Source organism: Halobacillus karajensis (genome assembly GCF_900108515.1).
Classification (GTDB): Bacteria; Bacillota; Bacilli; order Bacillales; family Halobacillaceae; genus Halobacillus; species Halobacillus karajensis.
On sequence record NZ_FNWW01000005.1, the window covers coordinates 173,015 to 381,811 of the forward strand.

Below are 208,797 nucleotides of genomic sequence, written 5' to 3' on the forward strand. Positions count from 1 at the left end.
TGATATTACTTTTTTGATGGCACACCTCGGGGATCCATGGGTGCTGACAGGAGCAGAAGTTGTTTATAAAAACTGGAATATGTACGCTGATTTATCAGGCTGGCTTGTTGGAACGAAAAAAGAACTAACAGCAAGGCTTGTAGATAACCACTTTGATCATGTCCGTCATGCGCTTACTTATTGTGATCATTATGATAAGTTATTGTTTGGTTCAGATTGGCCGCTCGTACCTATAAAGGATTATGCGGAATTTATAGGGGAGCTTATCCCTTCCAAACATGTGGAGGAGGTCTTCTATAAAAATGCATGTCATGTTTTTCCGAAAATCAAACAACTATGAGAAGAGAAGCTCAATTCCTTAGCAAGGAGCTGGCTTCTCTTTTATTTTTTCATGGAGGATGAATAATATATCGAATGGAATGGTTAGATAAACGTTTTCTTATATACGTCGGTTAAAACAGAAAAGAGGGGAACACTTATGATAGGGTAGAAACAACAACTGATGCGAAAAAGGAGATTTTTATGACTACAGAAAAAGGATGGAACTTACAAAACAGCTACACGGAACTTCCTGATTCATTTTATACGAAAACGAATCCAACGGATGTAGAGAAGCCTGAACTTGTTCTTTATAATGAGGGACTTGCAAAAAAACTGGGATTAGGCGCTAATCATGACCCGGGCATTTTCGGAGGTCGTACACTGCCGGAAGGAGCGGAACCCATTGCTCAAGCATATGCCGGCCACCAGTTTGGTCACTTTACAATGCTTGGAGACGGGCGTGCTGTGCTGCTAGGAGAACAAGTAACGCCTGGGGGAAAACGGTTTGATATCCAGTTGAAGGGGATAGGGCGTACACCTTTTTCCCGTGGAGGGGATGGACGAGCGACGCTTGGTCCAATGCTTCGGGAATATATTATCAGTGAAGCGATGCATGGCTTAGGTATTCCGACAAATCGAAGTCTCGCCGTCGCGTTGACGGGGGAGTATGTCCAAAGAGAGGACTTACTTCCAGGCGCTGTACTGACCCGAGTGGCTTCCAGTCATTTGCGTATCGGTACGTTTCAATATGCAGCTGGTCTTCAGGATCACGATCAATTGAAAGCTCTTGCCGATTACGCCATTGAACGGCATTATCCAGAGGTTCGTGATTCCTCTCATCCTTATTTGGCCTTTTTCGAAAAAGTAATTGAACAACAAGCCGCTCTGATTGCTCAGTGGCAGCTCGTCGGTTTCATTCATGGCGTAATGAATACAGACAATATGACGATAAGCGGGGAAACGATTGATTATGGTCCGTGTGCCTTTATGGATACGTATGATCCGGAAACTGTGTTCAGCTCGATTGATAGGCAAGGACGCTATGCGTATATGAACCAGCCACCAATCGGGGCCTGGAACTTAGCTCGCTTTGCGGAAACTCTTTTGCCGCTCTTCGATGAAAATCAAGAAAAGGCTGTGGAATTAGCTCAAGAAGCTCATGCCAAATATGAAAAGATCTATTATTCTCAATGGTTGGAGGGCATGCGGAAGAAATTAGGGATGATGACGGAAGAAGCCCAGGATGAGCCATTGATTGATGATTTACTTGAGATAATGAAGAACAATAAAGCGGATTATACACAAACTTTTCGGGCTTTGACTTTAGGCCGGCCAGATAAAACAACCATGTATGGGAAATCGGCATTTACAAACTGGCACAAACAATGGAAAGCCCGTTTAGAGCGTCAGAAAACCAGTGAAAATGATGTCCGGGATTTAATGAAGCAATCGAACCCTTCTATCATTCCACGGAATCACCGAGTAGAGGAAGCGCTTGAAGCCGCGGTAGAAAATGGTGATTATCAATTGGTCGAAAAGCTTCTTTCTGTCTTAGCCGACCCTTATGCATATTCCAAAGAGCAAGAAGTATATGCAGAACTGCCTGATCCCTCTACCCAACCCTATCGCACTTTTTGCGGTACGTAAGGAATAGTCGTGTCATTTCATACAGAGGTTGTAGTTCAAGTGTTCTTGAATGGAGAGTTTTGACAGGGGACTATGGTCTAATTATAATAGTATGTATAGCAACTATTTAGGGAGATTAAATATGAATTTAAGTTTTCAAGATTATATCAGCATTAAACTGCATCAGACGGATTTAAAGCTTACTAGTTATATTAAGTCCCAACTCCATCCATACAACCTTGCACCAGAACAGAATCTAATCATGATGCTCTTATGGGAAAAGGATGGTTTGAATCAAAATCAGCTTGCCCAATACCTGGGGAAGGATAAGACAAATATTGCCCGGATGGCTTCTAATCTCGAGAGTAAAGGATTTATTAAGCGAAACTTTTGTACAGAAGACCGTCGTTCGTTGGAACTTTATCTGACAGAGAAAGGGCAAGAGCTAAAGGAACAGGTGGTCCCTGTAGCAGAATCGTTTAATGAAAAGGTGACAGAAGGAATTTCAAAGGATGAACTATTAGAATTTGACCGGCTCCTCACGAAAATGCAGAACAATATTGAAGGGTGAGGGCCTTCTTTTTTGTAGGTAGTATGTATAGCAACTAAATGGAAGGGTGGTTAATGTGGCAAGCTTTCAAAGAGAAGTGAAGGACCAATGGTATGTGCAATATCAGGAGATGGGGTTCCCGGCCATTCAGAAGGGTTGGGTACTTCCGGCAGATCGATGGCGTGATTTCGACCCATTCATCCTGATGGCAGAGGATTGGTTCAAAAAGGGTACATTTCCAGATCACCCTCATCGTGGGTTCCAAACGATCACTTATGTCGTAGATGGTCGTCTGGAACATATTGATAATGGGGGTGGACGTGATATTCTTGAACCGGGCGATGTCCAGTATATGAATGCCGGTTGGGCGGCACGGCACGCAGAAGATGGTGTGGAAGACGACATTGCTCATACGCTGCAGTTATGGTTGAATCTTCCGAAAGGCAAGAAAAATTCCGAAACGATTTATCAGAATGTATATGGAGAAGAAGCACCTGTGGTTCCTTTTGAGGGAGGAAAGGTAAAAGTGTTCTCTGGAAACATAGCTGGGGTGATAGGGCCGCTTGATTCCATTGTTCCGATCACGCTTAGTGAAATAACTTTGTCTGATGGGTCAGCATTTACTTTGGAGTTACCTGAAAGCCACAACGCTTTTATGTATGTCCTTGCTGGAGAAGTGGTGGCAGGTGAAAATGAAGTGAATATAAAAAAACATGGGGTTGGTACGCTTTCTTTCAATGAAGAAGGAGATGGAGATAGCGAGTTGAGCCTTAAATCCAAGAAACGTCGGACGAAAGTGCTCGTTTATTCCGGCGCCCCGATTCGTGAGGAAATTGTACCGCATGGTCCATTTGTTATGAATACGATGGAAGAAATTAAACAGGCTTATGATGATTTTCGGAGAGGGAAATTTGGACCTCCAGCGGTTTAATAAAGAAAACGATTGGCAGGAGTCATAGCTTGTAGAGATACGTTTCTCTACAAGCTTTTTTGTACACGGGGAAGGGTAGCGCATTTACTTTCTTGAGATTTTTATTTTCATACGTCGCTTATTCTGGGAAGGAAGTTTACCACTCATCATCTGCTGAAAAAATAAACGGCTCTTACATCCATCTCTTGGAGGAAAAATTATCATTTAGATGCTTGTCTTCATCTGTCAGACTTGAAAGAAGGCACATCGAAATCAAAGGGATTTGCTTTGGAATCGAAACAGTTAAAGTGGGTGGGAAAGCAAAAGATTCACTTCTAAACACCGCCTATGATGCGGTTTGGCAGTTTACAGATGGAAAACCGCAAACGACTGACGAAGAGGTGGAAGTGATCATTAAAATGGCTAGCTTTTCTGCCTTGATTATGGGTTGTGTTTCACTGGAGAGTTTATGAAGAAGCGGGGCACTATGAGCGATGGGCGTACGCTTCACCTTTTTCAATATCCGGTTCAACCAGAGTGTTGGACATTTTTCTAAACAGGAAACAGATCTCCTCCTCATCCATATCTATATAGTATCGAGGTATAGGTGGGATTAAGGTGATGAGTAAGGAACATTTGTTACGAGCCGCGAACGATTTTAATAAGGGGTCATTTAATAAATTATTCGAGGCTTTCCGGGTGAAATATGAAATTACAGGGGAAATGGCAGGAAACATTTATCTTTTTGCGCTTTCGTATGAAGAATTAATATCCATCGCTGATTTTATGGATAAAACGATCTATGCCTTGGAGTTAAAGGGAAAGCTTTCTATTCTTAAATTTGAAGAACAATTGAAAGTTAAATATCCCGGTGTGGAACTTAAGCAGCTGCTCCCTGTCTATTTTGGGGATGGTTACGTTCAAAAGTCTTCATAGGGGGAGGCCATGGATTGACGCTGATTTCTGTTCATAGATATCCCCTCCATCGGGGTTTACAATAGGGGGATAGTCGTAAAGCGTTGTTAAATAGTAAAAGGAGATACTTATTTATCTGTAGAAAGAACATTGGAGCTTGACGCAATTTGGAAAAGCGTATATAATGATAATTAATTATTCTTGTTCGGTTAGGAATGAAAGCTGAAGTAACTTGAAAGTGACTTTCGACTTGAATGAATAGGCAGAGCAATTATAGTAATACAATGTGGATGTTTAATCCACGCAGGAGGTAACAATATGTTACAAGGTACAGTTAAATGGTTCAACGCAGAAAAAGGTTTCGGTTTTATTGAAGTAGAAGGACAAGACGATGTCTTTGTACACTTCTCTGCTATTCAAGGCGAAGGATTCAAAACTCTAGAAGAAAATGAACAAGTTACTTTTGAAGTTGTTGAAGGTGACCGTGGCCCACAAGCGGCTAACGTCCAAAAATAAGTAGGATAAAAAGACTTCCGAATCGTTCGGAAGTCTTTTTTGTCGAGAAATTTTAAAAGGAGTAACTTTTCATAATAGGTGACATACGACTCCGGTGCCTATCCTCTTGAGGTCCTATGCTTGTCTGCGGGGAGCCAGTTGTTTTTATGTTTTTTCCTACAAAAAAGTGTAAATCCTAATCATGTAGAAAAGCCAGACTCTTACTAAAGGAAGAGTCTGGCTTTTGTGCTTGACGGAATTTCTAGGCTTACTTATTGAAGGGAGAGATCAATATGGTTATTTTTTGACAATAAGTGATGAATTTCCCGGGAAATAGCACCAAGAATTGACAAGGTGTTTAAGAAGCATGAATTCTGTTAAAAGTATACTAGTGAAAAGGATGGTGTATATGACAAAACCAAAGACATATCAGGATCGTTTAAAGAATCTGAATCCTCGTAAAGCAGTAGAACGTGGTCGTAACCACTTCTCTGAAAAGGAATACAAGGAAAAACTGCGTCAGTATGGCAGTCGAATAGGAACAAAAGTGGTTTATTATAGTCTCTTGCTTTATTATGCATTCCAACATCCTGAAACACCGAAAAAAGCGAAATGGACGATAGCAGGAGCGCTAGGTTATTTGATTTTACCCGTGGATCTCATCCCCGATTTCATTCCTGTGGTCGGTTTTACCGATGATAGTGTCGTCATTATTTATGCTGTCTATCAGGTGATCTCTCATGTTGATGACACTGTGAAAGCTCAGGCGAAAGAAAAGCTATTAAAAATATTTGAAGGTCAAGTAGATATAGAAGAGTTAGAAGAGCTTTTAGAAATAGAGGAAAAAGCAAGGAATCCTGAGCATTAGGTTTCCTTGCTTTTTTAGTGATCTAAACACTTGAAAGTGGCAACGGTCACTGAAATCCATTCCATGTATAAAAAAACTGCAAGTTTGGTCTTAACTTATAGATAATGTGCTAGTCTCTTGAACTTTAGTTCTATTCATTAATCGTGTATAATAGGCGTGTTTTGTATAAAGGAGAAGATATCGATGACTGCTACATTCTACAACTTGAAAACAGATGGATCTTTTTTTCAATATTTGAACCGAAAAAATCAATATAAACAGCCTGTGAGAGAATGTATGCTTCGTACGATAGCGAATCTGGAAGATATGCGAACAACGGAACATCGTCCAGGAATGCTGCTTGGAAAGATTCAATCGGGGAAGACGCGTGCATTTATCGGCATAATGGGGCTGGCCTATGATCATGGTTTTGATATGGTCATCCTTTTGACAAAAGGAACGAATGCGTTGGTCAAGCAAACATATGCACGTCTCCAGGAAGAATTTAAAGGGGCAATCGAGCATGACGCGATGAGAGTCTTTGATGTTATGAGCATGCCTGAAAATCTACGAAAATATGAATTATCTCAAAAGCTCGCATTGATTGTTAAAAAGGAGACCCGCAATTTAGATCGTCTTAGGGAAGCAGTAATGGAAAAGTACCCACAGCTTCAAGACAAGCGGGTCTTATTTATAGATGATGAAGCGGATTTTGCAAGTGTTGCCTATGAACATAAAAGGGATAACAACATAAAGCAAATGCGTGTGATTGCCTCAAAAATGAATGACTTAAGAAAAATGCTCAACCGTCCTGCTTTTTTACAAGTGACAGCGACCCCCTATTCGCTCTATCTACAACCTGAACAAATGAAAATTCACGAAGGGAAAGTTTTTGAACCGATTCGTCCTGCCTTTACGGAATTAGTTCCTGTTCATGATCGTTACATCGGGGGCGAAGTCTATTTTGATAAGAGTGAGAAGGATGGGCATCTTGCATCGTACCTTTATCATGAAGTTGAAGAAAAAGAGTTGGAAGTTATGAAAAAAATGGACGGACGACGAGTGAAAATGGATCGACTGCTAACACAGAAAAACATATCAAATATCCGTAAAGCGATTATTAATTTCATTGTAGGAGCGAGTATTCGTCGATTTCAGCAACGTTTAAAGGGCCGCCGTGAACAAAAATATTCGTTTATCATTCATACAGAACGGGGGAAACAGGCGCATTCGTGGCAGGCCGAATTAGTCCAAGCATTCGAAGCGTTATTAATAGAAGGTGCCCGTGAGGGGTCGAAAGAACTGTACCACTTGGTTCGAGAATCTTATGATGACCTTATTCGTTCTGTTAGGACGTTAAAGAAGACGCCTGTTCCTGAATTCGAGGATATTTATGCAGATGTACGCCACTCCCTTGATGAAGAGTATATGGTGAGTAGTATCGTGAATTCAGAAAAAGATGTTAACGAGCTTCTTGACCACAAAGGTGAGCTTAAGTTAAGGGCGCCGATGAACATCTTTATCGGGGGGCAGATTCTAGATCGAGGAGTGACCATCCACAATTTGATTGGATTCTTTTATGGTAGAAATCCAAAGTCATTTCAGCAGGATACCGTTCTTCAACATTCGCGAATGTATGGGGCAAGACCTATAGCTGACCTTGCTGTCACCCGTTTTTACACGACACAGAAGATTTATAGAGTCATGAAACAAATCCATGAATTTGATCGTGAATTGAGACATGCATTTGAAAGGGGCGGACATCATCAAGGCGTGGTTTTTATTCAAAGAGATCTCAATAATTCCATTCTGCCGTGTAACCCGAATAAAATTTTATTATCCAACCTTACCATGATCACACCTCACAGAAGGATGCTTCCTGTCGGTTTTCAGACCGGTTATAAAACTCATATCCAAAAGACGATTCGGGATATTGATCAGTTTGTTGATCGTGTCCGTAAGAATGCCAGAATCTCAAAAGAGGGTGCTTGTCTTATCCCCGTATCTGATGCGAAGAAAATTCTTACCCTCATTCACGCGACACTGGAGATGGAGGAAGGCCATGACTTTCACTTGGATGAATATGAAGGTGTACTTGACTACTTGGGGGCCGAATCAGGGGATGAGCCTTATGTTTGGTTGCTAACGAAAACGAACCGGAAAATTCGTCGGTTTAAACAGGATGGGAAATATGAAAATTCTCCGGATACACCTGGTAAGGGGGCGGGGGAACTGGCGATAGCGAGGAAGATAGCCCAACAGCATCCTGCTCTTATTCTGCTTCGGCAAGAAGGAAAAAAAGAAGATGGATGGCGAGGCTCCTCATTTTGGTGGCCTGTGATAGTGGCACAGGCAGAGACAGCCCCGACGGTTTTTGCGAACAAAACGATTTAGGAATAGATGCAAGAATTGCCGTGTTTAATCGATTGATAACGCTTGTTTATAATAGGGGAAGAATCAATTGTTAAAAAAAGGAAAGGGGTGAGAGGTGATGGAAGTTATTGGTGTTTATAATGGATGGTTAGTATTTTTATCCATAATTGTGCCCATTCTCTCTTCCTATACAGCGCTGCAAATTGTTAAACGAATGATGCATGCGAAAGATAGCAGCTGTTATAAATGGCTGATTCTTGGCAGCGTGATTTTCGGTGGCGGTATTTGGTCGATGCATTTTATAGCTATGCTTGCCTACGATATGGGCATCTTGGTCATGTATGAGATCCCTGCTGTTCTATTAAGCATGGTAGCTGTCCTTGTTTCCAGTTTTGTTGCTTTTTTTCTTATAAGTAAAGGGGTTCATAAGGCCGTTTGGCGTTTCGCAGGGGCTGTATTAATTGCTGTTAGTATTATCTCCATGCATTATATTGGGATGGATGCCATGGAGATGGATGCTTACATCAAGTACGATTCTCGTTTGGTAGGAGTGTCGATAGGAATTGCCTTAGTTGTCTCTTTTGCCAGCTTGCGTCTTTTTTCTCTGCATTCACAGAAGCAAGTCATTGATAACAGGAAAGAAGAAGTTAAAGTAAGGCTGAGCGCTGTCTTTATGGGCGTAGCTGTATCAGGGATGCATTATACGGGGATGGCATCTGCTTCCTTTTATTTGAAAGGAGATGGACTGTCGGCAGAAGGTCCGGCCATCGATCCTGGTTCTTTAGGATGGGTGATAGCTGTAGGTGTTATTTTGATAGTGGTTTTCATTATGGCGCTAATCAAGCTGGATGCAGAGATGGAGACCACCAATACTCGTCTTGAGGTGGCCAATCAGATGTATAGGGCTATCGTTGAAACTGCTAATGATGCCGTAGTGACCTCAGATGATAAAGGGATGGTCATGTCATGGAACAAAGCGGCTGAGAACATTTTTGGTTTTAAGGAAGAAGAAATGGTAGGAATTTCATTATTGAACGTGATGCCTGAAAAATACCGAAAAGCTCATGAACTAGGAATAAAAAGATACAATCAAACCCGAATTTCCCGAGCTATCGGGAGAACCCTGGAGTTGGAAGGTTTACATAAGAATGGATCCACCTTTCCGATCGAGTTGTCGTTATCAACCGTTGAAGATGGAGGACGCACTTATTTTACTGGCATCATTCGTGACATTACAGAGCGTGTCGAAAGTGAACAACGGATCAGGGATCTCGTCTATCAGGATGATCTCACCCAGCTGCCGAACCGACGAGCCCTTTATGATCAATTAGCCGAGTCTATAGAGAGAGTAGATGCTCCGATTGCCGTTATGTTTCTTGATTTGGATAGGTTCAAACAGGTGAATGATGTATATGGCCATCGAATCGGGGATTTATTGCTTTACGAAGGAGCGGAACGCACTAAATCGTGTTTGACTGAAAAAGACCTATTAGCGAGGCAGAGCGGGGATGAATTTATCATGGTTTTACCTGAAAGAGGGGCGTTGGAAGTAAAGCAGATCGCTCAATCCATACTCGAAAAAATCGCAGCCCCCTTTGTGATTGATGGAAGAGAGATTTATATCTCTGGATCAATCGGTATCTGTTTGTATCCGGAAGATGGTTCAACCCCTGACTTATTGATTAAACGTGCGGATACATCCATGTACCAAGCCAAGCAGAGGGGCGGCAATCAGTGTTGTTTTTACACCAAAGAAATAGATGAAAGTTTATCAAGAAAACTTCAGCTGGAAAATGGGTTGAGAAAAGCTTTAGAACGAGATGAAATTGAAGTCTATTACCAGCCACAAGTAGATACGTTTTCTGAGCGGATAACTGGTTTTGAGGCGCTGGCACGATGGAACCATCCAGAGCTTGGTTTTATACGTCCAGATGAATTTATTCCCATGGCTGAAGACACAAAGTTGATTGTACCTCTCGGCGAAAAAGTTTTATTGGAAGCTTGCCACCAATTCAGCAGGTGGCTTGCCGCCGGTTATAATCTTGATCGAATCGGGGTCAATTTATCCGCCATACAATTTCGAGACCCCTCGATCACGGCTACAGTATCTCATGTCCTCAAAGAAACAAATATACGTCCTGAACATTTGGAGCTGGAGCTTACAGAAACGATTGTCCAAGATTCAAAGGAAGCCATTCCTGTTATGCAACACTTGAAAGGCATGGGAGTCCAACTCGCTCTCGATGATTTCGGGACGGGATACTCTTCCCTTAGCTATTTGAAAGATTTTCCTTTAGATACAATTAAAGTAGATAAATCTTTTATTGACGCTATACACCAAAGTGAGAAAGATCGAGCTGTCGTGGATACTTTAATTCGGCTTGCCGCCAAGTTGGAAATGAACGTAATTGCAGAGGGAGTCGAGACAGAATCTCAATTAAACTATTTGCGCATTCATGGTTGTACAGAATATCAAGGGTATGTGTTTAGTGCTCCATTGAAAAAGGGAGAAGCAGGGAAGCTATTGGAGAAGGGGATAGATTGGTAAAATGCAATAAGAAGTGAACATAAAGAAAGGCTGTCGAGACTTGTGCTCGCCAGCCTGAGGCCTTGTAAAGGGTCTTTTCTTTTGTTTGGAAGTTTTAGAACTTCATGATAGGTCCCTTATGAAGTGGGAGCATTCAGCTTCAGTTCCTTTTTCTTCCGGATCTTAAGTCCATACATATAGTGGCCAAAAAACATCAGGGTGATCTTGGATTAGACTTTTGGGGGGAAGCAAGGCGCTTATGCTTTTGTTCCTAGCTTTTATTTTCGATTGGTTCATCAAATAAATCTGTGAATTTGGCAACGTTCTCATAACTGAATTCGAATGCCATTCGAACTTCACCGAATCCGGGTTGATAAAAATAACCTTGGACTTCGTAGCTGCCTGAGTTTTCCCTAACTTTAGTGAGGTGGAAGTATCTCTGGATAAACTGGGCCATTTCCTCCAGTTTCTTATTCCGTACTTTTATCCATTGCTCTCTTAATTCTTTTGTTGGAAAGTCAGATTCTTTTAACATTTGCTCACTCCTCTAAGGAAATCAAAGCTATGAAACTATTTGTTACCATTATACTATAAAAGCTCACTGCTATTTTCAACTACTATCCGAAAATTATGACACTCTCTTTTATTCCCTAACAGCTTATGAACGCTCTTACTTGTTTATTAGTCGTTTTTCTAAATGCAAAAGGATATTAAGACACTCTTTACCTTTCCGTAACGTTATCCTTTACAGTGGAAATTAAAAAGGAGGGGGACCTATTGAAAATAACAGAAGTAGCTCTAAAATTGAACACAACCCCGCGCACCATTCGTTTTTATGAAGAAAAAGGCCTTGTTTTTCCTGGGAAGGCGGGGAATGGTTACCGCTTATATAAGGAAGCGGATGTAAAGACACTACAGGCCGTTTTGGCCTTGAGAGAGGTGGGGATGTCAACGGCGGAAATAAAAACAGCATTGGAACAAGAGGGAGGCGTTTCAGACTTCTTACATAGACAACGTTCGGCCCTTTATAAAGAAATGCTGCAAATAAGAGATATGATTACAGCTTTGGACAAAATGATAGAAGGCAATGAAAAGGACGCGAGGGAAGAGTCTATGATAGAACTAGCCGGAAAGTTAAAGCGTTTAAAGAAAAAACGCGCAAATTGGCAGGATCGCTGGAATTTTGATGATCAGGCATTGGTTTACGATCAAAATATAAAAACAACGGGTTATCGTTTTAATGTCCATGAAAATTATTGGGATGCGCTGCAGATGATAAAAGAATGGGTGGATGCAACGTCAAATGAACAAGGGGTCGATATTGGAACGGGGACAGGAAATCTGACCGGGCTATTCATAGAGGAGGATATTCCTATCATAGCCATTGATCAATCTAAAGAAATGTTGAAAATGTGTAAAAAGAAATTCCCCCGTGCAGATACGCGCCATGGACATTTTCTTTCTTTACCTTTAAAAGATCATGAAGCGGATTTCATAGTGTCCAGCTATGCTCTTCATCATTTACCAGATGATGAAAAAGAGTTGGCACTTGCTGAAATGGATCGAATTTTATCTGGTGGAGGTCGCATAGCTATAGCGGATTTAATGTTTAAAAATAAAACAGACAAACAACAGCTGATCGATCATTTGTGTAAAACAGGAAATACGGAAGCGATCGATGCTATAGAGGATGAATATTATGCGGATCAGTCACGTATTATGAAATGGTTGGAGAACAAGGGGTATAAAGTGCAGGTGAATCAATTGAATTCGATTCTCCATCTATTATTTGCCCGTAAATAGGTTGTAGAAGGACAACTTTGTTCGTTGAAGAAAAAATCTCTAATGAAGATTCAGGCTACCGAATAACTTTTTCATGGCGGGGGACAAAGAAGATCTATAATATTTTAAAATAAGGAAGGTGAGTACTTTCCACAAATTTTCCACATTTGTATAAAAAACACCATAAATTTGGCTGAACACTTGCCACGACAAGGGTCGGAGGGATTACTTTATGGAGTTGTCACTTATGAAGCCATTCCTTATGTGTTTACAGATAGGGGTTCCGTGTTACAATGGCTAACACAACGGTGAATAAAGGAGAAATGACAGTGAATAAAAAGTGGTTATTAAGCTTAATGTTAGTAGCTTTTGTGGCTCTACTTGCCGCATGTGGTGAAGATGAAGGGGCCAAGGAAGAAAAAGAAGCGGGCCAAAGTGAAGAAGCGAGTCAAGAGTCTGGGGAAAAGCAGAAAACTCCTGAACCGGATCTTGAAGGTATTCCAGATGTGGTTGCTGAAGTAAATGGAGAAGAAATCAAAAAGAAAGAATTTGAATCCACTTATAAAGGTCAGTTCCAACAGGCTGCTATGCAGTCACAAATGACAGGGCAGGAATTGGACCAAGATCAGTTGAAAAAACAAGTAGCTGATAGTTTAGTCGGTCAAGAGTTATTGATGCAAGAAGCGGACAAACGTGAATTTTCTGCATCAGACGAGGAAGTCAATAATAAACTAGAAGAACTTGCTAAACAACAGCAAGTAGAATCAGCAGACGAGTTCCTTAAGGCTTTGGAAGAGCAAGGGATGAGTGAAAAAGAAGTAAAATCACAAATTCAGTCTCAAATTAAAATTGACAAGCTTATTTCAGAAGAAGCTGGAGATGTTCAGCCATCTGAAAAAGAAATGAAAGAAGCTTATGATAAAATGAAAGAACAACAGGAACAAATGGATTCTAAGCAGGAAGTTCCATCTTATGAAGAAGCTAAACCGACAATTGAACAACAATTGACGCGTCAAAAAGAAGGGGAAGCGACTCAAAAAATCGTGGACAACCTTCGTGAAGACGCAGATGTTACAGTAAACCTGTAAAAAACAAATGATACAAAAGAACCCCCGGACCCTAAAAAGGGTCCGGGGGTTCTTTTGTGATGATAGAATATCCAAATACAAATACTGGGGGACCAGGTCATACAAATAATGGAAATTAAATAAACATGGATACGAATATGGCTGTGATAAAGCTTGCGAGTGTCCCTCCGATGATGGCTTTGAGTCCGAGTTTGGCGACTTGGGATTGCTTGTTTGGAGCTAGAGACCCAAGACCGACAATTAACTGACCAATGGAGGAGAGGTTTGCGAAATTACATAGGGCCACAGACATCACAGCGATTGTTTTAGGGGAGAATTGATCCATCATCTCCTGCATGTTTCCATAGGCGAGAAATTCATTGGAGGCTAGTTTAGTACCGATCAAAGAAGCTGCCTGAAATGCATCTGATAACGGGATTCCAATGAGAATCGCAAAAGGATAAAATAGGTAGCCAAAAACCGTCGATAGATCAGTATGAACAATACCAAGGAGGCCATTGACCAAGGCAATCATACTCATAAAAGCAATGAGAAGACCACCAATATTCATGGCCAATTTAACACCGTTCACAGCTCCATCGGAAATGGCTTCAAAGACATTGGTTTGTTCTGAACTGGCCATTTGTACATTTCCATCCAATTCCGACTCTTCTGCTTCTGGTTCAAGGAGCTTAGCTATGACAAGAGAAACTAAAGGTACGCTGAAAATGGAGATTAATAGATAATTTAAATCAATGCCCATTTCTACGTATCCGACCAGGATAGCACCACTTGCAGATGCGGTGCCTCCTACCATGATGGCAAAGGTTTCAGAACGAGTCATTTTAGCCAAGTAAGGTTTAACGAGCAAAGGGGCTTCAGCTACTCCGAGAAAGGTATTACCTACAGCGCTGAAGGATTCGACTTTGGATGTCTTTAATAACTTCCCAACAATGGTGCCTAAGAACTTTACGATAAATGGGAGGACCCGAAGATAATAGAGTGCGGAAATTAATGACGATATAAAAATTAAGGCTCCCAATACATTAATGGCAAAAAGAAAATCGATCTCTGTTTCCGCGAACAGCGGGCCGAATACAAATTCTATCCCTGCTGAACTATAATCGATAATGCTTTGAATAAATAGAGCCGCTTTTTTCAATATGACCTGCCCTAATGATACGTTTAACATCGTATACACAAAAACACCTTCAAGTACTAGTCCAATAATGATTGTGTGCCACTTTACCATCTTTCTATTACTGCTTAGCAGCCAGGCTAGCGCGATGATCACAAGTAATGAAATAAGTCCTGTAAGAAAACTCATGATGTTCCTCCTTGGAATAATAATACGGATTCCTTTAATAGAGGTAGGATGTCGGACATCTCAGCTAATAAAAAAACCTCTTTCCTTAATGGGAAAAGGAAAGAGGCAGAGAGGGTTCAGCAATCCCTCATCAGCTAACTTTCCTTATAGTCCGGCCATTTACGGTAGCCAGGTAGAGACTTGTGGACCTTATTTCCACATTTATATAAGGAATCCGTATAGAATAGAATGATAGAAATTCTAGCAGACACTATTTGGCATGGCAAGGCACTTGACGAATGTTTTAATATACAAAAAATTCAGGAGGAAAATAAAAGGTATGGATGAAAAGGCCTCATGAACGGTTTTAGGTTTATGGAGAATAAAAAAACGTCTCCCCCGTAAATGAGATGAGACGTTCCTTACACATGAATTAAAATTATTTGTTCCCCTTTTAACCTCGTCCCCTTTACCGACGAGGTTAAAAGGGGAAATGCTAAAATTTATGTGAAAACAATGGGGCTATAGAACTTTCAGAGGGTTTGGTAAAATAGAAGGGGGATGGCATGTCCCCGTTTTTAAAGCAGTTGGAGGTTGTATGAAAACATTTAAGAAAATACTTTTAATTGTAATCGGGTGGATTTCATTCGCGGTTGGGGTAGTAGGGATTGCACTTCCCTTGATTCCTACGACGCCTTTACTCTTGTTAGCAGCGGCTTGTTTTTTTCGAAGCTCAGATCGGATGTATGATTGGCTGCTGACAAACAAGTATTTTGGAAAGTATATTCGTGAATACCGTGAGCAGCGTGGAATTCCCCTTAGGGCTAAATGGGTGGGGATAAGTCTCCTATGGGTCTCGATCCTATCTTCCATTATTTTTGTAGTTCCCTTGTTTTATGTAAAAGTTCTCATGATCATCATCGCCACTTACTTCACTTGGTTTATTTTGAGATTAAATACAATACGGTAGGCTAAAGTAAGAATGTAAGAAGGGGATTTTGTCCAAAAGTGAAAATCCAAAATAAAAAAGCTGGTCCTCTGCAAAGGAGAGATCAGCTTTTTTATTTAATGTTTTTTATCCCTATAATGCTTTGCTTAACTTCGTTCAGCATATTTTCCCTTCTCAGTTTTTTAAGCAAATTGTTGTAAAGCATGAAACATCTGCTTGCCTTCGTCATTGAGTACATGACCATTACCGTGGCAGCGTCCACATTCTTTTTGATAACTCGTTTCTTCAACAGCCAGTTTCCAGGCATGAGTGTCATCAGCATGGTTCATACGTTGATAATGGTCCATTAGCATGTTTGCTTTACTGCTGTCATACTCTTTATAATTTCCGGTTCCGTGACAAAGGGGGCAGACATTGTAGAGGTGACTCACCGTTTTTGTATTCAAAAGAACACTTCCTTTTATTTGATATAGTTAAATTATGATTGATTTTATGGAATATTCAGACTAATTGCAATAGGCTTTGAACATATAAAAAAGAAAAAAAGTAATTCGGGCTAACAAACTATAAAAAGCCACCGGAGAACCCGGTGGCTGCAGTGTTAGATTTATTCTATTATTTACCGATGAACATTTGTGTCCAGTAGTTTCCGTCTTCTGCATGTCCCACTCCAATATGAGTGAAGTCAGGATTCATGATGTTTTTACGGTGACCTTCACTATTCATCCAGCCTTCGACCACTTGCTCAGGAGACGTTTGTCCCATTGCAATGTTCTCACCAGCTGTACGGTAGTCGATTCCATAAGACTTCATCATATCAAATGGAGAACCATGTGTTGGGCTGTTGTGAGAGAAATAGTCATTCTTCTGCATATCTAGTGATTTATCTTTAGCTACACCACTAAGCTCTGTATCTAGTTTAAGAGGCTCCAGCCCCTGTTTTTCACGTTCTTGGTTTGTCAATTCTACTACTTGCTTTTCGAATGCAGAAACTTCGGAAGATGCTTCTTGCTGATTATTTTCTTCTTGTTCTACTTCTTCCGTTGGTTGTTCTTGTTCTGGTGCAGGTTCTGCTTCTGTTTGTTTGTCAGGTTGTTCTTGAGCAGACTCCTGTTGTTGTGTTTCTTTAGCCGGTTTATCTTGCTGCTGGTCATTCCACTGTTTTTGGTAACGATCTAGAATGGATTGCAGCTCTTCTTGACTTAATTTATATTGGAAGCTGTTTTCACCTGTTTGCTGGATATTTTGGGTGTCTATTTTATACGTGTATTGCACGTCTCCAGAAGACGCCAGTGAAGTGGCAGGTGAAACTAGTAATGATAGGGCAAGAGCTCCTGATACAATAAGAGATTTTTTCATCATGCTAAAAATTCCTCCTTGAAACTTGTGTTTTTTGGAACGACTTCATCGTATCATCCAACTTTTGTAACATAAGAGGAGAAGATTTCCAAAGAGTAATAGATTCATCTTGGATTCAAAATGAAAAACTTATATTCTTTGGTGTCACTGTATTTTTATCTAAATGATTAAAAAAAAGGGAATGGTAAATCTTAGATCCTCATAAACTTTTTACTAGATAAAAGGGGTTGACAGACTTATCAGGAAGGTCCGTTTTTTACGAATATGACAAGACTTTTACAAGGGATGGTCTCTTTAAAAAGTATGGAAAATCCATACCTGGTTTTTCCTCAAGGAAAAGGTTTATGGTATAGTGAAGAAAAGAGGGAGGTAGAGAGATGGATACAATATTCTTGGAAACACCTAAACAGGGGAAGCTTAATTTGAAGGCGGACCGTGTTGTCTTCTTTGAACAAATGCAGGTCATGGAAGCTCATGATGAAACCACCTGTTTTACGCTCTTTTTCTATAAGCAGCAATACTTAACGGCAGTGAAAACGAGCCGCGTGAAGATTGATTGTTATCTTGGTCGAATTCTTAAAGAAGGAAGCCATTATGGAGCCGCTCATCCGTTCCTTCAGGCTTTGATTAAAAGTCATACCACACCGTCACTTCGTAAAATCAGCTACCCTCAGCTGAAGCAACAAATGGAGAAGAATCGTTATTCCCGTCAAGAACAAGCGAAGATCCTCACTGTATTCGAATCATTTATTCCCAAAAAACAACTGTTTAAAGACATAAAATCTCTTTTCTATCAGTATCGCAGGGAAGGGAACATGTCTGGCGCTTATCAAATCGTCAGGGTATTGCAGGACTTTGCGCCGAAGAATAGTTTTGTGAGAGAAGTAGGAAACGATCTTTCTTTTAAGAAACTCGAATCGATGTACTTAGATAAATCCGCAAAACTATTGGAACGAGATCCTTTTTTCAAAGAAGAGTGTTCCTCTATGATTGAGCTTCGCGCGCTTTTTGAAGAAGAAGGCCGGTATTTAGAAGCTGTTTCTATTGTCATGGCTGATTTGGTTGAGCACCCTACTCAAGAAAACTACATCCATTACACACAGTTGATTGAGCACTATTTTCCCTCTGAACAGCAAATTGTGATGCTGGAACACCTTTACGAACTCATTCCAGCCTTCCCTCCTCTTATCGAAGACCTTTTCCACTCTTATGTAAATCAAAAAGAAGTGGTTTCTCTGATTCCCTTGATTGTCAATCACAAGGGTATATTAAATGAGGATAAACTAAATCAAATGGAAGATTTACTTGAGGCTTCTCTATCAGACATAAGTCCAACCACACGTTTGGCTCCTCTCATGAAGATACTTGTGGAGGAAAGAACCGGTCGAATAGACACTCTCTTTGAAAAGTATGTGATTTCTCTTATGTCATCTACTGATCTTGAACAGGCGATTGCTCATCTGAATGAATTTCCTCAAACTTTGCCGATTGTTAGGAAGGTTAAACGAATGGGAGAGATTCAAGAAGACTTTGATTCGATTCAAGAACTCGGCATTTCCTATTATGAACTGCACCAATTGGATCAGGCGCTGGATTGTTTTCAAATGGAAATGGAGCTTAAACCCAACGATCCTGAACCGCTGCGGTGGATTGCGAAAATTTATGGAGCCAAACAAATGGTTCATGAGGCCAAGATATATCAGCAATTGTGCGCAGATGTTCAAAAATGGGCTTAGAATTAAGAGATGTTGGGTGATTCAATTGACTATTTCATGGATATCCTTTATAAAAGACGAGTGAGAAAAACTTTATAGTCGCAGTACGTTCGTATAAGGCTGTGGCCAATTAGGGAAAGTGGGGAAATGAAGATCGGTCTGCGAAATTTTATTGAACATAAATGGTTTTCGCGTGTTATTCTGTCTGTGATTTTAGTCAACGCTGTTCTAATTGGAATGGCCACAAACGAAACAGTTTATCAAAGCTATGAATCAACATTTGTCTTCTTGGATATTTTGATTTTGTCTATATTTACGATCGAGATTATACTAAAGTTGATTTTGTATCGGAAGGACTTCTTCAAAGATGGATGGAATGTATTTGATTTTATCATTGTTTTTGGAAGTTTAGTTTTATACAATACCCACTTAGTAGGAGTATTGCGGATTCTTAGAGTATTGCGTGTCTTGAGGACTATTTCCATCGTACCCTCATTGAAAAGACTCACAAGCGCGCTTTTCTTAGCTATACCGGCCATTGGTTCTGTAACGGTTCTGATGGGGATTATCTTTTATGTTTATGCCATAATTGGAACCAGTTTTTTTGGTGAGGTTGCACCTGAATACTTTGGGGATGTGGGACTGAGTGCATTGACATTATTCCAGGTCTTTACATTGGAAAGTTGGGCGAGTGGTGTTTTTAGACCTGTTTTTGCTGAAATGGCATGGTCATGGTTGTATTTTGTATCATTCATTATCGTCTCTACGTTTATCATTTTGAATTTAATCGTTGGGGAAATTGTGAATAATGCTCAACAGCTTTCTGAGCATGCAAAGGAAGAGAGTGAAGATATGCAGAAGCTCATGAGGAATATGGATGAGCTGAAGCAAATGATACGAGAGCAAAACCATCATAACAAAAATAAGACAGGATGATTGAAGTCGAAGAGAGCTCTATCCAAATTTGGATGGGGCTCTCTTCCTTTATTGCCAAGATCATTAGATCACTTTTAATTTCCTCAGGATGTTTCCTCCCCTCAGCGCATTGGAGTAATGTCAATGTAAGAATAAAAGACCGATGGAAATCGGTATAAAACTCCAAAATAAGATGATGACACAGAATCCCATAATGTCTTTTACTTTCAGGCCAGCTATAGCCAAAAGCGGTAATGCCCAAAAAGGCTGAATCATGTTGGTCCATGCATCCCCCCAGGCTACAGCCATGGCTGTTTTCGCTGTACTTACACCAAGGTCCAAAGCCGCGGGAACCATAATAGGGGCTTGTACAGCCCACTGGCCTCCACCAGAAGGGACGAAGAAGTTGACAATCCCTGCACTGATGAACGCGAACAATGGAAAGGTAAACTCTGTAGATATACTGACAAACCAATTGGACATTTGTTCAGATAACCCTGAAGCCACCATCATTCCCATTATGCCTGCATAGAAAGGGAATTGAATAATTATTCCTCCCGCGTTTTGAACAGCATCATGGATACTGTTCAAAAACCTTCTTGGTGTTTGATGGAAGAGGATTCCGAGGAATAAGAAAATGAAATTTACAATATTGATGTTCAGCTCAAATCCACTTCTCATAAAGTGATAAAGGATGAAGAGTAATCCGAGAAGCCCGATGAGTAGGGATATTATTCTGCTGTTTTCAAGTCTTTCGGCTGGGGTCATATCAGAAGTCGTTGCTGCCATGTGCTGTTCAGCCGTATTTTCTTCCTTTAAAAAATCACGATTGTCTTTACTTAAGTCACCGTTGGATTTCAGCAACCATAAGTTAAGCAGGGGAAGAGAGAGGAGTAAGGTCACGATGATGAATATATTCATTTCACTGAATAATGTTTCTGTGATGGCGATTGCACCAATAGAATCTGCCAGGAAGTGGTCTTCGGTAGCGATAGTCAACGGTATAGAGGCAGACAAACCCCCGTGCCAAAGAAGAAACCCACTGTAGGCGCTGGCCATTAATAAACGATAGTCCACGTTTGGCACACGTCGGGCTACATGAATGGCTAATAAAGCGCCAACAACTAATCCAAAACCATAGTTAACTAAACATGCAAGACCGGCAACAAATGTGACTAATAAGATTGCCTGTGCTGGGGTCCTGGCCAGCTTACTTAATTTAGATAAAACGGATTTAACAAGCGGGGTATTGGCTAATATGTATCCCGTAACCACAATAAGGGACATTTGCATAGCAAATGCGAGAAGGTCCCAAAAGCCATCTCCCCAAAATTGAACCATTTGTCCTGGTGAACTGTCTGTAATGGCAATCCCCAATCCAAATACGACGAAAGTTAAAAGAATGGCAAATAAAAAGGCATCCGGCAAAAACCTTTGAACCATACGATCAAAGAAGTGAGTAACACCTCGAAGCATAAAACGACCTCCCAATTATGTAATCGCTTTCAACAATTATAAGTTTCCTTCAAATCGAATGAAAATTCAAGAGAAAATGAGGAGGTACCTGAGGGAATATTCTTATCAAGTGTTAGAAATAATTATATACTTTCATGCACCCTGAAAGGTGGGTAAGGAGAATCAATATATTTGTGAACAATTAGAAGCTCTTAAAATCATTTCTAGTTAATTTTGAGTAATAAAATAGGGATCTAATATAAGAAGGAGAGGTTGTAGAATGATGCCATGACCTCTCTATTTGTCTAAGAATTTGAAAAAACAAGGGGATACGCCGCCTTTATTAAATATACATCTCATTCTTTTTCATCACGTATCCTCTTTAGGTGAAAGTATCTTAGTTCGGTTTCACCATTTCTTTCCGCTACTGTCCCCACCTCCCAATTATGAAAGGGGAGAATCATTCAAATCACACAATTGGGCATACACACATAAATTAGCGGTAGAGGTGGTGAGCATGAAAGATCGTAAAAGGGAGTCTGTGACGGACCCTTTACAAATGGAAAAACTGGAATGGAAAAAGAGACAAATGCAACATCGCTTTAAACAAATATTGACGATATCATCGCCGATTTTCATTGTATTGTTATGGGAGTTTTTATCACGAACAGGATTGATTGACGCCCGTTTCTTCCCACCTCCTACTGAAATTGTAGGTACATTTTGGGCAATGGGAATGAGTGGGGAGTTGTTTCATCATGTCGGTATTTCGCTTTATCGTATTTTTGCTGGATTTTTACTCGGAGTAATCCCAGCCATTATTATCGGGCTTGCCATGGGATTGTACGGTCCTGTACGGCATTTTCTTTCCCCGCTAATTATGGCATTAATGCCGATTCCGACTTTGGCGCTTTTGCCTATCATTATCATTTTGTTTGGTGTCGGTGAAGTTTCCAAAGTAGTGACAATTGCGGGCAGTGTATTCTTTCCTGTAGTCATCAACACAGTGGCAGGTGTTGTCAATATTGACCGCATTTACCTTGACGTTGCGAAGAACTATGGGGCGGATTCGAAGCAATTCTTTTTCAAAATTGCCTTACCTGGATCCATGCCTGTCATGTTGGAAGGGATTCAGATGGGGCAAGCGATAGCACTGTTGACGATTGTTGCTGCCGAAATGATGGGGGCTAACTCGGGAATCGGTTATTTAATCTGGACTTCGTATAAAGCCTTTTTATTGAAGGAAATGTTTGTAGGGCTTGTGCTCATTTCGTTCTTTGGTTATTTATTTTCGCTCATACTCAGAGGGCTTCAAGCTAAACTGCTGCCATGGCGATAATTAATGAAAGGAGTGCAGGGATGGAAGTTAAAATTTCAATAAACGATTTGACGAAGGTATTTTATAAAAAGGATAGTCGCGTAACCGCACTTCAAGGGATATCACTGGATATTGCGGATGGGGAATTTGTCTGTCTTGTCGGTCCCAGTGGTTGTGGGAAAACGACCTTGCTCCGTATTTTGGCTGATTTAGAAAAACCGAGCAGTGGATCTTTTCATATTGGCATAAGCAAACGAGAGCGCCCGCTGCAGTCAATGGTGTTCCAGGAACGAGGTGTCATCCCCTGGCTCACTGTCGAAGGCAATGTAAGCTTCGGATTAAAGATGAGGCATTTACCTGAGGACGTGATCAAGGAGAGGACGTCGTATTATTTAAATAAAGTAGGTCTTGAAAAATTTGCGAAACTCTACCCGAAAGAATTGTCAGGCGGGATGAAACAACGGGTAAGCATTGCACGTGCCTTTGCCAACGACCCGGAAATCCTGTTGATGGATGAACCGTTTGCAGCGCTTGATGAACAGAATAAATTTATCTTACAGGAAGAACTTCTGAATATTTGGTCCGAGACGAAGAAGACAGTCTTGTTTATTACGCATAGCATAGATGAAGCCCTTCTACTTAGCGACCGGATTCTATTAATGAGTTCACAGCCTGGAACAATTATTGATGAGAAACGCATTGATCTGCCTAGACCGAGAAATATGGAACAAGTACGTGCTGATCCAGTAATGGCAGAACATTTCGTGGAAATTTGGAATCACCTTCAGGAAGAGGTCCAACGTTCGCGCAAATAGCATCAGGAAAGGGGATAGACTCCCATGAAAAGAGTGTTCCAATGTCTATCATTTTTGTTAGTGGTTTTTGTTTTATTTGGCTGCGCGTCAAAGGATAATGAAGATAAAACCGTCGGCGATGATTATCCTTCCGGAGACCTGGCCCCGTTAGATAAAAAGACAACAGTAGTCGTTGCTGAAGACGGGGCTGCATCGGGAGCCGGCTTTTACATTGCCAAAGAAAAAGGTTACTTTGAGGATTACAATATTGATATTAAGTTTACAACTTTCGCGAATAGTGATGATATGCTTCCTGCACTTGCAGCCGGGGAGGTAGACATTGCTGGAGGGGTGTCTACTGCCTCATTCTTCAATGCGATTGCCCAGGGCATTGACGTGAAAATCATTGCGGACAAAGGCCACTACTTTGATGGTAACTCTTATTTTAGTTTTGTTATTCGGGAAGATCTGCAGGATGAAGTTAAAGAGTACAGTGATTTGAAAGGAAAAAGGATCGCCGTATCTTCAAGGAATGCGGTGGATGATTATATTTTTCAACGGATGATTGAACATGCTGGACTCACTGAAGACGATGTAGAGTTTGTCTTAATGTCCGATTTCGGAAACATGCTGGCAGCTATGGGGAACAAATCCATTGACGCTGCCCTGCAAATTGAACCTTTAATTACGCAAGGAGAATCGCAGAACCTGCACGTCCGGTTTGGGGATGCCACAGACTTCGCCCCTGAGGCGCAAATTGCTATGGTTCTTGGCAGTCCGGATTTTATTGAAAAAGAAACCGATGTATCCTTACGCTTTATGGCTGCTTATTTAAAAGGGGTCCGTGATTATAATGATGCATTCTTATATGATGAAGGGCTTGATGAAGTCATAGATATTATGACGAAACATACAGCTCTTAAAGATCCGGAAATTTGGAAGAAAGTCGGCGTCACCGGACTTGATCCTAATGGGGAAATGTTTGTAGATGACATCAAAAAACAATTCGATATGTACGATGCGAATGGCGCCATCAGCGGGGATATTGATTTTGATAAGGCTGTTGATACCTCTCTGAGTGAGGAAGTGATTGACTTGATAGGACGTTATGAAAGATAGTTGTTGAAATAACACTTGTCAACGGGTGATTTTTATTGTAAAGTAACGATTAACTCAATTGAATATTTCTTATCAAGAGAAGTGGAGGAACTGGTCCTGTGAAGCTTCAGCAACCACCAACGTCAGTTGGCCGGTGCTAATTCCAGCAAGTGGTAAACACTTGAAAGATAAGAAGGAATGAACGGATACGATTCAAGGGCCTTCTTATGATGAGAAGGCTCTTTTTTATTTGCACACACCTCTTTATTTAATCAAGCAGGTTTACTGGGGTCGAGCCCCCCAACCTATTCTCTTTGGTAAAAAAATATTCAAATGAGTTTATCATACGAAGGAGGATGCATTATGACAAAACCATTAAGCAATGCTTTTGCTCTCATTCCATTTGCTATCTTTATATTCCTATTTATCGGGTCAGGCATAGTAACGGGCGATTTCTATCAAATGCCGGTGCTCGTAGCATTGTTCATTGCGATTCTCGCAGCTTTAGCCATGAATCGCAAAACAGATTTTCAAACGAAGGTATCTCAGTTGACTAAGGGAGGAGGGCATCCCAACATTATTTTAATGGTCATTATATTCCTGCTTGCTGGAGCTTTCGCAGCCGTTGCTTCAGGGATGGGGGCTGTAGAATCCACCGTTAACCTCGGTTTGAGTTACCTGCCTGGGGGATGGATGATCGTTGGTCTGTTTATTATAGGATGCTTTATTTCTATTTCGATGGGGACATCGACGGGCACAGTTGTCGCACTGGCTCCTATTGGTGTAGGAGTGGCTGAACAAACAGATGTCGGCCTCGCTTTAGTGATGGGGGCCATTGTCAGCGGAGCCATGTTCGGTGACAACCTTTCTGTCATTTCTGATACGACTATTGCCGCTGTTCGTACACAAGGAACAGAGATGAAGGAAAAATTTAAAGCTAATTTCTTCATTGTCTTTCCGGTGGCTCTCCTGACTGCTGTTATTTTTGCGATTATTACCGCTGATACAACAGCAAGCTTACAAGAAATTTATCCGTATAATCTGATAGAAATCCTGCCTTATATTGGAGTGCTTGGTTTTGCTATCGCAGGTATCAATGTCATTTACGTGCTGATCGGGGGAATTATCTTTGCAGGTGTTGTCGGTTTTAGCCTCGGCAAGTTTTCCGGTATGGAATTCATCACACTTGTGGGTGATGGATTTACAAATATGCAGACGTTGGCTATGATTGCTATTTTATTAGGTGGTTTAGTGGAGCTCATCAGGCAAAACGGAGGCATTGAGTTCTTATTACAATCCGTGACCAGAAAGGTGAACTCTAACCGTGGTGGTGAATTTGGAATAGCCGGCATTGTGACAGCTGTGAATTTCTCTACTGCTAATAATACGATTTCCATCATTACTGCCGGTCCTCTGGCGAAGCAACTATCCGATGAGTATGGGATCGAAGGACGTCGGTCTGCGAGTATTCTTGATATTTTCTCAAGCTCTGTACAAGGAATCATTCCCTATGGAGGTCAGATGCTTGCGGTAGCGGGGGTAGCAGGTATTTCGCCATTGGCCATTGTCCCATTTTGTTTTTATCCAATGTTGACCATACTAGCGGGTATTTTAGCGATTGTGTTTAGATATCCAGGATTTACAGTTAATGATAAAAGGAAGTCATGGAAGGAAGCTTCGTAAGGGAAAAAGGTCACCTGTTTATAGGTGACCTTTTTTCTTTCTGGGATTATAGAAAAACCGGATAAGAGTCTTGTACTTTTTTTACAGTGTTCCTTTTCCTGAGCGATATATTATTTCAAAATGAATCATTAGGATTAGTTCTAAAGTATTGGTAAAACATGGTCTGATTTTTGATTAGGGCCTTAAGTGGTATAGACGACTATATCTATTTTCGTTACGCTTTTATTACAAAATGTAAACGCTTGCAATAAAACAGTTAGAATACTTTCTGGTATACGACAAAAAAGTCAGGTAGAAGTGAGTTTGGAAAAGAGAACCTTCTGGGATAGAGGGGCATCTTTTACAAATAGATAAATTAAGGAGGAGTGTGGAATGAAAAGGATTGGTAAATGTCTGTTCATTATGGTGTTGGCCTTTTGCATGGTTCTGCCGGCGTCTATGTTAGGCGTGCAAGTGGATGCTGCTGAAAAGGAGGGAGTAACGGACTTGGTCATCCTGGAAAATGTACCTCAATCTGATGTGACGGTCAAAGATCATCAGGTTGACCTTACGGCGTTGAACGTGTATCAAGATGGACATTTTACTAAGGTAAAAGAAGGTTTGGAATGGAGATCGAAGAACAAGAAGGTGGCCACAGTAGACGAGCACGGTAAGGTTACCTTCACTGGGAAGCCAGGACGATCGTGGGTGACAGTTACGAATGGTATCTACGAAGATCGTATTGCAGTAGATTACAAACCAGCCCCCACCAGTAAAGGAAAACCAGAAGTCAAGCCGTTCATTACTAAGGAACAAGGAGAACGTTATCACCTTGTACAACATGCTCTTGAAAACATGACGATGGAAGAAAAAGTTGGACAAATGCTCATGCCTGACTTCAGAACAAGGGACGGAGAGAACGTTACAGAAATGCTTCCTGAAATTGAGCAATTGGTGAAAGACTATCACCTTGGCGGTGTGATTTTGTTCCGTGAAAATGTCGTTACTACAGAACAAACAGCCAAATTGGCCGCTGATTATAAGGAAGCTTCTGAAAAATATGGATTGCTTCTCACGATTGACCAAGAAGGAGGGATCGTGACGCGTCTTCAGTCGGGAACAGATATGCCAGGTAATATGGCTGTAGGGGCCGCACGATCTGAAGAAATGGCTGAAGATGTAGGGGGAGTCATTGGAGCAGAGCTGGAGTCTTTAGGAATTAATATGAACTTTGCTCCTGTGATGGACGTCAATAATAATCCTGATAATCCTGTCATTGGTGTTCGCTCTTTTGGAGAAAATCCTGAGCTTGTAGGGAGAATGGGAGTGGCTTATACGAAAGGGTTGCAGAAACATGGGGTTGCCGCAACAGCTAAACACTTTCCAGGGCATGGAGATACAGCGGTTGATTCACATCTGGGCCTTCCGGAAGTGCCCTATGATAGGAAACGTTTAGAAGAAGTAGAATTATATCCATTTCAACAAGCGATGGATAGGGGAATTGACGCCATCATGACAGCCCACGTGACTTTCCCTAAAATCGATGGGAAAACCGTGACGTCTAAGAAAGACGGCTCTGAGATAGCGCTCCCGGCCACATTATCAGAGGAAGTACTTACAGGGCTCATGCGTGAACAGATGAATTATGATGGTGTCGTTATTACGGATGCTCTGAATATGAAAGCTATCGCTGATCATTTTGGACCGGTGGATGCGGTCATTCGTGCTATTAATGCTGGTGCAGATATTGCCCTCATGCCTGTCGGTCTGGAAGAAGTCGCAGAAGGAGTTTATGATGCTGTGGAATCAGGGGGAATTCCAATGGAGACGGTCGAAGAGTCAGTCGAACGTATTCTGACACTGAAAATGAAGAGAGGCATCATTAAAGAGGAAACGCCTCAATCCATCGAAGATCAAATAGAAGAAGCCCAACAGGTTGTTGGATCTGAAGAACATAAAGCGGTGGAAAAAGAGGCGGCCGAACGTTCCATTACACTAGTGAAAAATGATGATGTACTTCCTCTAGATTCATCTGATGAAAACGTCGTGGTTATCGGCAATTCTTTTATTGGAGATCTTGCTGATACTGTTTCTGCTTACCATTCAAATACAACGGTCATCCAGACCAACGCACCCGAATTAACGGAGACTGAGAAGCAGATCGTTTTGGAAGCGGATAAGGTGATCTTTGGGACTTACACGTATAATGTTTTCACACGGTCGGAGGATCATCCACAAATGCAGTTGATTCATGAGGTGATGGAAGAAACAGATGCGGAGGTCATTGGGGTTGGTATCAGGAATCCATATGACATTATGGCTTACCCTGAAGTCGACGCCTACATTGCTCAATATGGTTTCAGGGAGGCGAGCTTTGCTGCAACGGCTGCTACAATTTTTGGAGAAAATAATCCTTCAGGTCAGTTACCTGTTACTATCCCGGGGAATAACGGTCAGGTGTTATTTGAATATGGGACAAGTTTAAATTATTAGGGAGAGTCAGAAGGAAAGGGATATTTATAAATGTCCTTTCCTCCCATTATAAAAATTTATTTTAAGGGAGAGGTTCTTTTTGAAAAAATGGTTTATGGTGGCGATTGTATTATTAATGACATGGTCGACCTTTTCTGTCGTGTTTGCCGATCATAAGAGTAACCCTGGTAAACAGAAGGGGCATCAGAAAGAAGGGGAGACCTTCAAGCTTGGCGTAGAAGTTCTATTAGATGAAGAGAAAGCCCTCATTGAAGGAAAAAAGGTCGGTTTAATTACGAATCCGACCGGAGTCGACCAGGATCTGAACAGTATCGTAGATACACTTCATAACGATGATGATGTAGATTTGACAGCTTTGTATGGACCAGAGCACGGGGTGAGAGGTAGTGCACAGGCTGGTGAGTATGTTGAGTTTTATACAGACGAGGAAACAGGACTCCCTGTTTATAGTCTATACGGACAGACGCGTAAACCGACATCAGAAATGTTAGAAGATATTGATGTATTGCTCTTTGATATTCAAGATGTAGGAACGCGATTCTATACGTACATTTATACAATGGCCTATGCCATGGAAGCAGCACAGGAAAATGACATTCCGTTCATCGTCCTTGATCGCCCGAATCCAATCGGCGGCGGGAAAGTTGAAGGTCCGGTTCTGGAGGAAGAGTATAAATCCTTCGTTGGAAACTATCCTATTCCGTTACGTCATGGGATGACGGTTGGGGAACTTGCGAAGTTTTTCAATACTGAGTTTGACATTGGTGCAGATCTAACCGTAGTTGAAATGCAAGGGTGGAAGCGTAACATGCATTATGATGACACAGGCTTGGAATTTGTTGCACCATCCCCGAATATGCCTACTGTGGATACCGCCTTTGTTTATCCTGGTGCCGCATTGATTGAAGGGACGAATGTTTCCGAAGGGCGTGGAACCACTCGACCGTTTGAATTAATCGGGGCACCATTTATAAACAGTACAGACCTTGCGGCGGAAATGAATGGCTATCATTTACCTGGTGTGAAATTCAGAGCTGCCTCGTTCACTCCGTCTTTCTCAAAACATGCAGGCGAATTAAGTCATGGTGTTCAGATCCACATCGTCGATCGCGAGGAATTTAATGCGGTAGAGACAGGTCTCTATCTAGTTAAGACGATTCATGACATGTATCCGGAGGACTTCCAGTTCCGTGCGGAAAATTCATCAGGCATCTCTTTCTTCGATCATTTGATTGGTAATGGATGGGTTCGTGAAGCTATCGAAAATGGGGATTCTGTGGAAGATATGAAAGAGCGCTGGCAAAACGATCAAAAAGAATTCAACAAAGTAAGAAAACACTACCTCCTCTATAAAAAATAAAAGATATATGGAACCATTTAACACACCAGGTCATCCAGAATATGGATGACCTGGTGTGTATTTTTTTTACAGGATGAGGAAGGGTGTGAGTCATCAGGCTTAACTGAGTGGGTTATATCTTACATTTTCATTGAGTCTGTGATAAAATTTGTAAATATTCACACATATTCGACAAAGGAAAGGCAGGAGAACCTTATGGCAGATCCATCAATACTTAAAAATAAATGGCTGCAGCTATGGGCCATACACTATCAGGCGAAGGATTTATTGAAATTCACAGTAACTGGAAACTCCAATTCTTCAAATCCTAAACATTCCAATCAAGCATCTGCGGATGGCAGTGACCCGGGTCCCTCTTTTGATACGAGGCAGAAGATAGGGTTATTTTTAGGGCCTGTTTTGTTTGCGCTTACACTTTTATTCGTAGAAGCGGATGGTTTATCGCAAAGTGCTGTTGCGATTCTGGCGAGTACGTTGTGGATTGCGACATGGTGGATAACGGAAGCTATGCCTATTCCGGCAACGTCATTGCTGCCACTTGTTCTTTTCCCTATCACTGGAGGGTTAGATGGTGCAACGACAGCTTCTTCCTATGGGGATAATACGATTTTCCTGTTTATGGGCGGGTTTTTAATAGCCTTGGCGATGCAAAAGTGGAATTTACATAAGCGAATGGCTTTGTTTATTATTTCATCCGTAGGAACGAGTACGGAACAGATTGTTCTCGGGTTTATGGTCGCGACAGGATCCTTATCCATGTGGATTTCGAATACGGCTACAGCAATGATGATGGTGCCTATTGGTATGGCCGTCATTTATCAGGCATCCGAACAATTAAAGAAAAAAGGGGAAACTGTGGATCACGAGAACTTTAATTTTGGAAAAGCGGTTATGCTGGGAGTGGCTTACAGTGCTTCGATTGGGGGGCTGGCCACACTGATTGGAACACCACCAAACACCATTTTTAAAGGTGTGATAGAGCAGACATACGGTATTGATATCAGTTTTGCTGGCTGGATGGCATTCGGCGTTCCGTTAACGGTCTTATTCTTAGCTATCGCATGGTTTTATTTGGTGAAGATCGCTTACCCGATGAAGGTTAAGGAACTTCCCGGGGGGCGTAAGGTGATCGGGGAGGAAAGACGTGCGCTGGGTCAAATGAGCGCTGAAGAAAAGATAGTCATGACCGTATTTGCTTTCACAGCGGTCGCGTGGATTTCGCGTTCATTCGTACTAGTCCATCTCAATGAAAATATTAATGATACGATGATTGCGATGACGGCTGCTGTTGTTCTATTTCTTATTCCTTCAAAGAACAAGCGGGGAGATTACCTTCTTGATTGGGACACAGCCAAAGGGCTCCCTTGGGGAATCTTACTTTTATTCGGTGCCGGCCTCGCGGTTGCCGCTGGTTTTAAGGAAACGGGTCTTGCGGAGTGGATTGGTACACAGCTTACTGTCCTGCAAGGGGTTAACTTGATTCTTATTATTGTCATAGTTACTGCGTTGGTTATCTTCTTAACGGAGATTACATCCAACACAGCCACCGCGACAATGATGTTTCCAATTATGGGATCCCTTGCCAGTGCAATTTCCGTTCATCCATACAGTTTGATGATCGCTGCAGGGGTAGCAGCTAGTTGTGCATTTATGCTGCCAGTCGCTACACCGCCGAACGCCGTCGTATTTGGGTCCGGATATTTAAAGATCCCAGATATGGCGAAGGCTGGATTTTTATTAAATGTCCTTGCTGTCATTCTAATTACGGTAGCGATTTATTTCTATCTGCCCCTCGTTTGGGGACTTGATTTAACCACATTCCCAGATCGATTCAACTAATAATTGAGGATGGTGGATATGGAAGCTTTACAAAAAGATAAGAAACCTTATACTCCTGACGGGAGTCCGTTTTGGCGGGTGACTGTCGCACTTATGCTCGCTTCTTTATCCATCTTTTCCACGCTCTATGTTTTTCAGCCGTTGTTGCCCGTTTTCGCAAATCGCTTTCAGGTGTCTGCTACAGAATCGAGTTTCCTCATGTCTGCCTGTGTATTAGCGATGGTACTTGGACTTTTTGTGCTCGGCTTTGCAGCAGACCGATACGGGCGATCCATCGTAATGAAGGTTTCCTTATTTGTGACCGCTGTGACACTCCTTATCCTGCCATTTACTCCTGTTTTGGAATGGATGATCGTAACAAGATTCATTCAAGGTTTTTTTCTAGCGGGAATACCAGCTGCTGCTATGGGGTATTTAGGAGAAGAGGTTTCTCACCGTCATCTGGGCCTCGCCATGACGTTATATATTTCTAGTAATGCACTGGGAGGTATGGGGGGGAGAGTCATTGGGGGTTATTTGACAGACCTCTTTGACTGGCGCTTCACTTTATGGTCTTTCGGGGCTTTTGGGTTGCTTTCTGCTCTTTTGTTTGTATTTGCTTTTCCGAAAGAGCGCTTTTTTAGAAAAACAAACCAAGGATTACTGGAAGATTTAAAAGGCATGTTTGTTCATTTAAGAAGTGCATCAATGCTTGTTTTATTCTTAATGGGCGTGCTTTTGCAAATCGTATTTACAGCTGTTTGGACTTATATTCCTTTTTATCTTCATGGGGATCCTTTTAACTGGCCATTAAAATGGATTGCCCTGACATATTTTGCTTATGCTTTCGGTGTGGTAGCTCCTCCAATCGCCGGGAGATTTTCTGACAGCTTCGGTTTGAAGAAAGTTATGTTTACCGGGGTGTCTCTTTTGATAATAGGGGTGCTCTTCACAGCCATTCCTTCAGGGGCCTTGATTCTCGTGGGGCTTTCTTTTATTTGTATGGGTTTTTTTGTTGCTCACTCCATGGCAGCTGCTCTTGTCAGCAAATCTGCCACCCATCACAGAAGTGGGGCTTCAGGATTCTACTTAATCAGCTACTATTTGGGCGTGGCCATCGGTAGTACGGCTATTGGTACCCTCTGGGAGAATTACCAATGGCCGGGAGTGCTGAGCGTCACCGCCTTGTTAGTATTCCTATTCCTTTGTCTACCACTGTATAGAAATGAGTGATGGACAATATTCCATAATATGGGTGACCTGGTACACCTAATATTGGGAATCCAATCCATGTTAGAATAGGTTAAGTAAATAATGAAGTAATTGGAGGGGTGACTTTGTCTAAGCATCCTCTTGTTAAAGGGGTGGAGGTTGACGCACAAACCCGTTGTGCCCATTATCAAAGTGATCGGGATATCATTGCCATTAAATTTCATTGCTGCAAAGAGTATTATGCGTGTTACTATTGCCACCATGAACAGGCCGGACATCCCCCATCCAAATGGCCACGCCAACAGTGGGGAGAAAAGGCGATTCTGTGCGGGAATTGCCATCATGAATTAACGATCCTGGAATATATGGAAAGCAAAAGGTGCCCGCAGTGCGAGCATAGATTCAATGAAAATTGCAGCCTCCACTATCCTTTATATTTTGATAGGAAATAATAAGTCTTTATAGGGCGTTTATTTGTGATTTCGATGATGTAGGTTCAGTATGATAGCATCCGTTTGCCGAGGAGATTGCATCAAGCCCAGAGCTTACCTTAGTTCTCAACTTTTTTATGGTAAGAGTTGAGTGGATAAAATGGGGGTAGAAATGCCGGCTAGGTCATTGAAATAACAAACTGCCCCTTCATAAGAAAGATCACACAGGATCCAAAAAGAAGCTGAGTCCCTTGAGGCTCAGCTTCTTCATATTTTCATTTCATTCATTATTCAGAAACGATGAATTCAAAGTTCCCTTCGAATTTAACGACTTTCCCAAGCAGAACACCGCCCGTTTCCAAAGCTGCATTATAAGTCAAACCGTAGGCTTCACGATCAATTTTGCCACTTACATCAAATCCTGCAACAGTGCTCCCATCCATCGGATTCTTGGAGGAACCGTTATATTCCACGGTGAATGTTTCTTCACGTGTGATTCCTTTAATTGTTAAATCTCCAGTAACTTCAAATTCATCATCCGAAACCTTATGAATAGCAGTACTTTGGAAGACAATCTTCGGATATTGGTCTGCTTCAAAAAAGTCTCCTGAGCGAAGGTGTCCATCCCGTTGTTCGTTTCGTGTGTTAATAGAATCTACAGATATGGTTGCGGTTACTTTGGACGAGGGAAGATCATTTAAATCACCAGAAAATTCTACGTTGAAAGTTTCGAATTCACCTTTGGCTTTAGATACCATCATGTGTTTAATTTGAAAGTTCAAGCTACTGTGGACTTGATCCAAAGTTAATGTGGTCATTTTACACTCTCCTCATTAATAAATATAGTTTGAATTCTAAGTTAACTATACGCTCTACTTATTTTGAAGTCAAGATATTTTTCGTTGAAATAAATAGGAAGAAGCCAGACAAAAAAGCCCGGTACCAAGTGACAAGGACCGGGGAATTTTATGATTTTATTTGTTCATTTGGAAATGGGCATTTAATTGTCCTCGAATCATTTTTTCCTTAAGATTTCCTTTAGTGGAAGTTTGTAGATCTTTTCTGATTTCGTATGTCTGCACACCTTCTTCTCGTTTGTCTGCAATTTGTAATAATGTTTCAACATCCGAAAAAGAATATTTGCGTGTCCCTCTTTTAGTTCTTTCGGGTTGGATTAAACGACGCTCTTCATAGTAACGAATCTGCCTGAGTGAGAGGCCGGTCAATTCATTGACGATCCCAATGGACATAACTTTTTTGTGCTTGTATGATGCCATTACATTTCCTCCTCTTTACTCCTCATTGTGGGTGGTCAATTCTGGAGGCTAAGGTTTCTAACTCCGTCAAAGTTAAAGAATGGAGGGTTTCATCTGTTGATTGATACATACCGGCATCGATAAGTTTTTGAATATAGTGTTCCCTCATACTTTCGACAGCTTTTCTTAAATGATTTTTCATTAAGGTTCACTCCCGTATGTGTGGAATATAGGTCACATTGGTAAAACGGATCGGCAAGCTGGAAAAGTACATGTGTTCTTTTCTCTGATGAATATAGAATATCTAAATATTAACATTATGTCACTTATTATGTAAGAAAATCTAACATGAATATTTCGACTGGTAGTTTATCTGACATAGCTTGTTTTATGGGAAGGGTAATCTTTAAAGTATGATTTCGATAGCAGTAATTGTGTGATCTAAACTTTTATATAAAGGTCTGGTGTGAAAAGAAAGGGCTTATAAATCTTTTTTTCCTAGTTTACAATTGTGAAATAAAGTGAATGAATGGGGTAAAGGAGGGGAAAGGGTTATGTGGATCAAGCATTCATTTTTTAAATACGTGACAGCAGCTATACTTATTCTAGTACTCTACTATTTCTTAGAAAAATTAGAGTTGCTGGAACCGTTCAAGACAATCTTTGGAACTTTATTCTATCCACTTCTTATTGCAGGATTTTTGTTTTATATCCTGCGCCCTGTTGTTCACTTGATATCTAAAGTGAGGTTTATTCCTGTTCCTTTTGCCATTTTGATCGTTTTTGTTTTCATTGGCGGGCTTTTATATATGGGCGTCTGGCTGCTTGCTGATACCGTGCAGAAGCAGATGAATGATCTATCGAAAATGCCGGAGGAAATGAAGCAAACAGCAGAAGAGGCAGGACAAAAATTAAAAGAGAATGACATGGGGGTGATATCTGGTGCTTCCATCCAACAACGGATGACGGAGTATTTTGGCGGGATCACCCAACAAATTGGGGAACACATGATGAGTGTGTTTTCTACAATCGCTGGGGCTACCACCGTTTTAATCATTGTCCCGTTTGTATTATTTTTCTTTTTAAAGGACGGGCATCGATTAATTCCCTTCTTGAAGAGAGCTTTACCAGAAAAGCACCAGCCTAGAGGAGTGAAAGTCCTGCAGGATCTCGACTATACAGTATCTTCTTATATTATTGGACAAGTAACGATTGCAGCCGTGGATGGTGTTTTAACCTATATCGGCTATTTAATCATCGGAATCGATTACGCTTTAATCTTAGGATTGTTTGTTACATTGACTTGTGCCATCCCGTTTGTAGGACCTGTGATTGGAGCGATTCCTGCTATCGTTGTTGCGCTTATGCAGGAGCCTTCTTTGGCGATTTACGTCATCATTACGTTCATTGTGGTACAGCAATTAGAAAGTAACCTTGTGGCTCCCTTTGTCTTCGGAGAGCGATTGAACATCCATCCGCTTACGGTTATTTTATTACTTGTTGTGGCGGCTCCACTTTACGGCGTAGTAGGGATGATTATCGCTGTACCGACTTATTCTGTTCTGAAAGTATTATTGAAGCATGGGTATGATTTTTACCAACTTTACCATTCAACATGAATAACGTTTAAAACGTCCAGGAAGTTTGATCCCTGGACGTTTTAAAGTGATGGAGAGTGGTTAACTCTTAAAATGTACTTGGCTTATGACAAATCCGCTTTTCGGAAGGGAAGGTATCTTTTTCAGGCTGTAACTGTAGTCTTGTTTTGGAACGGTGTATCCGAGGTGTTTCGTCATATAGCGGAAGCTTGCTTGCAGCACTTCTATTGTCGGCCATTCTCCAGGACATCGGTGGCCATGATAGTATCCGCCTCCTCCTTGCGGGATCAGGTCGAACAAGCCGCCCTTCCAGTCTACAAAACGATCAGGATTAAATTCATTAGGATCCTCCCAGATCTTTGGGTCATGATTAATTCCATACACGTCAAGTAAGACCAGTTGTCCTTTTTTAAAATTATATTGCTGCCAAGTGAAATCCTGATTCGCTCTTGCTCCAAGAAAAGGAACAAAAGGGTAAAAGCGTCTGACTTCCTGGGTAAACATGAACAAATATTCCTCATCCAATGCCACCTGCTTCTGAATTTGCGGATGTTCGTGAAGAGCTACGGAACCGAAAGCGATGAATTTAGAAATAGCGACAAGTGGACGGATGACATTCAAAACTTCTACGGCAGCGATCCTTGCATCAAGCGGCTGTCCATCTAAGTCTTTATGTTTGGCCATTTCGTATAAGGCTTTGTCTTTCTCTGCTTCCAGCTGGTCTTCCCGTACTTTCACAATTAATTTCTCTATCCATGCCTCCGAGCGTTTACGGGCTCTTCTGCTTTCCAAATGTTTTGGACCAATAGCACTGAATCCATCAATCAGGTTACTTAAATCTCGTGTCCTCTTTTGTACTTCTTTTTCTTCCAGGGGAATTCCTGCCCATTCACATGCTGTTCGACAAAGCAACTCACGAGACTCGTCGTAAAGGTTCACTTTTTTCATTCTGTTCCACTTCTTTGTGAAGCGTGCCCAGTTTTGGGTGGTTATTTCGTATAGCTCTTGTATGGATTCCTGAGTCATCAAAGACATGAAAAGAAGCTTGCGGTGGGCATGCGCCTCACCATCCTTTGTTTGAATACCGTTTTCTCCAAATAATGTTTTCAATACCCTCTTAGGGAGGGCGTTTTTTCGGTCCATTCGGTTTGTATCATAGAATAGCTTTGCTCCCTCCACTCCACTTAAAAGAGCGACTTTCTCCCCTAGAACCCTTGTTTCATAAACATCCAGATGATGATTTTGTACCCGCTTTGGGATAAAGTTATAGCCATCTTTAAAGATCGCTAATGTATTGTCAATGGTTTTGTCCTTTGGTACTTGGGCAGTCATTCTATAACGCCTCCTTATCTGCAAGTCTAATGGTTTAATTATTCCTTTTTTTAACTAGAGGTAAACTGTTTTTAGAATCTTTCTCCTCCCTATTGAATTTAAATGCATTAGAATGTATAGTTATTAACTATCGAATCATGTTTATTTATACTTTTTTATGCATAAAGAATACAGAGGAGGGCGAAATATGGCTGTTCAACAGACGAAAGTGAACAACACTGTGAAAGAATCTACATCCTACACGACCAAACAATGGATGAAGTTTTTCATCCCATCCATAATTGGTGTTTTTTTATTTCTTGTGCCCATTTCTGTTGATGGGAGAGTGACAATTGGTTTAGGTTTGATGGCAGATGGCCTGCAGGGAGCGATCGGCCCGTATATACCACTTTTCATGACTATAGTCATTGCCATCTCTGCTTTAGGAAGTCTAGTTGTCAAAGGCACAGAAGGTAGTTTTAGAAATCATCCTTTTATATCTCATATTTTTGATGTGGGCCCATTTTGGATCGTCTTGCGTATTATCGGTGCGATTTTTGCTTTGATGACTCTTGCAGAAATTGGACCCTCTTATATAGGGTCAGAACTGACAGGCGGGGTTGTTCTCTATGATTTGATTCCTGTCTTAATGGTTTGGTTTTTATTTGCGAGTTTATTCATGCCGCTTTTATTAGAATTTGGGTTAATGGATTTTATAGGAACGATTGTAAGAAAAGTCATGCATCCATTATTCAAGCTGCCGGGTAGGTCTTCTGTTGATGCTATGGCATCTTGGATGGGAAGTGGAACGGTAGGAGTATTGTTAACGACCCAGCAATATGAAAATGGCTATTACTCTAAACGAGAAGCGGCTGTCGTAGCAAGTAATTTCTCTATTGCATCCATTGCTTTTAGTCTCGTCATAGCGAAATTTTTAGCGATTGATCATATGTTTGTTTCTTTTTATTTTACCGTTATGGTTTGTGGAGTGGTAGCGGCGGTCATCTGTCCTAGAATTCCACCGCTTTCCAGAAAAAAAGAAACATATCATGAGCCTGTAGGAAAGCAGATTGATGAAGTGGTTCCTAAAGGGACGTCAACTTTCCGCTTTGGGATTGATCAAGCGGTAGCAAAAGCGGATCAAGTGAAAAGTGCTGGGGCCGTTGCTAGAAAAGGGATATTTAATGTCGTGGATATTTGGTTTGGGCTGATTCCTCTTGTGATGGCGCTTGGTACTGTCGCGCTGGTTATCGCTGAATTCACGCCTGTATTCACATGGCTGTCTTATCCATTCATTCCATTGTTGAACTTACTACAGATTCCGGAGGCGGCGGAAGCTGCTCCAGCGATGATTGTCGGTTTTGCCGATATGTTCCTTCCGGCAGTTGTAGGAAGTGGCATCGAATCTGAACTGACTCGTTTTATTATCGGGGTCATGTCGTTGACGCAGCTGATTTATATGTCTGAAATAGGGATTCTGTTAATTAAATCTAAAATCCCAATTAATTTCTTAGAGTTGTTCATCATTTTCCTGCAACGTACGATTATTACATTGCCTATTGCGGCATTGCTCGCTCATCTACTGTTCTTTTGAATATGGGAATGAAAGGTGTAGGATAAGCAAAGGGTTTCCATCGAGTGGAGTTTAGTATTCTTTGGTAAAAAGAATAGGGATGGAAAGAATTCATAAAAAGGCGCAGCTGAAAATTTCAGCTGCGCCTTATTTACAATAGGGGAGGTCATTACACTATAAGTTTCGCTCCTCCTATATTTTTTGTGGGGGTTTATATCACCGTTTCTTCAGGGAGCTCATTGGTTGTGCTTTCCTTCTTTTTTGCGAAAAGCCGGTAAATGGCTGGAATAAGCAGCAAGGTGAGAAATGTGGCAAACAACAATCCTGAAATAATCACTGTAGCCATGGGGGCTTGATAATTTCCCGCACTCCCAGAGGCAAGAGCTAGAGGGAGCATCCCCCCGGCTGTTGTCAGACTCGTCATGAAAATCGGTCTGATTCTGTCTTTTCCGGACTCGATCAGAGCTGTATCTACCGCGAGTCCATTTTTTCTAAGTTGGTTGGTCCGTGTAATGAAAAGGATCGCATTATTTAATACAATTCCGATCAACATAACAATGCCCATAGCTGACATGACACTTAATTCTCTTTGAGTCAAAAACAATCCGAGAATAACACCGACTACTGTCATTGGGATGACAGCCATAACAATAAGCGGATGAAAAAGATGATTGAACTGCACGGCCATCACAAGATAGACAAGGAAGACTGCAATTCCTATAATAAGCAGCATTTCCTGTATCATTTGCTGTTGTGCTTCTAAATCCCCTGCTACTGTCAGGCTATAACCCAGAGGTGCTTCAAAGTCGTCGATGATACCTTGGACGTCTCGATTGACGGAACCAAGGTCCTGGCCTTCGATATCAGCAGAAACGGTAATATATCTTTCGCCATCTATATGGTTGATTTCATTGGGTGTCTGAACGGTTTCGAATGTGAGAAAGTCGGAAAGTTTTTTCTCATCTGTCATGGGAACGGAGATGCCCAGAAGGGCTTCTTTAGAATCGATGGGACTTTCCCAATTAATGAGCAACGGGACATTTTTCTGATTAATTTTAAGCTCGCCTATGGGTTGGTTAAGGAAACTTTGTTGAACCATTTCACGAATTTGAATTTCGTTAAGCCCGGCATCTTCCATGGCGGTTTTATTTAATTGGACGATTTCTTCTTCAGACATACGGTCTATAGATGTTTGACTGGCGGCAATACCATCAATATTTTCAAGCTTGGCTTTGAAATCTATTGCCAGCTGTTGCAATCGTTCAAATGATTCCCCCTTTATGTGGACTTGAACTGGGGAAGCAGCCCCTCCATCCATGACACTGGCAACATTTTTAATAGGGTATTTATCTTCTAAGGTGCGTAGTGATTTGAAAATCTGTTCGTTTACATCTTTCTGTTCTGTAGTCACTTGGTCATCTTTAGTCATATTGATAATGGTATATAACATTCCACCAGAATCCATCATATAGTTCGACTCTATGTCATCAATATTTTTAAGCTCATGATTAACGGCAGTGACGATTTCCTGTTTGTCATCTTGGGACAGACCTTCATCCACCTCTATCATTAATTCAGCATAGCGGTTAAAGACATCAGGCATGAGGGTCATCGGGATTTTCGTAACCAGAAAAAGGGAGCTGACAAACAACATTGTAAAAAGTGCAAGAACAACTAAACTATTCCGCTTCTTCCGGACCGTCCATGAAACTAAGCGATCGTAAAACTTTAAAATCGGTCCATCTTTTTTCTGGCGCTTCTTTTTTCTCATCGTTAAAAATTTCTCGGACAGAGAGGGGATCAGGGTAAAGGAAATCATAACGGAGCTTATTAATGTAATGGCGACAACAACGGATAGAACGATCATGAATTGACCGACCTCTCCACCGAGAAGACCAATCGGAAGGAAGACGACAATGGTTGTGAGCATAGAAGCAAGAACAGCTGTAGCCACTTCTTTGATACCGGAAGATACGGCATCCATCCCAGTTAACCCTTCTTCTTTCTTATTATAGATCGACTCCAGAATGACGATAGAAGAGTCCACCATCATGCCAATTCCAAGCCCGAGACCGACGAGAGTCAACATATTCAAGCTGTAATCAAGGAGCCACATCGAAGTGAGGGTGAGTAAAATGGATGTGGGGATGGAAATACTAATGATGACAGTGGCTCTCAGGTTTCTAAGGAAAATTAACAGGATAGCGATGGCAATCAGGCCGCCGATGAGAATGTTATTTGTAACACCATTAATCGAATCTTCGACGTAATCAGCCTGGGCAACGACTTCATTTAAAGAAAATCCATCAAAGAGTTCCGCTTCTTCCATATTTCTAATTTCATCTCGAACGGCAGCTGCTGTCTCGATTTCTGTGAAGTTGGAAGAACCGCCTATTTGAACAAATAAAAAGTCTTTGCCGCCATTTTTCCATACATAGGAAGATTGTTCTTGAGGTTGTAAAGAAACGGTAGCAATGTCTTGAAGGGTAATAAATCCTGATGGAACAGGGATGCTGAGTTTTTTCATTTCTAAAGTATTCTCAATGGATGAGGGCCATCGAAGAGAGGGGGAACCTTCCTCTCCTGATAATTCCCCTAAGGTAGATTCTTCATCTGCTTGTTGGAGGATAGGGATGACTTGGTCGATTTGTAAACCATGCTTCTGTAATTTTTCACGGTTAAATGCTACATTCATTTCCTTTTTTTGAATGCCAAGGATATCAACATCTCGAACTTCAGGTAGTTCTTCTAGTCTAGGTTCTAAAGTATTTGTGGCGAAAGCGCTCATTGTTTCCATGTCCCCACCAGAAAGATCCAGGAAGAATTGATAGCTTTGAGTGGTACCATATTGTCCGGATTCGACACGGTCAATATTCATCGTTGACGTTACTTGATTAGTTATGGATTCAGCTTCTTTTATCGCCACATCTCCTTCATCCCGTGAAAATGTTAATTGGATGGTGCTGCGTCCGTCATAAGATGTCGAACGAATTTCCTCAATGCCTTCCACACTTTCTAATTGTCTTTCCAGTGGGGTTGTAATCGTGCGTTCGATTTCAACAGCTGACTGATTTCCTGCGTCGATATTGATATACCCACCATCCATAGTTATAGGGGGCATGAGCTCTTCATCCATGTTCAGCAAAGCATATCCGCCGATCATGAGGATGAGGGTGGTTACAAGTCCGATGAAAATTTTTCTCTGTAAAATGAACTGAAGGGCTCTCATTAAACTCTCCTCCTTTTTACTCACACAAAATAAAGTATATACTGAACTCATTTAAACATGAGCAAAAAATCTTATTTAATGAAAAATTTTACAAATGATTCAGTACCTCCTTAGCATAGTCGTTTCGATTCCTTTTGACCTTAAACTTTGGACGTAAATTTCCTACGTCTCCAGACTTATTTGAAGAAGAGCTACAATCTATAGTGGTTGATAGGAGGGCGACAGGTGTTGTAGAGTATGAAAGAGCTTCTGAAAGATAATGTAAGTAGTGGCTGAAAAAATTAAAGGAGTAAAAGAGGTGTGATTGTGAAAGCAAAGGAGTTAAATAAAGGCAACGGGTTGGCATTGCTTCCATTTGTTGTTTTCATTGTTCTTTTTATCGGATCAGGCATAATAACCGGAGATTTTTATCAGATGCCTGTTCTTGTGGCCGTGTTTGCCGCCATTCTTGTTGCGTTATTTATGAATAGAAAAGTAGACTTTCAAACAAAATTTCAACAGTTAACAGAAGGAGGAGGGCACTCGAACATCATTTTGATGGTGGTTATTTTTCTCCTCGCTGGTGCTTTTTCCACGGTGGCTGAAGGAATGGGAGCTGTGGACTCAACCGTCAATTTTGGATTAAGTATTCTTCCTGGAAATCTTCTGATTGTAGGGTTGTTTGTTATTTCTTGTTTCATTTCTATATCGATGGGGACATCTGTCGGAACCATTGTAGCTCTAGCTCCGATAGGGATGGGGATCGCCGAACAGACGGATGTTGTTGTGGCGCTGACCATGGGAGCGATTGTCAGTGGTGCCATGTTTGGAGATAATCTATCTATCATATCAGATACCACAATAGCAGCAGTTCGAACGCAAGGGACAGAAATGAAGGATAAGTTCAAAGCAAACTTTTTTATTGTCCTGCCGGCAGCTATTGTGACTGCGGTCATTTTTGGTTTTATTACTGCAGATGCCGCATCAACTGTACAAGATGATCATCCCTTTCATTTACTCAAGGTACTCCCATATCTTGGTGTGCTTATCTTCGCGGTTCTTGGCGTGAATGTCATATATGTTCTTATGGGAGGTATAAGTTTTGCGGGAATCATCGGTTTTATAATGGGGGAGTTCTCGCTGATGGAATTTATTACACTTATGGGGGAAGGATTCGAAGGAATGCAGGAATTGTCCCTGCTAGTCATTCTGCTTGGCGGTCTCGTAGAATTAATCCGTCAGAATGGAGGGATTGATTATCTGCTTTATAAGATCAGCAGAAGAGCCCATTCAAGTAGAGGGGGAGAGTTTAGTATTGCTGGCCTAGTAAGTGCGATCAATCTTTCTACAGCCAACAATACCATATCCATCATGACTGCAGGCCCCCTTGCCAAACAAATTTCTGACCGTTTTTATATCCGTTCTAAAAGATCTGCAAGCCTCTTAGATATTTTTTCAAGTTCGGTTCAGGGATTGATCCCTTACGGAGCGCAACTATTATCCGTTGCAGGAGTAGCTGGTCTTTCTCCAGTCAGTATTATTCCATACTGTTTCTATCCTATTTTACTTGCCGTTTCAGGCCTTGCAGCTATCATGATTCGCTTTCCTAAGTTTACTGTTCAGGATTAGTGGTTCAAAATCATGCATATAGGGAATTACAAGTATTAACGTGTCATACTCGATTCTGCATTTCAATTCTGCAGATCCTATTTATTGAAGAGGAGATTAGTTATGGATGTGGCTATAACAGAAATTAAACGGTGCCATTTAGATGTCCTTCATGAATGGGAACGGGATGAAAAACTGCAAGTTCAAACTGGGGTGGACGTCCCACGTACCTATGAACAGTTTTTACATGCTTATAAAGCTTATTTAAATGGTGAAAAACCTAATTTATATTTGAGAGCTGTTTTGTTAGACGGCCAGCTTATTGGAAAAGTGGAACTGTTTCGGACGACGGAAAAAGATTTTATAGGGATGGTTATTGCTGAAAAAAGAAATAGCGGCGTAGGGACAAGAGCGCTTTTCTTATTTTTAGATGAAATTTATGAGCGCTTTGGAATCAAGCATGTTTTTGCTGAGGTTTATGAAGATAACACCCGCAGTTTACACTTTTTTAAAAAGAATGGATTTCAAACCACTAGAGAGAAAAAGAGAGAATGGTTTAGAGGAAAGCCAAGGGAGTTAATCACCATGAAAAAAGACCTTCAATAAAAAAAGCGCCTGCCAATTTGGTCAGGCGCTTTTCTCATGGTGCGGGGAATGAAAGGAGGCTCAGGCCTAATCATTATAGATTCTTGTACCCGGTACGAGAGGGGGATTGACTTACGAAGTTGTACTTATGCCTAACACGGCAACGTATTGATTATTAAACAGAGGGGCGAAATGGGTATTTTTCCAAGTTAATGGTGTTTGCACGAGTCCTAACCCATCAGCATTATAACGTCCAATAATACGCTGGAATGCATATAAGTCATATACTCCGTCCCCATCAAAATCCACGGGATAAAGGGTGTTTAACCCTGACACTGATCCCTGTAACGGAGATTTCAGTTTCCCATCACTGTGATAAATTTCCGATAAGTATTCCGGGTCACGATTACTTAGGTCGATGATGAAAGACAGCTGCAGGGTCTTGTTAATGATTTCCACTTTATAGTTGTTTTGGTAATTCACCTCATAATTAAACTGCCCATCGAAGACCTCATAGTCGAATAGTACCTTAGGTTTATTGTTTACAAAGGAATACAAATAATAATACCCGAAGGCACCGCTGCCGCCGGAGTCCATGCTTATTAAAATGTTATCCACTCCATCTCCAGTAAAGTCACCTAAAAAGAGACGGGGCTGGTAGCCCATATTTGTCTTTAATGGCACACTGTAGAATAGGTTCGTTTGGCCATCTTGGATAACAAGTGTAATGTTGGTGATGTAGGGGCTGTCAGATGTCTTTTCACCGACAAGGAACACTTGATCTTCAATAAAATCACCATTCACATCACCTCTAGCATAAGAGAGGATATTTGAAGTAGCCGAAGGCTGCTGCCTATAGTAATAAGGATACGTATACATAAAAAAACGCCACCTTTCTTCAATACATTATGCTTTAAGTGAGGTGGTTGATCGTGTTGGACAAAAAAGAAGCATAAAAAAGAGCCGTAAAACGGCTCAGTAGGTGGTCAAAGGCGGCTGAAACCTTCCTGCTCAAGAAAATTGACCGCCTCTTCATAGGAGTTAAATGTACCTTCTAATTGCTCTTCTGCATAAACATTAAATCCGTCCTCTTCACGCATTAAGACAAGAGACTGATCGTTGTCATTCAGCCACTCTTCCATAACAGGATTTTTTTCAGCAGGTGAAAGGGATAAGGAATCGATGGCCTCTCTGAGTAATGTGCGGATTTCATCTGCTCCTAGCTCCTTGATGTTGACCATCCCTTTCTCATCCGTCGGGTATCCTTCTATTTCTCCTGCAAAAATAAAACCATTGCCATTAGGGTGTAAGCGATAGACCACGATTTTTTTTTCATACAGACTTTCTTCATAATGAAAATTCACTCTTCCAAGAGAAATTTCCTTTTTCTCAAGCTCTGGAAATTCTTCAATGATGTTTAATTTTTCTTCAAATGTAAGCATAAGTTCCTCCTGAGAATTTTTTGTAGACTTAGTATAGCATAGGATGAGCATACAAAAATCTCTTGCTAACCTAGCCAAACCATGGTATATTTATTTAGCGATGAGCTGTTTGTGTAAGACGAAGTATATGCTTCTTTTTGAAGCTAAACGACGAATGTGGTCGTCGGTATATTCGCGACAAAAATCGAAAGCCTTTCCTTTAAAGGAAAGGCTTTTTTCTATCATTCACCAATTATTATGGGGTTATAAGGTCTTGAGCCAAATGACCACCCATACTTGCACAATAGCTTATATGGAGAGATGATATGATAAAAGGGACAAGGACGGTGATTCATATGTATTTGACGATTGAAGAAACTTCTGAATACCTAGAGCTCCCTGAAGACTATCTCCGCCACCTTATATTAAATAATAAAATTAAAGCAATCTACGATGGAAAGCAGTATTTAATTAATAAAAATCAGTTTCAGAATCACCTGGAGCAGATGGAAAGCTACCGGGAGGTAATTCAGGAATATTTGAGAGAGCCGCTTCCTGAGGATCCAGATGTAAAAGATGAGGACTAAGAACATCACCATCACAAAAGAGGCAGAGCTTATGAGCTCTGCTTCTTTTTATGAAAATGCCCATAAAAAATCAAGGGATATCGAAATCTATAATGGTTCCTCATTTTCTAAACGCAATGGCTTCGATCTCTACTTTTGCTCCTTTTGGAAGTTTACTTACCTCTACGGCTGCACGAGCAGGATAAGGATCACTCAAATAGCTGGCATAAACGTCGTTGACAATAGAAAAGTCATCCATTGAGTCCAAGTATATGTTCATTTTAACGACATTTTTGAAGGTGAGTCCCGTTTCTTTCAGTATGGCCTGTATATTTTTCATAACTTGATGTGTTTGCTCTTTTACATCCTCAGATACGAACTCCATTGTGGCTGGATCTAAAGGGATCTGACCAGAGATGAAGATGATATTTCCGAGGTCTGTAGCCTGGGAATAGGGACCGATCGCACTTGGGGCTTGGTTGGTTGAAACTGCTGTAAACATTAGTGCCACTCCTTTTAATAGGTTTCTTTTCATCCTATCATTCTTTTCTTGATAGAGGAATAGTTTCCATTACCCAGGAAATATCGACAATAACAGCCAATGAGTCCCTTACATTTTGAACAAATGTAGCCGATATTATCACTAGTTCGTTTTCAATATTTAAATGAGTAAAGGACTTTTAAACCCTCCCCCGATTTTAGTTTAGAGGAAAAATTAAGGGGAACTTATGAAAGAAGGAGTTGAAAACATGCCCTATAAAGAGCATTTAGAACAACAAATTGAAGAGTTAAGATCCCATATGTATGAAATTTATAAAAATAACCCTGAAGATGAGGAACTTTTGAAAATATCTCAAGAGTTAGATGAACTATTAAATCGTAGAGATATACAAAGTATTAAGGCACTAATTAAATAGATGAGACTACATAGGAGACATCTACATTTGATTAGATGGAGTAAATATGGTATTTTAGAGACAATGCCATCCTAGCAATCGTAACGACTGCGGGAAACTTAACCATTTCTTTAGGATGGCAGGTTATATAGCCATGCAAACCTTCTACGGATTCGTAGAAGGTTTTTTTGTGCAGAATATAATTATTTTAGGGACATAGCAGAAAAAGTACGATGTTACTTAGCGAAGGTTGCCAGAAAGAATCATTTGACGGAACCTGCCCCTTCATAAGGTAATCATCTCCTCTCAATGAACCCATATAGTTAATAACGGTGCAAGCGTTTTATTCTTAAGAAAAAAAAGAATAAAATATAAATATTCAGAAAATGGGTTGTGATTCGACAATTTCAGCGCTAGAATACTCCTTACATTCATATGATTTGAAAGGAGGCTCAGCGATGATCACATTTATCGCATCCATAGTTTTACTTATTGTCGGGTATCTTGTTTATGCAAAGGTGGTTGAACGAATTTTCGGAATCAATGATCAGAAGAAGACCCCTGCATACGAGAAGAATGATGGCTTTGATTATATGCCGATGAGCTGGTGGAAAGCGAGTCTCATCCAATTACTGAATATCGCTGGGCTTGGACCTATATTCGGAGCAGTATTAGGAGCCTTGTATGGGCCGGTAGCTTTTATCTGGATTGTCGTCGGGTCTATTTTCGCTGGAGCTGTTCATGACTATTTTTCTGGTATGCTTTCTCTCCGTCATAACGGTGCCCAGTATCCTACATTAGTAGGGAAGTATTTAGGAAAGCCTGCACAATCAGTTATTAATCTATTGTCTATTGCTCTTATGATATTAGTGGCGGCGGCATTTACAGCGGGGCCTGCTCAATTAATGGCGGAAGTTACACCGCTGGGATTTTTTACATCTGTGTTACTCATTTTTGCTTATTTTTTAATCGCGACACTTCTTCCAATCAACAAAATTATTGGAAAGGTGTACCCGATTTTTGGAGCTATATTGATCTTCATGGCTGTTTCCATCGGGGTAGGGATGTTTTTCTTTGATCACCCGATCCCGAATTTGACCATCAGCAACCTTCACCCTGATGAATTGCCGATTTGGCCGATGTTGATGGTGACAATTTCTTGTGGAGCTATTTCTGGCTTCCATAGTACCCAAAGCCCGATCTTGGCACGGACATTGAAAAAAGAAAGTGAAGGAAGGAAAGTGTTCTATGGAGCTATGATTGCTGAGGGAATTATAGCCTTGATTTGGGCAGCTGCCGGTATGACCTTCTTTGGCAGTACAGGCGGACTTCAATCGGCATTGGCAGCAGGAGGCCCAGCAGGGGTAGTTAACGAAATTAGCAATACTACGCTCGGCACCCTTGGAGGCATTTTAGCCGTACTTGGTGTTATCATATTGCCGATAACAACTGGTGATACGGCATTACGCTCTTCACGTATGATGCTTGTTGATTTTGCTCGTGAGGTAAGTAAAAAGAAGTTCGAAGGGAAATGGACACCTATCCTATTTGCCATACCTGTAGCCATCCCGACTTTCATGCTTACACAGATGGATTACAGTTTTCTCTGGAGATATGTGGGTTGGTCCAATCAGGTCGTTGCGACTGTTATGCTGTGGACAGGCGCTATGTATCTATTAAAAAATCATAAGTTTCATTGGATTTGCAGTGTTCCAGCTTTGTTTATGACAGCTGTTGTAAGTTCTTATATCTTTTATGCTCCCGAAGGATTTGGATTAGAGTACTCCACTTCCATGATTATCGGGTCTATTATCTGGCTTGCCGTAGTTACATGGTTTGTGTGGCAAGTGATTAAACAAAAAGTGAAGAATGAAAAAGAATGGATTACTACAAAAGCAGGATAGCCTCCTTAGCCGCTTTTCCAACGATAGGAAAAGCGGTATTCTTTTATATAAGACAGGGCTGAAAAATAAAGATATACGCTTAGGGCATTTTCTAAAAGTTTAGAGAAAGATATATTGTGATGGGGAAGGGACGTTGGGGAACGGCTCGCTTCCCAGGGGTGTTAAGTGAGTCCCCTCGAGCTGAAGCTCTTCAGAATCTCACCAACTGCTCTTCCTGGAGGAGTCTCCCTGTTCCCCAATGCCCCTTGCCATATGTGAGAATCAGAATCATACTCCATGTGATCTACCGGCAAATGTGAAAACTCTATGATAACGTTGCTGTAGAGTCATTTTCATGAACGCTCCCTTCTGCTGTTTTACAGGAGTTTAGAGCTAATCATTATGGTAATGGGGGACCGGGAAGCCGCTATTCCGTGAAAGTTCTGGATAAGGAGCTTTAGTGGGAGAGAGGGTATCCCATTTATGGAGGTCATTCCTAGTAACCTTATCGGTTTTTTATGATATGATGGGAGTAAGAAGAGATAGAAAGGAATGGGTTCCATGAGTAAGATATACATCCTTCACGAAAACGACGAGTGGACGGATCATTTAACTGAAAGATTAGAAGAGCTTAACCTTCCCTATGAGCTGTGGCACCTAGACCAGGGAACACTTGATCTAACGAGCGAGCCTCCGGAAGGTATTTTCTATAACCGCATAAGTGCATCTTCACATACGAGAAATCACAGGTATGCACCTGAATTCACAGAAGCTGTTCTCGCCTGGCTGGAGCGTCACGGCCGTACAGTGGTTAATGGAAGCCGTGCATTGAGGTTGGAAGTAAGTAAAGTGAATCAATATATGGCTTTAAATCAAGCAGGTATCCGTACACCTAAAACGATTTCGGCTGTTGGGAAAGAAAATATTTTGGAAGCTTCCCGGCAATTGAATATGGAATCGTTCATCACCAAACATAACCGTGCTGGAAAAGGGCAGGGCGTTCAGCTTTTCCATTCTAATGAAGCCTTAAATCAGTACTTGAATGGGGACTCTTTTGAAGAGCCTGTGGATGGAATTACATTGATTCAACAATATATAGAAGCACCTGAACCTTATATCGTTCGTCATGAATTTGTCGGTGGAAAATTTGTTTATGGGGTGAAGGTGGACACATCCGAAGGGTTTGAGTTATGCCCGGCAGATGCATGTTCAATTGACGATTTGTATTGCCCGACAGATTCTAAACCACAAACACCAAAAGCGAAGTTCGAAATCTTGAAAGACTATCGTCCGGCTATCATTGACGATTACGAGAAATTCTTACAGGAGAACAATATTCAGGTAGCAGGAATTGAGGCAATCCAGGATAAAGATGGTTATTTATACACGTATGATGTAAATACGAATACTAATTATAATTCAGATGCTGAAGCTAAAGCGGGAACATACGGTATGTTGGAGCTTGCCAAATATCTCGGTGGATTATTGGAAAAGTCACCTGTTTAAGAAAAAAAGATCGATCACATGATCATGTGATCGATCTTTTTAATGGCGCTTGCTTAACCAGAGGACGCCAGACTTTGCAAGGCGCGGCAGGACACCTGTCATCGGTTTCTGGAGCATGTTTCCGAATCCATCATTTTTACCAAGGGATCCTAGTGCTCCTTTTAATTTCACAGCGGACGGACGTTCTGGAACGCGGTCTCTAAGAACAGCGTGAAGAACCTCAGCGACTTTTTCACCCTGCTGTCCGGCAAGCTGGGCACTAGGAGAGTGTTCTGATGAGGCACAATCTCCCACAACATAAACGTTTTGGTGAGAAGGGACCTGATAAAAATCATTGACGATGACTTTTTCTTGGTCATCTTTTTCAAAAGGAAGTTCTCTGACGAGGAAGTTAGGACGAACACCTGCTGTCCATACGGTTACATCATTTATATAACATACCCCGTTATTACATACGCCATCTTTTTCAACGTATTCTACATTAGCCTTATGAATGACTTCCACATCATTATCCTTGAACCATTTCTCAACATAATCCTGTATTTTTGAATCGAAGGCTTTCAATACAGTTTCTCCCCGGTCCAGTAAACGGATATTCAAGTCAGGACGACTTTCTCGGACTTCTGAGGCCACTTCAATTCCACTTAGGCCGGCCCCAACAACAGTGATTTTTCCATAGGCTCCAAGGTTATTGATCGCAAAACCGGCACTTCTGGCTTTCGAAAATGTCTGCACACTCTCCGTAAATTCTCGTGCTCCTTCAATTCCATGGTAATTATCCTCGCAGCCAAGCCCAATCAATAAATAATCATAAGGAAGGCTTTCTAAGCCGCCTTTTATGGCGATGGTTTCATTTTCTGTGTCAATTTTTTCAATTTCATCAAACACATAGGTGACCTGCTCATGCTCAGGAAAGTCAACACGTGCATGACGATCAGACTCTGTACCTGCCGCAATGGTGTAAAATTCAGTTTTTAATGAATGGTAAGGATTGCGGTCGATTACAGTAATATGTACATCTTCAGGAAGTTGGTCAAGCAACCCGTGCAATGTATTCATACCACCGTAGCCGCCCCCCAAAATAACGACTTTTTTCATCTTGTTCCACCACCTTTATAATAATCAATCTCCTGATCGAACAGGTGATTCCCTTTTTTCGGTAAACGCTTTCTGATTCTTACAACCTTTAGAGTACCAAAATTAGCGTCGAAAGACTAGAATGAATAATGAAATATTCTCAGCTTTTCTGGATTCTTCATTCCCTTTTTGCAGAAAAAAGTATGAATGAAGAAAGTATAATTTAAGATAAGCTTAGTATCTTCCACTTTTAGCTATTCTAATAGTCATGTCCGTTTCCATTTTGGTTTAAATCTGATAAATTGAAGGCATGGACATCATAGAAAGGAAACGATTATGAAACCAATACATAGTGATCTCATACAATTTCGTGGTACACATTACGAGTTCGGTTTCTATCAGGGCAAACTGCTGAAGGATTCCTGGACAGTTAAGAATAGGGAGAAACAGTGGCGTATTCGAAAACCTCGTTTCATAGTAGAAGAGCAGGAAGTGAAAGAAGCGATTACCTGTTTTGCTCCGGGCGTTTGGGATGAACTTTATGGTCTGCGTGACGCTTTGGAGTGGCCCATAGAACAAGTGTTGATGGAATTTGGCGGGTATCGCATTGATTATAAGCGAAGCGGCTGTTCAATTATGACAGGGGATGGGTTCTTAATAAGAAACTATGATTATATGCCGAAGACCTATGAAGGTCGGTATATTCTTTTTCAACCAACGGATCAAGGGTATAGTATGATAGGGCCGACTCAACGCGTTACAGGGAGAATGGACGGAATGAATGAAAAAGGTCTTGTGATGGGTTATAACTTTATGCACCGAAAACGACCAGGAGATGGTTTCATATGTTGTATGATAGGGCGTTTAATACTCGAATCATGTGCTTCTGTGGAAGAAGCTGTCGATATGCTTCGTGAAATCCCACACCGTCATTCATTCAGTTACACTGTGTTCGACAAGAGTAATCAGTCATATGTGGTCGAAGCATCTCCGAGAGGAATTGAAGTAAGAGAGTCGAACGTATGCACGAACCATTTTGAAATTATGACAAAAGAAAACAGAAACCATCTTGTCGATTCCATGAAACGAATGGAGGTCATTCATTCGAACCGTGATCAGGTTAAAAATGCTTATGATGCATTCCGGTTGATGAACGATACGAATCGTGGAGTTTTTTCAAACCTTTACAGTAATTGGGCAGGAACGATTCATACGTCTGGCTATCTCCCTAGGGAGGATAAAGCCTGGTTTGCACTTGGCGGGGACCAGGAGCCTGTAGAAATTGACTTTTTGCAATGGATCAATGGAACAGATCTTGAAGAAAAAAGGATTTACGGAGAAGTGGACACCGATATTCCGTTTGCTCACATGGAAGATGGTGCTTATTGGAGCGGGAAGAAATGAGAAGGAAAGAGTGTATCATTCGTAGCGGGACACCAGTTGATTCGGTGGAGACGATAGAGATTACTAAAGAGATCCTTGATGAAGGCTATGGATTAAAACACCCTTTAGAGTTTCACGCATCCCTGGATAAGGAGCGAAATTGGATCGATAGCTATAAGGAACCAGATTTCTTTCTTGTTGCTGAAGTGGAAAGTAAGGTTGTTGGTTTCTTGAATTTTGACCGTGGTACACTTTCTTCAACAAATCATCAGGGGACATTTGGAGTGAATGTGAAGAAAAACGCACGTGGGAATGGAATAGGGAGAAAACTAGTGACAGCAATGATAAAACGGTGTAAGAATATAGAGGATATTGACATCATACGCTTGAATGTTATGAGTTCTAATAAGCGGGCCATTTCTCTTTATGAATCTTTTGGCTTCCAAATTGAAGGCTGTTTTAAAGACTATATCCGTAAGAGAGAGGGGAAGGAAGATTTGGTTCATATGGCCTTGCATTTCCATTAATAGAGGAGGGGGAAGATGCCAGAAAAAGTAATGGTCTCCTGGAGCGGAGGTAAAGATTCTGCCCTGGCTTTATATAAAATGATGCAAGATGAACATTATAATGTGGAAGGGATCTTTTCAACCATATCTGCCCAATCTACAAGGCTGCCTGTTCATGAAGTGAAACAGGATCTTCTCAAGAAACAGGCGGAGGCTATGGGTCTTCCTTTAAAGATCATTACTCTTCCACCTCATGCTTCAAATGAGAGATATGAACAAGAAATGGATGATTTGTTTCATTATTTTAAAGCAAGAGGAATAAACCACATTGTTTATGCTGATCTTTTTCTTGAAGATATTAAGGCCTACCGTGATCAGTTAGTAGAAAAATTTGGGATGAAAGGACTTTACCCTCTTTGGGGCATGAATTCTAAAAATGTGGCTGAGCATCTGATAGAACAGGGATTTCGGGCGGTCATTACCACGGTGGACACTGAGAAGATGGATAATAAAATACCAGGTGTACAGTATGATCCTGAATTTTTGTCCTCTTTATCATCGGCTATAGACCCTTGCGGAGAATATGGAGAATTTCATTCATTCGTCTATGATGGACCGATGTTTAAGGACCCTGTAAAGATCGTAAAAGGCCCTCGTTTTCATACGTTTGATGGAAGGTTTGCTCATATAGAAATGGAGGAAAAGTAGACAATCCCCTTTATGTTAAGGTATAACTAAGAAAAAAGATTTTTGGAGGTTACTATGGAAGATATATTGAAAATGAAAGATAAGAATATTGTGGTGATGGGCGTAGCCAATCAACGGAGCCTGGCTTGGGGAGTAGCAAAATCCCTTTATCAAGCAGGGGCCAATGTTATTTTTACATATAGAAAAGAAAGAAGTTATAAAAAGCTTGTGAAGCTGCTTGAAGACAATCAACTGGAAGCAAAAGCCGTTGTGCAATGCGATGTGAACAGTGACGACAGCATTAAGGAGGCTTTCAAGGAAATCGGTGAAGCAGTTGATGTAATCCATGGAGTGTGCCACTCGGTAGCCTTTGCCCATGCGGAAGACCTTAAAGGGGATTTTATCGAAACTTCCCGTGACGGTTTTGCATTTGCTCAAGATACAAGCGCTTATTCCCTTGTTGCCGTTGCAAAGGCAAGTCAGCCCTACATGACAGAGGGAGGCACCCTGATCGCTATGAGTTACCTCGGAGCTCAGCGTGTGGTGGAAGGTTACAATGTGATGGGAGTTGCAAAAGCTTCTTTGGAAGCGACAGTACGGTACTTGGCCTCTGATTTAGGAGAAAATGAAATTAGAGTAAACGCGATTTCGGCGGGAGCTGTGCGAACTCTTGCAGCAAAAGGTGTGCCGAGTTTTAACGAAATCCTTCATAAAATTGAAGAAACCTCTCCATTGAAGAAGAATGTTACACAAGAAGAAGTCGGTGACATGACCCTTGCCATGATGAGTCATCTTTCGCGAGGGATAACAGGAGAAATTGTCTATGTTGACTCAGGATATAATATTTTAGGTTAAAAAAAGCCCCTTTGATAGGGCTTTTTTTATTGAGGGAAACGTTTTATAGCCTCTGTTTAGGGAATGGGCCTGTAGATAAGGATATTCACACGGGACGAATTGATCAGAATGGAGGGTATAGAATGCAGAGACAACAAACGATTATTGAAGAGTCCTTAAAGGCAATTATGGAAGATGAGTCGTTTCTTCCAGATTTGAAAGCACAAACTAGAGAACAGGCTTACCATTCGTTAGTCGCCTTACTTTCAACTCCAAATCATGTTCATAAATCTTTCTTAAGAATCACTACTGAAAATGGCAGGATCGTGCGGATCCCAGCGTTTAGGGTTCAGCATAGCGATACGGTAGGCCCTTATAAAGGCGGTATTCGATTTCATGAATCAGTGGATGAAGATGAAGTATCTAATTTAGCAAAACTGATGACATTGAAAAATGCTCTTCACGAACTTCCCTTTGGGGGCGGTAAAGGGGGAGTTGTCATCAACCCGAAAGAATACAGTGTCAAAGAGCTCAATCTAATATGTAAAAAGTATGTACAGTACTTTAATGATATCTTGGGCCCTGACAAGGATATACCTGCTCCGGATGTAGGAACAGGAGAGCGGGAAATGGATTGGCTGATGGGGGAATTCAAGAATATCCATCCCGGAGAACCTTACCGTAATAGCTTTACTGGGAAAAGCGTATTGAATGGTGGATCACTAGGTCGCCGGGAAGCAACGGGGAAAGGGGTCTACTACACTTTCCGATATATGATGAATAATTTCCTCAATGAACATAGAAAATGGCTGGGCGATACCGAAAATATTTTTGCCCATACAGCTCTGGATCATGCTGATCGTAAGCTGAAAATTGCAGTGCAGGGATTCGGAAGTCTGGGCTCTGTTGCCGCTCTTGAGGCCTACCAGTGTCACTATCTTCAAAACCGTGTGGTTGCCGTAAGTGATGCTAACGTTATGCTGTACCATCAAGAAGGGCTTGACATCCCAGGACTGGTCCAATATGCGAAAGAACATAATGGAGAGCTTCCATCCACAGTTGAAGAACTGGCTGATCATGAGCTGGTTGCAGACATCATGAAACGCGATGATCTGTTAACAATGGACGTTGACGTTCTTATCCTGGCAGCATTAGAAGATCAGATTCACCAAGATAATATGAAGGATATCAAAGCTAAACTTATCGTCGAGGGTGCCAACGGACCTATCACAGAGGAAGCAGATAAATACCTTGCTGACAAAGGTGTATTGATTATTCCGGATATATTAGCTAACGCGGGTGGCGTGATTGTTTCTTATTATGAATGGGTCCAGGGAAGAGAAGCACAGTTTTTGACGGAGGATGAAGTTTTTAATAGGCTTTTCAGTAAGCTGAAAGGGACTTTGGATACAATCCTTCCGCAATTCTTTGGTGACCCATATCCTTTAAGACAGAACTGTTATATCCACTCAGTAACGAAATTATCAACCATTATGTACCGTCAAGGAAAGCTATATTAAGTAAAAAAACTCAGCCATGTTTAGGGCTGAGTTTTTTTTGTGAATGTTTCCTTAGAAAAGGGCAAATTAAGGATAGAGTGTATTTTATAAGGAGGAATTGAAATGCTTGAAGGCAAATCAGCTTTGATTACCGGCTCTGGACAAGGAATCGGGCTTGAAATTGCAACAGAGTTCGCCAAAGCAGGAGCAAAAGTTATGCTCAACGATATTAACGAAGAGACTCTCCAAAAGTCAGTCGAAGAGTTACGCTCTCAAGGACATACGGTTGAGGGAGTGGTAGCAAACGTCGCCAAAGAAGATGATGTGAAAAATGCGATTGAGGAAACCATCAATAAGTTTGGAAAGCTTGATATTCTCGTGAATAACGCCGGGATTCAACATGTAGCTCCAGTCGAAGAATTTCCTAGCGAAAAATACGAGTTAATCCTTGATATCATGTTAAAGGGTCCGTTTTACGGGATTAAACATGCTTTTCCTCATATGAAAAAACAAGGGTACGGGCGGATTCTGAATATGGCATCCATCAATGGGATAATTGGATTTGCTGGAAAAGCCGGGTATAACAGTGCAAAGCATGGAGTGATTGGTTTAACAAAAGTAACTGCGCTTGAAGGTGCAGATCACGGAATTACGGTTAATGCGATTTGCCCTGGATACGTGGATACACCCCTCGTCCAAAACCAATTGGAGGACCTTGCTAAAACGAGAAACATTGAAAAAGAAAAAGCGCTGGAAGAAGTCATTTATCCACTTGTTCCTCAGAAACGCTTGCTTCAAGTGCAAGAAGTTGCTGATTATTCTATTTTTCTTGTTAGTGAAAAGGCCAAAAGTATTACAGGTCAAGCTGCTGTCATCGACGGCGGATATACAGTTCAATAATATTTTAAAAGTCCCTTTTATTATCATAAGCGTCCATCCTGGTTCACGGATAAATGGTGAGAATTAAGGGAGGGTATAATAAAAGCTCCTTTCTGAGAAAGGAGCTTTTATTCATTAGTTGATTCCCATCATGGCCAGAAATATAATCGCTATCGTAGCAACCATTGGAATGAGCAATCCTACAACAAAGACATCCTTATAGGAATCTTTGTGGGTCAACCCTGTAACGGTGAACAAAGTAAGCAGGGCACCATTGTGAGGAAGGATGGAGGCACCAGAAGCGACCGATGTAATTCGGTGGAAGGCTTCCAGGCTTAACCCTTGGTTTACAGCAATGTTGTAATACTCTTGGCCGAGAGCTTCGAGTGCAATTCCCATTCCACCAGATGCAGATCCCGTAATCATGGCTAAAAGACTAACGGCAAATGCCTCAGAAAAGAATGGGCTGAGGGGGATGCTGAAAATCAAATCTTTTACTGAATCAAACCCGGGTGAGGCAGTGACTACTGTACCAAATCCGACAGCCGCACTTGTATTGATGGTGGCCATAACAGAGCCGGATGCCCCTCCGTTTATAGCTTTAATAAAATTCTTATAGTCCTTCCAATTAAAGGTCATGATTAGTAAAATCCCAATGAGCAAGGCGGCCAATATACTTATATCAAAAATGTTTAATGTAACAACTACAGCCACTAGGGGAATGGTTGACAAAATCCAGTTTGGCAACTCTTCTTCGTCTACGCTTTTCACTTCATTATCCCCTGAAGGTTCTGTGAACTTCTCATCTTTATTGTTCAATTGTTTTTCACGGAACTTCAAGTAAAAATACCCGCCAACAGCCATAATCAGACCGGCGACAATCCCTAGGATGGGAGCTGCCATTGTATCTGTTTCAAATGTATTGATCGGAATGATGTTCTGTATTTGTGGCGTTCCAGGTAGGGCTGTCATGGTAAAAGTAAATGCTCCAAGCACAAAGGTTGAAGGAATGAGTTTTCTTGAAACATTCGCGGCGCGGAACATCGCTACAGCCAATGGATAAACGGCAAATACTACAACGAAAAGACTTACTCCACCATAAGTAAGAATAGCAGCGGACAAAAGCATACCTAAGATTGCACGCTTTTTACCGATCATACTAGAGATTTTATGCGCCACTGATTGTGCAGCTCCCGTGTCTTCCATTAATTTACCGAAAATCGCACCGAACAAGAAAATAGGGAAATAATCTTTGGCAAAGTCTACAAATCCCTGCATGTACGTATCGGTATAAGCAGGAAGGATGTCCATGCCACTTAAAATAGCCACTATACCTGAAACCAGGGGAGCAATCCAAATGATGGACCATCCGAGATAAGCTAGGAGCATAAGTAATACAAGTCCAATAAGGATACTGATCATGTGAATCCCTCGCTTTATTTATTATCTGTTTTACTTTGTCCAAATCTGAAAAATAAATGAGGGATCCATCATAGAATGAACCTGGATTAAAAATGAGAGGAATGCCATGTCTCCGTTTGGTTTTAGAAGAGGAAGGGGTTTTATATATAAAAAGGCCGAGGGAAAACATTCAAGTTTCACCCTCGGCTTGTTGTAAAGATTTCATATTCATCAGCCTGTGTTTCTTAGGCCGGCAGCAATACCACTAATCGTAAGGAGTACCTCTGTTAAAATGTCTTCATAATCATCTACTTCACGTAATTCTTTGATCAATTCCACCTGTAAGAAGTTTAATGGGTCAACGTAAGGATTACGGAGGCGGACCGACTCCTTAATCGTCGGTTGGTGGTCGAGAAGTTCCGCATCCCCTGTAATCTGTAAGAGAATATCCTTTGTACGATTGTACTCTTCTACGATATTTTGGAAAATTCTCTCACCAAGTTCTTGGTCCTTCACAAGGGCTTTGTATTCTTTAGCCGTCTGAATATCCGCTTTTGTAAGAGCCATCTGCAAGTTATTGATGGTAGAGCGGAAGAATGGCCAGTTTTCATACATTTGCTGGAGTACGGCAAGATTATTATCGTTCTTTTGAACAAAGTCGGCAAGCCCTGTACCTGAAGCGTACCAAGCTGGGATGAGCTGACGATTTTGCGTCCAGGCAAATACCCAAGGAATCGCTCTCAGGTTCTCAAATTTAGAACTGTCTTTACGTTTCATTGGACGGGATCCAATATTCAATTCGCTAATTTCTTGAAGAGGAGTTGCTTCATTGAAATAAGTAAGAAAATCAGCGTCTCCGAAGACGAGCGATTGATACTTTTTAAGTGATACTTCGGAAATATCTTCAAGAGCTTGTTCCCAGACTTCTTCTCGATGGTGACCCTGTTCGGACTCTTGAGAAATGTTCATCGCACCTTCTAAGAGTGTTGAAGCTCCTTGTTCAAGGCTTCGATAAGCAATATCCCTTAATAAGTAGCGAGAAGAAAGGACTTCTCCTTGTTCTGTAATTTTGACACCTTCCCCAAGAGTTTCGATCGGTTGGGATAAAAGGCTGCGGTTTAATGGGCCGCCTCCACGTCCAAGAGATCCTCCACGTCCATGGAAGAACTTCAAACCAACATTATACTCATGAGCCATGTCGTGGATCTCCTGCTGAGCTTTATAAAGTCTCCAGTTTGCTGTCAATGTTCCTCCATCTTTACTGCCATCAGAATACCCAAGCATAATTTCCTGGTTATTTCCGCGTTGATCCAGATGTTTACTGTAAACATCCATTTCGAAAAGAGTTTTCAAAATCTCCGGACCAGCCACAAGGTCATCGACAGTTTCTAGAAGCGGGGCCACATTTATGTTGCTTTCTACTGTGCCATCTGCATGCAGTCGATAGATCCCCGCTTCTTTTGCAAGCACAAGGACTTCTAATAGATCACTGGCGGATTCCGTCATACTAATCAAATAGACTTCAATGGAACGCTTCCCAAATTCTAAGTGTGCTTTACGGATCATTTGGAAGACATTCAACATTTGCTGTGTGGATTCTGAATAATCCTCGTTCAGTAGTGAAACTGGTCTTGGATCTCTCAGCACATCTTGAAGAACGTCGAGCTTTTCATTTTCGGAAAGTGAGGCATAATCTTCTACAATGCCGACTTTACGAAGAAGCTCTGTTATGGCTGATTCGTGCTCACCACTGTGATTACGTATATCCAAGGTAGCAAGGTGGAAGCCGAATAGTTCCACTTGACGAATGAGTTTACGTAATTTTTTCAGTTCCCGCTTATTTGGCTGGTGTGTCTGGGCACTAACGCGGATTTGGTGAAGGTCTTCGAGTAGTTCATCTGCATGCTGATATCCAATGTCAGATTTCCCGACTTGGCGAAGACGCTCAAGGATAATTGCAAATTTACGACGATAGATTTCTTTGTCGACTCGCCATTTTTTACCTTTTGGAAGCATAGGTTCTTCTTTTTCAATGGCTTTCTTCAACTCATCTGTTGCTGTCACTTGATTAGAGGAATGACTGAAACGTTTCATGAGTTCAACAAGGACTTCATCATACTTTTTTAAGACAAGCTTTCGTTGCTTTTGTAAAGTTTCCCATGTGATATCTGGTGTAACGTTCGGATTTCCATCACGGTCCCCTCCGATCCAGGAACCAAAACGAAGGAAATTGGGAACGGACCAGTTTTCGTCAGGATAATGTTCTTCTAAACGGGCTTCGAGTTCCTGATGGATATCAGGCAGGACATCAAATAATGTTTCGTCAAAGTAATAAAGTCCGTTGCGCACTTCATCCATAACCGTTGGTTTTCGCTCACGAAGTTCATCTGTCTGCCAAAGGACAGTGACTTCGTTCTGCAGGCTGTCCTGCAGGTTTTCACGTTCACTTTTTGTTAACTGAGGGTGATCGAGCCTTTTCAGAATTGTAGCAATCCGCTTTTGGATTTCAAGGACTGTCCGTTTGGTTGCCTCTGTCGGGTGGGCAGTAATAATTAATTCTAATGAAAGGTTGTTCAAAACCTCTTGAATAGAGTCTTTAGAAAAATCGTTGTTTTTCAGATTCACTACGGCACTTTCTAGTGAGAATGGTTGAGCTCCATGATCTTCGCGCAGCTGATATTCGCGGCGACGGCGAATGCGGTGATTTTGTTCAGCGATATTTACAAGGTGGAAATAAATTGAGAATGCGCGGATGACTTGGGAGCGCATTGGTGGTTCGAGGTTTTGAATCTCATTTTTCAGTTGGTTGTATGTCGAGGGGTCCTGATTCTTCCTCAGATCTTTCGTCAATTGTCGTATGGTTTCTACTTTGTCCAATAGTTCTTCTCCGCCATGGTGAACAAGAATATCTCCCAGCATTTTTCCTAATGCGTGGATGTCACGGCGTAAGGGGGTTGTATGATCGTTTGTGTTTTTTACAGTAGTCACACTTTCACCTTCCTGTCAGATCTTTGAGTAATTTAGGTTGTCCATGTGTTTCATAATGTTATCAGAATAATTTGTATAGTCAAATACCTAGAGCCGTGATATTATCTATAGTTGGATGGTTTTAAAACATAGGAAATGGTGACAAAATACAATCGGGATAATGCATGTAAACGCTAACTTGTTTTCCTGTATAACTACTATTTTTATTTTAAATTTTTTACGGTGAAAACACAAAATGAAAACCTTCCTGTTGTTTTGGAAGATTATGTATGACCTGGTCAGGTGAAACTAAAGAAGGTTTGAAAGGTTAACTTTTCGTCAGATTATTAATTGAAATATTCGGAAAAAAATCGGGACGTTACATCTATACACATAGGATGGTAAACTATTATACAGTTAAGGTTGATATAGGAGGGAATCTAGTGGCAGATAATGAAAAGGGAAAAGAACAAGAACAAGAACAAGTCATTGAAGAGGCACTTGGAGAAAAAGACATTCGGAAATTGGAATTTCGCGGAGGGGTCTTTACTGCGACGATCCCATTAGTGTTTTTTATCATTTGGGCGATTGTACTTAGTGTCACAGGCCTTGTAACCGAACAGGCTCTTGTGCTTGGGATGGTCATTGGTATTGCTCTCGGACTATTCTTCTGTAAATCTAAGTGGGCAGATTATGCACAAAGCTTGATCTCGGGTATGGCTCAGCCCGTCGGAGTCGTTGCGATTATTGCCTGGTTCTGGGCAGGGATGTTTGCCAATATGCTATCTGCAGGTGGTTTAGTTGATGGACTCATATGGTTCGGTTTTCAATCAGGTCTTGAAGGAGGAGCTTTTGTAGGGATTACTTTCCTACTTGCAGGATTATTCTCGACAGCTGTCGGTACGGGCTATGGTACGGTAGCCACATTTGGTGTTTTGATGTATCCTGCAGGTGTCATTTTAGGAGCAGATCCAGTGATTCTTCTCGCTGCTATCTTAAGTGGTGCGGTATTCGGTGATAATCTGGCGCCTGTATCAGATACAACGATCGTATCTGCAACAACTCAGGATGCGGATGTTCCTGGCGTTGTGCGTTCCCGTTTTAAATACTCCATCGCTGCAGCCATTCCAGCTCTTATCTTATTTGTAATTTTTGGTGGCGGCGGAGAATCAGGAAGCCAGCAGGTAGTAGCACAGCTCCAAAACGAGGTATCACCGGATGGCTTACTTATGCTCGCTCCATTTATACTGGTTCTATACCTGGCTTTGAGCGGGCACCATTTATTAACTTCTCTGTCTTATGGAATCCTTGCGTCCGTGGTCTTTATTTTCCTATCAGGAAAATCTTTAAGAGACGTTCTTCACATCCATAAAAATGACGCTGGAGATGCTGTGATTGAAGGTGCGTTGATTGATGGAATCAGCGGATACTTTAACATGGCGATTTTGATTTTATTTATCCTGGCAGCTGCTTATTTATTAGAAGTAGCGGGCACTATGGATGTTATTAAGAACTTCTTCTTAAGGATTATTAATAATGTTGTGCGCCGGGCTGAACTTTCAATTTTTGGGATTGTCGCTTTCTTGAATATGTTCATTACTATTAATACGGCAGCTGAAATTGCCGCAGCTCCTTTTGTTCGTAAAATTGGAGAAGAGATGAAGATTCATTCATACCGAAGGGCGAATTTATTAGATACAGTGACCTCATCTCTTGGTTACATTTTTCCATGGAGTGGAGGTGTGCTGCTCGCATGGGCGACTGTTCAGGGAGCAGCCGAGCAATATGATTTTCTCCCAGTGGTAGGGCCTGCGGAAGTGTTTCCATTCGTATTCCAAGGCTGGCTCCTGCTAGTAGTGATGTTTGTAGCCGCATGGACAGGCTGGGGACTTCGCTATACTGGAAAAAATGGAGAAGAAGTGAAACCGGCAGATTTTGAAAAATAAAAGATGCCCAAGCCCCCTGAGCCGCAATGGTTCAGGGGGCTTATGTTTGAGCAAAACATTATTTCCTGATTGAAGGCTGGCTTTTACTTCTTTCAATTGATCCAAGTGACGGAGTTCATGCCAGCCAATGAATTCTATCCATTGTTTCAGGTCCATATCCCCAAAGGAAGGGTGTGGGAATACGCGTTTTTTCAGAGTTTCTTCATCTTTATTATGAATGTGCAAAAGGGTTGCTTCACATGTCTTTTTTAATCCCTCTGCCGCATCATGTAATATTTGAAATTCACTGTTCGGACGTACGGATTCTGGTGCTTCTACTTTATACTCTCGATTGGTTGCTCGGTGAATCGGCTTTTCGATAGCTTTTTGTTTATCCTCTTGTTTTAGGGTTTGATTGATTTGGTAAATGATCATTTGCTCCATTAAATATAAATGTTCCAGAACTTCAAGAATCGACCAGCGAGTTTCTTCAGGTTTGACGGATGCTTCTTGATCAGAAGCTTCTTCAATAAAATGAAGCAGTTCTTTTCTTTTTTCATCTAATCTATACATTATTCTAAAGTCTCTCTTTTAAGTGAAGTTATCTAAACTTTACCCCCCATTTCGTAACCACGCTATAAGAGAACCCTAAAACTGAAACATTCCAACCCCCCAGCCGTATATAATAGAGAGAAGGTGAGGGAATAATTACCGTGCCAGGTCATACAAATTATTCCATACTAAATTGAATATAGGAGGGAATAGGAATGAGCGATTATTCCATTGATGAGTTTATTAGGAAGACGAAGCAGGATGAATCGGAAAATGATTATTTTGAGCTAGAAACTCCGAGAATCCTTGAAGTTAATCTGCTTGATCGAGTTTGGGCCAAATCGGGAGCAATGATTTCTTATAATGGAGATATAAAATTTGAAAGAGAAGGTATCCTTGAACATGGGGTCGGGCGGATGTTCAAAAAGGCCATGACTGGAGAAGGAAGTTCACTAATGAAAGCAACAGGAAGGGGACGTCTGTATCTCGCAGATCAAGGGAAGAAGATAACGATTTTTGATTTGGATAATGAAACCCTGACGGTCAACGGGAATGATTTACTCGCTTTTGAACCAAGTATTGACTGGGATATAAAGCTAATGAAGAAAGTGGCTGGAATGGTATCTGGCGGTTTATTTAATGTAACGCTTAGTGGTAGTGGGCGTGTAGCTGTCACTTCTCATTATGAACCTTTAACATTACTTGTCCGTCCAGGAGAGCCTGTGATTACAGATCCACATGCCACGGTCGCCTGGTCCGGTCACCTCGAGCCAGCTTTCAAAACCGATATCAGCTTCAAGACTTTCATCGGACGAGGAAGTGGGGAGTCCATTCAAATGGAATTTGATGGGGATGGATTTGTTATCGTTCAACCCTTTGAAGAAGTTTATACAACAGGGAAAAGTTAAACGTGAAAAAAGTTTAATAGACTGGCATGAGTGTGCAACAGCCTGAATAGAATGAGAGCAAGGAAACAGAAAGTGAATTCATTTGGAATTTTTACGCTGTCATCCTTTACTTCATAACAAAAACGTTGTATTATGTGTATTAACAAAAATTAATAACGGAAACTTCTTATCCAGAGAGGCGGAGGGACTGGCCCTTTGATGCCCGGCAACCATCGAATCAATCCAAGGATTGATAAGAACGGTGCCAATTCCTGTAGGATGTATAAACATTCTAAGAGATGAGAGGATCGTGCGGATATTAGCGACCCCTTTTCTTACTGGATAAGAAAAGGGGTCTTTTCATGTAAGTACCATTACCGTCAAGGCTCTCGATAGAAGTTGCGTTAACAGAAAGGAAAGATGTCAAATGGCAACAGCTATTTTCGGTGCAGGATGTTTTTGGGGAGTTGAAGCGTTTTTCGAAAAATTTGAAGGTGTAACAGCGACTAGAGTCGGGTATGTGGGAGGTCATTTAGAGAACCCTACCTACGAACAAGTGAAAGCAGGGAACACAGGCCACGCAGAATCCGTGAAAGTGGATTACGACCCAACTGTTATCACTTACGCAGAGCTTATTAATATATTTTTTGAAGCTCACGACCCTACTTCAAAAAATCGCCAGGGAATTGATATCGGGCATCAATATCGTTCCGTCATCTTTTATTCTGATGCAAGCCAAAAATATATTGCAGAAGAAAAGATCAAAGAATGGGAAGGCAAAGGAATTTTTAAGCGGCCAATCGTTACAGAAGTAGAAGCAGCGACGACGTTCTATGAAGCAGAAGAGCATCATCAGAAATACTTACAAAAACACGGTTCTGCTGCTTGTTCCATTGGATAATAAAAAGGACCCTTCAACTGGGTCCTTTTTTACATGCCATCATAGGATTAACCATCTATCTAGTTCTCTTATCTAGAAGAACGGTTTTGCTTCTCCTGTATCGCCACATATCAGTCGATTATTCATCATTCCCTCGGGAGGAATCCAGTGCTTTTATAAAATAAGCAGTAGGAAGAAGAACTCCAACCCCAGATTCAATTAACGCAAAAAAGCGCGCGATCCCCACCGGGAGCATATCCCCATAACCGACACTCAGTATTGTCACTCCGCTAAAATAAAGAAGATCCAAAAAATCCGGGTCGAAAGGTTCTCTTGATGATAAACTGGTGACTAGAATGACCCTGTTTAGAGATAGAAGATAATAGAGGATAGCAAAACCTATCAAAATCCCAGTAAGCACGAAGAACAAATTTAAGAAAAGTGCTGTACTGAAGTACCCTTTTTTATAAGTCTTATTTCTAAAAAAGTAAAAAAGGTTCGTTAAAATAAATGCGATCGTAACAATAAAAAGTGCTTGACCCATTTTTCATCTCCTTTCTGTATTTTTTGGATCATGGGTTTTTTAGAAAAGTTGTTCCCCGTCTGAAATAGGGAAAAGGCATCATTTAGGAACTCCTACCCGTTGGATAAGTTCTAATAAACTTGAATTTTTTATGAAAGGGGATGGGAAACCATGTGGTTCAATGAGGCGATTTTAATTGTCATGTGCATCTTTATGGTACTCGGAGCTCTAGATTACTACATCCTTGATCATCGCTTGTCATTGGGATGGCGTTTTTATGAAGCCTTTATGATGATGGGGCCGCTTGCCCTCTCAATGGTGGGAATTATTTCTCTCGCCCCTGTTCTCTCTGAATGGCTGGCACCGTTGATCAGTCCACTTTTTTTATGGTTTGGTGCAGATCCTTCTATGTTTGCCTCCATGATGCTTGCCATTGATATGGGAGCGTACCCTTTAGCGGAGTCATTAGCTATGGAAGAAAAAGCGGCTGTTTTTTCGTGGGCGCTTTTAGGGACAATGATGGGACCCACCTTGGTTTTTACAATTCCCGTGGCACTGACAATTATAAAAAAGGAGGATCGTCCGTTTTTTTCCAAGGGGATCCTTGCTGGTTTAATTACTGTTCCCGTGGGCTGCTTTATCGGAGGAGTTTTGGCTGGTTATGAGTGGTCTTGGCTGGTTCGAAACCTTACCCCTGCTATTTTACTATCAGTGTTCATCGGTGCTGGTCTTTGGCTTTTTACGAATATTACGATTCGATTGTTTTCGTATTTTGGAAAAGCGGTTGAGATTATCATTATAACGGGACTGATTTTCATCATTATTGAGACACTGACGGACTTTGTCATCATACAAGGAATGGCCCCCTTATCGGAAGGAGTTATCATTGTCGGGAGGATTACGGTAACATTGGCCGGGGCCTATCCTCTGGTCGCTTTTATTAATCAACGGGGGGAGAAGATAATGAGGCGTTTAAGTGAAAAAACGGGGATGAACGTAGCCTCCTTAACAGGATTGATTGCTTCGACAGCCCACCATTTACCAATGCTTGCAACAATGAAGGACATGGATCGAAGAGGGAAAACAGTGAATGCTGCGTTCGCGGTAAGCGGGGCTTTTGTCGTAGGCAGCCATTTTGCTTTTGTTGCCAGTGTTGAAAAAGCCATGATTTTTCCTGTCCTTATAGGGAAATTGACAGCGGGTATTTTAGCTGTTGGGCTTGCTTTATGGATGACAAGAGAAAATGAGGGAAATCATTCTTATCTTATAGAAGAGGAAGCAGCCACAAAAAATCTCCCAAATAAATAAACCATCCCCCTATAAATGGGGGACGGTTTCCCACTATATATTAAAGCTCATGTGGATTTTCAATAAAGCTCCCTTATTCGATTTGCTCGGTTTCGAGATATTTTGTGGTGTGAAATAGAGATGAGAAGCTACTCGCTTTCCGCGAGAAAGACGCCAAGCCTCTTTCGTGCTGCGTCTAGTGGGGTCTCGCCATTCGCAAGGAGTCTCGCATCTTCCCATCCCCATGACCATAATGAGTAGCTCTAAAACTGCTGAAAATGAAAGAAAGGACCGGTGAATCGCATAGAGAATGATTCCGCTCACATATGGCAAGAGTTGTTCTCTATCGTCCCTAAACCATCCCAAGATACCTCGGAATCGAGTCTTCCAGATCACTGACATTTAAGCGAATGAAAATACCAGATAATAATAGCTTAGTTATTAAATGAAACTTTGCATAGGATTGAAAAAGAAATACACCGGAAGAATAAACAAAATCATACCAGCCTGTAGACAGCTCCCAATAATGTGCAAACCTTTTCTCCTACCGCAAAGTGTCTCTGGGGAAAAGTGTCCGAGCGACTTGTTCACATACAGTAAGCTCCTTTTAAAGAGGAAATTGATAAGAGGAAAGAAGATGGACATCATTCCTAATACCAGAGATGTTACTGCTTTTTGTCCCCCGTCCTCATTTCGTATATTTGTTCGCATAACTGCTTGCAACGATAGAGTCCGGTTTAATTTTAGGCTCCATACCCAGTGATTCAATTCTGGCGACCATTTCATTGACATACACTCTTGTCCTGTTCCGTTCTCCACTTCCAATATCAATATGTCCTTCTATTGTAAAAGTCGCGCCTTTATAGATATAGGGGAGGACAACTTCAATGAGTTCGTTTTTCTTCTGCTCAGTAAATAAGGAAGCGACCTGTTCTGTAAGAGAAGTTTCATAGGAAATCCGTTCATGAAGAGTGGTCATCTGTCTGTGGACCAGTTCTTTGCGAAAACATGCCCAAGCGCCTTTTCCTACCCGTTGGATAACGATACCTGTAATAAACAGGGTATGAGAGGGATGAACTTGAGAATCGGTTCCCATCATTAGTTTGTAATTCCCAATTGGATCAGTTTTCATGAAAGTTAAAATGTGAGAAAAAACTTCTTCAAATTTCATTTTTTTATGGGTGAGGTTTTGAAACACATCGGATTGGTTCACATTAGCCAACTCCTTTATTTTTTCAAAAGAGGGATTGTACGTCATGAGTTTTGTGACCATTCTGTTATTAAGATATTCATAGACCTACTTGAAAGATAACATGAATTTAACGAGAGTATGTGTCAAGGGCAGGGGATTTATGTAAAACCTTTACAATAAAAATGTGGAATGATTGATTTTTTTGTGATGAGTCATATGGTGTGAAAAATATAATTCTGAGTGAAAGGGGGATGAACAAGTGAAAGAAGCGAGAGTTATGCAGAGTATTCCACCTCTAAACGAAGGGGAACGATTTATTTTGGGGATTGATGGTCTTAGCAGATCTGGAAAAACGACACTAGCTAAAAATTTAGAGCCATTACTTCAAGAACGGTTTCATCCATGGTTTGTCTTCCACATGGATGATTATATTGTAGAATGGGAAAAACGCTATCTTACCGGACATGAACCCTGGTATGAATATTATTATTTGCAGTGGGATGTGGAGGCATTAACCCGAGACCTTTTTCAACCCATGAGAGAAAAAGGTCTTGGGTTACCAGATACCGCTGGGATTATTGTGGAAGGGGTATTCCTTCAGCGGGAGGAATGGTGTAGATACTTCGATTATGTGATCTATTTACAATGGCCCAGGCAGGAAAGGTTTCAAAGAGAAAGTGAGGAAACAAGAAAAAAACAGGAAAAGTTTAAGGAACGCTACTGGAAGGCCGAAGATTATTATTTACAAACGGTAAAGCCTGAAACTAAGGCGAATCTCGTTCTTTGAAATATATCGAATAGGTAAAAGGAGAGAAGGTACCTTCTCTCCAATGCTTTTTTGATAACCACTATTTGATAATCACTAAATGATAAAGATCCATACAAGGATAAGCGTGACGGCAAATGTGATTACGTAGATGGTTGTCAGCAACGGGATGCTGCCACTGTTGTTGTGGTCATCTTTCAATTGCTTTGCATCATCCTCTGCTGAAGTTGTGTTCTCAGGCTTCATTACATTTCTGGCAATAACGATCGTCCCTACAAGGGCAATAATGGAAGCGATGGTGACGAGCACATAATAAAGAGGGTACATAAAATCCGCTCCTCTAATCATACTTATTCTAATTATAATAGATAACATGTATTTGCGGAACCATTCTCTTCTTACATATGGTCAGGGGCCTCGATGCCGAGGAGGGATAGTCCTTCTTTTAATTGTAGCTTTACAGCATAAATTAAGGTAAGGAGCTCCTGGGACTCATCGCTTCCAATAATTTTTGTATGGGCGTAAAATCTGTTGAAGTTTTTCGCTAGTTCCAGAAGATGCTTCGCCATTTTTGATGGATCGTATTCTTTAAAGGCCTTTTCAATAATTTCGGGGAAAAGTCGCAGCGTCTTTATGACCGGCCAAGCCGATTCACTCTGGATACTAGTGACAGCTTCTTCTGGATTAAAGTTCCCTTTCTCAAGCAGAGAGGTTGTTCGTGCATGAGCGTACTGTAAATATGGAGCGGTATGACCTTCGAATGTGAGCATCTCTTCTAAGGAGAATTCGACATCGTTGCGGCGGTCGTGTTTCAAATCATGAAAAATAACAGCTCCGACCCCGACTTGTTGAGCTACGGTGTGACGATCTTCCAAATACGGGTTCTTTTCTTCAATATTTTTGGCTGCCTGTTTGATAGCTTCTTCTAAAGCTTGTTCCAGCAAAACTGTTTTTCCTTGCCGGGTGGACATTTTCTTTCCGTCTTGCAGCATCATCCCAAATGATATATGTTTCAAGTTTTCTGCCCATTGAAATCCGGCTTTCTTAAGTACTTGTTTGACCTGTTGGAAATGGAGGGTTTGCTCTTGGCCGACAACGTAAAGAACTTCCTCAAAATTATAGGTGCGTTGACGATCTATGGCCGCCGTTAAATCACGGGTGGCATAAATCGTGGTTCCATTACTTTTACGAATTAAACATGGAGGCAAACCTTCTTCATCGAGGCGGATGATCTGAGCACCTTCGGATTCTTCCAGTAATCCTTTTTCTTTCAACAAACCTATGGTTCCTTCCATTTTGTTGTTGTAATAAGCTTCTCCACGCGTTAAGTCGAATTCAATGCCTAAGAGATCATAGATTTTTTCAAACTCAGAAAGGGACACATCCTTGAACCATTTCCAAAGAGTAACCGCTTCTTCGTCATTGTCTTCAAGCTTTTTGAACCAACTTCGTCCTTCTTCGATTAATGAAGGGTCAACCTCAGCAGCTTTGTGGAATTCCACATACACTCTTGTTAGTTCTTGAATGGGGTTCTCCTTTAATTGTTCTTCATTGCCCCATTTCAAGTATGCGGCCAGCAGTTTGCCAAACTGTGTACCATAATCTCCAATATAATTGATTTTTACTGTTTCGTATCCACATTTTTTCGCTAGGTTAGCCAGTGCATTTCCTATGACGGTGGATCTTAAATGCCCCATGGAAAAAGGCTTGGCGATATTGGGGGCAGACATATCAAGAACAATTGATTTTCCTTTGCCAAATTCATGGGAACCATAAGCTGCTGGGTCCTGAAAAATCTGTTGCAACATATGATTAGCTACAAATGTCTGATCAAGAAAAACATTCACATATCCTCCCATTGGTTTAACCTTATGAAAAACAGGGTGCTTGATTTGTTGTGCTATTTCTTCGGCAATTAGGTTCGGGTTCTTTCGTAATGTTTTCGCTAATGGGAAACAGGGGAAGGCTAAATCGCCATGTGACTCCTGTTTTGGAATTTCAATTACATTCAGTACCCAATTCCTTGGGTACTCTTCACCTAGTATATGAGCTATTTGCAGAGCGAGAATTTGTTTTTCCATGACAAGCACCTCCAAAGTAATTATGAAATTCATAGAGAATATAAAAAACCTCGTCTCTAAAAGAGACGAGGTTAGGCTCGCGGTACCACTCTTATAGCTTTATCAGCCACTTGAAGTTGTTAACGGGGACGACCCCGGCTATCCCTACTCTTTCGTTCAGGAAAGCTTCTCAAAAGTCCGTTTCACCACAGAAACCTTGTTCAGGCTTTCACCAACCCTGACTCGCTATACTGATTCCATGCAGTTACTCTCTTTTTCTTTGAATTTCAATATTTGAAAAAATTATAACGGAAAGATTCTTCTTTTGCAATCTCCTCTAAGAGAATAACCCTCTATATTTTAGGTGAACATACAAACGAGGTGATCGTAAATGGATTGGATTTGGAAGGCTATTCTAATTATAATCGTAGGTACAATAATCTTAAGAATTGCAGGAAGAAAGTCGATCTCGCAAATGACTTTGTCACAGACCGTAATAATGATCGCGATCGGATCATTATTGATTCAGCCGGTAGCCGGGAAAAATATATGGGTGACCTTCGGTGTGGGTGGCGTTCTTGTCTTGACGTTAATTATGATGGAGTTTACACAGCTGAAGTTTGACTTTATGGAACGGTTTTTGACAGGCAGATCTATATCCATTATAGAAAATGGGCAATTAAATGAGAAAAACTTGAAGAAATTACGCTTTACTGTGGATCAATTAGAGATGAAGTTAAGGCAAACGAATATCACTTCCATAGCTGACCTCAAGTCGGCTACTCTTGAGCCTAATGGCCAGGTGGGGTATGAGCTAAAGGAAGAGAAAAGGCCGGCAACCAAAAAAGATATCGATGACCTTAATCAGCAGATCCAGTCATTAAGGCAAATGTTAAATCCAAATCAGGCGGCTCAGCCTGCTGATACACTTCCACCTGCCGAAGACCTTTTCAAGGAAGTTGAAACGAAACAGCATCAACAAGTCCATCCTGATCGATTAAATTGAGTGGGGTTTTATACAGGCATTCTTGACTGTTCCTTGATACAATAGAAATGAGGTGAGACAAGTGGAATCCGTACACTCAATTGAAGAATTGCTCACATTTGTTCGCGAACAACCGCTATCTATGGTTTATGTTTCGCGACCTAGCTGTTCGGTCTGTCATGGGCTGGAGCCACAAGTCGAAAATTTGTTGGGTGATTACCCAAAGGTTAAAGTGAGAGAGGTAAACGCTGATGAAGTTCCTGAGGTGGCTGGAGAATTTTCGGTTATGACAGTCCCGGCTGTTCTGATTTATTCGGGTGGAAAAGAATTATTCCGAAAAGCACGTTTTGTGCCGATTCGTGATCTGGATCAACAACTTGCTAAATGGAATTATTTCATTAACGAAGAGTGAAACATCTGTTGTTTTTTTAACAGGTGTTTTTTTGTTTGGACGAAAGCAGGGATGAATAAACTGATAATTCAATTAATTTTGCTTTCTCGGGCTTTTCTTAAAAATTCAATGCGCAAATATAACGCTGAGACGAGATTATTTACGGTGAGAAGCGATGAATCCGAAATACCTCTCCTTGAAACCGTTTACACTAACTAATTGGCTCTTATAGACCCGACTTGCCAAAAACCCCTTGAATAAGTTTAGCCCAGTGTTATGATGAGAAACGTCTTGAATAAAGAAGCGAACAAAAAATGCGAACGGGAGAGATTAACCCATTATGATCAAACAAACGATTGCTTTTTTAGGTGCAGGCTCTATGGCTGAAGCGATGATTTCAGGCATGGTGGAATCCGGCAATATTCCAGCTGAGAAGATCATCGTGACCAATAGAAGTAATCAGGAACGTTTAAATAAGATCAATGAAAAATATGGTGTACGCACAGTATTAAAAGATGACTTGAATTTTGCAGAAGTCGACCAGCTTATATTGGCGATGAAGCCGAAAGACATTGATGGGGTCCTTGCAGAATTGAAAGATCAGTTGACCCCTAATCAAGTACTTGTCTCTGTTCTTGCAGGCATTTCAACATCGTATATGGAAGACCGTTTAAATGACGGGCAACAAGTCATCCGTGTGATGCCGAACACTTCTAGTATGCTGCGTGAATCTGCAACAGCCATCACCCCAGGGCGATACACAGATATGGACAATGTCCGTGTCGCTAAAGAGCTTCTACAATCCATTGGTGAAGTTTTCGTTATTGAAGAAGATAAGATGGATGTATTTACAGGAATCGCTGGAAGCGGCCCTGCTTATTTCTACTATTTGATGGAACACATTGAGGAAACTGGACGTGCAGAAGGAATGGACCGCGAAACCCTTCGTGAAATTGGAGCACAAACATTACTGGGAGCAGCAAAAATGATGCTTGAGCGTGAAGAAAGCCCGACAGAACTCCGGGAAAACGTGACGTCCCCAAATGGAACGACAGCAGCTGGACTCCACGCCCTTGATGAAGCTGGCGGAGGGTATGCCATTTCGGAAGCGATCAAAGGTGCAGCCAGTCGTTCTAAAGAATTAAGTAAGGAATTGGAAGGACTACTTGTAGGCAGCAAATAATCGTAGCAAATGGAAGCGAAAATGTTAACCAGGAGTGATATGTTGAGTCAAGATAAAAAAAGAGTCGTAATTAAAATAGGGAGTAGTTCTCTCACAAGCATGCACGGTGAGATAAGTCGCCGTAAATTAGAAAAATTAGTAGATGAAGTCGTTCAATTGAAAGACGACGGCCACGAAGTTTTACTCGTATCCTCAGGAGCTGTAGCCGCGGGTTATCGTAAGCTCGGCTGCCTGGAGCGCCCGAGTACGTTGCCTGAAAAACAAGCAGCAGCCTCCATTGGCCAAGGATTATTGATGGAATCTTATTCCGATTTATTCCTATCCCACGGCTATATGGGTTCACAAATCCTCATTACACGCAGCGACTTTTCAGATGAAGACCGCTACAACAACGCACGTAACACCATTAATGTTTTACTAGAACGAGGAATTATTCCAATTGTCAACGAAAATGACACGATTACGATCGATCGACTTAAATTCGGAGATAATGATACCTTATCTGCGAAAGTAGCGGGACTTGTTGATGCAGACCAGTTGATCATCCTCTCTGATATTGATGGACTCTATGATGCAGATCCAAGAAAAAATGCGGACGCTAAATTACTGGATAAAGTCCATGAAATTACCCCGGAAATTGAAGACGCAGCTGGTGATCCAGGAAGTGCAGTTGGTACTGGCGGTATGAAATCAAAAATTGATGCCTTCAAGATTTCTATGGCTTCTGGGATCTCATCTTTTTTGGGTAAAGCGAACACCCCTAATATTGTTTATAATGCTGTATACGGAAAAGCGATAGGAACGTATTTCGAAACAACGACAGATGCTGAGAATCTCGACCAGAAGAAACAGTGGATTGCCTTCAACTCTGGACCAGAAGGAGAAGTGATCATCGATTCTCGTGCTAAAGAATCGATGGTAGAAATGAAAAAGAGCTTACTTCCGATGAACGTTCGTTATGTGAACGGACGTTTTGAAAAAGGGGCGGTTGTTCGTATTCACGATTTAGATGGAGAAGAGATCGGACTTGGTGTCGTAAATTATTCTTCAGATGAAATGGAAGAAATGATCAGTCTGACAGAACCTGAACTTGAATCTTATGATAAAGCAGCAATAGAACGTAAAGATTTTGTTTGCCATTTAGAAGTTTCTATGCCTGTAGGCGTTTAAAAAAATCAAGGAGGTCTTTGATGACACTAACAACAAATGTGAACGTTGAAGCACAAGCAATCGAAGCGAAGCATGCTTCCAAAAAGCTGATGATCCTATCGGAAGAGGAGAAAAACCAGGCGCTGAATCATCTAGCAGATGTCCTGGAGCGCGAGTATGAGACGATTTTAGCTGCAAATAAGAGGGACTTGGATAATGGACGAGAAAAAGGTTTTACAGAGGCTTTCATGGATCGTCTATCTCTTTCCCAAGAGCGTATCGCTGATTTCGCACAAGGACTGCGCGATGTAGCTAAACTCGAAGACCCGACAGGGCGAGTGCTCACAGATTGGACACTTGAAAACGACCTGCAAGTGGAAAAAGTAACCGTACCTTTAGGTGTCATCGGTATGATTTATGAAGCGCGTCCAAATGTAACCGTTGATGCTACAGGACTTGCGCTGAAATCAGGAAATGCCATTGTCTTAAAGGGAGGATCCTCTGCCATCAACTCCAATCAGGCAATTGTTGAAGTAATGCACCGCGGTTTAGAAGAAACGAAAATTCCTAAAGAAACGGTTCAATTCATCGCATCTACAGATCGTGCAGCTACCAATGAACTCTTTACAATGAAAGCACACATTGACGTATTGATTCCTCGTGGGGGAGGCAAGTTAATTCAGGCAGTTGTGGAGAATGCAACCGTACCTGTACTTGAAACAGGTGTAGGGAATTGCCACATTTATGTAGATGAAAATGCGGATGTTGAGAAAGCGATCAACATTCTTGTGAATGCGAAAACAGACCGCCCTGCGGTCTGTAATGCAGCAGAAACACTAGTCGTCCACAAAGAGTGGTTGAACCATCATAAGGAGGCCCTTACTGCAGCATTGAAAGAAAACCAAATTCATGTTCATGGGGATGACTATATTCAGGGAATTATTCCAGGGTCTCAGCCGGCTGGACAAGAAGATTGGGCGAATGAATATTTAAGTACCGATATCGCTGTGAAGGCTGTTGACGATATCACAGATGCTATCACGCATATCGAAACTTACGGAACGAAACACTCCGAAGCTATCATTACCGAAGATGCAGAAGCCGCAGAGAAATTCTTTGCTCTTGTTGATGCGGCTGCCCTTTATCACAATGCATCCACTCGTTTCACTGATGGTGGTGCATTAGGGTTCGGAGCAGAAATTGGGATATCCACACAGAAATTACATGCGCGTGGCCCAATGGGACTTCCTGCGCTTACAACCGTGAAGTTCTTAATGAAAGGTAACGGACAAATTCGATAATTTTAAATGCGAGAAGGGAAGCTCATCTGGGCTTCTCTTTTTTTATTTGGCTTGTATGTTCTGCCATGATAGAAATAATCCGGAAATGCAAAAGCCGGTTGATGTTAAGGGTAAGAACAATGGTGTTCTTCCATGTTGGAAAGCGCATGGAGATTGAGGTCTTATATTCATTTTACAACCAATTCTTTCTATTATATGATGATATAATATTTCTTTTTAGGAGGGGTTGGATGAGGCAGTGGGAAGCAGTCAGAGCGATTACAAACAGCCTGAAGCAAGATACATATGTACAGGCAGTTTATCTCAAAGGGTCAATGGGGCGCAGGGAAGAAGATGAATACTCAGATGTCGATTTGTATGTCCTGGTAGATGAAGGCGATAAGGAAGCTTTTCTCAAGAAACGAAAGAAACATCTGGAAAGCTACCAGACTATCATTTTTTACGACGATATTTTTATCATTGCACCTCAAATCATAGCGGTTTATGATAATTTGTTACATATTGACCTTTTTACAGTAACGGAAGAGACAATGGTACATAAAGATTTCTACCGTGTTCTCTATGACCCTGAGCACCGCATGGATAAGCATGCAGCAAAGCAGAATTTACGATTAGAGGAAAGAGAATTCTTGGATGCAGTTGAGGATGCAGCCTTCTTCTTCTTACAATATAAAAAAGCAGCTGATAGAGGTAACGATATATGGGCAGTTAAAGTAGCGAATGATATTGGTGAAAATCTAGGAAAGATCCTGTTACAGAAATATTGTCCTTCATACGCACAGCTAGGCTTGAAGGCTGTGGATCAGCGTCTTCCAATATCCCTGGCAGAAAAGGTAAGAGGGGTCTATAATTCTCTTTCGATAGATAATCATGGAGAAGCCATCAGACAAATGGCTGAAATGATAGAAGATCAAATGGGGTGGCTTAATGAAAAGTGGGGAAATAATACGTACACGATACCTTTCTTAAGGGAGTTCTATTTCAAAAAAGAATGGCCCTTCCTGATCCTGGATATTAGCTGGTATAGGTTGTTCTTCTTCGATGGAAGGTTTATCGACTGAAAATTTAAAGAAGAAATCGAGAGTGATAGTGAAAAAATCTATCGTAGGAGCCAAATGGATAGGGACAGAGGAGAGATTGCTATTAATAAAATTACACCAGTGATTTAATTCTGGTTGGTATGTAAAAAACGTGCAGGATTTTACTCCATGCACGTTAGAAAAAATTAGTCATGCTTATTAAATTTATCCATTGCGTCATTCATCTCTTCACGAGTGGCCATCAACGGAGTTGTCGGCTCAAGACAAGTAATGCTGCAGAAGCAGTCAAGGTCAACGGTAATACAGACACCAGTCGCACGTAGGTTGCGGATAGAGTTTCCAGGGAAGTAGTCACACACTTGTTTTCCCTTTCCAGAAGGGCCTGGTTGTGAACCACCCATGGTAACAGGGATCAATAGCTCCAGTTTAACGCAGTTGCTTTCATGGTCTCCATATCCTTCATACTTGTCATTGTCCACAAATTTCTTGGCTCTGAAAATCGGGGATTGCAGGCAATCAAGGAACGTACCGCCTCCATTTAATGGACGGCTGATCACTCCGCTACCAATGAATGGTTTGCAATCTTTGCAGTTCAAAATGAATGGAACCGTTGTGTTACTTGGCACGTTAGCCGTCGGTGAAAGCAAGTCACGGATGGAGCGTTCACAACTTACATCGCAACACCCATTGTCCATCATTCCAGCAACTTCATCTTGCGCTTTAATAATCTCCGCGATAACATCACGTACGCAGCTGCTGCCGCAGTCTTTACCTTTACTCATTTAATCATCTCCTTTAAACTTGGTTCTTTACATACTATGGTTTTGAATAGAGAGTGTTTGTATAGAAGTCTATTTTTCTAAGAATCTTTATAGATTGAAAAATTGGACGAATGATAGAGGGTTAACGCCAATACGAAGCGCGTGGATCAACATACTTTATATTACCGATAGTTCAACAAAGCTAGAGGTTCATGGTTGACCACGCCATGGAAATTTTCCCTACGGTTAGATGCCAGCGTACACTGGCATCTTTTTTTATTGTAATCGTATTAATTTTTAATAGTGGGATCATCCAACGCTAGCTTTTACCCGCCCCAGGTCTTCTCTTTTGTTTAGCTTAAAATCTGGTCATTAAATCAGCATTTATAAATGAATAGTTATTCATTTTCTTGTTGAATTTTCAGAATAGTAGGTATAAACTGTAAACATACTAACCGTTTAGTATGTTTCATTTGAATGATGATACATATGGGGCAGGGTTTACTGATTTTGAATATGCCCGCTTTGCCCAAGGAAGACTCGGACCAGGAAGGATTCATCATTGTATGAGGCTGATAGGAGCGGCAAAGCGTGCTCTTCAAGATTTATGTAAGCGTGTACAGAATTGTTCGGAATTTTTATGGCCCTAACTGAGCAGGGGGTGGTAAGAGAATGGAGTGCTGATTCACTAATCGAAGTTGAACAGGCGCACCTCTTCACATTGAAAGCCGCATTTATGATGGACACTGTGGGGCATAAAGAAGCGAAAACGGAGATTGCAGTGATAAAAGCTGTAGCCCCGACATGGTTTTAAAGGTCATTGACTGAGCTATTCAGGCTCACGGGGGAGCTGGAATAAGCGATGATTTTACTTTGGCAGCCCAATGGGCGAACTCTCGTAGATTACGACTTGCTGATGGACCAGATGAAGGGCCTCGAAGACAAGTAGCTAAGCTTGAATTATCCAAATATAAGGAGTGAGAGCATGCATGTGAAAGATCTCTTTGATCTGAAAGGTAAAACGGCGCTTGTTACAGGGGGTGGGCGAGGACTTGGAGAGCAAATTGCCCAGAGTCTTGCGGAATCAGGAGCAAATATCATTGTTTGTTCTCGAAAAAAGGAAGCATGTGAAGAGACGGCGCTGCGACTAAAAAATGAATGCGGAGTTGAGACGCTTGGACTTGCTTGTGATGTGACGGATCCCGAAGATATTGATCATGTTGTTGAACAAGCGATAGCCAATTTTAAGACGATTGATATTCTAGTAAATAATAGCGGGGCGACATGGGGAGCAGCGACTCTTGAAATGCCGCTGGAAGCTTTTCAAAAAGTGATGAATGTCAATGTGATCGGAACTTTTCTAATGTCTCAGAAAGTAGGGGAATTGATGGTGAAACAAAACTCCGGGAAAATCATCAATATCGCTTCTGTTGCTGGACTAGGAGGTGCGGATCCTAGGTTTATGGAGACAGTTGGCTACAACTCAAGCAAAGGAGCGGTTATTACATTGACAAAGGATCTTGCCGTGAAATGGGGCGCACATAATATTCAAGTCAATGCACTAGCACCGGGTTTTTTTTCAACCAAAATGTCTAAGGGTGTGTTAGAAAAAGGAGGAGATTTCATCCTTGATCGTACCCCGCTTGGTCGCTTTGGTTCTGAAGAGGATTTAAAGGGGGCGGCATTGTTCCTTTCATCCAAAGCATCTGATTATGTAACAGGAGACGTTCTTGTAGTAGATGGGGGAATGCATGCCTCCTGTTAAGTGGGGATCGGAAGTAGGACGGCAGTCATCAAAATGTTTTCAGGCATGAAAAAGTAGACGATCAGTCACTAGCAGAGTTATATATGAATTTAATTTTCAAAGGAATCGAGGAGGAATCCAATGATTATTAAAAAATTAGCAGTCATCGGAGCAGGGAGCATGGGGCATCAAATTGCTATGCTTGGAGCTTTAGCAGGGTATGAAACCAAACTTCAAGATATCAGCCAGAAATCTTTGGAACAAGCAGAGGCGAAGCTTGCCGCCATAATGGATAAATGGGTGCGGAAAGAAAAAATATCAGTAGAAGAACGAGAGGAGGCTTTTAGTCGTCTCCATTTCACTACAGACATGCTAGAAGCGGCAGGAGAGGCTGATCTGATTATTGAAGCTGTTGTTGAAAAGCTGCACGTAAAGCGGGAGGTATTTTCCATGCTTGACGAGGTGGCTCCGTCACACTCAATCTTGGCTACGAACTCGTCCACAATTGTCAGTTCATTACTTGCGGACGCTACAAAGCGTCCTGAAAAAGTATGCAATATGCATTTCTTCTTCCCGGCACTAGTGATGGATTGTGTTGAAGTTGTTAAAGGAGATCATACCTCTGAGGCCACCGTTTCTAATGTCATAAAGGTATGTGAGGAGATGAACCGTACCGCTGTTTTATTGAAGAAAGAAATTTCCGGTTTTATCGCCAATCGGATTTTATTTGCGGTTCAAAAAGAGGCTATGAGCTTATATGAGGGTGGCTTTGCCGATTATGAAGATATTGACAAGATTGTGAGGAAAGCTCTTAACCATCCAATTGGTCCATTCGAATTGATGGATTTATCAGGGATTGATGTAGGTTATTATGTCATGCAGCAACAATTCGAAGAGAGCGGCGATCCAAAAGATAAACCATCGAAAACTTTGGAAGAAAAAATGAAGGCTGGTGAGTTGGGCCGCAAAACTGGTAAAGGATTTTATACCTATGAGCAAGGAGTTAAAAGTTGAGGAGGAACGTTCGATGCATGAAATAGAAGTAAACGTACGATTTTGCGAGACAGATTTATTAGGACACGTGAACAATAACAATTTTTTTATTTATATGGAAGATGCACGAATTCGTTTTTTTAAGGACTTGGACCTTGTAGGAGAAGATTGGAACTTCATAGTAGCTTCTACTAAATGTGACTTTATTAAGCAAGTGTATTTTAACCAGACGTTGAGGATTTGTAGCCATGTCGTCAAGGTCGGTCGTTCCAGTTTTCATTTGGAACAGGAAATGTTTGAAAAGGAGACCGGGGAACTTGTGGCAAGAGGATTATCGGTCATTGTTCAATTCGATTTTGAGAAGCAGAAAAGTGTTGCCCTTACTCCTGATATGAAAAAATCTCTTTCTTCATATCAAATGGCAGCAAATTAGGGAGGTCCTACATGGTTTATACAAAAGACACAAGGCCCGTCCGTCGCGGAGAGGAGATTGATGAGAGAACTCTGGAGAGTTTTTTAAGAAAAAAAATCGAGTTGCCTGAGGGAAACTTGCAGGTGAGGCAGTTCGGAGCCGGTCACTCTAACCTTACTTATGAACTTTCAATTGGGGATGAGTGGAAGGCTGTTTTACGGCGCCCTCCTATGGGGCCTGTTGCTCCAAAGGCACATGATATGGAACGTGAATATAAAGTTCTGCAAGCATTACATCCTATATTTCCGCTGGCGCCAAAACCCTATCTCTATGAATCTGGAGAAATCATTGGCCGGCCATTTTTTCTTATGGAGCGGAGAGAAGGAATAGTGTTTGATCAAGCATTCCCGGAAGGGGTGGAAGCAACTCCTGAACTCGGAAGGCAGCTGTCCGAAACAATGGTTGATAAGCTTGTAGAACTCCATTCGCTGAATTATCGAGAAACTCCTCTTAAAGATATGGTAAAGCCTGATGGATTTATGGAGCGCCAAGTACATGGCTGGATCAAACGTTATGAAAGAGCAGGGACAGATGACGTTGTTTCGGGGGAGCGTTTGAAAAAATGGTTAACCGATCACATTCCAGCAGCGCAGGGAGCCTCCATCATCCATTATGATTATAAGTTAAACAATGCCATGTTCCATCAAAAGCATCCTTCTCAGATGATAGGGTTATTTGATTGGGAGATGACTACTGTGGGAGATCCGCTGGCAGATGTAGGCGCAGCACTGAGTTATTGGATACAGCAGGACGATCCAGAACTATTAAAGACAGGATTAGGTAAGTCGCCGGTTACAGTTTTTGAAGGTTTTTATACAAGGGAGGAATTCATCCACCGCTATGCGGCGAAGAGTGGCCGTGATGTAAAAGAAATCGATTATTATTTAACCTTTGCTTATTTCAAGTTGGCCGGCATTATTCAACAAATCTATTTTCGTTATAAGCAAGGGCAAACAAGGGACCCTCGTTTTGCAAATATGAATACTTTTGTCAATAATTTAATCCAACATGCAGAAGAAACAGCAGGGCTTTAAAGATGGGCGAGGTTCAAGTCATATTAAAAAAGGAAGACATACGTCCTGATTTTTTAAAAGGTAAGATAGTGGTGGTGTTTGATGTGCTATTTGCTACATCTACGATGACCGCAGCAATTGCCGATGGTGCTTCGAGTGTTATCCCTGTTTTTAGTCCAGATCAAGCGAAAAAAGAAGCGGAAAAGTTAAACGATTCTTTTATTCTTGCTGGTGAGGACAAGGGACAAAGGATCGAGGGGTTTCATCCACCATTACGCACAAATCTAAAGGAAATCATTAAGAATAAACATTTGATTTTGAGTACAACAAATGGAACGATTGCTTTACACAAATCAAGAAATGCTTCCTTTTTGTATGCATCCTCTTTACTAAATAATCCAGCTATGGCCGAATATTTAGCTGAACAGCATAGGGAGGAAAACATTGTTCTTGTTTGTTCAGGATCAAGTGGACGTTATACTATGGAAGATTTTTATGGGGCAGGCAGCTTAATTTATTTCATGCAAAAGTTTCGAGAATGGAAACTTTCTGACGCATCGGTGACAGCTCTTCACTTTTATAGTGGGAGTGGAGAAGCTAAAAGTCTGTTGAATAACTGTCGGATTGGACGCTATCTTGTAAAAGAGGGTCTTAACCCGGAAGAAATTGATTTTGTTGCGCAGGAAGGTTTATTTGATTCTATCCTTATGTATGACCATAAGAGCGGCCAAATCAAGGGAGGGTAAATATTCAACCCGTACAAATCATCTTCCAGGAGGAGAGTTTTTAGTAGAAGAAATCTCACCTGACGCGTGAGGATCGGACGGATGAACATTAACTTATAGCTTCCACGCCTCGACAATTTATTACCCAGGAAATTCACCCACATAGGGAGCGTATTAAAACGGGGGGTTCGAGTTGGTTGCAGAAAAAATGCCGGGAAGAGTCTGTCGATAGAAATCGTAAACTCAAATGAAATGGTCGATGAAGGTCATTTCATATTATAAAAAAGGGGATGAATAAAAATGAATTTAGGAAATGATCATTTAACCGTTGAGATGAAAGGTCCTGTTCTCTCCTGTGTGTTAAATCGTCCTGATGCATTGAATGCCTTTTCTGACCGTATGATTGCCGGTTTACAAGAGGCGATAGCTGAAGCAGAACGGAATGATAATGTAAAGGTCGTTGTTCTTTCAGGTGCCGGACGGGCCTTTTCTGCTGGAGGAGATGTGAAGTCGATGGGAACAGCCACATCTCAACAATTGTATGATCATGTAGGTAAACTAAATCGTTTGATATTAACGATTACAGAGTTACCTAAACCGGTTGTCGCTGTAGTACATGGCTATGCAGCAGGTGCTGGATTGAACCTTGCACTGGCTTGTGATCAGCTATTAGCAGCGGAAGATAGTAATTTTGTTCTAAGCTTTGCAAAAGTCGGCCTCGTGTCTGACGGCGGTGGTCATTACTTTTTGTCTAAATTACTAGGGCCTTACCGGGCGAAAGAATTACTGTTTCTTGCTGAGCCACTCCCGGTCGATACAGCTGCTGAATGGGGAATTGTTAATAGAGTCGTCCCGCTTGCTAATTTGGAAGAAGAAGCCATGAACTACGCTATTCGTTTATCCAAGGGGCCTGGAAGGGCACTGGGGATGATGAAGAAAATGGTGAATCAGACAGAAACCTCAGACTTGGCAGCGATATTGGAACAGGAAAGAATTACGCAGACCATGATGGCTGCAACGGAAGATCATAAAGAGGGCATTCAGGCCTTCAAGGAGAAACGGAAGCCTAATTTTGTTGGGAAATGAGGGGGTAGTAATGAAAGCGATTCAATTTAAAACGTATGGCGGTCCATCTGTATTAGAAACAGTGAACACAGCTTGCCCGGTATTAGCAAAAGGAGAAGTCCTTTTGAAGATTCATGCTATTGGAGTGAATTATGCGGATACAGCGAGGCGGGAAGGGGCTTATGTTGTTCCAACACCTCTTCCTTTCATTCCAGGGGCCGAAGTTGCAGGAGTTGTAGAAGAAGTGGGGGAAGGGACAAGTCGTTTCCGAAAAGGCGACCGTGTGGTCACACTTATCGGATCAGGAGGGTATGCAGAATACGCAAAAGCGGCTGAGAATACATTGATCCCCATCCCGGATAACGTCACGTATGAAACCGCTGTAGCTCTCCCTCTCCAAGGGCTGTCGGCTTATCACATCCTTACAACAATGGGCAGGTTAGAAAAAGGGGAGACCGTTCTTATCCATGCAGCAGCTGGAGGGGTCGGTTCACTTGCAGTCCAGCTAGCTAAAAAACTCGGCGCTGGTACCGTGATCGCTACAGCCAGTACAGAGGAAAAACTCAAGTTTGCTACCGAATTAGGGGCTGACAAGGCCATTAATTATACCAACCAGCACTGGCGGGATGAAGTGTTAGCTGCAACGGATGGTGAGGGGACCGATCTTGCACTTGAAATGGCTGGGGGTGACATCTTCCAAGAGACAGTTAAGTGTATGAGATCTTTTGGTCGAATTGTCGTCTACGGTGTTGCAAGTGGGAAGCCTGCTCAAATGTACCCATCAGGACTTATGAACAGGAATTTATCTGTCATTGGCTTCTTTTTACCTCAAATGATGAAGAAGCCGGTCTTATTCGAAAAAAGCCTTCGTGATTTATTGAAATTAGTAGACACCGGGGATCTGAAATTAACTATTGGAGGGGTTTTTGACCTAGAGGAAGCTAGCCATGTTCATGAAGTCCTGCAAGCGAGGAAAACAAAAGGAAAGTTAGTTTTGAAACCATAACAAGAAAGGGCCGGCAGATATTTTCTGCGGTCCTTTTTTGCAGGAGGAACAACAATATTTGTCGAATAACATGGAATAAACAGGAAGGAGAGAAGAACGATGTTTGAATATAAAATAGATGAAGAGTTGTCGTTAAAAATGATCGACCATCAGGATGCTGAAGAGTTATTCGACTTATCTGATCGTTCCAGGGATCATATTCGCACATGGCTTCCCTGGATTAATTTCACCAAGGAAGTTGAAGACACGAGAAACTACATAAAGATGTGTTTAAGACGGTTTGCAGAAAATGATGGGCTGACTGTTTGTATTTTATATCATGGAAAAATAGCAGGAGTGGTCGACTTTCACGAAATGGATAAGAAAAATAATGTGACAAGTATTGGCTATTGGATGGGAGATGAGTATAAAGGGAGAGGTCTGCTGACGCGTGCCTGTCGTGTGCTTTGTCATTATGCATTTGAGGAACTCGGTATGAATCGAATTGAAATCCGAGCAGCTTCCAAAAATATTAAAAGCAGAGGAGTCCCAGAACGCCTCGGCTTCAAGCAAGAAGGGGTCATCAGGCAAGCGGCTCTGCTATATGATGAATATACAGATCACGTTGTTTACGGGATCTTAAAAGAGGAATGGAGAAAAAAGGAGGCTCATATTTGAAGATTACATCTTTACAACAGCTTCATATGACGAGTCCGGCAAAAAAAGAGTGTGAAGATGCTTTAGTCATAAATGAAGAAGCAGGGGTTTATGGGGTATTGGATGGAGCCACTCCCCTTGTCCCTTTTGAGGATGAAGAAGGACATAATGGAGCTTACCTCGCTGCGAATATCTTTAAGGATCAATTGGAAAGTCTTAATGCAGAGGATTCCTTGATTTATGCTGTTAAACAAGCAAATCAGCGCTTGAGAAAAGAGATGGAACGTTACGGCGTCCAAACAGAGAAGGGAGAGGAGCGCTGGTCGACATGTGTAGCCGTTGTAAAAATTACTTTGGCACATATTGAATTTGTGCATTTAGGAGACTCCATGATCATAATAGGCGAAAAGAATGGAAAATGTAAAGTTATCACAAAGGATACGGTTAAAGGAATCAGCGCTCGTGCTAAACAGAAACGTGAAGGGGAGCGGTTAAAAGGAAGGAAACTACCGGAAGAATCTCATTTTAATAAAACCATTCATAAGCTTCGTTATAATCGTCAGTTAGCCAATGTGGATGGTGGATACACTGTGGCCAATGGAATGAAGGAAGTGATGGACTACCTTGATAAAGGAGTACTTAGAACCCAAGGTATTCAAGATCTATTTATTATGACGGATGGCTTGTTTCACCCTGAACTTAGTCTGGAGGAATCCTACTATAAAGTTAAACAACAAGGACTTAGGGCTTATATTGACCAACTTACTCAATATCTTAAAGAACGTTCACTCCATGTCGACGACAGAAGTGCGTTATGGATACAATTAAAATAGGGATACCTCTGTATCCCTATACTTCTAGCTATTTAACAACAGCTAGAACAAATCCGTCATGCCCTTTGCTGCCTACTGTTTGAAATGCGGTAGCGTCTAACTGGTGATTACCCTTTAATAAATCAAACATTTGGCGTATCCCTGTAATACTTTTGTCTTCACTTTCTGAATCGAGAATTTTTCCTCCTCTTACTACATTATCTACTAAAATAGTGGTTCCGGGCTTTGAGAGCTTGAGGACTTCCATTACGTAATGGGGATTGTTGTTCTTGTCTGCATCAATAAAAATGAAATCAAATGACTGTCCTTCTAGAGTGGGAAGCGACTCAAGTGCAGGTCCAACAACGATTTTAACTTTATCTTTCACTCCTGCATCGGCTATGTTCTTGGCCGCAACTTCGGCATGTTTAGGGCTGAACTCAAGGGTTGTTACGTGTCCATCTTTTGGTAGGGATTTAGCCATCCAAATCGTACTGTACCCGCCGAGAGTTCCGATTTCCAGTACGTTTTTTGCTGTTTTCATTTGAATGAAAAGGGAAAGTAGTTTTCCTTGTGTTGCCGAAACATCTATGGAAGGGAGCTCTGCAGCCTCATTTTTACGTAAAATATCTTCCATGTCCGGTTCATTGGGAATTAATTGATTGATAAAGTACTGATCAATTTCTTTCCAAACATCTATACTCATAAGGTTCCTCCTTTGAATCTATCTTCTAGTTTAAGCTTCCACACTTCAAAAGGCAATGAAAGCCATCTTGAATATTCATTCGATTTTTCAAATAGACTTTCTCTTAATGAATGAGGGCTATTGATCCAATAGGTGAATTCAACAAGCGGGGTATTTAAAAGAGAGTGGCCGATAAAACAAAAGAAAGGTGTTAAAAAAAGGAAAGCTCAGAGCACACTCTGAGCTTTCCAAAAGAGTTTAACTGAATAGTTTGGGGATCCCCTGAATCAATGACATGACTCCCATATAAGACATGGCGATAACAATAATGACTCCAAATATCGTCAGCCATAATGGATGTTTATAGTCTCCGACTATTTTTTGTTTGTAGGCAGCAATGAGCATAACTCCGAGAGCTATAGGCAAAATCAATCCATTCAAGGATCCTACGAAAATTAATACTTTAACAGGTTCACCGACGGATACGAAAACAGTTGTGGATATGACAATGAAACCGACAATGAACCATTTATGGTACTTGTTGATGATTTTACTAAAAGTACGGATAAATGACACTGAGGTATAGGCGGCACCAACCACAGAAGTTACGGCTGCTGCCCACATAATAATCCCAAAGATCTTATATCCGACATTCCCAGCAGCAGCTTGGAAAACGGATGCAGGAGGGTTATCAGGATTCAATGTAAATCCTGAAGCAACGACTCCTAAAGAAGCAAGAAAAAGGAAAATCCTCATAATCGAAGCAATACCGATAGCTGAAACGGAGCTCTTTGTCACTTGTGGTAATGCTTCTTTTCCTTTTACACCCGCATCCAAAAGACGATGCCCACCAGCGAAAGTTATATATCCGCCAACAGTTCCTCCCACCAGGGTAATAATAGCAAGAAAGTCAATGGTATCTGGTATGAATGTTTTTGTAACGGCCTCCCCCACGGGTGGTTGGGCGGAAAACATAACAAAAATGGTTAATCCAATCATGACAAAGCCTGCAATCTGTGCAAATCTATCCATTACCTTCCCGGCTTCACGAACGAGGAAAACCGCAACAGCGACAACACCGCTGAACAGGGCACCCATTTCAGGAGAAATACCGAAAAGAACGTTTGTTCCTAGACCTGCTCCGGCTATGTTTCCTATATTAAAAGCCAGGCCACCTGCGACAATAAGGACGGATAAGAATACTCCGAGTCCTGGCAGAAGGCTGTTTGCAATATCCTGGGCGGGCTTTTCAGAAATAGCAATGATCCTCCATATATTGAGTTGAGCGCCGATGTCGATAATGATGGACATGAGAATGACAAAACCAAAACTTGCAGCTAATTGTTGTGTGAAATGAGTTGTTTGTGTTAGAAAGCCTGGGCCAATAGCTGATGTTGCCATCAGGAAAGCTGCCCCTAAGAGGAGGCTTCTAGTCGATTGTTCTTTCATGAAGTTGCTCCTTTACTGTATGGTATCAGAGGAATTTCCCAATTGCTTGGAGTTTGATCTCTGAATCGTTTAATGCTTTTGTAATATAATTCGCAAAATCTACGGCATGGGGGCCGTCCCCGTGAATGCAAATGGTGTGGACATTAATATTAATATCAACATCTTGGATCGTCCGTACCTTATTTTCCTTGATCATCCGGATGACTTGTTTAACAGCTTCTTCAGGATCTGTGAGTAAAGCGTTCGCTGCACGTCTTGATGTTAGTGAGCCATCTTGTTGATATGTACGGTCAGAAAATACTTCACTTGCTGTCCTAAGTCCGCGAGATTGACCTGCTTTGATAAGTTCACTGCCTGCAAGTCCGAATAGGATTAGGTCAGGGTCTATATCGTACACCGCTGATGCAATAGCGTCAGCCAGTGTCCGTTTTTTTGCCGCCATATTAAACAATGCACCGTGGGGCTTCACATGTTGTAGCTTTGCTCCCTCTGCATCCACGAATCCCTTAAGGGCGCCAATTTGATATACGACCATATCGTAGGCTTCTTCCTCTGAGATTTCCATTGGACGACGCCCAAACCCAGCAAGGTCTGGGAGGCCTGGATGAGCACCTATCCCTACCCCATGTTCAACCGCCTTGCGTACGGTTTTTTTCATAATCGAGGGATCTCCTGCATGGGATCCACAGGCAATATTGGCAGAAGTCACATATTTCATAATTTCTTCGTCCTGTCCAATTTTATACGAGCCGAAACTCTCCCCCATATCACAATTCAAGTCAACGATATACATCCAAACTCCTCCTTAGTCATTTAGTCTCTATGCCTCTTTGTAATTGTTTTAAGTCTTTCTCTCGTTCAAGAAGTAAACGTTGGGCCTCCTTATGAGAAATTTGTTCAAACGCTAAGGGGTCGCCTGGTCGCATTTGGGCGACCTTCGGTAAATCCACAGAAGCGATTTGTCCAATTTTGGGATATCCGCCTGTTGTTTGGTGATCTGCTAGCAGGATAATGGGATTTCCTTCAGGAGGAACTTGAATGGTACCGAATGTCACAGCTTCTGAAAGAATGTTTTTTAGCTCTAGCAGGTGTAGCGGCTTCCCATTTAAGCGATACCCCATCCGATCTGATTTTGAATCAATTTGAAATTCACTTTGAAATAGATCTTCCTGACTTTTTTTACTAAATAGATCAAATTCACGACCGGGCATGACTCTTATTGGTTGATCATTTTGCAAAGTCGTGAACTCGGGTCCGACGAACCAGGATGCTTCATTAAAAAGATGTTTTCTTTCAGGTTGAAGCATCTTCATAAAACGTTTGGATGGTATGGGTAGTGTCCCGGAAGAAATGGTGTCTCCCCTTTGGAGTGGACGTCCTTCCACTCCTCCTATATTTGCACGTAAATAGGTGGAAGAACTATCCATTACTTGTGGTACTTTAAAGCCGCCAGCAATAGAAAGGTAGCTTCTAAACCCTTTTTTCGGCTTACCAAAACGCAGTTCACTTCCTTTTTTGATGTAAATAGGTCTCCACATGGATACCGGTTCGCCGTTAATCACAGGTGTGAGGTCACCACCACTAATAGCAATCAGGCTGTCTTCATGAAACTCTAATACAGGTCCCATTAATGTTATTTCGATTGTCGCTGTTTGGATCGGATTTCCAACGAGGAGGTTAGCTATTTTATGAGCTTCTTGGTCCATGGCTCCGCTAGTGATGACTCCGTCCTTCTGATAACCGTACCGGCCTAAATCCTGGATCGTTGTCATTAAACCTGCTTTCAAAACCGAGATCATTTCTCATCCTCCTCTATCTTTTTATATTCCTTTTCATGGATACGAGTAAAGCGTACTCGATCGCCTGCTTGAAGAAGGGATGGAGAATCTCTTTCAGGATCAAATAACTTAAGAGGAGTCCGTCCAATGAGCTGCCATCCTCCTGGTGTTTCAATCGGATATACCCCTGTCTGCTCTCCTGCAACTCCTACGGAACCAGCAGGAATAGAAAGTCTTGGATCATCTCTCCGGGGTGTTGCAATCTCCTTATCCATCCCACCAATATAGGGAAAACCTGGCGCAAATCCGATCATATAAACTAAATAATCTCCGTTCAGGTGGATCTCTATGACTTCTTCTTCTGACATCCTATTATGTGAAGCGACCTGGGTAAGATCAGGCCCCCATTCGCCTCCATAGCAAACTGGAATTTCAACTGTTCTTGTTTTATTTTGATCGTTTGTGAAATCGGATAGTAAGGTCAGTAATTCTTTACGAGCCCACTCAAACGGGAGCAGGTCTTGATAAGTAGACTGTTTCGCTATGTAGAGAGGGTTGTAGATAACCGTAATTGTAGTAAAAGCTGGTATATACTCGATCATCCAATCTGGATGAATTTGATCGAGCTGTGACGAAATACTGCGTACTTGTTTATTGATGTCTTCACTAATTGAATCCCCTAAATCAATAATAAGAGCTTGGTCTCCAAGGGGCTGTATGTTCATGTTCATGTGAATACCTCCTTTACATTATTCTAGTGATAAAGCCTTGCTATAGAGAAGAGAAAAAAGTCGTACTTTTTAGAATCTTATCGAAATATGAAGAGAACTATCAATGTATGTCAATTTTCCTTACTTATATATGTTAATATCGTATCTTAATTTTTCAGCTCTTTCAATTCGAAAAAGGGTTCCTCTTGTGTTTAGCTTAAGTCATGGATTGGGAATAGTAAAAAAGAAAAAAATTGAGGAGGTCTCTAGCATGCCGTGGGATACAAATGATTATCCAAGCTCGTTAAAAAATTTAGAAACACCAGTCAGAAAAAAAGCCATCGATATCGCTAATGCCATGGTTGATGAGGGGTATGAAGAAGACCGAGCGATCCCTATTGCTACAGAACAGGCGAAAGAGTGGTATGAGAACGCAGATCAGTCAGAGATAAAACGAGTACAACAAATGAGTGATCAAAGCCTAAAATCAAGAGATGAAAAAGATAACAGGTCAGAAAGCCGACCGGAATTAATGGACAAAGGTCAGCATGTTGTTGCACATAAGAATGGGTGGGCAGTTCAAACGGAAGAGGCAAAACAGCCATCGGAAGTACTTGAGAATAAGCAAGATGCAATTGAAAGGGCAAAAGAAATTGCTCAGAACAAAGGAACACAAGCGGTTATTCATAAGAAAGATGGTAGTATCCAGAAAAAAATCTCATTTGATGAGTGATCTAGGTTTATAATTTTCCATTATAGTATACAGCATAACTTCAAATGAAGAAGTTGGGCTGTAAATGCAGAAGAGTACGAATGATCATGCAAAGGAAATTCACATTCTGAGATATTTCTACCAAAAGAGGGGACCCCGAAGTAATTGGATGATAATTGTAAAAGAACATAAGGAAAGCACCTTGAGAAAGGTGTTTTTCTTATGTTAAATCTTCAAGTATAAGCCTTATGATTATAGTGTAGAGAGAGCCCAGAATAGTAAGTTATTCCATATCCCTTATTAGTTATAATGAATGCTTTCTCGTATTGCCATAGGAGATCGAAATGAAACATTTGGTTCTTCGTGAATAAGGGGATGGAGGGGATTTGCATGGCTTGTAAACTAGAGGGGACTCTTTTGTATTGTTCCTTATTCTTGCGGTTGTTTCAAAGTCAATCGGGGTCCTGTGGCATTTTCAGAATGAGGGAAGCCCTGATAAGTTCAAAGGGGAGAAGCCATTTATGTTAAAATACGAAAGAAAAACTTAATTTGGAGGTCCCAGTCTATGAATGGACAGAAAAGAAGCGATATATATGCAGGCGCTGATGTCGATATTGTTTTAAAGAAAGATCAAAGAAGTGGAACATTGACACGTGGGATAGTGAAGGACATTCTAACAAAATCCCCAAATCATCCACATGGAATAAAGGTGCGGCTTGAAGATGGACAAGTCGGACGAGTCAAGAACATCCATTCATAAAATCATAATTAATAAGCCCCCTGATCCATCCAGGGGGCTTGAATTTTTTTCTGACTTTCTTTAAAACACCCTCATTTTAACAATTTTTTACGTTTGCCGGGAATGGGCAGGGCGCATCTGCTTTATTTCTTGTTGATAATTTCTAAATGGAATCTCAATAGTGAAGAAAGCCCCGTCATCGTCTTCGGTTGCAGCAAGAATGGTGTATTCTGGACCGAAAATCTGTTTCATGGCATAATCCCCATTTACAAAAGGCTCTTGATCAATCGAGAACCCAGTGGCTAGGAGTGTGTGTCGGTCTTCTTCTGTGAAATTACTAACTTCTGACAAGTGGACCATAGGGCGGATGAGGGGCATATTTTCCGTTTCTTCAATAAGGTCATAATCAATATGAATTTGGACTAAATCCCGAGCATCACCAAGCATGTCTATAACAAACGTTTTAAACTCTGAGAAGTCCATAAGAAACCGGACATCTTCGGGTTCTATACGATCTAAGTAACGGGACATACAAACAAGCCTCCTAAATAAGCTTCTATGGCTTATATTACCATGAAATTCTTTCTATAAACCTATGTAAATTAGAAAAAGCGAGAAGGACGATTGTCCAACTCGCTTTTGTGTTTCGGAAAATATCAAGTTGTACCTACTTGTGTTTGAACAAGTGTTGTGGAACTATGTCCATGTTATTGCCGCGGTTCATAAATTCTACATGGTAGTTTTAAGCAACTTAAACGACGCAATCCCTACCTCTATTGCATCCTTACAGCTCCGAAGCTGTTCCAGTGTGATTAAGTTGTACCAAAACATAGCAGAACGCCAGTCTCATACTAATCACTCTTTTCTTTTCCGAGTTACCCTCTATCGAAGGCACTAATAAAACATTATAATCCTTATATTCGTCTATGTCAATAGTATGCGTATTGATGACTGGCTTTATTCTCTTAATTTCACAATTGAGCGACCGCGGGTTTTACCTTGTAATATAGTTTCCAGTGTTTCAGGAACTTCTTCTAGTGTGTGTACAACTTTGATAAGGTTGAAAACTTCTTTAATTTTCAAATCGTTAGCCATACGGTGCCAGACTTTTTTTCGTTTTTCCATTGGGCAGTTAACAGAATCAATTCCAATAAGACTATTACCCCTTAAAATGAATGGATAAACCTGAGTTGGCACTTTCGCTCCTCCTGTCAGTCCGCTTACAGCCACAGCACCTTCATAATGAAGTTGTCCGAGTATGGAGGCGAGCTGTTCACCTCCAACAGGGTCGACAACACCAGCCCAACGCCCACTGGCTAACGGACGCAGCCTCCCATCATACACATCGTCGCGTGATAGGATATGGGAGGCTCCTAAATCTTTTAAGTATTCTTTGTTCTCAGCTCTGCCTGTGCTAGCTTCTACCGTATACCCACGTTTGGCCCAGCATGGAGACCGCAATACTGCCGACACCGCCGGAGGCTCCTGTTACAAGTATCGGACCGTGCTTTGGAGTTAATCCATTTTCTTCAAGACGGTGAATGGAAAGAGCAGCTGTAAACCCTGCGGTCCCGTAAATCATCGCTTCTTCAGTCGTAAGACCGTCAGGAAGTGGGACAACCCAATCGGCAGGTAGGCTTGCATATTCACTATACCCACCAAAATGATTTACGCCGATTTCATAACTGGTTGCAATCACAGGATCGCCTTCATTAAAGCGCTTATCTGAAGAGCGAACCACTTCACCAGCCAAATCTATCCCAGGAATGATGGGATAACTTTTGACGAGAGGGTTGTCTGGCTGAGAAATCATTCCGTCTTTATAATTGATACTAGAATAATGGACTTTGATCAAAACATCACTGGAGGGCAAGTCGGAGAAGGTGAGATTTTGAATCGAACCTTTTACATTGCCTTCTTTTTTGTTGATTATATAGGCTTTAAAACTTGTCATTTGGAAACCTCATTTCGATCATTAAGGACGAAGATCTTCATCATAATCTTCTTCCGTTACAGAATCTTGTTTTGACTTTCTTCCTTTTTCTTGTTCCCGTTCTTCTTTTTTTACTTCTTCATCAGGAATACCATCGATCAGGTGTTCTTTTTTTAGTTTTTCTTGGAAGCTTTGATCGTTTTCCGCTACTTTATTCCGTTTTTGATCAGACATCTTTTACACCTCCAGAAAAATGTAAGTCCTGGATATGATTCCTTTTTAAAGCAACAGTTAAACCTATGTTTAAAAAATGACGCATAAAAAAACGTCCTGTTTTGGACGTTTATTACTTGTCTATGAATTTATGTTTAAATGATTTTATAAAAGTGGTTTTCAACAGATAATCGATGGTCGTACTAATAATCAGTCCGTGAATGATCACACCGAGGATTGTAAAGATTACGAGGATAGTGTTTCCTGCTGCTGTTTCAGGTTCGAATCCCGACTTCCCGAAGAAAGTAATGGAAAGGATTGCACTAATCCAAGCGTCGCTATAGGTATCTAACTCATTTTCAACGAGGTTTAGTGGGATGATTAATAGAAAGACAAGGATAAAGGTTATTCCAGAAACCGTTAAAAGATGCTGTCTTTTTAAAAAGTGAATCAGAGGCATCGTATAATATTTGGTTATGGATTTTAATCTTAATAAATGAAGAATCCTGGCAAACCTAGCCAATTGAAAAACGGCATCCAATGGAATGGCTGCTATGACTATAAAAGGATGCTTTTTAATGAACTCCCATTTGTTTGGGCTTTTAAACAAACGATACAGAAAATCAAGGAAAAAAATTGACCAGGTACTCCATACGATAAGACTATTATATCCTGTTTGTTGCCATATGGTAGCGACGGAAAGGGCTGCTAAACCGACCATGAACAGTTCATAAAAGATTTTGCTAGGTTTTCTATTAAACAGTCCCATGGTCTATCCCCTCTTCCTGAATTTGTCGAATCGACCCTATTATATCATTCTATTTATTAGAGGGCATTAACGATGACGCCATGTTTTGGTCTATATTCAACCTGCCAGGTTTATGTATAATTACATTCTTACGTTTCGTAGGTCATATATGAAATAAACGATTGTTCCGTTGTTTTTTTGTCTTAACAAAGTTATTTATTCCTCTAGGGCTCGACCTGTGGTATTCTCAGATTAACGAATGTAGGAAAGGGAAATAGAAGTGCGTATTCTATCAAATCTCATAAATGTTTTATTTTTTACAGGAATAGTGGCTCTTTTGTTTTTCTTTTTATTACAACAGATGGAAAAAGAGGCACCCCAGGGTGTTTTTTATAGTGAAGATGTTTCGTTGCCAGACAATCTTCATCCAACTGTGAAAGAACGGAAGGATGAGCTGGTGGAACGGGTTCGTGAAAAAGGAATCCAAATCGTGATCACCGAAGGTCATCGGTCTGAAGAGAAACAGGATGCTCTCTATGCTCAAGGACGATCCTCCGAGGGTGAAGTTGTTACACACGCTAAGGGGGGAGAATCTTATCACAATTATGGACTTGCCATTGACTTTGCGCTCAAAGCAGAGGGAGGAAATGTTATATGGGACAGAGAGTACGATGGAAACGGAAATGGCCAATCGGACTGGATGGAGACCGTGGAGGTTGCAAAAGAGCTTGGTTTTGAATGGGGAGGAGATTGGGAGAATTTCAAGGACTACCCTCACTTACAAATGGATTTCGGCTTATCCATTAGGGAATTAAAAAGAGGAAAACGTCCTGGGGATGATTCCCTTAATGATAGATAATCGATAGTTAATACAAAGGTGCTTCCCATTGGAAGCACCTTTTTTGAGAGGATTAATGTTGGAATTTTTCGTAAGGCTTAATCATAGCATGGATGGTTTCGATATAAGGCATCCTCAAATTCACTTGGTTTCCTAACCGCAGGGCACCTCCATGAAGATGCTCCACCTCAAGGGGGAGCCCTTTCCGGCGGTCTTGATGCATGGATGAAGTCATGTCAGGGGCAAGATCCCGAAGACGTTCAAAGGCCTTATTTACATGCTCATCCGTTAGGTTAATTTGATGTGCATTTGCTAATTTCTTCATTTCCTTTAAGATGCGTTCAGCAATTTTGAAGGTCTGCGAATAACGGCGGACCATACCGATCGGCTGATTCGTAGCGGTAGTAATTCCTGAAAACGCTGTGATGAACATATATTTATTCCACATAGCCTCTAAGACGTTAGGGCTGAGGATTCCTGTTAAATTTGCTTGATTACAAGCGAGTGCGAGTTCCTCACAAATGGCTTGTTGGGATGAATGAAGGGGACCAAACACAAGGTCATGGAAGGGGCTTGTATGAACCACATGTCCTTTCTCATCCAGAGTAGCTATAATATAAGCATGCCCCCCGATGACAGCTTCTTCTCCTAATTCTTTTTGTAATATGTGGATGTGTTCCATTCCGTTCAAAACAGGGTAAACCTTTGCTCCTTTGTTCACAAGGGATTTCAACCAATCAAGTGTCCCATGAAGGTGGTATCCCTTGACGGCTAGAAAGACAAGGTCGGGGTTGTCGATTTCTTCAGGGCTTCTAGCTATCACTGGTTTAGCCACTTCATAATCTCCCATTTCGCTATGCAACTTCAATCCATTATTTTTCATTTGTTCGGCTCTGCCTTCACGTACTAAATTGATGACTTCGTGGCCGGATTCCTGCCAACGTGCTCCGAAGTATGCACCTAATGCTCCTGCACCTAAGACTATAATTTTCATTTGTGGCACCTCCGAGAAATTTATGTGTTCTGATCTTTACATCGATTAGTTGTAAAGGTGGCGGTTCTAAATGTCTCCGTGGTATTGTTCTCTGTATCTTCAAATATCACAAATGACCGCAGACCCTTTCCATTCCTCTCTATAATAAAAAAGGGACTAGGCTTTGTTGTCCAGACGAGTAGAACGTCCGGCATCGATAAGAAGAACAATGGCTGTAATTGTATGCATGATCCAACCAATGATAGGAATGGCGCCGATGGCACTTGTAATCATGCCAAGAATACTACCGGCATAAGACCTCTTTTCTTTGGCTGACACTACAAGTGTAATCAAGTGGAAGATAAACATGAATAGTAAAGGGAACCAGGCGTTACTGAAAATAAAAGCTCCGCCAGCGATAGGGATGGCTAAAAATGCTTCACAACCACCTGTCACCCATTTTAGCAAAGTGGATATTTTCATCTTTTTATGACTCCTTATCAAATCGCCTCTGAACCAAAAAGATCCTGTCTTTTTAAAAACAGAGCAATAAGTATTTTCTAAATGATTTCTTTTACTTTATATAGTATTTCAAATCATTTTATCAAATGTGACAAATGTTCTCTACTTCCATGCGTTATTTCGACATGAGTGGCATAAAGTCCTTTTTCTGCTTTAAACAGGGAATTATTCTTATTAGAAAATGCCCCCCTGGAAGCAAAAGTTGCTTCCAGGGGGGCATCTTATTCAGTTCTATAATGGATTACGTTCCATTTCATTTCGTTTAACACATATCTCCAAAAGGCGTTTTCGGCATTTCAATCTTACTTACTTGCTTTTTGTAGTTTTTGGATCATTTTGAGGCTGCGGCCTGTCCCGATGGCAACGGATTCTAGTGGGCTTGGTGCCATGTGAACGGGGACTGAAATTTCGTTGGACAGCCAATCTTGCATACCGTTAAGAAGAGATCCGCCTCCTGTGAGGATTACTCCATGGTCTACGATGTCTCCACTTAGTTCTGGTGGGCATTCTTCAAGGGTGGCGCGGATAGTCTCAAGAAGCTGCTCAAGTGATTCTTTTAATGCGCCTTGAATTTCTGTAGATTTCAGTTCAATCGTTTTTGGCAGTCCAGTGACCATATCCCGGCCTCTGACTTCCATGGTTACTTCTGGATGATCAATTAAGGCATAGCCGATTTCCATTTTAATTTGTTCAGCTGTACGTTCACCGATCAATACGTTGTAGGCTTTACGTACGTGTTGAATGATTTCTTCATCCATGACATCTCCACCTGTCCGGATGGATTTACAGGAAACTACACCGCCGAAGGATATGATAGCAACTTCACTTGTCCCCCCTCCGATATCGACAACAACATTGGCAATCGGTTCGTCGACTGGAAGGTCAGAACCAATGGCAGCTGCGATTGGCTCCTCAATCAAGTGAACATTCTTTGCGCCATAGCTTTTGACAGCATTATGGATAGCACGCCGTTCTACAGATGTGGACCCGGAAGGTGTACAAATCACAACCGTGGGCTTACGCATAGACATTCCTGATTTTTTGGAAACTTTCTTTAAAAGCTCTTTTAACATTTGAGCCGTCATATCATAATCGGCAATAACACCATCACGTAAAGGACGAACAGGAATAATATTTCTCGGTGTCTTTCCTACCATTTCTTTTGCTTCTTTTCCTACAGCAACAACGTTTTTTGTTTCTGTGTTGTAGGCGACAACAGATGGTTCATTAAGTAAAATTCCTTTTGATTTTGAATAAATTAATATGTTAGCAGTACCAAGGTCGATACCGATTTCTGCGTTTGATAACATTTAGACGTACCTCCAAAGATGACAGATTCTAATATATAGGTCTTCTTATATCATAGAAGTTTTATGGGGGTTCAACAACAGGAAATTCGTGGTGGTCCATGTGGTGAAAAAAGTCACCCTCCATGTATAATGGGACTAATGATAGACAGAGGAGTTTTTCCAATGAGTTTTTTGAAACATGAAGATATTATCAAACGATGTGAAAAAATAAATCAATCCTATGAGATTGATCCGTCTTTCTTTGATAGAATTGTAGATCATTTACTGGACAGTGAACAGGATACAGAAACGGTTATTACTAATGGATTCCACGATCTGCTTGCAGAAGTGGATCATGAAATTGAGCGGATGGAGGATTTCGCCTCTATGAAACCGAATTGTTTTATGGGGTGTGCTTTTTGCTGCTACTTTCCAATTGTTATCACGAAAATGGAAGCGAAAATGATGTTCCATTCAATTGAGCAATTTGATCCAGATCGGAAAGAAGCGATTTTTAGTCATTGGGAGAAATATTTCGAGCAACAACAAGGGAAATTAAAAACAGCCTTGTCTATGGATTACGAAAATCCGGAGACAAAACTTGAATACAAAAAATTGAACCTTCCCTGCCCGATGCTCGATCCTGATACACAGCTTTGTATGGCATATGAAGTTCGTCCGATTCCGTGCCGTACGTATTTGAATTACAGTAACCCACAAGTATGTGCAGATAAGCACATGCCAAAGGAACCGTTTAGTTATGAATTTTTATACAATTTTTATTTCGGAAGTATAAATGAATTGATACAAGCGCTTTATGAAAATGGGGAGGATGTGTTTGTTGATTATCCTATGGATGCTTGGAGTTATGACTATCTTCCTTCCTGGATTAAACAATGGAGAGAGGGGATACTTGAATGAATTACAAACTTTTGTCATTAAATGTTGGTCGTCCGGAAACATATGAAACGGGTAAAGGCGCTTTGAAAAGTGCATACCGGAAGACCCCTGTCGATAGTTTTTCTTATTTAAGTTTTCTAAACTTCGAAGGGGATGAACAAGCTGATAAAAAGAACCATGGGGGGAGGGATAAAGCGGTTTGTCTCTATCCAGCACAGCATTATCGCCATTGGGAAACTTATTATGAGCGTGAGTTTTCCTTTCCTTCTTTTGGAGAGAATCTAACTGTGGAAGGTATAGATGAACGAGATATACACATAGGGGATATTTTCCAACTTGGAGAAGCCGTTTTACAAGTTTCTGAACCGAGGAAACCTTGCTATATCATCGCTCGTACCCATGGCATCGATGATTTCCCTGCCCGGGTGATGGAAAAAGGTTATACCGGATTTTATCTTAGAGTATTAAGTGAAGGGAAGGTTGATTCAGAAAACTATATGAAGTTAGTTGAAACCCATCCGAACCAAGTTACAGTCGCTGATGTTAATGAAGTTAGGTACCATGATCGTGAGAATCGTGAAAAAATCAAACGAATATTGGCTGTAGAACCTCTGGCTGAGGGACTAAAGCAATCATTGAAAAAGCGGCTATGAAACCTGAGTAGATGGGCTGTGGGAAAGGGATGCGAATTGAAAAATTGCGCGATTATAATGGAAGCCGGTTTCTCTAAGAAAAGAGAGGAGTAGAGAAGATGGACTATGGTCATTTGATTGAAGAAAAGGTCAAACAGGCAATTGAAAAAGGGGAATTTGACCATTTGCCGGGAAAGGGCAGGCCGCTCCCAAAAGACAAATTCGCTCATCTTCCCCCGGAATTGAGAAATAGTTACCGTATTTTAAAGAATGCCCACATGCTCCCAGAGGAAATGATTTTAAAGAAAGAAATCATTGAGTTGGAAGAGTTGCTGGAACAAATAAAAGATCCTCAACTTTCTTCTCACTATAAAAAGGAATGGAAAGAGAAAAAGCTTCGTTTCGACATGATGATGGAGAAACGAAAAGTACACCAGTCCAGTGCTTTTAAAAGATATCAAAAGAAAATTAACCATCGTTTTGGCTTCTGAAAAGTATTTAGTAACTCTTTGTAGAAAATAATGGGGGATGGATGACGAAAAGGAGGAGGAAAGAATGTGCGGTCGTTACACGTTATTAGCAGAAGAGGCAGAAATACTGCGTGAGTTTGGTATAGAAAGTCAAATTGATGGCTATGAACCGCGTTATAATGTCGCTCCAGGGCAAAAAGTTCTTGCTGTTATCCATGATGGAAATAAGAAAAGAGCGGGTTATATGAAATGGGGACTTGTACCTTCATGGTCAAAAGATCCTAAAGTCGGGTATAAGATGATTAACGCTAGAAGTGAAACAGCTCATGAAAAGCCTAGCTATAAAAGGTTAATGAGTCAGAAAAGGTGTCTTATTTTAGCGGATAGCTTCTATGAATGGCAAAAAACAAAATCGGGGAAACGCCCCGTTAGAATAAAGCTGGAAGATCGATCTCTATTTGCTTTTGCCGGGCTATGGGATCAATGGGGAGGAGAGGAAGAATCGCTATTTACGTGTACAATTCTGACACAGGAAGCCAATGAGTTTATGAAGCCGATTCATGACCGTATGCCTGTTATTATGCCAAGAAAGAAACAGGAAGAGTGGATAGAGCCCATAAAATGGAACCCTGTAGAAGCGAAACAGTTTGTTGACCAATTGACGATGGATGACCTTCATGCCTATGAAGTGAGTGACTATGTTAATTCTGCCAAAAATGAGGGGCCAGATTGTATCCATCCAATAGCCTGATGCATTTGTTCACTTCCACATTTAGAGAAGAATGTAAAAGAGCCACTGGCTTTATATGCCGGTGGCTCTCTTTTTATGATCAGCCTGCTTGATGTTGTTCTTTTTCCTTTTGTTTTTCTTTTTGGGCTACTTTCAAAAACTTGTTTGTTTCAGCCGCCACTACCCCAGAGAGAAGTAAGAGTCCGATTAAGTTCGGGAAGGCCATTAATCCATTCATAACATCTGCAAATATCCAGACAGTACTTAGCTGAGAGACTGCCCCGACTAAAACGAATACAACGAAAACTACTTTATATACACCGATAAATCGCTGCTTCGTTAAATACCCAAAGCATTTCTCTCCGTAGTAGGACCAACCTACAATTGTAGAGAACGCGAAGAAAACGAGACCTATAGTGACAATATATGATCCTATATCTCCTAGGAAAATTTGGAAAGACGTAGAGGTCAAGTCAGCACCATCTAGTCCTCCCTGATATTGACCAGCCATAACAATGGTTAAACCTGTCATGGTACAAACGATAATGGTATCAATAAATACTTGAGTCATCGAAACGAGAGCTTGTCGGCCGGCATAATCGGTTCGAGCGGCCGCGGCTGCAATTGGTGCGGAACCAAGACCTGCTTCGTTAGAGAACACACCGCGGGCGACACCATAACGGATAACCGTACCTAGCAATCCGCCTCCCAGTGCGCTAGCAGTAAAAGCATCATTAATAATTGTCCCAAAGGCTGGAATGACCATATTGTAATTGAGAATAAGAATAATTAATGCACCAATTACATAAAAGATTGCCATAATCGGAACAAAAAAGGCGGTCACTTTTCCAATGCTCTTTATCCCGCCAAGCAACACTAAACCAGCAAGTACAGTCAAGAGGATTCCCGTTACCCATGGAGAAACATTAAATGTTCCTTCCATAACATCGGAAACGGAATTGGATTGGACCATGTTCCCTATTCCGAAGGCTGCTATCGCACCAAAAATCGCAAATAAAAATCCAAGGGGCTTACCAAGCCACTTCATTTTTAATCCACGAGATAAGTAATACATCGGCCCGCCTGACATTTCACCATTTTTTCCTTCAATTCGATATTTGACAGCGAGAACAGCTTCCGCATATTTTGTAGCCATACCGAATACAGCAGTGATCCACATCCAGAAGACTGCCCCAGGGCCGCCAAATACAACAGCCGTCGCTACACCGGCAATATTACCGGTCCCGATTGTAGCGGCAAGTGCTGTTGTAAGCGCCTGATAATGGGAAATATCACCTTTCTCATTTTTCTTCTTTTCTTTACTTGGTTTGAATGCGAGTTTTAAAGCATAGGGCAGTGTTCTGAATTGCAGAAAGCCCAGTCGGAGTGTTAAGTAAATCCCTGTTCCTACTAACAAGGTCAGTAGAATGGGTCCCCAGACAAGACCGCTTAAATCACTTAAAAAACTGTGTATTGCACTACCTTCACCCATCATTTTCCCCCTATCTCCTTTTTATAATTGTCCATATATAAAATATTCCGAAAATTTAAACCAATTGTCAAGGTTATTTCCTACAAACGTAAAAATTACGGTTGATTTCGACAAGAAAAGGGAAAATACCCATGTAAACTGCCCTAATTCAGCAGGATTTTCAAAGATTTCATAGAAAATAAAAAGTGAGAAATACTAAATGGAGGATGGGAATATGATAAAGGTTTTATTTGTTTGCCTCGGGAATATATGCCGGTCTCCGATGGCAGAAGCGATTTTTAAGGATTTAGTTGAGAAAGAAAACCTGGGAAAGGTTATTAGCATAGACTCTGCAGGGATCGGCCATTGGCATATTGGATCAGATCCTCATGAGGGTACAAAAAAAGTTCTAGATGAAAAAGGGGTCTCTTACGATGGAATCATCGCAAGGCAAGTGACAGAAGCTGATTGGGATGATTTTAATTACTTAATCGCCATGGATAACAAGAATATCAGAGACTTGAAAGGGATCAGGGAAAAAAATGATGTCGTTGTCGCTAAATTGATGGATTTTGTTCCACAGGCTATGGAAAGCGATGTACCTGATCCTTACTTTACAGGCAATTTCGATTATGTTTATGATCTTGTTCGTGAAGGATGTACGAACCTATTGGAACAAATTAAACAGGAACACAATCTTTGAGGAGGATGAATATGGGACAGAGTAAACTTTGGAAAGGCGTACTTCTAGGGGCCGTTGTCGGAGCAATTGTTGCATTAATGGATAAGGATACCAGAAAATATGTAGGGGAAAAATCACGTTCAACTGGGGCGAGATGTCAAAGCTATATGAAACACCCTTCTGAAGCAATTCACAATCTTCGAGTGAATTATGAGTCCTTTTCTACGCAGTTAAATAAAGGAGTCGTAGATCTTCTAGAATTATTAGACAAAGCGGAGAGTATGCTGAATAAAGTAGGGGAAATTAATCAAGAAGTAAAAGAACAGCTTAAGGCTGTGGACGACGATCCAAAACAATCTTCCTGATTATCAAAGAGGTGAGGGAATATCGTGACCATCATCAAGAATTTCGGCAAAGAGCTGTTTACCCGATTCGGGGAAGACGACGTCGGGGGAATGGCCGCTCAACTTGCCTATTTTTTTCTGCTATCTTTGTTTCCGTTTATGATATTCCTGCTTACGCTGCTTGGGTACTTACATATTGATGAAGAAAGAGTGCTTGCTTTTGTTAGTGCCTACGCGCCTCCTAATACGTTCGACATGATCACTGAGAATGTTTCGTCACTGTTAAGAAGTGAAAGCGGCAGTTTATTGTCCTTCGGTTTAATCGGGACGTTATGGGCGGCATCCAATGGGGTGAATGCTATTATGCGTGCATTTAATCGCGCTCATAATGTAGAAGAAAATCGATCGTTTATCGTATCCCGCCTGATTGCAATTGTTCTAACAGTGGCGATGGTCATCGTCATCGGAATTGCTTTTTTGCTGCCAATATTAGGCCACTCGATCGGTGTACACTTATTCTCTTTCTTCGGGCTTTCGGACAATTTCCTTACTTTGTGGAATGGGTTTCGCTGGGTGATCTCATCGATTATATTTTTCATTGTCTTGTCATTCCTTTATGTGACTGCACCTAATAAACGATTAAAATATAGGGATACGGTGCCAGGCGCATTGTTTGCCACATTTGGATGGCAGCTGGTTTCTTTATTGTTTTCTTTTTATGTCAGTAATCTCGGGAATTTCTCAGCGACTTACGGTAGCTTAGGCGGGGTGATTGTCCTCATGATATGGTTTTATATCTCAGGCATGGTCATCATTCTTGGAGGAGAGATCAATGCTATGAGTCACCACCGAAGGACAAAGAATACATGGGGATAATCCTTTAGCCAGGAGGAAGGGAGGACGAAGCTGGATGCAGCTTCGTCCTCTTTTTTACATTCATACAATGCCTGATGACTGGTGGTTATTTTAATAAGCGCAATCCATTTAATATGACCAGAATAGTACTGCCTTCATGTCCGATTACTCCTAAAGGAAGGTCAAGCACTTGTAAGAAGTTGCTGATGATCAGGAGCATAATCATACTGATGGAAAAAATGATATTCTGTTTAATCACCTGGTTCATTTTCTTGGAAACTTGAATAGCTTCTTCAATTTTAGGAAGATCATTTTTCATCAGGACAATATCCGCGGTTTCTAAAGCGACATCTGTCCCTTCTCCCATCGCAATACCTACATCAGCCTCAGCGAGGGCAGGCGCATCATTAATGCCATCTCCAACCATTCCTACATGGGTGAAGTGTTGTTTCATGTTTTTAATTTCTTGCTGCTTTTGATCTGGCATACACTCGGCAATATAATTATCGATGCCCGCTTCCCTTGCAATCGCCTTTGCCGTAGTAGGATTATCGCCAGTTAGCATAACCGTATAGATGCCGTGTTCTTTTAAAGCAGAAATAGCCATCTTCGCTTCTTTACGTACGGTATCTTTCAGCGCAAATAAACCAATAACCTCCTTATCTCTTGACACAAAGATAACCGTTTTTCCATCGGAGGCAAGTCTTTCACCGTAATTATTCATAAAGGAAGCAGCCGCTTCTTTACCTACAAGGTCTGCTTTTCCGATTTTCCACTCCTCTCCTTTAAAATAACCACACACACCTTTACCGCTATGATCTTTGACGTCTTCTACAGGGGGAAGAGGAGTAGCGGATTTTTCAGCATAGCGGACAATCGCCTGGGCTAATGGATGATTCGATTCATTTTCAATAGAAGAGACAACAGAGAGTACTGTCGCCTTCATTTCTCGCTCATCAGTGAGAAAGTCTGTAACTTCAGGTTCTCCTTTTGTTAGCGTTCCTGTTTTATCAAAGGCCACCGCTCTTAAATGAGACAGGTGTTCCAGGTGTACCCCGCCTTTGAATAAAATCCCTTGTCTAGCCCCTTTCGATATGGCTGAAAGGGTTGCGGGCATGATGGATGCCACAAGAGCACATGGAGAAGCAACAACTAAGAGAATCATCGATCTGTAAATGGTTTCCATCCAACTCCATCCAAATAAGTAATGAGGAAGGAATAACATGAGACCGACGCCGAATAGAACAATTTTGACATACGTACTTTCAAAACGTTCAATAAAAAGTTGGGAAGAAGATTTTTCACTCTGGGCGTTTTGAACCATCGTAATGATTTTTTGAAATAGGGTCTCGCTTGAGGGTTTTGTAACGGAAACAACCAAGCTCCCATCCAAATTCATTGTCCCCGCGAACACTTCTTTACTCTCACTTTTATTTACTGGCAAGGATTCACCTGTGATTGCACTCTCATTCAATGTGGAATGGCCTTTTACAATGGTGCCGTCAGCAGGAACCCGCTCTCCGGGCTTGATTAATATTCGGTTACCAATATGGAGCTTCTTAACAGGCACCCATTCATACCCAACATCTGTAATAAGTAAGGCTTCTTCGGGCTGCATATTCATGAGAGAGGAAATTTCTTTGTGGCTTTTGTTCATTGTATAAGTTTCCAACGCGCCACTAAGAGAAAATATGAAGATGAGAATAGCCCCTTCCGTCCAATATCCGATAGAGGCTGACCCAATGGCAGCAAGGATCATTAGCAGTTCCACGTTGAGTGATTTTTCTTTGAGTGTTTCCTCTAATCCTTCTTTTGCTTTGGCAAAACCACCAACTAAAAATGCGCTCACGAATAAGCTTACATAAAGAGGTGTGCTCCAATGATTTTCTCCATACCAAGCGACTAAGATGAGAATTCCACTAGTGATAGCTGCAATCAATTCACCATGCTCTTTAAAAGCGGACAATCGTAGTGGCAATTTAAACCATCCTGTAGCTTGGACTATACGTGATTGACTCATGAGCATTTTCAACTCCTTTTTGTAATTGAGAATGAAAGTCAGTGACAAAGCTCAATTAAATTAATTATTTATAATTGTTATAATGTAATATACATTATAATCATATCATAAAAAGGTGATTGATCAAGTGGTAAGATATTATCCTATGAAAATTCGTCATAGCAGTTGATATTACAGGTGTCAAGTTGCTATATTAGACAGGTGCGAAAAACAAACGGAAGGTGGAACAAACAAATGCGCAAAGGTCTTTTATTTATACTTATGCTTGGGCTTTCATTATTCCTTGCTGCTTGTGGATCAAGTGGAGAGGGTGAAAGCAGTTCAGATAGCAATGGAGGCGAAGAAGCTTCCAATTCCGATAGCAAATGGAGCGAAATCAAGGAAGAGGGGGAAATTGTTGTTGGTACGTCGGGTACGCTCTTTCCAGCCTCTTATTACCCTGAAGGTTCCGACGAAATGACAGGCTATGATGTAGAAATCATGAGAGAAGTGGCTGACCGCCTAGGTGTTGATCTGAAGTTTGAAGAATATGGTGTAGACTCTTTACTTCCAGCCATTAACAGTGGGCGGATTGATGCAGCCATTAACGATATGGAAGTCACGAAAGATCGTCAGGAACAATTCTCTTTCTCTGATCCTTATAAATATTCTTATTCTACAATGATTGTGCGTGAATCTGACCTTTCTGGAATTGAAACATTGGAAGACTTGGAAGGTAAAAAACATGGAGGGGGTTCCACAACCGTCTTCGCTCAAATTGCTGAGCATTTCGGCGCAGAAATTATCCCTTATGATAATGTGGCGAATGATGTATATCTTAGAGATGTAGATAATGGGCGAACAGACGTAGTAATCAATGACTATTATCTGCAGTCATTGGCCCTTGAAGCTCTGCCCCAATTTGATGTACAACTCCATCCAGATTTGAAATTCCATCCTACGAATTCAGCAATAGTGATGCCGAAAGGTGCGACAGAGTTGCAGAAAGAGATTAATAAAGTATTGCAGGAAATGCAGGACGATGGTACGTTAACTGAATTATCAAAGGAATTCTTTGGTGGTAAAGATGCCTCCAAAGAACCTGAAGAAGATATTCAAGAAATTGAGGGATTAGACCTTTAAGGAGATCATTTGATCATGTTTGGTATTGAGGTAAATAATATTCAAATTGAAAAGATCTTCAACGCCGAAAATGCATGGGAAAACCTTTCTTTTATCTTAGAAGGAGTGCCCTACACATTACTTGTCGCCCTATCCGGAATGGCGATCGGCCTTGTTTTAGGTTTTTTTATTGCTTTAGCTAGAGGTTCCAATCATCGGTGGCTTCGGTGGCCCGCTCGTAGTTATATATCTTTCATGCGAGGGACCCCAATTTTAGTCTATTTGTTTGTATTGTATTTCGGATTGCCAGTAGTAGGTATTCAAATTTCTGCTATTTCAGCTGCTATTTTAGGGTTTGGTACAAACAGTGCCGCCTATATAGCTGAAATCAATCGTTCTTCCTTAAACAGTGTTTCAAATGGTCAATGGGAATCATCCCGTGCACTTGGATTCACTTATTGGCAGACGATTAGAAGAATTATTATGCCTCAGGCGACAAGAATTGCCATTCCGCCTCTTGGCAATGTTTTTCTAGATTTATTAAAGGCTACATCTCTTGCAGCCATGATATCGGTACCTGAGATTTTGAACAAAGCCCAAATTGCAGCTGGACGGACGGTCGACTCGATGACCATGTATATTACAGCCGCATTAGTTTATTGGCCGCTCACTATGATTTTTTCAGCCCTACAAGACTATTTAGAAAAACGACATAACCGATACCTTTAATCAAAAAAGCCAGAGCAGGTAAATGCAGCTCTGGCTTTTTGGTTTCCTAGGGTAATGTAAAATATAGGTTTGTGAATCATTTTTTAGGAAATAAAAAACCAGCTTTTATTTTAAAACCTGACGAAAAGAAGGAGAAATACTTTTGTTTATCGATAATAGTCTTGATTCATATGAGTTGGTCCTTTATGATGGAAGTTGGTTTAAATCGTAATGGTTATGGATTGTTGCATTTTTGTTTGAAAAGTTTCAGAGCAGACTTTTTTACTTCCAGATATGCTTGAACTATAATTTAATTCGTAATCATTCTTATTTGAGAGGGATAGAACATGGAAGATAGTACAATCGTTAAGTTAAGAGATGTTTCTTTTAAATATGACAAAGAATGGGTCGTTAAAGATGTAGACCTTAATATTAAAGCTGGCCAGTTTCTTGGATTGGTAGGACCGAATGGATCAGGCAAATCAACATTGATCAAACTGATGCTTGGGTTGGTCAAACCAGGTCATGGATCTATCCATTTGTTTAATAAACCGTTAAGGCAATACCAGGATTGGCAGGAAATCGGTTTTGTTTCCCAAAAAGCGAACAGTTTTAATTCCGGGTTTCCAGCAACCGTTATCGAAGTAGTGAAGACCGGGCTCGTCTCGAGGATTGGAGCATTCAAATTTTTCACTAAAAAACATAAAGAAAAAGCGATGGATGCTTTAAGAACTGTCGAGATGGATGAGTATGCCTATTCAAATATCGGCGAACTCTCAGGTGGTCAGCAACAGCGTGTATTTATAGCGCGGGCTTTAGTTAGTGACCCCTCACTATTAATCCTCGATGAACCTACAGTCGGGGTCGATGCGAAGCATGTAACGGATTTTTATGATCTACTCGGCCGTTTGAACAAGGAACAGGGAATTACGCTTTTGATGGTTACCCATGATATTGGTACAATCACCGATCATGCGACCCATGTCGTATGTATGAACAAAACGGTCCACTTTCATGGTGCTTCAGAAGAATACAAAGAGTTCAGTGAAGAGGACCTTAATCACCTCTACGGCCATGCAGTCCAACAGCTAACTCATAATCATGATCATCATGAGGTGAACTACAGTGATTAATAACTTTTTTCAATATGAATTCTTACAAAATGCAGCCATCACGGGGGTCCTGATTGGAATAGTCGCGCCACTATTAGGTGTGTTTATTGTTGTCCGTCGCTTATCCCTTATAGCAGATGCTTTATCCCATATAACTTTAACAGGTATAGCGGCAAGCCTTTTACTTGAAAAAAAAGTGACGGGGATTAATGAGTGGAATCCGATTTATCTTGGGATGGCTTTTTCCGTTGTAGGAGCTATTTTAATTGAACGGCTTCGAAAAGTATATAAACATTATGAAGAATTAGCCATTCCTATTATTTTGTCAGGAGGAATTGGCACAGGGGTTATCCTCATCTCCCTGGCTGAAGGATTCAATACAGATCTGTTCAGCTATTTATTTGGGAGTGTGACCGCAGTAAGCAGGGATAGCATGTGGACAGTTCTTATGATTACCTCGATTGTTATTGTCATTGTTATTCTTTTTTATAAGGAGCTTTTCGTATTATCGTTTGATGAAGAACATGCGTCTGTCTCTGGTGTCAATGGACGTTGGATTCACTTATTGTTCATTGTTATGGTCGCGCTGGTGATCGCCTCATCTATGCAGGTTGTTGGGATTCTGCTTGTTTCTGCTTTAATGACACTGCCAGTAGCTTCTGCGATCCGAATCGCTAAGAGTTTCAAACAGACCATAGGATTATCCATTGCTTTTGGAGAGACTTCTGTGCTGGTTGGTTTAATCTCTTCTTATCATCTCAGCGTTCCTCCAGGGGGAACGATTGTGGTGACGGCGATTCTAATTCTTATTATGTCGATTCTTTATAAACGAGTTCAAGCTCAACAATGGATGAAGGGTGAAGCATGATGAATGTGGAAACAGCTTTACAGAAACTAAAAGAAAAAGGCTATAAAAGGACAAAACAACGGGAGCGTATCCTGGAGATATTTGTAAAACAAGATCAATATATTGCCGCGAAAGAAATATTGAAAGAAATACAGAATGACTTTCCAGGTGTCAGTTATGATACCATCTACCGTAATCTGTATATGCTTACAGATGTGGAACTATTGGAATCAACAGAACTTGGAGGGGAGAAGCACTTCCGCTTATGTTGTGAAACACAGGGGCATCACCACCATTTCATTTGCACAGATTGTGGAAAAACAAAATCTATCGAATTTTGCCCTATGAATAGCATTGAAGAAAACTTGAATGGATACAATGTTGAAAATCACAAATTTGAAATATATGGGAAATGCCCGAGGTGTATTTAGAACAAATAGCTAAAAAGTAACGGTTTAATGGCTCTAAGGAATTGAAAGCGTCCCGATTATAAGGGTGAAGCATGCCTGTGCCTATGGTGTACAGGCATGCTTTATATATGGTACAAAAAGTAATGGTTACTGTTTACAAGGTGTAACGATTACGGTATAATCTTTTTGGATAAAATCGAGGAGGTCTACGATGAAACAACTAGTCATTATCCTTTCATTTATAGTAATCGTTTCTATATTGACATCTTGCGGAAATGAAGAAACGTCAGTAAAACAAGAGAAAAAAGGTGATCAGCTTACGGTTTATACGACCGTTTATCCACTAAAGTTTTTTACCGAACAAATTGGTGGAGACACGGTAGAGGTGCAATCTATTCTTCCGGCCGGATCGGATGCCCACACATATGAACCTACAACAAAAGAAATGGTGGAAATGGCTGAAGGAGACCTATTTATATATAACGGAGCAGGCTTAGAAGGGTATGCAAAGAAAATTTCAGAATCGATTGAGTCTGAAGGAGTAACCATTCTTGAGGCTGCCTCCGATATTGAATTGAAAGAACAGCATCATGACCATGGGGCAGAAGCAGAACATACCCACGAAGACGAACAAGTGCATGAAGATAGACAGCAAAACGAGAAGGAAGATCACGAGGGTCATAATCACGGAGAACAGGATCCGCATGTATGGCTGGATCCGATGCTGGCCGTACAAATGGCTGAGAGTATTAAAGGTCAGTTGATTGAATTAAACCCCGAACATGAACAAGCCTATGAGAAGAACTTTAAAGAGCTTAAAGATAAATTGCTTGCTTTGGATCAATCTTTTCATAAACGAATAGAATCAAAACCTAAAAGTAAAATCATCGTTTCCCACGCTGCTTACGGCTATTGGGAAGAATCTTACGGGATCAATCAGATTGCGGTTTCAGGTTTGAGTCCAACAAACGAACCTTCCCAGAAGGACCTTGAAGAAATTATGAAAGTCGCTGAAATGAATGATCTTCAGTATGTTATTTTTGAGCAGAATATCACGCCAAAAGTTGCCGAGGTTATTCAAAACGAGATCGGGGCAGAAGCTTTACGTTTTCATAATCTCGCTGTTCTTACAGAAGAAGATATAAAAAATAAGGAAGATTACTTTACTTTAATGGAACGGAACCTTGATGTACTAGCTCAGGCGTTAGACGAATAAAAGGGAACGGCGGACACAACACGATGCCCGCCGTTCTTTTTTATTGGTGAGAAAATTTAAAAATGATCCGGGTGGATCAAGAGCCTTCCAACTTGAGTAGAAAAGAAAGTGATGGCGCATCCTTGCCATTAATGGAATGAATGTTATGAGACCTGGGAAGATACGATTTCAGGATCTTTTTTGTAAGCTGTAGCTGCAAATACTACAATCAATAACGTCACTATGACATAGAAGAAGGACAGGTTTGGCCAGAGATCTAAGAAAAATCCGGATAAAAAAGGTCCTAAAATACTTCCAATACTAAAGGCCATTCCGCATAAAATATTGCCTGCAGGAAGAAGCTCCTGTGGGAGTAAATCTGTCATGAAGGATATTCCCAATGAAAACAGGGACCCAACAAATAGGCCGCCTAAGGCAAAAGTCGTAAATAAAGCAATGACAGAGTTCTCAAATAAGGCAGCAGAAATAAAGGCAACGATCCCCCCTAATACGACAGTCAATATAACTTTTTTTCTTCCGACTTTGTCACTTAAAGCTCCCAATGGAATTTGTGAAAACAGGCTGGCTGCTGCAAAGCTAGGAATAATTAAAGAAATTAAATTCACGTCATGTCCAATTCTCATCCCGTAAACAGGAAAGATTCCGTGCAGGGTCGCTTCAAGAAATCCATAGGCTAGGGGAGGAAGAAAAGCGACCCAGGCAAGTCGAATGGCTTTGACAAATCTTTTAATTGAACTTGTTCCATAAGCTGTGGTATGTTCCTTTTCAGGTATCTCATTCCTTACCCAAATCATAAATAGCCAGACGAACATACTTAAGAATGCTGAGATAAGAAAGGGGACATAAACACCAAAAGGTAGTAGATTAGTCATCAATGGTCCGAGGGTGAAGCCAACACTGAAAAACAAACCATAATAAGCGATACTACGCCCGCGGTTATGCTTTTCTGCAGTAGCTGTAATCCACGTTTGTGTACCAAAGTGGAGAATCTGATCCCCAATTCCTATCGTTATTCTTAGAATGAACCAAAACCAAAGAGCCTGCCAAAATGGAAAAAGAGCAAGGGAGACGATAACTAATGCTCCTCCAATCATAATCACCGGTTTATAGCCAATTTTTTGTAAGGGTTTTTCCATGAATGGGGAAGATAACAAAATTCCTATATATAATCCTGTAGCATGTAAACCGTTTATGGATGAGGAAATGCCATTTTGTTCAAGAATAACAGCAATTAAAGGCAGCAGCATTCCTTGAGAAAAACCTGAAATCGTCACAAGACCGATAAGGATCCAAAACCTGGATTTTGTGGATACCATAAAATGACCTCCCTTTCCATACTTTCTTATCGTATAGGAAATGTCTGTAAGGAGACAAGTATTTAAGCAAAAAGAATAGGGTTATTTCCTGGCTGAAAACGGTTATTATAAAAGTAAGGGGCAGCAAAATGCCGAAGGAGTGGATGGATAATGGACTTTTATTTGAAAGATCAGGGTGTCCGGACATCATTTGAATATGGTCAATTGAATATTTCCGGAGATGAAACGTTCGGTTTCCGCCCTTATCAGCTGATGGTTGCTTCCATAGCTGGCTGTAGTATAGGTGTTTTCAGGAAAATACTGGATAAACAGCGGGTTCAATATGAAGATATCAAAGTAACAGCTGAAGTAGAAAGAAATCCCGATAAAGCCAATCGTATTGAAAAAGTCCACCTTCATTATGTCATTAAAGGATACCATTTGAATCAGGATAAGTTATTGAAGAATTTGGATGTATCCAGAAATAATTGTTCTATGGTTCAATCAGTCCAAAATAGTATTGAAGTGGAAGAAACGCTTGAGTGCATTCAATTAAGCAAGTAAAATGAAAGAGCCTTATCCTTTCTTTGGATAAGCGCTCTTTTTTTGTTTACCTATTTGAATCACCAATGAATTTCAAGGAAGAGTCATTTAACTAAATGGCAGTTATTTAGAATACAATTTCGAGATATTAATGTGAGTTAGGGCTGGGGGAGGGAAAAAAGTTTTACACATAAGTGAAAGGGTTTTCTTGAAGTGGAGAGGGGAGAGGATGACAAATGAAGAATATCAGTATCAAAGCTTTCTTTTACTTAGTAGGATTAATTATTATATCTCTTGGCATTACATTGACGATCAAATCAGATTTAGGAGCAGGGGCCTGGGATGCTTTGAATGTCGGCCTTTCCGAAACAGTAGGGCTGACGGTCGGGACATGGGTGATTATTATCGGTGCACTCCTCATCCTTACGAATGCTCTGATTGCGAAAGAAAAGCCGGATTTATTGGCCGTACTCACCATCCTCGTCATTGGACAATTTATTGATTTCTGGATGCTTTCCGTTTTTGACACATTTGGAATTGCTTCCTTTTGGCTTCAATTGTTCCTTTTAATTGGGGGGATTGCTATTCTTGCCTTCGGCGTTTCCTTATATTTGCAGCCTAAATTCTCTTTGAATCCTGTTGATGGGTTCATGGTTGCTCTTCAAAAAAGGTTTGGATTCAGCTTGCGTACGGCTAAAACTTTGACAGAAGTGTTTGCCCTTGTCCTTGCCTTCGCTCTGGGGGGGCCAATTGGCATCGGTACGGTAATTATTTTGGTTTTCATTGGACCGTTCATCCAATTTTTTAATGGTAAAGCGAACCATGTCATGAATAAGTTGCTCTCTTAATTTTGTGTATAGGAAGGGCTATTTTTCACATGATATAAAAAAATGAAAGGTGGCCCATGATGTGAAAAGAAATTGGTTAGGACTGATCATATTTATTGGCGTTTTTATGCTCATCAGTGGATCAATATCAGCTGAAAATAAGAAAGCTGAAAAAGAGAGCTCGATTCCGAATCATGTACTGAATATATCCAAAGATAACACGTACCCGAATTCCACAGACGATCAGGAATTATTGGAAGCAGAAGAAATCACCAAAGAATTGATGGAAAATACGGATGTCCGTGTGACCAACCCACAATTGATTGAGATGTTGAATGAAACATCGCTGAAACCATCTCCTTTTGCGATTGGTTATAGAGGGGAGATTTTTTTAGGACGCTGGCCGTTGGCTTATGACTCCAAAGAAACCAATATTAACTGGGAGTATCAGGAGATCAATAAAAATGAGTTAAACAATCATGGTGGAGAGCAGCCGGAAAAAATCAGTTATGAGCAGAAAGAAGAGAAACAGATCAAAGGGGGCTTAACGTCAAGAATCAGCCATAGTGATCAGATGATGAAACTTATTCTTTTAGAAGCTCAGAAGAACACCAAGCTTCCCCTTTCTTTCAATACAGTAGTCGGGAAAGGAACCAAACAAAAAAACTCTTATGGTGTCCCAACAAACAAAGTGGGAATTCTTCACGCCTATGCTCCCGCAGTAAATGAAAAAGGGGAAGTTACATTTGGTGACGTATACATTCAGCTTAAAGGATCTAAGAAGACATTAAATATAAAAAATGTCACGAGACAAGGGATCGGGGCATGGATTCCAGTTCAAGATCACGTGAGCTTTTCATTTGAATTGAAATAAGGTTTCTCTTTAAATGAAGAATTCAATTCTACGCGCTGTTCTGACATGAAGATATTGTGTTCAAACAATTCTTCAGCAAGAATGAAGCGCGTTTTTTTTGCGGCTGTCCAGTAAACAAGGTCTTCAACGACACCGACGATTGTATATTCATAACCACGGTGTTCGTGGTTCAATGAAGACATGCCGTATACTTGGAAAGGCTCATATGGCTTGTCTGTCAGGTCTTTCTTCAAATACTGGTATAACTCATCATTTAACCTTTCACATGCTTTTTCCAATATTTGAGAGGCTTGTTTAGGTTCTTGTTGGAAGCTTGTGGTTACTTTTTCAATGACACGCATGTAATCAAAATTATAATTTTCAATCGTTTTGATTTGCCCGTTACTGATGGTCAGGAGTTTACCACTCCACTGCCGGACTTTTAGAAATCGGAGGCCAATATCCTCCACTGTCCCATGGAAAGTATTATTTACCGTTATGAAGTCTCCTTTATGCAACTGTTTTTCATATAAAAGGAATAGACCAGCAAAGAAGTCTTTAATTAAGCTCTGAGCACCGAACCCGACGATAATTCCAATAACCCCGGCCCCGGCGAGTAGTTTTTCAATAGATGTGAATTGATCGAGAACTACCAGAATAAACCCTATGACAGCAGCATAGCTGATGATGGAGTTCAGCATTGATTCAAGAGTTTTTTCTTTTTTCTCTTCGATGAAGTCTGTTTTCTGAAAGAAAGTGTGAATGACTTTACGAAGAATGAGAACAATGACAAAAAGAAGGGCAGCTGTAACTAGCAATTTAATAATCGCATGATCATCCAAATAGGTTTCAAATTCAGTTAATGACATATATATACCCTCCAATGTAATCTAACAAGCATTATATCATGTCTTTAAGGGCGATTTCTCCCTTATAGACAGAGGGTGTTCCATGTACTATGATGGACGTGGTTTTAAAGCGTACAGAAAGGTAGAAATGAGGTGTGAGTAATGTCGCAAAAAGATCGAATCGAGGATTTGAAACTTCGCCTGGCAGACTTTATGGGACGTATTGAACAACTGGACCCGGAAGAAACTTCTGTAGAAGATATCGATCGTTTAATTTCCATGTTAGAAGAGCTTGAAGAAAATATGGGGTGAGGATTACCTGCTATTGACTCTCTTTTTCAAGAGGGTTGATTTTTTTGCCCTTTTGCTTTATCATGGTAAATCGCTAATGTATGAAAATTGAGAGGAGAATGTTCTATGGCTTGGGCAGTTGTTGTGTCTGTCCTTGTAATGACGGTATTGAGTTTATTACGAGTTAACGTCATTATTGCCATTCTTGCTGCAGGGTTAACCGCAGGGGTTATGAACGGGGAAACCCTGATGGGCGCATTGGATATGCTGGTAGACGGTATGGGCGACCAGGCGAGCGTGGCACTTAGTTATATATTATTAGGAGCATTTGCTGTAGCGATTAGTTATTCGGGAATTACTTCTTTACTAGTCGGTTATCTGCTTCGTGTACTAAAAAATAGAAAAACGATGATGGTTCTTGTCATCGCATTTGTAGCAAGTTTGTCCCAAAATGTTATTCCTGTACACATTGCTTTTATTCCTATCTTAATTCCACCTTTATTGAAGCTGTTTGATGAAATGAAGTTAGACCGCCGTGCAGTAGCAGCCGCACTTACTTTTGGATTGAAGGCTCCCTATGTTATGCTGCCAATAGGGTTTGGGTATATCTTTCACGAAACCATTCAATCTTCAATGAGCAGTAATGGGATTGAGTTAGGGATTGGTTCTATTGCACAATCCTTAATCATTCCTGGCTCCGGTATGATTGTCGGTTTATTGATTGCTATATTTGTGACGTACAGAAGAAGACGGGAACCAGCTGTTCTTCCAACCCAAGGAAAGGATTACGAGCATAAAGGAGTGGAGGTTGCACATTTTAACCATAAGCATGGTTTGACACTCGTAGCCATTGTTGTAACACTATTTATTCAAGCTATATGGGAGAACCTTATTATTGCTGCACTCGCAGGAATAATCCTCATGTTTGTCTTTCGTATTGTTCCTTATAAAAGTGGAGATAAGGTTGTTAATGACGGGATTGGCATGATGGGCTTTATTGCCTTTGTCATGTTAGTAGCTGCTGGCTATGCGAATGTTTTAACGGAAACAGAATCAGTTAGCGCCCTTGTTGAGGTAAGTTCAGGTTATCTTGGCGATAATAAAGCCTTTATTGCTTTCCTCCTTCTACTTGTTGGGTTGGTTGTTACAATGGGAATTGGCTCTTCTTTTGCAACGATTCCAATCTTGGCTGCTTTGTTTGTGCCGATTTGTTTATCCGCCGGGTTTTCCCCGATGGCAACAGCTACCTTAATCGGTACAGCTGGAGCGTTAGGAGATGCCGGTTCTCCAGCCTCTGACAGTACACTTGGGCCTACATCTGGTTTGAATGCTGATGGGAAACACAATCATATTTGGGATACGTGTGTCCCAACGTTTTTGCATTATAATATCCCGCTGTTCATATTTGGCTGGGCAGCGTCACTTTTCTTATAAAAAGGCATGTGGGGAATTTTCCCACTTGTCTTTTTTTATATTCCCAGTCCTCACACACATACTAAGGAAAAAGTGAGTGGTAAGTATGTGGAAAAAAGCGTTCGCGCTCTTATTAGCAATGACCATTTTGATCTCACCCATGCACACATTTGCAGAAGGGTGGGGGTTTAGTAAAAAGAAGGATGGCTCTATCCCAGACGTGGGCCGTTATGGACCGATGATTGATAAATATGATGGCTTTTATGTGGATCCCTCTGGTGACCCTGTCGTTTACTTAACCTTTGATAATGGTTATGAACAGGGATATACAGGGAAGGTGCTTGATGTATTAAAGGAAAAAGGTGTACCAGCGACCTTTTTTGTAACAGGTCATTATATTGAAAGTGCGCCAGAACTATTAAAGAGAATGGCTGAAGAAGGTCATTTAATCGGAAACCACTCTTGGAGTCACCCTGATTTCACTAAGGTTTCAAAGAAAAAGATGAAAAAGGAACTGGATCGTGTTCATAACGCAGTCAGGGATTTGACTGATCAGGATGTCATGACTTTTGTCCGGCCACCACGGGGGACATTCAATGAGCAGACATTGCAATGGGCAAGAGAATTCGGTTATACTCATGCTTTCTGGTCGCTTGCTTTCGTAGACTGGGAAACTGATAAACAGCGTGGATGGGAATATGCTTACGAAAATGTGATTAAACAAATTCATCCCGGTGCTGTCATCCTCCTTCATACGGTTTCTGAGGATAATGCAGAAGCTTTGTCACAACTCATTGATGAACTTAGAAAGAGAGGATACAGGTTCGGCAATCTGAATGACCTAATGATTAAACAATTGCTCCCCGCTCCTATATGGGGGTTATAAATTCTGAGGGACCATCGCTTCTTGCGATGGTTTTTCAATGTAATTCAAGGTGAAAGAAAAAGTAAAATTTATAAATTTTACATTTTGTGTATAGATATATCTCCATAAATGTAGAACAATGTTTGAAAAAGGGATATGAGGGTAAGAGGGGGAATAGTCGATTAGGGAATAGTTCCCATTCTAACTAAATTATAAACAATCGTACGACAAAAGGGAGGAAAATCCGTTTGTGGAAAGAAAAGTTTAAGGCAAATACTTTTTATGATTTTGATTACACCTTACTTCGTTGGGCGTTCGACCCACTGACGCGGCTGGACCGTGCAGAACGATGGGTGGATGTCCCTGTCAGACTGGAAGATGACCTTCACATCGTACGCGTCCAAGGCATTGGTACAATTGCTGACCCTCATTTTGAAGTATCAAGTGATAGTGATGAACATAAAGGAACATTGCTCACATATATAACAGATCTATTTCAATGGGAAGTAGATATAGAACAGGTGCATAAGCATTTCTTAGAGACGAATTTAGCCCCATTATTTCAGGCATATCCAGGTACACCAATTGTCAAGGACTTTCACTTGTATGACTGTTTAATGAAGGTGATCATTCATCAGCAATTGAATATGAAATTTGCTTATACTTTGAGTACACGTTTTGTTGAAACCTTAGGCACTAACAAAGAAGGCGTATGGTTTTATCCATCCCCTGAGACGGTAGCTGCCACTTCTTATGAAACGTTAAGAGAATTACAGTTCAGTCAAAGAAAAGCAGAATACGTGGTCGATACTTCCCGATTGGTCGCAGAGGGTAAACTCGACTTAGCAGCATTAGCGGAAGCGCCGGATGAAAAAATTATGAAAGAGCTCATTAAAATAAGAGGAATCGGGCCTTGGACAGCTGAGAATTGGATGATGTTTGGTGTTGGTCGGCCGAATCTTTTTCCTAAGGCAGATATCGGAATTCAAAATGCTCTTAAGCAGTACTTTGAGATGGATAAGAAGCCAACCTATGAACAAATGGAAAGCTGGAGTAAAGCGTGGGCGCCATATTTGAGTTATGCTTCCTTGACTTTATGGCGAAGCATAGAAGGATGAAGAAAGAAGAAAATCGTCATAAACTTGTCTACCATCACATAATTTGTAACAAATAGAAAAATAAAGGTTAAATCGTTTGAAAATATTCAAAATTGTATTTTGTTACGTTATAATGAGAATCGTACTGGAAAATATTGAACGGCTAAAAGGAAAGAGGTCTTAATATTGGTAATTAGAGAGAGGTATTCTGACCAAGTTCATAGCGGCGAAATTTTGGATGTTCTAAGTTTGAATGGTATACCTGCATGTTTACTGGATTTGCGTCTTCAGACTGTTACGCTTAATCAGCAAATGCAAGGGTCTCTTCAAATGAAGGAGTCGGACATGTCGTTCTCCCAGTGGCTTCACAGCTTCCGTCATACGGGACAGCATCGTCTGCAGGAGGCATTACATCAACTCCTAACAGAAGGACGCAGAGAGTCGTCTGTTCAATTAACGGATATAGATAAGTTTCATACCTATCAATGCAAAATGGTTCATTTAACTAATGGGCAGATTGCTTTTTCACTTCAAGCGGTCGAAAGTCAGCCTGAAAGTTCTGAATCCATGACTCTCTCTACAAATCACGACACTAAAGACTCCGCGGCTTTGAATCAATTGATCGGTTACGAACGTAGGAGCAAGATGATTCATCTGTCCGGATCCACTCCCTCTCATTTGAAGAAAAAAATGTCACACTTAGTTGATAAATTCCCTCATGGCCTCGCATTAATCAATCATAATTGGGAAGTCACTTATGCTAATCCTAAAATGGAAGAGATTACAGGCGTATCTTTTTTCCAAAACTATTATAGGAAATTGTGGGATGTCTTCCCGATTCATGAACATTACCATTTCTTCCAACAGTATTTACGAGCGATGGAAACACAGGAAACTATGGAATTTGAGGGGTATCTTAGTGAAACGAAAACAGATGTTCAAGTTACTGTTCATCCAACGGACCTAGGTATTACGGTTTTTGTCCAAGATATAACTGAATATAAACGTCATTTACAAGCTCTACGAGAATCAGAAGATCGCTTTGCTCTCCTCGCAAATAATATCAAGGATGTCTTTTGGATCAGTCAGCCGGATTTTAAAAGGTTGCACTATGTCAGTCCATCTTTTCAAGAGATGTTCGGTATTTCACGACAAGAAGCTTTCCATGATCCTGAAGTCCTGATTAAAAATGTTCGCGAACCAGATCAAGCGAATCTGCGGGCGGCATTGAACGAGATGGCAACAAAGGAGTGTGAAGTCGAATACCGTATAAAAGGCACGGGACAGAAAACGAAATGGATTCGTACAAAGGGGTTTCCTGTTGAATATAATGGTGATTTATATGTATTAGGTATCCATGAAGATGTTACAGAATGCAAGGAAATGTTGGATCTTAAGGAAAAATCCCAACAGCTCTCTACAATTACCCAAATGTCCGCAGGCATTGCACACGAAATCAAGAATCCGTTAACGGCCATTAAAGGTTTTCTGCAAATCGGAGCGGCAAACCCTGAGTTAAGAGATAATTACCAGGAGATCATATTGGATGAAGTCAATAGGATTGAAGCTATTGTACAGGATTTTATGATGTTGTCGAAGCCAAAATCTTCGCTTCAGCTGGAACAGGTAGATCCTGAACAGCTAGTGTCGTATGTGTTGCGGTTACTAGAACCTGAAGCTAATGAAAAACAGATTTATCTCTTACTCGATTGTGACCCGATCCAAGATACTTTTGAAACGGAACCGAAGCGACTGAACCAAATTTTAATAAACCTTGTCAAAAATGCTATCGATGCTGTTGACCTGGGGGGAGAGGTTCGGGTCAGCATCCGAATGTCCAGCACAAAGCTAACGCTTTCCGTTAGAGATAATGGACCAGGACTGACACCTCAAGAATTAGCCAAAATAGGTGAACCTTTCTTTACGACCAAAGAAAAAGGTACGGGACTAGGTGTTATGGTAACCAAGAAGATTGTATCAGATTTAAATGGAGAAATTTCATACGAGAGCCAAAAAGGCGGAGGAACGACAGTCACTGTTTCTCTACCTAAATAACAAAAGGCCATCATCCCAATCAGGGATGGTGGCTTTTTTGTCTTATGAATGGGGTAAGGGATTCGTTCAGTAACATCAATGATGTCAAGCTAAACCCTTCTTTTTCATGGAAAATAAAAGAAATTACGACAAAAGTGGACTAACGGAATTCTTATCTTCAAAAATCGACGATTTCCCTATAAACGCTGGATCTATCAAGAATATCCGTTTTTTTAACAGCATGGCGTTTGTAATTATTTGAAAATTCCACGTTCAATCGCTTACATAAAATTTTACAATCAAAGCTGTTTACAAACAATCTAAAGGGCTCTATAATCCCGATTGTACTACAATTTCCGTTCGAAAAATTATAAGTGATTTTCATATAAAAGGAGGCTTTCTGATGCTGAAAAAAGTATGGTCTTTTTTGTTGATGAACCTGGGAGCACTCGGTGTAGCCATCAACGTACATTTTTTCCTATCACCAAATGATCTGGCAACTGGGGGAGTAAGTGGTGCTTCCATTGTACTGAATAAAGTTATCCCAGACCTTTCGCTTGGCTTGATTATGATTATTTTAAACATCATACTCTTTATTGTTGGTTTTATCTTTTTAGGTTTTCAGTTTGGTGTTAAAACCATATACGCGAGTTTCGCATTGTCCTTTATGGTATGGGGACTTGAATCTTTCTTCCCGATGCAGGAAGCGTTGAGCAATGACCTTCTCATTCAATTGATTATTGGACAGATTATTGCCGCATCAGGAATGGCCCTTGTCTTTCATCAGGGAGCCTCTACTGGCGGGACGGACATTATTGCTATGATTCTAAACAAATTCTTTTCTATTGATGTAGGAAAAGGCGTCCTATTTTCTGATATTGCGATTGCTACCTTCTCTATTTTTTTATTCGGACCAACAGTAGGTATGTATGCCTTCTTCGGTGTCATTTTGAATGGACTCGTCATCGATTATATGCTGCAACAATTTGAAGATAATAAAGAGATTGTTATTATCAGCCGTGAAAGTGAACAAGTCCGTCAATTTATCGTTAACAAGCTTGGGCGTGGGGCTACTATTCATCAGGCAAAAGGCGCATTTAATCAAGAGGATAAAGAAGTGATCACAACGATCTTAAGTCGAAAAGATTATACTCGGCTGAAAAAATATATGACAGCTGTAGATGAACAAGCCTTTATAACTGTGCACTCCATGAATGAAATTCTAGGTGAAAATTTTAAGCGTTTAGCCTAAAGGTGGGGTAACATCAAGAAACATACGTTAAAAGAGACACTAAGAGAACGTCCGTCCAGAACGGAGGACGTGTATGATTATCTGAAGAACCAGATTTTATTCCGTCATCTTTCCCCGGGTACACAGCTTGTGGAAAGCCTAATCGGAAAAGAAATACAAGTCTCCCGGACTCCAATACGGAATGCAATGAAAAAACTCGAGCAAGAAGGCTTGGTTAATATATACTCCAATCGTGGAGCTTTCGTGGTGAGGCCGACACTTGAAGAAATAAGGCAAGCTTTTGATATGAGGCGTCATTTAGAAAAAATGACACTTGAACAAATCTATGAACACATGAGTGAAGAGGATTTTCTTCATTTAGAGGAATGGATTCGACATGAGAGGGAAACCTATAAGACGCGTGATATTCTCGAATACTTGGATGTCAATAAACAGTTTCATATGACGCTGGCTTTAAAGACGAAAAATACATTCTTAATAGACTTTACTGAACGTATTCTAAACCAGATTCATGTCTATCTCATGTTATATGATGTATTTGTTAACGAAGACTTATATGAGAAGCAGCGTTTTAAGGAACATGAACTTTTATTAGACGCATTAAGAAAGCAGGATCTGCCTCGATTGCTGCGGCTTATTGATCAACATATGGAAGAGAGTTTAAATTATATGTCATTAACAGATAGAAAAAAGCCTTTAACCAGGGATTAATCCTGATTTAAAGGCTTTTTTTTTTGAGATCGTACCGTTTTCAGTATAATGGTCAAATTAATCAAAACGACAGTAATGAGTGAGGATATAGCATAATTGAAACTTTCCGTAATTATGGATATAGAAGAAAAAATCACAATAATGATCATCGATATAAGAACGAATGCATGCTTATTTAAACGATGTTGTTGTTTGACGGGACGTGCTTCCATTGCTAATCACTCCCTGTTATGGTTATGAGTATTATAGAAAATGTGTTAATAGTCTGTCAATTATACCGCTAGCCATTTGGTTTATGTACCGAGTGACCTAGCCTTTAGGGAAGAGACGGAAAGACTTCTGTTAAGTTATTTATATGAATAGGATTCATTATTTGTAAAATTGAGAAAATTTGTTATAATAGGTGTGCATGTGTAAACTGAACAGCGGCTCATTAAAGAGGAGGAATCCATATGCAAAGAGAGGAACTAATAGCTCCTGAAAGGTACAATGTAGTTTCTGAAATAGAAAATTATGCGAAACAAAAAGGTAGAAAGGCTTTATTATGGTTGAATGAACAAGGGGAGCAAAAGGAAGTTACATATGATCAATTAATGAAAAATGCAAACAAAATTGGAAACGCTTTCCTTGCGCAGGGGTTGAAGCAGGGGGATAAAGTACTTGTTATGATTCCTCGCATAATTGAAGCCTATCAAGTTTATTTGGCGGCGCTTAAAATAGGACTGGTAGTGATACCCAGCTCCGAAATGCTGCGGACAAAAGATTTACAATATAGAATATCCCATGGAGAGGTCAGTGGAGTTATCAGTTATTATCCTTACACGGATCAATTTCTTAGTGTGAACGAATATGATCGTTTAATAACCTTTTCAGTAGGCGGGTCAAAAGAAGGCTGGATGGACCTTGATGCGCTTATGGATGATTATAGTGAGGAACTACCATTAGCTGATACATCAAGAGAAGATATGGCTTTTCTATCCTATACATCAGGGACGACAGGTAATCCAAAAGGTGTGGTGCATTCTCATGGTTGGGGATATGCCCATTTAAAAACAGCAGCTGACAAATGGCTTGCCATTCAAGATGGGGATACGGTTTGGGCGACCGCTGGTCCTGGCTGGCAGAAGTGGATTTGGAGTCCCTTCTTATCGGTACTTGGAAAAGGAGCACAAGGTTTAGTATATCAAGGGAAGTTCAACCCTAAAAGATACTTAACCCTTATGGATGCTCATGATGTGAATGTTCTTTGCTGTACACCTACCGAATACCGTTTGATGGCAAAAGTAGATAACCTTTCTGAGTACAAGTTAGAAGGTTTGCACAGCGCAGTTTCGGCTGGTGAACCATTAAATCGTGAAGTCATTGATACGTTTAAGAACCACTTTAACGTGACTGTGCGAGATGGCTATGGACAGACGGAAAATACCCTTCTCGTAGGAATAATGAAGGATATGGAAGTCCGCCCTGGTTCAATGGGGAGGCCGACTCCAGGGAACCAGGTGGAAATCATTGATGAAATGGGCACACCGGTGGGACCAGGTGAAGTTGGAGATATTGCTGTCCATCTCGATACGCCAGCCCTGTTTAAAGAGTATTATAAGGACTCAGAACGTACCAAAATGTCCAGACGTGGAAATTATTATATAACCGGCGATCAGGCAAAGAAGGATGAAGACGGCTACTTTTGGTTTGAAGGACGAAGTGATGATATTATTATTAGTTCGGGATATACGATCGGACCTTTCGAAGTAGAGGATGCTCTTGTTAAACATGAGTCCGTTCAGGAGTGTGCGGTTGTAGCAAGTCCAGATGAAGTTCGTGGGACTGTGGTAAAAGCTTATGTTGTTCTGCAAAGTGGGTTTGAAGGAGATAATGGATTGGTTGAAGAACTCCAAAGTTATGTTAAAGAACTAACGGCTCCATATAAATATCCAAGGAAAATAGAGTTTATCCAGGAACTCCCTAAAACGACATCTGGAAAAATCCGCAGGGTCGAACTTAGACAAAAAGAGAATGTAACCAAATAACCGATTTATTTATAATAGTTGCCTGAAGGTCCTCATCGATCTTCAGGTTTGTTTTTCTTAGGCCCAATTAAACAGCAGAGTTGTTTTTTTATGCTCCCTTATCCAGAACCATCCGTTTCGAGATGTTTAGGGTGTGCCGTTATGTTTGACAGCGTTTGGAGGTCCGGGAAATCACTCGCTTTCCATGGGTGTACGGTGAGTTCCCTCGGACTAAAGCCCTGTGGGATTTGCGTTTCTAGAGTTGATTGATTTTAAAATATAGTTTAATTAAGTGAGGGAGGAAAAAAGCATGATACGAACGGTAAGGGTAGGGGATGCAGGGAAGTTAGTCCCTTTGATGAAGGATCTGGGATACCCATCAACAAAAGAACAAATGAAAAAACGTTTAACACGGATTTTATCAAAAGGGGATTTTAAGACATTTGTGTGGGAAGAATATAATGAACTATTGGGCATGATCGGTATGACTTATTGTGAGGCCTATCACACTGATGACCCTCATGTACGTGTGATTGCGTTTGTCGTTCGCGAATCTGCGCAAGGGAAAGGTATTGGGAAACAGCTCATGCAAAAGGCTGAAAATTGGGCACTTCAAACAGGCGCTAAAACAATCATGTTAAATAGCGGAAACAGAGATGATAGAGAAAGCGCTCATCATATATACCATCAATTAGGTTTTGAAGGAAGAGCTACTGGTTTTTATAAAAAGATATAAAACGAATAGCATTCCGAATACAGTAGAGAAAGGCGTGAAAAAAGTGAAAGTTTGGATTGAAGTTACATATCGAACGCCAAAAAAGACGAAAACGTTTTTTAAATCTGACGAAATGACAATTGGTGATGCATTATTGATTGCAGAAGATTTGGAGAAAATAGGGCGTGCTGAGACGATTACTTTTATAGATCAATATGATACAACGTGGAAGCGGAAAGATTTGCAGAAGTATTTACATGGCTTAGAAACAGAGCCCCATAATATAACGGTCTTTTTTGATGGTGGGTTTAATAGAGATGACAGAAGATCCGGACTTGGCTGCGTCATTTATTATGAACAAAGTGGGAAAGCGATGCGTTTAAGAAGGAATGCCTTAGTAGATGAATTACGTACAAATAATGAAGCGGAATACGCGGCGCTTCACTTAGCTATTCAAGAATTAGATTTTATGGGAGTCCATCATTTGCCTGTTCGTTTTTTAGGTGATTCACAAGTGGTAGTGAAACAATTGAATGATGAATGGCCGACAATGGAGGATTCATTGAATGAGTGGGCGGACAGGATTGAGAATAAACTTAATCAAATGGGGATTACTCCCTCTTATGAAACCATTTCAAGGAAAGATAACCGCGAAGCGGATCGACTTGCTACTCAAGCTTTAAATGGAGTGGAGGTAACAAGTAGAGTAGAGATAGATTAAAAATCTGAGAAAACAAAATGGAATGAGCGCCTGGAGACTTTCGGCTTTAGGAATCACGCATGAATGGACACTGGCGTCCCAACAGGAATGATTTGGGATAATTCTTCTACGTCTTTATTGTACATTCGGATACACCCTTTCGATACTGCCTTTCCGATAGAGTCGGGGGCATTTGTTCCATGAATTCCGTAATGTTGCTTGGAAAGGCTCATCCACATGGTACCAAAGGGTCCGCCAGGGTTCGGTGCTTTATTAATAATATAGAATTCTCCTGTTGGTGTGTCATAGAGCATTCGACCAACAGCAATGGGATACTCTTTTTGTATGGTGCCGTTTTTGTATAAACGCAGCCGCCGATTGTTGATGGATACATCAATTCGATAAGGAATTGTTTCTGGATTGGGAAGTCCAGGGATAGTAATCTTTTGACTTGGAAAGATGATATTAGGATTTGATAGTTGATTAGCGGCTAGGATATCCCTTAAGGGAGTTCGGTAATCTCTAGAAATCTGGGCTAGTGTTTCCCCGGGTTTTACCGTATGAATCATCTTTTCACCTCTTTTATTAGTTTTATATCATCTTATGTAAAAGATCTACAGTTTTTCCTTTCAAGTGCTGAAAAAGATTTTTACTGATGAAAAAAGCTCTAGATTCCTAGAGCTTTTTTTTGGCTGATCTCATTTATTTATTACAGAACAATCGTTTTGTTTTTGTGTACGAGGACACGATCTTCAATATCCCATTTAACAGCACGGTTGAGAACGCTTCTCTCGATCAACCTTCCTTTTTTCTTTAAATCATGGACATTGTTCCGGTGATCCACCCTGATGACATCCTGCTCGATAATCGGTCCTTCATCTAAGTCGTCTGTGACATAGTGGGAAGTGGCCCCGATTAATTTTACTCCTCTTTTATATGCACGCTTATGAGGGTTAGCCCCGATAAAGGCAGGCAGGAAGGAATGGTGAATATTAATGATTTTGGATGGATGTCTGTCCACGAAATTCGGTGTTAGAATCTGCATGTATCTGGCAAGAACAATTAAATCAATATCGTATTCTTCAAGTAATTCCAATTGTTTTTCTTCTACTTCTTTGCGAATATCTTTATTTGCCGGGATGTAGTAAAAAGGAATTCCGAAAGACTCAACAATGTCTCTTGCCGTTTCATGATTACTGATTACAAGAGGAATATCAGTGACAAGATTGCCACTTTCCCATTCATACAAAAGTTCACGTAAACAATGTAATTCTTTAGAAACGAAAATAGCTGTTCGCTTTAATTCATGCAAGAATGTCATACGCCAAGTCATCCCAAATTGCTCGGCAATTGTATGAAAATTTATTTTTAGGTTTTCCTCTTTCTCCTTCATATTTTCTGAAGCAAATACAATTCTTAAGAAAAATGTCCCTTCTTCATGATCAGTCGTATACTGGTTGGATTCAACAATATTAGCCCCATGCTCATATAAAAACCTAGAAATACACGATACAATACCTGGTTGATCCGGACAACTGACGAGTAGTCGGGCTTTATCTTCGTTTTTTGTCAAGAAATGCTGGATTTGTTGTTTTGTTGAAGTCAACAATGATCACCCTTCCTTTTTGTTGCCACAATTATAGTCGAGTATTTGGTGTTTGGGAAGCTTTCCATGTTTGAAAATGGGGAAATACGGATACATTCACCATGGAACGGTCAGAAAATATTATTCATAATAAAGGGGATATTATGATGCGCAACTATTTAAAGCATTATATAAACGGTGAGTGGATAGAGTCAACAGGAAATGAAATTGAAGAGGTCATTAACCCGGCAACTGAGGAAGTTATAGGGAAAATTAGTCTGGGGACGAACGAAGATTTGGATAAAGCCGTTCAGGCGGCACGTGATGCTTTTCCTTCTTTTTCTCAAACATCTAAAGAGAAAAGAATTGAATTATTAAAAGAAATTGCAGCGGAATATGAAAACCGTAAGGAGGACATTGTCGAAACCATTACCGATGAATTAGGTTCTCCAAAGTCGATATCAGAAAATGTCCACTATATGATGGGCTATAATCACTTCTCACAAGCAGCTGAATCTTTGAAGAATTTTTCATTCATTGAGGATCGCGGAGGACACACGGTGATGAAAGATACGGTAGGAGTTAGTGGTTTAATTACCCCGTGGAACTTCCCGACCAATCAAACATCTACCAAAATTGCGAGCGCATTTGCTGCAGGGAGTCCGGTCATTCTCAAACCAGCCGAAGTAACTCCATTTGCAGCTATCATATTAACAGAAATTTTCGATAAGGTAGGCGTGCCTAAAGGTGCGTTCAACTTAGTAAATGGATCCGGATCAGTCATTGGTGATGGAATCAGCTCCCACCCTGGTATTGATTTTGTATCCTTTACAGGCTCTGGGGCAGTCGGTAAGAAGGTAATGCAGAATGCCTCAGAGCGAATCGCGAATGTTGCTTTAGAACTTGGCGGAAAATCTCCGCTTGTAGTCCTAGAAGATGCCGATGTGGAAGAGGCTGCTAGGGCTGCTGTCAGTCATATCGCAACAAATAGTGGTCAGGTTTGTTCAGCAGCTACAAGAGTGTTAGTTCCTTCTTCTATGAAAAAATCCTTCGAGGAAGCGGTACAAAAAGTGCTTCCTGAATATCCGGTAGGGAACCCTAGAGAAGACAACCATATTGGTCCATTGGTTTCCCAGAAACAATGGGATACGGTCCAGTCTTATATTAAAAAAGGACAAGAAGAGGCGACGCTTCTTGTTGGCGGAACTGGAAAACCTGAAGGGGTAGAAAAAGGATACTATGCAAAACCAACAGTGTTCACAGACGTGGATAACGATATGGTCATTGCTCAAGAAGAAATTTTCGGTCCAGTTACGTGTCTGATCACATATGACACCGTCGAGGAAGCGATTGAAATTGCAAATGATACGAAGTATGGTTTAGCCGGTTATGTTTTTGGTGAGGATGAACAGACATTGGTGAAGGTTGCCTCAGCCCTTAAAGCTGGACGTGTGAAGATCAATGATGCGAAAGCAGACTTTGCAGCTCCATTCGGTGGTTACAAACAATCAGGAATTGGGAGAGAATGGGGCGATTATGGGATCGAAGAGTATTTAGAAATAAAAACTATTTTAGGTTATCCGAAGAAATAAAACGAAAAAAGGATGGGATGTTGCCTTCCATCCTTTTTTCTTGTTTCCTTAGGAAGTGTTCCTGAAAGGTTCTGATATACACCCCCCTGCTTGTGGAGAGGGGATTACATAGTGACACAGGATATAAAGGGGAAATATTTGAGAAACTTCATAGATTCGTATAGCCAGTTGATGAAAGCACCCATATCACTGGCTTTTTTGAATGACATGCTATTATAACATTCATGATATACATGCCTTAATGAGTAGACTTGGGTTAGAATTAGTGGGCCTTCTTTCAAATTCTTAACCGATTTTCTCCTGATATAAAAAGTGCTTAGGTTAAATTCAATTGTGAGAGTATGCCGCCTGGGGTTTCTCTTATTCCATGCTTATCGCAGGGGCCTTCATCCAGGTTTGTCTTTCCTTGGGGGATGAGATTGTAATATACTTGGGAAGTATAAATGCAATGGGGGAATGAAGGAGGTTTAGGCACGTGAATAAATGGTTTACCCATATCTTCAACATCATTGTTGGAATCCTGATAGTCATTGAAGGCTCTGTATATATATTTATGAATAATAAAGATGGAGAATTGCACTTGCGTAGTATTATTATGACTATCCTATTGTTAGTGGCATGGGGGATGTCTTATCGCAAACAATTAATCAGCGAAAACTCAAGTGCTTGGCTGATTGTAACCATTATTATCCTTATACCTATGATTCTGCCCTGGTTATTCTTTATTTAAGCAAGCCACCTGAAAAGGCTGATACTTGCAAATAACAATGCGGATATCAAATAAATATATCCAAACAGTTGAGATTTTCCTTCTTCACTGTTCGTTTCAACGGCTCCTGAGAAGACAAAAAATAGAATACCAATAATATACAGAGTGATTTCAATAGCGGAGAATGGAGGTTTTTTTAATAAAAGCCACCATTCGATCGGAAATGCTGTAAAAAGTGGGAGGTATAAAGGATCCAAATAATCTTCCCACTTTTTCTTTTGTTTTCTCACATTACTTCCTCCTAGGTTCCACAAAGGGTCTCCATTTACTTTCTCCTTTCTATTTCCTTTTGTCAAACAAAGACAATATTCCAGTTATTTTTAATCAAATAGTGGATAAAGGTTCCCAGCTTCATTGCCCTATCATACGTCACTTGGTACAATGGTGCTCGTGTGTTTTTCTTCCATTACATAACTCCGTAAATACGAATGAATTCCTTATTGCAGAACAAACTAAAAACTGAAGAAGTAGAAAGGATGTATGTCATTGAAAACAAAATTAATTGATTGGCCGACGTTTATCGGTGCCCTGATATTACTACTGGGTGTGACACTTCCCTTGATTCTATTCCCGGAAGCAGGAAAAGAGGTTGTTTCCCAGGCGAATACATTCATGACAAAAAACTTCGGTGTCCTTTATATGATTATGGGCTTTATCATCTTTGCTTTCCTGGTTTATGTTGCTTTCAGTAAAAATGGATCCATTAAACTTGGGGATGAAGGAGAAAAGCCGGAATTTAATACTTTCTCATGGGCAGCGATGTTATTTGCTGCGGGTATCGGTTCCAGTATCCTGTATTGGGCGGTCATTGAGTGGGTGTATTACTATCAAGGCCCTCCTTTTGGAGTGGAACCAGAATCGAATGAAGCCATTCAATGGGCCTCTGCCTATGGGATTTTCCACTGGGGACCGATTGCCTGGGCCATTTATACATTGCCAGCCTTACCTATTGCCTATTTCTATTATGTCCGAAAGAAACCTGTCCTTAAGGTTAGTGAAGCCGTACGTCCCGTTTTAGGGAAATCTGTGGACGGGCCGATTGGAAATATCATCGATGTGTTATTTATGTTCGGTCTATTAGGTGGAGCAGGTACCACCCTTGCCCTTGGTACCCCAATGATTGCTGAGGGGATAAACAGCTTAACTGGAATACCTGCTAATTTAGGAATGAAAACGGCCATTATGTTACTGTGCACCGTGATATTTGCCATCAGCTCCTATTCAGGACTTAAGCGCGGGATCAAAGTATTGAGTGATATAAACCTGTGGTTATCCATCTTTCTACTTTTATTTATCTTTATCTTTGGACCGACAAGATTTATTAGTGAAACGACTTTTAACTCACTTGGAATCTTAGCCGATAACTTCTTTAAAATGGCGACATGGATGGAACCGTTTGGAGACTTGGCTAACTTCGAAGAAACAGGATTTCCAGAGTCTTGGACCATTTTCTACTGGGCTTGGTGGCTTGTTTACGCCCCATTTGTCGGCTTGTTCGTAGCGAGAATTTCAAGGGGGAGAACAATTCGGCAAATGGTTCTCGGGACAATGGTCTATGGAACACTTGGCTGTGTGTTGTTCTTCGGGATTATGGGGAACTTTGGTTTATACATGCAGTTGACAGGACAGTTTGATGCGATTGCATTTATGGATGCGAATGGAGCGCCTGCTACCATCATTGAAATCATCCATCAGTTGCCGTTGGCGAAATTCATGGTACTGCTCTTCACCATTCTGGCCATTATTTTCCTTGCCACGACTTTTGATTCATCTTCTTATATCCTTGCTTCTGTGGTACAGAAGAGTGTGGAAGGAGAACCATTAAGGTGGAACCGATTGTTCTGGGCATTTGCATTGTGTGTAATGCCATTGGCACTCATGTTCCTTGGAGGATTGGATACCTTACAAACAGCTAGTATTGTCGGTGGTTTCCCACTCATAATCATTATGTTCTTACTTGCATGGTCGTTCATGAGGGCTTCCAATACAGATATCCGTGAATCAGACGATTATGAACCGAGTACCATCCACATTAAACGTTGGAGAGAACGTAAGAAGAAGAAAAAACGCTCTGCTCTTGAAGCGCTGGAAGACAAACCAGATCAAGATTAATAAGAAAGCCTTCCCAGTGAAATGTAACCTTTGAAAAAGGACATTTTAATAAGGGAAGGCTTTTTCTCAATCGTTTAATATGATTTAGGAAGATACTTTGAAGTGGATGGTATTTGAAAATCCCCGCTTTCGTGCAGAAGTTGTTGAAGTAAGTGAAGATGGTCCCCGCCAATAAGTACAAGGACACGATCATTTCGTTCTGTTATTCGTGCGATATTGGCTGCAATAGCTAAATCACGATGGTACCATTGCTTTAACCATTGCACACCGATTTGATGCTGACGATCACCTACACGTGTGAGCTTTATGTAAATGCGCTGTAATTCTTGTATGTAGTCAGGGTTATTTACATATTGAAGAATACCTTTTACCGAATGGTTGCTTTCCATAGTTTTTAACTTTTTTTGGACCTGAAGAATTTCTTGGAATAGTTCAGGTTGATGCTGCTTCGCCCATTCAAAAACTTGATTTAAAGACGGGCTTGACATATCGACAATTTCATCGACAGGATAAATTCTTGGCAACTCTAATTCATAAGCCAGGCGGAATCCGAATTGCTCTACCTCATCGTATGCAGGTGTGAGGCTTCCTTTTTTGAACTCTTGAAATTTACGGTCCAGCTCTTCTTCAATTAAAAAGGATTTTTCTACAGCCACCTTTGTAGCGTTGTAATCCTTTAATGAGTGGACGACATCCAAAATCTCTTCCTGCTGTTCATTTACCTTTTCAGGATCCATGGCCATATGAAATGTACCTACAAGCAAAATTTCTGGTTTTTCCATAACGCACCTCCTTATTCATCCTCAAAAAGGGGAAGGATCTCTTCACCTAATTCTACTGCAACCTCCTGTACTGGACGTTCATTTTTCGATAGGCCGAGCATTAAATGGTTGACACCAATCGAGCGGTATTCTTCAATCAGCTCGATGAGGGCTTTTCTCCCGGCTTTATAACCGGCCGGTATCTTTTCGGCAGGGGCGTCAGGGTTTTCGAGTAGTTGTAAAGGCAGCGGCATGAAGAAGGGACGAAACGCGTCTTCTCCATGGAAATGTTTTACTTTTTGGCGATATTTCTGAATGATTTCTCTTTGTTGTTTGGGCCGCTGTGGGTAAAACATCCAGCCATCTCCATGTTGGGCCACCCAATCTAAGCTTTGTTGGCAATAGCCTGTCATAAAAGTAGGAATTCGTTTTTCGGGCTTTGGTACGATGTTTGAGCGGTCTAATGTACCAAATGGTGATGTAAGCTTGGGAAATTCCTGATAAATAGCGTCATTAAAGAAGTAGAAGGCTTCTCTGAACCGTTCCCTTCGTTCCATTATAGGAATATTCAAACCTTCAAAGTCTTTTCTTCGATCTCCTGAGGAGATCCCAAACATTAACCGCTCAGGGAACAACTTTTCAATACTTGCGATTTCTTTGGCTGTCCTTAGTGGATGGCGGAGGGGCATGACAAGGGCAGCGGTCCCCAGGTTGATTGAATTTGTATTCGCCGCAAGATAGGTTAGATAAATGAGACTATCAAATATTTGTCCTGTTGCCGGATCTTCAAATGTGGGATCTTCTAAAAGAACGTCCTGGAACCATAAACAATGAAATCCTAGTTCTTCTGCGAGCTGAGCCATACGAACTTGTTCAGTCATTACTGGAGGGGATTGGTTGTAATTTTCTATGGGTATAGTGAGACCGAACGTAATTCGGTCTGGATTTAACATGGATTGGTATCCGAGATGATGTTGAAACAAAAGGAACACTCCTTCTAAAACTTTCCTATTTCTTATTATAATGAGAATGGAGAAGGAATTCTAATCAAATCCTTTAATATGGTCCTATAAAACCCTTACGATATCTCCCATATATGCTCCCGTATCCCGAACACTCCGTTTCGAGATATCGTGTTTGAGGAGACCAGGTTTCTCCAAAGAGATTTCGAGAACGATACAGGGTATGGGTCGTTGGGGAGGGGGAGACTCCCGCGGGAGAGGAGCAAGGCTTTAGTCTAAAAAAGCTTGTCAGTTCCCGGAGGAAAGCGAGCCCTTTCTCAATGATCCTAAAACCTTCCAAACATCTCGTAATTGAGTTTTTTCAGATAACTGCTGTTTTGTTGACCAACCACTAGTGAGAATCAATGACATAGAATGAACATTAAAAAACGCTTCCGTAGGGGGGAAGCGTTTGGGGGGACTATAATATATAGGTAGTTAAATAAAGAAGAAGGGTTAGAAGCACAGAACCTCCGGCCACACTTGCTATGTCAATTGCATCATATTCTATTCTTTTCTTCATGTTGACATCCCCTTTCAAATAAGTAAGCTCAAAGACTTAGCAGGCAACTATTAAACCTTCTACTCATAATACGTTTGAATAGTCAGAAATGTTTCGTTTATATTACAATAACATATCAATATCATTTCAACCAAATGTGACAAAATTTGCGTTATATCTCCAATCGAATAAGGAGGAAAGGTTTGAAAATTCTGATATACTGATTAGAGATGGATGAGGGCAACGATATATAAAAGAAAGGGGAAAGATTATGGGCAATTATGCAACTACATGGGATTTAGATTCCATTTTCAATGGAGGAAGCGATTCCGATGAATTGAAAGATTACGTACATAAGACAGAACAGTTGATGGAAGATTTGGAAGAGCTGATCCGTACATTTACTTCTCCCAAAAATACAGATCAAACGGAAGAACTCGAGAGAATTCTTGAAAAATTACAAGTGATCACCAAACAATTAAGTGAATTTGGTGCTTTTGTCAGCTGCTTGAACGCACAGAACATCCATGATAAAAAAGCGAATATTTGGCAATCGAAGAGAAGTGAGCTTGGGGCGAAGTTGGGAAATGCAATGACGAAGCTTGACCAAACCTTTGTACAAGTGGATGACGACGTGTGGAAATCATTAATGAACCAAAAACCTTTTAAATCTGTTTCGTTTGTCTTAAACGAGAGACGTCAACAAGCCAAAGGTAAACTAGAAGTTGACAAAGAATCCCTGATCAACGATCTAGGCATCGATGGGTACCATGCATGGGGACAAATGTATGATGCACTCGTTGCCAAGTTGACGATTCAAATGGATGGGGAGGAGTTATCAGTGGGGCAAGCCGCAAATAAACTGGATGACCCCGATCGAAGTGTTAGGAAAGATGCATTTACTAAGCTGCAAAATACATGGGGAGAATCCTTGGATTTGTTTAGCGAAACGTTGAATCATTTGGCTGGTTTCCGTCTTCAGACTTATAAACATCGCAACTGGGAAAACGTATGGAAAGAGCCACTTGATTACAACCGCATGAGTGAAAAGACATTGAATGTGATGTGGGAGACCATCACCGAATATAAAAAACATTATGTACCATACATGAAGAAGAAAGCAGAACAACTGGGTATCCATCAACTTAGCTTTTACGATGTTGAGGCACCTATCGGTGAATCAGAACATAAGATGAGTTTTCAGGAAGGGGCGGAATTTATCATTCAACATTTCAGAAAATTCAGTCCGAAAATGGCGGATTTTGCTGAAATGGCATTTGAGAAAAGGTGGATTGAAGCAGAAGACCGCCCAGGAAAACAACCTGGTGGTTTTTGTACAAGCTTTCCGGACAGTGGGGAAACAAGAATATTTATGACTTATTCCGGAAGCCCTTCGAATGTAGCCACGCTTGCTCATGAGCTTGGACATGCTTATCATCAGCATGTTATGAATGATTTACCAATATTGAACCAAGGGTATGCAATGAATGTAGCAGAAACGGCATCGACTTTCGCTGAGATGATTGTTGCGGATGCAGCTGTCAAGGAAGCTGTTACGGAGGCGGAAAAACTTGTATTGTTGGAAGATAAGGTTCAGCGTAGTGTAGCCTTTTTCATGAATATCCATGCCAGGTTCCTTTTTGAAACTCGTTTTTATAAAGAACGTAAACAAGGAGTTGTTTCTACAGACCGTCTGAATAAGCTTATGACTGAAGCGCAAAGAGAAGCCTATGTTCAGACATTGGAAGAATATGATCCGACATTCTGGGCATCTAAGTTACATTTTCATATTACAGATGTACCTTTCTACAACTTCCCTTATACTTTTGGGTACTTATTTAGTATGGGAATTTATGCGAGAGCGCAGGATGTCGGCCCTGAATTTGAGGAGCAATATATTGCCTTACTGCAAGATACGGGAAGAATGTCAGTCGAAGACCTTGCTGAAAAACACTTGGGTGTAGATTTAGAAAAAAAGGATTTCTGGACGCATGCATTGGATCTTTGCCTTTCTGACCTTGAATCATTCATGGATCTAGTTTAATAAAGGGAGGTAGGATGATGGTTAACAAAGAGAAACGTATTCTAGAAGGAGAAAAAGAAAAACGAGTCGCGCAATTAGATGGTTGGAAACTGACAGATGGAAAGTTCATCGTAAAACGGTACCGTTTTACGGATTTCCTAACTGGCGTGCAATTTGTGAATCATATTGCTGAGTTTTCAGAGGAAATTCAGCATCATCCGTTCATAAGTATTGATTATAAAATGGTTACACTTAAGCTGACCTCTTGGAATGCGAAAGGTCTTACCGAACTTGATCTGACTTGCGCTCAAAAATATGATGGTCTCTATGAATCGATTACCGGAAAATAACCAAAAGCCGTCCCGCAAGCAGGGGACGGCTTTTGATATGTTAAGGTTATCTTTGGTTGAGTCTTTCTATTTGTTCTTTAGTGAACAATGGAGATTGTTTTGGCGGCATAGCGAAACATTGAACCTCTTCTTCCGTAAATGGATGAACCAGTGTAAGGCGCGCTGCATGAAGAGCCTGTTTGTAGTTTATGCTGCTTTTCCCCCCATACATCTCATCTCCAATTAAAGGGTGGCCGATATAACTGAGGTGTACTCGTATCTGGTGTGTTCGACCTGTTTGTAATTGTAGTTTGACCAGGGAGGCATCTCCCTCTGCGTGATAAGAAAGAACTTCATAATGAGTTTCCGCATGTTGGCCCCCATGGGAGACTCGTCTCCTTACGGGATGGTGACGATCTTTTCCAATTGGTTCGATGATTTTCCCGCGTACGGGCTTAATGTTTCCGTGAGCCCAAGCAAGGTAGGTCCTTTTTATTTTCCGCTCCTGTAATTCTTTGCCCAGCATAGCAATAGCAAGATCATGTTTTGCAAAAAGGATCGCACCGGATGTATCCCGGTCGAGCCGATGGACGTATTTAGGTGTCGCTTCAATACCATTCATCTGAAAATAAAAAGCAACACCGTTGACGAGTGTATCCTGTTCGTTAGGAGTATTCGGGTGTGTGAAGACACCTGTCGGTTTATTGACGACAAGAATATGATCATCTTCATAGATCACATCGATCTCCATATACGTGGGTGTCACTTCGAGTGGTTTTGGACGGAAAAGCCGGATGCGCAAAACGTCTCCATTCTTCACTGTGGCTGTTTTCCAATGGGGATTTTCATTATTTAACGTTACTTCACGGTTAGAGCGGAAGCTATGCATCAGCTTTCTTGGCACATTCCATTCCTTCTTAAGTATTTTTTCAATGGTGAATCCATTCCATTTTTCTGGAATGATGACTTCAAGCCAATCACCCATTCGTTTCGTTTTCATTTCTACACCCAATTTCCTAGAATACTGTATACGTGGCATTGTAAACGCACATATTGATACCAAGTATGAACTGCCCTATATTTTACTTCTAAGTATATCATTTACGCAATGGCCACAAAAATTGAGAAATCATTTACGAAAATACTGGAAATGCATCGTGTTTAATGTTTCATTTTATACTAAATTTAACTCCACTTAGTTAACAAAAAAGGAATCTGGTATCGATGCAATTAGAACTATGTTATAGTAGAAGGGTTGAATAATTTGTGATACGAAAGAGGTGTGTGCTTTATGCAACACAGAGATGATATTCGTAATATAGCGATCATCGCACACGTTGACCATGGGAAAACTACATTGGTTGACCAAATGCTTCACTATTCTGGAACTTTCCGTGATAACGAGCATGTCGATGAGCGCGCTATGGACTCTAATGATTTGGAAAAAGAACGCGGCATTACAATCCTCGCGAAGAACACCGCGATCAATTATAACGATACACGTATTAACATTCTTGACACACCAGGTCACGCAGACTTCGGTGGGGAAGTAGAACGAATTCTTAAGATGGTTGACGGTGTACTTCTAGTTGTCGATGCTTATGAGGGATGTATGCCACAGACACGCTTTGTCTTGAAAAAAGCGCTGGAACAAAAGTTGACTCCAGTCGTCGTCTTAAACAAAATAGATCGCCCGAATGCTAGACCGAACGAAGTGATCGATGAAGTACTTGATCTTTTCATTGAGCTAGGAGCAGACGATGATCAATTAGAATTCCCTGTTGTGTATGCTTCTGCGTTGAACGGTACATCCGGTGATGAACCAGAAGAACAACAAGAAACCATGGACCCTATTTTCAAATTGATCATGAACAATATTCCTGCTCCTGTCGACACGAAGGAAAATCCGCTTCAATATCAGGTGACATTGCTGGATTATAATGATTACCTTGGACGAATAGGAATTGGGCGTGTCTTCAATGGTTCGATTAAAGTCGGCCAGCAAGTATCACTGATGAAGAAAGACGGTTCTGTGAAAAACTTCCGTGTTTCCAAATTGTTTGGCTTTATCGGACTGAAACGTGTAGAAATCGAAGAAGCAAAAGCAGGAGACATTATCGCACTTGCGGGTATGGAAGATATCAACGTCGGAGAAACTGTTTGTCAACCAGATCATCAGGAAGCTATGGAGATCCCGCGTATTGACGAACCGACCCTTCAAATGACTTTCCTAGTGAACAACAGTCCTTTTGCTGGTCGCGAAGGAAAGTATGTAACAGCGCGTCAAATTGAAGAACGCCTGATGACCCAGCTGGAGACTGATGTCAGCTTAAGAGTGGAACCTACAGATTCCCCTGATGCTTTTACAGTTTCAGGACGAGGAGAACTTCACCTTTCTATACTTGTTGAAAATATGCGTCGTGAAGGTTATGAACTGCAGTTATCTAAACCGAAAGTCATCTTAAAAGAGGTTGATGGAGAAGTTTGTGAGCCAGTCGAACGTGTGCAAATCGATACCCCTGAAGAATACCAAGGGGCGGTAATGGAATCCATTGGATACCGTAAAGGTGAAATGCAGGATATGGTGAACGATGGTAATGGTCAAGTTCGCTTGGAGTTCCTTGTACCATCACGTGGTTTGATCGGGTATGCGACGGAATTCATGACGCAGACACGCGGCTATGGGATATTAAACCACACCTTTGATGGATATGCTCCATTAACGAAAGGTCAAGTCGGTGGACGTCGTGAAGGGGTTCTTGTTTCTCTGGATAAAGGAAAAGCCTCAACATACGGAATTATGAACCTGGAAGATCGTGGAACCATTTTTGTAGAACCAGGAACGGAAGTTTATGAAGGAATGATCGTCGGGGAACACAACCGTGAGAATGACCTGACGGTAAACATTACAAAAGAGAAGCATTTGACGAACATTCGTTCAGCAACCAAAGATACAACGAATACAATTAAGAAGACAAGACAAATGACACTTGAAGAAGCTATTGAGTATCTGGATGATGATGAGTATTGTGAAGTTACTCCTGAAAGTGTCCGTTTGCGTAAGAAGTATTTGAATAAAAATGAACGTGAAAAAATGGCGAAAAAGAAAAAACTTCAAAACACTGATGTTTAATCGTTTATAAAAAGGAAGCCTGGAGCATTTTCCTCCAGGCTTCCTTTTATTTTGGTCTCGATCATAATAAAGCTTTATGCGCTTCGAAAGATCAAGGTTCAACCGCTTCTCTGTACAAAGGTAATCATAGGGAACCTTCTCTTAAAAATGGTGGGCACCTGAAGACACACTTAATTGAAATACTTTTTTATTGTACGACATCTATGGTTTCTTTTTTATGCTCATGGATCTCTTCTTCTGGTTTTTCGTAATGGATGTTAATGGTATAACCCCCTGGTTCTGGAAAAGTATAGGTGGCCGTGTACTCACCAAGCTCTTCTTCTTCTGCTTCGACATACGTATGCTTGTCTGATTGATCAGAACTGATTTCGAAACGAACCTGTCCATTGGAAAATGGTTCTTCCATATGATTGATGTGGGTGGTTAATGTCGATTCATTACCAGCTTGAAACGTTTGTTCTTCCATAAGATGAACCATGAACTTTCCGCTGTTATTTCCATGATCGTGTCCACTTGCTTCTGCCTGTTCACCAACTGTAATTTCGTGCTGTGGCATGACATGAAGGTCATCTACTTGAGTATGGGCAATTACTTGATAAGTCCCTTCTTTTTTGAAGGTATGCATGATCTGATAAACGCCATCTTCTTCATGTTCAGCCTTGATCGTTTTTGAAGCGTCTTGTCCATCACTATCATGCCAAATTTCAAATTTCACATACTCTGCATCGGGGACAGGCTCACCACCTTGTGTCACTGTTGCTTTAATTGGTGTTTTTTCATTTGCGGGAATCGGTTCATGTTCAAAGTCCACCTTTGCCTCAGGAAGCTCGGCAGCAGCATTTTGGTCATCTGCTGTTGATGAATGATCTTCTGTGTTGCTGGTTGAGCAGGCGCTGATAAATAATAATACAACTACTATGAATACGTTCTTCATAATGCATCTCCTTTTTCTGACTGTCCTATCGATTTTGTTTGACGAGGATATGTGTTAGGAAACACTTACTCTAAGGATATCATTTTCAGCTTAGACACTACTTCATCTTTTTAGACTATCTTATGACAATCTCACTGGCTGTTTAGATAAAAAAGAGGCCAGCTCCGTAGAGCTTACCTCTATTCTACTAGATCCTTATTCCAATCATACGTATAAAAACGTTCATCAGTTACCCATTTAAGTGCTTCAGGATCATTCACCTTGATGCCTTCCTCAAGCATTTCGAGCATTCGTGCTGTTTGAGAAATGTGAGCACGCATTGCGTTCAGCTTTTCGTCCTTGACAGAACGGATATCATGAACGACATCCGGTTGTCCTAAATTTTCTTCCGTATTATTCGCAAAAGCAACCGCATGAAACTTAGGGCGGTCTTTTTCATTGATTTCTCTGAGAGCCCGAACGACTGCTCGAGCTGTTGCTTCATGGTCAGGATGAACCGCGTAGCCTGGATAAAAACTGATGACTAAAGAAGGGTTAAGCTCATCAATCAATTGGCTCACCATATTTTTCATTTCTTTATCATCTTCAAATTCAAGAGTTTTATCCCTTAATCCCATCATACGCAAGTCCTTAATACCCATGGCATCCGCTGCTTTGATTAGTTCCTTACGTCTGATCTTCGGTAAAGACTCCCGTGTTGCAAATGTTGGTTTTCCAAGATTCCGTCCCATTTCTCCAAGCGTTAAACAAGCATAAGTAAGGGGAGTCCCTTGTTTTATATAGGATGTAATCGTCCCTGAAACTCCAAATGCTTCATCATCGGGGTGAGGGAAGATGACAAGGACATGTCTTTCTTGTTCGATCATGAAAATTCACTCCTTCAAAAGGGTCACTAATCCTAATTATTGCTTAAATGAGGAAAAATGAAAAGTCATTTGTTTATAGGGAGTGGAGCGTGGTTATGGAAAATCATCACTCAAATAGCGCCTGGGGTTTTCATGGAAAGGTGGAAAACCGTTATAGGTTTATGTTCTCCTAATTAAAGGAAAACACTCTTCAGGTAGTAAAAGAAAGGGGAGACATACAAATGGAAAAAAGAATAGAGTACTTGGTCAATTGGCTGAGGGAGAAGAAAGAAGAAGCAGGGGCAGATGGGCTGCTTGTCGGTTTAAGTGGGGGAATTGATTCCGCAGTGGTAGCTTATTTGATTAAGCATGCTTTTCCTGATCACTCGCTTGCTGTCCTTTTACCCATCAATAATAGTGTGGAAGACCAACAGGATGCGTTGGCGGTAGTCGAACAGTCAGGTATTGATTCTGTTGGAATTGAATTAACGGAACCTTATCAAACCACTTATGAGATAATCAAGAATCAATTGAATGAAAAAGGAGATTGGAATAATGAAAAGTCCCAACTGGGGGGAGCTAATCTACAGGCCCGGTTGAGAATGAGTGCGCTTTATGCCGTTGGGAATAACTACAATTATCTAGTGGTCGGGACAGATAATGCAGCAGAAGATTACACAGGCTACTTCACAAAATATGGAGATGGGGGCGTCGACCTTGTCCCTCTGATTCATCTCAGGAAAGAAGAAGTAAGGGAAATGGCGGAAACATTAAACGTTCCTGATTCAATTATTTATAAAAAACCAAGCGCTGAGCTATGGGAGGGACAGACGGATGAAGAGGAACTTGGATTATCCTATGAGACCATCGATGCTTATCTGAAGGGAGAAGAAATCAATCCAGAAGATGAAGTAAAGCTTAAGAAGCGTCATGAAATAACAGAACATAAGCGCCAAGTCCCTGCAGGACCTGATAAAATTGAGGGAGTGTGAGTTCGTTTTATGGGAAAGGATACGGCATTAATAATCATAGATATGATTAATAAAATGGATTTTGATGGGGGGGATAAGTTACTGGAGAACAGTCTTCCTGTCGCAGAACGTTTACACAAGTTTAAGAAGGAATTTAAGAAGCAGGGCTTCCCTGTGATCTATGTCAATGATAACTTTGGTCTTTGGCAGGACAATGTTTCCGATCTTTTGAAAGAATGTAAACAGGGAAGAGGAAAACCTATAGTGGAACGAATGATTCCTGATGAGGATGATTACTTTATTATAAAGCCGAAGCACTCAGGTTTTTTCGGTACACAGCTAAGCATCCTATTAGATCAGCTGGGTATTAAGAACCTGATTCTTACAGGGGTTGCTGGCGATATTTGTGTTATTTTCACAGCAAATGATGCGTATATGAGAGAATTTAATCTTTGGGTGCCGGTGGATGGTACGGCTTCAGAGTACAATGATGATAATGAAAATGCTCTAAGAATTATGAAACGATCCCTATTTGCTAGAACGGAACCGTTGAACAACAATAAATGGCAGGATATTTTCAATAATCCTGAATAATGGGAGGGAGTATAATAAAACCCCCTTCGGCGAAGCGGAGGGGGGAATGACTTTAATTAGTAATTTTTTGTTTCTTGAGGAATGGATGAGTTAGCATCCGTATCCATATCCATACTTGTATAGCCCACATAACTGAAACTAATGATAATTAACATTAGAATGGCCAGTAAAACTCTTCTCATATTATTTCCTCCATTACTACAAAAAGCGACAGAAAAATCAGGTTTTTGTCGAATGTTGTAGTTTTTCGCTTATTCTATTGTAAGCATTCCATTTGAAGATTACAAGTCTATTACGATTCTATGAGACCATTTTTAAACCTATGACTCCAGCAATAATACAAGTGATGAACAATAGACGCTTGCGGGTCGCTTTTTCTTTGAAGAAAAAGATCCCTAATAACACGGTTCCTGCTGACCCAATCCCAGTCCAGATTCCATAGGCGGTACCAATAGGAAGTTCTTTCAGGGACAAAGAAAGAAAATAGAAACTGGCTGCTCCAGCCATTATAGCGAAAAACGCAGGCTTTCGTTTTTGGAAGCCATCCGAAAGTTTTAAAAAGAACATGGCTGTCATTTCTCCTGCCCCAGCCATCATTAAAAATACCCATGCCATCCCTATCCCTCCTGTTGTACATGTTCTGAAGCTGTATCAGACATCTTTAAACCAATAATCCCTGTTATTAAAAGGACAATAAAAAAGACTTTCCCGGGTCCGCCTCCATCTCCAAGAAAGATCATTCCGATTAACGCTGTTCCTGCTGCCCCTATCCCCGTAAATACGGCATATCCTGTTCCTATATCAATGTCTTTTAATGCTTTTGTGAAGAAAAAGAAGCTGATAATGATACAAATAACAGTGATAGAAGAAAAGACCGGATTCGTAAATCCCTTCGATAACTTCAAACCAACTGCCCATCCAATTTCAAAAAAAGCACCAAAGAATAAATAAATCCAAGCCATTGCTCATTCCTCCTTATTCACCCGGCGCTTGAATGCCAAGCCAGAATATATGCCAGCTTGACTGTTGTCTTTCTTCAAAGACCTCACGGTCATAGAAGTTTTCTTCTAAGAACAATCCGTCCATTAACGTATAAAAAGCAGATGTGAGCGTATCTGTAGAAAGAGGGCGAATTATTTTCTCATCAATCCCGCGTTCAAAGACTGGTCGAAGGATGTCTGTCATACATTCCTCAACCATCCAGAAAACTTTTTTAATTTCCCCTGTGAATTCTTCGGGAGGAAAGAATGTGACACGTTTGAAGAATAACCCTTCCGTAGTGTCGGCCATGTGTTTTAAATACAAACGATAAATTTGGTGAAGGTGATCAGCGACTGAATGATATTGCAGAGACGCAGACTGACTGATTAAGTGATTCTTTTCTTTGTCGGCGACATCATATAGAACGTGTAAGAAGATATCTTCTTTATTATCAAAATGATTGTAGAGAGATGGTTTTTTTATACCAACAGCCTCCGCGATATTTGCAAGTGTTGTGTTTTCATATCCATAATTAGCGAAGAGTTTAAGACTCTCCTCAATAATACTTTCTTTTGTCATTCATGTCTCTCCTTTTTGCTAACTAACGGTTGTTAGTCTATTTTAGCATGGGGAATATATATTGTCCAGTGAGCGGGATTCGACACGTTTAGCCATAAACAGGGCAGGGAATGCTTGTTAATAGAAGGACTTTTTTATAATGGGGTTTCAGTATTTGTTTCTAATATCCAATAGGAATAGAGACACCTTGTGAAGAATGTCCTTAAGAATACACAAACAGAAGGGGATTGAATCGGTGAACCAATATAAATTGGATCGATATGAAGGTGCGTATGCGATTTTGGTAGAGGAATCCGAGTTTAAAAATGAACTTTCTGTATTGAAAGAGAGATTGATTGGATTTGTAAAACCTGGAGACTATGTTGAAATAGAATTTGATTCTATTGGAAATTTCAAACATGTTGCCATCCTGCCTAAGAATGACAATATGGAAAAGGCTTGAGAAGAAGTGCGTCAACGGCTCAGCAAATGAACCGCTGACGCACTTCTTCTTTAAATTCTGCATTTAATTCAATGAAAGGAAAAAATGAGGGGGGAAGCCTTCTTCATTTCCTTAGGATTCAAATAAAGAACGAATACTTAACCAACTTTTGATGTGCTATAATACAAACAAATGTTCTTGGAAGGTGATTGTTATGGAAGAACTATTGAGCGGACTAAATCCATCACAACAGGAAGCCGTTGTTTCTACAGAAGGATATGTACGAGTAATCGCAGGAGCAGGTTCCGGAAAAACAAGGGCTCTTACTCATAGGTATGCCTTCATTGTAAAGGAACTCGGGATTGATCCCGCCAATATTCTCTCGGTAACATTTACGAATAAAGCGGCTCATGAAATGCGGCGGCGTGTAAAAAAGATGATTGGTGGAGAGCAGGATACCGGTTTTATTACGACTTATCATGGATTTTGTGTGCGAGTGCTGCGCGAAGATATACATCGGCTGTTCTATCCGAAAAATTTCATTATTTTGGATGTGGAAGACCAAAAAAATCTGCTTAGAGAAATTTTCGAAGAGATGGAATTAAAGCTGAATGATAAAACCTTTAAACGAATTCTTGGTAAGATCGGCATCCTGAAAGGGAATCCGCATTATGTCCAACAAATGATCCTGCGTGGAGAAATGCCTACCGTGAATGACTCTGGAGATCTTGACAGTCAAATCATTCAACAATATTTAAAAAAACAAAAGCGAGTGTATGGCCTTGATTTTGATGACTTGCTAAATTTCGTTTTCACCCTCTTTGACCAAAATAAAGAAGTCTTGGAAAAATGGCAGAACCGACTCTTTTATTTGCAAGTGGATGAGTTTCAAGACAGCAGTTTAAAACAATTTGAACTAGTTAAGATGCTGGCCGGAAAACATGACAATTTATTTGTCGTCGGGGATCCGGACCAAACCATTTACGAATGGAGGGGAGCCGACCCCAAATATATGGTCGATTTTGATCAATATTTTCCAGAAGTCCAAACCATCTTTTTAAAAGAGAATTATCGATCAACTCCAGAAATTCTGTCACTTGGAAATACTCTCATCCGAAATAATTATTTCAGGGTAGATAAAGATATGGTAGCGACGAATCCACCTGGTGTAAAAGTTGTTCATTATCATGGCAAGGATGAAATCCAGGAAGCAAAATGGATTGTAAGCAAAATCAAGGAGCTCTCCACTGAAAAAAATGTCAATTTGAGTAATATTGCTATCCTTTACCGCGCTAATTACTTGTCAAGGTACGTAGAGCAGGAGCTTATTGCTGGAGATATTGAATATAAAATTTTCGGAGGCTTTAAGTTTTTCGACCGGACGGAAATTAAAGATGCTCTTGCCCACCTTCGGATGATTGGTTTTGCTGATGATCTCTCTTTCACTCGTATTATCAATGTACCGAAAAGACAAATAGGGAAGAAAAGGATGGCTTTTCTCCGTGAAAAAGCAGAAGAGGAAGGTTTATCTCTTTATGAAACGCTGAAAAAATATAAAGAACATGAACGACTTCGGCGAACAGGAGCAAAGGAATTTATTGATGCGATTGAATATTTGAAGACCATTAGCCGGAAAAGGAAAGTTTCTGAACTCCTTCAGGAAGCCATGCAGTTGACGGGTTATGAAGAGTATAGACGGGAGGATGGCGATCAGGAGCGCTTGGACAATATGGCGGAGCTGCTTCATTCAATTGTTCAATATGAACAGACAATGGGAGAAGACATACGTTTGGATGAATACTTACAATTGATTGCACTTTATACAGACGATGACAGGGAAGATCACATCGATTCAGTCAAACTTATGACAATTCATACGGCCAAGGGTCTGGAATATCCTTATGTTTTTGTAATTGGTATGACGGAAAGTATTCTACCCCATGACCGTGCATTGAGGCAGCGGAAAGAAAGGGGATTAGAGGAGGAACGCAGACTTGCATATGTGGCCGTCACAAGAGCAGAGTGTGAGTTGTATTTAACTGAATCCGAAGGTTTTCAAAATGGGGGGCAAAAAAAATATCCCTCCCGGTTTATATTTGAAGTAGATGAAGAATTGTATGAGCGGATCGGGGAGATTGATAAGTCCCTGATTGAGGAAGCCAAAGATTTTATCCTTTCCTCTCATCGTTTAGAGAAAGATATCTCAGCTGACCACTTCGATATAGGAACCCGTGTCGAACACCCTGTATTTGGTGAGGGACGGATTGAAGAGATAGATGAAAAGAAAAACAATTATATGATCTTCTTTGATCGATTGAAAGCACCACGCCCCATCAGCCGTCATTTCAAAAAGCTTAAAAAAGTTTAAGAAGAAAAGCTGTTACAAGAAAGTGACAGCTTTTCTATTTGAAAATATTGAGAATTTTGTTCTTGCCGCTTTTGCTTAAATGGCATTAGCTACTTCCAAGGCTTTTTCTGTCCGTCCTTCTTTAGGGCCATAGTATTGAATTTGGTAAATGACATCAAGGTCCCCATCATACCATTCAACGAAAATATGGTCTTTCTTTTCCTGGACGCCTGCAACAGCCCCTGTATTTAAAGGGATCTGTAATTCAGATTCTTCAAGAACGTTACCTGGTGCGAACAGAGTTCTTACTTCTGTTTTTTCCTTACCACTGGATTGGTAGAGAACTTGTACGCGTTGGTCTTCAACTTTAGATTCGACTTTGGTTACCTCGAAGGGCATATCCTCAGGAAGACCTAGTTTCTCCTGCTTTTCACTGGATAATTCTTCTACAGGTTGAGCAAAAGTATCCGGATAGGCCGTTTTTAAATCCTCAAGAGACAAGTTCTGAGAGGAACAAGCGGCGAGAAAGATGAGCATCCCGAACAGTAGAATTTTTTTCCACATATTTTTCCACTCCTTGAACATAGAGAAAAACTTCCGCTCCTATCTTACCATACTTTTATAAACTAGAGCTTACTAGAAGTCATTATAAAACTCCCTTATCCAGAACGCTCAGTTTCGGGATGTTTTGTGTGAGGAGATAGTGGGTGGGAAAATGGCTCGTTTTCCGGCCTAACATCATGTGGGGCGTTCGATGTTGGCACAGGACCTACCATACATTTTACATGGAATTGAAAGATCAGGAGGAAGGTATTGAATAAATAGATTTATTTTTATACAAAAGGTGAAACGTTTGGAGGGAATCCATCGTACTAGATAATAGATAAATAGATTTAAAATAAGGGGATGGAAAAAAAGGGAGAAACTATTAATCAGGGGAAAGGTAGGATCACATGAAAACCATTCAAATCCGTACGTTTCTAGAAAAAGACTTTGATACTGTCCAACAACTGAATGAACAACAAGGTTGGAGGACCCTCGTCGAAAGAGGTGAAGAAACCTTGTGTGCGTGGTTGAATTCTGAACCTGCTTTGGTAGCGGTTGCAGATGGAGAGGTCATTGGTTTCTTAAGAGGACTCACAGATGGATCAATGACTTTATACATATGTGAGTTACTCGTGAAGGAAAGTCACAGAAAACAAGGGATCGCGGAAAACCTAATCCGTACCGCTCATGAATGTTATCCAGGCACACGTATTGAAGTGTTAGCTTCTCAAGATTCTGAAGGGTATTACATCAGTCAAGGGTATCGCCCCTTTTATGGGTTTCGAAAGACTGTAGAAGAAGTGTAAAAAAACAACTGGTCCGGTTGCCGGATCAGTTGTTTTCTTTTATATATTCTTCTTCCTCTTCTGAAGTAAGGAGCCTTTTGGCTTTTCCGATTGTGCCCCGCTGAATTTCCCATATTGCATTATGGTCATCAACCGCATTTGAATAATCACCTTCTGCCCATTGAGTTAAAATCTGTTTATAAACGTGTTTATGTCTTAAGTCATTCGTTTCTAAATGTTCAAGCAGCCAGGAAATGCGAAGAGGGTGGATTTGGAAAAACGTCCATTTTTCATCAGCTTTTACTTTTTGGTGTGCCATGCCATGAATGTATTCTTGGTATTCCTTATCTGTCAATTCAGGACCGGTTGTTTGTCCACCGAAAGGATTCTTCCCTTCTTCTTCATATCTTTCCAACTCTTCAGAACTCACGGTTCCTGTGACACCTTTTTCCGTCGTTTTAGCCTGGGTCTGCACATATAAGAATGCCCCTGCGGTGGCTCCGATACATAAACAGAGTGAAAACCACAACATTAATTTCTTCATGCATAGCCCCCTCCAAAATATGGTTATCAATAATTTTTATTATATAGTATATAGAGGGGGATAAAAAGGTTAGGATGGTAAATCTACTTGTATGACCTCTCCTTAACTATCGACATAATGAGCTAATTTCGCTGATAATGAACGAGGGAAAAATTTGGATGCATAGACCATTCCCTTGTTTTTAACTCCTGGAACAATCACTCGTTTTCCTTTAACGAAACCGAGGAATCCTGATTTAGCGACAGTTTCGGCGGACATGGTGTTTTTGACAAGCTTCGTGTGGTCCGCATGCGCTTTTCTGAAAAAGTTTGTTTCTGTTGCCCCAGGGCAAAGAGTAGAAATGGTCACGTTCGTTTCTTTTAGTTCTTCTACCAAAGCTTCGGAGAGTGAAAGGACATAAGCTTTGGACGCATAATAGACCGCCATCTTTGGTCCTGGTTGAAAGGCAGCTGTACTGGCGACATTCAGGACACCCTTAGGGATGGAACGAAAACGGGCAGCCTTGATCTCTGGCAGAAATAAATGGGTAAGTTCTGTAAGAGCATTGATGTTGACCCGAAGCATTTTCTGCTGATGCAGTAAAGATAGTTCTTCAAACTGTCCGTTTAAGCCGAAACCGGCATTGTTAACCAGAACAGTTATTGAAAGGCCGAGCTCTTTGACCTTTCTATAGACGGATTCCGCTGCCCCATGTTCCGATAGGTCTTGTGGAATGATTGTCACAGGGTGCTCATCTAATTGTTCTTTTAATTGGTTTAATTTATTTTCAGAACGTGCTACGACGATCAAGTTATATCCGGATTTAGCGAATAATCGGGCCAGCTCCTCTCCTATTCCACTTGAGGCTCCGGTGATTAGTGCGGTTGGCTTCATCAAAATCTCTCCTTTAATCTTCGGGTAATAGATGTTACTAGTCTATACCCTAAAAAACTGAAGAACAAATCTGACACATATTTTTATAATTAACTCTTGCTGCTCCTTCTGATTTAAATGACTTTTGGCGGGAACTTCTGTGCTTATGCGAATCTCTTCTGTTTTCATCTTTTCCATAGTTGATAATGGAGCGTTCGTGATTTTTCAGAAGTTCCGCAAAGGCATGTTCCTCTTCTTACTGTGCTCTTCTGATCAGATCCTCTTCCAAAACATCATCCCTCATTTCGTACTTGCCTATATAACGTGGTGACCGTTCATTCGTTCCATTAAATGTTTAAAGCTTATGAAACCAGCCTCGGTAATTTTGCTTCTCATTCTTATATGAGGCCAGGAGACTTGTTGAGAAATGACTAGCATTGAAAAAAACATCAGGGGCATTAGAAAAATAACCTATAATTATTCTAAGCATGGAAAGGACTTCGTAAAGTGAACAAGAAGAACATGAACAGAGTTGTTGACTTTATTATCTGAATTTTATAGACTATTGGAAAGATCTTTCTTTGATACAGTTAGTATATAGCAAGTTGAGTAGAGAATGAGTTGAGTTGAGGAATAGGATGAGCAGAGCTGAGTGAGCGAGGAATCGTTGGACGTAAGGAGCCGATGGATTGCCTGGCCGAATTTTTCCCTCTTTTACAATCCACTCGTTTTCATCCCTCAACGTCTCATTCTCCATAATTTTATGGAGAGGTGAGCCTAATCTAATGACTACATTCGATTCATTTCAAACAGATGCGAAGGAGCATCGTACAATTCCAATCACCCAATCTTTTTTTACTGATACATTGACACCGATTCATATGTTTCATGCGCTTAAAGAGGAAGCGGTGTATATGTTGGAGAGTCAAGATCCTGAATCTCCATGGTCCAATTTTTCATTTATTGGACTGGACCCTATGATTCAAATTAAGGAAGTTGACCGAAAGTTCCAAATTGAGGATTTCCAACACAACACCATCCAGGATGTTTCAGATTTTAAGACCGCCTATGAAAAGGTAGTAGAGGAACTCGGTGTGAAACAGCCCCCGATTGATCTTCCTTTTAAAGGGGGAGGGGTCGGATATATTAGTTATGATGCCATATCGGATTATGAACCTGTCGATAGAGCAGATAGCGATGACTTAAACTTATCCAATTACCATTTGTTGTTTTGCCAAACCTTAATTGCTTATGATCACAAAACAAAAGAAACCACGATTTTATCTTTTGCAAGGAAAAATAAGGAACGAGATCTAAAAGAAACCTATACTGAGACGAAAGGTCGTATCAAAACGATTACAGACAAGTTGTTAGCTGCAAAGCCTTTGTCTGATTTAATGCTGATGGAAAATGCGGAAGAAAAAGAAAGATTTCAACTGGACAGCAATTATGAACCTGAAAAGTTTAGGTCTGATGTAGAGAAGGTAAAAGAATACATTCGTGCTGGCGATATTTTTCAGGCCGTCTTATCCCAGCGTTTTCATACCCTCACAAACCGAAGCGGCTTTGAACTATATAGAGTTTTAAGGAGAGTGAATCCATCCCCCTATATGTTTTATTTGAAAATGGGCGATGTTGAAGTGATCGGCAGCTCTCCTGAACGGCTCTTGGAGGTTCAAAATGGAAAACTTGAAATCCATCCCATAGCCGGCACACGAAAGAGAGGGAACACCAAAGAGGAAGATGACGCATTGGCAGAGGAATTATTAGCTGATGAAAAAGAATTGGCTGAACATCGGATGCTTGTTGATTTAGCAAGAAACGATATCGGACGTGTAGCAGAATTTGGAACAGTTAAAGTAAGTGAATATATGACTATCGGACGTTTTTCAAAGGTGATGCACATCATCAGTAAAGTGACAGGACAGTTGAAAGAGACCGTTTCTCCTATCGACGCTCTTATCTCCTCATTCCCTGCAGGTACATTATCTGGTGCACCTAAAGTACGGGCCATGCAAATATTAAGAGAACTTGAACCTACCCCTAGAAACCTTTACGGGGGAGGGATTTTGTATTTAGGATTTGACGGAAATATCGATTCCTGCATCACAATACGAACGATGACTCTTACCGGGGAAGATCTATATATCCAGGCTGGAGCAGGGATTGTGGCAGACTCAGATCCTGAAGCAGAATATCAGGAAACATTGAACAAGGCGAGTGCGTTGAAAAAGACCATTCAATTAGCTGAGCAAGTATTTGAGAAGAGTAGAGAAGGAGTGGAGACGAGATGAAAGACTTATTGAGTAGAGTGGTTGCAGGAGATAAACTGACAGAAAAGGAAGCATTTGACACGATGGATCAGATTATGAACGGGAAGGCCACAACAGGACAGATGATGAGTATGCTCAGTGTCATGCGATATCGAGGAGAAACTGTTGAAGAAATGACAGGATTTGTAAGAGCGATGCGTTCTAATATGACAAAAATGGATGTGGATGATCCAACGATTGTTGATACATGCGGAACTGGTGGAGATGGTGCTTCCACTTTTAACATTTCTACTGCTGTATCTATCGTTCTTGCGAGTATGAGGGTGAAAGTGGCGAAGCACGGTAATCGGAAAGTCTCTTCCAGAAGTGGAAGTGCAGATGTTCTCGAAACCCTTGGGGTACCGATTGATACGACACCAGAGCAGGGAGCAAGGGCATTGGCCGAAAAAGGAATGACGTTCATGTTCGCGCCTTTATACCATAAAGCTATGAAGCACGCGGGACCAGCAAGACAGGAACTTGGCTTTCGTACCATTTTTAACCTTCTTGGTCCGATGTCCAATCCTGCCAATGCTAAACGTCAACTGATTGGGATTTATGATACGAACTTCGCGGAAAACATGGCGGAGACATTGAAAAAATTAGGTTCGACACACGTCTTATTAGCTACGGGCCGGGATGGACTTGATGAAATAACCGTGACAGGCCGAACCGATGTAGTTGAACTGAAAGATGGTCAAATTTCAAGATTTACCGTCAGTCCAAAAGACTTCGGTCTTCCTTTAGGAAACTTAGAAGATATTCGCATTACCAAAACGGAAGAAAGTGCACAAATGATCAAGGATGTCCTTTACGGTTCAGCTAACCAGAGTGCTGCATCAATTGTGACATTAAATGCAGCTGCAGGACTCTATGTGGCAGGAAAAGCGGATGATCTTCATGAAGGTGTCAAACTTGTACAGGATGCAATTAATAATGGAGTGACCCGAGAATATTTTGAAGCTATCATTTCAGAAAGGGAGAATCGCCAATATGCTTGAAACGATCTTAGCTGTTAAACAACAGGAAATTGAAAAACTATTTTTACCGGAAGAACAATCCTTCAATCATTATTCTCTCTATAATTCTTTAAAAAAAGCTCCCCATGCGGCTGGATTAATAGCAGAGGTGAAAAAGGCTTCTCCATCCAAAGGAATTATTCGGGAAGACTTTAACCCTGTCCAAATCGCGTATGATTATGATAAAGCTGGCGTACAGGCGATTTCAGTCCTGACGGATCAACATTTTTTCCAAGGACATCGTGATTATTTAACAGCTATAAAAAAAGTCGTGGATGTTCCTGTTTTAAGAAAAGATTTTATTATTGATTCTATTCAAGTAGCAGAAAGTGCTTATATCGGTGCTGATGCGATCCTTCTCATAGGAGAAGCAATGGAAGCGAAAAAACTTCATGAACTCTACTGTCAAGCCTATGAACTAGGAATGGAAGCTCTTGTAGAGGTCCATAGTGAAGACACATTGAACCATATACTGAATGAATTCACCCCAAAAATTCTGGGGATTAATAATCGGAATCTTCATACATTCGAGACGACATTGTCTCAAACAGAACAAATGGCCAAACGAGCACCAAAGGAATGTATATTGGTTTCTGAAAGTGGCATTTTCACCTATGAAGATTTACAAAAAGCAGCAGCATACGGAGCGGAAGGTGTCCTTGTGGGTGAATCCCTAATGCGTCAGAAAGATATTAAAGCAGCGGTACGGAAGTTGTTAGAGGGAGTGAATGTAGGATGAAAGAACCCATCGTGAAATTGTGCGGAAATCGATCATTATCTGACTTAGCGAAGACGTCTTCTTCTCATGCGTCACATCTTGGCTTCATTTTCGTTAGAAGAACGAAGCGGTATGTCCGTCCTGAATCTGTCGGACGGTGGGTTAAAAAGATCCGACCGAAACAAAAACTTGTCGGGGTTTTTATTGATCCTACGATTGAAGAAATTGAGGAAACCCTCCAATTCGTACCGTTGGACGTTATTCAGCTTCACGGGAACGAAACGGTTTCTCAATTATTGAGAATAAAGGAGGCTGTCGGCCTGCCTGTTTGGAAAGTGATTCATCATCAATCAGGAGGAATTGATCAGATGGATGTATTTCGTGGCGTGGCTGATGGTTACATCGTTGACAGTAAGGTGGATGGAGCTGCAGGCGGCACAGGTGTCCGCTTTGATTGGGAAGCTATTCCTTCTTATCGGGATGAGGCTTATAATCAAGGGGTTCCATGTTTTGTTGCAGGGGGGATCAATCCTGAAAATATTAAGGAATTGCTTACTTACCGCCCGGACGGTATCGATCTTTCTAGTGGTATTGAAATCGGGGAAAGGAAAGATATCGGAAAAATTCAAACAATCCTGAAAGAGGTGGAACAAAATGTTGCAAGCATTTCCTGATTTAAAAGGACGCTATGGAGATTTTGGGGGTAAGTACGTACCGGAAACATTGATGGGACCATTACAGGAGTTGGAGGCTGCTCTTGATAAAATGATGACTGATCCGGATTTTATAGAAGAATATCATCATGTGCTGAAAGAATATGCCGGTCGTCCGACATCCTTGACCTATGCTGATAAACTAACCGATCACTTTAAAGGTGCAAAAATTTATCTGAAACGTGAAGATTTGAACCATACCGGTGCACATAAATTAAATAACGCTATCGGACAGGCATTGTTAGCTAAGCGGATGGGAAAAGAAAAAATTATTGCCGAAACAGGAGCTGGACAACACGGGGTTGCTTCAGCTACGGTTGCAGCTAAATTTGGACTTCAATGTATCGTATTTATGGGGGAAGAAGATATACGAAGGCAGGAATTAAATGTTTTTCGTATGAAGCTGCTTGGGGCAGAAGTCGTTTCAGTTTCTAGTGGAAACGGGACCCTTAAAGATGCGACCAACGAGGCCATCAGGTATTGGGTAGCCAATTGTGAAGACCATTTTTATTTGATTGGATCGGTTGTTGGGCCGCACCCTTATCCGCGTATGGTCCGGGACTTTCAACGAATTATCGGTGATGAGTCCAAGAGACAATTCTTAGAAGTAGAAAAGGAGCTGCCAGAACGTATCTTCGCATGTGTTGGTGGAGGTAGCAATGCAATGGGAATGTTCTATCCATTTTTGGAAGATAGGAGTGAACTGATCGGTGTGGAGGCTGCTGGCAAAGGCATTGATACGCCTGAACACGCGGCAACCTTGTCGAAGGGAACTCCTGGTGTCATTCATGGTTCAATGACTTACCTCATGCAAGATGAGAATGGACAAATTACAGAACCGTATTCTATCTCAGCAGGGCTTGACTATCCAGGCATTGGCCCCGAACATGCACACTTATTCCAAACGGAACAGGTTCGGTATGAAGCAGTTACAGACAGGGAAGCTCTAGATGCACTCAAACTTCTCACACAAAAAGAAGGCATTATCCCGGCTATTGAGAGTGCTCATGCCCTAGCTCAGGCCTTTAAAGAAGTCCCTTTCATGAACAAAAACGAAACGATTTTAATCAACCTTTCTGGGCGTGGGGATAAAGATATGGCAACATTAATGGAACATTTTCAAGAGGAGGTTTGACATGCTGACGAAAACATCATTCCAAGGGAAATTAACCAAAACGGATAACTTGTTTATTCCTTTTATAGTCGCAGGTGATCCTAGTTCTGAATTTACCATTCAATTTGCTCTTCGCCTGCAGGAAGAGGGGGCGGATGTCTTAGAGTTGGGGGTTCCATATTCAGACCCGCTGGCTGACGGCCCTACAATCCAACGCGCGGCGCAGCGTGCTCTACGGGCGGGGATGTCGCTGAGAAAAGCCATAGAACTTGTACCGGAATTAAGAAGAAAGGGATTGACGATCCCAGTCGTGATCTTTACCTATTACAACCCGGTAATTCAGATTGGTCATGAAGAATTTTTTCAACTTCTTGAAGAGAACAGCGTGGAAGGGCTTCTCATCCCTGATCTTCCATTTGAAGAAAGTGGAGAAATTCGCCAGCAAGCAGAACAAAAGAACATAGAATTCATTTCACTCATTGCCCCAAACTCGGATCAAAGGATCAAACAGATTGCTGAGCATGCTAAAGGATTTCTATATTGTGTCTCTTCTTTAGGGGTTACGGGGGAACGGAAGGATATGGCGCCAGAGGCTCTCTCCTTTATTAAAAAAGTTAAGCAGTACAGCCAGGTACCTGTTGCTGTCGGATTTGGTATATCCTCGAACGAACACGTCAAACTCGTTAGATCTCATGCGGATGGGGTCATCATCGGCAGTAAAATTATCCGGTTAGTAGAGGCTGAAATTGAAAATATTGCGAATGGAAAGGCTGACGAAGCACTGGACCATTTTACAATAGGAGTAAGAGAACTCGTGAAATAATTTTAGAAAGTTGAGAGGAGCACGAGCATAGTGATCTATATGATCGACCACTATGATTCTTTCACATTTAATCTAGTCCAGTACCTTGGAGAACTTGGTGAAGAAGTTATAGTGAAGAGGAATGATGAAGTGGATCTACTGGAAATTAGTGAGTTAAATCCTGATCTGATTTTCCTTTCCCCAGGACCCTGCTCTCCTGATGAGACAGGGAACACTCTTGAAGTGATCGACACGTTCAAAGGGGACATTCCAATATTCGGTGTGTGTCTAGGCCATCAGGCGATTGCACAGGTATTTGGAGGGAGTGTTGTCAGAGCAGAAAGGTTAATGCATGGAAAATCTTCACGTATATTCCATGATGGAAAAGGGATCTATGAAGGATTGAATAATCCGATGGAAGCCATGCGCTATCACTCTCTCATTGTAGAGCTATCTGATTTACCAGAATGCTTTGAAGTTACAGCCTCAACGGTAGAGGGCGAACTTATGGGAATCCGGCATGTCGACCTTCCTATAGAAGGGGTCCAATTTCATCCGGAGTCTATTGAAACGAAGGATGGGAAAAGGTTACTTCAGAATGTGATTGAAAACCGAATGAAAGCGTTGATCTAATGAGGGCTGATATCCTTTAAAGGGTATCAGCTCTTAGATGATTTCACAGAAAAACAAGCTAAATAATAGGTATAAAGAACTAATTTTACTATAAAATTCAGTCGTTGTATCAAGGTTTTAACAGAAAATTCATAACTATAACGCAATTCTCGGAAGCGTTGACGTTATCGCTTTCATAAGCGCATGTTAAATGTTGGAAAGCGTTAAAAACCTATGGAAAAGCCTCTTTTGAACGTTTATTACACCATTTTTACAAATCAAAAATGTATGTTAATTTAGATAACGTTGTGTTCGAAGGGCGTATTTACATCGGCCGGTGTTTAAAATAGAAAAGCTCGTCAAGGACCAGCGAACAAAAAATTTCAGGAGATGATTCAGTAGTTATGGAACTGCAACAAGATCCAACTCTGCTATGGTTTATAGCCATTTATGGAATATTAATGGTCGGCATTGGTGTATTCATGTCGAAGAAAGTGGCCGGTAGCGAAGATTTCGTATTAGCCGGTAAAAGTCTAGGACCTTTTGTATTGATGGGAACGCTTCTGGCTACATGGACTGGTAGTGGAAGTATTTCAGGTGGAGAAACATCAATGGCTTTCTCTTACGGTATTCTTCCTTCATTGATGATGATGCTCCCAACGTTAGTCGGAATAATCATCCTTTATGTTGTGGCACCTAAAATTCGTGAGCATGGTAAATTTACTGTTGCTGGAATTTTAGAGTCAAAATATGGGCGGACGTCCCGTAACATTGCGAGTGTTATTATCATACTGGCGTATGTCGGTATTGTTTCTTATCAGATGAAAGGATTCGGATTTATTCTTAACTTGACAACAGGGATGACTGTCCAGACCGGTACAATCATCGGTGCTGCTATGATTATTTTCCTTGCGATGATTGGTGGTTTACGTTCAGTTTCACAAACCGATGCCATTAGTGGGTTCTTAATGGTCGGTGGTTTAATTATCACGGTTCCGACTATCATTATGGTTGCCGGTGGGTGGAGCGAAATCGTCGCAAATGTGCCGGAATCCCATATGAGCGCCACAGGTGGATTGACAACGATCCAAATGATCGGTTACTTGCTGCCATCATTGTTTTTATTGCTTGGTGACCAAAATATGTACCAGCGTCTTGCCTCATCCAAAGGGAACAAGGCGGCCAAACGTGCTCAAATCGGTTGGTTGATTGCCATGATCGTTATTTCACCATCCATTTCATTAATTGCCTTTGCCTCTCGTTCTTTATTCCCTGATATCGACCCAGGAATGGCTCTAATGGCAACAACGGTAGCGATGCCTGTAGCTATTGGCGGTGTTTTGCTTGCAGCAGCAGCTTCCTTCATTATTACAACAGGGAACTCTTATTTATTGTCAGCGGCAACGAACCTGACCTATGATCTTTATGGGAAGTATGTAAACAAAGACGCGTCAGATAAAAAACTTCTTGCGATGACAAGGATCTTTATTGTGGCTCTCGGTGTGTTTGCCTTTATCCTCATCAGTTATTTCCCTACTGTTTTAAGTGTCCAAATGTATGCTTATACAGTGTATGGAGCTGGGTTAACACCAGCTATCCTGGCCGTATTCTTCTGGAAGAGGGTCAATGCAATTGGCGGATTATCATCGATGATCGCTGGTGTCCTATCAACCTTAATCTGGGAAATTGTTTTACAGCAGCCATTTGAAGTCAATAGTGTTGTTGTTGCGGTGCCCGTTGCAGTTATTGTATTGATTGCAGGAACGTTGATGACGACAAGTCCAGGTTCTCAAAGTAAAAAAGGAAAGTAATCGTAAACAGGAAAAAGCCTTCCAAGTTGGGAGGCTTTTTCTCATTTTCTTTTCATTTATTGTTTTACTTTGAAGTGACGGATTTGTTCGTTTAACTGGCGGGATAATGTAGATAACTCATCTGCACTACGGGAAACTTCCTCGACAGAACTGTTCGATTGTTGGGCAGCGGCTGTTACTTCTTCAATACCTGCAGCCGATTCTTGGGAGACAGAAGCAACTTCTTCAATAGACGCATTCATCTCATAACTGTCATCTGAAATCTTCTTCAATTTATCAGAGATTCCTGTGCTCTTAGCAACCATATCTGTGACAGATTCTTCAATGCTATTAAATGTTTCACCAGTCAGCTTCATTTGTTTCGTGCCTTGGTCTACTTCTCCATACCCCTTTTGCAATGTCTCAACAACTGATGTAGATTCATTTTGGATGCCTGAGACGATACCAGTTATATCTTCGACGGAGTTTGACACTTGTTCTGCTAGTTTCCGAACTTCATCGGCAACAACGGCAAACCCTTTTCCATGTTCCCCTGCGCGAGCTGCTTCAATAGCAGCATTAAGGGATAGGAGGTTTGTTTGCTCCGCAATATCCTGAATAACTTGGACTAGTTTAGAGATCTTTTTGGATTGTTGGTCTAACCCACGGACTCTTTCAACCGATTCTTTTACCATCTGATCAATACTCTGCATTTGTTTTACAGAGTGCCGCATCATTTCACTTCCCTCATTTGTCATGGATAAGACATGGGCGGAAGCATCGGAAACTTTTTCTCCATTTTTGTTTGCTTCCTTGATTTCTGACACGAACACATCCATTATCTCTGATAACCGTGAGGAGCTATGTGCTTGGGATTCTGATCCTGCGGAAAGTTGTTCCATTGTGGAGGCTATTTGCTCGCTTCCTTCCCGCACTTCGTCTGCGGATTGTTTTAATCCATGACTTTGCTCTGAAACAGACTGGGTCGCTGTTTGCAACTGTTCAATGATATGTTTGATGCTCTCTTTCATTTGATGGGTAGAGGCTGATAATTGGCCGATTTCATCATCTCTTTTTTGCACCAGGTCCACAGTTAGATCCCCATCTTCCACACGTTTCATCTTACTTTGCATTAAAGCGATAGGCTTGCGAATACGACGGGTTATCATAAACGATACAAAAATAGAAATAACAAGAATAACCAGGACTGTAATGGCAATTGGGAGTAACATGGCTGCTCCCTTTGCTTCTAGTTCTGCTTTATCAACAGTTCCTACAATAATCCACCCGGTAGATTCATTAAGGGAGTAACCTAGGGTTTTGTCATTTCCATCGTCTTCATAGTTGACGACCCCTGAAGATTGGTTATCTTCCATTATTTTCTTGTAATAATTTTCTTCCGAAACATCAGTCCCCACTAAATCCGGATCTGGATGAGAGAGGAAAGTTCCTTTCTCATCGAAAATAGCTGCATAGCCACTGTCAGCAATTTTGACATTTTCAACAAGACTTATTAATGATTCCATATTGATATCGATAGAGAAGACACCCATTACTTCATCTCCGTTTACGACTGCACGGGCTACACTCATAATGGTTTCATTTGTGTTTGTATCCAGATAAGGTTCTGTCCATATAAGTTCCCCTTGGTTTGCGACAGCGTCCTCATACCACGGTCGACTCCGCGGGTCAAAATCAGACGGTAAATCTAATGTGGAATCAGTAATCGTTTCTCCTGTTTCCTCAACCCCCATATATGCATTTTTTATTATTTCATTGGACTCTCGTATATCATCCATGCGTCGAATGACTCGATCTTCTTCTGAAGAGTAATTAATAAAAGCTTGCTCGCCAGAATAATGATGAACGATATCCTCCTGTGCTTGGAAGAAAAGATCGAATGAATCATTTAATGAATTCATTTGCGTTTCTACATTGCTTGTCAGCTCTTTGGTTGTGATGGATACACCAAAAGAATAGCTGGCATAGCCGATAACAATTCCGGCAGTAGCGATTAGCGTCAGAAATGGAACTAATATCTGCCTTTGTAATGTGCGGTTGAAAAAAGAGCCTTGGTTATTTTTGTGTCTTTTTCTTAACATGTTCTCCCCCCGATTTTCATGTAAAGTCTTTGCTGATTGAAACAGCAACATTCTTTTACATGTATCGGATGGAAATGAAGGAAATTCAATATCCCGCACCAATTTTATCCAAGAGAAATTGAACATACCAAAAAACCACCATTTCTTTTGCGAAATGATGGTTTAGGAGTGGAGCATAGCGGGCTCGAACCGCTGACCTCTTCGCTGCCAGCGAAGCGCTCTCCCAGCTGAGCTAATGCCCCATATGATTTTTTCGACAATTATTATTTTATATAGATAGCGGGAAAAAATCAAGGGTTTTTTATGATTGATTAATATGAATTGGGTAGATATCATCTCGTACGCCTCTACCAATGGGAGGGTGGTAGTTACCCTTTATTTTAAGGGTTAATATAAAATGGAAAAGGGAACGACTAAATGCGAGACAGTGTTAAGGAGGGAAATAAAATGCTGTTTTCAGGAACAAAGCTTTCCGATTTATCAAAAGTATCCATCCTTATCATATTAGCAGGATTCGGTATTGTAGGTGGAGCGGTGTATCTCTTCATAGAACTGGCCGCAGAGATTTTAGAAAAGGAGAAATTCCTTATTGATCAGGCAGCTATGGATGTTGTGACGAAAATGAGTGCTCCATGGCTAGATACTTTCTGGGGATGGACGACTGATTTAGGATCTGTTCCATTCATAACCCTTGCATCGATTATTCTACTTATCTATTTGCTGCTTTTATCTTCGTACAGCCGTTGGGTTGGTATATATTTTTCTATTGCAATGCTTGGAATCAGTGCATTGACCAAACTTCTTAAAGTAACATTTGAACGTCAACGTCCAGAGGTATTGGCAGAGTTTGATGGAACTGGATTTAGTTTTCCTAGTGGACATTCTACGGGTTCGATTGTGTTCTATGGATTCGTTATTTATTTAATAGTCATCAGTCCTTTACAGAAAAAGTGGAAATGGCTTATCAACCTTTTGCTTGGTTTATTAATTGCTATGATTGGGTTATCGAGAGTCTATTTAAGTGTCCATTACTTCACTGATATAGTGGCTGGTTTTCTGTTTGGCCTTGCGTGGCTCTTTGTCTCCATCTTTGCCTTGGAAATAACTTTATGGAATCAGCGTAGACGACAAAGCCGTTGATCATGTTGTTAAGGAGTGGGTAAAATGATAACCAATAATAAAGACGCCTTGTCATGGGGCGTCTTTATTTAACTATTTCATTTTGAAAGAAGTGAGTATCCCTGCTTCTGGATCAACTCTCCGGTGAGCATGGCGTCTTGAAGTTTTTCCTTTATACTCCTCGCTTATTTCCCCATACAAGCGCGTGAACTTGTGGGAGCACGCGGACTTTGTTTAATTTAGGGGAAGCCACCACTTGGTCAATAAGCCATTCATACTGGTCAAGAAGGTGACTTGCCAGTGTACTGGATTCATCTTCTTCAAGATCATCATTCCCCACTTGCAGGAAGAAGGGAACATTTGGGTAGCGTTCATGAACCTTTTCAGCGTATTTGAGATCCTCATTGTTAAAAATGACGACTTTTAAACTTGTATTTCTGAGACGTTCTTCTTTTTCTAAATGATTGATTATACCATCCAAGGCCTCCCAGTTGGTCTCCATTTTGGAACTTGGAGGCTTCGGTGAAATGGTCAGATCATCAATTTCCAGAAACCAATCCTGCCAGCGGCTTCCTTGGGTTTCAAGGGCGATTTCTATCTCTTTTTCATGTAAAAGATTAATCAGATCATGTAAGTTTTTTAAGAGGGCAGGGTTCCCGCCGGAGATAGTTACATGATCAAATTGGTCTCCGCCTGTCTGAATAAGTCGGTCGACGATCTCATGCGCTGTCAGTCGTTCGATGTCCTGTTTGGCACTGCCATCCCAAGTGAACGCTGAATCGCACCAGGCACAGCTATAATCACAGCCGGCAGTCCGTACGAACATCGTTTTTCTACCTACAACCATTCCTTCCCCCTGGATAGTAGGTCCGAAAATTTCTAGAACGGGGAATTTATTCAACGGTCATCCACTCCCTTCTAGCTTCGGCATAACTTGTTGGTGTTTCATAAAGCTTTACAAATTCTACACGACAATGATTGGAGTGTCCCTGAAGTGCCTCTTCCATTTTTTCATAGATCCAGACAACCATATTTTCAGCAGTTGTATTCATGTTGGGAAGAGTGTCGTTTAAATAACGGTGGTCCAGGTGTACTTCTATTTGTTCTTTCCATATCTTCTTAATATCCCCAAAGTCAATAACAAGGCCGATCTCATCAACAAAACCACTAATTCCAAAGATTACTTTATACGTATGCCCATGAAGGTTTTTACATTTCCCTTCATAACAATGTAAATGGTGGGCGGCATCGAAGGTGAATTCTTTGCTGACCAGAACCCGCTTCTGGTGGTATTTCAGTTCATGACGTTTGATATCTTCATCGAATTTCTGCAGATTCTCAACAATCGTAAATCCGTACATCAATCTTGCACCTCTTTTTTAGACAAGTAGGTATCCAGGCCATTTCTTCGTAGTTCACAAGCAGGGCATTCGCCACAGCCATCTCCGCGTACACCGTTATAGCAGGTTAATGTTTTAGTGCGTACGTAGTTGAACGCATCGAGTTGGTCTGCCAACTCCCACGTCTCTGCTTTATCCAGCCACATTAAAGGCGTATGGATAACAAATTCATCGTCCATGGATAAATTTAAGGAGACATTCAATGATTTAACAAATACATCTCGGCAGTCTGGATAACCACTAAAATCTGTCTCACAGACGCCTGTAACGATATGCTTGGCATTAATTTGCCGGGCGAGTATAGTTGCAAAAGACAAGAATAATAGATTGCGTCCAGGGACGAAGGTGGAAGGGAGTTCACCCTCTTCTCCTTCTTTCACTTCAATATCGTCTCTTGTTAAAGCATTGGGAGCCAATTGATTGAGTAATGACATATCAAGAATATGTTGGCGCACCTTTTGGTCTTCCGCGATTTCTTGCGCCACTTTTATTTCCTCTTTATGCCGCTGATTGTAGTCAAAAGTGACGACTTCGACATGGTCGAATTTTTTCAAAGCCCAGAACAAGCATGTGGTACTATCCTGACCGCCACTGAATACAACTACGGCTTTACTGTTTTTTTCCATAAAAAAATTCTCCTTTCATCGTTCGAAAAAGAGAATTCTATACACCCAAAACCATAAAAAAACCGTACCTAAGGCAAGGTACAGTTCCATCCTTAGTTTTTTATAGAGGGTGTAGCTAGAACCTCTCCTGCCAAAAAGCAGACTTGTATTTAATTAACTTTATTTATCTTAACACGAGAACATGGCAGATGGAAACCCAAAGTCATCATAGATTGGCAGGGACTAGGAAAATACTATTCTAGAATTTTTTCTATGAATGTATTTTACCTGTTGACTTCCCTGTGCTTTTTTGTATAATTATAAATAATCAATTATAAAAATACATTCGTTGATGAAGAGAGTACATGTAAGGAGAACTTGCAGCGAGCTGGGGATGGTGGAAGCCTGGTAGTTGATTTATATGGAACGCACTTCTGAGAAGTTTGGGTGAAATAAAGTAGCCAAATCCGGGAGCCCCCGTTATCAGCTTCGAGTTGGTCTGACATTCAGACAATTAGAGTGGCACCGCGGATTATAAAACCGTCTCTTACCTGGGTAGGAGACGGTTTTTTTATGGACAATAATCGAGGAGGTAATCTTATGACAAAACCAAAAGTAGTATTAGCTTATTCAGGTGGATTAGACACATCGATTTCAATTAAATGGATTCAAGAGAAGTATGGGTATGATGTTATTGCACTGGGCCTTGATGTCGGGGAAGGGAAAGACCTGGAAACGATTCGCCAAAAAGCCCTTGATGTAGGAGCGATTAAAGCGATTATGGTGGATGCTAAGGAAATCCTGGCGGAAGAGTATTTATTGCCCGCACTAAAAGCCAATGCGCTGTATGAAGGGAAATACCCATTATCTTCAGCACTGTCCCGCCCGCTCATTTCTAAGCTGCTTGTGGAAGTAGCAGAACAAGAAGGTGCCGTAGCAGTTGCCCATGGGTGTACGGGGAAAGGGAATGATCAAGTACGTTTTGAAGTTTCTATTCAAGCACTGAACCCTGATTTGGAAGTCATTGCACCTGTACGTGAATGGGGAATGACGCGTGATGAACAAATTGTCTATGCGGAAGAGAAAGGTATTCCGGTTCCGGTGAATTTAGAAAATCCATTTTCTATCGATGCCAACATCTGGGGACGTGCCTGTGAAGCGGGGGTCCTTGAAGATCCGTGGAAAGAGGCACCGGAAGCAGCTTATGCATGGACCAATCCTATTGAAGAAACACCTGATGATCCTGAGACCATTGAAATCGATTTCGTAGAAGGAAAACCTGTAGGATTAAATGGACAACAAATGGATCTTGTAGCTTTGATCGAATACCTGAATGAACTTGGCGGTAAGCATGGGGTTGGAAGAATTGATCATACCGAAAATCGTCTAGTAGGGATTAAATCAAGAGAAGTTTATGAGAACCCAGCAGCTATGATCTTAATTCATGCTCATAAGGAATTGGAATTTTTAACTCAGACGAGAGAGGTTTCTCAATATAAAGCCAGTGTCGACCAACAGCTATCTAAAATTATTTATGATGGTCTGTGGTATTCTCCATTACAGCCGGCACTATCGGCTTTTGTAGATTCCACTCAGCAAGTCGTCACCGGAACTGTCAAAGTGAAATTATTTAAAGGCCATCATAACGTTATCGGTAAGAAATCACCTGTCAGCCTTTATAATGAAGAGCTCTCCACATATTCTAAAGAAGATGCGTTCGATCATAATGCTGCTGTTGGTTTCATCAAATTATGGGGATTGCCGACAAAGGTTCATGCTGATGTTCATAAAGGAGAAAAGTTATTAGATCAAGCCGTGGTGACCCAACATGACTAAGTTATGGGGGGGACGATTTACGAAGCCTACCAATCAATTGGTGGAAGAGTACACCTCTTCCATCCATTTTGATCAAAAATTAGCGCTTCAGGATATCCAGGGAAGTATTGCTCACGTGGAAATGCTTGGAGCGTGTGACATCCTCGATAACATTGAAGTGACACGGATCAAAGAAGGGTTGCGATCTATAGAAGAAAAAGTAAAAAACGGGGACGTCACTTTTTCTGTTGAACATGAAGATATTCATATGAACATTGAGAAGTTACTCATTGAAGAAATCGGACCCGTCGGAGGAAAATTGCATACAGGCAGAAGTAGGAACGACCAAGTAGCCACAGATATGCATTTATATTTGCGTGAAAAAACATATGCTTTAATCGAGCTGGTGGAAGGTGTTCAAAGATCACTTGTCGATCAGGCAGAAGAGCATGTAAAAACCATCCTGCCTGGTTATACCCATTTACAGCGTGCCCAGCCAGTTTCTTTCGGCCATCATTTACTTGCCTACTTCTGGATGTTTGAAAGAGACAAGGAACGTTTGCGGGATAGTTTGAAACGAATCAATTGGTGTCCGCTTGGGGCTGCAGCATTGGCGGGTACGCCTTACCCCATCGATCGAAAAATGACGGCCGATGCGTTAGGATTTGACCACCCCTACCCGAACTCACTGGATGCTGTCAGTGATCGCGATTTCATTTTGGAGTTTTTATCTATATCATCAATTATGATTACACATATCTCCCGTCTCTCGGAAGAATTGATTTTGTGGGGGAGTCAGGAATTTCAATTTGTTGAATTAGACGATGCCTTCTGTACAGGCTCAAGTATTATGCCCCAAAAGAAAAATCCCGACGTACCAGAGTTGCTACGAGGGAAAACGGGGAGAATATATGGCCACCTAATGGGACTCCTCACCCTGCTGAAAGGGCTGCCTCTCGCTTATAATAAAGATATGCAGGAAGATAAAGAGGGGATGTTCGATACGGTCGATACGTTAGAAGGTGCCTTATCTTTACTTGCTCCGATGCTTGCATCCATGGAAGTTAAAGCAGGTCAAATGAAGAGCGCGGTCACCGAGGACTATTCCAACGCAACCGATATTGCAGATTACCTTGCTGTTAAAGGATTACCCTTCCGGGAAGCTCATGAGGTGATCGGTAAGATTGTCCTTTATTCTATTCAGAAAGAAAAGTATCTGCTGGACTTGAGCCTGGAAGAATATAAGGAATTTTCGCCTCTTTTTGAAGCGGATATCTTTGAAAAGTTAAATCCAAATCAAGTAGTAGCTGCAAGAAACAGTGAAGGTGGAACAGGTTTTGCCCAAGTGGAGAAGCAAATTCAATTAGCTAAAGAGCATCTCTCTTAAGGGAGGTGCTCTTTGTCGTCTAAAATAAAAAATATTTACTTGAGCATAACTATTTATAGTAGGGATCACCAATTCTCCCCTACTAACTTACTTACGTTTGCCAGGTGTTCTACGTATCTTGAGGTTTTTTTAAGGTGATATGCCATAAGGTTTGAACCTGGGAGAGAGGGGAAATTGTAACCATACGACTTTTTATAGAGGAGGGTGAGCTTATGACAAAATCAGTGCAGGCGTATTTTGCTACAGAGAATGATGCAGAAAGTGCCAAAGCATCGTTACAATCTTTGTCAATCGGTCGGGAAACTGTAGAAGCTATTCCAGAAGATACAGATATGACACCCATTATCCCTGTAGCTGGATCGACCAATTCGGGTGGGGGAACATTTAATTTTACGGAAGTCGTTTCACCTAAACAAGATCATGAGCACGCCAAGTCGGATAAAAAAACGTTGACTCACATTCTCCACTTTACGCTTCCAGCGGAAGAAATTGAGCGTGCGCTCCAAATTATTAAAGATCACAAGGGATATATAAACAGGAAGGATATGGAGTAGATCCTGAGGGAGCAGGGAGTTTGTCCGCCTATTTCGAAATAAAGAAGAAAAAACGATACCTCACATTGTTATACATTCAACGCCGTGAGGTATCGTTTTTTGTTAGAGAAAAGGGAATCGACAGCCAATTATAGAAGGGAAGGATAATTAAAAATTACTTGAAAGGGGCTATAAAATGTCGAACTCCCTAAATATTTCGATCCATGGGGTAAAGACCATTAAGGAAAAGAGACTCGTCGGGTATCGTGTGATTTGTGAGGATATGGTTGGATATAGTTAAGAGATTGAGAGCTTCTTTGTTATTGAAAAGCCGTAAAGATGAAATTCAACAGATGAAGGCTCCTGTTAAGCTTATCGGTGCATTCAAAGCCGAAGATACCTAACAAGATGACGGTTATTGGGTTTGTTACGAAGTCCATGAGTATGAAAGTATTCCTGATGGGATGGTCAGTCTTACTGTCCCTTCGCAAAAATATGCCATTCTTCACTTTACAGGACATGCCTCTCAAATTTATCAGATGTAAAGCCACCTGCATCAGTGGATAGATGAAAATGGGTATAGGCGGTCACCCGAAAAGTGGACCTTGGAGGTTTATTCGAAGTGGACAGAAGCGGAAGATGAAGTGGAGTTATGTGATCCTTTGGCTTAATAATATTCCAGGAGCGCGAAAGACAAAACCCTGGGAGGCCTTTTGCCTTCAGGGTTTTGGTGACTATCATGGTATCCTTTATATTCGGAAACTCACATATATAAACTGGCTAAAAAGATCCCGATTGTCTCTTGGTAAATCTCATCAAATTGTTCGAGGGGCAGGGGATTCACCCCCTGTCCTAACTCCACAGTGAAGCCCGGCTGTCTGAATTCCTGGATAAACCAGTCTTTGTATCCTGAAAAACTGTCCACATATCGTATCGGTTCATAACCGCTAACCCGCTCAAACTCATTAACGATTGCCATAGACCTAGGGGGTTCCAGTCCTTCATATCCCCAAAAAATCACTTCCCCCTGTGTATGAAAGGCAAGCATTTTCTCAAAGTTTCTAGATTCAGCGAGTTCGGCCATGGCGATTGTTTCCGGCTCCGTCAAAGGCTGATAGCCTGGGAAGTCTCTTGGAGCAGGGGATGTCGGTTTGCGAGCTGCATCTACTTCCCACTTGGCCGGATACTGATTATTCAAATCAACTCCACGGATGTTTGCCTTCCAATCTGAAAAATCAATATTCCCCTCATTGATTCGTAAGGCCTCTTCTCCGTATTCCCCTTCTGGAGGACCGTTCAGCACCAGGTCAACGCCATCAGGGTCGACCATCGGAACAATAGATAACGTGACCTGATCATAAAAAGGGAGAATTTCTAAGCCGCGTATGGTTTCTTTATTTGTAAGAGCGAGAAGGTAATCATTTAAGAACTGCATCATAACCGCTGTAGTTATCCACTCGTTTGCATGAAAAGAACCATTCCAATGGACAATTTTCGATCCGTTTCCGATTTGTAATTCTACAAGCTCTTTATCCATGACACTATTTCCGAATGTTTGTCTTCGGATAAAAGGATATAAGGCATACAGTTTATTTAAGTCACTTGTCAGCAAATCGAAATCGTAAGGGCGATTTCCATCAACGACTCTATAAGTTATATGAACGGGTAGTAGGATAGTTTGCCCTGTTTGAAGTACTTTGGGATTTACCGAGGGATTCAATAGGGCTATCGCATCCAGAGAGATTCTTCGTTCGCTGGCAATTTTCCAGAAGGTATCTCCTGTCTGTACACGGTATTGGGTGGTTTGGTATCCGGGAATTCGAATCGTCTGTCCAATCTGTAATGAGGAAGGATCTGCTTCAGGGTTCGAATCTATGATTAAATCCAATCCTACATTGAAGAGATTGGAATAATACCATAACGAATCACCACTTCTGACTTTAACGTCCATGAGGTTCCTCCTTTATCGGCCCTTTTTATAAATATATGGAAATGAAGTGAATTGATGAATCCCTTGTCTGTCTTGAGTATCTCCATTTTCCAACATTCTCATCATTTTTAAGGTACAATAGAGGAATGGTTTTACTCGTTTCGGAATATTGCTGGGAAAAGACGAGAGGGACATCCCTTTCTCTATGGAGAAAAATGGGTCTTTCAGAATAAAAAGGACGGGGATCAAGGCAGAATAGTTTTTGAAGACCATGAATAATAAACGAGGCTTTGGAATTAAGAAGCTGATTTTATAGAAAGTAGTGAATAAATTATGCAACCCTTTGAAAAATTAGGCGTATCAAAAGAGCTGGCAGAAAAGTTGAAATCCCAGGGAATCGTGACCCCGACGCCTGTACAGGAACAGGCCATTCCACCTTTAAAAGAAGGAAAAGATCTTATTGCTCAAGCCCAAACTGGGACGGGAAAAACATTTGCTTTTTTACTGCCTATTCTGGAAAAAGTGAACCCAGGTTCCTCGGAGGTTCAGGCAGTCATTATTACTCCTACGAGGGAACTTGCTTTACAAATTACTCATGAAGTAAACAAGCTGAAGAATGATGATACCTATGTACTAGCCGTTTATGGAGGTCAGGATGTAGCAAAGCAGGCAAATAAATTAGATGGAAAAGCTCATATTGTAATAGCCACACCTGGACGATTATTAGATCATCTAAGACGAGAGACCGTGAGTCTTACGAATATTAAGCATCTCATTATCGATGAAGCGGATCAAATGCTGGAGGCTGGTTTTTTGCCAGATGTTCAGGACATCCTTGATCAAACTGGAACCCAGCGACAAACCATGCTGTTCTCAGCCACGATCACACAGAAAGTCCAGACCTTGGCGAAGAAAATATTGAAAAATCCGGAACGTATTAAAGTGAAAGAAGAAAAAGTGGCTGTTTCAAATATTAAACAATTACTATATGAAATAACAGATCGGGCTAAACAAGACACTCTGTTACAAATCATGGGAGAACATCGACCATTTTTGGCCGTTATTTTCTGCCGTACTAAACGTCGGGCCAAAAAGCTGAACGACGCACTTATAGCTAAAGGGTTTGAATCTGATGAACTCCATGGTGATTTATCTCAAGCTAAAAGAGAAAAGGTCATGAAACGCTTTCGCGAAGCGAAGATTCAATACCTTGTAGCTACAGATGTGGCTGCAAGAGGATTGGATGTGGAAGGGATCACCCACGTTTTTAACTATGATATTCCTCAAGACCCGGAAAGCTACATTCACCGTATTGGCCGAACCGGCCGTGCAGGAGGAAAAGGTCTTGCCATCACATTTGCAGCCCCTAAAGATCGATCCGCTCTTCAGCAAATTGAAAAAAGCATGGGGCAAAAAATAGAAAGAAGGTCGATTGATCATCTTTCACCAGGGAAACGAGTAGAAGATCGGCCCGTTAAGAATAAAAAGCATAGAAGATAAAGGAGTGCCCCAGAGTCAGTTTGTGACTCTGGGGCTTTTTGTCCTTGTCCTTGTACTTGGAGACAAGGGAAGTTTTTTTCGATTAAAAAAAGGATAACATTGAGGCGGCTTTTGAAATATGATACATTATATAATGTAATTCCGAGTTAACGCATTGGAATTATGAATAATGAGGAGAGATGAACGTATGGGGATGGAATTCATCGACCTATTCAATCAATGGGCGAGTTCATATGATGATACAGTAGCAGGGAAGGATCCGGAATATCGGGAAGTGTTTAAAGGTTATGAGGAAATGTTAGGACGGTTAGCGGAACTTTCCGTATCCCCGGTCATGGAGTTCGGTGTGGGGACAGCTAATTTGACTAGGAAAGTAATCGATCAGAATAAAGTAGTTCTGGGTGTGGAGCCGTCGTCCGAGATGCGTCGGATTGCTAAGGTCAAGTGTCCGGAAGCAGCCATATATGACGGCAATTTCCTTGAGTACCCTGAGATGATTGCCCCGATAAGGTCCATTATAAGCTCATTTGCCTTTCATCACTTGACTGCAGATGAAAAGGTTGAAGCTATAAACAAATTTTATGATCGACTCGAGCAGGATGGGGAAGTTATTTTCATTGATACGATCTTTAAAGATGAAGCACATAAATTTTCCTTAATAAAAGATGCCGAAAAACAAGGATTTCAAAATTTAGCGCAAGACTTGCAGGAAGAATACTATCCGTATCTAGAAGAAATAAAAGAGATGTTCGTTAAAGCTGGATTTAAGATATCTTTCGAACAATTAAATAAGTACGCCTGGTTACTTCAGGCAAAAAAAGGAGTATGATTTTTATGCCAAAAATGAACGTAGAAAGTTTCAATCTTGACCATACGAAAGTAAAAGCGCCGTATGTACGCCTTGTTGGTGTGACAGAGGGGGATCAAGGAGACAAAATTTACAAATATGATCTTCGTATTAAGCAGCCGAACCAAGAGTATATGGAAATGCCTGCCTTGCATTCTCTTGAACATTTAATGGCAGAGAACAGCCGTAACCATCACGATCGAATTATTGATATCGGTCCGATGGGATGTCAAACCGGATTCTACATCGCCGTGTTAAATGATGACAGCTATGACAATGTACTTGAAGTCATTGAAAAAACTCTTCAAGACGTCTTAAAAGCCGATGAGGTCCCGGCGTGTAATGAAGTGCAGTGCGGCTTTGCTGCGAGTCACAGCCTGGAAGGGGCACAGAAACTGGCCAAAGAATTGTTAGACAAACGCGATGAATGGACGGAAGTTTTCCAATAATACTGGGAGATGAGAATGTAATGAGTTACGTGAAGAATATTCAAGCATTAATAGGACGGACACCGATGATCGAACTCACTCATTCGGATATCCCGAATCAAGCGAGAATTTTTGCTAAGCTTGAATTCATGAACCCAGGCGGGAGTATAAAAGACCGTCTGGGTTTAAAACTGATTGAGGACGCTTTGAAAAAAGGCAGGTTGAAGCCAGGTGGAACAATTATAGAACCAACGGCAGGAAATACAGGGATTGGTTTAGCACTAGCTGCCGTGGGAAAAGGGTTTGATGTCATCTTTGTCACTCCTGAGAAATTCAGTCAAGAGAAGCAGACGTTGATGCGTGCACTTGGTGCTAAGGTTATCAACACTCCTACAGATAAAGGAATGAAAGGTGCAATTGAGAAGGCTGAAGAATTATGCAGGCAAATACCTCATTCTTTCAGTCCACAGCAATTTAATAATAAAGCCAATCCCGACACTTATTATGAAACACTAGGACCAGAAATTTACCACGATTTAAATAGTGAAATCGATATATTTATTGCAGGGGCCGGTACAGGCGGCACTTTTATGGGAGTATCCCGATATTTAAAAGAACAGAACCCAAACATTAAAACGGTGATTGTTGAACCGGAAGGATCGATTTTAAATGGTGGGGAGTCTGGATCTCATCGCACCGAAGGGATAGGGATGGAGTTTTTGCCCTTCTACATGGATCCTTCCTATTTTGATTCCATTCACACGATTCCTGATGAATTGGCATTCCAACGGGTCAAAGAACTGGCGCTAAATGAAGGTTTGCTTGCAGCCAGTTCATCAGGAGCTGTGTTTGAAGCAGCATTAAGAGAGGCGGAGCAAGCAGAAGCAGGAACAAGAATTGTCACCATCTTCCCAGATAGCAGTGAGCGATATTTAAGTCAAGGGATTTATGAGGAGTGAGGAAATGAGGAAGAAAACACAATTGATTCATGGCGGCATTACGGGTGATGAAAAAACAGGTGCTGTCAGTGTCCCAATTTATCAGGTAAGCACTTATAAGCAGGAGGGAGTCGGACAACATAGTGGATATGAATATTCACGTACTGGAAATCCGACACGATTTGCTTTGGAAGAACTTATTAGAGATTTAGAAGGCGGGCATAAAGGCTTCGCATTCGGGTCAGGAATGGCTGCTATTACAGCTGTCCTCATGACATTTAATCAAGGCGATCATGTGATCTTTACAGATGACGTGTATGGAGGGACGTATCGTCTTGTCTCTAAAGTGATTAACCGTTTTGGTCTTAAAGCAAGCTTTGTCGATACGAGTGATGTGAAAAACATTGAAGCGGCTTTAACAGAGAACACAAAAGCAATTTATGTGGAAACGCCAACAAACCCATTACTAAAAGTGACAGACATGAAGGAAGTTTCGAAGTTGGCTAAAGAGAAGGATCTGACTTTCATTGTAGATAACACCTTCAGTACCCCATACTGGCAGAACCCGATCGAGTTCGGAGCTGATTTAGTTCTTCACAGTGCGACTAAATATCTTGGGGGTCACAGTGATGTAGTGGCAGGCCTGGTTGTTGTCAATTCAGAGCAATTAGCTGAGGATATCCACTTTGTACTGAATTCCACCGGTGGTATTTTAGGTCCACAGGATTCATGGCTTTTAATGAGAGGGATAAAAACTTTGGGCGTCCGTATGGAAGAGATAGAAGAAAATACTCGTCAATTTGTCGAGTTTCTGCAAGAACTTCCCGAAATAACCGATATTTATTATCCAGGCCTTGAAAAACACGCAGGCAGTGCCGTGCATCAAAAACAGGCTCGAGGGAATGGCGGCATGATTAGTTTTGATGTTGGGAGCGGTGAAAAAGCTGACCAAGTACTCCGGCATGTCAACTATTTTACATTAGCTGAAAGTCTGGGAGCTGTAGAGAGTCTTATCTCCGTTCCAGCTATGATGACCCATGCATCAATTCCAAAAGAGCGTCGGGCAGAACTTGGGATTACAGACGGGCTTGTCCGCGTATCAATTGGACTTGAAGATGTGGAAGATCTAAAGGAAGACTTTTTGCAGGCGTTAAGGAAATAGCTTTAAAGTGACCACGGTATGGAACCGGGTCACTTTTTTTATGTTTTCTTTGAGGCATAAGAAACCGAAGTTTAAGAAAGCCCCTAGAAGCCTGTTTTCTCACCCTTTTGTATAGCTCCTTATTCCGTGAGCCACACTAAAAAGGAAATTCAATCAGGAGTGGAATATAAAATGGACTACACACATTATAAAAAGCAGTTAGAAGCACGCAAAAGAGAAATTGAACAGCGTTTAATCGACCATGATCATTTTGGTTTAGAGCGTGGTTTTGCGAGTGATATGGCTTCTGGTGAATTATCCCAATATGATAATCACCCAGCAGATTCAGGAACAGAACTTTATGAGAGAGAAAAAGATATTGCTTTGCTTGGTCATTTGAGGGAAGAACTTTCAGATATTCAATATTCATTAAAGCAAATGCAAAAAGGAACCTATGGCATTTGCGAAGAGACAGGTCAGCCGATTCCAAAAGAACGACTGGAAGCACTTCCGACAGCCAGGACGGTGGCATCAACTTCAACAAATGAGGATGTATTTTCTGATCGTCCAGTTGAAGAAGATGTACTGGAAGACCTTGAAGCGAATTATGGACGTCATCATGATGACCCTGAATACAATGAACAAAATGCTTATGAACAAGTAGCTTCTTTTAATGAGAGCAGCATGACATATGATGATTCATCCTTGATGGATAACCAAGATGGCGTTGGATATGTTGAGGAATTCGAACCGTTTGTGTCTACGGATATGAATGGGTATACGGGGGCTGACGGTGTTACCTTTCAACGCAATGAACACTACGATAAATATATGGACAACCAAGATGAAGCAGAAGCAGAAGATAAATACTGAATAAACCTCACGAAAAAGCCCTGGAAGACAGAAATCCTTCCAGGGCTTTTTGCGTCATAATCTTGTCAGGGATGAGTTTCCTTCAGTACCCTACTTCTACGGAAGCATTGACAATATACATTAAATCGTTTTTGTCTTCTTTATCCTCTAGTACGATTCCGCTTGTCGTTCTCATTCCGCCTTCCATTACTTCGATATGGACTTCTCCATAAGGAATCGCCTTTTTCACTTCTTCATGATCAAGCTTTTCAAAATCACATGGGAGAGCCAATTTAACGTTAATTTTCAGGTTATCTAACGATTGATCTGGGAGAACATGGCGAATTCCAGGCATAGAGTTTGTATGAATAGCATTTTTAATAGCACGGATTGAAGCCTTTGTCACATTTTGTCCGTGTACATCTGCCCCCATGCCTGTTTGGATAAATACTAGTTGATCCATTTTATAATCCCACCTTTCCCATTCATCCTAACATAGGAGAGAGGTGGCCTTAAAAGAATATCTTTAATCGTTGACACACAATTCAGAACATCTGTATAATCTAAAACATATGATTAAAACATACTAATTCGATAGGGATTATATAAATAAGGGTGTGGGGGATTTGTTTTTATCAATGGATCAGGTAGGAAAGACGTTTCAGGATGAGGATAATAGAAGTTTTGAAGTCTTTTCTAATATCGATTTAACTATTGAAGAAAATCAATTTGTTTCTCTCCTCGGTCCATCCGGGTGTGGGAAATCAACGTTACTCTCAATGGTTGCAGGTTTAGAGGATGTAACAACAGGGTCGATAAAGCTTGAGGGGAAAGACATAAAAACCGCCGGGCCGGACAGAGGTATGGTCTTTCAACAGCCTTCTCTATTCCCATGGTTAGATGTAAAGGAGAATGTTTTATTTCCTTTGAAAGGTCAATGGTCAAAGCAAGAAGCAGAGGATCGGGCCGACCGTTTTTTACAAATGGTTCATCTCAGCAGGTTTAAGAAAAATTATATTCATGAACTTTCTGGAGGGATGCAACAACGTGTGGCTATCGCGCGAGCTTTGGCAATGGACCCTAAAGTTCTCCTCATGGATGAACCATTTGGTGCGCTGGATGAACAAACAAGACATATTCTTCATGAAGAGTTAATGAAGATATGGCATGAGACCCAAAAGACCATCTTATTTGTGACCCACAGCATTCAGGAAGCGATTAAATTATCTGATCGTGTCATCGTTATGGGGACGCGTCCAGGCAGGGTTATTGCCGATTTTGATATAAATCTCCCTCGTCCAAGGAAAAGGGAAAATGAAAATGTCATACAACTCGAGCGTAAAGTTATGACCTTGCTTGAAGGTGAAATTAATAAAGTGTTGAAGGAAGAGCTTAGTCATGAAGTTAGCCCTTAAAAGAATAGGTTTCTTAGTCGTTGTATTAGGGATTTGGCAGCTTGTTTATTCCGTTGGTATATTTGAAGACATTGTGTTTCCTTCTCCTATTAAAGTAGGAGAGGCCCTTTATGAAGGATTTGCTGACGGTGATTTTATCCATGCGCTTGGAGCAAGTTTCCGACATTTGTTTATGGGGTTGTCTCTGGCTATATTATTTGGAACCATCATAGGTGTTTTGCTTGGCAAGTCTAAACAAGCGGACGAAACAGCGGGAATGTACTTAATAGCCCTGCAAAGTATACCGAGTATCGTTTGGGTTCCTTTAGCCATTATGTTGTTTGGTTTCTCAGAATTTGCTGTCGTATTCGTTGTCGTTCTAGGAGGTACGTTCGTTATGGCGCTCAATGTCCGGACAGCTATACACAGTGTTCCGCCACAATTAGTCCGTGCCGCGAGAACGATGGGGACAAAGGGGATTCCATTATTTTTTAGAGTGGAAATTCCATCAAGTGTGCCATATTTTATGACAGGGATCCGTCTTGCATGGGCATTCAGCTGGAGAGCTTTGATGGCAGGGGAGTTATTAAGTAATGGGCCAGGATTAGGTTACTCCTTAAGGTATGCTCAAGACTATGCACGTATGGATCAAGTTGTAGCTATTATCATCATTATCGGTGTAATTGGGGCTGTTGTTGATCAGGTTGTATTTTCGAAGCTTGAGAAGAATGTTAGAAAGCGTTGGGGATTAATGAAATCATAGATAGGAGATGAGGAGAAATGAAAAAGTGGTTATCCATTGCAGTGATTGCCATACTAAGTGTGGTACTGGCCGCCTGTGGAAGTGATGCCGGAGCGAATGGCGGAGATGGCAATAAAAATAATGAAATTACAATAGGGTATTTTCCAAACATCAACCACGTCGCGGGGATGGTTGCTGAAACAAAGGATTTATATTCTGAAACGCTCCCTGATGGAACAAAAGTGAATTATCAATACTTCCCTGATGGATCATCATTTATGACAGCTATTGAAACAGGGGATATTCAAGGGGGACTGGTTGGACCAGGCCCAGCGATGAACCACTTCACAAGTGGGGCAGAGATTAATGTCGTGGCAGCAGGTTCTACAGGGGGAACAGTCATCATGGCGAGGGAAGGTGCAGGAATTAACTCCCCAGAGGACTTGAAAGGGAAAACCTTTGTTTCCCCAAGAGTCGGTTGTACACATGATGTTCAGTTTGAAACACTTATGAAGGAAGAATTCAGTTTGACATCGGACCGGATTAATGGAGAAATGAAGCACGTTACTGGAAAGCCTGCTACCTATTCCAGTTTATTTGAAACCCAAAATGTTGACGTAGCGACAGTGCCAGAGCCCTGGGCTTCTTCCATAGAAGCTGAAGGAAGCGGGAAGGTTCTTATAGACACTCCTGAGGTTGCTTTTGGTGAAACGTTGCCAGCTGCAGTATTTGTGACCTCTCAAGAACTTGTAGAAGAGGATCCGGAAATGGTTCAGAATATTGTAGATGCTCATAAAAAAGCAACGGATTTCATTAACGAAAATCCAGAAGAAGCAAAACAGATAGCGATTGATAAAATCAAGGATATTACAGATCAGGAACTTTCTAAAGAGGTCATTGACCGTGCATGGGAGCGTATTGATTTCACGTATGACGTAAATGAGGAGCACCTTCAAGAGTTTGCAGACTCCTCTTACGATCTGGAATTCCTGAAAGAAAAGCCTGACTTAACAGGACTTGTTGACAAAAGCTTTATCGATTAATAAACAAAAGCGGATGGGAGGATTCCATCCGTTTTTTCTTTTGTTTGAAAAAAACGTAAAACTCCATAAAATTAGTCAACCCGTGCTTTTGTTTGGATCAAGATTCCTTTTGCCTTCTCTAAATATTCATTAAAAATATTTTTCCTTTTCCTTTAGAATTCGCTAATTAGGCTACACTAACAGGAATAGGAGGGATGAGTTTTGAAGCGTTTGCTGGTTGTTTTATTTTTCGGGATTGTTCTCATCCCGGGACAAATAATTTCTGCGGAAAGCCCATATAAAATTATTCATAAAGATAAGGTTACCGAAGAGTGGGAACTACATGTTGACTATCCTTTGTTTGAACGCTTGGAAAGCGAGGATCTTCAGGATACGGTCAACCAACAAATTGTGCAAAAGTTGGAAGATACCTTTCGGAACATAAAACGAGGGTCTGGAAAGATGGTTGGTGTTCCTTACCTTTACTATGAAGAAACGTCCATTGTTAAAGAGAAAGCTTTTTATTCAGTTGTCATGACTTCACATATATCGAGAGGGAACCGGTATAATTCAACGGTAACCTCTATTAATTTTAGTGATGAAATCGGAGGGTCTGTAAAGCAGCTGAAAGATATGGTTTATATAGACAAGTTGAATAAAAAGGTGGAAAAGGCCTTAGAAGCTGATCCGGATATGTATGATCAGAAGCCTTTTGCAGGGGTGAGAGATAACACCGCTTTTTATGTGAAGGATAATCAAATCGTGCTTGTTTTCAACAAGTTTGAGATTGCCGCAGGTGTGCATGGAACTCCGGAAATATCCATACCTTTAAAAGGTCTCCTTAAAGAGGATCTTCAGAAAAAACAACCTCCTTTGCCTTCTTACACATTCATCAACAATTGAAATGTGAATGGTAATTGGATGAAAGAGGTTTTCCTTTCTGTTAACAAAAAACGGGCAGTCCCTGTCTTATTGTGTGCTCTTTGGTGCGTCCCCTGGTCTTAATGGGAAGTATCTCATGATCTTTAGAGCACTTACTTGTCCGTTTCTCTCAGGACATTAGGATAAACGACCGGCGAATAGCCGGCCGTTTTTATCTTTATCTACATAAAGAGCGCGCGATGTTGATACAAAACAGCCCTTATGCTTCCAACATTTCTTCCTTGTGCTGCTCTCCATGATAATGGAAGAGGTATTGTTCTTTAGTTATAACATACAAATCATACACATCCTCAAAACGATTGATCCAGGAGTGGACTTCTGGGTGTGATTCATTTCCTTTAGACACATAAGGAATTTTTAAAGCCGCTTTCATTGAGCGGATATTCGTACGTCGTATTTTCATGAAGACGGCTTCGATCTGTAATTGGAAAAATAACTCCTCAAAGAATGCCTCTTTTGCTATCTTATTGTAGCCCTTTCCAAAATAGGGACGACCAAGCCAAGTAGCCAAAAAACCCTTCCTTTCTTGAATGTCGAACAAATTAATGGTGCCAATTGGCTGCCCCCACTCATCAAGGATGGTACGAGAAATTAATTCCCCCCGATCTTCTGCTTCTAATGTTTGTTTGGTTAAAAAGTAGAACTCGTCACTGGAAGAGGCTTTGTGGCGAACGTAAGGGAAGACCTCTGGATGGCTCATGAACTCAAACAAAACCGGCACGTCATGTAAATCACGTTTTTTCAGCATAAAAAATCCCTCCTTGAATGAGGAGGGCGGTCTAAACGCATAGGAAATCAGGCCGATTCGGACCACCCTCGAATTTTTATCAATTGCTCACAAAAATTCGGGGTGGGAATCGAACCCACTAGAACCAGCATGATAACTGGTGGCGCACCATTTGCCTTCCCTATACACCAAACTTATAAAGTATCATCTAAGGTTATAATAATCCACTCCATTAAAAAAGTGAATAAAAAATTCATGAAATATACGGTTTATTTTATTATAGGGTTCACACCATTTCATTCTTGGTAGTATACCATTTTCCCATCAATCATAGTCCACACGGGTTTGGATAAATATTCAAATGGGTGCCCGCTCCATAATACAAGGTCTGCGTCCTTTCCTTTCTCTATCGATCCCACTCGATTGTCTATTCCAAGGTTTTTGGCGGGAATGATTGTAATCCCTCTTAAAGCGTCTTCAATGCGAAGCCCTTCTCTGGCAGCAAGGGCAGCGCAGATATTCAAGTATTGGATAGGCGTGTATGGGTGGTCGGTCGTAATTGATACCCGTATTCCAAAATCATGAAGGATTTTATAAGTTTGCCATGTCTTATTTCTAAGTTCGATCTTCGAGGCTCTCGTAAAAGTTGGCCCGACAGATACTTGTAAGTTTCTCCCTGCTAATTCGTCTGCAATTAAATGCCCTTCTGTACAGTGCTCAATCCGTAGATCTAAGTCAAATTCGTCTGCAAAACGTAGGGCTGTAATAATATCATCCGCCCGGTGAGCGTGGATTCTTACTGGGATTTCTTTGTTTAAAGCCTGGTGAATCGGTTTAACCCGAAGATTTGGTTCGGTTTCTTTCATAGCAGCATAGAAGGTTTCCCTTAATGTCCCCATGATTCCTAGTCTCGTTATTGAAGCATTTTTAGATTGGGAGTGGATTCGTTTAGGATTTTCCCCTAAAGCTATTTTCAACCCCGCCGTTTGTCTTAGAATCATTTGGTTTATCGTATGCCCGGCTGTTTTAATAACAGAGGTTGTGCCTCCGATGATATTCGCACTTCCAGGCATAATATGGGCAGTAGTAACCCCAGCTTTACGGGCTGAGAAAAAAGCGGGGTCAAGCGGATGGGCACCATCGATTGCTCTAAGATGAGGGGTGGTCGCTTCTATTGTTTCGTTTGCATCACTCCCCGCCCACCCGGTCCCCTCATCATAGAGGCCAAGGTGGGTATGGACATCGATCAACCCAGGATACAAGTCCAGTCCTTTGCCATCAATGTATTCGGCTTGTTTTGGGATTTCGATTTTTTCTCCAAAGTCATATATTTTCCCATCCATAACATGTACATCACCATTATTAATTGAAGGGGAGGTAATAGGGTGGATGTGTACATTTTTTATAATAGTGTTCATAGACATACAGCCTTTCGGTTCAATGTATGATTAGTATACTTAAAAAAGGCCCTTTGGATCACAAAAAAGCAACAAAGGGTGGGCTTTGCTGCTTAATTAAGGTATCTAATTCTTTCCGATATTCTTTTTCTTATGCCAGGGATTGTTCTCTTTATTTTTATATCACTCGTTTTTAACAACCTATTCACAGCATTTTAAACAGAAAACTCGACTTCAGTTCGTTAGAATATCTTCTAAAGCAGGCTTCACATCTGGATATTGAAAAGTGTAGCCATGAGTGATTGCTTTTTCGGGGATGACACATTGCCCGTCCAGCAGCAGTGCACTCATCTCCCCTAAGAGAGTCTTAAGAGCGAAAGATGGAGCCGGAAACCAATGGGGGCGGCCCAAAACTTCTCCGAGGATTTTTCCGAAATCTTTGTTTCTTTTTGGATTTGGGGCTGTCCCATTCAAAGCGCCACGAACATCCTTGTTTTCTATAGTGAATTTTATAAGACCGATTACATCATTAATGTGAATCCAGGACATCCATTGCTCTCCTGATCCTAACTGGCCGCCCACCATCATCTTGTAGGGGAGAGCCATTTTTGGCAAGGCACCTTCTTCTCCAAGAATGATTCCAAAGCGGACGTATACTACACGCACTCCTTTCTCATCGGCCTGTGAAGCTCGCTCCTCCCATTCATCTACCACATTTGCAAGAAAATCTGTTCCAGGTGTTGTTGTCTGCTCTGTGAAACTTTTGGTTTTTGACTGACCATAATACCCAACAGCAGAAGCATTAACAAGGACTTCAGGTGTTTGGGGAAGGCGATTGATTAATTCCAACACACTTCCTGTGGACTTCACTCGACTCTCTAGAATCGATTGTTTCTTTTCTTCTGTCCAACGCCCACTGCCTAGAGATTCTCCAGCTAAATTTACAATGGCATGGAGAGGGGGGAGTTCTTTTGCAGGCTTGTACGCTTCTTTCAACCATCCGACATACTTTACTTGCTCTGTATCCGCATATTTCTCAGGGCTCCTGGTCAATATGTACACCACGTGTCCTTGGGCTTTCAATTTTTCTGTTAGTTTACTACCGACAAATCCTGTACCCCCGGTAATGGCAATATTCATATTCATTCCTCCTGACATGGTTAGGGTTGGCAATCGTTTACTCGATCTGTGCTTTTCTTACGACCATTATCCATTCGCTGCTGCCAGATAACGTGATAAAATATTCAGTGAGGTGAAGCGGATGGCTAAACTTACGAAAATTACAACACAGAAGAAACATAAGAGTCGTTATAATATCTTTTTAGACAAAGGAAATGGAGAAGAGTATGGATTCAGTGTTGATGAAGATGTTTTAGTTAAATATCGGCTGCAAAAAAATATGGACCTTGATGATGCGATGATCCAAGCCCTGATCCAAACGGATACGCTTCATAAGTCTTATACCCTTGCCATCAACTATTTAAGCTACCGAATGCGATCAGAGAAGGAAGTCCGTGATTATTTGAAAGATAAAGAAACAGATCCAGAGCATATAGAAGAAATTATGCGAAGGCTCAAGAATGAAAGGCTGCTTGATGATCAGGAGTTTGCGAACTCACTTGTGAGAACCAGGATTATGACTTCAAGTAAAGGGCCGCTGCTTTTAAAGAAGGAACTATTGGAAAAAGGAGTTTCTGCAGGAAAAGCGGAGGAAGCCATTACTCATTATTCGTTTGATAAACAGTACGAAAAGGCCTTGAAATTCGCAGAAAAGAAAATTAAGAATGACGGGCGTAAGTCCTATCGTCAACAAATTCAAAATGTGCAGCAAACATTGATGCAGAAAGGTTTTCAAGGTGATGTGATTCAGGAAGTGCTTGCTAATCTTCCTGAAGATGAGGATAGTGATGCTGAATGGGAAGCGGTCGTTTATCAAGGAGAAAAGCTGCTTCGTAAATTCCAGTCAAAAGCAGAGGGGTTTGAATTAAAACAAAAAATCAAGTCAGGGCTGTATAGGAAAGGTTTTTCTTTCGACCTCATTGATCGCTTTATGGAAGAAAAGGTAGAAGATTAAACGGAGGTATTCGTTGTTGAACGTGATAAAAGAAGAGCAAGCTGTTGACTTAAATGTCAGCAGCTTGTTCTTTTTTTATTAAGAGACCTTTTCGGTCCAAATCCTCAATTGCTTCGTGTACGTGATCAACTACTGTTTCGGCATAGCTTCTCACTTCATCATGTGCCGTAGACATAGCATAACTGTGAGGAGTCATTTGAAACATACTGACATCATTGAATGAATCACCTACGCAGGCAATTTCATCGGCCTGGATGCCAAGGCTTTCAATTAACTGACGTAACCCACTTTGTTTGTTAATGGATTTAGGCATCATGTCGACACATGTCTCATGTGAAATAAAGCTGTCAATTTCTTCCCCAAATTGTTGTTTAACCATTTCAGCAGCTCTCACGACATCCTCTTCTTTACCGTGCAGGGTAATCTTCGATGGCGTGACCGTTTTTCCTACTTGATCATTTAATTCGGGGTTGATGATAATATCGTGGAACATTTGGGCTGAAATCATATCCGTATATTTGTTTGATTCTTTAGTAAAGGTTTGGTCAGCGGTGGACACTGTTTTAACCATTGGTTCTTGATCGATAGCCTGGACGATACGTTGAGCTAATTCGTTTTCAAAGGTCTTGGCATGGATTTGTGTATTTTCATCGTTAAATACAAAAGCTCCATTTTGACTAACACGATGTCCGTTAACCCCGACCCGCTTCAAAACTTCAGCTATTTCATGGTCCATACGGCCGGATGCAACAGTAAGAGGAGTCCCATCTTCTATCATCTGTTTTAAGGCATCGATATCTTCATTTTTTATATAGTGATCGGCACCAAGCAGGGTGCCATCAAGGTCTGTGACAAACATTTTGATCATTATTATAATCTCCTTCCGAATCGTGCTTTCTTTATCACCTAAATGATTGTACATGACGTAACCGTTTTCACACAAAGAAGAACCTTTCCCCTTATCCTTCCACTTGTAAAAAAAACAAATCAAATATAGGATAGAAGTTAGACTGAAAACGCTTTTAGTGTAATTTTAAGTGGGGGACCATTATGGAACAGCAGATAAAGATAAATAAAGTGCTTAATAATAATGTCGTCATTGCGGCCCATCCGACCTATGAAGAAGTGGTATTGATAGGGAAAGGAATAGGGTTTAATCGAAAAAAAGGTGACGTCATTTCGTCAGATAAAGCGGACAAGACTTTTTTGTTGAGCAATGAACAGGAGAAAGAACAATACGTAAGCTTGTTGCCTTACATTGATGAAAACTTAATCGATTTCATGAGTGATATTCTTCTATATATCGAAAACCGTATGGGGCAAGAACTCAACCAGCATATCCACGTTGCGCTCACCGACCACCTGGCATTTGCGATTAACAGGGCAAAGAAAAACCTTCAATTCTCTAACCCGTTTTTACTCGAAATAGAATCCCTATATCCGAAGGAATACCAAATTGCCATGGAAGTTGTAACCATGATCTATGATCAATTGGGCATTCAGTTCCCTGAAGGAGAAGTCGGCTTTATTGCCCTCCATATTCATAGCGCGGTTACGGATAAAACGTTACGTGAAATTAACCGGCACAATCAGCTCATTACACACCTTGTTCAATTAGTGGAGGATACAATGGGCATTCAAATTGATAAAAACAGTGTGGATTATCACAGGCTCGTCCAGCACTTACACCGGGCAATCGATCGAGTTTACCAAGATGAAGGGGTAGGGGACGAAATTCGTTTAGCAAATATGTTGAAACAAGAATATCCTGTGTGCTATAATCTAGCATGGAAATTAATAAAAGTGATGCAAAAACGTCTGAATAGACCTGTTGATGAATCAGAAGCGATTTATTTGACGATTCATTTACAGCGATTAACCCATAAAACCTAAAAACGTACGTGTTACTGACACGATCAGGCATGAGTACATGAAGGTGAAGTGGTTATCATAGGGATAAGTCTATCCTTATGGGACCAAACTACCTTATGTGCTCATGCTTTTTTTGTCTGGAAACTCATTTGCAGGCATGCATTCATCCATAGCCGGCGTCCATGAAGGCCGCTTCTCATTACTTAATTATTGTAAACGTTTTATTTTTCTGACAACGGTTTTTTAGGGTTGCGTATTGCTTCACAACATAAATAAAGGAGGAAAAGAAAATGTTCAAGAATGCTTTTGGCACATTGCAAAAAGTCGGTAAAGCCTTGATGACTCCAGTCGCACTTTTGCCTGCGGCAGGTATTCTTCTTGCCTTTGGTACAAGCTTTGCTCAAGATAACTTTGTTGAAAAAGTGCCATTCTTTGGAACACCCTGGGTTCAAACATTGCTGCAAGTAATGGCTGAAGCTGGGGGAGTTGTTTTTGACAACTTGCCATTGCTGTTCGCCGTCGGTGTTGCGATCGGTCTTGCGAAAGGTGATGGGGTAGCAGGTCTTGCTGCGATCATTGGTTATTTGATTATGAACGTAGTTATGGGGGTACTTGGCAATGTTGATGCCGATATGACCTCAGATCCTGCGTATGCGGAAATCTTAGGTATACCGACCCTTCAGACAGGGGTTTTCGGAGGTATTATTGTCGGTATTTTAGCGGCGTCGCTTTATAATCGATTTTTCAATATTGAATTACCCCAATTCCTAGGATTCTTTGCAGGGAAGCGCTTTGTACCAATCATCACTGCTTTCTCTTCCTTGTTCCTTGGAATTATTATGCTGTGGATATGGCCATTTGCCCAAACAGGTCTTAATGCATTATCCCACTTAATGCTTGAAGGGAACCAGACAATCTCAACATTCTTCTTCGGATTGATTGAGCGTTCCTTGATTCCATTTGGTCTGCACCACATTTTCTATTCACCATTTTGGTTTGAGTTTGGGAACTATACTAATGCTGCAGGTGAAATTATTCGTGGTGACCAGCGGATTTTCTTTGAGCAATTAAGAGACGGTGTGGATTTTACGGCTGGTACATTCATGGTTGGTAAGTTCCCGTTCATGATGTTCGGACTTCCAGCTGCTGCTCTTGCGATTTATCACACAGCAAAACCTGAACGAAAGAAAGTGATTGGAGGTATCATGGCGTCTGCCGCGTTAACTTCTTTCTTAACAGGGATTACAGAACCAATTGAGTTCTCATTCCTATTCGTAGCACCATTATTGTTCGCGATTCACGCAGTATTTGCCGGTTTCTCCTTCATGATCATGGAGATTCTTGGGGTGAAAATAGGACAAACCTTCTCCGGTGGTTTGATCGACTTTATCCTGTTCGGTATATTACCTAACCGTACCGACTGGTGGTGGGTCATCATTGTCGGTCTGATTTTCGCTGTAATTTACTACTTCGGATTCCGGTGGGCTATCCTTAAATTTAACCTGGCTACACCAGGGCGTGAAGATGAAGCAGCGGATGCAGATGATGATGGAGAAGTGAGCGATCTGCCATATGAGATTCTTGAAGCGATGGGCGGAGAGAAAAACATTTCTCACCTGGATGCTTGTATTACAAGGTTACGTGTTTCCGTCAATGATAAAGAAGATGTAAACAAAGACCGCCTGAAGAAACTAGGGGCATCCGGAGTGATGGAAGTTGGAAATAACATTCAAGCAATTTTTGGTCCTGTATCTGATACATTACGTGGACAGATGCAAGATATTATAGATGGTAAGACACCAAGATCAAAAGAAGATGTATCTGAAATCGTGAATAATGCCAAGGATGCAGAAGGACCTGTGGTTGAAGGTAAATTAAATTTTGTGAGCCCGATTAAAGGTACGGTTATGCCAATTACAGACGTACCGGATCAAGTATTCTCTGGTAAGATGATGGGCGATGGCTTTGCAATTAAGCCTGAAGATGGTAAGATTGTATCGCCGATTAACGGTAAAGTATTAAACGTATTCCCTACTAAACATGCGATCGGTTTGGAAGCTGATAATGGCATGGAAATCCTTATTCATATCGGTATCGATACGGTTGGATTGAAAGGGGAAGGATTTACAGCTAAGATTTCTGAAGGGGACGAAGTGAAACAGGGTCAAACCTTGATGGAAGTGGACTTGGATTATGTAAGCGAAAACGCACCTTCCGTCGTTACGCCTATCGTCTTTACGAATCTTCAAGAAGGACAGTCTGTAAATATTAAAGCAGCAGGACAAGTAAATCACAATGATACCAATATCATTGAAATTACAGAATAAAGAGGAGAGTTTACCATGGCAGAACAAACAATGAAAATTACAGCAGCTGACGGTGTACATGCACGTCCAGCAACAGCACTAGTACAAGTGGCAGGAAAATACCAATCTGATGTAAATATTGAATATAATGGGAAATCTGTAAACATGAAATCAATCATGGGTGTCATGTCTCTTGGGATCCCTAATGGTGCAGAAGTTACTTTCAAAGCCGAAGGTTCTGACGAAACAGAAGCCGTTGAAGCTGTAATAGCTAAAGCAAAAGAAGAAGGTCTTGGAGAGTAATTATCCGCCTACTTAAAGAAGCTTGCCTTTAATGGCAAGCTTCTTTTATTTGGTAGAATGTGGTTTAACGATCGATCAAAATTTCTTTACGTCCGTCATCCTCTGCAAAGATTTGCTCTGCCACGACTTCTGGACCTTTGAGTTTTTCAGGACTTGTCACATGATTGGTTTCGCTCCAGAATGGGGTGTTCATACCGCCCATATACACGGCTGTAGCAGACAGACTTAGGCTTTCCCATTCCTTTTGCAGGCTTTCGGTAAATCCGCGAATTGCAAATTTACTTGCACAATAAACACTTTCGTTCTTTTTCCCTCTCAGCCCTGCTGTGGAAATAACATTTAATACCCGCCCTTCTGTTTTTTTAAGTTTTGAAGCAGCCAGTTGTGTAGTTAAAATCGTGCCTTTTACATTTGTATTAAGAAGTTGGTCTATTTGAGTCTCGGTATAGGTTGAGAGCTCACCAAAATGTCCTACTCCTGCATTATTAATAAGGAGATGCAGATGATCGATTTGTTTGATTGCTTCTTTTATCGAAGACGGGTCTGTCACATCACAAACGAGTACACTTGCTTTTCCTCCTTTTTGCGAAATATTGTTTTGGGTGACCTGTAATTGTTTTTCGGTTCTTCCGGAAAGGTAGACGTTGTATCCATTCTGAGCATAGGTATGAGCCAATGCACGGCCAAGTCCGGTACCGGCCCCTGTAATCCATACGTTTTTCATACTGTTCTCTCCTTATCTTCCACTACTTTTATATTCATTGTGAACAAACCCTGTTAGAATGTAAAGAAAGCATGTGCTCAGGGGGGAAGGAATATGGAAAAAAGATACAGTGAATATACACAGGAAGAATTACATCAGGAAATTGCTGCGTTAACAGAAAAGGCTCAAAAAGCGGAGCAATTGGGAATGGTCAACGAGTTTGCCGTTCATGAACGGAAAATCGTGATGGCTAAATCTTATATGATGAATCCTGAAGATTTCGAAGCTGGGGAAACATACGAGATTGATGGGGACCCGGGTTATTCATTTTATATTGAATATATGAATGGAGTGTTTGCATGGGGGTATCGAAAGAATGGTCATGATATGAAGCCTGGAGGAGGCGGGGAAGAAGCCCTTCCCATTTCCATGTTAGGAAATAAAATTACCTAGTATAATATACCGGACACGTATCATACGTGCCCGGTTTTATTTAATTTAATTTCTTTTTCTTGCTTGAATTTCAGTGATTCGGTCTGCCTGCGTTTGCTCTGTTTCCCCGTTCACTCGACTGCCAATATGCTTCATACTACGGTGTGTAGGAATGGCAGAGGCATTAGCTTTGAAATTACGTTTACCCATGGTAATTCCTCCCAATATCATTGACATCTCGATGGCGCGACCTAGCCGCTCTCTCTTGTGGTTTGCTGTTGATCGTTCCATCAGGACGCTTAGCAAGATATTCACTTTGGTCATCAGGTGCGTGTGTCATTTTTAGATTGGGGAAATTCTTTGCCTTATTACGCATCAGTAGCCCTCCTCATGTCTCCCGTAAGAGACAGTATTAGTATGTACCGTCTGGGTATCTGTATGTGGTACAATAAGAGGGTAAACATTGCCAAGTATGGAGTGGTTTTATGAATGAAATATACCAGTGTTTAGCTGAAAAGTTATATGAAAAGAATCCTATGCTCACCATAGAGGAAGCGACGACATGGGTGGAGCTTCTTTGGGAAGATTTTGAATCGACCCGTGCTAAGGCGGGCCATGATTATCAAGGAAAAAAAGTGACTGAACAGATTGTAACCCAATGGATTAACCATTATGGACCAAAACTCCATGATTTTGTAGCAACCAATCCAAAATACAAAGAGATGCTTCAAAAGAAAGGCTATTATCATTAAGAATCCAAAGACTTTGAAAAAAGGAGCCTCTCCATAGTGAGAGACTCCTTCTTTATGTTTACCTTGGATGTTTGAAAAATTACATGGGGCTTAATTTGTTTTGGAGTTTTTCTTCTGTGAATACCCATCCTGTATAAGAGTTGAGTATTTTTAAATCATCTCCGTGTTCGTCATCTATTTGAGCGAGAGCCACAAATGGATATCTTCCCCGGGAACGGTAACGGAGATCAATGAACCGGACTTCTGTATATTCATCATAATAGTTCAGTTCGTATCTATAAACAGGGGAGAAGGACAAAAAGGCTTTTATATTTGGGTCGGTTAAAGCTTTTTGAACCACAGGGTCCTCATAATCAATCGGCTTATTTTTGAATGTATCAAGAATTGTTAAATGGCCGTCTTCTGCACGGCCAACGTAGTAATGGGTAGGGGTTGTAATAGCAATTCTCCAGGTGTTTTGTTTGATTGTAGGCGAAGTAGCTATTTGCTCAACCTTCTCAATGTTCTCGTGTATCAGCCGGATGAGTTCTCTCTTATCAAAGTATCTTTTCACATAGTAGAGAGCGATGACGAAGTAGATAATCAGCCACAGTATTCCTGGATCTGCACCTAAATTCCAGGCGACAATACCTGCAATATGCAGGGTGAAGATATAAGGGTCAAATGTATTAATGAACCCGTAAGCGACCCATCTATTGGTGATGGGGCGATACGCCTGGGTACCGTATGCATTAAAAACATCCACAAATACATGAAGAATCACAGCAAGAAATGTCCAAAGCCAAAGATGCAAAAAGTTCACTTCAGGAGTAAATAAGTAAATCATGCTCGGGATGCTTATCCCCCATAATACAACGGCGGGTATGGAATGTGTGATTCCACGGTGATGACGGATATATACGGCATTGTTTTTTAATTTGAGTATCGTATCTGAATCAGGAGCTTGGGATCCGATTAGTGTTCCGATAAGGACTGCATTGAAAAGGTCAGGATCAGCGTTGACTACCGGATCAAGCGTAGCCAGACCTCCTAGAGCAACTCCCATTACCACATGTGTTCCAGTATCCAAGTTCTCTACCTCCTTTGGCTGGACGGACGTTCAACAGTAGTTTATCACGAAGGGTGAAAAAAAATGAAAAAAATAGAAAGAATCCATCATATTCTCAGCGAATTTGATAAAGAGTCTTACAGAAAGAGCCTTATTCACTGGTTCAAAAAAGAGCAGCGTGTACTCCCTTGGCGGGAAAACCAGGACCCTTATCGAGTCTGGGTATCAGAAATTATGCTCCAACAGACCCGTGTTGATACAGTGATTCCTTATTTTAATGATTTTATGGCCAAGTTCCCGACACCTGAAGCCTTAGCAGATGCAGATGAGCAAGACGTTCTGAAGGCCTGGGAAGGTCTTGGGTACTATTCCCGTGCTCGAAATTTGCAAAACGCTGTCCGTGAAGTTGTTGAGACATATGGGGGTGTTGTACCAGCTGATCCTGAAGAGTTAGGAAATCTTAAGGGAGTCGGTCCTTATACGAAAGGGGCCATACTAAGCATTGCTTATGACACACCAGAACCTGCGGTGGATGGGAATGTTATGAGAGTATTGTCACGTATTCTTCACGTTGAAGATGATATAAGCAAACAAAGTACGAGGAAGCTTTTTGAAGGGCTTGTCAGTGAACTGATTTCGGAGGAAGATCCTTCGTCATTCAACCAGGGTTTAATGGAGCTGGGAGCTTTAATTTGTACACCGAAGACGCCGTCATGCATGTTGTGTCCTGTGCAAAACTATTGTCGTGCTTTTGACAAAGGAATAGAAACAGAGCTTCCAGTAAAGTCATCTAAAAAGAAACAAAAGAAGTCTCCATATTTACTGTTGCTTGTGCAAAAGGAAAATGGGGAAGTTCTCATTGAACAAAGACCGAACAAAGGGCTTCTTGCTTCCTTGTGGCAATATCCGATGGTTCCGCTTCAAGATGTGGATAAAGAGTCGGTTTTAAACTGGTTTTATGGTGAATATGGGGTGAAAATTGAACTAGGGGAATCCGTGGATCGAATCAAACATGTTTTTTCCCACTTAATATGGGAAATGGAAGTCATCAAGGTAAAAGTTAAAGAGGGTTCCCTTGACCATGAAAGGGCAAAGTTTATTAAGCCTGATGACATGGATGACTATCCATTCCCTGTGTCACATCAAAAAGCCCACCCTTATATTAGTCAATGACAGGATGAGTGCCGCTGGTCCATGTAGCTTCTTGCTGCCCTAAGCCACCGCGGCGCTTTATTTCTTCATTGATTTCTCTTAAAAGTGTAATCCCCTCAGCGTTTAAATAAGGAGAGGACTGGGATAGGGCGTAGTGAAAATAACCAAGCTCCTTCTCCTGCCAATTTTGTTTCGGTTCCATAGATAATGCTGATAAATCTCTTCCTACATACATAGTCCTGCCTCCTTTATGGTTAATTTGTGTATTTATGTTGCACTCATACATGAAAAAAGTCACCGGATCGACTTTACGAAAAAGAACGTAACAAAGTTGTAACGTAAATGTAACGGAAGGGTGTGAATGCATTTATAGTAAGGGTCAGAGGCAATTTGTAGGTATTTGTAGAAGTTTTGGTGTATTTACAAATTGTTGGTATTTATGAATAATAGGACATAGGTTATTTGACCAAACAATTTAAACAATTTTTACATATGGGGAGAGTTTATAATAAAATGAATAAAAAGAAATTGGCGACGGCTGTTAGTGGCGCTTTGATTGGAGCATCTTTGTGGGGAACTTCTGTTTTTGCGGATGAATTACATAAGGTGAAATCCGGTGATTCACTTTGGAAGCTGAGTCATCAATATGACGGATCTATTTCAGAAATCAAATCATGGAACAACCTTAATTCAGATATTATTTATGTCGGTCAGTCTTTGATTGTTGAAAAAGATTCATCATCCAACACTCAGTCTAATTCATCTTCTTCCAGCTCAAATAGTACCTACACGGTCAAGTCTGGGGATTCTTTATGGGTAATTGCCAATCGTCATGGAATGTCTGTCTCTAAACTGAAAAGTATAAACAGCTTATCAGGAAGCCTCATCTATCCTGGGCAAAAACTTTCTATTACTGGAAGTTCATCCAGTTCAAGTAACACTTCTTCAAACAGTAGTTCCAGCTCTTCAAGTTCTTCACAAACAAGTACGTATACGGTGAAGAGCGGAGATTCTCTATGGTTAATCGCTAATAATTATGGAACTTCCGTATCCAATTTGAAGAATTTGAATGGATTATCCAGTAACACCATTTATGTTGGCCAAAAGCTAAAGGTGAGTGGAAAATCTTCATCTTCTAACTCGTCTTCCGGTTCTAGTCATACGTCTACCACGAACAATTCATCTTCAAACTCCGGATTTGTAAATGGTTTAATTCAAGAGGCTAAGAAACATATCGGAACGCCTTATAAGTGGGCTGGATCATCTCCTTCTGGCTTTGATTGCAGTGGTTTCCTTCAATATGTATATAATCAAGAAGGTGTCAGCATCCCACGTACGGTTGCTTCCATTTATGCGGATAGCCGTATGAGTTCAGTCAGTGGTTCAAATCGTCAGGTAGGGGACCTTGTTTTCTTTGAAACGTACAAGCCCGGAGCCTCTCATGCGGGAATTTATCTTGGTAACAATCAGTTTATCCATACAGGTTCTACCAACGGTGTTGAAATCAGTTCGTTATCCAGCAACTACTGGAGTCAACGTTATATCGGTACGAAGAGACTATCCCATTAAAATTTTAACCGCTCCTATTTAGGAGTGGTTTTATTAATATAAGAAAAAATATTTTTTTGAGAATGAAAAGCATATCACCTGCGCACAATAATTTTTGCGGAGGTGATAAACATGGCTAAGCAACCGAAACAAAACAAAACAGCAGCTGGTACTGACGTTAATCACGTGAAACAACAAAACCAACAAGCTGCACAAGGGCAATCCCAATACGGTGCTGAATTCGGTCAACAAACAGACGCTCAGCAAGTAAAGCAGCAGAACCAAAAATCTCAGGCTAAGAAAAAATAACCTGAATGGTTGGTAGGTTGGCCAGGCTGTTTTTTTAGCCTGTATCAATCCCCCGAAAGAAGAAGTCGCCCCCGAAGTGGGCGGCTTCTTTACTTTACATATGTTATGGGCTTTATTTCTTGACTAATTCCTCAGTAAAAAGTATTAGTTTGTGAAAACTTTGGACTGCGGCCCAATTATTTTCAATCCGCATCATTTGTCGTTATAATAGACAGAAGGTGAAAATGGAATAGAAAAGGGAAGGGGGGATTTTATGCCCGGCCCGGAAGCAGGTAAGCGGATAGAGATCCAAAGCTATAAGCATAATGGGCAGTTACACCGAGTTTGGGACAGTACCACGATTTTAAAAGGGACAAGGCATGTCATCATCGGAGCCAATGACCGTACGATAGTAACAGAAAGTGATGGACGGAGATGGATAACAAGAGAACCAGCTATTTGTTATTTTCATTCTAAATATTGGTTTAATATTATTGGTATGCTGAGAAACGATGGTGTTTATTACTACTGTAATATTAGTTCTCCATTCGTTTATGAAGAGGAAGCGATCAAATATATTGATTATGACTTAGACGTAAAGATCTTTCCTGATATGACATATAAAATCCTGGATGAGGATGAATACGAAGTTCATAAGGAACGAATGAACTATCCTCATGTATTGGATCGGATACTCTACAATAACATTGATATTTTAATTCGATGGGTTCGTCAGCGAAAAGGACCTTTTTCTCCCGAGTTCATTGATCAGTGGTATGAAAGGTATCTAACATATAGATAGAGGGGATTGCGCACTTATAAAAAGTGCGCTTCGTTGTTGTTAGATAGGAATGAAAGGAAGGTGTTTTTTTGGGCAGTATTAAAAGGTATTTGCGCTTTGTTCAGCCCTATAAGGGAAAAATCATACTTACGGTTCTCATAGGTGTGGTTAAATTTTCCATCCCTTTATTGATGCCGCTCATTATCAAGTATGTCATAGATGACATCATCAATGCTGAAGATATGACGCAAGGGGAGCAGCTGGACCAGTTGCTTCTCATTATGGGAGGTGCTTTTCTCGTATTTTTCATTTTGCGTCCCCCCATTGAGTATATCCGCCAATATTTAGCGCAATGGATCGGAAGTCATATATTATATGATATAAGGGAAAAGCTTTTTGACCATATCCAGCGTTTAAGTTTACGTTTTTATTCCAAGACGAAAACGGGAGAAATTATATCCCGTGTGATTCATGATGTAGAGCAAACCAAAACATTTGTTATTACAGGTCTTATGAATATTTGGCTTGATATGATTACGATTGTTATAGCTATTATTATTATGCTTACGATGGACCCATGGTTGACTCTTGTATCTATCGCTTTATTCCCGTTCTATGGATTTGCTGTTAAATATTTTTATGCAAGACTGCGAAGGCTTACAAGAGATCGCTCACAGGCACTGGCCGAAGTACAGGGGCATTTGCATGAACGCGTTCAGGGTGTGCCGGTGACCAGGAGTTTTGCACTTGAAGAACATGAACAGGAACAGTTCGATGTAAAAAACAAGAACTTTCTTAATAAAGCCATCACCCATACGAACTGGAATGCCTATACGTATTCGGTGACGAATACCATTACGGATCTTGCACCATTACTAGTCATCTCATTTGCTGGTTATCAGGTGATCACTGGTGCATTAACTGTTGGGACAATGGTCGCGTTCGTAGGCTATATGGATCGTGTCTACAATCCTCTTCGCCGTCTTGTAAACTCGGCGACAGTTCTGACACAGTCGATTGCTTCAATGGATCGTGTTTTTGAATTCATTGATGAGAAATATGATATAGTCGATAAGCCCGGAGCTAAAAAGATGGAAAGCATCCAAGGGGATGTCAAAGTCGAAGATGTTTCCTTCCGGTATGACGAAGAAGACCCTCTCGTTCTAAAGAATGTCAATCTCGACATTAAGAAAGGTGAAACCATCGCTTTCGTTGGAATGAGTGGGGGAGGGAAGTCTACTCTCATCAGCTTGATTCCCCGTTTCTATGATGTAACATCAGGGCGTATTACTATAGACGGCACAGATATACGTGACTTTGAAGCAAGGTCATTACGCGATAATATTGGGATGGTTCTACAGGATAATATCCTTTTCAGTGAATCCATCGCAATGAACATCAGAATGGGGAATCCCGATGCGACCGACGAAGAAATGATGGCAGCAGCTAAAGCAGCCAATGCTCATGATTTCATCACGGGGCTTCCGAATGGTTATAATACTCTTGTCGGAGAACGTGGGGTCAAACTATCAGGAGGCCAAAAACAAAGGGTAGCCATCGCTAGAGTCTTTTTGAAAAACCCGCCGCTTCTCGTATTGGATGAGGCAACTTCAGCTCTGGATTTGGAAAGTGAACATCTTATCCAAAATGCTCTTGAACGGTTGGCTTCAGAAAGAACAACGTTTATCGTAGCACACAGACTTTCTACTATTACTCATGCGGATCGGATCGTTCATATAGAGAATGGCGAAATCGTTGAAATCGGTTCGCATCAGGAGTTAATGCAAAAGCAAGGCCATTATTATGACCTTTATCAAGTACAGGAACTGGATGATAACAAGCAAGAATATATGGGAACGTAACATATTCATCATCATGAAAAATAAAAATCAGAGGGTTGAGTGGGAGTGCTCATAGGCCTCAAAAAAATCCGCGTATGAATATCATACGCGGATTTTTTCGTTTTGGCCATTTTAAAATTCTTGGAATGTGAATCACTTTTAATAGTGAGTATTAGCCAGCCCCAACCCTGCCCCCTCGAGGTTTTAAGGTTGTCGGGAGTGAGCAAGACACCCTATGCTCTTGTTCTACTTATCAGATGTTTGAATAAACTCTTCGTTATGATGAGTTTGGTAACTCTTTAATAGTTTCTTGAGTCGCTCTAATTGATAGTGGTATTCCATCAATTGAGAGGCAAGAGGAAGGAACACAAGTTTGTCTGGGTTATTCCCTTCCTCATATACATTCATGAGCCGTTCAACAAGCAGGGGAATATTCGGTTCCTCAATCCGTCTTAATGATTGTTTGTGTGTGTTCTTAATTCGCCCTTTTAGGCTGAGAATTAACTTCTCATGGGCGTTAATCAGCTTATCAAGTTCTTGTACAACGGCATCCTGAAAATCATCAGGGATTTGTTCAATCTTATGTTCCAGACGATAGAAAGCTTTCAAGACATCGAAAGATTTTTTAGTTGTGGTGATCAACTGCCTGAATAAAACTAATTTCCTCCCTTTTGAGAAACGGCTGCCCCTAAAGTAGGTCCGTTCTTCCGAATAAAGAAGATAAGTGTGATCAACCCAGCGCATGTCATCCTGAATGCGAATAATTTCATACTTTAAAGCGGGTTCATCTGATAAATTCCTTGTCGTCACTCTAAGCCATTGCAAAATATCATTAGTCGCTTGATCAATTTTCAAGAATAGTCTGGTTTCATAGCGAGGAGGCAGGAAGACAAGGTTGACGATGAATGCGGCAAGAATACCAAGGAGCATCGATGTGAACCTTGAGCCTGCAAAGTGTAAAAATGTCTGATCCGTTGAATCCATCAAGGCAATGACAGCGACCACGGCTAAGGCTATTGTGTTTTCGTTCATTTTTAATGTTGTTGTTAAACCGATGACTAGTATGATGGCAAACCCTACAATAAAGGGGTCGTTACCGAGCGTGAACACAGCGATGATAGCAATAACCGCTCCAATTGAGTTTCCTTGAACCTGTTCAATAATGGATTGGTAGGAACGATAGATCGAAGGCTGGATAGAAAAAACGACGGCGATTGCGGCCAAGAGAGGAGATACAAACCCAATCAAATGACCGATATAAAGGGCAATCCCTACAGCCAGACCTGTTTTCATCATTCTTGCGCCTAGTTTCATATAGAACATCATCCTTTTAATCAATGAGGAATATTTTTCATAAGATTATGACGAGAGAAAAACAGATACTTCATATTTTACCCTTAATAAAAATGCGGATGACATCATTATACATGATTTGAAAAAAGATAGAACAAAAAGAAAAAGCTTATGCGTGATACGCATAAGCCAAAGGGGAACCAGCCTATGGGCTGGAACCTATGAAAAGGGAAAGAAATGAAACAAAGATCATAATTCGTGGGAATATTCAGAATTATGTATATATAATAGCATGATTATTTCACTTATTCAACTAAATAATCAGAAAATAATAGAAAACTCCCCTTTTTTTAGGGGAGTGGGTCGTTCGGTCATTTTATTTATCGTCTGCCATTATTCTAAACGTCTTTTCTACTGCTGCCAGTGTAAGATCAATATCTTCATCTGTATGGGCCGTTGTTAAAAACCATGCTTCGTATTTGGAAGGTGCTAGATTAATGCCTTCAGCTAGCATCAGTTTAAAGAAACGAGCAAATCTTTCTCCATCGGTATTTTCAGCTTGCTCATAGTTCTCTACCTTTTCATCAGTAAAGTAAACAGTGAAGGCCCCTTTTAATCGGTTGATTTGAATCTGGATGCCATGCTTCTCCGCCTGTTCCCTTATGCCTTTTTCCAACCGTTCACCAAGGCGATCCATTTCATCGTAGACCCCATGTTGCTGGAGCACTTCCAGGCATGCAATCCCTGCAGACATGGAGGCAGGATTACCTGCCATCGTACCGGCTTGATAAGCAGGACCTAATGGAGCGACTTGTTCCATGATATCAGCTCGGCCCCCATAGGCACCAATGGGTAAGCCGCCTCCGATGATTTTACCCATTGCTGTCATATCGGGTTCAATATCAAGAAGTTGTTGTGCGCTTCCATATGTAAAACGGAAAGCTGTAATGACTTCATCATAAATAACAAGAGCTCCTGCCTCATGAGTAAGCTCATTCACTTCTTTTAAGAAACCTGGCTTCGGTTCAACAATACCGAAGTTTCCTACAATAGGTTCAACAAGTACTCCCGCAATTTGGTCCCCGAATTTATCAAGGGCTTCTTTGAATGGTTCAATGTCGTTGAATGGAACGGTGATGACATCTTCGGCAATGGAAGCAGGGACACCTGCGGAATCTGGAGTCCCAAGAGTTGAAGGACCGGATCCAGCGGCAACGAGTACTAAATCAGAATGACCGTGATAGCACCCGGCAAATTTTATAATTTTATTTCTGCCCGTATAGGCACGAGCTACTCGAATCGTTGTCATTACGGCTTCTGTCCCTGAATTGACGAATCTAACTTTCTCCAATGATGGAATAGCGTCTTTCAGCATTTTGGCGAAACGGTTTTCCAGGACCGTCGGTGTTCCGTAGAGGACACCGTTTTCAGCGGCTTTGGTAATCGCCTCAGTTATGTGTGGGTGAGCATGGCCGGTGATGATGGGACCGTAGGCACCTAAATAATCGATGTACTCATTTCCATCCACATCATAAAAGCGTGACCCGCTTGCCCTATCCATGTAAACCGGCGTACCTCCGCCTACCCCTTTGTAAGCGCGGGAAGGTGAATTGACACCGCCAACAATATGATCTTGTGCTTCTTTATATAGTTGTTCTGATTGATTGAAATTCACTAGGAAACCCCCTAAACATGTCTATTCTCTTCCATTGTAGCATGCTTGTCCATCTAAAAGCAGAAAGCCGCACCCTGGATAAAATTCCAGGGTGCGGCCTCTGTGAGGTTCCTTCACTCTAGAGCGTTGAAACAGTATTCCGATCAATTACGAGGAAAGAAGCATTGAGCAAATTCAGGACTCAATGCGAACTAGTTTTAGTATACGAATGCTGCACCAACGATGATTAGAAGGATGAAAAGAACAACGATTAGCGCAAAGCCTCCGCCATATCCGTAACTCATTCATAATTCCCCCTTTCCGTTGTTTACTTCATCTTATGCAGGTGTAGAATAGAGGGGCTGTGCGTTCGCCCGGTTTTGATTAGAAAATGGACCTTCAACGAATCGATTGGTGTAATAGCATAAAACAGGTGAAGGGTTCATATGAACAAATAGGGCTTGTTTTAATTATTTTGAACCTCTCTTGTTCTCAAAAGGAGCTTTCATTATGATGACAATCATCATCAGCACACTTTCCCTCGCCTTAATCGGAGCCAGCCTCCGCCAAATTTTTCATTCCCTTGAGTTCGAACATAAAATTTTTTCCCTGCAGTTATTCGTTTCCATTATGTTGTTGTACACCATTGTCATGGTTGGCTTTGGAATCATCTATGCAGTACTGATGAATCAAGGTATTGTAGTGTACGAAGAAAACATTCCTTTTAAGCATGATTATTGGGTGAGGGATATAGTAAGGAGCATTTATTTCAGTGGAGTGACTTTGTTTACTGTAGGATATGGAGATATTATTCCCATGGGAGTGGGGAAATGGATTGCCATTGTAGAAGCCATGATTGGTTACACATTACCTGCAGCGTTGGTTGCCAAGGTGTGGCTGAAACATCAAGGAGATCGTTGAAATTGGAAGTTTGCTTCATTTTAAGGTACCCTGAATGGTAGAAACCATTTAGGAGGGTCTTAGAATGACAGTAGAAAAAGGTAAACAAGTCCAAGATTTTACTCTACCTGCGAACAATGGCGAATCCGTATCCCTTTCCGATTATAAAGGAAAGAATGTCGTCCTTTATTTTTATCCGAAAGATATGACCCCGGGGTGCACAACAGAAGCGTGTGATTTCCGTGATCATCATGAAAGCTTTGAAGATCTTGATGCCGTGATCTTAGGTGTCAGCCCTGACCCGGTAGCATCTCATGAGAAATTCATTAACAAACATGATTTACCGTTTCTTCTCTTGGCAGATGAAGATCATCAGGTTGCTGAACAGTTTGGTGTTTGGAAGCTTAAGAAAAACTTTGGGAAGGAATACTATGGGATTGAACGATCCACCTTTATCATTGATAAAGTAGGCACCCTTGCTGAAGAGTACCGGAAAGTCAAAGTAAAAGGGCACGTAGAATCAGCTCTTGAATACATTCGCGAAAATTTAACATAAAAAAGTCAGAAACCATAGTCTTTAAGTGACTGTGGTTTCTTTATAGTCTAATATAGAAGAAAAGGGAAGGAGTTGATTGGATGAAGGTCGTTTCTGCCATTAAAAGAGTACCTGAGGAAATCCAGTTACGATTGCAAACACGTTTTCCTGAAGCAACTTTCGTCTTCTGCCATGGAATGGGAGAAGCAAAAGATTCCTTAGAGGAAGCGGATGTGTTTATTACATATGGAGAAGATCTGGATAAGGAAAAGATTCAAACAGCCAAAAAACTAAAATGGATCATGGTTCTTTCGGCGGGGATGGACCGTATGCCATTTGGTGAAATTGCGAAAAGAGATATCCTTATCACGAATGTTCGCGGGATTCATGCACAACCTATGGCTGAGTACGCGATTTCGATGCTCCTGCAAGTTTCTCGTAAAGCCAAGACTCTATTGGAACAGGAAAAAAACGAAGAATGGAACCGTCGTCCAGTTATGCAAGAAATCAGTGGTAAAACGATGGTGCTTCTTGGTACAGGGGCGATCCCACAGGAGGTTGCCCGCCTGGCAAAAGCCTTTCATATGAGAACTGTCGGAGTTTCGAAGTCAGGGAAAATCCGTCCTTATTTCGATAAAGTCGTCCCAGTAAATCAATTGGATCTTGTTCTGCCTAGTGGGGATTTTGTTGTAGCTGCCCTCCCGAGTACCCCGGAAACAGAAGGTTTACTGCTTGAAGAGCATTTTAATAAAATGGCCGCGCATACTATATTTTTAAACATGGGAAGAGGAGATTTGGTTTCTTCTGAAGTGATTTTAAATGCAGTACGTGATGGTGAAATTGCTCACGCCGTTCTTGATGTTTTTGAAGAAGAACCGTTACCGGAAGGTCACCCTTTCTGGAGGGAGGAAAACATTACTGTAACGCCCCACTTATCTGGGATTTCCCCCCATTATGTTCCAAGAGGTTTTGACATTTTTGAAGAGAATTTAGCCGTTTTTTTAAGTGGAGAGGGAGAATTAAAAAACATGATTGATCCAAAACGGGGGTATTAGTATGAGGATTTATACGCGTTCAGGAGATAAAGGACAGACTTCTCTTATTTATGGTCAACGGGTACCGAAGAATGATATAAGGGTAGAGGCTTATGGAACTTGTGATGAAGCGAATTCCATGATTGGTCTTGGTCTTAGTCATTTGAATCGAGAAAACTGGCCCGGAAAAGAAGCGTTTTTGCAAATATTCCAGAAAATCCAAACCATTCTCTTTCATGTGGGAGCCGAGCTGGCCACACCTCAAGGGAAGGAAGTCATGTGGAAACTAAAAAAGGAACATATCGAAGAACTTGAAAAGCAGATTGACGAATGGGATCAATCTCTTGAACCGCTGAAGAATTTTATTTTACCATCCGGTCATCAAGCATCGGCAACTTTTCATTTGGCACGGACAGTCGTTAGGAGGGCAGAAAGAATTGCAGTGGCCCTCGAAGATGAATTGAACAATCCTCTTGTGGTCTCCTATTTGAACAGGCTTTCAGATTTCCTTTTCGTTGCCGCTCGTTATGTGAACAGACAGCTTGGAGGATCCGAAACGCTTCTAGACCCGGATGTATGATTGTTTCAACCTTTTGCGTAGGGCTTTATATTGACAATTTCATTATGTAAAGGTTACACTGATTGTAAGGATTCTAATTTAATAATATTATAAATCAAGAATCAGTAAATGAAAGCGAGGTGCATGACCGTGTCAGATCATCGACTCCAAGAAGCCATTGATACTTTGAAGGGCTCTGGTGTGCGAATTACTCCACAGCGTCATGCGGTGCTTGAATACCTGCTGAATTCTATGACTCACCCAACAGCTGATGAAATATATAAGGCATTGGAAAGTAAATTTCCAAACATGAGTGTAGCAACGGTTTATAACAATCTTCGTGTATTTAGGGAAATCGGACTTGTTCGAGAACTTACTTATGGAGATTCTTCAAGCCGCTTTGATTGTAATACGAGTGACCACTATCACGCGATTTGTGAATCATGCGGTAAAATCGTCGACTTTCACTATCCTAGCTTAAACGAAGTGGAATCATTAGCTGAACAGGTGACTGGATTTAATGTAAGTCATCATCGCATGGAAGTCTATGGAACGTGCACAAAATGCCAATCGAATAATGCTCACTAAAAAACTGGAAGCGAAAGGCTTTCAGTTTTTTAGTTCCACCTAAAAAAACTCCGCTGATGAACGTGCCCTTTCGCAGGGGCTACTTCAGCGGAGTTTTTTCTATTAAAGGATAGTTACTGTTGGTTCTGGGCTTCTTGTTTGCTGTATCGTTTCTTATTGTACTTCTCATCAAACTCTTTTCCTTCTAAAGTCTTGTCCATTGTCAGGGGCTGATCACAATGCATGCAAGCATCAACCCGTCCTAACATCTTTGTAGGCTTTTCACAGGACGGACAGACGATCTGCACGGTTTTGGTGGAAAGCATACCGATCCAGAAATAAACAACGGTACTGAGACCGACAAAGCCCATTCCTAATATCATCAATGTCGCCATCAGCCACATGGTATCTTTGAAGAGTAAACCAATGTACATTACACCGATTCCGAGAAAGATGAGCCAGAAAGCAAAGGAACGAATCTTGTTGATCTTACTACTATACTTTAGCGCCACTAAGGGTCCCTCCTTACTATCTAACACGTAGTATAGCATATTTTCTTTGCCCAAATATATTAGGAAAAAAGGATTTTGCCAAATAGTAGCGAATAAACAAAAAGAAAGGGAAACTGAATGTGGAGGAAAGAATATGGAAGATCAATTACGCCCGATTTATCAAGAAAAGGCCAGTCAAAATAATACACTAGGCATTCTTATATTAGAGAAGAAGAAACCAATCAGCCCTGTGACGGATAACTTTGATGTTATTCTATTTATCATCGTACGGGATAGTGAAGAATTATGGTATGTCAAACATTATGAGTTTGAAAATAAATCAGCAGCTATGCATATTGTTGATGAAAAACTTCTTCAGCATTGGATTGATACAAGCTCGTATCGCCGTGCTGTTGAGTGGGTGATTAATGGGCATATTATATTTGAAAGAAATGAATATCTGACAAACCTAAAGGAACACCTTCGTGAATTTCCACAACAAACGAGAGATCTAAAAAAGGCCATTGAGTTTGCGAAGTTGATCCGGAGTTATACCGAATCCAAAGACTTATTTGACTCTGAGCAATATTTGGATTCTTATAGTCGTATGGTCAACTCCCTTCATTATTTAGCTAGGTTGTCTATTATTGAAAAGGGGTTCCATCCGGAAGTAACAGTGTGGAACCAAGTGAAAAGAATAGAACCAGAAATATATAAACTGTATCAAGAACTGATTGAAAGTGGAGAACCAACCGAAAAAAGAATACAATTGATGATTTTAGCTGTAGAACATTCTATTAGTAAGCGTTCGAGATCGAGCGCGCAGCATTTGCTGCAGCTGATGAATGAGCGGGAAGAACCCTGGTCGTTTGGAGAGCTTAAAGTCCACCCTGAAATACAAGAGTACATTTTAGATCTTTCTTCAATGATTGAATATCTTGTCGATCATGGGGTGATAGAAGTGGTACCTCAAGATACGAAAGGGCCGGGGGTGTTTCATAGAAGTTATAAAACCGTGGAGAAATATATAGAAGAGTAAAATCGTTCCCCTCCTTTTACGAGAAAAAGGAGGGATTTTTTATAAAAAGTTATTGACGCAAGAATTAAAACCATGCTATATTATTAAACGTCGCATTGAGAAGCGGCACAACACGATGATTTATCAATTAAAAAAGTTGTTGACACATAACTCATCACATGATAAATTGTTACTTGTCGCGTTAAGAGAGCGGCAAGCCGCAACGGCTTAACAAAATAAATCATAAAAAAGTTGTTGACAATAACAACTGAACATGATATATTAATTAAGTCGCTATTTTGAAGCGGCGAACCAAACATTGATCTTTGAAAACTGAACGAACCAACCAGTACGTCAAACATTTCTTCTTAATATAGAAGAGATTTTAAACAAGCACATTCGGTGTGCAAATGAGCAAGTCAAACTTAACTTTTATGGAGAGTTTGATCCTGGCTCAGGACGAACGCTGGCGGCGTGCCTAATACATGCAAGTCGAGCGCGGGAAGCGAGCGGATCCCTTCGGGGTGAAGCTCGTGGAACGAGCGGCGGACGGGTGAGTAACACGTGGGCAACCTGCCTGTAAGACCGGAATAACCCCGGGAAACCGGGGCTAATGCCGGGTAATACTTTTCTTCGCATGAAGGAAAGTTGAAAGATGGCTTCTTGCTATCACTTACAGATGGGCCCGCGGCGCATTAGCTAGTTGGTGAGG

209 protein-coding genes, 1 tRNA gene, 1 rRNA gene, 3 pseudogenes, 4 riboswitches and 2 other annotated features (1 of these 220 running past the window's edge) are annotated in these 208,797 nt (G+C 41.1%); of the genes and pseudogenes, 140 read left to right on the top strand and 74 right to left on the bottom strand.

The features are described from left to right. The 10 genes from BLW54_RS11900 to BLW54_RS11945 form a co-directional block, all read left to right on the top strand. On the top strand, positions 1–340 hold the end of the coding sequence (locus tag BLW54_RS11900) for an amidohydrolase family protein (protein ID WP_074734893.1). 506 nt of this gene lie to the left of the window's left edge; 340 of the gene's 846 nt are visible here — the last part of the coding sequence; the start codon falls outside the window, past its left edge; it ends in the stop codon at positions 338–340. Positions 341–522: 182 nt separating this feature from the next. After that, positions 523–1,968: a protein adenylyltransferase SelO gene (locus tag BLW54_RS11905; RefSeq protein WP_074734896.1), complete on the top strand. Its 1,446-nt coding sequence runs from the start codon at positions 523–525 to the stop codon at positions 1,966–1,968. Between the two features lie 121 nt (positions 1,969–2,089). Beyond that, positions 2,090–2,518: a MarR family winged helix-turn-helix transcriptional regulator gene (locus BLW54_RS11910; RefSeq protein ID WP_035508397.1), complete on the top strand. Its 429-nt coding sequence runs from the start codon at positions 2,090–2,092 to the stop codon at positions 2,516–2,518. 109 nt (positions 2,519–2,627) lie between these two features. Continuing rightward, complete coding sequence (locus tag BLW54_RS11915; protein ID WP_083391537.1) at positions 2,628–3,428, top strand: pirin family protein; 801 nt, start codon at positions 2,628–2,630, stop codon at positions 3,426–3,428. A 92-nt stretch (positions 3,429–3,520) separates the two neighbouring features. Further along, on the top strand, positions 3,521–3,880 hold the full coding sequence (locus tag BLW54_RS11920; RefSeq protein WP_139254181.1) for a hypothetical protein: 360 nt from the start codon (positions 3,521–3,523) through the stop codon (positions 3,878–3,880). Positions 3,881–4,028: 148 nt separating this feature from the next. Then, positions 4,029–4,343, top strand: a complete 315-nt coding sequence (locus BLW54_RS11925; protein WP_139254183.1) for a hypothetical protein — start codon at positions 4,029–4,031, stop codon at positions 4,341–4,343. A 297-nt stretch (positions 4,344–4,640) separates the two neighbouring features. Continuing rightward, complete coding sequence (locus tag BLW54_RS11930; protein WP_035508406.1) at positions 4,641–4,838, top strand: cold-shock protein; 198 nt, start codon at positions 4,641–4,643, stop codon at positions 4,836–4,838. A 388-nt stretch (positions 4,839–5,226) separates the two neighbouring features. Beyond that, entirely contained in the window at positions 5,227–5,685 is a 459-nt protein-coding gene (locus tag BLW54_RS11935) for a YkvA family protein (protein WP_074734907.1), read from the top strand. Between the two features lie 183 nt (positions 5,686–5,868). Next, on the top strand, positions 5,869–8,058 hold the full coding sequence (locus BLW54_RS11940; RefSeq protein ID WP_074734909.1) for a Z1 domain-containing protein: 2,190 nt from the start codon (positions 5,869–5,871) through the stop codon (positions 8,056–8,058). Positions 8,059–8,155: 97 nt separating this feature from the next. After that, a complete protein-coding gene (locus BLW54_RS11945) occupies positions 8,156–10,585 on the top strand; it encodes an EAL domain-containing protein (RefSeq protein WP_083391530.1) in 2,430 nt (809 codons plus the stop codon). 250 nt (positions 10,586–10,835) lie between these two features. Here the strand turns inward: BLW54_RS11945 and BLW54_RS11950 are convergent, their stop codons facing one another. Further along, on the bottom strand, positions 10,836–11,099 hold the full coding sequence (locus BLW54_RS11950; protein WP_035508412.1) for a hypothetical protein: 264 nt from the start codon (positions 11,097–11,099) through the stop codon (positions 10,836–10,838). A gap of 242 nt (positions 11,100–11,341) precedes the next feature. On the opposite strand from BLW54_RS11950, the gene BLW54_RS11955 reads away from it, so the two are divergent. Together BLW54_RS11955 and BLW54_RS11960 are read left to right on the top strand one after the other, a co-directional pair. Next, complete coding sequence (locus BLW54_RS11955) at positions 11,342–12,367, top strand: MerR family transcriptional regulator (RefSeq protein ID WP_074734915.1); 1,026 nt, start codon at positions 11,342–11,344, stop codon at positions 12,365–12,367. A 272-nt stretch (positions 12,368–12,639) separates the two neighbouring features. After that, the gene (locus BLW54_RS11960; protein WP_244153511.1) at positions 12,640–13,434 is read left to right on the top strand and encodes a SurA N-terminal domain-containing protein; all 795 of its coding nucleotides are present in this window, start codon (positions 12,640–12,642) and stop codon (positions 13,432–13,434) included. A gap of 115 nt (positions 13,435–13,549) precedes the next feature. On the opposite strand, the gene BLW54_RS11965 is transcribed toward BLW54_RS11960, so the two are convergent. Further along, complete coding sequence (locus BLW54_RS11965) at positions 13,550–14,740, bottom strand: NupC/NupG family nucleoside CNT transporter (RefSeq protein ID WP_074734918.1); 1,191 nt, start codon at positions 14,738–14,740, stop codon at positions 13,550–13,552. A 127-nt stretch (positions 14,741–14,867) separates the two neighbouring features. Continuing rightward, positions 14,868–14,969, bottom strand: a riboswitch (purine riboswitch). Between the two features lie 348 nt (positions 14,970–15,317). On the opposite strand from BLW54_RS11965, the gene BLW54_RS11970 reads away from it, so the two are divergent. After that, a complete protein-coding gene (locus tag BLW54_RS11970; protein ID WP_035508418.1) occupies positions 15,318–15,689 on the top strand; it encodes a YbaN family protein in 372 nt (123 codons plus the stop codon). A gap of 161 nt (positions 15,690–15,850) precedes the next feature. Here BLW54_RS11970 and BLW54_RS11975 read toward each other — a convergent pair whose 3' ends face one another. Then, the gene (locus tag BLW54_RS11975) at positions 15,851–16,114 is read right to left on the bottom strand and encodes a hypothetical protein (RefSeq protein ID WP_035508420.1); all 264 of its coding nucleotides are present in this window, start codon (positions 16,112–16,114) and stop codon (positions 15,851–15,853) included. A 169-nt stretch (positions 16,115–16,283) separates the two neighbouring features. Then, positions 16,284–17,027, bottom strand: a complete 744-nt coding sequence (locus tag BLW54_RS11980; RefSeq protein WP_035508807.1) for a CAP domain-containing protein — start codon at positions 17,025–17,027, stop codon at positions 16,284–16,286. 377 nt (positions 17,028–17,404) lie between these two features. Between BLW54_RS11980 and BLW54_RS11985 the strand changes: the two genes are divergently transcribed. Further along, positions 17,405–18,763: a hypothetical protein gene (locus tag BLW54_RS11985; RefSeq protein WP_074734921.1), complete on the top strand. Its 1,359-nt coding sequence runs from the start codon at positions 17,405–17,407 to the stop codon at positions 18,761–18,763. A 126-nt stretch (positions 18,764–18,889) separates the two neighbouring features. Then, positions 18,890–19,678: an ion transporter gene (locus BLW54_RS11990; protein ID WP_074734924.1), complete on the top strand. Its 789-nt coding sequence runs from the start codon at positions 18,890–18,892 to the stop codon at positions 19,676–19,678. Between the two features lie 120 nt (positions 19,679–19,798). Here BLW54_RS11990 and BLW54_RS11995 read toward each other — a convergent pair whose 3' ends face one another. Next, on the bottom strand, positions 19,799–21,133 hold the full coding sequence (locus tag BLW54_RS11995; protein ID WP_074734927.1) for a short-chain fatty acid transporter: 1,335 nt from the start codon (positions 21,131–21,133) through the stop codon (positions 19,799–19,801). Positions 21,134–21,629: 496 nt separating this feature from the next. Between BLW54_RS11995 and BLW54_RS12000 the strand changes: the two genes are divergently transcribed. The 9 genes from BLW54_RS12000 (at position 21,630) to BLW54_RS12040 (ending at position 33,319) form a co-directional block, all read left to right on the top strand. Further along, a complete protein-coding gene (locus BLW54_RS12000; RefSeq protein ID WP_035508426.1) occupies positions 21,630–22,451 on the top strand; it encodes an ABC transporter permease in 822 nt (273 codons plus the stop codon). A gap of 20 nt (positions 22,452–22,471) precedes the next feature. Further along, entirely contained in the window at positions 22,472–23,245 is a 774-nt protein-coding gene (locus BLW54_RS12005) for an ABC transporter ATP-binding protein (protein ID WP_074734930.1), read from the top strand. A 24-nt stretch (positions 23,246–23,269) separates the two neighbouring features. Then, positions 23,270–24,343, top strand: coding sequence for an ABC transporter substrate-binding protein (locus tag BLW54_RS12010; protein ID WP_074734933.1), 1,074 nt, complete (start codon positions 23,270–23,272; stop codon positions 24,341–24,343). A 66-nt stretch (positions 24,344–24,409) separates the two neighbouring features. Further along, positions 24,410–24,517, top strand: a riboswitch (SAM riboswitch). Between the two features lie 168 nt (positions 24,518–24,685). Beyond that, positions 24,686–26,005, top strand: a complete 1,320-nt coding sequence (locus tag BLW54_RS12015) for a Na+/H+ antiporter NhaC family protein (protein ID WP_074734936.1) — start codon at positions 24,686–24,688, stop codon at positions 26,003–26,005. A 372-nt stretch (positions 26,006–26,377) separates the two neighbouring features. Further along, a complete protein-coding gene (locus BLW54_RS12020; protein ID WP_074734939.1) occupies positions 26,378–28,477 on the top strand; it encodes a glycoside hydrolase family 3 protein in 2,100 nt (699 codons plus the stop codon). Between the two features lie 79 nt (positions 28,478–28,556). Then, entirely contained in the window at positions 28,557–29,837 is a 1,281-nt protein-coding gene (locus tag BLW54_RS12025; RefSeq protein WP_074734941.1) for an exo-beta-N-acetylmuramidase NamZ family protein, read from the top strand. Positions 29,838–30,032: 195 nt separating this feature from the next. Further along, positions 30,033–31,676: an SLC13 family permease gene (locus tag BLW54_RS12030; RefSeq protein ID WP_074734944.1), complete on the top strand. Its 1,644-nt coding sequence runs from the start codon at positions 30,033–30,035 to the stop codon at positions 31,674–31,676. 18 nt (positions 31,677–31,694) lie between these two features. After that, a complete protein-coding gene (locus tag BLW54_RS12035; protein ID WP_074734947.1) occupies positions 31,695–32,888 on the top strand; it encodes an MFS transporter in 1,194 nt (397 codons plus the stop codon). A gap of 131 nt (positions 32,889–33,019) precedes the next feature. Continuing rightward, positions 33,020–33,319, top strand: coding sequence for a CHY zinc finger protein (locus tag BLW54_RS12040; RefSeq protein ID WP_341853314.1), 300 nt, complete (start codon positions 33,020–33,022; stop codon positions 33,317–33,319). A 266-nt stretch (positions 33,320–33,585) separates the two neighbouring features. Here BLW54_RS12040 and BLW54_RS12045 read toward each other — a convergent pair whose 3' ends face one another. The 3 genes from BLW54_RS12045 to BLW54_RS12055 all read right to left on the bottom strand — a co-directional run bounded on the left by BLW54_RS12045 (position 33,586) and on the right by BLW54_RS12055 (position 34,756). Next, positions 33,586–34,116, bottom strand: coding sequence for a YceI family protein (locus BLW54_RS12045; protein ID WP_035508442.1), 531 nt, complete (start codon positions 34,114–34,116; stop codon positions 33,586–33,588). Positions 34,117–34,272: 156 nt separating this feature from the next. After that, positions 34,273–34,575: a MerR family transcriptional regulator gene (locus BLW54_RS12050; protein ID WP_074734953.1), complete on the bottom strand. Its 303-nt coding sequence runs from the start codon at positions 34,573–34,575 to the stop codon at positions 34,273–34,275. Positions 34,576–34,597: 22 nt separating this feature from the next. Continuing rightward, positions 34,598–34,756 carry a Fur-regulated basic protein FbpA gene (locus BLW54_RS12055; RefSeq protein WP_074734956.1) on the bottom strand — a complete coding sequence of 53 codons (159 nt, stop codon included), beginning with the start codon at positions 34,754–34,756 and terminating at the stop codon, positions 34,598–34,600. 352 nt (positions 34,757–35,108) lie between these two features. Here BLW54_RS12055 and BLW54_RS12060 point away from each other — a divergent pair, with 352 nt between their 5' ends. Next, positions 35,109–36,173 (top strand): AI-2E family transporter, encoded by a 1,065-nt coding sequence (locus BLW54_RS12060; RefSeq protein WP_074734959.1) that lies wholly within the window; start codon positions 35,109–35,111, stop codon positions 36,171–36,173. Positions 36,174–36,233: 60 nt separating this feature from the next. On the opposite strand, the gene cypC is transcribed toward BLW54_RS12060, so the two are convergent. Then, positions 36,234–37,484, bottom strand: a complete 1,251-nt coding sequence (gene cypC, locus BLW54_RS12065) for a CYP152 family fatty-acid peroxygenase CypC (RefSeq protein ID WP_074734962.1) — start codon at positions 37,482–37,484, stop codon at positions 36,234–36,236. A 187-nt stretch (positions 37,485–37,671) separates the two neighbouring features. On the opposite strand from cypC, the gene BLW54_RS12070 reads away from it, so the two are divergent. After that, the gene (locus BLW54_RS12070; RefSeq protein WP_074734965.1) at positions 37,672–39,057 is read left to right on the top strand and encodes a YjiH family protein; all 1,386 of its coding nucleotides are present in this window, start codon (positions 37,672–37,674) and stop codon (positions 39,055–39,057) included. 190 nt (positions 39,058–39,247) lie between these two features. Here the strand turns inward: BLW54_RS12070 and BLW54_RS12075 are convergent, their stop codons facing one another. Further along, complete coding sequence (locus tag BLW54_RS12075) at positions 39,248–42,265, bottom strand: efflux RND transporter permease subunit (RefSeq protein WP_074734968.1); 3,018 nt, start codon at positions 42,263–42,265, stop codon at positions 39,248–39,250. A gap of 306 nt (positions 42,266–42,571) precedes the next feature. Here BLW54_RS12075 and BLW54_RS12080 point away from each other — a divergent pair, with 306 nt between their 5' ends. Further along, positions 42,572–43,873 (top strand): Na+/H+ antiporter NhaC family protein, encoded by a 1,302-nt coding sequence (locus tag BLW54_RS12080; protein WP_035508808.1) that lies wholly within the window; start codon positions 42,572–42,574, stop codon positions 43,871–43,873. A 102-nt stretch (positions 43,874–43,975) separates the two neighbouring features. Continuing rightward, complete coding sequence (locus BLW54_RS12085; RefSeq protein ID WP_074734971.1) at positions 43,976–44,458, top strand: GNAT family N-acetyltransferase; 483 nt, start codon at positions 43,976–43,978, stop codon at positions 44,456–44,458. 111 nt (positions 44,459–44,569) lie between these two features. On the opposite strand, the gene BLW54_RS12090 is transcribed toward BLW54_RS12085, so the two are convergent. Then, positions 44,570–45,316, bottom strand: coding sequence for a YybI family spore inner coat protein (locus tag BLW54_RS12090; RefSeq protein ID WP_074734973.1), 747 nt, complete (start codon positions 45,314–45,316; stop codon positions 44,570–44,572). Positions 45,317–45,423: 107 nt separating this feature from the next. Continuing rightward, positions 45,424–45,879 (bottom strand): hypothetical protein, encoded by a 456-nt coding sequence (locus BLW54_RS12095; protein ID WP_035508458.1) that lies wholly within the window; start codon positions 45,877–45,879, stop codon positions 45,424–45,426. A 335-nt stretch (positions 45,880–46,214) separates the two neighbouring features. Between BLW54_RS12095 and BLW54_RS12100 the strand changes: the two genes are divergently transcribed. Beyond that, complete coding sequence (locus tag BLW54_RS12100) at positions 46,215–46,445, top strand: excisionase family DNA-binding protein (protein WP_035508809.1); 231 nt, start codon at positions 46,215–46,217, stop codon at positions 46,443–46,445. 100 nt (positions 46,446–46,545) lie between these two features. Here the strand turns inward: BLW54_RS12100 and BLW54_RS12105 are convergent, their stop codons facing one another. Next, complete coding sequence (locus BLW54_RS12105) at positions 46,546–46,926, bottom strand: RidA family protein (RefSeq protein WP_035508459.1); 381 nt, start codon at positions 46,924–46,926, stop codon at positions 46,546–46,548. A gap of 226 nt (positions 46,927–47,152) precedes the next feature. On the opposite strand from BLW54_RS12105, the gene BLW54_RS12110 reads away from it, so the two are divergent. The 3 genes from BLW54_RS12110 to BLW54_RS12120 all read left to right on the top strand — a co-directional run bounded on the left by BLW54_RS12110 (position 47,153) and on the right by BLW54_RS12120 (position 50,709). Further along, positions 47,153–47,341 (top strand): aspartyl-phosphate phosphatase Spo0E family protein, encoded by a 189-nt coding sequence (locus BLW54_RS12110; RefSeq protein ID WP_035508461.1) that lies wholly within the window; start codon positions 47,153–47,155, stop codon positions 47,339–47,341. 437 nt (positions 47,342–47,778) lie between these two features. Continuing rightward, positions 47,779–49,224, top strand: coding sequence for a carbon starvation CstA family protein (locus tag BLW54_RS12115; protein WP_074734976.1), 1,446 nt, complete (start codon positions 47,779–47,781; stop codon positions 49,222–49,224). Positions 49,225–49,764: 540 nt separating this feature from the next. Then, positions 49,765–50,709 (top strand): ATP-grasp domain-containing protein, encoded by a 945-nt coding sequence (locus tag BLW54_RS12120; RefSeq protein WP_035508465.1) that lies wholly within the window; start codon positions 49,765–49,767, stop codon positions 50,707–50,709. 39 nt (positions 50,710–50,748) lie between these two features. Here BLW54_RS12120 and BLW54_RS12125 read toward each other — a convergent pair whose 3' ends face one another. Further along, on the bottom strand, positions 50,749–51,807 hold the full coding sequence (locus BLW54_RS12125) for an NAD(P)/FAD-dependent oxidoreductase (RefSeq protein WP_074734979.1): 1,059 nt from the start codon (positions 51,805–51,807) through the stop codon (positions 50,749–50,751). 315 nt (positions 51,808–52,122) lie between these two features. On the opposite strand from BLW54_RS12125, the gene BLW54_RS12130 reads away from it, so the two are divergent. The 6 genes from BLW54_RS12130 (at position 52,123) to BLW54_RS12155 (ending at position 57,595) form a co-directional block, all read left to right on the top strand. Beyond that, on the top strand, positions 52,123–53,190 hold the full coding sequence (locus BLW54_RS12130) for a C45 family autoproteolytic acyltransferase/hydrolase (protein WP_035508468.1): 1,068 nt from the start codon (positions 52,123–52,125) through the stop codon (positions 53,188–53,190). Then, a complete protein-coding gene (locus tag BLW54_RS12135; protein WP_051744124.1) occupies positions 53,187–53,696 on the top strand; it encodes a GNAT family N-acetyltransferase in 510 nt (169 codons plus the stop codon). Before BLW54_RS12130 ends, BLW54_RS12135 begins: the two co-directional genes overlap by 4 nt. 15 nt (positions 53,697–53,711) lie before the next feature. Beyond that, positions 53,712–54,383: a Dph6-related ATP pyrophosphatase gene (locus BLW54_RS12140; protein ID WP_035508470.1), complete on the top strand. Its 672-nt coding sequence runs from the start codon at positions 53,712–53,714 to the stop codon at positions 54,381–54,383. A gap of 54 nt (positions 54,384–54,437) precedes the next feature. Next, on the top strand, positions 54,438–55,217 hold the full coding sequence (gene fabI / locus BLW54_RS12145; protein WP_035508473.1) for an enoyl-ACP reductase FabI: 780 nt from the start codon (positions 54,438–54,440) through the stop codon (positions 55,215–55,217). A gap of 122 nt (positions 55,218–55,339) precedes the next feature. Beyond that, complete coding sequence (locus tag BLW54_RS12150; RefSeq protein WP_035508475.1) at positions 55,340–56,716, top strand: Glu/Leu/Phe/Val family dehydrogenase; 1,377 nt, start codon at positions 55,340–55,342, stop codon at positions 56,714–56,716. A 102-nt stretch (positions 56,717–56,818) separates the two neighbouring features. Continuing rightward, the gene (locus tag BLW54_RS12155; RefSeq protein ID WP_035508477.1) at positions 56,819–57,595 is read left to right on the top strand and encodes a 3-hydroxybutyrate dehydrogenase; all 777 of its coding nucleotides are present in this window, start codon (positions 56,819–56,821) and stop codon (positions 57,593–57,595) included. Between the two features lie 114 nt (positions 57,596–57,709). Here the strand turns inward: BLW54_RS12155 and BLW54_RS12160 are convergent, their stop codons facing one another. After that, positions 57,710–58,996 carry a GntP family permease gene (locus BLW54_RS12160; RefSeq protein ID WP_181949667.1) on the bottom strand — a complete coding sequence of 429 codons (1,287 nt, stop codon included), beginning with the start codon at positions 58,994–58,996 and terminating at the stop codon, positions 57,710–57,712. A 210-nt stretch (positions 58,997–59,206) separates the two neighbouring features. After that, positions 59,207–61,963, bottom strand: coding sequence for a phosphoenolpyruvate carboxylase (ppc, locus tag BLW54_RS12165; RefSeq protein WP_035508480.1), 2,757 nt, complete (start codon positions 61,961–61,963; stop codon positions 59,207–59,209). A 422-nt stretch (positions 61,964–62,385) separates the two neighbouring features. Here ppc and BLW54_RS12170 point away from each other — a divergent pair, with 422 nt between their 5' ends. Next, the gene (locus tag BLW54_RS12170) at positions 62,386–63,888 is read left to right on the top strand and encodes a Na+/H+ antiporter NhaC family protein (RefSeq protein ID WP_244153512.1); all 1,503 of its coding nucleotides are present in this window, start codon (positions 62,386–62,388) and stop codon (positions 63,886–63,888) included. On the opposite strand, the gene BLW54_RS12175 is transcribed toward BLW54_RS12170, so the two are convergent. Then, complete coding sequence (locus BLW54_RS12175; protein WP_035518947.1) at positions 63,793–64,440, bottom strand: DinB family protein; 648 nt, start codon at positions 64,438–64,440, stop codon at positions 63,793–63,795. The genes BLW54_RS12170 and BLW54_RS12175 overlap by 96 nt on opposite strands. A gap of 194 nt (positions 64,441–64,634) precedes the next feature. Between BLW54_RS12175 and BLW54_RS12180 the strand changes: the two genes are divergently transcribed. Together BLW54_RS12180 and msrA are read left to right on the top strand one after the other, a co-directional pair. Continuing rightward, the gene (locus BLW54_RS12180) at positions 64,635–65,327 is read left to right on the top strand and encodes an AIM24 family protein (RefSeq protein WP_074734982.1); all 693 of its coding nucleotides are present in this window, start codon (positions 64,635–64,637) and stop codon (positions 65,325–65,327) included. 163 nt (positions 65,328–65,490) lie between these two features. Next, positions 65,491–65,612: riboswitch (SAM riboswitch) on the top strand. A 121-nt stretch (positions 65,613–65,733) separates the two neighbouring features. Continuing rightward, positions 65,734–66,207 carry a peptide-methionine (S)-S-oxide reductase MsrA gene (gene msrA / locus BLW54_RS12185; RefSeq protein ID WP_035508486.1) on the top strand — a complete coding sequence of 158 codons (474 nt, stop codon included), beginning with the start codon at positions 65,734–65,736 and terminating at the stop codon, positions 66,205–66,207. Between the two features lie 118 nt (positions 66,208–66,325). Here the strand turns inward: msrA and BLW54_RS12190 are convergent, their stop codons facing one another. After that, the gene (locus BLW54_RS12190) at positions 66,326–66,730 is read right to left on the bottom strand and encodes an ion channel (protein WP_074734985.1); all 405 of its coding nucleotides are present in this window, start codon (positions 66,728–66,730) and stop codon (positions 66,326–66,328) included. 150 nt (positions 66,731–66,880) lie between these two features. Between BLW54_RS12190 and eutH the strand changes: the two genes are divergently transcribed. Next, complete coding sequence (gene eutH / locus BLW54_RS12195) at positions 66,881–68,017, top strand: ethanolamine utilization protein EutH (protein WP_035508488.1); 1,137 nt, start codon at positions 66,881–66,883, stop codon at positions 68,015–68,017. Between the two features lie 667 nt (positions 68,018–68,684). Here eutH and BLW54_RS12200 read toward each other — a convergent pair. Then, positions 68,685–69,167, bottom strand: coding sequence for a ribonuclease H-like YkuK family protein (locus BLW54_RS12200; RefSeq protein ID WP_051744141.1), 483 nt, complete (start codon positions 69,165–69,167; stop codon positions 68,685–68,687). A gap of 298 nt (positions 69,168–69,465) precedes the next feature. Here BLW54_RS12200 and BLW54_RS12205 point away from each other — a divergent pair, with 298 nt between their 5' ends. Beyond that, the gene (locus tag BLW54_RS12205) at positions 69,466–69,975 is read left to right on the top strand and encodes an AAA family ATPase (protein ID WP_035508815.1); all 510 of its coding nucleotides are present in this window, start codon (positions 69,466–69,468) and stop codon (positions 69,973–69,975) included. A 75-nt stretch (positions 69,976–70,050) separates the two neighbouring features. Here the strand turns inward: BLW54_RS12205 and BLW54_RS12210 are convergent, their stop codons facing one another. Together BLW54_RS12210 and argS are read right to left on the bottom strand one after the other, a co-directional pair. Further along, complete coding sequence (locus tag BLW54_RS12210; protein ID WP_035508491.1) at positions 70,051–70,281, bottom strand: hypothetical protein; 231 nt, start codon at positions 70,279–70,281, stop codon at positions 70,051–70,053. 71 nt (positions 70,282–70,352) lie between these two features. Next, a complete protein-coding gene (argS, locus tag BLW54_RS12215; protein WP_035508493.1) occupies positions 70,353–72,035 on the bottom strand; it encodes an arginine--tRNA ligase in 1,683 nt (560 codons plus the stop codon). 58 nt (positions 72,036–72,093) lie between these two features. Continuing rightward, positions 72,094–72,304, bottom strand: a binding site (T-box leader). A gap of 101 nt (positions 72,305–72,405) precedes the next feature. Here argS and BLW54_RS12220 point away from each other — a divergent pair. From BLW54_RS12220 to BLW54_RS12245, 6 genes are all read left to right on the top strand, one after another. Further along, entirely contained in the window at positions 72,406–73,020 is a 615-nt protein-coding gene (locus tag BLW54_RS12220) for a DUF421 domain-containing protein (RefSeq protein WP_035508495.1), read from the top strand. 61 nt (positions 73,021–73,081) lie between these two features. Further along, the gene (locus BLW54_RS12225; RefSeq protein ID WP_051744125.1) at positions 73,082–73,411 is read left to right on the top strand and encodes a thioredoxin family protein; all 330 of its coding nucleotides are present in this window, start codon (positions 73,082–73,084) and stop codon (positions 73,409–73,411) included. A 319-nt stretch (positions 73,412–73,730) separates the two neighbouring features. After that, positions 73,731–74,573 carry a pyrroline-5-carboxylate reductase gene (gene proC, locus BLW54_RS12230; protein WP_035508498.1) on the top strand — a complete coding sequence of 281 codons (843 nt, stop codon included), beginning with the start codon at positions 73,731–73,733 and terminating at the stop codon, positions 74,571–74,573. Between the two features lie 39 nt (positions 74,574–74,612). Further along, the gene (proB, locus tag BLW54_RS12235; RefSeq protein WP_035508499.1) at positions 74,613–75,743 is read left to right on the top strand and encodes a glutamate 5-kinase; all 1,131 of its coding nucleotides are present in this window, start codon (positions 74,613–74,615) and stop codon (positions 75,741–75,743) included. Between the two features lie 20 nt (positions 75,744–75,763). Further along, positions 75,764–77,023 carry a glutamate-5-semialdehyde dehydrogenase gene (locus tag BLW54_RS12240; RefSeq protein ID WP_035508501.1) on the top strand — a complete coding sequence of 420 codons (1,260 nt, stop codon included), beginning with the start codon at positions 75,764–75,766 and terminating at the stop codon, positions 77,021–77,023. Positions 77,024–77,253: 230 nt separating this feature from the next. Continuing rightward, a complete protein-coding gene (locus BLW54_RS12245) occupies positions 77,254–78,084 on the top strand; it encodes a nucleotidyltransferase domain-containing protein (RefSeq protein ID WP_074734988.1) in 831 nt (276 codons plus the stop codon). A gap of 164 nt (positions 78,085–78,248) precedes the next feature. Here the strand turns inward: BLW54_RS12245 and BLW54_RS12250 are convergent, their stop codons facing one another. After that, a complete protein-coding gene (locus tag BLW54_RS12250; RefSeq protein WP_051744126.1) occupies positions 78,249–78,845 on the bottom strand; it encodes a CotY/CotZ family spore coat protein in 597 nt (198 codons plus the stop codon). A gap of 506 nt (positions 78,846–79,351) precedes the next feature. On the opposite strand from BLW54_RS12250, the pseudogene BLW54_RS12255 reads away from it, so the two are divergent. From BLW54_RS12255 to BLW54_RS12300, 10 genes and pseudogenes are all read left to right on the top strand, one after another. After that, positions 79,352–79,805: pseudogene (locus BLW54_RS12255) on the top strand (acyl-CoA dehydrogenase family protein); the annotation flags it as partial. A 4-nt stretch (positions 79,806–79,809) separates the two neighbouring features. Next, entirely contained in the window at positions 79,810–80,589 is a 780-nt protein-coding gene (locus BLW54_RS12260) for an SDR family oxidoreductase (protein ID WP_035508505.1), read from the top strand. 120 nt (positions 80,590–80,709) lie between these two features. Continuing rightward, positions 80,710–81,582 (top strand): 3-hydroxyacyl-CoA dehydrogenase family protein, encoded by an 873-nt coding sequence (locus BLW54_RS12265; protein ID WP_035508506.1) that lies wholly within the window; start codon positions 80,710–80,712, stop codon positions 81,580–81,582. A 13-nt stretch (positions 81,583–81,595) separates the two neighbouring features. After that, positions 81,596–81,994, top strand: a complete 399-nt coding sequence (locus BLW54_RS12270) for an acyl-CoA thioesterase (RefSeq protein WP_035508508.1) — start codon at positions 81,596–81,598, stop codon at positions 81,992–81,994. Positions 81,995–82,005: 11 nt separating this feature from the next. After that, positions 82,006–83,067, top strand: coding sequence for a phosphotransferase family protein (locus tag BLW54_RS12275; RefSeq protein WP_074734991.1), 1,062 nt, complete (start codon positions 82,006–82,008; stop codon positions 83,065–83,067). Between the two features lie 2 nt (positions 83,068–83,069). Then, a complete protein-coding gene (locus BLW54_RS12280) occupies positions 83,070–83,792 on the top strand; it encodes a 2-phosphosulfolactate phosphatase (protein WP_035508510.1) in 723 nt (240 codons plus the stop codon). A 279-nt stretch (positions 83,793–84,071) separates the two neighbouring features. Then, positions 84,072–84,857 (top strand): enoyl-CoA hydratase/isomerase family protein, encoded by a 786-nt coding sequence (locus BLW54_RS12285; protein ID WP_035508511.1) that lies wholly within the window; start codon positions 84,072–84,074, stop codon positions 84,855–84,857. A 10-nt stretch (positions 84,858–84,867) separates the two neighbouring features. After that, positions 84,868–85,842 (top strand): quinone oxidoreductase family protein, encoded by a 975-nt coding sequence (locus BLW54_RS12290; RefSeq protein ID WP_074734994.1) that lies wholly within the window; start codon positions 84,868–84,870, stop codon positions 85,840–85,842. 99 nt (positions 85,843–85,941) lie between these two features. After that, the gene (locus BLW54_RS12295; RefSeq protein WP_035508513.1) at positions 85,942–86,499 is read left to right on the top strand and encodes a GNAT family N-acetyltransferase; all 558 of its coding nucleotides are present in this window, start codon (positions 85,942–85,944) and stop codon (positions 86,497–86,499) included. Beyond that, positions 86,496–87,311, top strand: coding sequence for a PP2C family serine/threonine-protein phosphatase (locus BLW54_RS12300; protein ID WP_035508515.1), 816 nt, complete (start codon positions 86,496–86,498; stop codon positions 87,309–87,311). The genes BLW54_RS12295 and BLW54_RS12300 overlap by 4 nt, the downstream gene beginning before the upstream one ends. A gap of 28 nt (positions 87,312–87,339) precedes the next feature. On the opposite strand, the gene BLW54_RS12305 is transcribed toward BLW54_RS12300, so the two are convergent. The 5 genes from BLW54_RS12305 to pxpB all read right to left on the bottom strand — a co-directional run bounded on the left by BLW54_RS12305 (position 87,340) and on the right by pxpB (position 91,933). Further along, the gene (locus BLW54_RS12305; RefSeq protein ID WP_035508517.1) at positions 87,340–87,996 is read right to left on the bottom strand and encodes an O-methyltransferase; all 657 of its coding nucleotides are present in this window, start codon (positions 87,994–87,996) and stop codon (positions 87,340–87,342) included. Positions 87,997–88,233: 237 nt separating this feature from the next. After that, a complete protein-coding gene (locus BLW54_RS12310) occupies positions 88,234–89,424 on the bottom strand; it encodes an NRAMP family divalent metal transporter (protein WP_035508519.1) in 1,191 nt (396 codons plus the stop codon). Between the two features lie 25 nt (positions 89,425–89,449). Then, positions 89,450–90,217, bottom strand: coding sequence for a LamB/YcsF family protein (locus BLW54_RS12315; RefSeq protein ID WP_035508520.1), 768 nt, complete (start codon positions 90,215–90,217; stop codon positions 89,450–89,452). A 16-nt stretch (positions 90,218–90,233) separates the two neighbouring features. Next, on the bottom strand, positions 90,234–91,223 hold the full coding sequence (locus BLW54_RS12320) for a 5-oxoprolinase subunit C family protein (protein ID WP_074734996.1): 990 nt from the start codon (positions 91,221–91,223) through the stop codon (positions 90,234–90,236). Then, positions 91,220–91,933: a 5-oxoprolinase subunit PxpB gene (gene pxpB, locus BLW54_RS12325; RefSeq protein WP_035508523.1), complete on the bottom strand. Its 714-nt coding sequence runs from the start codon at positions 91,931–91,933 to the stop codon at positions 91,220–91,222. The genes BLW54_RS12320 and pxpB overlap by 4 nt, the downstream gene beginning before the upstream one ends. A gap of 250 nt (positions 91,934–92,183) precedes the next feature. On the opposite strand from pxpB, the gene BLW54_RS12330 reads away from it, so the two are divergent. Together BLW54_RS12330 and BLW54_RS12335 are read left to right on the top strand one after the other, a co-directional pair. Next, positions 92,184–92,645 (top strand): DUF2188 domain-containing protein, encoded by a 462-nt coding sequence (locus BLW54_RS12330; RefSeq protein WP_035508525.1) that lies wholly within the window; start codon positions 92,184–92,186, stop codon positions 92,643–92,645. Positions 92,646–93,189: 544 nt separating this feature from the next. Next, positions 93,190–93,384, top strand: a complete 195-nt coding sequence (locus BLW54_RS12335) for a YwbE family protein (protein ID WP_035508526.1) — start codon at positions 93,190–93,192, stop codon at positions 93,382–93,384. Between the two features lie 87 nt (positions 93,385–93,471). Here BLW54_RS12335 and BLW54_RS12340 read toward each other — a convergent pair whose 3' ends face one another. The 4 genes and pseudogenes from BLW54_RS12340 to BLW54_RS12355 form a co-directional block, all read right to left on the bottom strand. Then, positions 93,472–93,894 (bottom strand): hypothetical protein, encoded by a 423-nt coding sequence (locus tag BLW54_RS12340; protein ID WP_035508528.1) that lies wholly within the window; start codon positions 93,892–93,894, stop codon positions 93,472–93,474. A 426-nt stretch (positions 93,895–94,320) separates the two neighbouring features. After that, positions 94,321–95,317: pseudogene (locus BLW54_RS12345) on the bottom strand (acrylyl-CoA reductase family protein). A 21-nt stretch (positions 95,318–95,338) separates the two neighbouring features. Further along, positions 95,339–95,530: a hypothetical protein gene (locus BLW54_RS12350; RefSeq protein ID WP_035508532.1), complete on the bottom strand. Its 192-nt coding sequence runs from the start codon at positions 95,528–95,530 to the stop codon at positions 95,339–95,341. A 112-nt stretch (positions 95,531–95,642) separates the two neighbouring features. After that, positions 95,643–96,278: a hypothetical protein gene (locus BLW54_RS12355; protein ID WP_035508534.1), complete on the bottom strand. Its 636-nt coding sequence runs from the start codon at positions 96,276–96,278 to the stop codon at positions 95,643–95,645. Positions 96,279–96,537: 259 nt separating this feature from the next. On the opposite strand from BLW54_RS12355, the gene BLW54_RS12360 reads away from it, so the two are divergent. After that, positions 96,538–97,116 (top strand): M15 family metallopeptidase, encoded by a 579-nt coding sequence (locus tag BLW54_RS12360; protein ID WP_035508535.1) that lies wholly within the window; start codon positions 96,538–96,540, stop codon positions 97,114–97,116. 52 nt (positions 97,117–97,168) lie between these two features. On the opposite strand, the gene BLW54_RS12365 is transcribed toward BLW54_RS12360, so the two are convergent. The 3 genes from BLW54_RS12365 to mreBH all read right to left on the bottom strand — a co-directional run bounded on the left by BLW54_RS12365 (position 97,169) and on the right by mreBH (position 99,900). Further along, positions 97,169–98,089, bottom strand: a complete 921-nt coding sequence (locus BLW54_RS12365; protein WP_035508537.1) for a ketopantoate reductase family protein — start codon at positions 98,087–98,089, stop codon at positions 97,169–97,171. Positions 98,090–98,245: 156 nt separating this feature from the next. Beyond that, positions 98,246–98,551 (bottom strand): hypothetical protein, encoded by a 306-nt coding sequence (locus tag BLW54_RS12370; protein ID WP_035508539.1) that lies wholly within the window; start codon positions 98,549–98,551, stop codon positions 98,246–98,248. A gap of 341 nt (positions 98,552–98,892) precedes the next feature. Continuing rightward, on the bottom strand, positions 98,893–99,900 hold the full coding sequence (gene mreBH, locus BLW54_RS12375; protein ID WP_035508540.1) for a rod-share determining protein MreBH: 1,008 nt from the start codon (positions 99,898–99,900) through the stop codon (positions 98,893–98,895). A 162-nt stretch (positions 99,901–100,062) separates the two neighbouring features. Between mreBH and BLW54_RS12380 the strand changes: the two genes are divergently transcribed. The 4 genes from BLW54_RS12380 to BLW54_RS12395 all read left to right on the top strand — a co-directional run bounded on the left by BLW54_RS12380 (position 100,063) and on the right by BLW54_RS12395 (position 102,632). Next, entirely contained in the window at positions 100,063–100,800 is a 738-nt protein-coding gene (locus BLW54_RS12380) for a YkgJ family cysteine cluster protein (RefSeq protein ID WP_035508541.1), read from the top strand. Beyond that, positions 100,797–101,432 carry an MOSC domain-containing protein gene (locus tag BLW54_RS12385; RefSeq protein WP_035508543.1) on the top strand — a complete coding sequence of 212 codons (636 nt, stop codon included), beginning with the start codon at positions 100,797–100,799 and terminating at the stop codon, positions 101,430–101,432. The genes BLW54_RS12380 and BLW54_RS12385 overlap by 4 nt, the downstream gene beginning before the upstream one ends. A gap of 98 nt (positions 101,433–101,530) precedes the next feature. Further along, on the top strand, positions 101,531–101,902 hold the full coding sequence (locus BLW54_RS12390; RefSeq protein ID WP_035508544.1) for a DnaJ family domain-containing protein: 372 nt from the start codon (positions 101,531–101,533) through the stop codon (positions 101,900–101,902). A 64-nt stretch (positions 101,903–101,966) separates the two neighbouring features. Continuing rightward, positions 101,967–102,632 (top strand): SOS response-associated peptidase, encoded by a 666-nt coding sequence (locus BLW54_RS12395; RefSeq protein ID WP_035508546.1) that lies wholly within the window; start codon positions 101,967–101,969, stop codon positions 102,630–102,632. Positions 102,633–102,711: 79 nt separating this feature from the next. On the opposite strand, the gene BLW54_RS12400 is transcribed toward BLW54_RS12395, so the two are convergent. Beyond that, positions 102,712–104,103, bottom strand: a complete 1,392-nt coding sequence (locus tag BLW54_RS12400; protein WP_074734999.1) for an alanine/glycine:cation symporter family protein — start codon at positions 104,101–104,103, stop codon at positions 102,712–102,714. A 214-nt stretch (positions 104,104–104,317) separates the two neighbouring features. On the opposite strand from BLW54_RS12400, the gene BLW54_RS12405 reads away from it, so the two are divergent. From BLW54_RS12405 to BLW54_RS12415, 3 genes are read left to right on the top strand one after another with little or no spacing between them, the layout of a single operon-like run. Beyond that, a complete protein-coding gene (locus tag BLW54_RS12405) occupies positions 104,318–104,785 on the top strand; it encodes a low molecular weight protein-tyrosine-phosphatase (protein WP_035508550.1) in 468 nt (155 codons plus the stop codon). Positions 104,786–104,796: 11 nt separating this feature from the next. Then, on the top strand, positions 104,797–105,129 hold the full coding sequence (locus tag BLW54_RS12410) for a YtxH domain-containing protein (protein ID WP_035508552.1): 333 nt from the start codon (positions 104,797–104,799) through the stop codon (positions 105,127–105,129). 24 nt (positions 105,130–105,153) lie between these two features. Beyond that, the gene (locus BLW54_RS12415) at positions 105,154–105,984 is read left to right on the top strand and encodes a YihY/virulence factor BrkB family protein (protein ID WP_074735002.1); all 831 of its coding nucleotides are present in this window, start codon (positions 105,154–105,156) and stop codon (positions 105,982–105,984) included. An 85-nt stretch (positions 105,985–106,069) separates the two neighbouring features. On the opposite strand, the gene BLW54_RS12420 is transcribed toward BLW54_RS12415, so the two are convergent. Then, on the bottom strand, positions 106,070–107,983 hold the full coding sequence (locus tag BLW54_RS12420) for a heavy metal translocating P-type ATPase (protein WP_081867086.1): 1,914 nt from the start codon (positions 107,981–107,983) through the stop codon (positions 106,070–106,072). A 234-nt stretch (positions 107,984–108,217) separates the two neighbouring features. Between BLW54_RS12420 and BLW54_RS12425 the strand changes: the two genes are divergently transcribed. From BLW54_RS12425 to BLW54_RS12450, 6 genes are all read left to right on the top strand, one after another. After that, on the top strand, positions 108,218–109,105 hold the full coding sequence (locus BLW54_RS12425; RefSeq protein WP_035508556.1) for a transporter substrate-binding domain-containing protein: 888 nt from the start codon (positions 108,218–108,220) through the stop codon (positions 109,103–109,105). Positions 109,106–109,120: 15 nt separating this feature from the next. Then, positions 109,121–109,813: an amino acid ABC transporter permease gene (locus tag BLW54_RS12430; protein ID WP_074735005.1), complete on the top strand. Its 693-nt coding sequence runs from the start codon at positions 109,121–109,123 to the stop codon at positions 109,811–109,813. A gap of 326 nt (positions 109,814–110,139) precedes the next feature. Beyond that, positions 110,140–110,925, top strand: a complete 786-nt coding sequence (locus BLW54_RS12435) for a metal ABC transporter ATP-binding protein (RefSeq protein WP_035508559.1) — start codon at positions 110,140–110,142, stop codon at positions 110,923–110,925. Continuing rightward, positions 110,918–111,772 (top strand): metal ABC transporter permease, encoded by an 855-nt coding sequence (locus BLW54_RS12440; RefSeq protein WP_035508560.1) that lies wholly within the window; start codon positions 110,918–110,920, stop codon positions 111,770–111,772. The genes BLW54_RS12435 and BLW54_RS12440 overlap by 8 nt, the downstream gene beginning before the upstream one ends. Continuing rightward, positions 111,772–112,182: a Fur family transcriptional regulator gene (locus BLW54_RS12445; protein ID WP_035508562.1), complete on the top strand. Its 411-nt coding sequence runs from the start codon at positions 111,772–111,774 to the stop codon at positions 112,180–112,182. The genes BLW54_RS12440 and BLW54_RS12445 overlap by 1 nt, the downstream gene beginning before the upstream one ends. 190 nt (positions 112,183–112,372) lie before the next feature. Next, positions 112,373–113,377: a metal ABC transporter solute-binding protein, Zn/Mn family gene (locus tag BLW54_RS12450; RefSeq protein WP_074735008.1), complete on the top strand. Its 1,005-nt coding sequence runs from the start codon at positions 112,373–112,375 to the stop codon at positions 113,375–113,377. Positions 113,378–113,520: 143 nt separating this feature from the next. Here BLW54_RS12450 and BLW54_RS12455 read toward each other — a convergent pair whose 3' ends face one another. Next, positions 113,521–114,693, bottom strand: coding sequence for an MFS transporter (locus tag BLW54_RS12455; protein ID WP_035508565.1), 1,173 nt, complete (start codon positions 114,691–114,693; stop codon positions 113,521–113,523). Positions 114,694–114,843: 150 nt separating this feature from the next. Between BLW54_RS12455 and BLW54_RS12460 the strand changes: the two genes are divergently transcribed. From BLW54_RS12460 to BLW54_RS12470, 3 genes are all read left to right on the top strand, one after another. Beyond that, the gene (locus BLW54_RS12460) at positions 114,844–115,236 is read left to right on the top strand and encodes an OsmC family protein (RefSeq protein WP_035508567.1); all 393 of its coding nucleotides are present in this window, start codon (positions 114,844–114,846) and stop codon (positions 115,234–115,236) included. Between the two features lie 215 nt (positions 115,237–115,451). Then, positions 115,452–116,063 (top strand): YczE/YyaS/YitT family protein, encoded by a 612-nt coding sequence (locus tag BLW54_RS12465; RefSeq protein WP_035508569.1) that lies wholly within the window; start codon positions 115,452–115,454, stop codon positions 116,061–116,063. A 106-nt stretch (positions 116,064–116,169) separates the two neighbouring features. Further along, positions 116,170–116,916 carry a YfkD family protein gene (locus tag BLW54_RS12470; RefSeq protein WP_051744142.1) on the top strand — a complete coding sequence of 249 codons (747 nt, stop codon included), beginning with the start codon at positions 116,170–116,172 and terminating at the stop codon, positions 116,914–116,916. On the opposite strand, the gene BLW54_RS12475 is transcribed toward BLW54_RS12470, so the two are convergent. Next, positions 116,886–117,764 (bottom strand): mechanosensitive ion channel family protein, encoded by an 879-nt coding sequence (locus BLW54_RS12475; protein ID WP_035508573.1) that lies wholly within the window; start codon positions 117,762–117,764, stop codon positions 116,886–116,888. The genes BLW54_RS12470 and BLW54_RS12475 overlap by 31 nt on opposite strands. Before the next feature lie 141 nt (positions 117,765–117,905). On the opposite strand from BLW54_RS12475, the gene BLW54_RS20740 reads away from it, so the two are divergent. The 7 genes from BLW54_RS20740 (at position 117,906) to BLW54_RS12505 (ending at position 125,406) form a co-directional block, all read left to right on the top strand. Beyond that, positions 117,906–118,055, top strand: coding sequence for an SE1561 family protein (locus BLW54_RS20740; protein ID WP_167358814.1), 150 nt, complete (start codon positions 117,906–117,908; stop codon positions 118,053–118,055). A gap of 105 nt (positions 118,056–118,160) precedes the next feature. Beyond that, entirely contained in the window at positions 118,161–119,468 is a 1,308-nt protein-coding gene (locus BLW54_RS12480; protein WP_035508575.1) for a Na+/H+ antiporter family protein, read from the top strand. Between the two features lie 85 nt (positions 119,469–119,553). Then, positions 119,554–120,333: a delta-lactam-biosynthetic de-N-acetylase gene (gene pdaA / locus BLW54_RS12485; protein ID WP_035508818.1), complete on the top strand. Its 780-nt coding sequence runs from the start codon at positions 119,554–119,556 to the stop codon at positions 120,331–120,333. 227 nt (positions 120,334–120,560) lie between these two features. Beyond that, positions 120,561–121,430 (top strand): DNA-3-methyladenine glycosylase family protein, encoded by an 870-nt coding sequence (locus tag BLW54_RS12490; RefSeq protein ID WP_074735011.1) that lies wholly within the window; start codon positions 120,561–120,563, stop codon positions 121,428–121,430. Positions 121,431–121,595: 165 nt separating this feature from the next. After that, positions 121,596–123,464 carry a PAS domain-containing sensor histidine kinase gene (locus tag BLW54_RS12495; protein WP_035508579.1) on the top strand — a complete coding sequence of 623 codons (1,869 nt, stop codon included), beginning with the start codon at positions 121,596–121,598 and terminating at the stop codon, positions 123,462–123,464. A gap of 382 nt (positions 123,465–123,846) precedes the next feature. Further along, the gene (locus BLW54_RS12500) at positions 123,847–124,695 is read left to right on the top strand and encodes a YitT family protein (protein ID WP_035508580.1); all 849 of its coding nucleotides are present in this window, start codon (positions 123,847–123,849) and stop codon (positions 124,693–124,695) included. A 69-nt stretch (positions 124,696–124,764) separates the two neighbouring features. After that, complete coding sequence (locus BLW54_RS12505) at positions 124,765–125,406, top strand: GntR family transcriptional regulator (protein ID WP_051744127.1); 642 nt, start codon at positions 124,765–124,767, stop codon at positions 125,404–125,406. On the opposite strand, the gene BLW54_RS12510 is transcribed toward BLW54_RS12505, so the two are convergent. After that, positions 125,403–125,618 carry a hypothetical protein gene (locus BLW54_RS12510; RefSeq protein ID WP_035508582.1) on the bottom strand — a complete coding sequence of 72 codons (216 nt, stop codon included), beginning with the start codon at positions 125,616–125,618 and terminating at the stop codon, positions 125,403–125,405. The two genes, BLW54_RS12505 and BLW54_RS12510, sit on opposite strands and share 4 nt — an antisense overlap. A 240-nt stretch (positions 125,619–125,858) precedes the next feature. On the opposite strand from BLW54_RS12510, the gene mbcS reads away from it, so the two are divergent. From mbcS to BLW54_RS12525, 3 genes are all read left to right on the top strand, one after another. Further along, the gene (mbcS, locus tag BLW54_RS12515; RefSeq protein WP_035508583.1) at positions 125,859–127,433 is read left to right on the top strand and encodes an acyl-CoA synthetase MbcS; all 1,575 of its coding nucleotides are present in this window, start codon (positions 125,859–125,861) and stop codon (positions 127,431–127,433) included. A gap of 289 nt (positions 127,434–127,722) precedes the next feature. Then, complete coding sequence (locus BLW54_RS12520) at positions 127,723–128,148, top strand: GNAT family N-acetyltransferase (protein ID WP_035508585.1); 426 nt, start codon at positions 127,723–127,725, stop codon at positions 128,146–128,148. Between the two features lie 43 nt (positions 128,149–128,191). Continuing rightward, the gene (locus BLW54_RS12525; protein WP_035508821.1) at positions 128,192–128,848 is read left to right on the top strand and encodes a reverse transcriptase-like protein; all 657 of its coding nucleotides are present in this window, start codon (positions 128,192–128,194) and stop codon (positions 128,846–128,848) included. 53 nt (positions 128,849–128,901) lie between these two features. Here BLW54_RS12525 and BLW54_RS12530 read toward each other — a convergent pair whose 3' ends face one another. Beyond that, on the bottom strand, positions 128,902–129,396 hold the full coding sequence (locus BLW54_RS12530; RefSeq protein ID WP_074735014.1) for a L,D-transpeptidase family protein: 495 nt from the start codon (positions 129,394–129,396) through the stop codon (positions 128,902–128,904). A 140-nt stretch (positions 129,397–129,536) separates the two neighbouring features. Then, positions 129,537–130,436, bottom strand: a complete 900-nt coding sequence (gene purU, locus BLW54_RS12535) for a formyltetrahydrofolate deformylase (RefSeq protein ID WP_035508588.1) — start codon at positions 130,434–130,436, stop codon at positions 129,537–129,539. A gap of 143 nt (positions 130,437–130,579) precedes the next feature. Between purU and BLW54_RS12540 the strand changes: the two genes are divergently transcribed. Beyond that, the gene (locus BLW54_RS12540; RefSeq protein ID WP_074735017.1) at positions 130,580–132,004 is read left to right on the top strand and encodes an aldehyde dehydrogenase family protein; all 1,425 of its coding nucleotides are present in this window, start codon (positions 130,580–130,582) and stop codon (positions 132,002–132,004) included. A gap of 475 nt (positions 132,005–132,479) precedes the next feature. After that, on the top strand, positions 132,480–132,734 hold the full coding sequence (locus tag BLW54_RS12545) for a hypothetical protein (protein ID WP_035508590.1): 255 nt from the start codon (positions 132,480–132,482) through the stop codon (positions 132,732–132,734). On the opposite strand, the gene BLW54_RS12550 is transcribed toward BLW54_RS12545, so the two are convergent. Then, positions 132,731–133,003, bottom strand: a complete 273-nt coding sequence (locus BLW54_RS12550) for a hypothetical protein (protein ID WP_231622377.1) — start codon at positions 133,001–133,003, stop codon at positions 132,731–132,733. The two genes, BLW54_RS12545 and BLW54_RS12550, sit on opposite strands and share 4 nt — an antisense overlap. Before the next feature lie 256 nt (positions 133,004–133,259). On the opposite strand from BLW54_RS12550, the gene BLW54_RS12555 reads away from it, so the two are divergent. Further along, positions 133,260–134,885, top strand: a complete 1,626-nt coding sequence (locus BLW54_RS12555) for a BCCT family transporter (RefSeq protein ID WP_081867054.1) — start codon at positions 133,260–133,262, stop codon at positions 134,883–134,885. Positions 134,886–134,959: 74 nt separating this feature from the next. Here the strand turns inward: BLW54_RS12555 and BLW54_RS12560 are convergent, their stop codons facing one another. Continuing rightward, the gene (locus tag BLW54_RS12560; protein ID WP_035508593.1) at positions 134,960–135,667 is read right to left on the bottom strand and encodes a DUF5694 domain-containing protein; all 708 of its coding nucleotides are present in this window, start codon (positions 135,665–135,667) and stop codon (positions 134,960–134,962) included. A gap of 11 nt (positions 135,668–135,678) precedes the next feature. Further along, positions 135,679–136,599, bottom strand: coding sequence for a TIGR03571 family LLM class oxidoreductase (locus tag BLW54_RS12565; RefSeq protein WP_051744144.1), 921 nt, complete (start codon positions 136,597–136,599; stop codon positions 135,679–135,681). Positions 136,600–137,420: 821 nt separating this feature from the next. On the opposite strand from BLW54_RS12565, the gene BLW54_RS12570 reads away from it, so the two are divergent. Both BLW54_RS12570 and BLW54_RS12575 read left to right on the top strand, forming a co-directional pair. Then, complete coding sequence (locus tag BLW54_RS12570) at positions 137,421–139,193, top strand: M3 family oligoendopeptidase (protein ID WP_035508597.1); 1,773 nt, start codon at positions 137,421–137,423, stop codon at positions 139,191–139,193. A 14-nt stretch (positions 139,194–139,207) separates the two neighbouring features. Further along, positions 139,208–139,522, top strand: a complete 315-nt coding sequence (locus BLW54_RS12575) for a 4a-hydroxytetrahydrobiopterin dehydratase (RefSeq protein ID WP_244153513.1) — start codon at positions 139,208–139,210, stop codon at positions 139,520–139,522. Between the two features lie 46 nt (positions 139,523–139,568). Here the strand turns inward: BLW54_RS12575 and BLW54_RS12580 are convergent, their stop codons facing one another. Beyond that, positions 139,569–140,501: an RluA family pseudouridine synthase gene (locus BLW54_RS12580; RefSeq protein WP_035508600.1), complete on the bottom strand. Its 933-nt coding sequence runs from the start codon at positions 140,499–140,501 to the stop codon at positions 139,569–139,571. A 291-nt stretch (positions 140,502–140,792) separates the two neighbouring features. On the opposite strand from BLW54_RS12580, the gene typA reads away from it, so the two are divergent. Beyond that, on the top strand, positions 140,793–142,634 hold the full coding sequence (typA, locus tag BLW54_RS12585) for a translational GTPase TypA (protein WP_035508602.1): 1,842 nt from the start codon (positions 140,793–140,795) through the stop codon (positions 142,632–142,634). A 187-nt stretch (positions 142,635–142,821) separates the two neighbouring features. On the opposite strand, the gene BLW54_RS12590 is transcribed toward typA, so the two are convergent. Both BLW54_RS12590 and bshB2 read right to left on the bottom strand, forming a co-directional pair. Continuing rightward, entirely contained in the window at positions 142,822–143,568 is a 747-nt protein-coding gene (locus BLW54_RS12590) for a FixH family protein (RefSeq protein ID WP_074735020.1), read from the bottom strand. A gap of 179 nt (positions 143,569–143,747) precedes the next feature. Then, positions 143,748–144,434: a bacillithiol biosynthesis deacetylase BshB2 gene (gene bshB2, locus BLW54_RS12595; protein WP_035508604.1), complete on the bottom strand. Its 687-nt coding sequence runs from the start codon at positions 144,432–144,434 to the stop codon at positions 143,748–143,750. A 221-nt stretch (positions 144,435–144,655) separates the two neighbouring features. Here bshB2 and nadE point away from each other — a divergent pair, with 221 nt between their 5' ends. Further along, positions 144,656–145,405: an NAD(+) synthase gene (gene nadE, locus BLW54_RS12600; RefSeq protein WP_035508605.1), complete on the top strand. Its 750-nt coding sequence runs from the start codon at positions 144,656–144,658 to the stop codon at positions 145,403–145,405. A 9-nt stretch (positions 145,406–145,414) separates the two neighbouring features. Beyond that, positions 145,415–145,978, top strand: a complete 564-nt coding sequence (locus tag BLW54_RS12605; RefSeq protein ID WP_035508607.1) for a cysteine hydrolase family protein — start codon at positions 145,415–145,417, stop codon at positions 145,976–145,978. A 56-nt stretch (positions 145,979–146,034) separates the two neighbouring features. On the opposite strand, the gene BLW54_RS21195 is transcribed toward BLW54_RS12605, so the two are convergent. The 4 genes from BLW54_RS21195 to BLW54_RS12620 form a co-directional block, all read right to left on the bottom strand. After that, positions 146,035–146,160, bottom strand: a complete 126-nt coding sequence (locus BLW54_RS21195; RefSeq protein ID WP_262365320.1) for a hypothetical protein — start codon at positions 146,158–146,160, stop codon at positions 146,035–146,037. A 118-nt stretch (positions 146,161–146,278) separates the two neighbouring features. Next, on the bottom strand, positions 146,279–146,593 hold the full coding sequence (locus BLW54_RS12610; protein WP_035508608.1) for a DMT family transporter: 315 nt from the start codon (positions 146,591–146,593) through the stop codon (positions 146,279–146,281). A gap of 2 nt (positions 146,594–146,595) precedes the next feature. After that, a complete protein-coding gene (locus BLW54_RS12615; RefSeq protein WP_035508610.1) occupies positions 146,596–146,940 on the bottom strand; it encodes a DMT family transporter in 345 nt (114 codons plus the stop codon). A 13-nt stretch (positions 146,941–146,953) separates the two neighbouring features. Beyond that, positions 146,954–147,538 carry a TetR/AcrR family transcriptional regulator gene (locus BLW54_RS12620; RefSeq protein WP_035508611.1) on the bottom strand — a complete coding sequence of 195 codons (585 nt, stop codon included), beginning with the start codon at positions 147,536–147,538 and terminating at the stop codon, positions 146,954–146,956. A 235-nt stretch (positions 147,539–147,773) separates the two neighbouring features. Here BLW54_RS12620 and BLW54_RS12625 point away from each other — a divergent pair, with 235 nt between their 5' ends. Both BLW54_RS12625 and BLW54_RS12630 read left to right on the top strand, forming a co-directional pair. Next, positions 147,774–147,980 (top strand): hypothetical protein, encoded by a 207-nt coding sequence (locus BLW54_RS12625; protein WP_035508613.1) that lies wholly within the window; start codon positions 147,774–147,776, stop codon positions 147,978–147,980. 193 nt (positions 147,981–148,173) lie between these two features. Continuing rightward, the gene (locus BLW54_RS12630; RefSeq protein WP_074735022.1) at positions 148,174–150,327 is read left to right on the top strand and encodes an ATP-dependent helicase; all 2,154 of its coding nucleotides are present in this window, start codon (positions 148,174–148,176) and stop codon (positions 150,325–150,327) included. Positions 150,328–150,402: 75 nt separating this feature from the next. On the opposite strand, the gene BLW54_RS12635 is transcribed toward BLW54_RS12630, so the two are convergent. Further along, positions 150,403–150,870 (bottom strand): hypothetical protein, encoded by a 468-nt coding sequence (locus BLW54_RS12635; protein WP_035508614.1) that lies wholly within the window; start codon positions 150,868–150,870, stop codon positions 150,403–150,405. 389 nt (positions 150,871–151,259) lie between these two features. On the opposite strand from BLW54_RS12635, the gene BLW54_RS12640 reads away from it, so the two are divergent. After that, a complete protein-coding gene (locus BLW54_RS12640) occupies positions 151,260–151,658 on the top strand; it encodes a GNAT family N-acetyltransferase (protein ID WP_035508616.1) in 399 nt (132 codons plus the stop codon). Positions 151,659–151,683: 25 nt separating this feature from the next. Here the strand turns inward: BLW54_RS12640 and BLW54_RS12645 are convergent, their stop codons facing one another. After that, positions 151,684–152,181 (bottom strand): DUF6241 domain-containing protein, encoded by a 498-nt coding sequence (locus tag BLW54_RS12645; protein ID WP_051744129.1) that lies wholly within the window; start codon positions 152,179–152,181, stop codon positions 151,684–151,686. Positions 152,182–152,283: 102 nt separating this feature from the next. Further along, the gene (locus tag BLW54_RS12650) at positions 152,284–153,054 is read right to left on the bottom strand and encodes an SDR family NAD(P)-dependent oxidoreductase (RefSeq protein WP_035508617.1); all 771 of its coding nucleotides are present in this window, start codon (positions 153,052–153,054) and stop codon (positions 152,284–152,286) included. A gap of 764 nt (positions 153,055–153,818) precedes the next feature. Here BLW54_RS12650 and trpE point away from each other — a divergent pair. The 8 genes from trpE to BLW54_RS12690 all read left to right on the top strand — a co-directional run bounded on the left by trpE (position 153,819) and on the right by BLW54_RS12690 (position 162,134). After that, the gene (trpE, locus tag BLW54_RS12655; RefSeq protein ID WP_035508619.1) at positions 153,819–155,327 is read left to right on the top strand and encodes an anthranilate synthase component I; all 1,509 of its coding nucleotides are present in this window, start codon (positions 153,819–153,821) and stop codon (positions 155,325–155,327) included. Further along, on the top strand, positions 155,324–156,346 hold the full coding sequence (gene trpD, locus BLW54_RS12660; protein WP_035508621.1) for an anthranilate phosphoribosyltransferase: 1,023 nt from the start codon (positions 155,324–155,326) through the stop codon (positions 156,344–156,346). The genes trpE and trpD overlap by 4 nt, the downstream gene beginning before the upstream one ends. Next, on the top strand, positions 156,339–157,103 hold the full coding sequence (gene trpC, locus BLW54_RS12665) for an indole-3-glycerol phosphate synthase TrpC (RefSeq protein ID WP_035508623.1): 765 nt from the start codon (positions 156,339–156,341) through the stop codon (positions 157,101–157,103). The genes trpD and trpC overlap by 8 nt, the downstream gene beginning before the upstream one ends. After that, positions 157,100–157,756, top strand: a complete 657-nt coding sequence (locus BLW54_RS12670) for a phosphoribosylanthranilate isomerase (RefSeq protein ID WP_035508624.1) — start codon at positions 157,100–157,102, stop codon at positions 157,754–157,756. Before trpC ends, BLW54_RS12670 begins: the two co-directional genes overlap by 4 nt. Continuing rightward, positions 157,740–158,930 carry a tryptophan synthase subunit beta gene (gene trpB / locus BLW54_RS12675; RefSeq protein ID WP_139254187.1) on the top strand — a complete coding sequence of 397 codons (1,191 nt, stop codon included), beginning with the start codon at positions 157,740–157,742 and terminating at the stop codon, positions 158,928–158,930. Before BLW54_RS12670 ends, trpB begins: the two co-directional genes overlap by 17 nt. A gap of 1 nt (position 158,931) precedes the next feature. Continuing rightward, a complete protein-coding gene (trpA, locus tag BLW54_RS12680) occupies positions 158,932–159,732 on the top strand; it encodes a tryptophan synthase subunit alpha (RefSeq protein WP_035508627.1) in 801 nt (266 codons plus the stop codon). Positions 159,733–159,762: 30 nt separating this feature from the next. Further along, a complete protein-coding gene (locus BLW54_RS12685) occupies positions 159,763–160,344 on the top strand; it encodes an anthranilate synthase component II (protein WP_035508629.1) in 582 nt (193 codons plus the stop codon). A 383-nt stretch (positions 160,345–160,727) separates the two neighbouring features. After that, on the top strand, positions 160,728–162,134 hold the full coding sequence (locus BLW54_RS12690; protein ID WP_035508630.1) for a sodium:solute symporter family protein: 1,407 nt from the start codon (positions 160,728–160,730) through the stop codon (positions 162,132–162,134). A 56-nt stretch (positions 162,135–162,190) separates the two neighbouring features. Here the strand turns inward: BLW54_RS12690 and BLW54_RS20460 are convergent, their stop codons facing one another. Next, on the bottom strand, positions 162,191–164,215 hold the full coding sequence (locus tag BLW54_RS20460) for a methyl-accepting chemotaxis protein (RefSeq protein ID WP_167358815.1): 2,025 nt from the start codon (positions 164,213–164,215) through the stop codon (positions 162,191–162,193). A gap of 169 nt (positions 164,216–164,384) precedes the next feature. After that, a tRNA-Ala gene (locus BLW54_RS12700) sits at positions 164,385–164,457 on the bottom strand. A gap of 205 nt (positions 164,458–164,662) precedes the next feature. Between BLW54_RS12700 and BLW54_RS12705 the strand changes: the two genes are divergently transcribed. After that, positions 164,663–165,355, top strand: coding sequence for a phosphatase PAP2 family protein (locus tag BLW54_RS12705; RefSeq protein WP_051744130.1), 693 nt, complete (start codon positions 164,663–164,665; stop codon positions 165,353–165,355). Between the two features lie 151 nt (positions 165,356–165,506). Here the strand turns inward: BLW54_RS12705 and queE are convergent, their stop codons facing one another. The 3 genes from queE to queC are packed head-to-tail and all read right to left on the bottom strand — an operon-like array spanning position 165,507 to position 167,360. Continuing rightward, complete coding sequence (gene queE, locus BLW54_RS12710) at positions 165,507–166,235, bottom strand: 7-carboxy-7-deazaguanine synthase QueE (RefSeq protein ID WP_035508632.1); 729 nt, start codon at positions 166,233–166,235, stop codon at positions 165,507–165,509. After that, entirely contained in the window at positions 166,228–166,695 is a 468-nt protein-coding gene (gene queD, locus BLW54_RS12715) for a 6-carboxytetrahydropterin synthase QueD (protein WP_035508633.1), read from the bottom strand. Before queD ends, queE begins: the two co-directional genes overlap by 8 nt. Further along, on the bottom strand, positions 166,695–167,360 hold the full coding sequence (gene queC, locus BLW54_RS12720; RefSeq protein WP_035508634.1) for a 7-cyano-7-deazaguanine synthase QueC: 666 nt from the start codon (positions 167,358–167,360) through the stop codon (positions 166,695–166,697). The genes queD and queC overlap by 1 nt, the downstream gene beginning before the upstream one ends. 86 nt (positions 167,361–167,446) lie before the next feature. After that, a riboswitch (PreQ1 riboswitch) is annotated at positions 167,447–167,491 on the bottom strand. A 188-nt stretch (positions 167,492–167,679) separates the two neighbouring features. Then, positions 167,680–167,890: a binding site (T-box leader), on the top strand. Between the two features lie 49 nt (positions 167,891–167,939). Here queC and BLW54_RS12725 point away from each other — a divergent pair. The 4 genes and pseudogenes from BLW54_RS12725 to BLW54_RS21320 all read left to right on the top strand — a co-directional run. Continuing rightward, complete coding sequence (locus BLW54_RS12725) at positions 167,940–169,175, top strand: argininosuccinate synthase (protein WP_035508635.1); 1,236 nt, start codon at positions 167,940–167,942, stop codon at positions 169,173–169,175. Then, the gene (gene argH / locus BLW54_RS12730) at positions 169,168–170,541 is read left to right on the top strand and encodes an argininosuccinate lyase (RefSeq protein ID WP_074735025.1); all 1,374 of its coding nucleotides are present in this window, start codon (positions 169,168–169,170) and stop codon (positions 170,539–170,541) included. The genes BLW54_RS12725 and argH overlap by 8 nt, the downstream gene beginning before the upstream one ends. A gap of 212 nt (positions 170,542–170,753) precedes the next feature. Further along, entirely contained in the window at positions 170,754–171,095 is a 342-nt protein-coding gene (locus BLW54_RS12735; protein ID WP_035508638.1) for a VOC family protein, read from the top strand. A 407-nt stretch (positions 171,096–171,502) separates the two neighbouring features. Next, a pseudogene (locus tag BLW54_RS21320) lies at positions 171,503–171,619 on the top strand (hypothetical protein); the annotation flags it as partial. Positions 171,620–171,837: 218 nt separating this feature from the next. Here BLW54_RS21320 and BLW54_RS12745 read toward each other — a convergent pair. After that, positions 171,838–173,025: a M14 family metallopeptidase gene (locus tag BLW54_RS12745; RefSeq protein WP_035508639.1), complete on the bottom strand. Its 1,188-nt coding sequence runs from the start codon at positions 173,023–173,025 to the stop codon at positions 171,838–171,840. Between the two features lie 312 nt (positions 173,026–173,337). Here BLW54_RS12745 and BLW54_RS12750 point away from each other — a divergent pair, with 312 nt between their 5' ends. From BLW54_RS12750 to BLW54_RS12775, 6 genes are all read left to right on the top strand, one after another. Next, the gene (locus tag BLW54_RS12750) at positions 173,338–174,504 is read left to right on the top strand and encodes a DEAD/DEAH box helicase (RefSeq protein WP_074735028.1); all 1,167 of its coding nucleotides are present in this window, start codon (positions 173,338–173,340) and stop codon (positions 174,502–174,504) included. Positions 174,505–174,691: 187 nt separating this feature from the next. Then, entirely contained in the window at positions 174,692–175,333 is a 642-nt protein-coding gene (locus BLW54_RS12755; protein ID WP_035508641.1) for a class I SAM-dependent DNA methyltransferase, read from the top strand. Positions 175,334–175,338: 5 nt separating this feature from the next. Further along, positions 175,339–175,800: an S-ribosylhomocysteine lyase gene (locus BLW54_RS12760; protein ID WP_035508642.1), complete on the top strand. Its 462-nt coding sequence runs from the start codon at positions 175,339–175,341 to the stop codon at positions 175,798–175,800. A 20-nt stretch (positions 175,801–175,820) separates the two neighbouring features. Continuing rightward, positions 175,821–176,738, top strand: coding sequence for a PLP-dependent cysteine synthase family protein (locus BLW54_RS12765; RefSeq protein ID WP_035508644.1), 918 nt, complete (start codon positions 175,821–175,823; stop codon positions 176,736–176,738). A gap of 4 nt (positions 176,739–176,742) precedes the next feature. Next, positions 176,743–177,879 (top strand): bifunctional cystathionine gamma-lyase/homocysteine desulfhydrase, encoded by a 1,137-nt coding sequence (locus tag BLW54_RS12770; RefSeq protein WP_035508645.1) that lies wholly within the window; start codon positions 176,743–176,745, stop codon positions 177,877–177,879. A gap of 171 nt (positions 177,880–178,050) precedes the next feature. After that, positions 178,051–178,731, top strand: coding sequence for a TraR/DksA C4-type zinc finger protein (locus BLW54_RS12775; RefSeq protein ID WP_035508647.1), 681 nt, complete (start codon positions 178,051–178,053; stop codon positions 178,729–178,731). An 82-nt stretch (positions 178,732–178,813) separates the two neighbouring features. On the opposite strand, the gene BLW54_RS12780 is transcribed toward BLW54_RS12775, so the two are convergent. Then, positions 178,814–179,173 (bottom strand): Lin0512 family protein, encoded by a 360-nt coding sequence (locus BLW54_RS12780; RefSeq protein ID WP_035508648.1) that lies wholly within the window; start codon positions 179,171–179,173, stop codon positions 178,814–178,816. Positions 179,174–179,336: 163 nt separating this feature from the next. Between BLW54_RS12780 and BLW54_RS12785 the strand changes: the two genes are divergently transcribed. From BLW54_RS12785 to BLW54_RS12800, 4 genes are all read left to right on the top strand, one after another. Then, positions 179,337–180,125 carry an ABC transporter ATP-binding protein gene (locus BLW54_RS12785; protein WP_035508650.1) on the top strand — a complete coding sequence of 263 codons (789 nt, stop codon included), beginning with the start codon at positions 179,337–179,339 and terminating at the stop codon, positions 180,123–180,125. Then, positions 180,109–180,867 carry an ABC transporter permease gene (locus BLW54_RS12790; RefSeq protein WP_035508651.1) on the top strand — a complete coding sequence of 253 codons (759 nt, stop codon included), beginning with the start codon at positions 180,109–180,111 and terminating at the stop codon, positions 180,865–180,867. The genes BLW54_RS12785 and BLW54_RS12790 overlap by 17 nt, the downstream gene beginning before the upstream one ends. A gap of 17 nt (positions 180,868–180,884) precedes the next feature. Next, on the top strand, positions 180,885–181,889 hold the full coding sequence (locus BLW54_RS12795; RefSeq protein WP_035508653.1) for an aliphatic sulfonate ABC transporter substrate-binding protein: 1,005 nt from the start codon (positions 180,885–180,887) through the stop codon (positions 181,887–181,889). Positions 181,890–182,090: 201 nt separating this feature from the next. Beyond that, positions 182,091–182,771 (top strand): RsiV family protein, encoded by a 681-nt coding sequence (locus tag BLW54_RS12800; RefSeq protein ID WP_035508655.1) that lies wholly within the window; start codon positions 182,091–182,093, stop codon positions 182,769–182,771. Positions 182,772–183,009: 238 nt separating this feature from the next. Here the strand turns inward: BLW54_RS12800 and BLW54_RS12805 are convergent, their stop codons facing one another. From BLW54_RS12805 to BLW54_RS12815, 3 genes are all read right to left on the bottom strand, one after another. Then, positions 183,010–183,558, bottom strand: a complete 549-nt coding sequence (locus BLW54_RS12805; RefSeq protein WP_074735031.1) for a GNAT family N-acetyltransferase — start codon at positions 183,556–183,558, stop codon at positions 183,010–183,012. A gap of 275 nt (positions 183,559–183,833) precedes the next feature. Next, positions 183,834–184,955: an amidohydrolase gene (locus BLW54_RS12810; RefSeq protein ID WP_035508657.1), complete on the bottom strand. Its 1,122-nt coding sequence runs from the start codon at positions 184,953–184,955 to the stop codon at positions 183,834–183,836. Positions 184,956–185,168: 213 nt separating this feature from the next. After that, on the bottom strand, positions 185,169–186,074 hold the full coding sequence (locus BLW54_RS12815) for a TIGR01777 family oxidoreductase (RefSeq protein ID WP_035508658.1): 906 nt from the start codon (positions 186,072–186,074) through the stop codon (positions 185,169–185,171). Between the two features lie 121 nt (positions 186,075–186,195). Here BLW54_RS12815 and recX point away from each other — a divergent pair, with 121 nt between their 5' ends. Beyond that, positions 186,196–187,008: a recombination regulator RecX gene (gene recX, locus BLW54_RS12820; protein ID WP_035508660.1), complete on the top strand. Its 813-nt coding sequence runs from the start codon at positions 186,196–186,198 to the stop codon at positions 187,006–187,008. A gap of 49 nt (positions 187,009–187,057) precedes the next feature. On the opposite strand, the gene BLW54_RS12825 is transcribed toward recX, so the two are convergent. Beyond that, the gene (locus BLW54_RS12825; protein ID WP_035508661.1) at positions 187,058–187,876 is read right to left on the bottom strand and encodes an HAD family hydrolase; all 819 of its coding nucleotides are present in this window, start codon (positions 187,874–187,876) and stop codon (positions 187,058–187,060) included. Between the two features lie 182 nt (positions 187,877–188,058). Here BLW54_RS12825 and glcT point away from each other — a divergent pair, with 182 nt between their 5' ends. The 3 genes from glcT (at position 188,059) to BLW54_RS12840 (ending at position 191,489) form a co-directional block, all read left to right on the top strand. Next, entirely contained in the window at positions 188,059–188,901 is an 843-nt protein-coding gene (gene glcT / locus BLW54_RS12830) for a glucose PTS transporter transcription antiterminator GlcT (RefSeq protein ID WP_035508663.1), read from the top strand. Positions 188,902–189,170: 269 nt separating this feature from the next. Continuing rightward, the gene (gene ptsG / locus BLW54_RS12835) at positions 189,171–191,207 is read left to right on the top strand and encodes a glucose-specific PTS transporter subunit IIBC (protein WP_035508664.1); all 2,037 of its coding nucleotides are present in this window, start codon (positions 189,171–189,173) and stop codon (positions 191,205–191,207) included. 15 nt (positions 191,208–191,222) lie between these two features. Further along, a complete protein-coding gene (locus tag BLW54_RS12840) occupies positions 191,223–191,489 on the top strand; it encodes a phosphocarrier protein HPr (protein ID WP_035508666.1) in 267 nt (88 codons plus the stop codon). 64 nt (positions 191,490–191,553) lie between these two features. Here BLW54_RS12840 and BLW54_RS12845 read toward each other — a convergent pair whose 3' ends face one another. Beyond that, positions 191,554–192,213: an SDR family NAD(P)-dependent oxidoreductase gene (locus BLW54_RS12845; protein ID WP_035508668.1), complete on the bottom strand. Its 660-nt coding sequence runs from the start codon at positions 192,211–192,213 to the stop codon at positions 191,554–191,556. Between the two features lie 93 nt (positions 192,214–192,306). On the opposite strand from BLW54_RS12845, the gene BLW54_RS12850 reads away from it, so the two are divergent. Next, the gene (locus tag BLW54_RS12850) at positions 192,307–192,645 is read left to right on the top strand and encodes a YfhH family protein (RefSeq protein WP_035508669.1); all 339 of its coding nucleotides are present in this window, start codon (positions 192,307–192,309) and stop codon (positions 192,643–192,645) included. A gap of 45 nt (positions 192,646–192,690) precedes the next feature. On the opposite strand, the gene BLW54_RS20745 is transcribed toward BLW54_RS12850, so the two are convergent. Both BLW54_RS20745 and sspK read right to left on the bottom strand, forming a co-directional pair. Next, complete coding sequence (locus BLW54_RS20745) at positions 192,691–192,834, bottom strand: YpzG family protein (RefSeq protein WP_167358816.1); 144 nt, start codon at positions 192,832–192,834, stop codon at positions 192,691–192,693. Further along, the gene (sspK, locus tag BLW54_RS12855) at positions 192,827–193,003 is read right to left on the bottom strand and encodes a small acid-soluble spore protein K (protein ID WP_392387203.1); all 177 of its coding nucleotides are present in this window, start codon (positions 193,001–193,003) and stop codon (positions 192,827–192,829) included. The genes BLW54_RS20745 and sspK overlap by 8 nt, the downstream gene beginning before the upstream one ends. Positions 193,004–193,109: 106 nt before the next feature. On the opposite strand from sspK, the gene BLW54_RS12860 reads away from it, so the two are divergent. Next, on the top strand, positions 193,110–193,376 hold the full coding sequence (locus BLW54_RS12860; RefSeq protein WP_074735037.1) for a YfhJ family protein: 267 nt from the start codon (positions 193,110–193,112) through the stop codon (positions 193,374–193,376). Positions 193,377–193,455: 79 nt separating this feature from the next. On the opposite strand, the gene BLW54_RS12865 is transcribed toward BLW54_RS12860, so the two are convergent. Continuing rightward, positions 193,456–194,445: a metal-dependent hydrolase gene (locus BLW54_RS12865; protein WP_035508672.1), complete on the bottom strand. Its 990-nt coding sequence runs from the start codon at positions 194,443–194,445 to the stop codon at positions 193,456–193,458. A 63-nt stretch (positions 194,446–194,508) separates the two neighbouring features. Between BLW54_RS12865 and mutY the strand changes: the two genes are divergently transcribed. Further along, complete coding sequence (mutY, locus tag BLW54_RS12870; protein WP_035508674.1) at positions 194,509–195,597, top strand: A/G-specific adenine glycosylase; 1,089 nt, start codon at positions 194,509–194,511, stop codon at positions 195,595–195,597. On the opposite strand, the gene yfhS is transcribed toward mutY, so the two are convergent. Then, positions 195,587–195,811 carry a mother cell protein YfhS gene (gene yfhS, locus BLW54_RS12875; protein WP_035508675.1) on the bottom strand — a complete coding sequence of 75 codons (225 nt, stop codon included), beginning with the start codon at positions 195,809–195,811 and terminating at the stop codon, positions 195,587–195,589. The two genes, mutY and yfhS, sit on opposite strands and share 11 nt — an antisense overlap. 278 nt (positions 195,812–196,089) lie before the next feature. Here yfhS and BLW54_RS12880 point away from each other — a divergent pair, with 278 nt between their 5' ends. From BLW54_RS12880 to BLW54_RS12895, 4 genes are all read left to right on the top strand, one after another. Then, positions 196,090–197,145 carry a C40 family peptidase gene (locus BLW54_RS12880; protein WP_035508677.1) on the top strand — a complete coding sequence of 352 codons (1,056 nt, stop codon included), beginning with the start codon at positions 196,090–196,092 and terminating at the stop codon, positions 197,143–197,145. 111 nt (positions 197,146–197,256) lie between these two features. Then, entirely contained in the window at positions 197,257–197,433 is a 177-nt protein-coding gene (locus BLW54_RS12885) for a gamma-type small acid-soluble spore protein (RefSeq protein ID WP_035508678.1), read from the top strand. 253 nt (positions 197,434–197,686) lie between these two features. Beyond that, complete coding sequence (gene ntdP / locus BLW54_RS12890; RefSeq protein ID WP_035508680.1) at positions 197,687–198,214, top strand: nucleoside tri-diphosphate phosphatase; 528 nt, start codon at positions 197,687–197,689, stop codon at positions 198,212–198,214. Positions 198,215–198,282: 68 nt separating this feature from the next. After that, positions 198,283–200,055, top strand: a complete 1,773-nt coding sequence (locus BLW54_RS12895; RefSeq protein WP_035508682.1) for an ABC transporter ATP-binding protein — start codon at positions 198,283–198,285, stop codon at positions 200,053–200,055. 225 nt (positions 200,056–200,280) lie between these two features. On the opposite strand, the gene BLW54_RS12900 is transcribed toward BLW54_RS12895, so the two are convergent. The 3 genes from BLW54_RS12900 to BLW54_RS12910 form a co-directional block, all read right to left on the bottom strand. Beyond that, positions 200,281–201,348, bottom strand: a complete 1,068-nt coding sequence (locus BLW54_RS12900) for an FUSC family protein (protein WP_035508683.1) — start codon at positions 201,346–201,348, stop codon at positions 200,281–200,283. 355 nt (positions 201,349–201,703) lie between these two features. Next, positions 201,704–203,002 carry a glutamate-1-semialdehyde 2,1-aminomutase gene (locus BLW54_RS12905; protein WP_035508685.1) on the bottom strand — a complete coding sequence of 433 codons (1,299 nt, stop codon included), beginning with the start codon at positions 203,000–203,002 and terminating at the stop codon, positions 201,704–201,706. A 197-nt stretch (positions 203,003–203,199) separates the two neighbouring features. Further along, the gene (locus BLW54_RS12910) at positions 203,200–203,286 is read right to left on the bottom strand and encodes a YjcZ family sporulation protein (protein ID WP_074735040.1); all 87 of its coding nucleotides are present in this window, start codon (positions 203,284–203,286) and stop codon (positions 203,200–203,202) included. A gap of 205 nt (positions 203,287–203,491) precedes the next feature. Here BLW54_RS12910 and BLW54_RS12915 point away from each other — a divergent pair, with 205 nt between their 5' ends. The 5 genes from BLW54_RS12915 (at position 203,492) to perR (ending at position 206,597) form a co-directional block, all read left to right on the top strand. Continuing rightward, positions 203,492–203,902 carry a potassium channel family protein gene (locus BLW54_RS12915; RefSeq protein WP_035508687.1) on the top strand — a complete coding sequence of 137 codons (411 nt, stop codon included), beginning with the start codon at positions 203,492–203,494 and terminating at the stop codon, positions 203,900–203,902. Positions 203,903–203,966: 64 nt separating this feature from the next. Beyond that, complete coding sequence (gene bcp / locus BLW54_RS12920) at positions 203,967–204,437, top strand: thioredoxin-dependent thiol peroxidase (protein ID WP_035508689.1); 471 nt, start codon at positions 203,967–203,969, stop codon at positions 204,435–204,437. An 80-nt stretch (positions 204,438–204,517) separates the two neighbouring features. Further along, positions 204,518–205,471: a D-2-hydroxyacid dehydrogenase gene (locus BLW54_RS12925; RefSeq protein ID WP_035508691.1), complete on the top strand. Its 954-nt coding sequence runs from the start codon at positions 204,518–204,520 to the stop codon at positions 205,469–205,471. Between the two features lies 1 nt (position 205,472). Continuing rightward, positions 205,473–206,030, top strand: coding sequence for a cob(I)yrinic acid a,c-diamide adenosyltransferase (locus BLW54_RS12930; protein ID WP_035508693.1), 558 nt, complete (start codon positions 205,473–205,475; stop codon positions 206,028–206,030). A gap of 123 nt (positions 206,031–206,153) precedes the next feature. Continuing rightward, positions 206,154–206,597, top strand: coding sequence for a peroxide-responsive transcriptional repressor PerR (gene perR / locus BLW54_RS12935; protein ID WP_035508695.1), 444 nt, complete (start codon positions 206,154–206,156; stop codon positions 206,595–206,597). Between the two features lie 113 nt (positions 206,598–206,710). Here the strand turns inward: perR and BLW54_RS12940 are convergent, their stop codons facing one another. Next, the gene (locus tag BLW54_RS12940) at positions 206,711–207,088 is read right to left on the bottom strand and encodes a YgzB family protein (protein WP_035508697.1); all 378 of its coding nucleotides are present in this window, start codon (positions 207,086–207,088) and stop codon (positions 206,711–206,713) included. A gap of 133 nt (positions 207,089–207,221) precedes the next feature. Here BLW54_RS12940 and BLW54_RS12945 point away from each other — a divergent pair, with 133 nt between their 5' ends. Beyond that, on the top strand, positions 207,222–208,106 hold the full coding sequence (locus tag BLW54_RS12945) for a nucleotidyltransferase-like protein (protein ID WP_035508699.1): 885 nt from the start codon (positions 207,222–207,224) through the stop codon (positions 208,104–208,106). Positions 208,107–208,516: 410 nt separating this feature from the next. Further along, a 16S ribosomal RNA gene (locus BLW54_RS12950) occupies positions 208,517–208,797 on the top strand; the annotation flags it as partial.

What these genes read in the sequence shown, in the direction of transcription:
- BLW54_RS11905 (WP_074734896.1), top strand. Translation starts at nt 523, where the DNA reads ATGACTACAGAAAAAGGATGGAACTTACAAAACAGCTACACGGAACTT.
- BLW54_RS11910 (WP_035508397.1), top strand. Translation starts at nt 2,090, where the DNA reads ATGAATTTAAGTTTTCAAGATTATATCAGCATTAAACTGCATCAGACG.
- BLW54_RS11915 (WP_083391537.1), top strand. Translation starts at nt 2,628, where the DNA reads ATGGGGTTCCCGGCCATTCAGAAGGGTTGGGTACTTCCGGCAGATCGA.
- BLW54_RS11925 (WP_139254183.1), top strand. Translation starts at nt 4,029, where the DNA reads ATGAGTAAGGAACATTTGTTACGAGCCGCGAACGATTTTAATAAGGGG.
- BLW54_RS11930 (WP_035508406.1), top strand. Translation starts at nt 4,641, where the DNA reads ATGTTACAAGGTACAGTTAAATGGTTCAACGCAGAAAAAGGTTTCGGT.
- BLW54_RS11935 (WP_074734907.1), top strand. Translation starts at nt 5,227, where the DNA reads ATGACAAAACCAAAGACATATCAGGATCGTTTAAAGAATCTGAATCCT.
- BLW54_RS11940 (WP_074734909.1), top strand. Translation starts at nt 5,869, where the DNA reads ATGACTGCTACATTCTACAACTTGAAAACAGATGGATCTTTTTTTCAA.
- BLW54_RS11945 (WP_083391530.1), top strand. Translation starts at nt 8,156, where the DNA reads ATGGAAGTTATTGGTGTTTATAATGGATGGTTAGTATTTTTATCCATA.
- BLW54_RS11950 (WP_035508412.1), bottom strand. Translation starts at nt 11,099, where the DNA reads ATGTTAAAAGAATCTGACTTTCCAACAAAAGAATTAAGAGAGCAATGG.
- BLW54_RS11960 (WP_244153511.1), top strand. Translation starts at nt 12,640, where the DNA reads ATGGCTAACACAACGGTGAATAAAGGAGAAATGACAGTGAATAAAAAG.
- BLW54_RS11965 (WP_074734918.1), bottom strand. Translation starts at nt 14,740, where the DNA reads ATGAGTTTTCTTACAGGACTTATTTCATTACTTGTGATCATCGCGCTA.
- BLW54_RS11970 (WP_035508418.1), top strand. Translation starts at nt 15,318, where the DNA reads ATGAAAACATTTAAGAAAATACTTTTAATTGTAATCGGGTGGATTTCA.
- BLW54_RS11980 (WP_035508807.1), bottom strand. Translation starts at nt 17,027, where the DNA reads ATGAAAAAATCTCTTATTGTATCAGGAGCTCTTGCCCTATCATTACTA.
- BLW54_RS11985 (WP_074734921.1), top strand. Translation starts at nt 17,405, where the DNA reads ATGGATACAATATTCTTGGAAACACCTAAACAGGGGAAGCTTAATTTG.
- BLW54_RS11990 (WP_074734924.1), top strand. Translation starts at nt 18,890, where the DNA reads ATGAAGATCGGTCTGCGAAATTTTATTGAACATAAATGGTTTTCGCGT.
- BLW54_RS11995 (WP_074734927.1), bottom strand. Translation starts at nt 21,133, where the DNA reads ATGCTTCGAGGTGTTACTCACTTCTTTGATCGTATGGTTCAAAGGTTT.
- BLW54_RS12000 (WP_035508426.1), top strand. Translation starts at nt 21,630, where the DNA reads ATGAAAGATCGTAAAAGGGAGTCTGTGACGGACCCTTTACAAATGGAA.
- BLW54_RS12005 (WP_074734930.1), top strand. Translation starts at nt 22,472, where the DNA reads ATGGAAGTTAAAATTTCAATAAACGATTTGACGAAGGTATTTTATAAA.
- BLW54_RS12010 (WP_074734933.1), top strand. Translation starts at nt 23,270, where the DNA reads ATGAAAAGAGTGTTCCAATGTCTATCATTTTTGTTAGTGGTTTTTGTT.
- BLW54_RS12015 (WP_074734936.1), top strand. Translation starts at nt 24,686, where the DNA reads ATGACAAAACCATTAAGCAATGCTTTTGCTCTCATTCCATTTGCTATC.
- BLW54_RS12020 (WP_074734939.1), top strand. Translation starts at nt 26,378, where the DNA reads ATGAAAAGGATTGGTAAATGTCTGTTCATTATGGTGTTGGCCTTTTGC.
- BLW54_RS12030 (WP_074734944.1), top strand. Translation starts at nt 30,033, where the DNA reads ATGGCAGATCCATCAATACTTAAAAATAAATGGCTGCAGCTATGGGCC.
- BLW54_RS12035 (WP_074734947.1), top strand. Translation starts at nt 31,695, where the DNA reads ATGGAAGCTTTACAAAAAGATAAGAAACCTTATACTCCTGACGGGAGT.
- BLW54_RS12045 (WP_035508442.1), bottom strand. Translation starts at nt 34,116, where the DNA reads ATGACCACATTAACTTTGGATCAAGTCCACAGTAGCTTGAACTTTCAA.
- BLW54_RS12050 (WP_074734953.1), bottom strand. Translation starts at nt 34,575, where the DNA reads ATGGCATCATACAAGCACAAAAAAGTTATGTCCATTGGGATCGTCAAT.
- BLW54_RS12055 (WP_074734956.1), bottom strand. Translation starts at nt 34,756, where the DNA reads ATGAAAAATCATTTAAGAAAAGCTGTCGAAAGTATGAGGGAACACTAT.
- BLW54_RS12060 (WP_074734959.1), top strand. Translation starts at nt 35,109, where the DNA reads ATGTGGATCAAGCATTCATTTTTTAAATACGTGACAGCAGCTATACTT.
- cypC (WP_074734962.1), bottom strand. Translation starts at nt 37,484, where the DNA reads ATGACTGCCCAAGTACCAAAGGACAAAACCATTGACAATACATTAGCG.
- BLW54_RS12070 (WP_074734965.1), top strand. Translation starts at nt 37,672, where the DNA reads ATGGCTGTTCAACAGACGAAAGTGAACAACACTGTGAAAGAATCTACA.
- BLW54_RS12075 (WP_074734968.1), bottom strand. Translation starts at nt 42,265, where the DNA reads ATGAGAGCCCTTCAGTTCATTTTACAGAGAAAAATTTTCATCGGACTT.
- BLW54_RS12085 (WP_074734971.1), top strand. Translation starts at nt 43,976, where the DNA reads ATGGATGTGGCTATAACAGAAATTAAACGGTGCCATTTAGATGTCCTT.
- BLW54_RS12090 (WP_074734973.1), bottom strand. Translation starts at nt 45,316, where the DNA reads ATGTATACGTATCCTTATTACTATAGGCAGCAGCCTTCGGCTACTTCA.
- BLW54_RS12095 (WP_035508458.1), bottom strand. Translation starts at nt 45,879, where the DNA reads ATGCTTACATTTGAAGAAAAATTAAACATCATTGAAGAATTTCCAGAG.
- BLW54_RS12100 (WP_035508809.1), top strand. Translation starts at nt 46,215, where the DNA reads ATGTATTTGACGATTGAAGAAACTTCTGAATACCTAGAGCTCCCTGAA.
- BLW54_RS12105 (WP_035508459.1), bottom strand. Translation starts at nt 46,926, where the DNA reads ATGTTTACAGCAGTTTCAACCAACCAAGCCCCAAGTGCGATCGGTCCC.
- BLW54_RS12110 (WP_035508461.1), top strand. Translation starts at nt 47,153, where the DNA reads ATGAAAGAAGGAGTTGAAAACATGCCCTATAAAGAGCATTTAGAACAA.
- BLW54_RS12115 (WP_074734976.1), top strand. Translation starts at nt 47,779, where the DNA reads ATGATCACATTTATCGCATCCATAGTTTTACTTATTGTCGGGTATCTT.
- BLW54_RS12120 (WP_035508465.1), top strand. Translation starts at nt 49,765, where the DNA reads ATGAGTAAGATATACATCCTTCACGAAAACGACGAGTGGACGGATCAT.
- BLW54_RS12125 (WP_074734979.1), bottom strand. Translation starts at nt 51,807, where the DNA reads ATGAAAAAAGTCGTTATTTTGGGGGGCGGCTACGGTGGTATGAATACA.
- BLW54_RS12130 (WP_035508468.1), top strand. Translation starts at nt 52,123, where the DNA reads ATGAAACCAATACATAGTGATCTCATACAATTTCGTGGTACACATTAC.
- BLW54_RS12135 (WP_051744124.1), top strand. Translation starts at nt 53,187, where the DNA reads ATGAGAAGGAAAGAGTGTATCATTCGTAGCGGGACACCAGTTGATTCG.
- BLW54_RS12140 (WP_035508470.1), top strand. Translation starts at nt 53,712, where the DNA reads ATGCCAGAAAAAGTAATGGTCTCCTGGAGCGGAGGTAAAGATTCTGCC.
- fabI (WP_035508473.1), top strand. Translation starts at nt 54,438, where the DNA reads ATGGAAGATATATTGAAAATGAAAGATAAGAATATTGTGGTGATGGGC.
- BLW54_RS12150 (WP_035508475.1), top strand. Translation starts at nt 55,340, where the DNA reads ATGCAGAGACAACAAACGATTATTGAAGAGTCCTTAAAGGCAATTATG.
- BLW54_RS12155 (WP_035508477.1), top strand. Translation starts at nt 56,819, where the DNA reads ATGCTTGAAGGCAAATCAGCTTTGATTACCGGCTCTGGACAAGGAATC.
- BLW54_RS12160 (WP_181949667.1), bottom strand. Translation starts at nt 58,996, where the DNA reads ATGATCAGTATCCTTATTGGACTTGTATTACTTATGCTCCTAGCTTAT.
- BLW54_RS12175 (WP_035518947.1), bottom strand. Translation starts at nt 64,440, where the DNA reads ATGTATAGATTAGATGAAAAAAGAAAAGAACTGCTTCATTTTATTGAA.
- BLW54_RS12180 (WP_074734982.1), top strand. Translation starts at nt 64,635, where the DNA reads ATGAGCGATTATTCCATTGATGAGTTTATTAGGAAGACGAAGCAGGAT.
- msrA (WP_035508486.1), top strand. Translation starts at nt 65,734, where the DNA reads ATGGCAACAGCTATTTTCGGTGCAGGATGTTTTTGGGGAGTTGAAGCG.
- BLW54_RS12190 (WP_074734985.1), bottom strand. Translation starts at nt 66,730, where the DNA reads ATGGGTCAAGCACTTTTTATTGTTACGATCGCATTTATTTTAACGAAC.
- eutH (WP_035508488.1), top strand. Translation starts at nt 66,881, where the DNA reads ATGTGGTTCAATGAGGCGATTTTAATTGTCATGTGCATCTTTATGGTA.
- BLW54_RS12200 (WP_051744141.1), bottom strand. Translation starts at nt 69,167, where the DNA reads ATGAAATTTGAAGAAGTTTTTTCTCACATTTTAACTTTCATGAAAACT.
- BLW54_RS12205 (WP_035508815.1), top strand. Translation starts at nt 69,466, where the DNA reads ATGCAGAGTATTCCACCTCTAAACGAAGGGGAACGATTTATTTTGGGG.
- BLW54_RS12210 (WP_035508491.1), bottom strand. Translation starts at nt 70,281, where the DNA reads ATGTACCCTCTTTATTATGTGCTCGTCACCATCGCTTCCATTATTGCC.
- argS (WP_035508493.1), bottom strand. Translation starts at nt 72,035, where the DNA reads ATGGAAAAACAAATTCTCGCTCTGCAAATAGCTCATATACTAGGTGAA.
- BLW54_RS12220 (WP_035508495.1), top strand. Translation starts at nt 72,406, where the DNA reads ATGGATTGGATTTGGAAGGCTATTCTAATTATAATCGTAGGTACAATA.
- proC (WP_035508498.1), top strand. Translation starts at nt 73,731, where the DNA reads ATGATCAAACAAACGATTGCTTTTTTAGGTGCAGGCTCTATGGCTGAA.
- proB (WP_035508499.1), top strand. Translation starts at nt 74,613, where the DNA reads ATGTTGAGTCAAGATAAAAAAAGAGTCGTAATTAAAATAGGGAGTAGT.
- BLW54_RS12240 (WP_035508501.1), top strand. Translation starts at nt 75,764, where the DNA reads ATGACACTAACAACAAATGTGAACGTTGAAGCACAAGCAATCGAAGCG.
- BLW54_RS12245 (WP_074734988.1), top strand. Translation starts at nt 77,254, where the DNA reads ATGAGGCAGTGGGAAGCAGTCAGAGCGATTACAAACAGCCTGAAGCAA.
- BLW54_RS12250 (WP_051744126.1), bottom strand. Translation starts at nt 78,845, where the DNA reads ATGAGTAAAGGTAAAGACTGCGGCAGCAGCTGCGTACGTGATGTTATC.
- BLW54_RS12260 (WP_035508505.1), top strand. Translation starts at nt 79,810, where the DNA reads ATGCATGTGAAAGATCTCTTTGATCTGAAAGGTAAAACGGCGCTTGTT.
- BLW54_RS12265 (WP_035508506.1), top strand. Translation starts at nt 80,710, where the DNA reads ATGATTATTAAAAAATTAGCAGTCATCGGAGCAGGGAGCATGGGGCAT.
- BLW54_RS12270 (WP_035508508.1), top strand. Translation starts at nt 81,596, where the DNA reads ATGCATGAAATAGAAGTAAACGTACGATTTTGCGAGACAGATTTATTA.
- BLW54_RS12275 (WP_074734991.1), top strand. Translation starts at nt 82,006, where the DNA reads ATGGTTTATACAAAAGACACAAGGCCCGTCCGTCGCGGAGAGGAGATT.
- BLW54_RS12280 (WP_035508510.1), top strand. Translation starts at nt 83,070, where the DNA reads ATGGGCGAGGTTCAAGTCATATTAAAAAAGGAAGACATACGTCCTGAT.
- BLW54_RS12285 (WP_035508511.1), top strand. Translation starts at nt 84,072, where the DNA reads ATGAATTTAGGAAATGATCATTTAACCGTTGAGATGAAAGGTCCTGTT.
- BLW54_RS12290 (WP_074734994.1), top strand. Translation starts at nt 84,868, where the DNA reads ATGAAAGCGATTCAATTTAAAACGTATGGCGGTCCATCTGTATTAGAA.
- BLW54_RS12295 (WP_035508513.1), top strand. Translation starts at nt 85,942, where the DNA reads ATGTTTGAATATAAAATAGATGAAGAGTTGTCGTTAAAAATGATCGAC.
- BLW54_RS12305 (WP_035508517.1), bottom strand. Translation starts at nt 87,996, where the DNA reads ATGAGTATAGATGTTTGGAAAGAAATTGATCAGTACTTTATCAATCAA.
- BLW54_RS12310 (WP_035508519.1), bottom strand. Translation starts at nt 89,424, where the DNA reads ATGAAAGAACAATCGACTAGAAGCCTCCTCTTAGGGGCAGCTTTCCTG.
- BLW54_RS12315 (WP_035508520.1), bottom strand. Translation starts at nt 90,217, where the DNA reads ATGTATATCGTTGACTTGAATTGTGATATGGGGGAGAGTTTCGGCTCG.
- BLW54_RS12320 (WP_074734996.1), bottom strand. Translation starts at nt 91,223, where the DNA reads ATGATCTCGGTTTTGAAAGCAGGTTTAATGACAACGATCCAGGATTTA.
- pxpB (WP_035508523.1), bottom strand. Translation starts at nt 91,933, where the DNA reads ATGAACATGAACATACAGCCCCTTGGAGACCAAGCTCTTATTATTGAT.
- BLW54_RS12330 (WP_035508525.1), top strand. Translation starts at nt 92,184, where the DNA reads ATGCCGTGGGATACAAATGATTATCCAAGCTCGTTAAAAAATTTAGAA.
- BLW54_RS12335 (WP_035508526.1), top strand. Translation starts at nt 93,190, where the DNA reads ATGAATGGACAGAAAAGAAGCGATATATATGCAGGCGCTGATGTCGAT.
- BLW54_RS12340 (WP_035508528.1), bottom strand. Translation starts at nt 93,894, where the DNA reads ATGTCCCGTTACTTAGATCGTATAGAACCCGAAGATGTCCGGTTTCTT.
- BLW54_RS12350 (WP_035508532.1), bottom strand. Translation starts at nt 95,530, where the DNA reads ATGTCTGATCAAAAACGGAATAAAGTAGCGGAAAACGATCAAAGCTTC.
- BLW54_RS12355 (WP_035508534.1), bottom strand. Translation starts at nt 96,278, where the DNA reads ATGGGACTGTTTAATAGAAAACCTAGCAAAATCTTTTATGAACTGTTC.
- BLW54_RS12365 (WP_035508537.1), bottom strand. Translation starts at nt 98,089, where the DNA reads ATGAAAATTATAGTCTTAGGTGCAGGAGCATTAGGTGCATACTTCGGA.
- BLW54_RS12370 (WP_035508539.1), bottom strand. Translation starts at nt 98,551, where the DNA reads ATGAAAATATCCACTTTGCTAAAATGGGTGACAGGTGGTTGTGAAGCA.
- mreBH (WP_035508540.1), bottom strand. Translation starts at nt 99,900, where the DNA reads ATGTTATCAAACGCAGAAATCGGTATCGACCTTGGTACTGCTAACATA.
- BLW54_RS12380 (WP_035508541.1), top strand. Translation starts at nt 100,063, where the DNA reads ATGAGTTTTTTGAAACATGAAGATATTATCAAACGATGTGAAAAAATA.
- BLW54_RS12385 (WP_035508543.1), top strand. Translation starts at nt 100,797, where the DNA reads ATGAATTACAAACTTTTGTCATTAAATGTTGGTCGTCCGGAAACATAT.
- BLW54_RS12390 (WP_035508544.1), top strand. Translation starts at nt 101,531, where the DNA reads ATGGACTATGGTCATTTGATTGAAGAAAAGGTCAAACAGGCAATTGAA.
- BLW54_RS12395 (WP_035508546.1), top strand. Translation starts at nt 101,967, where the DNA reads ATGTGCGGTCGTTACACGTTATTAGCAGAAGAGGCAGAAATACTGCGT.
- BLW54_RS12400 (WP_074734999.1), bottom strand. Translation starts at nt 104,103, where the DNA reads ATGGGTGAAGGTAGTGCAATACACAGTTTTTTAAGTGATTTAAGCGGT.
- BLW54_RS12405 (WP_035508550.1), top strand. Translation starts at nt 104,318, where the DNA reads ATGATAAAGGTTTTATTTGTTTGCCTCGGGAATATATGCCGGTCTCCG.
- BLW54_RS12410 (WP_035508552.1), top strand. Translation starts at nt 104,797, where the DNA reads ATGGGACAGAGTAAACTTTGGAAAGGCGTACTTCTAGGGGCCGTTGTC.
- BLW54_RS12420 (WP_081867086.1), bottom strand. Translation starts at nt 107,983, where the DNA reads ATGAGTCAATCACGTATAGTCCAAGCTACAGGATGGTTTAAATTGCCA.
- BLW54_RS12425 (WP_035508556.1), top strand. Translation starts at nt 108,218, where the DNA reads ATGCGCAAAGGTCTTTTATTTATACTTATGCTTGGGCTTTCATTATTC.
- BLW54_RS12430 (WP_074735005.1), top strand. Translation starts at nt 109,121, where the DNA reads ATGTTTGGTATTGAGGTAAATAATATTCAAATTGAAAAGATCTTCAAC.
- BLW54_RS12435 (WP_035508559.1), top strand. Translation starts at nt 110,140, where the DNA reads ATGGAAGATAGTACAATCGTTAAGTTAAGAGATGTTTCTTTTAAATAT.
- BLW54_RS12445 (WP_035508562.1), top strand. Translation starts at nt 111,772, where the DNA reads ATGAATGTGGAAACAGCTTTACAGAAACTAAAAGAAAAAGGCTATAAA.
- BLW54_RS12450 (WP_074735008.1), top strand. Translation starts at nt 112,373, where the DNA reads ATGAAACAACTAGTCATTATCCTTTCATTTATAGTAATCGTTTCTATA.
- BLW54_RS12455 (WP_035508565.1), bottom strand. Translation starts at nt 114,693, where the DNA reads ATGGTATCCACAAAATCCAGGTTTTGGATCCTTATCGGTCTTGTGACG.
- BLW54_RS12460 (WP_035508567.1), top strand. Translation starts at nt 114,844, where the DNA reads ATGGACTTTTATTTGAAAGATCAGGGTGTCCGGACATCATTTGAATAT.
- BLW54_RS12465 (WP_035508569.1), top strand. Translation starts at nt 115,452, where the DNA reads ATGAAGAATATCAGTATCAAAGCTTTCTTTTACTTAGTAGGATTAATT.
- BLW54_RS12470 (WP_051744142.1), top strand. Translation starts at nt 116,170, where the DNA reads ATGCTCATCAGTGGATCAATATCAGCTGAAAATAAGAAAGCTGAAAAA.
- BLW54_RS12475 (WP_035508573.1), bottom strand. Translation starts at nt 117,764, where the DNA reads ATGTCATTAACTGAATTTGAAACCTATTTGGATGATCATGCGATTATT.
- BLW54_RS20740 (WP_167358814.1), top strand. Translation starts at nt 117,906, where the DNA reads ATGTCGCAAAAAGATCGAATCGAGGATTTGAAACTTCGCCTGGCAGAC.
- BLW54_RS12480 (WP_035508575.1), top strand. Translation starts at nt 118,161, where the DNA reads ATGGCTTGGGCAGTTGTTGTGTCTGTCCTTGTAATGACGGTATTGAGT.
- pdaA (WP_035508818.1), top strand. Translation starts at nt 119,554, where the DNA reads ATGTGGAAAAAAGCGTTCGCGCTCTTATTAGCAATGACCATTTTGATC.
- BLW54_RS12500 (WP_035508580.1), top strand. Translation starts at nt 123,847, where the DNA reads ATGCTGAAAAAAGTATGGTCTTTTTTGTTGATGAACCTGGGAGCACTC.
- BLW54_RS12510 (WP_035508582.1), bottom strand. Translation starts at nt 125,618, where the DNA reads ATGGAAGCACGTCCCGTCAAACAACAACATCGTTTAAATAAGCATGCA.
- mbcS (WP_035508583.1), top strand. Translation starts at nt 125,859, where the DNA reads ATGCAAAGAGAGGAACTAATAGCTCCTGAAAGGTACAATGTAGTTTCT.
- BLW54_RS12520 (WP_035508585.1), top strand. Translation starts at nt 127,723, where the DNA reads ATGATACGAACGGTAAGGGTAGGGGATGCAGGGAAGTTAGTCCCTTTG.
- BLW54_RS12530 (WP_074735014.1), bottom strand. Translation starts at nt 129,396, where the DNA reads ATGATTCATACGGTAAAACCCGGGGAAACACTAGCCCAGATTTCTAGA.
- BLW54_RS12540 (WP_074735017.1), top strand. Translation starts at nt 130,580, where the DNA reads ATGCGCAACTATTTAAAGCATTATATAAACGGTGAGTGGATAGAGTCA.
- BLW54_RS12560 (WP_035508593.1), bottom strand. Translation starts at nt 135,667, where the DNA reads ATGGAAAAACCAGAAATTTTGCTTGTAGGTACATTTCATATGGCCATG.
- BLW54_RS12565 (WP_051744144.1), bottom strand. Translation starts at nt 136,599, where the DNA reads ATGTTAAATCCAGACCGAATTACGTTCGGTCTCACTATACCCATAGAA.
- BLW54_RS12570 (WP_035508597.1), top strand. Translation starts at nt 137,421, where the DNA reads ATGGGCAATTATGCAACTACATGGGATTTAGATTCCATTTTCAATGGA.
- BLW54_RS12575 (WP_244153513.1), top strand. Translation starts at nt 139,208, where the DNA reads ATGATGGTTAACAAAGAGAAACGTATTCTAGAAGGAGAAAAAGAAAAA.
- BLW54_RS12580 (WP_035508600.1), bottom strand. Translation starts at nt 140,501, where the DNA reads ATGAAAACGAAACGAATGGGTGATTGGCTTGAAGTCATCATTCCAGAA.
- typA (WP_035508602.1), top strand. Translation starts at nt 140,793, where the DNA reads ATGCAACACAGAGATGATATTCGTAATATAGCGATCATCGCACACGTT.
- BLW54_RS12590 (WP_074735020.1), bottom strand. Translation starts at nt 143,568, where the DNA reads ATGAAGAACGTATTCATAGTAGTTGTATTATTATTTATCAGCGCCTGC.
- bshB2 (WP_035508604.1), bottom strand. Translation starts at nt 144,434, where the DNA reads ATGATCGAACAAGAAAGACATGTCCTTGTCATCTTCCCTCACCCCGAT.
- nadE (WP_035508605.1), top strand. Translation starts at nt 144,656, where the DNA reads ATGGAAAAAAGAATAGAGTACTTGGTCAATTGGCTGAGGGAGAAGAAA.
- BLW54_RS12605 (WP_035508607.1), top strand. Translation starts at nt 145,415, where the DNA reads ATGGGAAAGGATACGGCATTAATAATCATAGATATGATTAATAAAATG.
- BLW54_RS21195 (WP_262365320.1), bottom strand. Translation starts at nt 146,160, where the DNA reads ATGAGAAGAGTTTTACTGGCCATTCTAATGTTAATTATCATTAGTTTC.
- BLW54_RS12610 (WP_035508608.1), bottom strand. Translation starts at nt 146,593, where the DNA reads ATGGCATGGGTATTTTTAATGATGGCTGGGGCAGGAGAAATGACAGCC.
- BLW54_RS12615 (WP_035508610.1), bottom strand. Translation starts at nt 146,940, where the DNA reads ATGGCTTGGATTTATTTATTCTTTGGTGCTTTTTTTGAAATTGGATGG.
- BLW54_RS12620 (WP_035508611.1), bottom strand. Translation starts at nt 147,538, where the DNA reads ATGACAAAAGAAAGTATTATTGAGGAGAGTCTTAAACTCTTCGCTAAT.
- BLW54_RS12630 (WP_074735022.1), top strand. Translation starts at nt 148,174, where the DNA reads ATGGAAGAACTATTGAGCGGACTAAATCCATCACAACAGGAAGCCGTT.
- BLW54_RS12635 (WP_035508614.1), bottom strand. Translation starts at nt 150,870, where the DNA reads ATGTGGAAAAAAATTCTACTGTTCGGGATGCTCATCTTTCTCGCCGCT.
- BLW54_RS12640 (WP_035508616.1), top strand. Translation starts at nt 151,260, where the DNA reads ATGAAAACCATTCAAATCCGTACGTTTCTAGAAAAAGACTTTGATACT.
- BLW54_RS12645 (WP_051744129.1), bottom strand. Translation starts at nt 152,181, where the DNA reads ATGAAGAAATTAATGTTGTGGTTTTCACTCTGTTTATGTATCGGAGCC.
- BLW54_RS12650 (WP_035508617.1), bottom strand. Translation starts at nt 153,054, where the DNA reads ATGAAGCCAACCGCACTAATCACCGGAGCCTCAAGTGGAATAGGAGAG.
- trpE (WP_035508619.1), top strand. Translation starts at nt 153,819, where the DNA reads ATGACTACATTCGATTCATTTCAAACAGATGCGAAGGAGCATCGTACA.
- trpD (WP_035508621.1), top strand. Translation starts at nt 155,324, where the DNA reads ATGAAAGACTTATTGAGTAGAGTGGTTGCAGGAGATAAACTGACAGAA.
- trpC (WP_035508623.1), top strand. Translation starts at nt 156,339, where the DNA reads ATGCTTGAAACGATCTTAGCTGTTAAACAACAGGAAATTGAAAAACTA.
- BLW54_RS12670 (WP_035508624.1), top strand. Translation starts at nt 157,100, where the DNA reads ATGAAAGAACCCATCGTGAAATTGTGCGGAAATCGATCATTATCTGAC.
- trpA (WP_035508627.1), top strand. Translation starts at nt 158,932, where the DNA reads ATGCTGACGAAAACATCATTCCAAGGGAAATTAACCAAAACGGATAAC.
- BLW54_RS12690 (WP_035508630.1), top strand. Translation starts at nt 160,728, where the DNA reads ATGGAACTGCAACAAGATCCAACTCTGCTATGGTTTATAGCCATTTAT.
- BLW54_RS20460 (WP_167358815.1), bottom strand. Translation starts at nt 164,215, where the DNA reads ATGTTAAGAAAAAGACACAAAAATAACCAAGGCTCTTTTTTCAACCGC.
- BLW54_RS12705 (WP_051744130.1), top strand. Translation starts at nt 164,663, where the DNA reads ATGCTGTTTTCAGGAACAAAGCTTTCCGATTTATCAAAAGTATCCATC.
- queD (WP_035508633.1), bottom strand. Translation starts at nt 166,695, where the DNA reads ATGTACGGATTTACGATTGTTGAGAATCTGCAGAAATTCGATGAAGAT.
- queC (WP_035508634.1), bottom strand. Translation starts at nt 167,360, where the DNA reads ATGGAAAAAAACAGTAAAGCCGTAGTTGTATTCAGTGGCGGTCAGGAT.
- BLW54_RS12725 (WP_035508635.1), top strand. Translation starts at nt 167,940, where the DNA reads ATGACAAAACCAAAAGTAGTATTAGCTTATTCAGGTGGATTAGACACA.
- argH (WP_074735025.1), top strand. Translation starts at nt 169,168, where the DNA reads ATGACTAAGTTATGGGGGGGACGATTTACGAAGCCTACCAATCAATTG.
- BLW54_RS12735 (WP_035508638.1), top strand. Translation starts at nt 170,754, where the DNA reads ATGACAAAATCAGTGCAGGCGTATTTTGCTACAGAGAATGATGCAGAA.
- BLW54_RS12745 (WP_035508639.1), bottom strand. Translation starts at nt 173,025, where the DNA reads ATGGACGTTAAAGTCAGAAGTGGTGATTCGTTATGGTATTATTCCAAT.
- BLW54_RS12750 (WP_074735028.1), top strand. Translation starts at nt 173,338, where the DNA reads ATGCAACCCTTTGAAAAATTAGGCGTATCAAAAGAGCTGGCAGAAAAG.
- BLW54_RS12755 (WP_035508641.1), top strand. Translation starts at nt 174,692, where the DNA reads ATGGGGATGGAATTCATCGACCTATTCAATCAATGGGCGAGTTCATAT.
- BLW54_RS12760 (WP_035508642.1), top strand. Translation starts at nt 175,339, where the DNA reads ATGCCAAAAATGAACGTAGAAAGTTTCAATCTTGACCATACGAAAGTA.
- BLW54_RS12765 (WP_035508644.1), top strand. Translation starts at nt 175,821, where the DNA reads ATGAGTTACGTGAAGAATATTCAAGCATTAATAGGACGGACACCGATG.
- BLW54_RS12770 (WP_035508645.1), top strand. Translation starts at nt 176,743, where the DNA reads ATGAGGAAGAAAACACAATTGATTCATGGCGGCATTACGGGTGATGAA.
- BLW54_RS12775 (WP_035508647.1), top strand. Translation starts at nt 178,051, where the DNA reads ATGGACTACACACATTATAAAAAGCAGTTAGAAGCACGCAAAAGAGAA.
- BLW54_RS12780 (WP_035508648.1), bottom strand. Translation starts at nt 179,173, where the DNA reads ATGGATCAACTAGTATTTATCCAAACAGGCATGGGGGCAGATGTACAC.
- BLW54_RS12790 (WP_035508651.1), top strand. Translation starts at nt 180,109, where the DNA reads ATGAAGTTAGCCCTTAAAAGAATAGGTTTCTTAGTCGTTGTATTAGGG.
- BLW54_RS12795 (WP_035508653.1), top strand. Translation starts at nt 180,885, where the DNA reads ATGAAAAAGTGGTTATCCATTGCAGTGATTGCCATACTAAGTGTGGTA.
- BLW54_RS12805 (WP_074735031.1), bottom strand. Translation starts at nt 183,558, where the DNA reads ATGCTGAAAAAACGTGATTTACATGACGTGCCGGTTTTGTTTGAGTTC.
- BLW54_RS12810 (WP_035508657.1), bottom strand. Translation starts at nt 184,955, where the DNA reads ATGAACACTATTATAAAAAATGTACACATCCACCCTATTACCTCCCCT.
- BLW54_RS12815 (WP_035508658.1), bottom strand. Translation starts at nt 186,074, where the DNA reads ATGAATATTGCCATTACCGGGGGTACAGGATTTGTCGGTAGTAAACTA.
- recX (WP_035508660.1), top strand. Translation starts at nt 186,196, where the DNA reads ATGGCTAAACTTACGAAAATTACAACACAGAAGAAACATAAGAGTCGT.
- BLW54_RS12825 (WP_035508661.1), bottom strand. Translation starts at nt 187,876, where the DNA reads ATGATCAAAATGTTTGTCACAGACCTTGATGGCACCCTGCTTGGTGCC.
- glcT (WP_035508663.1), top strand. Translation starts at nt 188,059, where the DNA reads ATGGAACAGCAGATAAAGATAAATAAAGTGCTTAATAATAATGTCGTC.
- ptsG (WP_035508664.1), top strand. Translation starts at nt 189,171, where the DNA reads ATGTTCAAGAATGCTTTTGGCACATTGCAAAAAGTCGGTAAAGCCTTG.
- BLW54_RS12840 (WP_035508666.1), top strand. Translation starts at nt 191,223, where the DNA reads ATGGCAGAACAAACAATGAAAATTACAGCAGCTGACGGTGTACATGCA.
- BLW54_RS12845 (WP_035508668.1), bottom strand. Translation starts at nt 192,213, where the DNA reads ATGAAAAACGTATGGATTACAGGGGCCGGTACCGGACTTGGCCGTGCA.
- BLW54_RS12850 (WP_035508669.1), top strand. Translation starts at nt 192,307, where the DNA reads ATGGAAAAAAGATACAGTGAATATACACAGGAAGAATTACATCAGGAA.
- BLW54_RS20745 (WP_167358816.1), bottom strand. Translation starts at nt 192,834, where the DNA reads ATGGGTAAACGTAATTTCAAAGCTAATGCCTCTGCCATTCCTACACAC.
- BLW54_RS12860 (WP_074735037.1), top strand. Translation starts at nt 193,110, where the DNA reads ATGAATGAAATATACCAGTGTTTAGCTGAAAAGTTATATGAAAAGAAT.
- mutY (WP_035508674.1), top strand. Translation starts at nt 194,509, where the DNA reads ATGAAAAAAATAGAAAGAATCCATCATATTCTCAGCGAATTTGATAAA.
- yfhS (WP_035508675.1), bottom strand. Translation starts at nt 195,811, where the DNA reads ATGTATGTAGGAAGAGATTTATCAGCATTATCTATGGAACCGAAACAA.
- BLW54_RS12880 (WP_035508677.1), top strand. Translation starts at nt 196,090, where the DNA reads ATGAATAAAAAGAAATTGGCGACGGCTGTTAGTGGCGCTTTGATTGGA.
- BLW54_RS12885 (WP_035508678.1), top strand. Translation starts at nt 197,257, where the DNA reads ATGGCTAAGCAACCGAAACAAAACAAAACAGCAGCTGGTACTGACGTT.
- ntdP (WP_035508680.1), top strand. Translation starts at nt 197,687, where the DNA reads ATGCCCGGCCCGGAAGCAGGTAAGCGGATAGAGATCCAAAGCTATAAG.
- BLW54_RS12900 (WP_035508683.1), bottom strand. Translation starts at nt 201,348, where the DNA reads ATGAAACTAGGCGCAAGAATGATGAAAACAGGTCTGGCTGTAGGGATT.
- BLW54_RS12910 (WP_074735040.1), bottom strand. Translation starts at nt 203,286, where the DNA reads ATGAGTTACGGATATGGCGGAGGCTTTGCGCTAATCGTTGTTCTTTTC.
- BLW54_RS12915 (WP_035508687.1), top strand. Translation starts at nt 203,492, where the DNA reads ATGATGACAATCATCATCAGCACACTTTCCCTCGCCTTAATCGGAGCC.
- bcp (WP_035508689.1), top strand. Translation starts at nt 203,967, where the DNA reads ATGACAGTAGAAAAAGGTAAACAAGTCCAAGATTTTACTCTACCTGCG.
- BLW54_RS12925 (WP_035508691.1), top strand. Translation starts at nt 204,518, where the DNA reads ATGAAGGTCGTTTCTGCCATTAAAAGAGTACCTGAGGAAATCCAGTTA.
- BLW54_RS12930 (WP_035508693.1), top strand. Translation starts at nt 205,473, where the DNA reads ATGAGGATTTATACGCGTTCAGGAGATAAAGGACAGACTTCTCTTATT.
- perR (WP_035508695.1), top strand. Translation starts at nt 206,154, where the DNA reads ATGACCGTGTCAGATCATCGACTCCAAGAAGCCATTGATACTTTGAAG.
- BLW54_RS12945 (WP_035508699.1), top strand. Translation starts at nt 207,222, where the DNA reads ATGGAAGATCAATTACGCCCGATTTATCAAGAAAAGGCCAGTCAAAAT.